This is a genomic window from Sorangium sp. So ce185 (assembly GCF_051526825.1).
GTDB lineage: Bacteria > Myxococcota_A > Polyangia > Polyangiales > Polyangiaceae > Sorangium > Sorangium cellulosum_D.
In genome coordinates this window covers 5,706,490-5,937,175 of record NZ_CP150316.1, presented here as the reverse complement: position 1 = coordinate 5,937,175, position 230,686 = coordinate 5,706,490, and the positions used below count along the sequence as shown (strand labels likewise).

The 230,686-nt window shown below is 73.4% G+C and carries 144 protein-coding genes, 3 tRNA genes and 2 pseudogenes (2 of these 149 running past the window's edge); 73 read left to right on the top strand and 76 right to left on the bottom strand.

Annotated elements, in window-relative coordinates; genetic code table 11:
- From WMF26_RS21655 to WMF26_RS21645, 3 genes are all read right to left on the bottom strand, one after another.
- Positions 1–468: the start of a protein kinase domain-containing protein gene (locus tag WMF26_RS21655; protein WP_438001881.1), read on the bottom strand. 1,089 nt of this gene lie to the left of the window's left edge; the window shows 468 of its 1,557 coding nt (coding positions 1–468); its start codon is at positions 466–468; its stop codon lies off the left edge, out of view.
- A gap of 63 nt (positions 469–531) precedes the next feature.
- Positions 532–2,127, bottom strand: a complete 1,596-nt coding sequence (locus WMF26_RS21650; RefSeq protein WP_438001880.1) for a 3,4-dehydroadipyl-CoA semialdehyde dehydrogenase — start codon at positions 2,125–2,127, stop codon at positions 532–534.
- Between the two features lie 152 nt (positions 2,128–2,279).
- Positions 2,280–3,785 (bottom strand): TolC family protein, encoded by a 1,506-nt coding sequence (locus WMF26_RS21645; protein ID WP_438001879.1) that lies wholly within the window; start codon positions 3,783–3,785, stop codon positions 2,280–2,282.
- 266 nt (positions 3,786–4,051) lie between these two features.
- On the opposite strand from WMF26_RS21645, the gene WMF26_RS21640 reads away from it, so the two are divergent.
- On the top strand, positions 4,052–4,990 hold the full coding sequence (locus WMF26_RS21640; RefSeq protein WP_438001878.1) for a hypothetical protein: 939 nt from the start codon (positions 4,052–4,054) through the stop codon (positions 4,988–4,990).
- Between the two features lie 10 nt (positions 4,991–5,000).
- On the opposite strand, the gene WMF26_RS21635 is transcribed toward WMF26_RS21640, so the two are convergent.
- On the bottom strand, positions 5,001–6,500 hold the full coding sequence (locus WMF26_RS21635) for a hypothetical protein (RefSeq protein WP_438001877.1): 1,500 nt from the start codon (positions 6,498–6,500) through the stop codon (positions 5,001–5,003).
- Positions 6,501–6,728: 228 nt separating this feature from the next.
- Here WMF26_RS21635 and WMF26_RS21630 point away from each other — a divergent pair, with 228 nt between their 5' ends.
- The 8 genes from WMF26_RS21630 to WMF26_RS21595 all read left to right on the top strand — a co-directional run bounded on the left by WMF26_RS21630 (position 6,729) and on the right by WMF26_RS21595 (position 14,751).
- Positions 6,729–7,262, top strand: coding sequence for a hypothetical protein (locus WMF26_RS21630; RefSeq protein ID WP_061621702.1), 534 nt, complete (start codon positions 6,729–6,731; stop codon positions 7,260–7,262).
- Between the two features lie 39 nt (positions 7,263–7,301).
- Positions 7,302–9,731: a DEAD/DEAH box helicase gene (locus tag WMF26_RS21625; RefSeq protein ID WP_438001876.1), complete on the top strand. Its 2,430-nt coding sequence runs from the start codon at positions 7,302–7,304 to the stop codon at positions 9,729–9,731.
- Positions 9,732–9,926: 195 nt separating this feature from the next.
- Entirely contained in the window at positions 9,927–10,616 is a 690-nt protein-coding gene (locus WMF26_RS21620; RefSeq protein WP_061628160.1) for a tetratricopeptide repeat protein, read from the top strand.
- 543 nt (positions 10,617–11,159) lie between these two features.
- Entirely contained in the window at positions 11,160–12,509 is a 1,350-nt protein-coding gene (locus WMF26_RS21615; protein ID WP_437948065.1) for an STAS domain-containing protein, read from the top strand.
- Positions 12,510–12,532: 23 nt separating this feature from the next.
- Complete coding sequence (locus WMF26_RS21610) at positions 12,533–12,928, top strand: STAS domain-containing protein (RefSeq protein ID WP_020736301.1); 396 nt, start codon at positions 12,533–12,535, stop codon at positions 12,926–12,928.
- Positions 12,909–13,694: an anti-sigma regulatory factor gene (locus WMF26_RS21605; RefSeq protein WP_437321228.1), complete on the top strand. Its 786-nt coding sequence runs from the start codon at positions 12,909–12,911 to the stop codon at positions 13,692–13,694. The genes WMF26_RS21610 and WMF26_RS21605 overlap by 20 nt, the downstream gene beginning before the upstream one ends.
- The gene (locus tag WMF26_RS21600) at positions 13,691–14,275 is read left to right on the top strand and encodes a SpoIIE family protein phosphatase (protein ID WP_438001875.1); all 585 of its coding nucleotides are present in this window, start codon (positions 13,691–13,693) and stop codon (positions 14,273–14,275) included. Before WMF26_RS21605 ends, WMF26_RS21600 begins: the two co-directional genes overlap by 4 nt.
- A complete protein-coding gene (locus tag WMF26_RS21595; RefSeq protein WP_438001874.1) occupies positions 14,272–14,751 on the top strand; it encodes an ATP-binding protein in 480 nt (159 codons plus the stop codon). Before WMF26_RS21600 ends, WMF26_RS21595 begins: the two co-directional genes overlap by 4 nt.
- A gap of 125 nt (positions 14,752–14,876) precedes the next feature.
- On the opposite strand, the gene WMF26_RS21590 is transcribed toward WMF26_RS21595, so the two are convergent.
- Both WMF26_RS21590 and WMF26_RS21585 read right to left on the bottom strand, forming a co-directional pair.
- Positions 14,877–15,902, bottom strand: coding sequence for a tetratricopeptide repeat protein (locus WMF26_RS21590; protein ID WP_020736297.1), 1,026 nt, complete (start codon positions 15,900–15,902; stop codon positions 14,877–14,879).
- Positions 15,903–16,086: 184 nt separating this feature from the next.
- Entirely contained in the window at positions 16,087–18,015 is a 1,929-nt protein-coding gene (locus WMF26_RS21585) for a L,D-transpeptidase (protein WP_437948063.1), read from the bottom strand.
- 294 nt (positions 18,016–18,309) lie between these two features.
- On the opposite strand from WMF26_RS21585, the gene WMF26_RS21580 reads away from it, so the two are divergent.
- The 3 genes from WMF26_RS21580 to WMF26_RS21570 all read left to right on the top strand — a co-directional run bounded on the left by WMF26_RS21580 (position 18,310) and on the right by WMF26_RS21570 (position 21,438).
- On the top strand, positions 18,310–19,692 hold the full coding sequence (locus WMF26_RS21580; protein WP_438001873.1) for a hypothetical protein: 1,383 nt from the start codon (positions 18,310–18,312) through the stop codon (positions 19,690–19,692).
- A 169-nt stretch (positions 19,693–19,861) separates the two neighbouring features.
- A complete protein-coding gene (locus tag WMF26_RS21575; protein WP_438001872.1) occupies positions 19,862–21,142 on the top strand; it encodes a hypothetical protein in 1,281 nt (426 codons plus the stop codon).
- A gap of 53 nt (positions 21,143–21,195) precedes the next feature.
- Positions 21,196–21,438, top strand: a complete 243-nt coding sequence (locus tag WMF26_RS21570; RefSeq protein WP_236644703.1) for a hypothetical protein — start codon at positions 21,196–21,198, stop codon at positions 21,436–21,438.
- Positions 21,439–21,547: 109 nt separating this feature from the next.
- On the opposite strand, the gene WMF26_RS21565 is transcribed toward WMF26_RS21570, so the two are convergent.
- From WMF26_RS21565 to WMF26_RS21545, 5 genes are all read right to left on the bottom strand, one after another.
- On the bottom strand, positions 21,548–23,257 hold the full coding sequence (locus tag WMF26_RS21565) for a hypothetical protein (RefSeq protein ID WP_438001871.1): 1,710 nt from the start codon (positions 23,255–23,257) through the stop codon (positions 21,548–21,550).
- A 199-nt stretch (positions 23,258–23,456) separates the two neighbouring features.
- Positions 23,457–27,653 (bottom strand): hypothetical protein, encoded by a 4,197-nt coding sequence (locus tag WMF26_RS21560; protein WP_438001870.1) that lies wholly within the window; start codon positions 27,651–27,653, stop codon positions 23,457–23,459.
- Between the two features lie 104 nt (positions 27,654–27,757).
- Positions 27,758–28,729, bottom strand: a complete 972-nt coding sequence (locus tag WMF26_RS21555) for a hypothetical protein (protein WP_438001869.1) — start codon at positions 28,727–28,729, stop codon at positions 27,758–27,760.
- A gap of 182 nt (positions 28,730–28,911) precedes the next feature.
- Entirely contained in the window at positions 28,912–30,438 is a 1,527-nt protein-coding gene (locus WMF26_RS21550; protein ID WP_438001868.1) for a methyltransferase domain-containing protein, read from the bottom strand.
- 39 nt (positions 30,439–30,477) lie between these two features.
- A complete protein-coding gene (locus WMF26_RS21545) occupies positions 30,478–31,128 on the bottom strand; it encodes a transaldolase family protein (protein ID WP_061627907.1) in 651 nt (216 codons plus the stop codon).
- A 262-nt stretch (positions 31,129–31,390) separates the two neighbouring features.
- Between WMF26_RS21545 and WMF26_RS21540 the strand changes: the two genes are divergently transcribed.
- Positions 31,391–32,908, top strand: a complete 1,518-nt coding sequence (locus WMF26_RS21540; protein WP_438001867.1) for an ATP-binding protein — start codon at positions 31,391–31,393, stop codon at positions 32,906–32,908.
- A 42-nt stretch (positions 32,909–32,950) separates the two neighbouring features.
- Here WMF26_RS21540 and WMF26_RS21535 read toward each other — a convergent pair whose 3' ends face one another.
- Positions 32,951–34,471 carry a sigma-54-dependent transcriptional regulator gene (locus tag WMF26_RS21535; protein ID WP_438001866.1) on the bottom strand — a complete coding sequence of 507 codons (1,521 nt, stop codon included), beginning with the start codon at positions 34,469–34,471 and terminating at the stop codon, positions 32,951–32,953.
- 117 nt (positions 34,472–34,588) lie between these two features.
- Between WMF26_RS21535 and WMF26_RS21530 the strand changes: the two genes are divergently transcribed.
- The 6 genes from WMF26_RS21530 (at position 34,589) to WMF26_RS21505 (ending at position 42,466) form a co-directional block, all read left to right on the top strand.
- Positions 34,589–35,449, top strand: coding sequence for an outer membrane protein assembly factor BamD (locus WMF26_RS21530; protein WP_061627909.1), 861 nt, complete (start codon positions 34,589–34,591; stop codon positions 35,447–35,449).
- Positions 35,446–35,760: a hypothetical protein gene (locus WMF26_RS21525; RefSeq protein WP_020736284.1), complete on the top strand. Its 315-nt coding sequence runs from the start codon at positions 35,446–35,448 to the stop codon at positions 35,758–35,760. Before WMF26_RS21530 ends, WMF26_RS21525 begins: the two co-directional genes overlap by 4 nt.
- A gap of 114 nt (positions 35,761–35,874) precedes the next feature.
- Positions 35,875–36,351, top strand: coding sequence for a transcription elongation factor GreA (greA, locus tag WMF26_RS21520; protein WP_438001865.1), 477 nt, complete (start codon positions 35,875–35,877; stop codon positions 36,349–36,351).
- 71 nt (positions 36,352–36,422) lie between these two features.
- Complete coding sequence (locus tag WMF26_RS21515) at positions 36,423–39,881, top strand: sulfatase-like hydrolase/transferase (protein WP_438001864.1); 3,459 nt, start codon at positions 36,423–36,425, stop codon at positions 39,879–39,881.
- 31 nt (positions 39,882–39,912) lie between these two features.
- Positions 39,913–41,208, top strand: a complete 1,296-nt coding sequence (locus tag WMF26_RS21510) for a tetratricopeptide repeat protein (RefSeq protein WP_438001863.1) — start codon at positions 39,913–39,915, stop codon at positions 41,206–41,208.
- On the top strand, positions 41,195–42,466 hold the full coding sequence (locus tag WMF26_RS21505) for an outer membrane protein assembly factor BamB family protein (RefSeq protein WP_438001862.1): 1,272 nt from the start codon (positions 41,195–41,197) through the stop codon (positions 42,464–42,466). Before WMF26_RS21510 ends, WMF26_RS21505 begins: the two co-directional genes overlap by 14 nt.
- Before the next feature lie 716 nt (positions 42,467–43,182).
- Here WMF26_RS21505 and WMF26_RS21500 read toward each other — a convergent pair.
- Together WMF26_RS21500 and WMF26_RS21495 are read right to left on the bottom strand one after the other, a co-directional pair.
- Positions 43,183–43,734, bottom strand: a complete 552-nt coding sequence (locus tag WMF26_RS21500) for a GNAT family N-acetyltransferase (RefSeq protein WP_438001861.1) — start codon at positions 43,732–43,734, stop codon at positions 43,183–43,185.
- Positions 43,735–43,846: 112 nt separating this feature from the next.
- Positions 43,847–45,499 carry a hypothetical protein gene (locus tag WMF26_RS21495; protein ID WP_438001860.1) on the bottom strand — a complete coding sequence of 551 codons (1,653 nt, stop codon included), beginning with the start codon at positions 45,497–45,499 and terminating at the stop codon, positions 43,847–43,849.
- 688 nt (positions 45,500–46,187) lie between these two features.
- Between WMF26_RS21495 and WMF26_RS21490 the strand changes: the two genes are divergently transcribed.
- Positions 46,188–47,609 carry a serine/threonine protein kinase gene (locus tag WMF26_RS21490; RefSeq protein WP_437948050.1) on the top strand — a complete coding sequence of 474 codons (1,422 nt, stop codon included), beginning with the start codon at positions 46,188–46,190 and terminating at the stop codon, positions 47,607–47,609.
- Positions 47,610–47,665: 56 nt separating this feature from the next.
- Here WMF26_RS21490 and WMF26_RS21485 read toward each other — a convergent pair whose 3' ends face one another.
- The 3 genes from WMF26_RS21485 to WMF26_RS21475 form a co-directional block, all read right to left on the bottom strand.
- On the bottom strand, positions 47,666–48,430 hold the full coding sequence (locus tag WMF26_RS21485; protein ID WP_438001859.1) for a hypothetical protein: 765 nt from the start codon (positions 48,428–48,430) through the stop codon (positions 47,666–47,668).
- A gap of 250 nt (positions 48,431–48,680) precedes the next feature.
- Entirely contained in the window at positions 48,681–49,808 is a 1,128-nt protein-coding gene (locus WMF26_RS21480) for a carboxylate-amine ligase (RefSeq protein ID WP_437338912.1), read from the bottom strand.
- A complete protein-coding gene (locus tag WMF26_RS21475) occupies positions 49,805–50,788 on the bottom strand; it encodes an ATP-grasp domain-containing protein (RefSeq protein WP_061626379.1) in 984 nt (327 codons plus the stop codon). The genes WMF26_RS21480 and WMF26_RS21475 overlap by 4 nt, the downstream gene beginning before the upstream one ends.
- Before the next feature lie 399 nt (positions 50,789–51,187).
- On the opposite strand from WMF26_RS21475, the gene WMF26_RS21470 reads away from it, so the two are divergent.
- From WMF26_RS21470 to WMF26_RS21460, 3 genes are all read left to right on the top strand, one after another.
- Positions 51,188–51,259: transfer RNA gene (locus WMF26_RS21470), tRNA-Val, on the top strand.
- A 43-nt stretch (positions 51,260–51,302) separates the two neighbouring features.
- Positions 51,303–51,379: transfer RNA gene (locus tag WMF26_RS21465), tRNA-Asp, on the top strand.
- A 138-nt stretch (positions 51,380–51,517) separates the two neighbouring features.
- Positions 51,518–51,594: transfer RNA gene (locus tag WMF26_RS21460), tRNA-Asp, on the top strand.
- A 164-nt stretch (positions 51,595–51,758) separates the two neighbouring features.
- Here the strand turns inward: WMF26_RS21460 and WMF26_RS21455 are convergent.
- Positions 51,759–56,108: a PAS domain S-box protein gene (locus WMF26_RS21455; protein WP_438001858.1), complete on the bottom strand. Its 4,350-nt coding sequence runs from the start codon at positions 56,106–56,108 to the stop codon at positions 51,759–51,761.
- Between the two features lie 315 nt (positions 56,109–56,423).
- Between WMF26_RS21455 and WMF26_RS21450 the strand changes: the two genes are divergently transcribed.
- Positions 56,424–57,134: a PA14 domain-containing protein gene (locus tag WMF26_RS21450; RefSeq protein WP_438001857.1), complete on the top strand. Its 711-nt coding sequence runs from the start codon at positions 56,424–56,426 to the stop codon at positions 57,132–57,134.
- A gap of 27 nt (positions 57,135–57,161) precedes the next feature.
- Here WMF26_RS21450 and WMF26_RS21445 read toward each other — a convergent pair whose 3' ends face one another.
- The 3 genes from WMF26_RS21445 to WMF26_RS21435 all read right to left on the bottom strand — a co-directional run bounded on the left by WMF26_RS21445 (position 57,162) and on the right by WMF26_RS21435 (position 62,060).
- Positions 57,162–58,700 carry a hypothetical protein gene (locus tag WMF26_RS21445; RefSeq protein ID WP_438001856.1) on the bottom strand — a complete coding sequence of 513 codons (1,539 nt, stop codon included), beginning with the start codon at positions 58,698–58,700 and terminating at the stop codon, positions 57,162–57,164.
- Positions 58,701–58,817: 117 nt separating this feature from the next.
- A complete protein-coding gene (locus WMF26_RS21440) occupies positions 58,818–60,179 on the bottom strand; it encodes a TIGR03013 family XrtA/PEP-CTERM system glycosyltransferase (RefSeq protein WP_020736272.1) in 1,362 nt (453 codons plus the stop codon).
- A gap of 417 nt (positions 60,180–60,596) precedes the next feature.
- Positions 60,597–62,060, bottom strand: a complete 1,464-nt coding sequence (locus WMF26_RS21435) for a hypothetical protein (protein ID WP_438001855.1) — start codon at positions 62,058–62,060, stop codon at positions 60,597–60,599.
- Between the two features lie 295 nt (positions 62,061–62,355).
- Here WMF26_RS21435 and WMF26_RS21430 point away from each other — a divergent pair, with 295 nt between their 5' ends.
- Entirely contained in the window at positions 62,356–63,654 is a 1,299-nt protein-coding gene (locus WMF26_RS21430; protein WP_438001854.1) for a glycosyltransferase family 4 protein, read from the top strand.
- Positions 63,655–63,724: 70 nt separating this feature from the next.
- Here WMF26_RS21430 and WMF26_RS21425 read toward each other — a convergent pair whose 3' ends face one another.
- The gene (locus WMF26_RS21425; protein WP_438001853.1) at positions 63,725–64,336 is read right to left on the bottom strand and encodes a hypothetical protein; all 612 of its coding nucleotides are present in this window, start codon (positions 64,334–64,336) and stop codon (positions 63,725–63,727) included.
- 460 nt (positions 64,337–64,796) lie between these two features.
- Between WMF26_RS21425 and WMF26_RS21420 the strand changes: the two genes are divergently transcribed.
- The gene (locus WMF26_RS21420; RefSeq protein WP_438001852.1) at positions 64,797–67,313 is read left to right on the top strand and encodes a hypothetical protein; all 2,517 of its coding nucleotides are present in this window, start codon (positions 64,797–64,799) and stop codon (positions 67,311–67,313) included.
- 42 nt (positions 67,314–67,355) lie between these two features.
- Here WMF26_RS21420 and WMF26_RS21415 read toward each other — a convergent pair whose 3' ends face one another.
- On the bottom strand, positions 67,356–67,664 hold the full coding sequence (locus WMF26_RS21415) for a YciI family protein (RefSeq protein WP_438001851.1): 309 nt from the start codon (positions 67,662–67,664) through the stop codon (positions 67,356–67,358).
- Between the two features lie 346 nt (positions 67,665–68,010).
- Between WMF26_RS21415 and WMF26_RS21410 the strand changes: the two genes are divergently transcribed.
- Positions 68,011–68,928: a hypothetical protein gene (locus WMF26_RS21410; protein WP_061628650.1), complete on the top strand. Its 918-nt coding sequence runs from the start codon at positions 68,011–68,013 to the stop codon at positions 68,926–68,928.
- A 145-nt stretch (positions 68,929–69,073) separates the two neighbouring features.
- Here WMF26_RS21410 and gloA read toward each other — a convergent pair whose 3' ends face one another.
- Positions 69,074–69,469, bottom strand: a complete 396-nt coding sequence (gloA, locus tag WMF26_RS21405; RefSeq protein WP_061628651.1) for a lactoylglutathione lyase — start codon at positions 69,467–69,469, stop codon at positions 69,074–69,076.
- A 50-nt stretch (positions 69,470–69,519) separates the two neighbouring features.
- On the bottom strand, positions 69,520–69,993 hold the full coding sequence (gene greB, locus WMF26_RS21400; RefSeq protein WP_020736264.1) for a transcription elongation factor GreB: 474 nt from the start codon (positions 69,991–69,993) through the stop codon (positions 69,520–69,522).
- A 260-nt stretch (positions 69,994–70,253) separates the two neighbouring features.
- Between greB and WMF26_RS21395 the strand changes: the two genes are divergently transcribed.
- Positions 70,254–72,113, top strand: a complete 1,860-nt coding sequence (locus WMF26_RS21395) for an acyl-CoA dehydrogenase (RefSeq protein ID WP_438001850.1) — start codon at positions 70,254–70,256, stop codon at positions 72,111–72,113.
- Between the two features lie 96 nt (positions 72,114–72,209).
- Here the strand turns inward: WMF26_RS21395 and WMF26_RS21390 are convergent, their stop codons facing one another.
- Positions 72,210–72,695 carry a hypothetical protein gene (locus WMF26_RS21390; RefSeq protein WP_438001849.1) on the bottom strand — a complete coding sequence of 162 codons (486 nt, stop codon included), beginning with the start codon at positions 72,693–72,695 and terminating at the stop codon, positions 72,210–72,212.
- A gap of 275 nt (positions 72,696–72,970) precedes the next feature.
- Between WMF26_RS21390 and WMF26_RS21385 the strand changes: the two genes are divergently transcribed.
- Positions 72,971–74,488 carry a PGRS family protein gene (locus WMF26_RS21385; RefSeq protein WP_438001848.1) on the top strand — a complete coding sequence of 506 codons (1,518 nt, stop codon included), beginning with the start codon at positions 72,971–72,973 and terminating at the stop codon, positions 74,486–74,488.
- Between the two features lie 22 nt (positions 74,489–74,510).
- On the opposite strand, the gene WMF26_RS21380 is transcribed toward WMF26_RS21385, so the two are convergent.
- Positions 74,511–75,299 (bottom strand): hypothetical protein, encoded by a 789-nt coding sequence (locus WMF26_RS21380; protein WP_438001847.1) that lies wholly within the window; start codon positions 75,297–75,299, stop codon positions 74,511–74,513.
- Positions 75,300–75,473: 174 nt separating this feature from the next.
- Here WMF26_RS21380 and WMF26_RS21375 point away from each other — a divergent pair, with 174 nt between their 5' ends.
- Positions 75,474–76,706 carry a di-heme oxidoredictase family protein gene (locus WMF26_RS21375; protein WP_438001846.1) on the top strand — a complete coding sequence of 411 codons (1,233 nt, stop codon included), beginning with the start codon at positions 75,474–75,476 and terminating at the stop codon, positions 76,704–76,706.
- Between the two features lie 91 nt (positions 76,707–76,797).
- Positions 76,798–77,859, top strand: coding sequence for an EfeM/EfeO family lipoprotein (locus tag WMF26_RS21370; RefSeq protein WP_438001845.1), 1,062 nt, complete (start codon positions 76,798–76,800; stop codon positions 77,857–77,859).
- Positions 77,860–77,901: 42 nt separating this feature from the next.
- Here WMF26_RS21370 and WMF26_RS21365 read toward each other — a convergent pair whose 3' ends face one another.
- The 6 genes from WMF26_RS21365 to WMF26_RS21340 form a co-directional block, all read right to left on the bottom strand.
- A complete protein-coding gene (locus WMF26_RS21365; protein WP_437338898.1) occupies positions 77,902–78,675 on the bottom strand; it encodes a PP2C family protein-serine/threonine phosphatase in 774 nt (257 codons plus the stop codon).
- 122 nt (positions 78,676–78,797) lie between these two features.
- On the bottom strand, positions 78,798–80,270 hold the full coding sequence (locus WMF26_RS21360; protein ID WP_438001844.1) for a hypothetical protein: 1,473 nt from the start codon (positions 80,268–80,270) through the stop codon (positions 78,798–78,800).
- A gap of 258 nt (positions 80,271–80,528) precedes the next feature.
- Positions 80,529–82,358, bottom strand: coding sequence for an OmpA family protein (locus WMF26_RS21355; RefSeq protein WP_438001843.1), 1,830 nt, complete (start codon positions 82,356–82,358; stop codon positions 80,529–80,531).
- A 437-nt stretch (positions 82,359–82,795) separates the two neighbouring features.
- The gene (locus WMF26_RS21350; protein WP_438001842.1) at positions 82,796–84,640 is read right to left on the bottom strand and encodes a PEGA domain-containing protein; all 1,845 of its coding nucleotides are present in this window, start codon (positions 84,638–84,640) and stop codon (positions 82,796–82,798) included.
- A gap of 25 nt (positions 84,641–84,665) precedes the next feature.
- On the bottom strand, positions 84,666–86,474 hold the full coding sequence (locus tag WMF26_RS21345; protein WP_438001841.1) for a serine/threonine protein kinase: 1,809 nt from the start codon (positions 86,472–86,474) through the stop codon (positions 84,666–84,668).
- A 383-nt stretch (positions 86,475–86,857) separates the two neighbouring features.
- Positions 86,858–87,814, bottom strand: a complete 957-nt coding sequence (locus tag WMF26_RS21340) for a hypothetical protein (protein ID WP_438001840.1) — start codon at positions 87,812–87,814, stop codon at positions 86,858–86,860.
- 622 nt (positions 87,815–88,436) lie between these two features.
- Here WMF26_RS21340 and WMF26_RS21335 point away from each other — a divergent pair.
- The gene (locus tag WMF26_RS21335) at positions 88,437–89,420 is read left to right on the top strand and encodes an aldo/keto reductase (RefSeq protein ID WP_438001839.1); all 984 of its coding nucleotides are present in this window, start codon (positions 88,437–88,439) and stop codon (positions 89,418–89,420) included.
- Here WMF26_RS21335 and WMF26_RS21330 read toward each other — a convergent pair.
- Entirely contained in the window at positions 89,410–91,752 is a 2,343-nt protein-coding gene (locus tag WMF26_RS21330; RefSeq protein WP_438002433.1) for a thrombospondin type 3 repeat-containing protein, read from the bottom strand. The genes WMF26_RS21335 and WMF26_RS21330 overlap by 11 nt on opposite strands.
- 153 nt (positions 91,753–91,905) lie before the next feature.
- A pseudogene (locus WMF26_RS21325) lies at positions 91,906–92,343 on the bottom strand (thrombospondin type 3 repeat-containing protein); the annotation flags it as partial.
- Positions 92,344–93,629: 1,286 nt separating this feature from the next.
- On the opposite strand from WMF26_RS21325, the gene WMF26_RS21320 reads away from it, so the two are divergent.
- Positions 93,630–97,058 carry a Kelch repeat-containing protein gene (locus WMF26_RS21320; RefSeq protein ID WP_438001838.1) on the top strand — a complete coding sequence of 1,143 codons (3,429 nt, stop codon included), beginning with the start codon at positions 93,630–93,632 and terminating at the stop codon, positions 97,056–97,058.
- A 138-nt stretch (positions 97,059–97,196) separates the two neighbouring features.
- Here WMF26_RS21320 and WMF26_RS21315 read toward each other — a convergent pair whose 3' ends face one another.
- On the bottom strand, positions 97,197–98,444 hold the full coding sequence (locus WMF26_RS21315; protein ID WP_438001837.1) for an SUMF1/EgtB/PvdO family nonheme iron enzyme: 1,248 nt from the start codon (positions 98,442–98,444) through the stop codon (positions 97,197–97,199).
- 129 nt (positions 98,445–98,573) lie between these two features.
- On the opposite strand from WMF26_RS21315, the gene WMF26_RS21310 reads away from it, so the two are divergent.
- From WMF26_RS21310 to WMF26_RS21300, 3 genes are all read left to right on the top strand, one after another.
- The gene (locus WMF26_RS21310; protein ID WP_438001836.1) at positions 98,574–100,169 is read left to right on the top strand and encodes a metallophosphoesterase family protein; all 1,596 of its coding nucleotides are present in this window, start codon (positions 98,574–98,576) and stop codon (positions 100,167–100,169) included.
- A 171-nt stretch (positions 100,170–100,340) separates the two neighbouring features.
- On the top strand, positions 100,341–101,315 hold the full coding sequence (locus WMF26_RS21305; RefSeq protein ID WP_438001835.1) for a quinone oxidoreductase family protein: 975 nt from the start codon (positions 100,341–100,343) through the stop codon (positions 101,313–101,315).
- A gap of 511 nt (positions 101,316–101,826) precedes the next feature.
- Positions 101,827–102,870 (top strand): vWA domain-containing protein, encoded by a 1,044-nt coding sequence (locus WMF26_RS21300; RefSeq protein ID WP_438001834.1) that lies wholly within the window; start codon positions 101,827–101,829, stop codon positions 102,868–102,870.
- Here the strand turns inward: WMF26_RS21300 and WMF26_RS21295 are convergent.
- Positions 102,854–103,195: a hypothetical protein gene (locus WMF26_RS21295; RefSeq protein WP_438001833.1), complete on the bottom strand. Its 342-nt coding sequence runs from the start codon at positions 103,193–103,195 to the stop codon at positions 102,854–102,856. The two genes, WMF26_RS21300 and WMF26_RS21295, sit on opposite strands and share 17 nt — an antisense overlap.
- Between WMF26_RS21295 and WMF26_RS21290 the strand changes: the two genes are divergently transcribed.
- From WMF26_RS21290 to WMF26_RS21270, 5 genes and pseudogenes are all read left to right on the top strand, one after another.
- Positions 103,194–104,276: a BMP family lipoprotein gene (locus WMF26_RS21290; RefSeq protein WP_438001832.1), complete on the top strand. Its 1,083-nt coding sequence runs from the start codon at positions 103,194–103,196 to the stop codon at positions 104,274–104,276. The two genes, WMF26_RS21295 and WMF26_RS21290, sit on opposite strands and share 2 nt — an antisense overlap.
- Before the next feature lie 83 nt (positions 104,277–104,359).
- Positions 104,360–104,839, top strand: a pseudogene (locus WMF26_RS21285) (ATP-binding cassette domain-containing protein); the annotation flags it as partial.
- Between the two features lie 174 nt (positions 104,840–105,013).
- A complete protein-coding gene (locus WMF26_RS21280) occupies positions 105,014–105,856 on the top strand; it encodes an ATP-binding cassette domain-containing protein (protein WP_438002432.1) in 843 nt (280 codons plus the stop codon).
- Positions 105,857–105,927: 71 nt separating this feature from the next.
- Positions 105,928–107,013, top strand: a complete 1,086-nt coding sequence (locus tag WMF26_RS21275; RefSeq protein ID WP_438001831.1) for an ABC transporter permease — start codon at positions 105,928–105,930, stop codon at positions 107,011–107,013.
- Positions 107,013–108,035, top strand: a complete 1,023-nt coding sequence (locus tag WMF26_RS21270) for an ABC transporter permease (protein WP_438001830.1) — start codon at positions 107,013–107,015, stop codon at positions 108,033–108,035. Before WMF26_RS21275 ends, WMF26_RS21270 begins: the two co-directional genes overlap by 1 nt.
- On the opposite strand, the gene WMF26_RS21265 is transcribed toward WMF26_RS21270, so the two are convergent.
- On the bottom strand, positions 108,020–109,288 hold the full coding sequence (locus WMF26_RS21265; protein ID WP_438001829.1) for a DNRLRE domain-containing protein: 1,269 nt from the start codon (positions 109,286–109,288) through the stop codon (positions 108,020–108,022). The genes WMF26_RS21270 and WMF26_RS21265 overlap by 16 nt on opposite strands.
- A gap of 432 nt (positions 109,289–109,720) precedes the next feature.
- Here WMF26_RS21265 and WMF26_RS21260 point away from each other — a divergent pair, with 432 nt between their 5' ends.
- Positions 109,721–110,581 (top strand): hypothetical protein, encoded by an 861-nt coding sequence (locus tag WMF26_RS21260; RefSeq protein WP_438001828.1) that lies wholly within the window; start codon positions 109,721–109,723, stop codon positions 110,579–110,581.
- A 521-nt stretch (positions 110,582–111,102) separates the two neighbouring features.
- Here the strand turns inward: WMF26_RS21260 and WMF26_RS21255 are convergent.
- From WMF26_RS21255 to WMF26_RS21240, 4 genes are all read right to left on the bottom strand, one after another.
- Positions 111,103–113,898, bottom strand: coding sequence for a tetratricopeptide repeat protein (locus tag WMF26_RS21255; RefSeq protein WP_438001827.1), 2,796 nt, complete (start codon positions 113,896–113,898; stop codon positions 111,103–111,105).
- A gap of 436 nt (positions 113,899–114,334) precedes the next feature.
- The gene (locus WMF26_RS21250) at positions 114,335–115,195 is read right to left on the bottom strand and encodes a hypothetical protein (protein WP_438001826.1); all 861 of its coding nucleotides are present in this window, start codon (positions 115,193–115,195) and stop codon (positions 114,335–114,337) included.
- A gap of 707 nt (positions 115,196–115,902) precedes the next feature.
- Positions 115,903–116,793: a hypothetical protein gene (locus WMF26_RS21245; protein WP_438001825.1), complete on the bottom strand. Its 891-nt coding sequence runs from the start codon at positions 116,791–116,793 to the stop codon at positions 115,903–115,905.
- A gap of 304 nt (positions 116,794–117,097) precedes the next feature.
- Positions 117,098–117,319 carry a hypothetical protein gene (locus tag WMF26_RS21240; RefSeq protein WP_020736229.1) on the bottom strand — a complete coding sequence of 74 codons (222 nt, stop codon included), beginning with the start codon at positions 117,317–117,319 and terminating at the stop codon, positions 117,098–117,100.
- A gap of 306 nt (positions 117,320–117,625) precedes the next feature.
- Here WMF26_RS21240 and WMF26_RS21235 point away from each other — a divergent pair, with 306 nt between their 5' ends.
- The 4 genes from WMF26_RS21235 (at position 117,626) to WMF26_RS21220 (ending at position 126,355) form a co-directional block, all read left to right on the top strand.
- The gene (locus tag WMF26_RS21235) at positions 117,626–118,651 is read left to right on the top strand and encodes an STAS domain-containing protein (RefSeq protein WP_438001824.1); all 1,026 of its coding nucleotides are present in this window, start codon (positions 117,626–117,628) and stop codon (positions 118,649–118,651) included.
- 101 nt (positions 118,652–118,752) lie between these two features.
- Entirely contained in the window at positions 118,753–119,736 is a 984-nt protein-coding gene (gnd, locus tag WMF26_RS21230) for a phosphogluconate dehydrogenase (NAD(+)-dependent, decarboxylating) (protein ID WP_438001823.1), read from the top strand.
- A gap of 203 nt (positions 119,737–119,939) precedes the next feature.
- Positions 119,940–123,809: an RHS repeat-associated core domain-containing protein gene (locus WMF26_RS21225; RefSeq protein ID WP_438001822.1), complete on the top strand. Its 3,870-nt coding sequence runs from the start codon at positions 119,940–119,942 to the stop codon at positions 123,807–123,809.
- The gene (locus WMF26_RS21220; RefSeq protein ID WP_438002431.1) at positions 123,719–126,355 is read left to right on the top strand and encodes an AAA family ATPase; all 2,637 of its coding nucleotides are present in this window, start codon (positions 123,719–123,721) and stop codon (positions 126,353–126,355) included. Before WMF26_RS21225 ends, WMF26_RS21220 begins: the two co-directional genes overlap by 91 nt.
- A gap of 29 nt (positions 126,356–126,384) precedes the next feature.
- Here the strand turns inward: WMF26_RS21220 and WMF26_RS21215 are convergent, their stop codons facing one another.
- Positions 126,385–128,283, bottom strand: coding sequence for an inositol monophosphatase family protein (locus WMF26_RS21215; RefSeq protein WP_438001821.1), 1,899 nt, complete (start codon positions 128,281–128,283; stop codon positions 126,385–126,387).
- 29 nt (positions 128,284–128,312) lie between these two features.
- Positions 128,313–128,630: a LysR family transcriptional regulator gene (locus tag WMF26_RS21210; RefSeq protein ID WP_061626142.1), complete on the bottom strand. Its 318-nt coding sequence runs from the start codon at positions 128,628–128,630 to the stop codon at positions 128,313–128,315.
- A 104-nt stretch (positions 128,631–128,734) separates the two neighbouring features.
- Here WMF26_RS21210 and map point away from each other — a divergent pair, with 104 nt between their 5' ends.
- Positions 128,735–129,484 carry a type I methionyl aminopeptidase gene (gene map, locus WMF26_RS21205; protein ID WP_061626141.1) on the top strand — a complete coding sequence of 250 codons (750 nt, stop codon included), beginning with the start codon at positions 128,735–128,737 and terminating at the stop codon, positions 129,482–129,484.
- A gap of 67 nt (positions 129,485–129,551) precedes the next feature.
- Here the strand turns inward: map and WMF26_RS21200 are convergent, their stop codons facing one another.
- Positions 129,552–130,046, bottom strand: a complete 495-nt coding sequence (locus tag WMF26_RS21200) for a hotdog fold domain-containing protein (RefSeq protein WP_061626140.1) — start codon at positions 130,044–130,046, stop codon at positions 129,552–129,554.
- A gap of 85 nt (positions 130,047–130,131) precedes the next feature.
- Complete coding sequence (locus WMF26_RS21195; protein WP_438001820.1) at positions 130,132–131,766, bottom strand: protein kinase domain-containing protein; 1,635 nt, start codon at positions 131,764–131,766, stop codon at positions 130,132–130,134.
- A gap of 151 nt (positions 131,767–131,917) precedes the next feature.
- On the opposite strand from WMF26_RS21195, the gene WMF26_RS21190 reads away from it, so the two are divergent.
- The gene (locus WMF26_RS21190; protein ID WP_438001819.1) at positions 131,918–133,174 is read left to right on the top strand and encodes a dicarboxylate/amino acid:cation symporter; all 1,257 of its coding nucleotides are present in this window, start codon (positions 131,918–131,920) and stop codon (positions 133,172–133,174) included.
- Between the two features lie 120 nt (positions 133,175–133,294).
- Here the strand turns inward: WMF26_RS21190 and WMF26_RS21185 are convergent, their stop codons facing one another.
- The 5 genes from WMF26_RS21185 to WMF26_RS21165 all read right to left on the bottom strand — a co-directional run bounded on the left by WMF26_RS21185 (position 133,295) and on the right by WMF26_RS21165 (position 139,206).
- Positions 133,295–134,044 (bottom strand): hypothetical protein, encoded by a 750-nt coding sequence (locus tag WMF26_RS21185; protein WP_438001818.1) that lies wholly within the window; start codon positions 134,042–134,044, stop codon positions 133,295–133,297.
- Between the two features lie 304 nt (positions 134,045–134,348).
- A complete protein-coding gene (locus WMF26_RS21180) occupies positions 134,349–134,750 on the bottom strand; it encodes an SPW repeat domain-containing protein (RefSeq protein ID WP_438001817.1) in 402 nt (133 codons plus the stop codon).
- Positions 134,751–135,174: 424 nt separating this feature from the next.
- A complete protein-coding gene (locus WMF26_RS21175; protein WP_437338865.1) occupies positions 135,175–136,269 on the bottom strand; it encodes an alpha/beta fold hydrolase in 1,095 nt (364 codons plus the stop codon).
- A gap of 260 nt (positions 136,270–136,529) precedes the next feature.
- Entirely contained in the window at positions 136,530–137,555 is a 1,026-nt protein-coding gene (locus WMF26_RS21170; RefSeq protein WP_438001816.1) for a M23 family metallopeptidase, read from the bottom strand.
- 214 nt (positions 137,556–137,769) lie between these two features.
- Positions 137,770–139,206, bottom strand: a complete 1,437-nt coding sequence (locus tag WMF26_RS21165) for a DEAD/DEAH box helicase (RefSeq protein WP_438001815.1) — start codon at positions 139,204–139,206, stop codon at positions 137,770–137,772.
- A gap of 458 nt (positions 139,207–139,664) precedes the next feature.
- Between WMF26_RS21165 and WMF26_RS21160 the strand changes: the two genes are divergently transcribed.
- Positions 139,665–140,933 (top strand): hypothetical protein, encoded by a 1,269-nt coding sequence (locus tag WMF26_RS21160; RefSeq protein ID WP_438001814.1) that lies wholly within the window; start codon positions 139,665–139,667, stop codon positions 140,931–140,933.
- Positions 140,934–140,958: 25 nt separating this feature from the next.
- On the opposite strand, the gene WMF26_RS21155 is transcribed toward WMF26_RS21160, so the two are convergent.
- From WMF26_RS21155 to WMF26_RS21125, 7 genes are all read right to left on the bottom strand, one after another.
- Entirely contained in the window at positions 140,959–141,351 is a 393-nt protein-coding gene (locus WMF26_RS21155) for a DUF4150 domain-containing protein (protein ID WP_061627573.1), read from the bottom strand.
- A gap of 18 nt (positions 141,352–141,369) precedes the next feature.
- Positions 141,370–142,014: a DUF3540 domain-containing protein gene (locus tag WMF26_RS21150; RefSeq protein ID WP_437338861.1), complete on the bottom strand. Its 645-nt coding sequence runs from the start codon at positions 142,012–142,014 to the stop codon at positions 141,370–141,372.
- Between the two features lie 17 nt (positions 142,015–142,031).
- Positions 142,032–143,081 (bottom strand): pentapeptide repeat-containing protein, encoded by a 1,050-nt coding sequence (locus tag WMF26_RS21145; protein ID WP_437947996.1) that lies wholly within the window; start codon positions 143,079–143,081, stop codon positions 142,032–142,034.
- On the bottom strand, positions 143,078–145,726 hold the full coding sequence (locus WMF26_RS21140) for a DUF2169 domain-containing protein (RefSeq protein ID WP_438001813.1): 2,649 nt from the start codon (positions 145,724–145,726) through the stop codon (positions 143,078–143,080). The genes WMF26_RS21145 and WMF26_RS21140 overlap by 4 nt, the downstream gene beginning before the upstream one ends.
- Positions 145,727–145,771: 45 nt before the next feature.
- The gene (locus WMF26_RS21135; protein WP_438001812.1) at positions 145,772–146,209 is read right to left on the bottom strand and encodes a hypothetical protein; all 438 of its coding nucleotides are present in this window, start codon (positions 146,207–146,209) and stop codon (positions 145,772–145,774) included.
- A gap of 97 nt (positions 146,210–146,306) precedes the next feature.
- Positions 146,307–148,724 carry a type VI secretion system Vgr family protein gene (locus WMF26_RS21130; RefSeq protein ID WP_438001811.1) on the bottom strand — a complete coding sequence of 806 codons (2,418 nt, stop codon included), beginning with the start codon at positions 148,722–148,724 and terminating at the stop codon, positions 146,307–146,309.
- A 112-nt stretch (positions 148,725–148,836) separates the two neighbouring features.
- On the bottom strand, positions 148,837–151,080 hold the full coding sequence (locus tag WMF26_RS21125; RefSeq protein WP_438001810.1) for a DUF2169 domain-containing protein: 2,244 nt from the start codon (positions 151,078–151,080) through the stop codon (positions 148,837–148,839).
- Between the two features lie 515 nt (positions 151,081–151,595).
- On the opposite strand from WMF26_RS21125, the gene WMF26_RS21120 reads away from it, so the two are divergent.
- Positions 151,596–154,880 (top strand): UvrD-helicase domain-containing protein, encoded by a 3,285-nt coding sequence (locus WMF26_RS21120; RefSeq protein WP_438001809.1) that lies wholly within the window; start codon positions 151,596–151,598, stop codon positions 154,878–154,880.
- A gap of 167 nt (positions 154,881–155,047) precedes the next feature.
- Here WMF26_RS21120 and WMF26_RS21115 read toward each other — a convergent pair whose 3' ends face one another.
- On the bottom strand, positions 155,048–157,036 hold the full coding sequence (locus tag WMF26_RS21115; protein ID WP_438001808.1) for an ATP-binding protein: 1,989 nt from the start codon (positions 157,034–157,036) through the stop codon (positions 155,048–155,050).
- Positions 157,037–157,337: 301 nt separating this feature from the next.
- Positions 157,338–158,957, bottom strand: coding sequence for an SEL1-like repeat protein (locus WMF26_RS21110; RefSeq protein ID WP_438001807.1), 1,620 nt, complete (start codon positions 158,955–158,957; stop codon positions 157,338–157,340).
- A gap of 481 nt (positions 158,958–159,438) precedes the next feature.
- Here WMF26_RS21110 and mgtE point away from each other — a divergent pair, with 481 nt between their 5' ends.
- Positions 159,439–160,872, top strand: coding sequence for a magnesium transporter (gene mgtE / locus WMF26_RS21105; RefSeq protein ID WP_437947988.1), 1,434 nt, complete (start codon positions 159,439–159,441; stop codon positions 160,870–160,872).
- Between the two features lie 33 nt (positions 160,873–160,905).
- Entirely contained in the window at positions 160,906–161,196 is a 291-nt protein-coding gene (locus WMF26_RS21100) for a SelT/SelW/SelH family protein (RefSeq protein ID WP_438001806.1), read from the top strand.
- 183 nt (positions 161,197–161,379) lie between these two features.
- Here the strand turns inward: WMF26_RS21100 and WMF26_RS21095 are convergent, their stop codons facing one another.
- On the bottom strand, positions 161,380–162,375 hold the full coding sequence (locus WMF26_RS21095) for a serine O-acetyltransferase (protein ID WP_437947986.1): 996 nt from the start codon (positions 162,373–162,375) through the stop codon (positions 161,380–161,382).
- Positions 162,376–162,382: 7 nt separating this feature from the next.
- Positions 162,383–163,375 (bottom strand): cysteine synthase A, encoded by a 993-nt coding sequence (cysK, locus tag WMF26_RS21090; protein ID WP_438001805.1) that lies wholly within the window; start codon positions 163,373–163,375, stop codon positions 162,383–162,385.
- 490 nt (positions 163,376–163,865) lie between these two features.
- Between cysK and WMF26_RS21085 the strand changes: the two genes are divergently transcribed.
- From WMF26_RS21085 to WMF26_RS21060, 6 genes are all read left to right on the top strand, one after another.
- Positions 163,866–165,188: a hypothetical protein gene (locus tag WMF26_RS21085; protein WP_438001804.1), complete on the top strand. Its 1,323-nt coding sequence runs from the start codon at positions 163,866–163,868 to the stop codon at positions 165,186–165,188.
- 157 nt (positions 165,189–165,345) lie between these two features.
- Positions 165,346–166,338 (top strand): hypothetical protein, encoded by a 993-nt coding sequence (locus tag WMF26_RS21080; RefSeq protein ID WP_438001803.1) that lies wholly within the window; start codon positions 165,346–165,348, stop codon positions 166,336–166,338.
- Positions 166,339–166,894: 556 nt separating this feature from the next.
- Positions 166,895–169,075, top strand: coding sequence for a DNA ligase D (gene ligD / locus WMF26_RS21075; protein ID WP_438001802.1), 2,181 nt, complete (start codon positions 166,895–166,897; stop codon positions 169,073–169,075).
- Positions 169,076–169,259: 184 nt separating this feature from the next.
- Complete coding sequence (locus tag WMF26_RS21070; RefSeq protein WP_438001801.1) at positions 169,260–169,892, top strand: hypothetical protein; 633 nt, start codon at positions 169,260–169,262, stop codon at positions 169,890–169,892.
- 20 nt (positions 169,893–169,912) lie between these two features.
- Positions 169,913–170,512 (top strand): RES family NAD+ phosphorylase, encoded by a 600-nt coding sequence (locus tag WMF26_RS21065; RefSeq protein WP_438001800.1) that lies wholly within the window; start codon positions 169,913–169,915, stop codon positions 170,510–170,512.
- A 222-nt stretch (positions 170,513–170,734) separates the two neighbouring features.
- On the top strand, positions 170,735–171,160 hold the full coding sequence (locus WMF26_RS21060; RefSeq protein ID WP_438001799.1) for a hypothetical protein: 426 nt from the start codon (positions 170,735–170,737) through the stop codon (positions 171,158–171,160).
- Positions 171,161–171,208: 48 nt separating this feature from the next.
- Here WMF26_RS21060 and WMF26_RS21055 read toward each other — a convergent pair whose 3' ends face one another.
- The 3 genes from WMF26_RS21055 to WMF26_RS21045 all read right to left on the bottom strand — a co-directional run bounded on the left by WMF26_RS21055 (position 171,209) and on the right by WMF26_RS21045 (position 175,056).
- Entirely contained in the window at positions 171,209–172,237 is a 1,029-nt protein-coding gene (locus WMF26_RS21055; RefSeq protein ID WP_438001798.1) for a hypothetical protein, read from the bottom strand.
- Positions 172,238–172,331: 94 nt separating this feature from the next.
- Complete coding sequence (locus tag WMF26_RS21050; RefSeq protein WP_438001797.1) at positions 172,332–172,934, bottom strand: DUF4360 domain-containing protein; 603 nt, start codon at positions 172,932–172,934, stop codon at positions 172,332–172,334.
- Positions 172,935–173,190: 256 nt separating this feature from the next.
- Entirely contained in the window at positions 173,191–175,056 is a 1,866-nt protein-coding gene (locus WMF26_RS21045; protein ID WP_438001796.1) for a M14 family zinc carboxypeptidase, read from the bottom strand.
- A gap of 76 nt (positions 175,057–175,132) precedes the next feature.
- Here WMF26_RS21045 and WMF26_RS21040 point away from each other — a divergent pair, with 76 nt between their 5' ends.
- Positions 175,133–176,179, top strand: a complete 1,047-nt coding sequence (locus WMF26_RS21040; protein ID WP_438001795.1) for an extensin family protein — start codon at positions 175,133–175,135, stop codon at positions 176,177–176,179.
- Between the two features lie 59 nt (positions 176,180–176,238).
- Here the strand turns inward: WMF26_RS21040 and WMF26_RS21035 are convergent, their stop codons facing one another.
- Positions 176,239–177,852 (bottom strand): vWA domain-containing protein, encoded by a 1,614-nt coding sequence (locus WMF26_RS21035; protein ID WP_438001794.1) that lies wholly within the window; start codon positions 177,850–177,852, stop codon positions 176,239–176,241.
- A 358-nt stretch (positions 177,853–178,210) separates the two neighbouring features.
- Between WMF26_RS21035 and WMF26_RS21030 the strand changes: the two genes are divergently transcribed.
- The 5 genes from WMF26_RS21030 to WMF26_RS21010 all read left to right on the top strand — a co-directional run bounded on the left by WMF26_RS21030 (position 178,211) and on the right by WMF26_RS21010 (position 183,643).
- Complete coding sequence (locus WMF26_RS21030) at positions 178,211–179,284, top strand: alpha/beta fold hydrolase (protein WP_438001793.1); 1,074 nt, start codon at positions 178,211–178,213, stop codon at positions 179,282–179,284.
- Between the two features lie 40 nt (positions 179,285–179,324).
- Positions 179,325–180,386 carry a hypothetical protein gene (locus WMF26_RS21025; RefSeq protein ID WP_437338838.1) on the top strand — a complete coding sequence of 354 codons (1,062 nt, stop codon included), beginning with the start codon at positions 179,325–179,327 and terminating at the stop codon, positions 180,384–180,386.
- The gene (locus tag WMF26_RS21020; protein WP_438001792.1) at positions 180,383–181,387 is read left to right on the top strand and encodes a zinc ribbon domain-containing protein; all 1,005 of its coding nucleotides are present in this window, start codon (positions 180,383–180,385) and stop codon (positions 181,385–181,387) included. Before WMF26_RS21025 ends, WMF26_RS21020 begins: the two co-directional genes overlap by 4 nt.
- Before the next feature lie 203 nt (positions 181,388–181,590).
- Complete coding sequence (locus WMF26_RS21015; RefSeq protein ID WP_020736186.1) at positions 181,591–182,121, top strand: pyridoxamine 5'-phosphate oxidase family protein; 531 nt, start codon at positions 181,591–181,593, stop codon at positions 182,119–182,121.
- Positions 182,122–182,560: 439 nt separating this feature from the next.
- The gene (locus WMF26_RS21010) at positions 182,561–183,643 is read left to right on the top strand and encodes an AI-2E family transporter (protein WP_438001791.1); all 1,083 of its coding nucleotides are present in this window, start codon (positions 182,561–182,563) and stop codon (positions 183,641–183,643) included.
- A gap of 54 nt (positions 183,644–183,697) precedes the next feature.
- Here the strand turns inward: WMF26_RS21010 and WMF26_RS21005 are convergent, their stop codons facing one another.
- Positions 183,698–184,456: a hypothetical protein gene (locus tag WMF26_RS21005; RefSeq protein ID WP_438001790.1), complete on the bottom strand. Its 759-nt coding sequence runs from the start codon at positions 184,454–184,456 to the stop codon at positions 183,698–183,700.
- 94 nt (positions 184,457–184,550) lie between these two features.
- A complete protein-coding gene (locus WMF26_RS21000; RefSeq protein ID WP_438001789.1) occupies positions 184,551–185,510 on the bottom strand; it encodes an Fpg/Nei family DNA glycosylase in 960 nt (319 codons plus the stop codon).
- Between the two features lie 69 nt (positions 185,511–185,579).
- Between WMF26_RS21000 and WMF26_RS20995 the strand changes: the two genes are divergently transcribed.
- The 3 genes from WMF26_RS20995 (at position 185,580) to WMF26_RS20985 (ending at position 187,760) form a co-directional block, all read left to right on the top strand.
- Complete coding sequence (locus tag WMF26_RS20995; protein WP_438001788.1) at positions 185,580–185,729, top strand: hypothetical protein; 150 nt, start codon at positions 185,580–185,582, stop codon at positions 185,727–185,729.
- Between the two features lie 368 nt (positions 185,730–186,097).
- Entirely contained in the window at positions 186,098–186,364 is a 267-nt protein-coding gene (locus WMF26_RS20990) for a DUF6289 family protein (protein ID WP_061627948.1), read from the top strand.
- A 214-nt stretch (positions 186,365–186,578) separates the two neighbouring features.
- Positions 186,579–187,760: an endo-1,4-beta-xylanase gene (locus WMF26_RS20985; protein WP_438001787.1), complete on the top strand. Its 1,182-nt coding sequence runs from the start codon at positions 186,579–186,581 to the stop codon at positions 187,758–187,760.
- Between the two features lie 206 nt (positions 187,761–187,966).
- On the opposite strand, the gene WMF26_RS20980 is transcribed toward WMF26_RS20985, so the two are convergent.
- The 3 genes from WMF26_RS20980 to WMF26_RS20970 form a co-directional block, all read right to left on the bottom strand.
- Entirely contained in the window at positions 187,967–189,883 is a 1,917-nt protein-coding gene (locus WMF26_RS20980) for a formylglycine-generating enzyme family protein (RefSeq protein ID WP_438001786.1), read from the bottom strand.
- A gap of 68 nt (positions 189,884–189,951) precedes the next feature.
- A complete protein-coding gene (locus tag WMF26_RS20975; RefSeq protein WP_061627950.1) occupies positions 189,952–190,854 on the bottom strand; it encodes a phytanoyl-CoA dioxygenase family protein in 903 nt (300 codons plus the stop codon).
- On the bottom strand, positions 190,851–196,283 hold the full coding sequence (locus WMF26_RS20970) for a type I polyketide synthase (protein WP_438001785.1): 5,433 nt from the start codon (positions 196,281–196,283) through the stop codon (positions 190,851–190,853). Before WMF26_RS20970 ends, WMF26_RS20975 begins: the two co-directional genes overlap by 4 nt.
- Before the next feature lie 170 nt (positions 196,284–196,453).
- Here WMF26_RS20970 and WMF26_RS20965 point away from each other — a divergent pair, with 170 nt between their 5' ends.
- The 4 genes from WMF26_RS20965 (at position 196,454) to WMF26_RS20950 (ending at position 220,829) form a co-directional block, all read left to right on the top strand.
- Entirely contained in the window at positions 196,454–203,044 is a 6,591-nt protein-coding gene (locus WMF26_RS20965) for a type I polyketide synthase (protein WP_438001784.1), read from the top strand.
- Positions 203,041–207,723 (top strand): type I polyketide synthase, encoded by a 4,683-nt coding sequence (locus WMF26_RS20960; protein WP_438001783.1) that lies wholly within the window; start codon positions 203,041–203,043, stop codon positions 207,721–207,723. The genes WMF26_RS20965 and WMF26_RS20960 overlap by 4 nt, the downstream gene beginning before the upstream one ends.
- 162 nt (positions 207,724–207,885) lie before the next feature.
- Entirely contained in the window at positions 207,886–215,418 is a 7,533-nt protein-coding gene (locus WMF26_RS20955; RefSeq protein WP_438001782.1) for an amino acid adenylation domain-containing protein, read from the top strand.
- A complete protein-coding gene (locus tag WMF26_RS20950) occupies positions 215,391–220,829 on the top strand; it encodes a trifunctional serine/threonine-protein kinase/ATP-binding protein/sensor histidine kinase (RefSeq protein WP_438001781.1) in 5,439 nt (1,812 codons plus the stop codon). The genes WMF26_RS20955 and WMF26_RS20950 overlap by 28 nt, the downstream gene beginning before the upstream one ends.
- A gap of 29 nt (positions 220,830–220,858) precedes the next feature.
- On the opposite strand, the gene WMF26_RS20945 is transcribed toward WMF26_RS20950, so the two are convergent.
- The 4 genes from WMF26_RS20945 to WMF26_RS20930 form a co-directional block, all read right to left on the bottom strand.
- On the bottom strand, positions 220,859–222,790 hold the full coding sequence (locus tag WMF26_RS20945; protein ID WP_438001780.1) for a protein kinase domain-containing protein: 1,932 nt from the start codon (positions 222,788–222,790) through the stop codon (positions 220,859–220,861).
- Between the two features lie 292 nt (positions 222,791–223,082).
- Positions 223,083–224,873 (bottom strand): glycoside hydrolase family 44 protein, encoded by a 1,791-nt coding sequence (locus WMF26_RS20940; RefSeq protein WP_438001779.1) that lies wholly within the window; start codon positions 224,871–224,873, stop codon positions 223,083–223,085.
- A gap of 147 nt (positions 224,874–225,020) precedes the next feature.
- Positions 225,021–227,504, bottom strand: a complete 2,484-nt coding sequence (locus WMF26_RS20935; RefSeq protein WP_438001778.1) for a serine/threonine-protein kinase — start codon at positions 227,502–227,504, stop codon at positions 225,021–225,023.
- Complete coding sequence (locus WMF26_RS20930; RefSeq protein ID WP_438001777.1) at positions 227,501–228,250, bottom strand: RNA polymerase sigma factor; 750 nt, start codon at positions 228,248–228,250, stop codon at positions 227,501–227,503. The genes WMF26_RS20935 and WMF26_RS20930 overlap by 4 nt, the downstream gene beginning before the upstream one ends.
- A gap of 237 nt (positions 228,251–228,487) precedes the next feature.
- On the opposite strand from WMF26_RS20930, the gene WMF26_RS20925 reads away from it, so the two are divergent.
- Positions 228,488–228,679, top strand: a complete 192-nt coding sequence (locus WMF26_RS20925; RefSeq protein WP_438001776.1) for a hypothetical protein — start codon at positions 228,488–228,490, stop codon at positions 228,677–228,679.
- A gap of 17 nt (positions 228,680–228,696) precedes the next feature.
- Positions 228,697–229,998 (top strand): hypothetical protein, encoded by a 1,302-nt coding sequence (locus WMF26_RS20920; RefSeq protein WP_438001775.1) that lies wholly within the window; start codon positions 228,697–228,699, stop codon positions 229,996–229,998.
- Positions 229,999–230,017: 19 nt separating this feature from the next.
- On the opposite strand, the gene WMF26_RS20915 is transcribed toward WMF26_RS20920, so the two are convergent.
- A protein-coding gene (locus tag WMF26_RS20915) for a hypothetical protein (protein ID WP_438001774.1) crosses the window boundary here: on the bottom strand, positions 230,018–230,686 show its 3' end. It continues 678 nt past the right edge of the window; 669 of the gene's 1,347 nt are visible here — the last part of the coding sequence; the start codon falls outside the window, past its right edge; its stop codon occupies positions 230,018–230,020.

Here is a 230,686-nt window from a genome sequence, read left to right as displayed (position 1 = left end):
GACCGACGGATCCGCCGGATCCCGCAGGATCATCACGTTCTCGGGCTTGAGGTCGCGGTGCACGATGCCCCGCGCGTGCGCGGCGTCGAGCGCGTCGGCGATGCCGATCAGGATCCGCGCGGCGCGGGCCTCCGAGAGGCGGCGCTCGGCGAGCAGGAGCTCGAAGAGGTCCTGCCCCGAGACGAGCTCCATCACGATGTACGGCAGGTGCCCTTCCACCCCGGAGTCGAGGATCTGCACCGTGTTCGGGTGGTGGAGGCGCGACGCCGCCTTCGCCTCGCGGTAGAAGCGGGTCACGAAGGTCTCGTCGCCGAGGAGCTGCGGGTGCATGATCTTGATGGCGACGTCGCGCGGCTCCCCGTCCTGCACGCCGCGGTAGACCGCCGCCATCGCGCCCTCGCCGATGAACCCGGTGACGAGGAAGCGCCCCGCGATGGTTCGGCCGATGAGTTCCGGGCCCGCGCTCATGAGCGAGACTTCACCATAGGGTCCTCTGCGTCCTTCTAGAAGGGCTACCCCGGCGTTTGCGCGTCACGGCTTCGCGGGCGCGGGCGCGTGCCGGGGCTCGCCCTTCGTCCCGAGGATCGCCTCGAGGATCGGCCGCGACCCCTGCACCGCGGTGCGCTGCGAGTAGAGGTGGAGCCCGCGCAGGCCGCCGAGCTCCTCGCCGCCGCCGGCGCGGCCCGGGCCGCCGTGGATCGTCTGCGGGAGGACGGTGCCGGGGCCGGGCGCCTGGTCGGCGATCCGCTCGCTGCCGAGCAGGACGCGGCCGTGGTACGGCGCGACGCCGAGCAGCACCTCCGCCGCGAAGCCGCGGTCGTCGCTGTAGACCGAGCAGACGAGGCTGCCGCGGCCCCGGCGCAGCAGGGCGACGGCGTGCGCCGCGCCGCCGTCGTACGGGAAGAGCGTCGCCACCGGGCCGAACACCTCGTGCTCGTGCGCGGCGGGCGCGCCGTCCGGGCCGCCCGCGACGAGCAGCGTCGGCGGCACGAAGTACCCCTTTCCCTCGGGCACGCCGATCCTCTCGAACGGCCCGTCGCCGCCGATCGCCACCTCCGCCCCCGCCGCGAGCCGCTCGATGCCGGCGCGCACGCCGCGGAGCTGATCGGCCGTGGTGAGCGGACCGACGGTGACGCCGTCCTGCGCGGGATCGCCGACGCGCGCGTCGCGGAGGCGGTCGACGAGGTCGCCGCGCACCGTGGCGAGGACGGAGGCGGGGACGAAGATGCGCCGGATCGCCGTGCACTTCTGGCCGGCCTTCTGGGTCATGTCGCGCACGACGTCGCGGAGGAACATCGCGTAGGTCTCGGAGCCGGGATCGACGTCGGGGCCGAGGACCGCGCCGTTCAGGCTGTCGGCCTCCACGTTCACGCGGACGCTCTCCCGCGCGAGGCCCGGCAGGAGCCGGAGCGCCGCGCCGGTGGCGCTCGAGCCGGTGAACGCGAGGACGTCCTCGCCGCCGAGGTGCGCGAGGAGGTCGCCCGGCGGGCCCGCGACGAAGGAGAGGGCGCCGCGCGGCAGCGGGGCGCGCTCGGTGAAGATCTTCATCAGCCGGAACGCGACGAGGGCCGTGCTCGTCGCGGGCTTCGTGATGACCGGCATGCCCGCGAGGAGCGCGCAGGCGGCCTTCTCCGCGAGCCCCCAGGCGGGGAAGTTGAAGGCGTTGATGTGCACCGCGACGCCGGGGCGCGGCACGAGGATGTGCTGGCCGAAGAACCGCGGCGAGCGCCCGAGCTGCGCGCCCTCGCCGTCCGCGAGCAGCCGCGCGTCGCCGAGCTGGGCGCCGAGGTCGGCGTAGTAGGCGAGCGTCCCGATCGCGCCGTCGACGTCGAACTTGGCGTCGCTGCGGGTGTTGCCGCCGTTCTGGATGGCGACGTCGATGAGCGCGTCGCGGTGCGCGTGCGCGGCGCGCGACATGGCGCGGAGCAGCTCGCCGCGCTCGGCGAACGTGAGCGCGCGCAGGGAGGGCCCGCCCACCGTCCGGGCGAACGCCACCGCGGCGGCGAGGTCGAGCCCGTCCGTGCTGGTCTCGGCGAGCGGCTCCTCGGTCGCGGGGTTGACGAGCGGGTGCGGCGCTCCCTGACCGGCGATCCACTGACCTTCGACGTAGCTCTCGAGCCGCTCCATGGGGCGCGTAGCCTACTCGCGCGGTCGCTCGGCACAACCCCCACGCGGGGCGGCGCGCCGCATCGTCCGCCGCGCTCGTGACGCGCGCGACGCGGCGCGCGTCACCTCGATGCGCCTCATTCCTCTCCGCGCGCGGTCATTGCCACGAACGGTCACTTGCACGAGGCGGACGCGAGCAGCGCCGAGATCTTCGCCTTCACCACCTCGAACTCCCGCACCGCGAGGTCGATCTCGGCCTGGCGCTGCCTGCGGCTGGACTCGACGAGATCGAAGCTCGTCACGGTGCCGGCCTCGTACGCGACCTGCGTGAGGCGCGCGGTCTCGCGCGCGAGGTCGCGCGACTGCTCGGCGACCGCGCGCGCCTGCTCGGCGACCTCGACGCTCCGGACCGCCTGCGTCGACTCGAGCTCGGCCGAGCGCTCCACCGCGCCGAGGCGGGCCCGCTGCTGCTCCACGGCCGCCCGGTTGATCCGGAGATCGCCGTAGCGCGCCCCGCCGTCCCAGATGGGCACGGTGAGCACCGCGCGGATCGACCACGACCAGCCGGACCGCGTGGCGTCGCCGGCGTCCCCGACGCCGCCGACGCCGCCGACGCCGCCGACGGGGGCGGTGCCGCCGAAGTACGTCTCGGCCCCCAGCGTGCTCGACACCTCGGCATACGGAGCGAACGCGAGCTTCGCGTCGGTGAGGCCGCGCTCGGCGAGCTCCAGCTCGGCGCGCGCGGCGCGGACGTCGGCGCGCTGATCCGTCCGCGTCTGGGTGCACTGGGACCCGAGCTCCGTCGCGATCCCGTTGAGCGAGAACTCCTGCGGCACGCCGACCTCGCCCTTCAGGCCGAGCGCGGCCCCGAGCGCCTCGCGCGCCCTGCGCAGCGACTCGTCGCCGGACACGAGCGTCGCGCGGGCGAGCGCGACGTCCTGCTCCGCGCGGACGACGTCGAGCTTGGTGCCGGTGCCGAGGCGCTCCCGCCGCCGCGTGAGCTCGAGCAGCTCGAGCGCGCTGCGCAGCCCGACGCGGTTGACCTCGCTGAGCCGCTCGGTCGTGACGATGGAGACGACGGCGTCCGCGACCGCGACGAGCGTGAAGCGGCGCCGGTCCTCGAGGCTCAGCTTGGCGACCTCGACCGCGAGGTCGGCGGTGCCGATGCCGTACCAGGCGCGCGGCGCGAGGATGGGCTGCCGGAGCGTGAGCGACGCCGCTGCCCGCGTCGGCGCGTCCGCGCCCCCTGGCGCCAGGAGGCGGCTCAGCTCGCCGCTCGCGTCGAGGTTCGGCAGCGCCTGGGCGAGCGCCCGCCGCGCGCTCCCCTCGGCGCGGGCGACCTCCTGCACGGCGACGACGAGATCGACCGACCGCTGCTCGATGATCGCGCGCGCCTCGTTCCAGCTCGCGAGCGTGCGCGCCGCCGGCGGGACGGGCGCGAGCGCGGGGTCGTTCACCTCGATGCGCTGCGGCGTCACCGTGGGCGCCCCCGCCGGCGCCGGGGCGGCGGCCGGGGGGGGCGCGGCGGCGCCCGCGGGGGCCTGCTGGCCGGGCCGCCCTTGAGGCAGCTGGCCCGGTCGCGCCGGCGGAGGGGCCGGCTGCGCGAGGGCGACTCCTTGATGCAGGGCGAGGGAAGCGACGGTGAGGACAGCGAGCATGCGGAGCCGGCGACGGGGCATGCGCGACTCGATGCGCTGTCCGGCGCGCGACGACAAGCCCGAAGCGGACAGGCGCGCGGTCTCGGCCTGCGCGCGTGTGCGAAACCGTGGGCGAGCGGCCGCGCGGCGGCCCAAGGCATGGCGGCGGAGCGCGGATGCGCCACTATTCTGGATCACCGATGCCAAGCCGGTTGCCCCCGAACGACATCTGCCTCGGCTGCGGAAAGCGACGGCGATGCGGCGCCGCCGACCCCTGCGCCCGCTGCGGCGAGCCCCCTCATCGCGCCGTGTGGCGACGCTCCGAGCAGCGCGGCGCGTCGCCGAGGATCGAGCTGTTCCTGAGCGCGATCACGAGCGGCCTCTTGCTCGCGTACTCGGCGCTCTACGCGCTGCTCCTGACCGGCCTCGCCGAGTCCGCGGACAGCTCCCTCGCCTCCGCGGCGCTCTTCGCCGCGATCCTGTGGCTCGGCGTGAGGCTCGCGCGGTGGATCGTGCGCTCGCTCTTCGAGCTCTGGGGCACCACGTGGTCGTACTGCTCCGCCGACGGCGCCCGCTGGGGCACCGTGAGCACGCTCTTCGGGTGGTACGGCGCCGGCGAGGGCGTGAGCCTGACGGGCTTCCGCCCCACGAGCGCGGGCTCGACGCTCTTCTGCTCCTCGGACGCGATCGACGCGGGGCTCCCGGTCGTGGCCGCGAACCTCTCGCGCCTCGTCGGCGCGCAGGGCCACGAGGCGTTCTCGCCGTTCGAGGTGCTGATGCTCAGCGCCTTCACGGGCCTCGTCGCGCGCGGCGAGGCGGTCATCAGCCGGGCCACGGCGGTGCGCTGGCGCAAGGACTGGCTCGGCGCCGCGCGGCGCGGCGCGCCCCACGCGATCTTCACGATCGAGCGCGCCGGCGACCGCGAGGAGGGCAGCGCGATCGAGCGCGAGATCCTCTCGGCCATGCAGGCCAAGGCGGACGGCCTCGCGTCGGCCGCGGAGCCCCCGCCGCCCGGGGGCTACCGCGACGCCGCGTGGCGGCCGCCCCCCGTGCGGCTCTGCATCGACGAGGTGCTGCGCCCGCGCGCGCTCGCGCTGGCGGCGCGGGCGCTCGGCAAGGAGCCGCGCGGCGGCGCGCCGGTCGCGGTCGCCGCGGCGCTCGACGAGTTCGGCAGGCGCGACCCCGCCCGGATGAGCCACCTGCGCGTGCTCCTCGCCGAGCACCGCCGCCGCGCGCTGTCGGCGTGAGCCGCGGCGCTCAGTGCCACACGCCGATGCCGGCGCTCACGCTCTCGTAGCGAGGCGCGATGTCCATCGACGCCTGCAGCGTGTAGGCGGCCTCGGAGATCAGCCCCCAGAAGGTCGTCGTCAGCACGCGGATGTCCGCGCCGAAGGTGAAGTGCTGCCGCCCCACGCTCCCGCTCCCGAGGTGGCCGGAGCGGTTCGGCTCGTAGTAGCTCCCGAACCGCGTGTGCACGCGGCCCGGGATCGGCTCCGTCTCGATCCCGAACCGCGGCGAGAAGCTCACGTGCGCGCCCGACGCGCCCACCGCCGAGTCGTCGTCGGCCCGCTCCGGCAGGTTCTGCGCCAGGAAATGCTCGAGGCTCACCCCGTTCGACACCGCGCCCGTGACGAGGAGCTCCGCGGTGATGAGCAGGTGCTCGCGCGGCCAGTTCCAGTAGCGGGCGCGCCGCTCCTTCTCGAGCAGGTCCGGCCCGGCGGCGAGCTCGCGCTCGTCGGCCTCGCGCTCGCGCGCGCCCTCCAGCGCGAAGATCCGCGCCCGCCGGGCGCGCTCCTCCGGGTCCGCGATCCCGGCGAGCGCGCGCTCCCGCCGCGCCTCCCGCTCGGCCCGCCTGCGCGCGATCGCCGCGCGGAGCTCCCGCTCTTGATCGCGCGGGTTGATCCACGCCGGGTTCAGGGGGCGCGGCCCCACCTGCACGGCGAGCCCGAGCTCGAGCTCCCAGGGGAGGACGACCTCGTTCGGCAGGATCAGCCCGCCGGCGCGGCGGACGTTCCCGTCCGTGACCACCCCCTCGCCGAGCAGCCGGCCGCCGTTCACCGGGAAGCGGAACGTCGCGCCGACCCGGTAGGACGCCCAGTCGGGGCGGACGAGCACCCCGAGCTCCGGGGAGATGCCCGCGATCGTGAGGTCGGTCTGCTCCGCGCCGAGGCCGAGCGTCACGGCGCGGGCGCCGGCGCCCAGCACGACCGCGTCGCCGAGCAGGCGGGCTCCGCCGAGGAAGTGGTACTTGCCGGTCACGACCGTGGTCTCGGCGCCGCGGTCGTCCACGAGCGAGTACCGCTGCAGCTCGGCGTTGACCCCGAGGCCGAGATCGCCCGCCTGGAGCTGGCCGCCGAGGGTCAGGTACACGAAGTTCGAGTAGTCGAGGTCGAGGTCGCCGCTATTGTCGAAGTCGTTGTTGTCGAAGTCGATGTCCCCGAAGAGCTCGATGGGCAGCGAGATCGACGCGGCGACGTCCCACTCGAGCCATTTGACGCTGAAGGGCTCCCGGACCGCGGGCGCGGCGGCGTTGGCCACCATGCCGGCGATCCCCTCGGCGTAGGCGGCGTACGCGCCGGCGATCCCGGTCACGCGCAGCGGCGCCAGGATCGGCCCCTGGAAGAGGTCGATGGTGTACGCGTTGTCCTTGAGCGGCTGGGCCGGCGCGGCCCGCGGCGGGCCGAGGACGAGGGCCAGCGCGGCGAGCGCCGCGGCGGGGCGGCGGGCGGCGCGGCGCGGCGCGGTCGTCTCGGTCACCTCGCGCTGCCCCTCCGGTCCAACAGCATCTCGTCGCGCCCGCGGCGAGGTGATAGCACTGGCGCGCACGGAAGGGACCGCGGAAGCGGAGCCCGACCAGCGGTGGCCGGGCCCGGCGACAAGGCTCCCCGGCCAGCGAACCACAACGAATTGAGACGAGGAGCGGCCGCCGGCCATCGCCGCGCCGGCGCCCGCGCACCCCATCCCGCCCAAGGAATCGCTGCTCTCATGCCCGCCCAAGCTCCCGCGCCCATCGCCCCCGCCCCGGCCGTGCCAGGGACCGAGGCGCGATCGCCCGGCGGGCGGCGGCGCCCCGGCGGGCCTCGCGCCCGCGGCCGGCGCATCGCCCTGGTCGCCTACTACAGCTTCGCCGCGCTCATCATCGTCTCGTGCACCCTCCAGGTGATCCGGCAGGTCTTCTTCCTGCCGGCCGCGCCGTCGCCCTACGGGAGCTGCGAGGAGGGCCTCCTGGCGCTCGTCCGGGCCGTCGAGCGGGCCAGGGAGGCCGCCCCGGGGACCGACGGGGAGGACGCCGCCCTCGCCCGGTTCCGGAGCACGCTCGCTCCGGCGTGGGGCTACCGGGACGGAGTCGCCGCCTCGTGCCGGGGCTCCGCCGAGAACGAGCGCGCTCTCGACGCCATCGAGCGGCTCCGCTATGCGGAGGAGCACGCAGCGCGGCGCGAGGCAGGCGATCTGGCTCCGCTACGGCGCAGGGTCCGGGCGATCGTCGATGGCCAGCTTGGGCCCGTGTCCCCGAGATAATACCCCGACGCGGCGATCACGCAGGACGATATGACCGATATGACCGTTCCTTCTCCCCCTGCCGCAGTGGCGGGTGAAGCGCAGACCGGCGAAAAGCCCCAGCCGCTGCCCACCTTTGATGTGCTGCCCCTGTCGTCCGAGCTGCGCGAGACGCTCGCGGAGATTGGCTACGTCCACCCGACGCCGGTGCAGCTCGCCGTCTGGGAGCCGGTCACGCGCGGGCGCGACGCGGTCGTGCAGGCGCGCACCGGCACCGGCAAGACGGCGGCCTTCGGGCTCCCGATCGTCGACCACGCCGTGAAGCGCTCGCTCGCGCAGGCGCAGGTGCTCGCGCTCTGCCCGACGCGAGAGCTCGCGCTCCAGGTCTCCGCCGAGGTCGAGCGCCTCGGCAAGCGCAAGGGCGTCAAGGTGGTCGCCGTGTACGGCGGCGCGCCGATGCAGCGGCAGATCGACGCGCTCGCCGCCGGCGCGCAGGTCATCGTCGGCACGCCGGGCCGCGTGCTCGACCACCTGCGCCGCGGGACGATCGTCGCCAAGCACATCCGGCTGCTGGTGCTCGACGAGTGCGACGAGATGCTCTCGATGGGCTTCGAGCGCGAGCTCACCGCGATCCTCGCCGAGCTGCCGCCGGAGCGGCAGACGCTGCTGTTCTCGGCGACGCTCCCGCCCGACATCGAGCGCATCGCGCGCAGCAAGCTGCGCTCGCCCGAGTTCATCACCCTCTCCGGCGACGCGGTCGGCGCGCTCCAGATCCAGCACTACGTCTACCTCATCACGGGCGACAAGCTGACGTCGCTGATCCGCATCCTCGAAGTCGAGAATCCGGAGAACGCGGTCGTCTTCTGCAACACCAAGGACGAGACGGAGACGGTCGCCGCGGCGCTGAAGCGCCAGGGCTACGACGCCGACTGGCTGAACGGCGATCTGCCGCAGTCCGATCGCGAGAAGGTGATGAGCGCGACGCGCGAGGGGCGCCTGCGCTTCCTCGTCGCCACCGACGTGGCGGCCCGCGGCATCGACATCTCGCACCTCACGCACGTCATCAACTACGACTTCCCGCAGGACGCCGAGGCGTACGTGCACCGCACCGGCCGCACCGGCCGCGCGGGGCGCACCGGCACGGCGATCGCGCTGATCACGCCGCAGGACGTCGGGCCGCTCTACATCCTCCGGCTGACGTACAAGATCCGGCCGCTCGAGAAGCAGCTGCCCACGGAGGGCGAGCTCAAGACGCGCGCCGAGGCCGACCTCGTCGCGATGCTCGCCGAGGCGTTCCTGCCGAAGGGCACGCACCCGGACGACCTCTCGCTCGCGCGCCGGCTGCTCACGCACGACCAGGCCGAGGCGATCGTGGCGGGCCTCCTGCGCGATCACCTCGGCGCGCGGCCCACGGCGCAGGAGGAGGCGAGCGCCGCGCGGCGCGCCCAGCAGCCGCGCGCGGCGGCGCGCGAGGGCGCCGAGCCCTCGACCCGGCCCGAGCCCGCGGCGCGCGCCGCGAGCGCGCGGGGCGAGCGCGCGTCGCAGGGCGCGATCCCGCGCGCGGCCGACTCGGTCGATCCGCGCTCGCCGGAGACGGAGCGCAGCAGCGAGCGCGAGGTCGCGCGCGAGGGCGATCGGGACCGCGGGCGGGACCGGGATCGCCGGTCGCTGCGCCTGCGGCGGGACGAGGGGCGGCGCGGGCCCCGCGGCGCGGACGCGCCGGCCGGGGACGACGCGCGGCTCGAGCCGCGCCGGCCGGAGGTGGCGCGGGCGCGCGAGGAGGGGCCCGTCTCGGTCGAGCCGCTCACGCGGCCGGAGCCGCTGATGCGGATCGAGCCGCCGCGCGGCGAGGGCGCGCCCGGCCGCGGCCCGGCGGAGCGCCTGCGCGATCGGCCGGGCACAGCGACGCTGCTGTCGGCGCGCCGCGGCCCCGCCGCGGCCGGCGTCGCCGCCGCGCCCGGCCGCGGCGGCGCGCAGGGCCAGCCGTTCTCCCGCCACGCCGACTTCACCATGTGGCAGCCGCCGGAGGAGGAGGGCGACGACGAGCCGATCCTCGGCGAGCCGCCGTCCCCGCCGCCCGGCTCGCCCGCGTCACGCGGCGGCGAGCGCGCGAGCGGCGCTTCGCCAGCGCTCCTCGGCGAGCCCGCGGTCGAGATCGAGAGCGGCGAGCCCGGCGAGTCGCCGCGCGCCGAGCCCTCGCGCGACGAGGCGGACAGCGAGTTCGTCGAGGTCTTCATCAACCTCGGCCGCCGCGACGGCGCGCGCGCGGCCGATTTCCAGCGCGCGCTCATCGAGCGGGCCGGGATGGCCAAGGGCGACATCCGGCGCATCCGCGTGCGCGAGCGCAACGCGTTCGTCAGCGTCCCGAAGGCCGAGCTCGCGCGGGTCGTGGCGGCGCTGAACGGCGCGACGATCGCGGGCAAGGAGGCGCGCGCGGAGCAGGCTCGGGAGCGCACGTCAAGCGCTGAAGAGGTGACGGAAGACGCCTGAACGCGGGGCGCGCCGGTCCGTCGCGGCGAGGCGGCGGACCGGGCTCCGCGCTGGCGTTTCGCGCTGCCGCCGCGCGTGCCAGACACCGCCCGCCAGCGTACGTCGGTGGGCGCTCGCGTGCGACGCCGTCCAGGCGGCGCCTCCCCGCGCGCAACGCGCTAGCCAAGCTCGCCCACTGGTCGTATCACGGAAGGGATGGCGCGAAGTGGAGCGGAGGATATCGACCGGCTTCGACGGGACATCGATCGAGCGCTCGCTGACAAGCTCGACGCGGACAGGGTTCTCCCGCTGCTCGCGCGTCTGGCCCGCGCGACGGCGCCCGGCAGCGAGCCGTGGCTCTATGCGCACCGCCACCTCGCGGAGATGGGCGTCGAGCACGACCCGTGGCGCGCCGCGCTCTTCGCGCGCCGCGTGCTGCAGTTCCACGCGGAGGACGACGGCGCGTGGGCGGTGCTCGGCCTCGCGCAGTCGCTGCTCGGCAACTACCGCTACGCCGCGCGCGCCTATGAGCGCGCCCTGGCCATCGCGCCCGACAACCCGTGGTACGCCCACAACCTGGGCCACCTCTACGACGTCGCCCTGAACCGTCCCCACGACGCCTTGCCGCTCCTGGCGCAAGCCACCGAGGCGCAGACGGGCGAGGCCGACATCGCCGCGAGCTACGCCCACGCGCTCGCCCGGTGCGGCAAGCTGGTGCTCGCGAAGAAGATCTTGAAGCGCGCCATCCGCCACGGGGCGACGGCCGACCAGATGGCGCTGTGGCGCTGGCTGGACGCCGGCGCGCCGACCGCGGGCGAGAGCGGGCCTGCCCCGCAGCGCTCGGCCGACTCGAAGCGCAAGACCAAGCGGCGGCGCGCCCGCGAGCGCCAGAGCCTCGGCGACTGAGCCGCCCGCCCGCTCCCGCGCGCACCGCCGCAGAGCCCCCCACGCGAGGAGCCCACGTGCGCTCGCGCCTCTCATCCACACCTCCGAGGAGGGGAGCCGCCGGTCGTCGGCGGCCGGGCTCGACCGCGCTGCGGCGCGGCAGGCGGCGTCCGTCGTGACGCAGGGCACAGCGAGGTTGTATGGGCACGGGCTACCTCGTCTGGGCGACTGCGGATGCCGTCGCCACAAGCGACACGCACCGCCGACGCGAAGCTTGACGGTGGGTTGCCCGGTTGGCGATAAGCTGTGTTTCTCGACTGGTGCTGGACACGGTCCCCGTTCGGGAGAGGGCACCCTGCGAGGAGAAGACATGAGCGTCACGAGCGTGCAAAGGACGGACAGGACGACGGAGCGCCAGGCGCCCTCCGCTTCCGCCTCGTCCGGCCTGCGCGTCTCCTGCTCCCGGCGCGCAGACGTCGGGCGAGCCTGCGACGCGGCTCGCCGCGCCGCGCATCGGAGGGACGCGCTGCACGGCGAGCGCGGGCTCACGACGGAGAATTCGCGATGAGCGAAGAAGCTCTGCGGCAAGAGATTGCGAGGCTCACGGAGCGCGTCGCGACGCTCGAGCAGCAGATCGAGGCGCGCGAGCGCGCGGCGAAGGAGCAGGCCGCGGAGCTCGACCAGGCGAGGCGCGAGGCGCGCGAGCGCGGCGAGCAGCTGGCCCGCTCGGAGGACGAGCTGCGGCGGCAAGCGGGCATCTTCAAGCTGGTGCTCGACAGCATGGCCGACGGCGTCGCCGTCGTGGACCACGAGGGCGAGCTCCTGATGCGCAACCCGGCCGCGGAGCACATGCTCGGCCGCGCGTCCCTCGACGTCGCGGCGAACGGCGAGCCGGGGCCCGGCGAGGCCACGCTGTTCTTCCCCGACCAGGCGACGCCCTGGCCCGCGTCCGAGCACCCGCTCGTGCGCGCCCTGCGCGGCGAGACGGTCGATCAGGTCGAGCTCTTCGTGAGGAAGCCCGCGGAGCAGGACGCGCGGCACGCGCGCCTGCCGCAGGCCGCGCCGGGCAACGCCATGGCGACCCTCGCCCCCGCTTCGGGGCCGCAGGCGGACGACGGCGAGCCGCGCTCGGTCCGCTTGCCGCCGATGTTCGCCGACGCGCGGCTCGATCCCGGCCAGGCGGCGGGGCTGTTCCTGACGGTCAGCGCGAGCCCCATGCGGGGCAAGGACGGCTCGATCTCCGGCGCCGTCGCCGTCTTCCGCGACGCGACCGAGAAGAAGCGCCTCATCGAGGATCTCGAGGCGAAGAACCGCGACCTGGTCGAGAGCGAGAGCGCCAAGAGCGAGCTCGTCGAGCGGCTCCGCTACGCCATCGACGAGATCTCGACGCCGATCCTCGAGCTCTGGGACGACGTCCTCGCGCTGCCGATCATCGGCGTCGTCGACTCGCGGAGGAGCGCGCAGATCATGGAGCGGCTGCTCGACGAGATCGTCCGTCGCCAGTCGCGCTACGTCATCATCGACGTGACGGGCGTCGAGGTGATCGACACGCGGACGGCCGACCATTTCATGAAGCTGATGAAGGCGGTCGAGCTGCTCGGCGCGCGGTGCCGCATCACCGGGGTCAGGCCCGCGGTCGCGCAGACGATGGTGGAGCTCGGCATCAACCTCGGCTCCGTGCGCGCCGCGCGCAACCTCAAGCACGCGCTGCGCGAGAGCCTGGCGCTCGCCGGCCAGAAGCCGACGCTCTCGTCCCTCATGGGCGGCCGCCGCGGCGCGGCCAAGGGCGACGAGAAGCCGGCGGGACAGCCTTTCACCCCTGGCGGCCACGGGGCCGCGTTCGATCCGTCGGGCAGCGGTCCCATGACCACGTCACAGCTGCAGCTCAGCGCGAGGAAGGAGACGTCCACTTGATGCAAGCGGGTAGGGTCCCCATCGTGGGCCTCTTCGGGAATTTAATCGTCTCGGTGCAGGGCGGGCTAACCGACGGGCAGGTCGAGCAGCTGCGCGACGACGTGACGGGGTCGATCGAATCGCGCTCGCCCCGCGGCCTCATCGTCGACCTCTCCGGTGTCGAGATTCTCGACAGCTATCTCACCCGCGCCATCCGTGACATCGCGCTCACGGCCCGGCTGATGGGCGTCCGGACGGCGGTGTGCGGCCTGCGCCCCGCGGTCGCGATCGCCCTGGTCGAGATGGATCTGGAGATCCCTGGCGTCGTGACGGCGCTCAACCTGGAGCGCGCCGTCGAGATGCTCGCGCCGTCCGCGGAGGACGACCTGATGCCGCCCGAGCTCACGAACGAGGTGACGCATGAAGATCCCTCCTCGTGACGGACCGCCCTCCAGCGGCGGCGCCACGGGGCCGCCGTCGAGCCGGTCCGGTGGACCGGTGTCGACGCGCATGCCGAGCTCGCCGCAATCGGCGCGAGGCCCTGTGCCGTCGTCTCCGCAGATCGTCGGCCGCTCGATCACGGATCAGATCGAGACGGTGCTGGCGCAGTTCCTCTCGCCCGCGGTGAGGAAGAGCGTCATCGACTGCGGCATTCGGCAGGCGAAGGTCGACCCGCTCTACGCGCGCGAGGGCGATCTCAGGCGCCTGCTCGTCGAGGTCAAGCGCGGGGTGAAGCTGTTCGTGCGCGATCAGGCGCAGCTCGATCGGTGCATCACCGAGCTCGGCGAGCTCGATCACGCCGCCCCCGCGCCGCGCGAGATCACCATCGACGTGCGCAACGAGGAAGACGTGCTGCGCGCGCGGTCTGCTGGCCGCGAGCTCTGCATCGAGCACCTCGTCAGCGACGTCCTGCAGACGAAGATCGTCACGGCGATCTCCGAGCTCGGGCGCAACATCGTGAGGTACGCGGGCAACGGGCAGATCATCGTCCGCTCGCTCACCTCGCCGATGCGCGCGATCGAGATCATCGCGCAGGATCACGGGCCCGGGATCTCGAACCTGCAGGAGATCCTGAGCGGCAAGTACCGCTCGCGCCACGGCATGGGCGCGGGGCTCCGCGGCACGAAGGCGCTCATGGATGCGTTCGATGTCAAGACGGCGCCCGGCGCGGGGACGACCGTGACGGTCAGGAAGTACCTCGGATGACAATTGCGATCGGGACCGCGTGCTGCGTCGCGGCCGGCGAGGAGGTCGCCGGCGACGAGGTGGTGGTGGTCCGGCAGTCCTCCTGGGCGCTGATCGGCCTCGCGGACGGGCTCGGCCACGGTCCCCACGCAGCGCAGGCGGCCTCCGCCTTCTGTCGCTACGTGGAGGACCACGCGTCGATGCCGCTCGAGGATCTGCTGACCGGGGCAGGGGAGCAGCTCGCGTCGACGCGCGGGGCGGCCGCCGCGCTCCTGCGCATCGACGAGGCCGCCGGCGAGCTCGAGTTCTCGGGCGTCGGCAACATCGCGATGAAGGCGATCACGCGCACGGCGATGCCGATCTTCTGCTCCGCCGGGATCCTCGGGCGCCGCGTGCGGCGGCTCCGCAGCTTTCGATTCCCCGTGGCGCCGGGCGATGTCGTCCTCCTGCACTCGGACGGCATCTCCAGCGGCTTCGATCTCGGCGCGTTCCGCGACCTCGATCCGGAGGAGATGGCGCGCCGCATCGTCGAGGCCCACAAGAAGTCGTTCGACGACGCGACGTGCGTGGTCGCGGTGCTCCGCGACAGGGTTTCTTCGTGACGCAGCGCAGCCCGCCCGTCTTCACCATCCCCGTCACGCGCGAGGAAGATCGCTTCGCCTGCGCGGCCGAGGGCGCGCAGATCGCGCGCTGGGCTGGGCTCTCGGAGCGCGCGCAGCACGAGCTCGCGATCGCCATCGCCGAGCTCGTGTCGAACGCCGTGCGCCACGGCGGCGGCGGCAGCATCAGCATCCGCGCGATCCGCGAGGACGCCCTCGCGGGCAGCGGCCGCTGGGGCGTCGAGGTGATCGTGCGCGACTCCGGCCCCGGCATCGACCCGAAGCTCGCGATCCTGGAGGAGGTGGGGCCGAAGAGCGATCGCAGCCCGTCCTCGTCGAGCTCTGCGCGGCTCGCGCCGAGGATGCCCGGCCAGAGCCTCGGCGTCGGGCTCGGCGCCGTGCACCGGCTGATGAGCTCCGTGGTCATCCGCTCCTCGCCCGGCATCAGCACCGAGGTGATCGCCGTCAAGTGGAAGTAGGCGCCGCGCGCGCCCGCGCCGCGCGAGCCTCCGCGCCGAGCGGCAACGGCTCGGCGCGCCCGCAGGCGCCGATCGCGGCGATCACGCGCGCGGGCGTCGGCTGACGACCGCGGCGACCGCGCGCGTCAATTGAGCTCTTTCTCGGTCCGCTCGCTCTGCTCGGCTTCGAGGAACGTCGCGGTGATCTCGCGCTCGAGCGCGAGGTTGATCTCGCGGTCGAGCGCCTCGATGCTGCCCGCGAGCCGCGCGACGTTGAGGGCGTAGACGAAGACCCGCGCGCACGGGTGGACCTCGGCGCTGCCGCGCAGGCCCCGCTCGCGCTCGTCGGCGTTGAGGCCGTCGAGGAGCACCAGCGCGCGCGGATCGACCCCCTCGGCCACGAGCTCCATCCCGGGCACGTCGGAGATGTAGAGCTCCGCGCCCTCGACGTACCGACGGAGCACGGGGTTGAGCGCGGCGATCGTCTTCTGCGCGAGCGTCATGAAGCCGTCGCGGCTCGGCGCCCAGGGGGGCATGCCGAGCTCGACGTCGAGCTCGCGCGAGCGCAGGAACGCCTGCGTCGCCCCGCGGACGTCGCCCCGCTCGTCGCGGATGAGCCCGAGGTAGTAGTGGGCCTCGGCGTGCCGCGGGTCCTTGAGCGCCGCCTCCTCGATGAGCGCGGCGGCCTTGTCGGCCTGGCCGATCTCGTAGAAGGCGCGGCCCACGAGGAACGTGTGGTTCGGGTTGTCGTACGGGCCGTCGGGGATCCTGGCGGCGACCTGCGCGGCCTCGTCGAGATCGCCCTTGCCGAGCAGCGCGTCGAACTTGAGGAGGAGCGCGTCGATGATCTCCTCGTCGACCTCGGCCAGGTCGAGCGCCTGGTCGCACATCTCGATCGCCTGGTCGAAATCGCCGAGCGGGTGGATGTACACCTCGGCGGCGTTGAGCATCGCCTCCAGGTAGGTGTCGTCGAGGGCGATCGCCTGGCGATATGCCTCGATGGCCTCCTCGCCCTCGCCCTCCAGGGCGGCGACGAAGCCGAGCAGGTTGTGAGCTTCCGGCGAGTTCGGATCGAGCTCGAGCGCCCGCCGGGCCGACGCCTCTGCTCCGCGCGTATCCCCGCGCTGGACAAGATCCCACCCGCGATCGAGGTGCGCCGAGAACTGGTCCATGGCGGCTCCACAAGTGTGCGAAGGGGGCTCCAGAGTCAAGAGGGAGCCCTGTCAAAGCGACCGTTCAAGCTGTTCCGAGCACGACCTGCCCGGATTTCCAGCGCCGAGCTCGGCGGCCGGCCAGGCGCCCGCGGGAGCGGCCGGCGGCGCCCTGCCTCCGGGGTCGAGCTCGATCGCGACGCGCTCACTCGTGGATGGAGATGATCGTCCCGCGGTTCTCGGGCGTGGCCCACACCCCGTGCCAGCCGCGGGGCAGCCTGGGCTCGCTCCAGAAGAACACCTTCTTCGCGTCGAGCGGCGAGAGGTTCACGCAGCCGTGGCTCATCTCCCGGCCGAAGTTGGAGTGCCAGAAGGCGCCGTGGAGCGCGTACGACCCGTCGTAGTACGCGACGAACGGCACGTCCTCGATGCTGTACGGCAGATCGCCCGCGACCGTCCCGTCGCCGTCCATCGTGGTCGCGATGTGCTTCTCGCGGATGCGGAACACCCCTGTCAGCGTCGGGTGGTCCTTCTTCTTGTCCTTCGAGCGCCTGCCGGGGGAGACGAGCGCCGCGAAGACGGGCCTGTCGCCCTCGACGGCGACCAGCGTCTTGCGCGACAGGTTCACGTCGATCCACTTCTCGCCCGGCGCGAGGTCCTGCGGCGGGGCGCCGAGCTCGGTGTACGTCCCGTCGGCGCCCTTCATCCACCAGCCCTCGGTGGTCTTCCGGTAGACGACCGACTTGTGCTTGTGGACCTCGCCCGTGAGGCCGAACGCGGCGAAGCGCTCGAGCGAGCCGGCCACGGAGACGGACTTCATCTCGGCGTCGAACTGGTACTTGCTCGCCGTCTTCGCGAGGATGAAGCCGACCGACTTCGCGCCCTCGGGGAAGTCGATGCCCTGCGAGGACGGCGGCTTGATGATGTACATGCGGTCGCTCGGCGCGACGAGCCCCGCGGTCGTCTTGTACCAGCTGCGGCCGTTCCACCCGAAGGTCTTGTCGACCGCGACGAAGAAGCCCTTCACCATCCGCTTCGCGACCGTCGCGTCGGAGTCCTTGTCGAGATCGGCGAGCGTGACGTTGCGCGGCCTGCCGTTCTCGTCGACGTTCTCCCACCAGGGCTTCTCGGGCTCCTCCTCGACCGGCGCCGGGGCCATGATGCCGAGCGACGCGGCCGCGGCGACGGCCGCCGCCTTGTCCTCCGCCGCGGACGCCTGCGTGGCGACGGCGGCCACCGGGGTCGCGCCCGGCTCGGGGGGGCTCGCCGAGGGGCGCGCGGCGGCGGCCGCCGCCGCGGCGGCGACCTCCTTCTCGGTCTCCTCGTAGAGCTCCTCGGCGCGCTGCCGCTCCTCTTCCTTCTTCTTGCGCTTCGACGACTCGAGGTACGGCTCGTAGCGCGCCATCTCGTCCTTCGAGGGGACGGAGCGGTAGAGCGGCGTGCCGTGCGTCGTGTTGAACGCGTACTTGTACGGGAGGACGTCGTCGAGGTTCGGCGCCGTGATGCCGAGGCGCACCTGCGGGTTCGACAGGTCGGTCGTGGCCGACCTCCCGCAGACGTAGCCGCCGTCGAGGAGGCGGTACCAGCCCTTGGCGCAGCTGCCGCCCTTGATCGGCTTCGGATCGACCGGCACCTTGCTGCCGAGCCGGATGTAGCCGAGCCGCTGCTTCGAGAACTCCATCGTCGGGTAGACCGCCGCCTGCGGCACGATCGAGCCGAGCAGCGGACCCGTGTAGGGCTTGTCGGGCGCGGGCGGCTCCGGGGCCGCCGAGGGCGCGGCGCTCGGCGCCTCCTTGGGGGCGTCGGCCGACGCGATCGCGCGCGCCGACGAGGTGGGCGACGGGCGGGGGAGCGACGACGTCCGCTCGGGCGGCGACTTGCCCTCGGTGGAGGGGCCGGGGGGCGCCTCGCCCTGGCAGCCGCTCGCCCACGCGGCGGTGCCGGCGAAGGCCGCCGCGGCGATGAACCCGAGCGCGCTGGAGACGAGCGAGGAGCGCGCGGCGCCGCCCGCGGAGCGGCCGGCGTCCGGCGCGGGTTGCGGCTTCCGCGCGCCGCCGGTGCGGACGTTGCCGCTGCCGTGCGATCGTGCGGGGTCGTTCTGCCCGCGGGGGCGGGGCGCCTGAGAGCGGTTCATCGCATCCACAGCGTTGGGCGAGGACCGGCCATCCCGGTCCTCGCGGTCGTTTGATCGACCCGTAGGGTCGGGTCGGCTCGGCGGTCTTAGTACCTGGTCACTCACGTGTCGATCCACTTCTCTGCGAGCGCGCGTCCCTCGGGTTCGCCGCGGCGGGCGCCGGGGCAGGCGGCATCGCATGAGCGTCGCCGGAGCGAACGACATGCCACGCAGCCCCGACGTGGGGCGCACGCGCGGCCCGCGCGCCGTCCGCGGTGCGAGTGCCGTTCGGACGGCGGCTGCTAGGGTACCGCCGTGGCGGAACGGACCCCGGGGCGTGGCTCGAACAACACGACTTCGGCCCGGCGTGCGGGCCTGGGCGCCGGGGTCATCCCGCTCGTCCGCGCCGCCTCGCGGCGCGCGCTGGCGACCGCGGCGGCCGTCGCGCTGCTCCTGCACCTGCCCCTCCTGCCGACCCCGCTGTTCTCGTGGCTCGAGGCGATGTTCGCGCTGCGGGGCGAGCTGACCGACTACGACGCCGGCGAGACCATCGTCCCGATCGACCTCGATCTGCTCGCGGACGATCCCAGCGCGGTCGCGGCGGCGCCCTCCGCGACCGGCGGCGCGGCGACGCCCGGCGGTGAGGGCGCCGCCGCGCCCGCGACGCCGCCGCCCGCGACGCCGCCGCCCGCGACGCCTCCTCCCGCGGCGTCGGCCAGCGCCGCGCCCGAGGCGCCGGACGCCGGCGCGCCGCCGCCGCGCCGCCGGCCGCCGGGCGACGCGGGCCCGGACGCGGCCGGGGACGGGGGCGCGGGCGACGACAGCGATCACCCGAACCTCCGCACCCCGCTGAGCGCCGCGGGCGCGCCGGGCAAGCTCGCGTCGAAGGACCCGAACGTGCAGGTGCTCATCGCCGGCGACCGGCTGCGCAGCCACGAGCTCGGCGAGTGGTTCGGCCGGATCCTGACGACCATCCCCCAGTGGCAGTCCTTCTTCCAGGACACCGCCGTCGACCCGATCCGGGACATCGACCACCTCCTCATCGCCGGGCCGCAGCTGCGCGACTCCAGCAAGGTCGTCGCCGTCATGGACTACCGGGCGCCCGAGGAGGCCATGCGCGCGGCGGTCGACGTCGTCGTCCGGCGCTCCAACGGCTCGTGGATCGACGACGCCCCCGTCCCCGCCGCCCGGGCCACCGCCGACCGCAGCGAGCGCATCTTCGCGCTGGTCCCGGACCGGCGGCTGCTCGTGGTCCTTCCCGCTGAAGAAGAAGCTCAACTGTCCAAGTTGAAGTCTATGAAAGGCTTCAACAAATCGTCCGCGGCGGGCATCGTCATCTCCCTGCTCACGCCGGCGAACGCCTTCCGCGGGGTCCAGGCGCTCCCGAAGAGCATCGCGTGGATGCGGCTCACGGTCACGCCGACCAAGGACGGGGGCGCCGACCTGACCCTCACGGCGGGCGACGAATCCGCTGAAGATGCGCTGGCTCACGCGCAGGAGCTCACGAGGACCTTGAACGCGATCCGGACCATCAACCTGGGGATCACGCGCATCGACGTGGTGGACGAGGTCACCTTCAACACCGACGGGAAGGTCATCTGGTCGAAGCTCCACGTCACGAACCGGCAGCTCAAGCTGATCATGGGCTTCGTGGAGCAGGCGCTGCGGGAGCAGGCCGCCGCGCGGAGGAGGAAGTAGCGCGCGGCGCGGAAGCGGCGACGCGCCGGGCAGCGCCGCGGGCGGGGAAGGGGCGGCGCGCGGGGCAAAGGACGGCCGCGCGCGCCTCGGGGGGCGCGGAGACCCTCCGGGGCCGCTCGGAACACTAGCCAAAGGGGCGGCGTTCAGTTAATCCGACCAGCCCGCGCCGATGACGCCCGATCACTCTCCGCACGCCGTGCTCGATGAGCTTGCCGGACACCCCCATGGCGACGACCTCGCGCGGGTCGTCCACACGGCGGCCTTCGCCGCCGCGGACGAGCGGCGGACCACCCTGGAGGGCGGCCTCGCGGAGCTCGTGGACCGCGCGGGCCTGTCGGCCGCCGACGCGGAGACCCGGTTCGGCAACGTGATCCGGGCGCTCGAGCGCGGCACCAGCGAGGGCGCGGGGAGCGCGACCCGGGTGCTCCTCGCCACGCTGCTCGCCCGCGGGGTCGCCCTCTCGCCGCCCGAGGGGCCGGACGCGGAGGGGCGCGTGGCCGAGGCGCTCGTCTGGCTGGCGACGTACACCTCGGTCGACGCGCTGACGGCCCTGGACGCCGCGCTGGGCGAGCGCGCCGCGGGGCTCTGGCGGGCGGTCGCCGCCCTGGTGCGGCGCGCCGACCAGGGCGCGCTGCCGCAGCTCGGCCGGGCGGGCGCGATCATCGCCGCGGCCGCGCTGCGGGGGAGCGCCTCGCCGGACGCGCGCGCCGAGGCCGCGGCGCTGGTGGACGAGGTGCGCGACCCGATCGTGCGGTCGCTGCTGCGCGACGCGGCGTCGCCCGGCCGGCGGCCGAGCTGCGCGCCGGGCGCGTCGGCCGCGGTCGGCGACGCCGCGCAGGGCGGCGCGGGGGCGAGCGGGGACGAGGGCTGGGCGGAGGGCGACGGCCGGGCGCCGGGGCGGCTCGCGGGCGAGCTGTCGCCGCCGCCGCGCGGGCCGGTGGCGCTCGTGCTGCTGGCGGCGACCGGGATCCTGCTGGCGATGCACGCCGCCCGGCTCGCGGGGCGGTTCCTCCTGCGGTACCGCCGGCCGGCCGCGGTGGAGATCGGCGCGAGGGGCGTGACCGTCCGGAGCCGGACCGAGCTGTTCGGCCGGACGCTGCGCGAGCAGGAGACGTACATCCCGGTCGAGTCGCTCCTGCGGGCGACGCGCGAGGTGCGCTACCCGCGGCTCGGGCTCTATGCGGGGCTCGTCGCGCTGGGGCTGGGGACGTACCTCGGCGTGTCGCTGCTCGTCGACGGCGCGCGGGCGGGCTCCCCCGAGCTGCTCGGCATGGGCGCGCTCGTGTTCGCGTTCGGCGCGGCGCTCGACTTCGGGCTGTCCCACGTGGAGACGGCGGCCCGCGGCCGCTGCCGCGTGGTCCTCGTCCCGCGGAAGGGCCCGGGGGTCGCGCTCGCGGGGATCGAGCGCGCGGCCGCGGACGCCGCGCTCAGCAGGCTGCCGCGCGCCTGAAACTTGGCCGGATCGCGCCGCCTCCGCTAGGCCGATCGGGCGAGGTGATGGCGATGCGCTCGAAGACCGAGGCGATGGCGGGGCTCAGGCGGATGCTGCACGACATGCTGATCGCGCGGGAGGGCGGGGAGAGCGCTCCCCGCCTGGCGCGCGCGAAGGGGTACGTGGACGGCGCGATGCGCGAGCTGCTCGAGAGCGGCCAGGCGACCCGGCAGGAGCTCCTGGAGCTGGTGGCCGCCGAGCGCGCGCGCGTGAGCGGCCCCGCGATCACGGAGATCCGCGCGGCGTCGCTGTGAGCGTGTGACGGCGTCGCGCTGCGGCTCGCTATGAGCGCGTGACGGCGCCGCGCTGTGGCGTCGCCGTGAGCGCACGGTGGCGCTGCGCCGCGGCCCACTGCGGCGCGGCTCACTGCGGCGCGCAGCTCGTGTTCGTGGCGAAGTCCCAGCAGGCGCCGCTCACCCCGGGCGCGCCGGCGTTGCTGTCGCCGCCGCCGAACCCGGAGCGACCGCCGCCTCCGGCCGGGCCTCCGTCGAACGGCACCTCGGCGGGCGCGGGGGTCGGCGTGACCTTGTAGGCGATGCCCACCGCGTGGCCACCTCGACCGCCGCCGCCGGGGCCGCCGTCGCCGCCGGCCCCGCCCTTGCCACCCGGGCAGCCCTCGATCGAGCCGGACGCCGTGACGCGGTTACCGCCGTCGGCCCCCGTGCCGCCCGCGCCACCGGGGCTTCCGTCCCCGCCCGCGCCGCCGTTGCCCGCCTTGCCGACGGCGACGGTCACGTCGGTCAGCGCCAGCTGCGTCCCGAGGCTGAGGATCGCGATGCTCGATCCGCCGGCCTTGCCGCCGGCTCCTCCTCTGCCGCCGCAGCCGCCGGCCCCGCCGCCGCCGCCGCTGGCGCCCGCACCATCGGTGAAACTCCCTCCGCCGAGCGAGCAGAACTGTCCCGCCTTCGCGCCGCCGCCGCCGCCGCCGCCTTGACCGCGCGCCCCGTTGACGCCCTTGCCGCCGTCGCCTCCGGCGATGCTGGCCAGCTGCAGCGTGGTGTCGCTGCCGCCCGTGCCAGCCCCGCCGGTGGCGCCCCTCGCGCCGGGTTCGCCGCTCCTGCAGTCGATCGACGCGCCTGGCTGCCCGTGCCCGACGCCGCCGATGCCGTCCTCGGTCGAGGGATCCACCTGCGGCGTGCCGGTCTGGCCGTTTTGCCCGCGCCCCTCGTCTTCCTCGGGCTTTCCACCCAGGCCGCCGACGCCGCCGCTCGTCTCGCCGTCGTCGCACGTCGTCTTGCCCGGCAAGCCGCCGTAGACCGCGATGACGCACGCGTGCGACACGTCCGCCGGCGCGCTCGCTCCGTTCTGCGCGGCCGCCGACGTCTCGCCCGACGCGCCGTCCCTCGCGTCGCCCGCGATCACGTCGACGCGCACGAGCTCGGCCTCGATGCCCGCGACCGCCACGCCGATCGACGACCCGCCCGGCTTCGTCGCGTCGGCCGCGCGGATCGTGAAGCCCTGGACCTTCACCCCGCCCGCGTCCTCCGCGAGCGTGAGCGCCACCTCGTCGGCGGAGCCCTCGATCGCGCTCCGCGCCTGCTCGCTCCAGGCCCAGTCCGCGGTGCAGTCGAAGCCGCCGATCACCTCGACCGGCGCCTTGACCGTGACGCTCTCCTCGAACACGCCGCTCGAGCACGCCAGCACCCGCTTGCCGTTCGCGTTCGCGATGGCCTCGGCGAGCGACGCGTACGGCCGCGCCTTGGTCCCGTTGCCGTCAGACGCCGCGTCCGCGCGCGCGAACACGGCGCACCGCTCCGTCACCGTGCTCGCGTCCTGGGTCGGATCCGGGTCGCACGTCGGGTCGGGCGCGTTGCCGCCGGTCCCGGTCGCTGCGGGGGGGCAGTACCGGGCGTCGTCCTCGCAATCCTCGGAGTAGGACAGCGGCCAGCATCCGACGAGCTGCAACGCCACGACCGCCGACGCGGCGGGGAGCGTCCACAGGAAGGGGATGCCGAGCCTCCGCCGGCGCGCGGCGCGCCGCGACGGCGCGCCGATCTCGGCCTGCGCTCCGCCGGAGGGGGGAGGGGATGCGTTGCTCACCGCCTTGCTGCTCGTCCGTTCCGTCGCTCTCATCGTCCAAGCCTTTCCTGTGGCGCTTCGCCGTGCCTGCACATCCTTGCAGAGGACGCACCGCGCCCTGTCGCGCCGACCGGAGCATAGCCAGTCGGCGGATCGCCGGATCAAGGGCGATCCGCCGGCCGCGTGCTCCCGCCGGAGATGCGCGCGGCGCCCCGCGCCCGCGCGGGCCGGGGCCCGGCGCCCTGGCGGGGGCTCAGGGGGCGACGAGCGCCACGTCGCCCTTCGTGGTCTGGCCGCCGACGCGCCACCAGTTCGCGATGAGCAGCTCCCCGTCCACCTCGATGATCCGGGAGAAGGCGCCCGCGAACCCCTCCTGCTCGATCTCTTGCACGAGCCAGCTGTGGCCGTCGCCGCTCTTCGTCCCGATCGCGAGCCGCAGGGTCCCGCTCGTCGCGTCCTGGTAGCTGATGCGCACCTCGCCGGCCGCCGTCACGAACACGCTCGCGTCGTCGCCGACGAGGTGCTGCCCGTCCGCGAAGGGGACGCCCTCGATCCCGAGCCCGTCGTCCGCCACCTCGGGCGCCTCGACCTCCTCGCCGCCCTTCACCCGCGCGTACCGCAGCCCCTCCGAGCGGCCGTCCGCGTAGGCGAGGTGCCAGTCGCCGGCGCGATCGATGAACAGCGACGCGCCCATGCCGACGTCGCCCGTGTCGGTCCCGTCCGGCGCCGCGCCGTCCACGATCCGCGTCTCCCACGCCCCCGCCGATCGCGACGCGATCACCACGTCGCCGCGGATGCGATCGTAGAACGCCAGGCCGAACCCGCCCGCGTCGTCCGGGGCCATCGCGATGTAGTCGCCGATCGCCTCGGGGTACGTCTCGGTCCGGTTCCCGTCGGAGATCTCGGCGCACGCCGGCGAGCCGTCGCCGTCGATGCACGCTTCTCCCGAGGCGCACGCCGGCGCGCAGTCGCCGCTCGCGAGCGGCTTCACGCAGCGCCCCGTGGACCGGACGCACTTCGTCCCCGCGCCGCAGAGGAACTCGCGGCACGGCGTCGCCTCGTCGGTCGCCACGTCCTCGAACCGCCACGCGCCCTCCCCGGGCGTGGCGCTCTCCCCGGTCGCGAGCCGGACGCTCGACGTGACCGCGCCGTCCTCGCCGGGCTCGATCGCGAGGTAGGCGATGACGGGCAGCCCCTTCACGAAGAGGAGCTTCGCGTAGCGGCCGATGTCGCTGTTCGGCGCCTGCTGCACGGAGCTCACGGCCCACGTGTCGCCCTGCTTCTGCGCGAACTTCAGCCCGCGGTGGGTCCGGTCGTAGTAGGCGACCGCCGGCTCGCCGTCCGGGCCGATCGCGATCGAGGTCCAGAGGCCGACGTCGTCGCCCGGTTCGGTCTGGCCCCCGCGGAACCCGCTCGCGTCGAACCGGGTCGGGTCGACCGGAGGCTCGGCGGGCACGCCGTCGATCGCCTCCCACGCGACGGCCTCGCCGTCCCAGGTGCCGACCACGAGGTCGCCCCACTGGAAGGCGTTGCGCCAGTCGGCCTCCGCGTAACCGGCGACCCAGACGGTGCGCTCGTCGCTGGCGACCGCGACCGAGGTGTAGGCCCCGATGAGGCCGTGCTCCAGCGTCATGCAGTCGGGCGCGACGCATTTCTGGTCCTCCACGACCGGCTCGTCGCTGCACGAGCAGCCCGCGTGCGAGCCGAGGAGCGCGGTGACGGCGACCGCGGCTAGCGCGCCGCGCGCACGGCGCCGGGACGCGCGCGTCGGCGCCTCGCCGCGGGCGGGCGCCTCGCCGCGGGCGGGCGCCTCGCCGCGGGCGGGCGCCTCGCCGCGGGCGGCGGCGCGCCGGGCGCCGCCGCGCCGCGCGAGCCGCACGATCGCCGCGGCGGCCGCGAGGCCGAGCCAGAGGCCGCCCGACGGACCGCCGCTCGGGCTGCCGGCCACGACGCAACCGCAGCCGGCCGACGGGTCGACCGGGAAGCGGCCGCGGAGGATCGGCTGCCGCGCCGTGCCGAGGTTCCCCTCCTCGTCCACGGCCTCGACCTCGATGTCGGCGGCGCCGCCGACGTCCACCGACCGCATCTCCGCCGCCGTCGACCACGCCGACCACGGCCCGCCGTCGAGCCGCACGCGCACCTTCGCGCGCTCGGCGTCCGACACCCCGTCGCGCACCTCGAGCGGCGCCCACCCGTCGACCGCCGCGCCGACCGAGATGACCGGCGGTTCGACGTCGACCACCATCTCCACGGTCGCCGGCGTGGGATCGAGCGACAGCGGGTCGCCCGCGACGCGCGATCGCACCGAGATCAGGTGGCGCCCCGGGAGCCGCAGCCAGTCGTCGCGCAGGTCGACGATGCGCTCGCGCGTGAACGGGCGCCACGCGCCGCTGTCGACGCGGTACGAGTACTCGACGACCCGGGTGCCGTCGTCGAGCGGCGAGCTCATGACGAGCCGCGCCGTGGGCCCGTTGTCGCGGGTCATCGTCGGCAGGCGGAGCCCCTCGGCCCGCACCTCCTTGCGGCTCAGCTCGGCCTGGGTCTCGCTCTGCATCGAGCGCTGCTGCGCCGCCGTGGCGAACGACGCGAAGATGCCGAGGTAGTTGTCCTGGCCCTTCGTGAGCTTCCGCAGGCCGGGGGAGCCCGCCCCCTCGGCCGACTCCGGGAGGATCAGCGAGAGCCCGAGGGGCGCGAGCGGCCCGTCGAGATCGATCGCCGGCAGGCCGCTGCCGATCAGCTGCCCGACCTGGCTGCCGAGGAGGCTCCCCAGCGCCTCCGCGATCGACCCGGGGTTTTCCCGGAGGAGCGCGCTGTTCGTCACCTCGCCGTTCGTGACCCCGATCGTCGCGATCACCGGCGTGAGCCCCTCGGGGGTGACCGCGAGGTTCATGGGCACATCGAGATCGAACGTCGCGGTCATGAACCGGATGAAGCGATCGAGGGACCAGATGTAGAAATCGAAGCTCGCCCGCTCGAGCTGGATGCGGATCAGCGGATCATCGACGGCGTCCGTGCCGTCGCCGAAGGTGACCCGCGGCGGCGCCTGCGGGCGGATGACGAGCGCGACCTGCTGCGACTCGCGCTGGAGCGCGAGGTCCTTGGCCGACGCCGCGAGCAGCCCCAGCGTGCCGGAGTTGAGGAGAGGCACCGTCTCCGTGGAAATCCCGAGGCAGAGCAGTCCGCTGTTGTAGAGGCCGTTCATGGCGTAATTCGCGAACCGCTCGGAGATCGCGAGACCGACGTGCGGGCCGGGGAGGTCGCCGGGCCAGCCGGAGATGGTGTTGGCGACGAGCTCATCCGGAATCGGAATGCCCGCGGGCAGCTCGATGTCCGACAGCGGCACACACTTCGAGGTCGGCAGCGGCTCGGCGCCGCCGTAGAGGCCGAGGGTGACCCCGTTGCCGATGGGGTTGAGGTCGCCCCACGCGAGATCCGAGCCGTCGTCGCGCTCGCCCATGCCGCCGCCGGCGAGCAGGAGGTCGAACCCGCCCTGGGTGCCGGGGGAGATGCTCGCGAGCAGCTGGCCGAGGTCGAGGTGGCCCTCGACGCCGAGCAGGATCGAGGCGCACTCGTCGGTCGCGTGCGTGCCGTAACGGCAGACCCCGCCGATATCGTTCGTGCCGTCGGGGCAGGCCGGATCCAGCGTCGGATCGGCCTTCTGACAGAGCTGCTGGTCGAGCTGGCCCTTCAGCGCGTCGGACATGGATCCCATGAAGCTCGTGAGGATCGGCTTCACGAAATCGAGGGCATCGCCCACCCACGTGCCCCCGCAGTCGAGGTGCAGGCTCGATTCGAGCTGATCCTCGTCGATCCAGAGCCGGTTCACCTTGACGCGCGAGTAGCCCTGCCTCGAGTGCTGCGGGTTCACGTCGATCTCGATCGAGAGGTCGACCTCGACATCGATGTTCGTGAAGGTCTGCTCGTCGGGCGGGCACGCGTCGTTGCCGTTGAGGGTGACGTACTGGGTGCTCTCGCCCAGGATGCCGCCGTCGAGGAAGAGGGGCAGCCGCTGCATCCGCACCGGCAGAGGCCCCCGGATGACCAGGTTGTGCGGCGTCTTGGGCTGGATCTGCAGCGCCGCGCGCCCCACGTCGATCTCGGCCACGCACGCCGGGGGGGTCGCCGCCGGATCGGCCCCGCCGGGACAGAGGGTGTAATCGACGATGCCGGCGGCCACGGAGCCCGAGGACTTCGGGATGGAGAAGGTGATCACGCCGCTGTCTCCGCCGCCGAGCAGCGCGCGCCCGAGCACGCCCAGGTTCTGCTCGAGGAACTCGATGCCCGACTGCGTGAGCCGCGCCGAGCCGGCGTTCTCGATGCGGTCCGCGGGCTTGAAGCCGGCGGGGAGGGGGGTCATTCCACAGCCGGAGCACCCGCCGCCCGAAGCGGCACACCCGGCGATGACAAGGAGCACAAGGATGGAGGAGAAATGCTTGATGACGCGGGGCATAAGGAACCCTCCGAGGAGCGCGGCCCGCAGCGCCGAGCCCGCTGGGCGCGGGCGTCAGGACGCCACGACAAAGCGTACGCTCCCCGGAGAGCCGCCCGCAAGCGCTACTGCTGGCAGAGACCGTTGATCTTGACGGCGCTCGCCGCGAACTCGCCGCCGAGCGCATAGGCGTCTGCGCAGTCGTCCGTCGCAGGCGAGTTCGTCGCGCTGCACCAGTCGCCCTTGAGCACGATCTGGCCGCCCTCGTCGCGCTTGCACGTATTGGGTGCCCCACCTGCTCCGTATTTTACGATATCGCCCGAGAGCACGACACAGAGGCTCTGGTTGACGTCGGGCACGATCACCCGGTCGACCTCCTCCAGCGTGATGAAGGCGGCGAGCTTGCCGCCGTTGATGAACGCCGGCGGGTCGCCGTCCTGGCCGGGGAGGCAGGCGTTCATCGGGTCGAGCCCCTCGACGTTGTACCGGCCGATGCAGTTGTTGTCCGCGGACAGCGTCGCGTCGGTGAGCCGCACCTGGTGCATGGGTAGGATGATCGGATCCGGGCTCGTTTCCAGGAAGATCGGGACGTTGAGGGTCTCGGCCTCGCCGCTCCACGCGCCGTCGTCGCCCACGGGGGCGTCGATCTCGGTCGGCGCGATCTCGAACTCGCCCACGGACATGTTGGCGAAGCAGTACCCCTCGAGCGGGTCGTCCGCGATCCTCGCGCCGCCGGTGCGCAGCTTGCCGTTCGCCTTGTCGAACTCGAGCAGCCAGGAGAAGGTGCCCGTGCCGTTCAGATTACACTGGGGCAGATTGATCGTCAGGCCCTGGGCGACGAGCCGGGCGACATAGCCGATCGCGAGCACGTCGGGCTTCGTGATCGTGAGCTGCGCCATGCGCAGCCCGAACGTGGTCGCGTCCCGATTGTCATGGACGGCGACGCAGTCCGAGGCGACCGCCGTGCAGACCGGGTGTTTCTGCGAGCAGTCTCTGTCGGTCGCGCCGCCGGTCGCCCCGGGGGAATTCGAGCTCGTCCCCCCGCCGTCGTCGCCGCCGCAGCCCGCCGCAGCGGCCGCGCCCGTCAGCGCGGACACACCTAGTACGCAAACTACCTTCTGAAATCGCATCTCTCGCCTCCTCTCGACTCGAAAGATGCCGAGTATAGGCGCCGGGAATGCGATGACCACGCGGGAGACGGGACGCCGCACCGCGTTGTCACCGCCTCATCGCTGCTGCGCGACGAAGCGGTGACGCCGGGCGGCGCGCTCGGGGACGCCTAGCGACGCTCGTAGCGATCGCCGAGGCGGTCGCCCACGGGGAGCGCGCGCAGGAGGCGAATCATGGTCCACACCGTGCCAGCCAGCTTGCGCAGCTTCGAGGTGCCGACGCGCTCGTTGTAGTCGATCGGCATCTCCACCACGCGATAGCCGCACTTGGCCGGGAAGAGCAGCGTGTCGATGGGCAGCGCGTCCCCCTCACCGTCGAAATCGAACGCGCGAATCACCGAGCAGCGGTAAGCGCGCATGCCGCTGTGGACGTCCGAGGTGGGGATGCCGTGCATCGCGTGCGCCATGGCGGCAAAGGCGCGGTTGGCGAGGTAGTTCGGGACCGGCATGGCCGCGGGCCTCGAGCGCGTGCGGGCGCAGTTCACCACGTCGGCGCCCTCCTCCTCGACGAGCCGCCGGAGCACCGGGATGTTCTCGGCGGGGTAGGTGAAGTCGCAATCGAGGTAGATGAGCAGCTCGCTCCGGGCCGCGGCGCTGTACATGAGGAGCTCCATCGCCGGGCCGTGGCCGCGGGGCGGCACCTGGCGGAGCACGCGCGCCCCGAGGCTGGCCGCGATCTCGGGGGTCCGGTCCCGCGTGGAGCTGTCGACGCAGAGGATCTCCGCGTCGGGCGCGGCCTTCCTGATCTCGCCGATCATGGCGCCGACGCTCTCCTCCTCGTCCATCGTGAGCATGCCGACGGTGAGCCGCATCCGGCGGGGGCGCGGCGGCTTCCTGGCGACGATCACGTGCTGGAACGCGAGGAGGCCGGGCGCGCGGCTCGCCACGACGTCCTCCAGCGGGCGGACGAGCGCGTGGTAGGCCTTGTAGGGGAGCGAGCGGGAGAGATCGGTGGGGTCGTCGCCCGCGCCGAGGCCGCTCAGGATGAGCTCCTTGGCGGCGCGGACGAGCATCGGGTTCTGCTCGACGCGGAGCACCTCGAGCCCGGCCCGCTCGACGAGCCGGAGCGCCGACGCGCGGGTGAAGAAGCGGAGGTGCGAGTCGTCGAGGATGCCGCTCGGCGCGTAGTCGAACCGCCCCGCGAGGAGGCCGAGGCGCACCGGCCACGCCGCGACGTTCGGGAGCGAGACGATGACGTGGCCGTCCTCCTCGAGGTGCGGCAGGAAGCGGCGGAGCACGGCGAGCGGATCGGCGGTGTGCTCGAGGACGTCGGCGAACAGGATCAGGTCGAAGCGCCGGTCGCCGAGCGCCTCGCGCACGGCGGCGTCGCTCGTGATGTCGGCGGCGAGGACCTCGTCGAGCGCCTCGCCGGCGCGCGCGAGCGACGCGGGCGCGATCTCGATCCCGGTCACGCGCGCGCCCGTGCGCTTGACCGCGGCGCCGTTGAGCCCGATCCCGCAGCCGACGTCGAGCACCGTCCGGGGCCGACCGGCGACGGCCACGAGGGCCCGGTTCACCTCCTCGACCGCGTACTTGCGGCCGGCGGGGGCCTCCGCGGGGGCGCGGAGCGGCGCGCGCGGGCCGGCGGTGTCCTCGTCTCTCGGGTCTCCGGGGGGGCGCGGCCCTCGAGCTTCCACGTCTCCTCGCGCGCGGCCGGGCTCGGCGTTCACGCGCGGCTACTTAGCACGCTTCTCCCAGGCGGCGTTGAATTCGCGGATCGTCTCCTCGGTCTTCGGGTTGTGGAGCATCTTCCGCAGGATGGCCGGCGGCACGGTCACGATGTGCGCGCCGGCGTCGAGCGCCTCGTTCACGTCCATGAGGTGGCGGATCGAGCCCACGATGATCTCGGCGCGCAGCCGCTCGCGATCGAGCCGCGCGCGCGTGCGCTCGATGACCGGGGCCGCCGGGTAGCCCATGTCGCGGATGCGCCCGCTGAAGATCGAGACGTACGCGCCGCCGGCGAGGGCCGCGAGGTACGCCTGGTTGAAGCTCATCACGCACGTGACGTTGGTGCGCACGCCGCGCTTCGCGAGGGCGTGCGTCACCTTGAGGCCGACGTCGCTGAACGGCACCTTGACGCAGATCCGCTCGGGCGCCCACGCGTGGTAGCCGCGGGCCTCCTCGAGCATCGCCGCCTCGGTCTCGCTCGTCAGCTCGACCGACACCGGGCCGGCCGACGCCGAGAGCACCTCGCGGATGCGCCGCTCGAGGTCGACGCAGCCCGCGTCGCGCGAGAGGATGAGGGGGTTCGTGGTCACGCCCGCGAGCACGCCCCAGGAGAACATCTCCTTGATCTCGTCCGGGTTCGAGCTGTCGAGGAAGAACATGCCGCGCTCCTGCGGGCTCGCCCGAGCCCCGGCGGGGTCTAGGCCAGTTCGGCGGGACGGAGAAGGAGAAACCGTCCGCGCTGCGCTGCGCGGCAGAGCGGCCCGGTCCGCCCGCCACGCGCGCACGTTGCCGGCGTGAACGGCGTTGCAGTCGAGGGGAGTCCGCGCTTCATTTCGGGAAGTCGGGGATCTCCCTCCGGCTGAACGTTTCGGCACGGACAGCGCGTCGATGAGCAGCGGACGATCGTCGTCGAGAGATCCGGTGGAGCACAGCCCACTGCTGCACAGCTCGCTGCTCGCGTCCTGCTCGCCGGCCGGGCTCTACGTGGCCTCGCTCGACGGCCGCCTCCTCGACTGCAACGAGGCGCTCGCCCGGCTGCTCGGCTACGGCTCGCGGCAGGAGGCGCTCGCGGCGGCGGATCTCGTCCTCGGCGGGTGCGTGGCGGGCGGCGCGGGCGGGAAGCCGCCGCCGGCGAGCGCGATCGAGACGTGCCTCACGCGCCGCGACGGCTCGACGGTCCGCGTGATGCGGACCGAGTCGCTCGCGGAGGGGCGCGGGGAGCGGCTCGTGACCGGGGCGATCGTCGATCTGTCGTCCTCGCGCTCCACCGAGGAGCGCCGGCGCGAGCTCTCGGAGGAGCTGCGCCAGGCGCAGAAGATGGAGGCGGTCGGGCGGCTCGCCGGCGGGATCGCCCACGATTACAACAACCTGCTCGCGATCATCCTGAACTACACGAGCCTCGTCATGGAGGAGCTCGACGAGCAGAGCCCGGTGCAGAAGGATCTCGCCGAGATCAAGGGCGCCGCGCAGCGGGCGGCGTCGCTCACGCGGCAGCTGCTCACGGTGAGCCGGCGCGGGCTCGCGCAGCCCGTCGTGCTGGATCTGCGGGACGTGGTTCGCGGCATGGAGGGTGCGCTCCGCGCCGCCGTCGGGGGCGGCGTCGAGCTCGCGATGGCGCTCGGCCCCTCGGGGTGCCGGGTGCTCGCGGACGCGGGGCAGCTCGAGCAGGTGGTCATGAACCTCGCGCTGAACGCGCGCGACGCGATGCAGGACGGCGGCCGGCTGTCGATCGAGGCGCGCGCGGTCCGCGTCGGCGCCGCGGGGGGCCTGCACGACGCGCACCCGGCGATCCCGCCCGGCAGGTACGCGCGCCTCGTCGTGAGCGACACCGGCAGCGGGATGAGCGACGACGTGCGGACGCGCGCCTTCGAGCCGTTCTTCACGACGAAGCCGAGGGGGAAGGGGGCCGGCCTCGGGCTCGCCACCGTGTACGGGATCGTCAAGCAGTGGCGCGGCTTCATCGAGCTCGCGTCCCAGCCCGGGGAGGGCACGCGCGTCGAGATCTACCTGCCGCTCTCGGCGCGGCCGTCGGCCTCGCGGCGCGGGCGCGCGCCCCACGCCGCGCCGCGCCGGGGCGACGGCGGGACGGTGCTCGTCACCGACGACGAGGACGCGGTGGTCGCGCTCGCGAGCCGGATCCTCGCGCAGCACGGCTACACCACGCTGACGGCGCGCGGCCCGCGCGAGGCGCTGCGCGTCTGCGAGGCGCAGCGCGGGCGGGTCGACCTCTTGCTCACCGACGTGCTGATGCCCGAGATGTCCGGCGGCGAGCTCGCCGAGCGCCTCGTGAAGCAGAGGCCGGACATGCGGGTGCTCTTCATGTCCGGCTACACGGGCGACGCGCTCGCCGCCCGGCCGGACGCCGCGGTGCTGGGCAAGCCGTTCACGGCCGAGTCGCTCCTCCGCGCCGTCCGCAGGGCGCTCGGCGGGGCCGCGTAGCGGGGCAGGGCCGCGTCGCAGGGCAAGGCCGCGGCGCCGGCGCTACGGCGCCTCGCCCCGCTTGATGCCGTACGCGCGGATCTTCTTGTGGAGGTTCGTGCGCTCGACGCCGAGCAGCACGGCCGCGCGCGAGATGTTCCAGTCGAGGCTGGCCAGCACCTCGACGATGTAGCGGCGCTCGGCCCGATCGCGGAACTCGCGCAGCGTGAGGCGAGGGCGCTCCGGCTCGCTCCGGGCCGCGCCCGCGGGCGGCTCGGCCCCGCCGGGGGCGGGCGGCGCGCAGGGCCCCTCCCCGGCGGCGGCCTGCGCGTCGTCCTCGAACGGGTTCTCGTGCGGATCCTCCGGCAGATCGGCGATGGTGACGACGTCGCCCGAGAGGATCGCGGCGCGCTCGATGACGTTCTTGAGCTCGCGCACGTTGCCCGGCCAGCTCCGGCGCTCGAGCGCGGCGTAGACCACCGGATCGATCGCCTTCTGCTTCAGGCCGTTCTCGTTGCAGAACGCCGCCATGAACGCGTCGGCGAGGGCGCGCAGGTCCTCCATGCGGTCGCGCAGCGCCGGGCTCTTGATCGGGAACACCGCGAGGCGGAAGAAGAGGTCCTCGCGGAAGCGCAGCGCGGCGACCTCGCGCGAGAGGTCCTTGTTCGTCGCGGCGAGCACCCGGACGTCGACGTGCCGGCTGTGCTCGCCGCCGACGCGGCAGATCTCGCCCGACTGCAGCGCGCGCAGCACCTTGGCCTGGGCGGCGAGGTCCATGTCGCCGATCTCGTCGAGGAACAGCGTGCCGCCGTGGGCCTGCTCGAAGAAGCCCCGCTTCGGCCCGCTCGCCCCGGTGAACGCGCCGCGCTCGTGGCCGAAGAGCTCGCTCTCGATGAGCTCGCGCGGGATCGCGGCGCAGTTGACCCGGACGAAGGGGCCCCGCGCCCGCGGCGAGAGCCGGTGGATGGCGCGGCTGATGAGCTCCTTGCCGGTGCCGCTCTCGCCGGTGATGAGCACGCTCGCCTTCGTGGGCGCGACGCGATCGATCTCCTTGAACAGCCGCTGCATCGCGGCGCTCTGGCCGATCATCTCGTAGCGCGACTGCACCTGGGCCTTCAGGTCCTCGACCTCCCGCGCGAGCCGCGAGTTCTGCAGCGCGTTCTTGACCCCCACGAGGACGCGCTCGCGGTTGAGCGGCTTCTCGAAGAAGTCGCAGGCGCCGAGCTTGACGGCCTTCACCGCGTCGTTGACCGTCGCGTGCCCGCTGATCACGATGACCGGCAGCTCGCGGGTGGCGTCGTCCTGGCGCACGCGCTGGAGGAGGTCGAGGCCGTTCATGCCGGGCAGGAGCAGGTCGACCAGGGCGAGGTCGACGGGGGTGTCGCCGTGCGCGAGCAGCTCCAGCGCCGCCTCGGCGCTCGGGGCCTCGGCGACCTGGTAGCCCTCGCCCTGCAGGACGAGCGCGAGGGTGCGGCGGATGTTGCGCTCGTCGTCCACGATGAGGACCGTGGGCGAGGCGGCGCCGCCCGGGTGCAGCGTCGGGGTGGGGGCCGCTGGCGCGGGCGCCGAAGGGGAAGCGGGCATGGGCCGACCATACCCCAGCTCCCCCGGGTGCCACGACGCGGGAGCAAGGGCGCGCGCGCCCGGCCCACGGCGGAAGCCCTGGCGCGCCGGCGCCGGATTGGGTACGAGGCGTGCACGATGAGACCCACCGCCGCTGTCCTCGCCCTCGCCGGGTGCCTCGCTGCCCTGGGCGGGCTCGTGGGCTGCGACTTCGAGCTCAACGACGGCCGCACCGCCACCCTCACGTACACCGAGGACGCGCAGGCCGCGTACAACGAGGCCATGGCCGCCTTCGAGGCCAAGGACTGGGAGGACGCGCGCGCCCTCTTCTCCGAGGTGAAGCGGCGCTTCGCGTACAGCCGCTACGCCCGGCTCGCCGACCTCAGGATCGCCGACCTCGAGTTCGAGCAGGGCAAGTACCCCGAGGCGATCTCGGCGTACCGCGCGTTCATCCAGGAGCACCGGACGGATCGGAACGTCGAGTACGCGAAGTACCGGATGGCGAAGTCGCTCTTCCTGGACATCGACGACACGGTGTTCCTGCCGCCGGCCGAGGAGCGCGATCAGGCGACCACGATCGAGGCCCACCGGGAGATCCGCACCTTCCTCCGGCAGTTCCCGCGCAGCCGTTACCGCGATGACGCGGCCTACATGCTCGAGGTCGTGACGGGGCGGCTCGTGCGCCACGAGCTCTACGTGGCGCGCTACTACCTCAAGGAGGACGTGTTCGACGCGGCCATCGCGCGGATCGACTACGCGCTGCGGACCTTCCCGGGCTCGGGGCTCGATGCGGAGGCGCTCGTCCTCAAGGGCGAGACGCTCCTCAAGATGAAGAAGCCGGACGAGGCGCGCGCCGTGTTCGAGTCGGTCATCCGCGACTTCGGCGGCCCGTTCGCGGTGACCGCGCGGCGGTTCCTCGACGAGATGGGCCCCGGCGGGCAGCGCCGCGCGCCCGCCAAGGCGGCGTCGGGCCCGGCCCGCTCGGGGCCGCAGCTGTGACGCAGGCGGTCGGGCGGCCGTCCTCGGGCGCTCGCTACGTGCTGGAGCAGGCCGACGCCGGCGGCGCGCCGGGCGAGTTCGTCTACCGCGGCGTCGTGCGGCTCCCGGACGCGGACGTCCCGGTCGAGGTGCGGCTCGCCGAGGCGACCGGCGCGGCCACGGCGACGGTGGACGCCGCGGCCGTCCCGCACGGCGGCCCGCGCCCGGAGGAGCTCTCCCGGACCGCGGCGGCCCTCGTCCGGAGCGCGACGAAGTCAGCGGACGCCCACGCGCGGCGGCCTCCGCGGAAGATCGTGCGCTGGCGGGGGTAGTCCGGCGGGGGCAGGGCAGGGCGCGCTGCGGTCCGGGCGGCCGGCGCTATCCGCGATCGGCGCGTCTCGCGCCGTCGTCGACCGGCCGGGAGCCATGCTAAAAGCGTCCCCACCATGTCCGAGAAAGTACCCATGACGCCCGAGGGGCAAGTGCGGCTCCGCGAAGAGATGCGACGGCTGAAAGAGATCGACCTGCCGCAGGTCGTCAAGGACATCGCGACGGCCCGGGAGCACGGGGACCTCTCCGAGAACGCCGAGTATCACGCCGCCAAGGAGCGGCAGGGCATGATCGTCGCCCGCATCAGCTACCTCGAGCAGACGCTCTCGCGCGCCGAGGTCATCGATCCGTCCAAGCTGAGCGGCAGCAAGGTCCAGTTCGGCGCCAAGGTCAAGCTCGCCAACGTGGACACGGATGAGGAGCAGAGCTTCCAGATCGTCGGGCCCGAGGAGGCCGATCTCAAGCTCGGGCGCATCTCCGTCGCCTCGCCGCTCGCGCGCGCGCTGCTCGGCCACGAGGTCGGCGAGGAGGTCCGCGTGATGATGCCGGCCGGGCCGCGCACGTACGAGATCCTCGAAGTCACCTACGCATGACCGATCGCAACGGGGCCGCTCCGATGCGCCCGCGGGGCCATGGGGGCGCCGGCCGGCCTCCCGGGGGGTCCGTGCCCCCCGGTCGATTCGCCCACGGGAGCCGGCCTGACACGGCCGCCGCCGCGGACGGGCTCGCCGGCGCCGCGCCGGGAGCGCCCGGGCACCGGGCGCCGTCGGCGCCGCGGCTGCAGTCCGGGCCGACGCGCGCGTCCACGCCGGCGCCGGCGCCGAGCCGCGCCACGTTCCCGAGCGGGAGCTCGGACGCCCCGCCGCGCAAGCTCGAGACCGAGATCGGGTGGCGCATGGCGGACGCCTACCTCGCGCTCGCGGCGCTCGCGCTCGCCGAGCTCCTGGTCGTCGGCGCCCTGCGGTGGCGCGAGCTGCTCGGGCCCTACGAGCTCGGCCGCGCCGTGCGCGACCTCCTGCCGCTCGCGCTCGCGGCCGCGGCGCCGTGCGCCGCCGTCCTCGGCGCGGTGCTCGAGATCGCCATGCGCGCGGAGCGCCGGGGGTTCCGCGTCGCGGCGGCGCTGCTCGCCGGGGCGTTCGGCGGCGCGGTGGCCTTCGGGGTCTCGGCCGGGCGCATGTTCGAGGGCGGCCGGCGCGCGCCGTTCATCGCGGCGCTCGCGCTCCTCGGCGCCGGCGCGACCTTCGCGGCGGCGCCGCGCGTGGCGCGCGCCCTCAAGCGGGCGCGCGCCGCGGGGGCCGGCCGGTGGCTCGTCCTCGCGTCGGCCTGCGCGGTCGTCCTGCTCGAGGTCGCGAACGTGCGCGTCCTGCCGCGCCTCTACGCCGCCTTCCACCTCGGGCTCGCGGCGCTCACGCTCGCGGCGGCGACCTTCGCGACGCCGGCGCTGCCCACGCGGCCGTCCGGCCAGGGCGACGCGCGCGACCGGCGCTCGCCGCGGCTCGTGCGCGCGGCGCTCGCCCTCGTCCTCTTCGCGTTCGGCGCCGCGCTCGCGCCCGGCGCGGCGGACCGGCTCGCGCTCGCGGACAACATCCGGCTCATCTACGCCGCGCACGGCCCGCTGCTCGGGCACGTGGTCGAGCTCGCCGCCGTGCTGTCGCCGCCCGAGCCGCTCGACGCCGCGCCGCTCGACGAGCGCGCGAGCGGCAACGCGATCGATCTGCGGGGGCGCGACGTCGTGCTGATCAGCATCGACGCCCTGCGCGCCGACCACGTGGGGGCGTACGGCTACGAGCGGAAGATCACGCCGAACCTCGACCGCCTCGCGGCCGAGGGCGTGCGCTTCGAGGCGGCGTACACGCCGACGCCGCACACGTCGTACGCGGTCTCGTCGCTCATGACGGGCAAGTACATCCGCCCGCTCGTGCTGCAGGGGCTCGGGGACGACTCCGAGACGTTCGCGCAGCACCTCCGCCGCTACGGCTACAAGACGGCGGGCTTCTACCCGCCGGCGGTGTTCTTCATCGACGGCGAGCGCTTCGGCGCGCTGCGCGATCGGGCGCTCGACTTCGAGTACCAGAAGATCGAGTTCGCGAGCGCCGCGCTCCGGCTGGAGCAGGTGCGGAGCTACCTCTCCGGCCTCGGGTCGGAGCAGCGCGCGTTCATGTGGGTGCACCTCTTCGAGCCGCACGAGCCGTACGAGGCGCACCCGGAGCACCCGCTCGGCGATCGCGACATCGATCGCTACGACGCCGAGATCGCCGTGGCGGACGCGGGCGTCGGCGCGATCGTGGACGAGATCCGCAAGGAGCGGCCGGAGGCGGTCGTGATCGTCACGGCCGATCACGGCGAGGAGTTCGGCGAGCACGGCGGGCGCTACCACGGCACGACGGTGTACGAGGAGCAGGCGCGCGTGCCGCTCATCGTGAGCGCGCCCGGCCTGCTCTCGCCGCGCGTGGTGCGGGCGCCGGTGCAGCTCGTCGATCTGCTGCCCACGGTGCTCGCGGGGCTCGGCATCCCGCGGCCCGCGCGCGTGCGCGGCGCCGATCTCGGGCCGCTGCTCGCCGCCGGCGACGCGGCGGCCGAGCAGGGCAAGGCGGCGCCGCCGGGCGGGCCGCCCTCGCTCCCGGGCTTCGCGTTCGCCGAGACGGACACGCAGACGCTGCTCGCCAAGGGCACGCTGCGGCTCGTCTGCGCGCGCAAGATCGGCGCGTGCGCGCTCTACGACGTGGCGACCGATCCGCGCCAGCAGCAGGACATCTCCGCGCTGCGCCCCGCGGAGCTCGGCGCGATGCGGTCGGAGCTGCGCGCCGTCGAGGCGTCGCACGGGCGCTACGAGGTCCGCGGCCTGAGGAAGGAGGGCAAGGGCTGGCCCGACGCGCTCCGCCGCGGCATCGCGGGCGACGCCGACGCGGTGGTCGAGGTCGCGGCGCTGCTCGACGACGCCGACGTCGCGATCCGCCGCAAGGCGGGCGAGGTGCTCTTCGATCTGCGCCGCTCCGAGGCGGCGCCGTCGCTGCGGCTCGCGCTCGTGCGCGACGAGGACGACGAGGTGCGGCGGTGGGCGGCGCTCGCGCTCACGCGGCTCGGCGAGGGCGCGCCGCTGACGCGCGATCTCGTGGTCGATCGCGATCGCAAGTGGCGGCGCCTCGCGGCGCTCGCGCTCGCGGAGTCGGGCGATCGCCGCGGCGACGACGTGCTCGTCGCGTGGCTGCGGCAGGTGGTCCGCGGCCCGGAGCAGGACGGCGGCGAAGGCGCGGGCGAGGCGACGTCGTTCGAGCGGGCGCGCGAGATCGTCGACGCGCTCGCGAAGATCCGGGTGAAGGCCGCGCTGCCGCCGCTCATCGCCGCGCTCGGCGACGTGCGGCTGCGCCCGTACGCCGCCGCCGCGCTCGCGGCGATCGGCGAGGACGCCGCGCGGCCGGCGCTCGCCGAGCGGCTCGGCCAGGAGCCGTACCAGACGGCGCGCGTCGCGATCGCGGAGGCCCTCGTGAAGCTCGGCGCCGGCCCGGAGCTGCGGGCGCCGCTCCTGCGCATGCTCGGCACGCCGGATCCGCTGCCCGGCGGGCTCGGGCTGGCGCTCCGGGCCGACATCCTCGACCTGCTCGGCGGGCCGCGCGAGCGCGATCTCGGCCGCCTGCGCCGCTTCGCGAAGAGCGGGGTGGGGCTCGGCGTCGTGATCCCGAAGGCGGGCAACGGCAAGGGCGTGCGCGTCCTCTGCCGCGCGCGGACCGACGACGGCCGCCCCGGCGAGGTGCGCTTCGGCAGCCCCAGGCGCGGCGCGCGGCCGCCGAAGCGGGACGGCGCGTCGATCGTCCCGGCGAGCGCGCCGGAGCTCGACGCGGAGCGCGCGGTCACGCTCGCGATCCCGCCGGGGAGCGAGCCGACCGAGGCGTTCGCGACGCTGCCGCCCGCGACGGGCGCGCAGCCGGGCGCTTACGCCGATTTCGTGGTGTACGCGACCCAGAACGTCGAGGTGCAGGCGTGCGCCGTCGTCCCGCTGAGCGACGAGATCCCGCCCCCGCCGCCTGCGCCCTGGTCGCCCGGCGCAGCTGGCGGCGCCGGCGACGAGGCGGCGGCGCCGCCGCGCTCGGCGGACGAAGCGCCTGCGGCTCACCGGCCAGATTGACGCCGCAGGCGGCAAGACTAGAGTCCGCCGCGTGTCGGACAAGGACCGAGAGCAGGCCGAAGAGAAATCCGCGGGGAGTGACAAGGACGAAGCCACGCGGAGCGATGGCGACGAGGGCGGGGCTGCGGAGGCAGCCCCGGCGCGGCCGCCGCGCGGCGCTCCGGTGAGGGAGGCCGGCGCCGACGAGAGCGACGACGAGGCGGCGCAGCGCGTCGCCGAGGCGCTCGGCGTGGGCGAGCCGGAGGAGGCGCCCCCGGCGGAGGCTGCGAGCGACGAGGCGGCCCCGGCGGCGCCGAACCGCGCCGCCCGCCGCCGCGACGAGGCCACCGCGCGCCGCCGCAAGAAGAAGGCTGCCGGCGAGGAGCTGCCCAAGGACAAGAACGCCCGCGCGAAAGAGCTGCTCGCGCGCCGCCGGGAGCAGGCCGCGGGGCGCCGCCCTGTCCAGCTGCTGCCGGGCGAGATGGTCGAGGACGCGCTCAGCCGGATGACGACCGGCGCCGGCCGGTGGATCAAGAAGAACTTCCACGTCGTCCAGTGGGGCGTGCTGGCGGCGCTGGTCGCGACCGGCGGCGTGCTGTTCTACCTGTCGCGCACCGAAAAGAAGGACGCGGTCTCGACGTCGGCGCTCATGTCGGCCGTCGCCGCGGATCGGGGCAGGGTGCTCGCCGAGGACACGCGCAGCGAGGAGGAGAAGGAGTTCGACGTCACGAGGACCTTCAAGTCCGCGGGCGAGCGGTCGGACACCGCGCTCGCCGCGTACAACAAGGTCATCGACGACCACGGCGGCAGCGGCGCCGCGCTCCTGGCGAAGCTCGGGCAGGCCGGGGTGTTGCTCGACAAGAAGGACTACGACCGCGCGCTCGAAGCGTACAGCGCCGTGGTCTCGTCGCCGCTCGCGGGGGCGGATCCCGACGTGAAGGGCCGCGCCATCGAGGGCATCGGGTTCGCGCGGGAGGGCAAGGGCGACCTCGACGGCGCGCTCGCGTCGTTCAAGGAGCTCGAGGCGATCGACATGAAGGGCTACAAGGAGCTCGCGCTGTACCACCAGGCGCGGATCCACCTGGCCAAGGGCGACAGCGAGAAGGCGAAGGAGCTGCTCAAGAGCGCGCACGAGAAGCTCCAGGCTCCCTCGACCGAGGGCCGCTCCTTCCAGTTCCTCGAGGCCGTCGTCGAGGAGATGCTGCGCAAGATCGACCCGGCCGCCGTGCCGCCCCGCGCCGCGTTCGGCGGCCCGAAGGGCCAGACGATGACGCCGGAGGAGATCGAGCAGCTGCTCCGCCGCGCGCGCGAGAACGCGGAGAAGAAGGCGGGCGATGCGCCGCACTAGCCGCGCCGCGGGCGCTGTGCTCCTCGGGCTGGGCCTCGCGTCGCTCGGCGGCTGCGGCAACCTGGGCGTCGCCGCTGCGCCCGACGCGCCGCTCTGGCTGCACCATCCGGGGAGCGCGCTGGGCATCACGAAGCGCCGCGAGCTCACGGCCGAGGCGCGCAAGGTCGGCGAGGCTTACGAGCGCGGCCGCCCCGAGATCGACGCGGCGCACCGGCGCGTCTTCGTCGGGTCGAGTGATCACGGCCTGTACGCTGTGCGGGCCGACACGAGCGACGTCCTCTGGCGGTTCGAGACGCTCGGCCCTGTGCAGAGCGAACCGCTCTACGACGCCGCGTCGGACGCGGTCTACTTCGGCTCGAACGACGGCGCGCTCTACAAGGTGCGCGCCTCGGATGGCCAGCTGGTCTACCGCTTCATGACCAACGCCAAGGTCGCGCGGCGGCCGGTGCTGCGCGACGGCGTGCTCTACGTGACGAACTCGAACGACACGCTGATCGCGCTCGACGCGGAGACGGGCACGATGCGCTGGTATCAGCATCGGACGCCGGCGTTCGGGATGGAGATCTCCGGGCACGCCGGCCCGGCGCTCGGGCGGGACAAGGTCTACACCGCGTTCTCCGATGGGGTCGTGATGGCCTACGACCTCAAGAACGGGTCCGAGCAGTGGGCGCTCGTCGATCTGGCGGCCGAGGCCGAGCAGAGCGCGGGCGGTCAGACGCCGAAGTACCTCGATACGGACACCACGCCGGTCTTTGGCCAGATCGCCTCGGGCGACGTGGTCTTCGTGGCGGGCTACGCGGGCGGGGTGTTCGCGCTCGACGCCGAGAACGGGACCCGGGCCTGGGTGAACGAGGCGGCGGTCGGCGTCACCGAGCTCGTGCTGTGGCATCAGCCGGCGCACGCGCCGCGGAGCGGAGGCGGTCCGATCGTGCCCGAGCGGAAGGTGCTGCTCGCGTCGTCGGGCCTGACGGGCCTGTGGGCCTTGGACCCGGAGGACGGCCGTACGATCTGGCGGCGGGATTTGCCGGACGGGGGCATCTCGGCGCCGGTGCCGTTCGCGGGGGCGCTGCTGGTGACGACCACGCGCTACGGGATCTTCCTGTTCTCACCGCTGGACGGCGCGGTGATCGACGGCATCGAGACGGGGGGCGGCATCGCGATGACGCCGGCCGCGTACGGCAGGCGCGCGTTCGTGCTGACGAACGGCGGCGCGCTGCTCAGCCTCGACGTCGAAACGCCACCGCTTCCCAAAGGCTGAGCAGTCGTTCAGGCTCGAGCGCGGCGCTCTGGGGTCGAAGGGCCGGCAGGGCGCTGGGTGCTGTAGGGCTGACGGATGACGCGGTGCGTTGTGACACGCGGGTGTCCTGGAGCGCCGACCCGGGTTGAGGTCGGGGCGGCGAGGCTGACCTGGCGGCGAGGCTGACCCAGGTTGAGGTCGGCGGCGGCGAGACCGACCCGGGTTGAGGTCGGCGACGGCGGCGACGGCGGAGGTCGGCGGCGGCGAGGCTGACCCGGGTTGAGGTCGGCGACGGCGGCGAGGCTGACGCCGGGTTGAGGTCGGCGGCGGCGAGGAGGCTGACCCGGGTTGAGGTCGGCGACGGCGGCGAGGCTGACCCGGGTTGAGGTCGGCGGCGGCGAGGAGGCTGACCCGGGTTGAGGTCGGAAATCGACGCCAGGTGCCCGAAATGACCCGCAAAATCGAGCTCCAGCCCCCTGCCCTCAGGACCGTGGTCGGATCGCATAAGAAACATTATGTCAACTCGCGCCGTCGGGCGTCTTGGCCGGCCGTCGATCGACCCCCGGCGGAGCGCAACCCGCCCGAACGAGCCCCCACCAGCGCACACCGCTCCGCGCCGTACCGGCGAACCCGGCGGCCGCGACCGCCCCACCGCGCTCCCGCGCCCCCACCGCGCCCCCGCGCCCCCACCGCGCCCCCTGCCTGCGACGGCCCTCCACCGGCCGCCGCCAGCAGCCTCAGCCGTCCGCGGCCGCCTCGTCCTCGTCCAGCGCTTCCGCGGCCTTCGGCGGGATCGCCGCCCAGAGCACGACCTCGCCGCTTCGGGTCAGCGGCCTTCCGGCTGCCTCCTGCCCGCTCTGCCACGCGCGGACCTTCGCGGGCGCGTCATCGCCGAGCTTCGCGAAGCCCGCCTTCTTGGTGAACGCCTGGGCCCAGCTCGCCCGCTCCCTGGCCCTCAGCACGATCTGTTCCATGCCGAGCTCCCGCGCTCGCTCGTGGAGCTCCGCCAGCAACCGCGTCGCGATGCCTCGCCGCTGGTGGTCCGGATGCACCGAGAGCTCCTCCAGGTACGCGACCCCGGGCGCCTCGTCGCGCCACGCCAGGTAGCCGGCCACCTCGCCGTCCGCCTCCGCCACGCGCACGTCGTGCTGCCGCGTCAGCGCGATGATGTCGGCGACCGTCCGCGCCGGCACCTCCGCCGCGTCGAAGCCGATCTCGTGGTACATCGCCGTGCAGGCCTGCTCCGTCGCGGCGAGCGCTGGCAGCTGGGCCTCCTGCAGTCCTGTCACGCGGATGCGCTTCGGTGCCGTCCGTTCGTCATGCATCCCCGGAGGCTACCGCCATCGCTCGGGATGCCCCACTTCTTGCCAATCGCCCGCGCCGCCCGCGCGCCGCGGCACCTCAGCCGCGCAGCTGGAGCAGCCGCGCTATCGTCTCGCCGTCCCCGGGGCTCAGCGGGACGAGGATCCCGAGCGCCGCCCCCCGCGGCGGAGCGTTCCGCCCGTCCATCGGGACGAGGCGGAGCTCCCCCGTGCTGGAGATGCCGATCACCGCGATCCGCAGCGCCGGCAGCGGCTCGATCTGCGACGCGGGCAGCCGCGGCGGCGGCGCCTGCCACTCTCCCTCGTAGGGCGGATCGCTCCACGCCGAGTCCACCGCCGCCCCCTCGGACGGCCGCGCCTGCATCGCCCCCGGAGGCCCCCCGGCCAGCGTCGGTTCACCCTGCTGATCCCCAGAGGCGGCGCCCGCGTCGTCGTCGTCCGGCTCGGCCTCGGTCCAGTCGGCGCGATCCTCGGACGCCTCGGGCGCGTCCGCCGGAGCCGCGGCGGACGGCTCGCCGTCGCCCGCCTGCTCCAGGCCGAGCATCGGCGTCTCCTCGTCCAGGTCCTCGATCCGGTGCTCCATGAGCACCCGCTGCTCCTGCGCGGTCAGCGGCCGGCGCGTGGTGCCCTCGTCGTCCGACCAGAGCCGCGGGCGCCGCTCGGTCGCCTCCTGCGACGAGCTCGCGCCGAGCAGCGGGCTCGCCTGCCGCCGCGCCGCCGAGGCCACCGCGATGGCCGTCGGCACCGTCTCGCGCTGATCGGGCGGGGCCTCCCCGTCCGCCGCGAGCTGCTCCCCGGTCGTGCTCTGGGGCTCGGCGCCGGACGCGCCCTTCCCCGGCCCCTCGTCCGCCGACGCGCCCGCGACGGGGAGCTTGACCGCCGGGAACTCCTCGGTCACGGCCGTGGTCGACGATACCCGCGCGTGGGTCGGCCCCGTGAAGCTGGCGATCGGCCGCGCCTTGATCGCGGCAGGACGGCCGGCCGCCCCGGGCGCCTGCGGTCCGGCAGCGGGACGCCCCGGGAGCCCCGCCCCGGCGCCCGCCGCGCGCGCGGCGGGCGACAGCTGCGTCGGGGTCGCCTCGCGCACGGCCACGGAGCTCGCCGCCCCGGGGTCGCGCCCCGCCCCGAGCGGCACCGCGCGGCCCAGCCCTCCGACGGGCCTGGGCGGCGGGCCGGCGTCGCGGGACGACGCCATCGCCGAGGTCATCGGCCCCGCCAGCGCATCGCCGGCAGGCGCGCGGACCGACGGCGACCGCTTCACGGCCGGCGACGCGGGGGCCGGCGGCACGCTCTGGCCGCTGCGCTCGCCCCGGCCCCCCTCCGCGCTCGGCGGTCGCGACGGCGCCGCGAGGGACCCGGCTCCCGAAGCGCCCGGCCTCGGCGGCGGCGCGCTCGCCGTGGCAGGAGACGCGCCGGACGCCTGAGGCGGCGCGCTCAAGGGCGTCTTCGGCGCGCTCCCGATCGCCGGCGGCGAGTCCGTGGCCGTGGCCGAGCCCGGATCCTCCTCGGTCACCGCGATCTTCTGCGCCACCTCCGCGGCCGCCTTGAAGAGCTCGAGGGCGCGCAGGTCGGCGTTGGCATCCGAGGCCTGCTCCGCGGCGCGGCGCAGCCACCTCAGCGCTTCTTCACGCTCGCCGCGCCCCCACAGGGCGGTCGCGGTCGACAGCGCCCAGTGCACGTCTTCGTCGTCTTCGTCGTGCGGCGGCGGGATCGGGCGCAAATTGGCTTCCATGAGGCCTCGTCGAGCAGGTCGCTCCCCTGTACCACGACTCTCGCGCCCGCGTCTCCAGCCCGATCTGGCGCACTCTTCGCTACGAATCATTCCTTTTCGCCCGGTGCCGTTCTCTTGCAGGCGCCCATCGATCGCCCCAGCGGCGCTCGCTGCATTCTTCCTGCCCGACCGTGCTCGCGTAGTATCTGCTGCGATGAGCCGACCTCGCGCCGCGCTCCTGTCGCCGCCGCTCGGCGCGGCCGCCTCAAGCCCGCTCCGCGCCCGCGCTCCTGCGCCCCGGGCGCCGCGCGCAGCGCCGCCGGCCACGCCGAGGAGGGCTGCGTCCGCGCGCGGCACGTCGCTGGGAAATGTCAAGCCGCCGCGCGCCGAGCGCGCCGCCACCGGGCGCCGCGGCCGCAGTTTCCGGAGCGGATCGCCGCGGTCATCGGCAAGGCCGCGGCGCCGATCCGGTACGAGAGCTTAGGCCCGGAAGCCGATGAGATCATTCCTCTCGGCCGCCGTCGCGCCCGAACTTGAGGTCCGTGTCCCCTTCGTGGCACCCTGGCTTCGCAGGACCTCCTTCGTGACGTGCGAGCGCGATGGCGCTGCGTCGCTCCGGCAGACGTCGAGGCTGCGTGCCTCCACGAACGTAAAGGCGGCACTCGAGCCCCACCCCTCCCAACTCCGCCTCCCCCTCTAGGACCACCGCGTGCAGATCTTGTCGGACCTCAAGCCTGGAGACACGCTGGGCCGCTACGAGATCCTCATGCCGGTCGCCCGTGGAGGGATGGCGGCCGTCTGGGCGGCGCGCCTCGTGGGCTCCCGCGGCTTCCAGAAGATCGTCGCCATCAAGACGATGCTGCCGGAGATCGGCAACGACCCGGCCTTCGAGGCGATGTTCCTCGACGAGGCGCGCCTCGCGTCCCGCATCCGGCACCCCCACGCGGTCGAGATCGTCGAGCTCGGCGACGAGAACGGCGTCCTCTACATCGTCATGGAGTGGGTCGACGGCGACACCATCTCCACGCTCAACAAGCAGGTCCGATCGACCGGCGGCGTCCCCCTGCCGATCCTCCTGCGCATCGCCTCGAGCATCTGCGCCGGCCTCCACGCCGCGCACGAGCTCCGCGACGACGAGGGGAAGCTCGTCGACCTCGTGCACCGCGATATCTCGCCGCAGAACGTCATGGTGTCGTACGACGGCATCGTAAAGATCGTCGATTTCGGCGTCGCCAAGGCCACGGGCCGGCTGCACGAGACGCGCGTCGTCGGCCAGCTCAAGGGCAAGATCCCGTATCTGTCTCCGGAGCAGCTCACCTCGGGCAAGGTCGATCGCCGCTCCGACATCTTCTCGCTCGGCGTCCTCCTCTACACGACCCTGAGCGGCTACCACCCGTTCCGCGGCCGGAGCGACGCCAAGACCATGGAGAACATCCTGCGGTTCGCCCCGGTCCCCCTCCGGGAGCTCGTGCCCGACGTCCCGTTCGACCTCGCAGTCGCCATCGAGCGCGCGCTGGCCAAGGATCCGGCGGACCGCTGGAACGACTGCGCGTCGTTCCAGCGCACGCTCGACCAGATCGCGATCGCGATCGGCACCCCGGTGACGGACGGCGACGTCGGCCGCTTCGTCCGCGAGACGCTCGGGGACATCGTTGCCGAGCGCCGGAAGAAGCTCGCGACCGCGATCCAGCTCGCGGACAGCCGCATGTCGGCGCGGGGGGAAGGCCGCACCGCGTCCTCGATCAGGGGCGACCGGCGCAAGCAGGCGCCCGCCGGGAACACGCCCCTCCCCGCCACCTTCGCGGGCATCCTGCCCGTCTCGCTCGAGGAGCCTCCCCCGAAGTCCTCGTCCCAGTCGCCCGCGAGCCTCGCGCTGCCGGTCGCGTCCGCGCCTCCGGCCCTGGTCACCCCGGCGCCCCGCGCCCGGCGAAGGTGGCGCCGCCGCATCTCCCTGGCCCTGCTCCTGGTCCTGCTGCTCGTCACGGGCGCGGCGCTCGCCGCCCGCGCGGGCCTCCTGCCCGTTCCCGGCGAGGTGCACGATCTCCTGCGCGACGGGCGCTCGCTCCTGCGCAGCGCGCGCGAGCTGCTCCGCGGCTTGCTCGAGCGGCTGAGCGCCCTCCTCGCCGACTAGCTCCACGCTCGGCCGCGGCGGCCTCGCGCCGCGCGGTCAGCGCGGGTCGGCCGCGGTCACTTGATGCCGGCGGACGGCTCCGGCAGGCAGACGCCGAGCGTGCAGAGCAGGAGGTTGACGTCGCCGGCCGCGCAGTACACCTGCCGCGCGCAGTAATCGTCGTAACCGCAGAGCTGATGGCAGGACGCCTCGTTCCCGAGCGCGCCGGTGAACGTCATGCACGACCAGCCGCTCGAGAGCCACAGCCCCTCGGGCCGCTTCGTGTCGAAGAGGCACGCGTCGGCGCGCGTCTCCGGGTCGAACACCTCCGCGGTGCACGCCTCGCCCCCGGACAGCTTGCCCCGCGCGGCGGACATCGTGTTGAGCAGGTAGGTCACGTCGCACGTCTGCCCGGTGGCCGACTCCCTCACGACCCGGGCGCGCAGCTCGTCCTTCCTCGCCGCGTAGGCCCGCACGGCGCGGATCGCGCCCGTGACCTGGTTGTTGCCGCCGTCGGGCTTCGGCCCCTCGGTGAGCGCCGCGAGCACCCGCTCGGCCAGCTGCTCCGCCTCGGGATCGGCGCCCGCCGCGCCGTCCTTCGCGTAGCCGAGGCGGATGTACGAGGCGGGCGTGCGCGGCGTGCACGGCTTCGCGTGGGCCCAGAGCTCCTCGCTCACGATGGGCGGCCGCTTCGTCTCCGGCTGCTTGCAGACGCCCACCGAGCCGGGGGGCAGCGTGCCGGAGGCCCGCGGCGTCGGCTGCCCCGGACCTTCGTTGACGTACTCGGTCGACGCGCAGCCCGCGGCGCCCGCGGCGACAGACAGCGCGACCAGGCAGCCCACCGAGAGAGCGAAAGCAGAGCGGCGCGGAGCGATTCCCACGGCCGCACGGTAGCAGAGCCGGCGCGCGAGCAGAAATTCTCGCCGGGAGGCCCGCGGCGGCGGCGGTCGACGCCGGCTCCACGGCGAGCCCGCCCCGAGGCGCGAGCCCGCCCCGAGGCGCGAGCCCGCCCCGAGGTCCCGCGACCGGATCGAGAGGACCTCGCGGCGCCCTCCCGCGCCGCGGACAATCCCCGCCGACCGGCGCCCGGGCCTACAGGCCGAGGTTGGACTGCTCGATCAGGTCGTCGACGACGGCCTCGAAGCTCTGCGTCCGGGCGTAGACCGCGAGCTGGCGATCGGCGCTCGTCCCCTCGTCGAGGATCGCCCGGATCCGCTCGAGCTCGCCCTGCGAGCCGAAGATCTCCGCCGACTCCTGCACGAACTCGAGCAGCTCGCCGACGAGGAGGCGGACGGGGACCTGCTCCTGCTTGCCGAAGTCGATGAGCTGCCCGTCGATGCCGTAGCGCACGGCGCGCCACTTGTTCTCCTCGATGAGCTCCTGCCGGTACTCGCGGAACCCCAGGTTGCGCCGGTAGAGCAGGTAGAGCTTGCCCATGACGGCCTGGATGAGCGCCGCCAGCGCCACGGTGTCGTCGAGGCGCGTCGTCATGTCGCAGATCCGGACCTCGACCGTGTCGAAGAACGGGTGGGCGCGCACGTCCCACCAGATCTTCTTCGCGTTGTCGATGCAGCCCGTCTTCACGAGCAGATCGACGAAGCGCTGGAAGTGGCCGTACGACTCGAAGCGCCCCGGGATGCCGGTGCGCGGGAAGCGCTTGAAGATCTCGCTGCGCGTGCTCTTCAGGCCCGAGGAGCGGCCGAGCCAGAACGGCGAGCTCGTCGACAGCGCGAGGATGTGCGGGAGGAAATAGCGGACCTGGTTCGCCAGGGCCATCGCCACCTCGCGGTCCTTGACGCCCACGTGCACGTGCAGCCCGAAGATGAGGTTCGCCCGGGCGACGTCCTGCAGGTCCTCCACGATGCCCCGGTAGCGCTCGCCGTCGGTGATCTCCTGCTTCTTCCAGTCGCTGAACGGGTGCGTCCCCGCCGCGACGATGCGCATCCCGCCTTGCCGCGCGAGCGCCCTGAGGCTGCCGCGCAGCTCGGCCAGCTCTTCCCTCGCCTGCCGGATATCCCGGCAGACGCCGGTGCCCGTCTCGACGACCGACTGGTGCATCTCCGGGCGGACCCGCTCGCGCAGGAGCTTGTGGCCCTGCCCCCCCTCGAGCAGCTGGCTCACGTACGACCGGAGCTCGCGCGTCTCGGCGTCGACGATCTGGAACTCCTCCTCGATGCCCAGCGTGAACTGGCCGTCGAGCAGCCCCAGGGCCGCGGTCACGACGAGGCCCCGAGCCGGACCTTCTGTACGGAAGGCCGCACGAGCCTCGACCACGCGTAGCCGTCGCGCGTCCGCCGGTCGCCGCGCGCGCACTCCACGGCGTACGCGACCATCCAGTCGATCGCGATGTTGAAGTAGCGCTCCCGCAGGTGCTCGATGTGCATGTCGGGCGCCGGGTTCGTGAAGTCGATCGCGTACGGCACCCCGTCCCGGATCGCGAACTCGACCGAGTTCATGTCGTAGCCGAGCGCCCTGTTGATTTTGATCGCGTCCTCGACGATGCGATCGTGGAGCGCCTTCGGGAGCCACCGCTCGTCGTCGTGCTGCACGTAGCAGCCGCGGAGCCCGGTCGGGCCGATCGCCTTGGGGTCGTACTGGATCGGGAGGATGCGATCCTTGCCGACGCAGATGCAGCGGACGTAGTCGTCGAAGTCGATGAACTCCTGCAGGGTCATGACGTTCTGCCCGGAGGCGTTGTAGGCGGCGAGCAGCTCCTCCTGGCTGCGCACCACCGACACGTCCTTCCAGCCGCCGCCGTCCGCGGGCTTGAGGATGGCCGGGAAGCGCACGTAGTCGATGATCGACTCCCAGTTGAGCGGGTACTCGAGGTTGCGGAGGCTGCGCTCCTTGACGATGGCCGGGATGTAGTCGCGCTGGGGCAGCATGACGGTGCGCGGCGTCGCGATCCCGATCTGCGACGCGAGCGAGTAGCCGAAGAACTTGTCGTCCGCGCTCCACCAGAACGGGTCGTTGATCACGAACGCCCCGCCGAGCGCCGCCGCCTTGAGGTGGAAGCGGTAGTGCTTCACCTCCTGGCTGATCCGGTCGATGAGCACCCGGTACGGGCTCTCGAAGCGCTCGGGCGTCCCGCCGATCTTCGCGATCTCCGCCCGGACGCCCGGCACCTTGTTGCACCTCTCGAGGAAGGCCTGCGGGAACGACTGCTCCCAGCCGACGAGGATGCCGATTTTCTCCGCCATACGTTGCTGTCTCCTCCCACCACACATGGTCGCGGCCACCGCCGCTGACGCACAGCGTAGCGCGGATACCAAGGAATTTTACGCTAGAAGTGTAGCGATGAGACGGCCGCGCGAGCCCGGTCAACGGCTCTGCCCGCCGGTCCGTCCGGTGCGATCGCGGCATCGCCGTGCTCGGCGGGACACAGAGGCCGTGCTCGGCGGGACACAGAGACAGAGGAGGACGTCCGCCACCGGCGAGCGTGGCGCGCGCGGCGTGAAGAGCGCGCCACGCGCACGGCACGCGCTTGACGCGCAGCCCCAGGCGGAAAACCCCGGCCAGATCGGCCAGGGACGGAGGCCGTCCGAAAATAGATCTTGACGGAACCTGCTCGGCGAGTAGAGTCGCGCACCTCTCCGACGGGGCGGGTAGCTCAGCGGCAGAGCGTCGGCCTTACAAGCCGATGGTCGCAGGTTCGACCCCTGTCCCGCCCACTCCTGGGTCAAGGGCCTGGGCGAGCTGTGATGATGTCAGTCTGGGGTGGTAGTTAAGTTGGTTATAACGCCGGCCTGTCACGCCGGAGGCCGCGGGTTCGAGTCCCGTCCACCCCGCCAGCTTTCTTTTATATTTCCGAGTCGCCGCTTCCCTGAGCCTCCCTCGGTAGTTCCGTGTCGATCGATGCGGCGCTGCGAGGAAGATTGGCTCATGGAAGCCGGGCATCTGCCCGCACGACGATCGGAACGCTGACATCTGGGGTGGTAGTTAAGTTGGTTATAACGCCGGCCTGTCACGCCGGAGGCCGCGGGTTCGAGTCCCGTCCACCCCGCCAGCACCGCATCGGAATCTTCGATGCCCGGCCGTCAGGCCGCTTTCTCCAGGGCCGCTCGACAGCCTGTTGAGCCCGTTGACCTGGCCGCGCGCCGTCACAGGCTGGGCCATCGCTGTGCCGCAGGCCCTGCGCTCGCCGCGCCGCTCGCGCCGTAGGCCCTGCCCTCACCGCGCCATCACGCGCTGGATGGCCGCGTCGAGGTCGCGGAAGCTCACCGGCTTGATGAGGTGCTCCAGGAAGCCGGCGCGGATCGTCTTGCGGCGATCCTCCTCCATGCCGTAGCCGCTCAACGCGATGGCCTTGAGCTCGTGGCCGGCGGACCGGATCGACGCGATCAGGTCCGTGCCGCTGCCGTCGGGCAGCCCGAGGTCGCTCACGAGCAGATCGAACGCCTCCGCCCCGACCAGGTCGAGCGCGGCGCGCACGCTCCGGGCGATGCGCACCGTGTGGCCGGTCAGCGTGAGCAGCTCGCTCATCATCTCCGCCGTGTCCTCGTGGTCCTCCACGAGCAGGATGCGCAGCGCGCGCCTCGGCGCGGCCGTCCCGGCGGTCTTCGCCTGCGTCGGCGTGGCGGCCGCAGGCGGCCTCGCGGCGGGCAGGAGGACGCGGAAGGTCGCCCCGGCCCCCCGACCAGGGCTCGACGCCGTGATCGTGCCGCCGTGCAGCTGCACGATCGCGCGCGAGATCGCGAGCCCGAGGCCGAGCCCGCCGAAGTGCCGCGTCGTGTCCGCGTTCCCCTGCTCGAAGGCGTCGAAGATCCGCGGCAGCACCTCGGGCTCGATGCCGACCCCCTGATCCCGCACCTCGATGACCACCTGCGCGGCCTCGTCATAGCAGCAGAGCTCGATCTGCGACCCGGGATAGCTGAACTTCACCGCGTTCTTCAGGAGGTTCCAGACCACCTGCTCCAGCCGGGCGACGTCCGCCGAGACCCAGTGCTCGCCGGGCGCGACGTCGAGCGTCAGCCGGATGCTCTTCGCGTCGACCTCGTCGGCGCAGATCTCCATCGCGTGCTCCAGCACCGTGCGCGCCGCGACCGTGTGCGTGACCAGCTCGAGCTTGCCTCGAACCACCCGCGTCAGGTCCAGGAGATCGTCGATGAGGCGCGCCTCGAGCTCGGCGTTGCGCTGGATCATCTCGACGCCTCGGCGGACCTCGTCGGGCAGGTCGTCGCGGCGGAGCAGCCGCGACGCGGCGGTGACCACCGGCGTGAGCGGCGTCCTGAGCTCGTGCGACAGGACGGCCAGGAACTGATCCTTCGTGCGGTTCGCGTGCTCCGCGGCCTCGCGCGCCGTGATGAGCTCCGCCTCGACCTCCTTGCGCCGCGTGATGTCCTGCACCACCGCCATCGTGTGGGTGATGCGGCCGCCCGCGTCCCGCACCGCCGTCACCGTGGTGCTCGCCCAGAGGCGCCTCGCGTCCCTCGTCACGTAGCGGTTCTCGAGCGCGAAGTCGCTGATCTCGCCGCGCAGCAGCCGCTCGTACCGATCGGCGACGGCGCTCGCGTCCTCCGGGGCCGTGACGTCGAGGAGCGCCTTGCCGAGGAGCTCCGTCGCCTCGTGCCCGAGCATGCCGGCGAACTTCCTGTTCACCCGCACGAAGCGGCCCGTGGCGGGCTCGCACTGGACCTTGCCGACCACGGCGCTCTCGAAGATCAGGCGGAAGTCCTCCTCGCTCGCGCGGAGCGCCTCCTCCGCGCGCTTGCGCCGCGTGATGTCGGTCAGCATCGCGGACGCCCCGATGATCGCGCCGCCGGCGTCGTGGATGGGCGCGACGCTGATCGAGACGTGGACCCGATCGCCGCCGCGCGCGATCCCCACCGTCTCCACGGGCTCCACCCGCTCGCCGCCGAGCACCCGCTCGAGGACGGCCCGCATCTCGTCGGCGCGCTCGGGCGCGATGATGAGGTGCACGGGGCGGCCGGTCACGTCCCTCTCGGCGTAGCCGAACATCCGCTCCGCGGCCGCGTTCCAGCTCGTGATCGCCCCGTCGACCGCCGCGCCGAGGATCGCCTGCTCGGCCGACGCGACGATCGCGGCGAGCCGGCCGCGCTGCTCCTCGGCCTCCTTGACGCTCGTCACGTTCACGAGCGTGACGACCACGCCCGAGATGACGTTCGCCAGCGTGCGGTACGGCAGCACCCGCAGCATGTAGCAGCAGCGGCCGTCCTCGAGCTGCACCTCCCGCTCCTTCGGCGCGAGCGTCCGCAGCACGTCGCGCGCGTCCGCGACGAGCGAGGAGGCGTCGAAGCGCGCCGCGATGTCGAGGATGGATCGACCGATGTCGCCCTCGATCAGCCGGAAGACCTCCGTCGCCGCGGGCGTGAACCGCCGGATCCTGAGCTCGTCGTCGAGGAACACCGTCGGGATCCGGGTGCTGAGCAGGAGGTTCTGGAGGTCGTCGTTGGCCGCGTCGAGGGCCTCGATCTTCGACTTCAGCTCGCTGTTCAGCGTCTCGAACTCCTCGTTCAGGCTCTGGAGCTCCTCGTTCATGCTGAGGAGCTCCTCGTTCGAGCTCTTCAGCTCCTCGTTCGACGTCTCGAGCTCCTCGATCGTCGTCTGGAGGTGCTCCCGCGTGGCCTTGAGCTCGTGCTCGAGCTGGTCGACGAGCGACGCGCTCTCCCGCCGCGGGCCGGGCGGCGGCGCCTCGCCCCGCGCCGCCGGCCGGAGCTCGTCGAACACGACGACGAACAGGCCGAGGTCGTCCTCGAGGCCGCCGAGCGGCCGCACGACGAGGTTGAGGCGCTGCGTCCCGGCGATGGTCTCGACCGCGATGTTCTCGTGGACCACCTGCTCGCGCATCCTTACGGCGCGGTGCACGGCCGACCGCACCTCGGGGCGCAGCGCCCGCAGCACCATGTTCGAGACGTTGACGTCGAGCGCCCCCGTCGACGGCGCGAGGTACTTCCCCGTCTCGCCGGACAGGTACACGATGTCGCCCTGCTCGTTCACGACGACGCACGGCGGCCCGTAGCGCTCGAGGAGGCACCGCTCGATGGTGCGCTCGATGCTCTGCTCGGCCGACCAGGCGCCGCGGCGCGCGAGCTCGCCCGCGCGCCCGTCCACCCCGGTCCGCTCGGCGAGCGGGAGCCGCGGCAGCGCGTGCCCGACGGCGCGCTTCTTCTGGAAGATCCGCCGCTTGCCGTCGATGGGGCGGAACAGGTCGCTCCGCTGCGACACGCTCTCCGAGGGGCCGAGGAGCAGGTAGCCGTCATCGACGAGCGCGTAGTGGAAGACCCCGAGCACCCGCCGCTGGAGCTCGCCCTCGAGGTAGATGAGGACGTTGCGGCACGAGATCAGATCGAGCCGCGAGAACGGCGGATCCCTGGTGAGATCGTGCCGGGAGAAGACGCAGACGTCGCGGATCGCCTTGGCGACCGAGCGGGCGCCGCCCTCCTCGGCGACGAGGAAGCGCGCGAGCCGGCCCGACGCGATGAGCTGCGTCGCCTCCCTCGGGTAGCGCCCCTGCCGGGCGATCTCGATGGCCTGGTCGTCCACGTCGGTGCCGAAGATCTGCACGCGCGGGGCCGCGGGCAGCTGCTCGACGTGCTCCATGAGGAGCATCGCGATCGTGTAGACCTCCTCGCCGGTGGCGCAGCCCGGCACCCAGACGCGGATCGGGCGGTCCGCCTCGCGCTCCGCGAAGAGCGCCGGCACGATCTCCTCCCGCACCGCCTCGAACGTCTCCGGATCGCGGAAGAACTCGGTCACGCCGATGAGGAGATCGCGGACGAGCTGCGTCGGCTCGTCCGCCTCCCGCCGGAGCAGCGCCATGTAGTCGGCGATCGAGGTCGCCCGCAGCACCTGGGCCCGGTGCTGCACCCGCCGGACCAGCGTGGTCCGCTTGTACTGGCGGAAGTCGTGCCCCGTGCGCTCGAGGAGCAGCGCGCAGATCTCCGGCAGCCGCGCGGCGATCTCCTCGACGAGGTCCGCGCGATCCCCCTCCGCGGGCAGGCGCCGCGCGTACTCGAGCAGCGCGGCGGGGATGTCGCGGAGGGCGAGCACGTAGTTGACGAGCCCGGTGTCGATCGCGTGCCGCGGCATCTCCGGGTGAGCGGCGGTCGCGGGGTGCTGCGCGATCGTGAGCCCGCCGTGCTCTCGGACGACCTTGAGCCCGCTCACGCCGTCGTGCCCCGAGCCGGAGAGCACCACCGCCACCGCCCGCTGCTTCGCCTCTTCGGCGAGCGACCGGAGCAGCGCGTCCATCGCCGCGCGGTGCCCGCGCGGCTCCGCGAGGCGGCTCAGCCGGAAGACGCCGTCCTGGATCGTCGCCGTGGCGTGCGAGGGGGTGACGTAGACGTGGCTCGGCTGGATCGGCAGCCCGTCCGTCGCCTCCAGCACGGGCATGCCCGTGTGGGCCGCGAGCAGCTGCGACATCACGCCCGCGTTGTGCGGCTCGAGGTGCACGAGCACGAAGGCGAACCCGCTGTCGGGCGGCATCGCCGAGAGGAAGGCCCTGAAGGCCTCCAGGCCCCCCGCCGACGCCCCGAGCGCGACGACGAGGCTGTCGGCCAACCGTGTTCGCTGGGGCGACGGGACCCCCGTCGCGGCATCGCGGCTCTCACCGTCGCTTCGCATCAAAGCCCCCGACGCTTAGTACACGTCTGGGACAACAGCCAGCGAACGTCGGCGCGAAGCGCGGCCGGGAGCGCCATAAGGATCTACCCGACCGCCATATCCAGGTGCGCCACCTCCTGGGAGCGCTCGTGGCTCGGTCGTCACACGTCGTCCCCGCGGGCGCGAATGCGACGCTTGTCCTTGACAAATCGCATCATCTCCGCGTGCATAGCCGCCGAGCGGCCGGACCGGCCGCGGAGACACGGAGCGCTTATGAGTCGATTTCTTATCTGGTGGAGGGCGACGTCCGTCACGGTGAAGGCGGCGGCGGCGTGCGCCGTGGTGGGCGCCCTGGGCGCCGCGGTGCTCGTCGGGCGCTGCGCCGTGACGACGCAGGCGGAGCCGCCGCGGGCCGGGCCGGTCCTCGTGAGCGGCGCGGTGGTCACGATCGACGCGGTGCCCGCCGCGCCGCCGGGGGTCGTCGTGGTCGGGCAGGCGACGGACTTCGGCGGGCCCGAGACCGCGGGGGTGAACGCGCTGCGCGGCCTCGTGTACTTCGTGCCGAACGGCACGTCGCACCTCCTGAACACCGCCTCGCTGAGCCCGGTCGCGGTCCTCTACACGCCGCGGCTCGATATCTCGCCGCGGTCCTGGCAGAGCGGCTTCCCGGGCGTGCCCGGCGGACGCAACGAGTGGTTCCAGATCTCGTACGAGGGAGAGTTCGTGACCTCGCGCAGCGGAGCGCACCAGTTCGAGCTGCTCTCCGACGACGGCTCCAGGCTCTTCATCGACGACCGGGTGGTGGCCGAGAACGACGGCCGGCACGAGCCGCAGAGCGCGCAGGGCGCGGTGATGCTGGAGCCGGGGAAGCACCGGATCCGGATCGGCTATTTCCAGGGGCCGCGCTTCGAGATCGCGCTGCAGCTCTTCGTGACGCCCCCGCAGGGCGGCCGGCAGATCCTCGACATCTCCCGGGTGCTCTGAGCGCGGCGCGCGCGGCGGCCGCGCCCCTCAGCCGCCGCGCTGCGCGAGCGCGAGCAGCGCCTTGACCTTTGCGTACGAGACGTAGGGGTTGTCCTCGGTGCCCCCGAGATCGTCGCTGTCCTCGCCGGTCCCCTGGGCCCGGACCGGCATCCACGCGTAGTCGGGGTGGAGCTCCTTGCCGTTGATCCCGTTGACGATCGACGGGTTCTTGATCCACTCCCCCCCGAGGATCGTGAGATCGCTGTCGAGCTCGAGCACGTAGTGCAGCTCCGAGACCGAGAGCGGGACGTCGCGCTGGGCGGGCGGGAGGAGCAGCGTCTCGCCGGTGACCGAATCGGAGATCATCCAGAATCGCGCGGCCACGCGGACGAAGCGCCTCGCGGCCGGGTTCATCCGGTAGTTGTAACAGTCGGCGCCCATGTACGCGCCGCCGCACAGGAGCCGCGCGGCGTCTTGCGGGCCGATCTCCTCGATGGTGTCGATCGAGAACTGTTTCACGGGGAAGCTCCACACCTCCGCGTCCCAGGTGTGGTCGACGATGAACATGAGCCGCTGTTTCTGGGTCGACTCGCCGGAGAGCGGCTTCGCGCCGACCCCGAGCAGCCCGGTCATGGCGACGTGCATCGTGGCGGGGTTGAGGTCGCGGCAGGCGGGGTCGAGCGGCCTGCCGTAGATGTCGCGCGCCGTCCGATCCGCCCGAGTCTCGCAGCGGCGCCCCGAGAAGGTCACCGCGTCGCTGAAGTAGACCTCGCTCATGAGCGCCTCGATGTCCGCCATGCGGAACAGGACGCACCCGGTCTCCGCCGCGGCGCACTCGGTCACCTTCGAGTCGACGAGCTTCACCCGGACGTCGCGGCGAGGCCCGGCGCCCTCGGCGGCGACGTACGCCGACCACCCGTTGCAGTGCCCCCACCAGTACTCCGGATAGATCCCCTGGTAGAGCCCGTGATGCTGCAGCTCCCAGCGCGTCGCCGGACCGGCCACGACCACCGCCGGCTGGATGTAGGGCGGGTTGCGCAGGTACGGGGGCCTCCGGAGGTCGTCCGCGCTCCACGTGGCGATGCTCGCGAGCGACTCCATCTGTCCCGGGTGGAAGAGAACGTCGTATTTCTCGACGGGAGAGAGGTTGTCCGGGTCGGAGGTCCGATCGGAGTAGTTCTTGAACATCGAATTCCAGCGGTCGGCGATGCCGTTCTGCCGCTGGGGCCACCAGTTCGAGGGGAACGCGCTCGACTGCGCCTCGCCTTGCAGCAGCGTCGTGTCGAGCCGGAGCCGGGCGCCCTGGAGATCGGGGTGCAGGTGCGAGGGCAGGTTGGCGCCGTCGATCGCCTCGCGGGCGCCGGTCGTAGGGATGAGCAGCTGGTGGGCGCCGCCGAGGATCTGGCCGGTCTCGGGCGTGTAGCCGAGCACGTAGGGCACGGGCCCACCCTCGATGAAGCGGAAGGCGGGGCCGTTCACGCTGCTCTGCGCGGCGGCGACGCGCTCGTCCGGCGCCCGGTCGAGCTCCGCGCAGCCCAGGAGCAGAAACACCGAGCTCACGATGCCCGCCTTCATCCGCGTCTTCATCGCTGATCCCCCCGGAGACCGACGCTCGCCGATCCCTCGGGCGTTCTCTGCAGAGGCCGCGCCACCGGGCGCGTCGTTAAAGAGCGCAGCCATTGCACGCGTCGGCAGCCGGAGCATTCACCGTGCGCCGATGCGCCAGAGCACGACCTTCACGGTGTCGATGAGGATGGAGATATCGAACCAGAGCGAGAAGCTCTTCATGTAATAGAGATCGTACTGGAGCTTCTCCAGCGCGTCCTCGGCGGACGCGCCGTAACGGCAGCGCACCTGCGCGTGCCCCGTCACGCCCGGCTTCACGCAGAGCCGCTGCCGGAAGAAGGGGATCTGCTTCTCCAGCGCCTCGATGAACTCGGGGCGCTCGGGCCGCGGCCCCACCATGCTCATCTCGCCGACGAGCACGTTCCAGAGCTGAGGCAGCTCGTCGAGCCGCGTCTTCCGGATGAACCGCCCGACCCGGGTCACGCGCGGATCGTTCTCGATGGCCCACGCGGCCCCGTTCTTCTCGGCGTCGGTCCGCATCGACCGGAATTTGTGGATGCGGAACGGCTTCCCGAGGGCGCCTGTCCGGATCTGCGAATAGAGCGCCGGTCCCCTGGAGTCGACCTTCACCGCGATGGCCGTGAGCGCCATCAGCGGCAATGCGAGCACGAGCCCGGCGCTCGCGCATACGACGTCGAAGAGCCGCTTCGCGACCAGCGTCCGCCGCCGCACGCGGAAGCCGTGAGAGAAGATGATCTGGCTCGGCTTCAGCTCGCGCACGCAGATCTTGCCGGTCACGCGCTCGTAGAAGTCCATGCCCTCCTCGATCTGGACGCCGCGGAACTTCAGATCGAGCAGCTCCTCCAGCGGGAAGGCGGCGCGCCGATCGGGGATCGCCACGATCACCACCGCGACGCCGCGCTGCTCGACGAGGCGCCGGAGATCCCGGGTCCTGCCCGCGATCTCGGGATCGTCGATCGGCTCTTCGTCCCTGACGAGCCGGCCGGCGAGGCGCAGCCCGAGGACGTCTCCGTCTTTCCGGATGAGGGACGCGCACGTGCGGGCGAGCTCGCCCGACCCCAGCACGACCGCCAGCGTGGAGAAGCTCTCGCTGCTCAGCACCCGATTGCACGCCGCGCGCCACGCCGGGAGCACGATCGCCGCTGCCCCGAGCGACGTCAGGAGCACCCGGTCGCCGAGCTCCGCGTCCGGCACGAGCCAGAACGCGAGCCACAGCACCGCCGCCGCCATGCCGAGCGCCCGGAACATCGTCAGGAACAGCGCGCGCGCCCTGGGCGGCTCCGGCCCGTACAGGCCGTGATAGTAGAGCGACGCCAGCGCGACCAGCGAGATGCTCAGCGTCTGCCCGAAGCGCTCTCCGTCGAGCGCGTGCTCCCAGCCCACGAGCACGCCCGGCGCGCAACACACCAGGAGCGAGAGCAGGCTGGCCTCGACAAACCACACCATGGCCCGGCGCGGCGACCGGAACAGCTCCAGCATCGTCCCTCCCCACTCGTCTAGCCCAGCGCCCCGGGCGGTCGCGCGCCACGGCGCATCGCCTCCGGCGGGGCACACACGGTTGTAGTTGGACCCACATTAGAGCGGACCGGGGCAGAACGCCAGATGCCTCCGACGAATCTCGTCCATCGGCGGCGGACTGAGCCGCCGCGCGCGAAGCCGGGCGCGGCGCAATCGACGACATCGCGGGCGGTTGCGCCGGGAATGCGCGGTGACGAGGGGAGTCGCGCCGAGAGAACGCTGTCGACGGACTGCGTACGTCGTCTCCGGGCGCGCGCTCGGGGAGCTTTGCGGATCGGCGGCGCGGCGAGCGCGTCGCTCCGGCCGGGAGCGCGCTTTGCCCCGTCGTGTCGAACAGGGGCGTTGAACGGGTGTGTCGAACAGGTATGTCGACGCGGCTTATCGCGCGCCGACGTCACCGGCGCGCGCGGGCGGCGTCTCCCGCGGGGCCTCGCCGGGGGCGGCGGTGTCGCCGGAGGCGGCGCTGCGGTCGTCGCGCTCGCCGCCCGGCTCGGGCGGTCGCCAGCGGCCGGACGGCATTCCCTGGATCATCGCGGCGCGGCGCTCGTCGTCCCATGCGCCGTCGGGATCGCGGCGCACGGTCCGGTGGCGATCCGTCGACAGCGTCCCCGAGATCCCGGCCATCACGATGCTCCTCAGCGAGCCGCCGACCTCGCCTGCGCTCGGCGCCGGGTCGAGCGCGGCGCGCACGAACTCCAGGTCGACGCCGCCGCGCAGCGCGATCCCGCGCGCCAGGGGATAGGCGATCTCCGCGCCCGCGAGCGCCGTGGTCGTGGACAGCGAGCCTTCCCTGGAGGGCGCCGGCGCGCCGGGGGCGAGGTGGAGCGGCGGATTCGCGGCGACGGGGGCGCTGCCGGTCGAGAAGCGGGCGACGCCGGTCACGAGGAGATCGCGGGTCGCGCCGCCCCGCGCGGGCCGGAAGCTCGCTTCGAGGGACGCCTCGTGCTCGTGCCCGAATCCGATCCTCGGCCCGAGCGACGTATAGGCGTACGCGTACCCCGCTGTCAGCCTGTAGCGCTCCTGTACGTAGGTGAGACCGACCCGCGCCGTCGGCGCGATCACCGCGTCGCGCGACGACAGCACGGGCGGCGGGCTCGCGACGGTCACGCCGCCCGAGGCGCGCGCCGAGGCGTTGCGCGTGAGCTCGTGAGTCGCGGACAGGAGCGCCGCGCCGGCGTGGACGCGGGCCTCCCCGCGCGTGAGCTCGGTGTCGAGCAGCGCGTGATGATACTGGGTGATCTCGTACCGGAGCTCGGGGGTCAGCGTGTCCAGCGCGCCGAGGTCGATCGACGTGCTCACCTGGGCCCGCCCCGTGTGCGCGTCGATCCCGGCCCCGGCCGGGTCGTCGGCCGACAGCGCGCCGGCCTGCTCGTACCCGAGCTCGAGGCGCGCCGCGGCTCGCCGCGATGTCGCGATGGACAGGGCCGGTCCCCCGGAGAGCGTGTATTGCAGGCGATTGCCGTACAGGAACGGATCGCGCGCGGCGAGCGCGTCGGCGGCGCGCACGCCGAGGCGGGTCGCCAGGTAGCCGGCCGCCGCCATCGAGAGGTCCGCATGCGGCGAGAGCGTCCAGCCCGCTCCCCCGCCGAGGCGCGCCGAGACGCTGTCGGACGGCGCGGAGCGCGCCGCGTCGAGCGAGACCTGAAGGACCCGCCCGTAGCTCCCGTCGACGCTGAAACCGTAGCGCGAGCTCTCGCCGCGCAGCGAGCCCTCGACCGAGCCCTCGACGCCGGCCATCAGCGCGCCGGAGCCCACGTCCCCGACGCTCGACGCCACGCTCTGCTCCACCGCCGCCTGCGCCGTCACGTCGGACTCCCACATCGGCAAGACGAACGAGAACACGCGCCCCCTTGCTGTCGAGCGGCACGCCGCGCGGCGGGCGCGACCCGAATCGGCCGCCCTTCCCTCCCCGGCAGCACGCCCGGCGCCCGGAGCGTCCCACGTTCGTTAATGTTTGCAACATTACAAATCTGACCCGGCATGCGCGGGTGTGGCGCGCGGCGGCGACCTGAGCGCTCCTCGGGGGCTGGCACCGCGGGCTCTCGCGGCGTGGACGTGCGCAGGCAGGGCGGGACGTACCTCGAGTCGGCCCCTGCCCCGCTGGGGCGGAAGGACGGCTCGTAATATGAGTTACATCATGAAATTCGGCGTGGGCGCGGGCGTGGAGGAGGAAGGCTTGTCGAGGCCGCTGCGCGTTCTCTGGGTGACGCGCATCTTTCCGAACCGGGTTGAGCCGCTGTCGTGCGCGTTCCAGCGGCAGCAGCTCGCGGCGCTGTCGCGGCGCTGCGAGGTGGAGGTGCTGGCCGCGATCCCGTACCACCCGGGCGTATCGCTCCTGGGCGGGCGCACGCGGCCGGGCCGGCTGACGGCGGTGCCTGAGCGCGACGAGATCGACGGCGTGCAGGTGGTGCACCCGCGCGCGCCGTACCTGCCGGGGGCGGGCCGCGTGCTGGCGCCGGTGAACGCGCCGCTCTACCTGGCGGGGCTCCTGCCCTACGTCCCGCGGCTGCGCGGGCGGTTCGACGTCGTGCTGGGGGCGTGGCTGTACCCCGACGCCTGCGCGGCGGCGCTGCTCGCCCGGATGCTCGGCCTCCCCTATGCGGTGAAGGCCCATGGCACGGACGTGAACGTCGTCGCCCGCTGGCGCTCTGTGCGCCCGCTCGTCGGCGGCGCGCTCCGGTCCGCCGCGTACGCGATCGGCGTGAGCCGTCCGATGGTGGAGGCGCTCGCGGCGCTCGGCGCCCCGCGGGATCGCGCGGTCCTCGTCCGCAACGGGGTCGACCGCGCGCTCTTCCGCCCGGCGGACCGGCGCGCCGCCCGGCGCGAGCTCGGGCTCCCGGAGCGCGGGCGCGTGGTGACGTTCGTCGGGAACGTCCTCCGCGAGAAGGGCATTCACGAGCTGCTGCGCGCGTTCGAGGCGATCGACCGGGATAGCGGCGACGGCGGTGAGCCGATCCACCTCGTGGTCGTCGGCGACGGCCCGGAGCGGACGGCGGTCGAGCAGGCGGCGCTGCGGCGTGATCGCGAGGGCGGGTCGGCCGAGCTGCGGGGCGAGCGAGGCCGGATCATCGCGGTCGGGGCGCGGCCGCTCGCCCAGGTTGCCCGCCACCTCGCGGCGACGGATCTGCTGGCGCTCCCGAGCTGGGCGGAGGGCACCCCGAACGTGGTGCTCGAGGCGCTGGCCGCGGCGCGGCCCGTGGTGGCGACGCGCGTGGGGGGCATTCCGGACGTGGTGACGCCGGGGCGCACCGGGCTGCTCGTCCCGCCGCGCGACGCCGGAGCGCTCGGCCGCGCGCTGCGCGACGCGCTCGCGCGGACCTGGGACGACGGCGCGTTCGCCGAGGCGGCGCCGCCGTCCTGGGAGGAGAGCGCGGAGGCGCTGCGCCGGCTGCTCGCGCGGGCGGCGTTCGGAGAAGGCGGGCGGGCCGCGGCCTGACGCCTGGGACGTCGCGCGGCGCCGCGGCGCCGGGCCCGGGCGTGACCGCGCAGCCCCCTCCCCTCGCCGCTCACCCCCACGAGATCGACCAGGTGCACCGCGGCGCCCCGCGGTGCCTGCAGGTCGTGTGCTCGACCGCGATGCGCCGGCTGCCCGCGAGCGCCAGGCCCGCCTCGATCCAGCCGGAGATGCCCTGACTGCACAGGTAGAGCGGCAAGCCGCCGCCCGAGAGCGTGACCCTCCCCGCGACCTCGCTGACGACCCGCACGCTGAAGTCGCCGTATTTGAAGTAAGTCCTGTACACGAGGCCGAAGCGCTTGAAGAGCATCGACGGCGAGCTCCCCAGCGCCATCGTCTTGTAGATCGTCGTCAGATCGCTCCGGGCGACGTCCGCGCCGAAGTGGCGCATCTTCTCCATCCTGCCGGCGAAGACGCCGTGGATGAGCGCGCAGTCGATCTCGATGAGCGGCGCCATTTCGTTCCAGGTCGACGGGATCGGCGGATCGCTGAGATAGCGGGCCGCCTGCGGCGACAGCTGGCGGCCGAGATCCGCCACGAACCGCTCGCCATAGCTCTGCCGCAGCGTCTGGGCGCGCGAGCCGATCAGGGTGCCTTTCACGAGATTGCCCTCGCCGACGATCTGTGGATCGCCGAGGAACGGGGAGAAGTCTGGTGCGAGCATACTGCGGAGGGCTCCCATCTTCTCATAGTGTAGCGGCAGATCCGCGCCCATGTGCGACAGATTCGCGTCACCTCCTCCTTTCTGAACCGGGCCAGCCGCCCGGAGACGGGCAGCGCGGCGGCCTCGTTGCTCGTCCTGCGCGTCGTCCTGCGCGTCGTCACCGGGCTCGAGCACCAGCTTTCGACAGCGGCGCGGCTCGAGCGGCATGCTGGTCGCGTTGGCCGTGTTGGTCGCGTTGGTTGCGCCGGTTGCGCCGGGCGCCATGTTTCGACAATGTTTCTTGAATGTTTCGCGGGTGCGAGCTTCGGCGCCTGGCGCCGGGCGGCCGTTCGGCAGGAACGCTCGGCGCTTTCGGGGTGACGCGGGGCGCGCACGCTTGTACCCGGCATGACGCGTGCTGCTCGGCGTCGATCGACGCTGGCCGGCGCGGCTGTTCGCGCCGAGCAACATTGAGGATCCCATGCGACCGATTCACCACATCCTCACCGCCGCGGCGCTCTCTCTGAGCCTTGTCGGCGCGGCGGCGCGCGCCGACGCGGCGCCCACCGCAGGGCACCCGCGACTCTGGCTCACGAAAGACCACCTCCCCAGGCTGCGCGGGTGGGCGGCCGACAGCCGCAACCGCATGTACAAGGAGGCGATGCTGCCCGCGCTCCAGGGCGCCATCGCGGCGTACGACGGCCGTTTCTACCCGAATGGCCGGCCGAACCCCGCGTGGCCGGACGGCGGCACCAACGCCTACGTGCAGTATCCGACCGAGGCGTATGCCGAGTTCTTCGCCTTCATGTCGCTCATCGATCCGGACGTCGCGGCCCGCCCGGTCCACGCCGTCAGGGCGCGCAACCTGCTGATGTACGCCATCGAGGAGGCGAGCAAGGGGAGCGCCGACGGCAAGCCCTTCCGCGACCCGAAGTTCGCGACCGGCGACCGCTCGCGCTGGTGGGGCGATGGGTTCCCGCTGACGGTGGACTGGATCTACGGCGCGACCGACGCGGGCGGCCGCCCCGTGCTCTCCGCCGGGGACAAGGCCAAAATACGGCAGGTTTTTCTCAGGTGGGCTGACGACAACCTTCACGCCGCCACGGCGGGCAACGAGCACCCCCACCCGGTCGGCGTCATGAACGATCCGGCGCTGCTCCGCGATCCGCTCCAGCTCCGGTGGGCGGCGAACAACTTCTATCTCGGCCATCTGCGCCAGGTCACGCTGATGTCGCTCGCGATGGACGAGGCGGACGACCGCCCGCTCGATCCGAACACCCCGCCGGAGGCGCTCGGCAACACGCTGCGCAGCTACCGCGCGGACGCCACCGGCGCCTGGCTCTATCAGGCCTTCGCCATCTTCGAGGCGCCCGAGATCGCCGCCAAGCACCTCGGCGTCTCGCCCGACGGCCTCGGCGTGGCCAGCGGCGGCCTGCCCGTGGAGGGCTTCCTCTACGGCGGCGGGCTGGCGAGCCTCCACCAGGCGCTCCTCGCGCTCCACACGGCCGGCTACGACGCCCGCGCCCTGTCAGGCCCGCAGATCGGCCTCTTGCGCAGCGGGTACTGGGACCGGTTCTCGGACGGGTTCCTGCACTCGATGTCGCCGGGCCCGGTCACGTACCCGTCGATGCCCGACCTCGGGCCGGTGTACGAGGCGGCGAACTACGGCGACACCTTGCGGGTCCGGGTCGAGCCGCGCTTCGCCGAGGTGTTCGGCTCGCTGGGCGTCTACGACCTCCTCACCGGCAACACGGCGCGCTTGCAGAAATCGCGCTGGATCGTGGCCAACGCGTTCGAGGGCGGCGCGCCCGCGCTCTACGCGCGCACGTCCAAGGTCTGGGGCTCGCCGGTCCCGACCCGGGCCATCCTGAGCTTCTTGCTCTTCGACCCGGCAGCGCCGCTCCCGCCGGATCCTCGCCCGGCGATGCCCACCGTCTTCTTCGAGCGGGCGCCGGGCCGCGGCGCCGTGCTCGCGCGCTCGGACTGGACCAAGAGCGCGACGTGGTTCACGTGGCGGTGCGGCTGGGTCACCATCAACCACCAGCTCGGCGACTGCAATCAGATCGAGCTCTACCGGAAGGGAGAGTGGTTGACCAAGGAGCACACGAGTTACTCTAGCAACCTCATCGGGTCCACGGCCGACTACCACAACACCCTCTCTCTGCAGAACGACCAGCCGTCGCGGCTGCGCTGGTTCGAGAAGGAGCTCGCCCCGCGAGGCGGCCAGTGGCGCGAGGGGCGCGCCGCCGGCGACCCGATCGCGCGCATGAGCCGGGGCGCAGGCTACGTGTTCGCCGAGGGCGTCGCGACGGACCTCTACAACACCCGCCCGAACGCCTGGGTCCCGTCGGACGCCGCCAGCGACATCGTCCACGCGAGCCGGTCGATCGTCTGGCTGGAGCCCGATCACGTGGTGGTCTACGACCGCGCGGCCTCGCGCACCGCCGGCCGGTTCAAGCGGTTCAACCTGATGACCACCGCGGCGCCGCAGATCTCGGGCCGGACGGCCACCGCCGTGACCCCGAGGGGGCAGGCGCTGTTCGTCCAGAGCCTCCTGCCCCGCAGCGCCCGCATGACGGCCGTGCCGGTCGAGGACGTCGACGACGCGGCGGAGATGGAGCCGACGACCCACCGCCTCGTCGTGGAGGACCCGGCCGGCCCCGCGGACGTCCGCTTCCTCCACGTGCTGCAAGGCGCGGACGCGGGCGCGACGATGGACGCGGCCGTGCGGATCGAGGGCGCCCAGGGCTCCGGCGTCGAGGGCGCCCTGGTGGCCGGCCGGGCCGTCCTCTTCCGCTCGGACCTGCAAGCGACCCCGGGGCCGGTGTCCTATCGGGTGCCCGCCGCGACGCGCAGGCACGTGATCACCGGCCTCTCGCCGAGGGCCGGCTACGACGTGGCCGTCGTGCCGCAAGGGGCGGAGCTCGTGGTCCGCGTCACGCCGGGCAGCGCCCACACGACCGACGACGCGGGCGTGCTGGCGTTCGGCGCCCCGTAGCGCGCGGGCCGCGGCGCGCCACGGCGCGGCGCTGCCCTCGCCTCAGGCCTTCGGGGCGAAGACCCGATCGAGCTCCTCTTTCCCGAACACCGGCGCCCACGGCAGGAGCTCGTACTGCGCAATCCCCTTCTGCGTGAAGGGATCGCCGTCCCGGATCTGATCCAGCGTCGCCCCGGCCGCGTCGTCCGGCACCCGGAGCAGGATCGCTCCGCCGTAGCGCGGATCGAGCGGCCCTGACGCGAGCACCAGCCCTTGATCGATGAGCCTCTTGAGATAAGCGCGGTGGTCGTCGATGACCTTCAGCACCTCGTCGAGCGGGCGCCGGTAACGGATGATCGCAATCGCGTACATGATGTCTCGATTCCTCGGGCGGCAATCTACCAGAGCGCAGCGCCCTGCCGAGCCTGTTCTGGACAGGCCGCCGTCCGCCGGAGATCGCGCGCCCGCGCGGGGCGCGTCCGAAGGGGGCGCGCGCCAGCGGGCCGCCGCGACGGACCGCGAGAAAACCCATCGCATCGCCGGAATGTGCTGCCCTCGCGATCTCCAGGCTTGACTTGGCGGCCCGCCATGCGGAAGCGCGGCGGCGAGGGCACGCGAGGGCACGCGAGAGGACGATGGACGTCGCGTCGTCGCACGCCCCCCTTTCCCTTCGCGCTTCCGTCTGGCAGTGTGCGCGCCCTCCGCTGGAGACATCTGTATGGCGCGACCCCCGAAAGCAGCACCTGCTCCCGTTCTCCCGTCCTCGCCTGCCGCCGCGCTCGCGGCGTACGGCCGCGTTGAGCCGAAGCTCCTCGAGCTCGGCCCCGAGGACCTCGTGACCGTCTACGTCGAGGTCCCCAGGGCCGTGAGCTCCGTGCTCTCCGCCCTGCCCCACCTGCGCGAGCTCCGCGACGAGATCGTCCGCGATCTCCCGAACCACCCGATCGAGATGCTGGACGAGCTCGAGGACTACGCCCTCGCGGCGTGGTACGCCGACCTGCTCTACAGCACGCCCGCGAGCGAGCTCGACGCGAAGAAGCTCACCGACGACGCCGGCACGCTGCGCGAGGGGCTCCTCGTCGCCGCCGAGGCGCTCGCCTACAGGAACCTGCTCGACAAGCAGCGCGTCGCCGACATCCGCAAGGGCAAGGGCCACACGGATCTCGCGAGCGATCTCATCGCCCTCGCCGAGCTGTTCCGCGGCTCCTGGGACAAGGTCCGCGCGAAGACGGCGGTCGAGGACGAGGAGCTCGAGCGCGCCGCGGATCTCGGCGTGCGCCTCCTCGCCGCGCTCGCCGCGAAGCCCGGCAAGGGCTCGTCCGCGGCGCCGAAGATCACCGACGCGAGCGATCGCCGCGCCCGCGCGATCTCGCTGGTCGCCAAGGCCTACGAGGAGTGCCGCCGCGCCGTCGCCTACCTGCGCTGGCACGAGGGCGGCGACGGCGACCTGGCCCCGTCGCTCCTGCAGAAGCCGCGCGGCCGCCCGCGGAACGCCGAGAAGGCCGCCGCGGCCGCGAGCGGCGCGGCCGCCGAGGCGCCGTCGAAGGCGTCGGCCGACGACGCGGCCGCCGCGGACGGCGGCGCGCTGCCCGCCCCCGAGCCGGCGAACGACGCAGCGCCGGTCGCGAGCGCCTGAACCTCGGCGCCTCGCGAGGAGATCCACGCGACGAGGCGCGGACGCCGCGGAGGCCTCGAGCCTCCGCCCCGATCCGCGCCTCTCCGGTCGCGCGCTCTCTCCTCGACCTCGCCCCGACCTCGGCCTGCCGGCCTCGATCGTCGGGCTACTGGTTGCGGCTCGACTCCTCGATGAGCTCGACCTTGTAGCCGTCCGGATCCTCGACGAACGCGATCACCGTCTTGCCGTGCTTCATCGGGCCCGGCTCGCGCGTGATCTTCCCGCCCGCCGCGCGGATGCGGTCGCAGGCCGCGTAGATGTCGTCCACCCCGAGCGCGACGTGCCCGTACGCCGTGCCGAGCTCGTACTTCTCCACGCCCCAGTTGTGCGTGAGCTCGATCTCCGCGTGCTCCGGGTTCCTCCCGTACCCGAGGAAGCACAGCGTGAACTTGCCCTCCGGGTAGTCCTTCCGCGACAGGAGCTGCATCCCGAGCACGTCCCTGTAGAAGCCGATCGAGCGCTCGAGATCGCCGACCCGCAGCATCGTGTGCAAGATCCTCATGCCGAACTCCTGCTCCTTTTCCTCTTCCTCCGGCCGCGCCGCTGCGGCGCTCAGCCGTACCGCACCGAGATGATCTCCATCTCCGCCTCGCCCGCCGGGCGGCGCACGGTGATCACGTCGCCCGCGCGCTTGCCGAGGAGCGATCGGCCGACCGGCGAGCGCCAGCTGATGCGCCCGGCCCCGCTGTCGATCTCGTCCTCGCCCACGATCTGGTAGGTGTGGCGCGCGCCGTCCTCGTCCTCGATCTCGACCGTCGCGCCGAAGAAGACCTTGTCGCCGCGCTGCTCCGACGGGTCGACCACCACGGCCTTCTCCAGCCGCTTGGTCAGGTAGTGCATCCGCCGGTCGATCTCGCGCAGCTTCTTCTTGCCGTAGATGTACTCGGCGTTCTCGGAGCGGTCGCCCTGCGCCGCCGCGTCGGCGACCTCCTGGACGATGCGCGGCCGCTCCACGGAACGGAGGCGCGCGAGCTCCTCGGACAGCTTCTTCGCCCCGCCGGGCGTGATGTAAGCCGGGTCGGACATGGTTCGATCGCGACGGAGCCTACGCCGCGGCGCCCGCCGGATCCACCGCCCTGGCGCCCGCCGCGGACCCGCCCCACGACACCCCCGGCAGACCCCCGGATCGCGTCTGATTTCCGGAAGATGGCCCCCCTGTCACGGACGCATGTTGACGCGACGCGGCGGCATGCTAGGCGAATGAAGAACTATGCCGCGGCTGCGCGGTAGACCGGGAAGGGTACCGGCTGCCAGCGCCGGAAGCCGCGGCAACGAGGAGGTCTCCCATGTCGAACGCCCAAACCTTCCAGAACCGCTACAAGGCTGACCTCCGCGAGATCCGCTTCCTCCTGTTCGAGCAATTCCGCCTAGACGAGCTGCTCGGCAACGCGCCGTACGACGCGTGGGGGCGCGACGAGGTCTCGATGGTCGTCGACGAGGTGTACAAGTTCGCGTGCGAGGTCTTCGGCCCGCTGAACACGGTCGGCGATCGGGTCGGCTGTCGCATCGAGGCGGGGCAGGTCAAGACCCCGCCGGGGTTCAAGGAGGCCTGGGACAAGCTGTACGAGGCCGGGTGGAAGTCGGTCTCCGTCTCGCCCGCCTACGACGGCCAGGGCGGCCCGTTCACGCTCTACACGGTGGTCGAGGAGTTCCTCTGCGGCGCCAACGCGGCGCTCAACATGTACCCCGGGCTGACCTACGGGGCGGCGGAGCTGATCGAGCACTTCGGGACGCCGCGGCAGCGCGACATCTACCTGAAGCGGATGTTCGGCGGGCAGTGGAGCGGGACGATGTGCCTGACCGAGCCCCAGGCCGGCTCGGACGTCGGCTCGTCGCGGACGACCGCGGTGAAGCAGAAGGACGGCAAGTACCTCATCCGCGGCACCAAGATCTTCATCTCCGGCGGCGACCAGGACCTCACCGAGAACGTCGTGCACCTCGTGCTCGCCCGCGTCGAGGGCGCTCCGCCCGGGACGAAGGGGCTCAGCCTGTTCGTCGTGCCGAAGTTCCGGGTGAACGACGACGGCTCGCTCGGCGAGCCGAACGACGTCCTCGTCGGCAACATCGAGCACAAGATGGGCATCAACGGCTCGTCGACGTGCGTGCTCAACTTCGGCGAGAACGACGGCTGCCTCGGGGAGCTCGTCGGCACCGTCGAGCACCAGGGCATGCCGCAGATGTTCCGGATGATGAACGGCGCGCGCATCTCGGTCGGCCTGCAGGGCGTGTCGGTCGCGTCGTCCGCGTACCTGAACGCGCTCGAGTACGCGAAGGACCGCAAGCAGGGCTCGTCGATCCTCCAGTGGAAGGACGCGACCGCGCCGCGCGTGCCGATCGTCGACCACCCGGACGTGCGGCGGATGCTGCTCGACATGAAGAGCCGCGTGGAGGGCATCCGGGCGCTGATCATCAAGCTCGCGCGCCACCAGGACGCGGTCGCCGTCTACCAGGGCAAGGACGACCGCGCGGCCGCGTACAACCAGGGCCAGGTCGATCTGCTCGTGCCGCTCGTGAAGGCCTACTCGTCCGATCAGGCGTTCCGCGTCTGCGAGACGGCGATCCAGACCTTCGGCGGCGCCGGGTACACGAAGGACTACCCGGTCGAGCAGTACTGCCGCGACGCGAAGGTCTTCTCGATCTACGAGGGCACGAACCACATCCAGGCGATGGACCTCGTCGGGCGCAAGCTCGGCCAGGCCGGCGGGGCCAACCTGCAGGCCTTCCTGAACGACGTGGCCGAGTTCGTGAAGGCGCACGAGAAGCACCCCGTCCTCGCCGCGAGCGTCAAGGAGCTCCGCGAGGCGCACGAGGCCGTCGCCGGCACCGCGATGCGGCTGCTCTCGTGGTTCCAGATGGGCAAGATGCCGATGGTGCCGCTCGCGGCGAACCGCTTCCTCGAGATGATGAGCGAGCTGGCGATCGGCTGGCTCCTGCTCGACGGCGCGGTCATCGCGCTCAAGGCGCTGGAGACCTTGCCGCAGGGCGACGCCGGCGCGAAGGACCGCGCCTTCTACGAGGGCAAGAAGCACGCGGCCCTCTACTTCGCGTCCAACGTGCTCCCGCACGCGAAGTTCTCCGCCGAGCTCCTCGGCCGCGAGGACTCGTCCGCCCTGGACATCCCCGTCGAGTCGTTCGCGACCATCTGATCTCGCGCGTCCCGCTCGGGTCGTTCGCCGCCGTCCGACCGCCCTCCCCCGCGCCGGGCTCGCCTCGGGGCGGGGGCTCGGGCGCGCGGCGCGGGCTCATTCCGGGACCGTGAGGCGCTCCGCCAGGTCCCGGATGGGCACCGGCATGGTCGGGTCGCGCGACACGGCCACGATGTCGGCGCGGAGCGCCCGCGCCTCCGTGAGCCGGAGCCACGCGAGCGCGAGGCGCGTCATGCTCGGCAGGCCCCGCGCGAGCACCGCCCGGACGACGTCGACCGCGGGGAACGAGAAGGCCACCTCCTCGGGGGGCAAGCCCGCGGCCTTCGCCGCCGCCTCGATGCTCGCGTCGAAGTCGTCCCGCCGCGACTCCAGCACCTCGAAGAAGACGCGCCCGCGCTCGGGCGCGAACGCCTGAGCCGCCCCGCCGTCCTCGGGCGCGAAGACCCAGCCGCCCGCGCCGTCGAGCCCCACCCGCGCGCCCGACTCGAGCGTGACGAGCGGCAGGAAGCGACCGCCTTCGAGCTGCTCCCCGCCGCCGGCGTCGAGCAGCTCGCGCACGAGGTCCTTCAGGTTCGCGCTCATGGGCCGATGTTCGCACGGAAACCACCGCGATGGGCAAGCGCGATGGGCGACCGCGATGGCAGCTCGGCAGATACACCTCCTTCCGGCGGGGGACGTCGCGCTCTAAGCCCCCGTCGCGCGCGGCGCTGACACCCCGCGGCGACGGCGGCCGTGACGAGAACATCCGTGGAGAGCGCGCCGCGCGGGAGGCGCCAGGTCGCTTTGCTTGGTAAACGCCCCGGGGTGGCCGGAATAAGAATAGTATGGGGATTCAATTCAAAGCTGATGCACTCGTATTGCTGGGATTCATTTCGGCTGCCGCGGCGACGGCCAGCGGTTGCAGCCTCGGCGGGGGTGATTCCATCCAGATACCCATCGATGATGGGCCGTCGGACGACGACTGCACTCCGAGCAAGGCCAAGGGGAAGATCGCTTCGTCGTGCGGCCTGTGGGTCTCCCGCACCGGGCACGACGGCAACGCGGGGACCTCGGGGGCGCCGCTGAAGACGCTCTCGAAGGCGATCGAGCTCGCCTTTAGCAAGGGAAAGCGCATCTACGTCTGCGCCGAGGAGTTCGACGAGGCGGTGCTCGTGCCCGCGGGACACAGGATCTTCGGTGGGCTCGATTGCCGCGACGACTGGCGGTGGATAGGCGACAAGAAGAAGACGACGCTCACCGCGCCTGAAGGCGAGACACCGCTCAAGTTCCATGGCGGCAGCGGCGCCGCGACGGTGCTCGTCGAGGACCTCCACGTCATCGCGCGCTCGATCCTGCCGACCCACACCGAGCTGGCTGGCCGCTCCTCGATCGCCGCGAACACCTCGGGGATCCCGGTCGCCTTCACGCGGTGCATCCTCGAGGCGGGCGACGGGGCGCCGGGCAAAGAGGGCGAGTCGTTCGCGAGCGACCCCGCCGAGGCGGGGCAGTCCGGCAACTTCGGCAACGCCGCGTGCACGTCCGCTTCGGTCCTCGGCGGGGCCCCGGTGTTCAACACCTGCGGTACGCCGGACGACAGCGAGGACGACTCGCGCAGCGGCAGCGGGGGCGTCGGCTCGATCTCGTCGGGCTCCGATGGCGGCGACGGGGACCCGCGCGGCGCGGAGAACGGCGGGCGTGGCGAGTCCAGCAGCAGGGCCTGCACGCCAGGCGTGGCGGGCGCGGACGGCGCAGATGGGCGTCCGGGCGCGGGGGCGGCCGGCTTCGGCGACGTGATCCTGGACGGGTACACAGGCCCGCTCGCCGGCAACGGCACGCCGGGCAAGCCGGGTCAGGGCGGCGGGGGCGGCGGCGGCGCCAAGGGCGGCGCGGGCGCGCTGATGTGCCCGTTCGAGAGCACGGCGGGAGGCGCCGCGGGCGGCTCCGGGGGCGCAGGCGGCTGCGGCGGGCTCGGCGGCAACGGCGGGGGCGCGGGCGGGGCGAGCATCGCCGTGTTCGCGGGGAGCGCGACGGTCCTCTTCGACGACGTGGTGCTGAGGACCGGGCGCGGGGGCGACGGCGGAGACGGCGGCAGGGGCCAGGAGGGCGGCGAGGGCGGTCAGGGCGGGCCCGGCGGCATCCTGGGCGAGGCCACGGGGCTGAACGCCGCCTGCAGCGGCGGCCCGGGCGGGCGAGGCGGCCGGGGCGGCCACGGCGGCGGTGGGCTCGGCGGGCACTCGATCGCCGTCGCCTACGCGGTCAGGGCGCCTTCCCTCTCGAACACGACCATCGAGCTCGGCGAGGCCGGGCTCGGCGGGCGCGGGGGCTCGGCGCGGTACAACGGGCAGGACGGCGTCGCGGCCGAGATCTACGACATCGAGCAGTCCTTCCGGCAGTAGCGCGCCGGCCGCCGGAGAGCGCCTACGCCGGCGCCGGGGGCGCGGGCCAGCTCCGGTCCTCCTGCATGCAGCGGAGCTGCGTCACGCGCCGTCCCTCGGCGGTCGTCACCGCGCTCTCCCGGACGGGCGCGTCGCGCCGCGCGCGCCGGCTCAGCTTCTCGACCACGAGGAACCCCTCCCGCTCGCCCGCGAGGCGGAGGAACTCGTCGAACAGCGCGACGTGCCCGCCGGGCACCCCGTCCTCGGCCGTCGCGATGCGGCGCTGCGTGGCGACGCCGATCGCCACCGCGCCGCCCCGGGCGCGCACGACCATCGCAGGATCGAGCCCGCGCTGGCTCTCTTCAGGCAACGTCCAGATCTCCGCGACCCCCGCCTCGGCGAGCCGCCGCTTCATGTAGTGGAAGGCGGACTCGAGCGTGTTGTTCCGGTACGGGACCGCCCTCGACTCCATCGGATCGACGTGGTTCCGCCAGAACGCGATCAGCGCGTGCGCCCAGCGCCTGCCGTCGGGCCGACGGTCCTGGAACGGCCAGTCCCCGGCCATCGCGTCCGCGCAGGCGCGGAGCAGCGCCTGCTCGTCGATCCCGCGCGTCGCCAGGCAGGGCGCGCAGTGCATGTACGCCGTGCCCCGCTCGAGGAGCGCGCCGCACATCGAACAGACGTCATTGCCGTAGCCAGGGCCCATGTACCGGAGCCAGCCGGCGTTGAGCGCCAGGTGGGCCGCGCGGCGATCGTCGAGCCACGCGAGCTCCCGCAGCCCGTCCCTGAGGGCCATCGAGGCCGCGCGCCGCTCGTCATCTCGCTGCGTCATCCGCCGTCCTCCAGCGTGGGCCCCGTCCGCGCCGGCCCCGCAGTGTAACGCCTGGACCTCCGCCGCGCTTCGCGCGGTGACGCGGACCGTCCGTGCGAGATCAGCAGCGATCAGCGCGGCGTTCCGGGTTGTTGACATCGACTTTCAATTACCCTTACGCTACGCGTCGACAACATGTCGCGATTTGCCTCAGTCCTCGCGCTTCCTGTGCTCTTCCTCGTCGGCTGCGGCGGAGAGCCTGCGCCCGCCGACCCGCTGCTCGGCCTGCAGCTGATCGGCGATGATCTCAGCGACATCCCGCTGCACGGCGCCTCCGCGGAGCAGGTGGCCCGGTTCAAGGAGGGCGACGCGCTCTTCGACTTCGTGTTTCGCGAGCGCGACGGGCTCGGGCCGCTGTACATCCGCTCCTCGTGCGCGGGGTGCCACGAGGGTGCCGCGCGCGGCCCGGGCGCCGTCCAGAAGATGGTGCTCGTCGAGGCCGACGGCGTGACGCCGGCGGTGGATCAGGCGGCGCTCCCCTACGGGCACACGATGCGGCCCTACGGGGTCGCCGGGGCGACGACGCTCGCGCGGCCCGAGCTCGAGGGGACGATCAAGCTCTCGCAGCGCCTCGGCCCGCCGGTGTTCGGTCGCGGGTACATGGAGGCGGTCGACGACGCCGAGATCGAGCGGGTCGCGGCCGAGCAGGCCGCGCGCGGCAACGCCATCCGCGGGCGCATCAACCGGGTGGTGTTCCACTCGAAGAAGAACGCGGACGAGACGTTCCACGCCTTCGCCGAGGGCGACGAGAACCTCATCGGCCGCTTCGGGTTCAAGGCGCGGGTCGCGACGCTCGATGACTTCACGGCCGACGCCTACCAGGGCGACATGGGCATCACCTCGCCGCTCCGCCCCGACGAGCTGCCGAACCCGGACGGGCTCACGGACGACGCCAAGCCGGGCGAGGACGTGGTCCTCGACACGGTGAACGCCGTCGCCGACTACATGCGCCTGCTGGAGATCCCGAGGCGCGCGCCCGCCGACGAGCGCGGTCAGGCGCTGTTCGCCGAGGTCGACTGCGCCGCTTGCCACGTCCCCTCGCTGCGGACGCGCGCCGACTACCCGATCGCGCAGCTCGCGGACATCGACGCGCCCGTCTACACCGACTTCCTCCTGCACGACCTCGGCCCCGATCTCGCCGACGGGCTGGCCGACGAGTCGGCGAGCTCCGTCTCCTGGCGGACGGCGCCGCTCATCGGCATGCGCCACAGCACCTCGTACCTCCACGACGGCCGCGCCAGGACCATCGAGCAGGCCATCCTGCTCCACGACGGCCCGGCGTCGGAGGCGGCCGACTCGGTCGCCGCCTTCCGCGCGCTCTCCCGGGAGGATCGCGAGGCCCTCATCGACTTCGTGCGCTCGCTCTGATCGACGTTCGACGTTCGACGGCGCGCGCTCGCGCCAACCGACATCCCGCGCTCGCTCCGGGCGAGCCGCGACCAAGGAGCTCGAAAGATCCATGTACATCCCCGCCTGCCTGCGGTCCGGTCTGGCCATCGCCGCCGCCGTCCTCTCGCTCCCCGCGTGCGGGAGCGACAACGAGACGCTGTACACCGACGCGGATTACGAGCGACGGGCAGTGCTCGAGGTGAAGGCCTTCATCCAGGACAACCTCGACGCGTTCGCCGCCGCCACGGCCGCGCTCCAGGCGGCCGCGCCCGAGCCGGACGAGGACGGGTGGAGCGCGTCGAGCGACAAGGCGGCCGTCGACGCGATGAAGGCCGCGTGGAAGGAGGCGCGGCAGTCCTACGAGCGCGTCGAGGGGGCCATCGCGGTCGTCTTTCCGGACCTCGATTACTCGACGGACGCCCGCTACGACGCGTTCATCGAGGTCGCGGCCGACGACGACCTCTTCGACGACGAGGGGGTGACCGGCGTGCACGCCGTCGAGCGCATCCTCTGGGCGGACGAGATCCCGGAGCCCGTCCTCGCCTTCGAGTCGGCGCTCACGAACTACAAGGCCGCGGCCTTCCCGGCCACCGAGGCCGAGGCGGCCGCGTTCAAGGGCGAGCTCTGCGAGCGGCTCAAGGCCGACGCGGAGAAGATGAAGGCCGATTTCGAGGGCCTCGCGCTCGACGCGCCGTCCGCGTACCGCGGGGTGATCAGCTCGATCCTGGAGCAGGTCGAGAAGACGAGCAAGGCGGCGACCGGCGAGGAGGAGTCGCGCTATGCGCAGTACACCCTCGCCGACATGCGCGCGAACGTCGCGGCCGGCGAGCAGACCTACGCCGCCTTCCAGCCGTGGCTGCTCACCAAGGGGGCCGAGGGCGCGGAGGTCGACCAGGCGGTGCTCGCCGGCTTCGACCGGCTGTCGAGCGCGTACGACGCGATCGAGGGCGACGCGCTGCCGCCGCTGCCGGACGAGTGGAGCGAGGAGGCGCCGACCGAGGAGCAGCTCGCGACCCCGTTCGGCAAGCTGTTCTCGCTCGTCGAGCGCGAGAGCGACGACGCGACGCCGGGCACGCTCGCGTACGATATGACGAGATCCGCAGACCTCCTCGGCATCCCCTCCCTGCCTTAGGCGAAGATCCGCTGGGGGGGAGCGGGCGGGCGGCCAGGGGCGTCAGGCGGCGGGGGTCCAGCGGATGAGGACGCACGTCACGTTGTCGGGGCCGCCGTGCTGGTTGGCGCGGTCGATGAGCGAGCGGGCCGTCGTGGCGAGATCGGCGCCCTGCGCGAGCAGCTCGGCGATCTCCGGCTCGGGGACCGGGCCGGAGAGGCCGTCCGAGCAGATGAGCAGGAGATCGCCGGCCTCGGGGCGCTCGATGCGCGTGGCGACGTCGACCGTCTTCCCCATCCCGAGCGCGCGCGTCACGACGTTGCGGGCGAGCAGCGGATCCACGTCGTCGGGCAGCTGCTCGCCGCTGTGCAGGTGCTCGTTCCAGAGCGAGTGGTCCTCGGTGAGCCGCTCCAGCCGGTGCTCGCGGTACCGGTAGACCCGGCTGTCGCCCACGTGCGCGATGCACGCCGAGGTCGCGTCGGCGTACACGCCCGCAAACGTCGTCCCCATCCCGTAGAAGCGCGGGTCGCGCTGCCCCACCTCGAAGATGCGCTCGTTGGCGCGCCAGATGGACGAGACCAGGCGCAGCTCCAAGGGGCCCGCGGTCTCGTCGTAGCCCGTGGGCTGCGTGATCTCGCCCTCGCCCTCCTTGCAGCACGCCTGCACGATGTCGACCGCCATCCGCGACGCGATCTCCCCCCCGGCGGCGCCGCCGATGCCGTCCGCGACGACGAAGAGGCCGAGATCCAGATCGACGGCGAAGCTGTCCTCGTTGTGCTCGCGCTGGCGGCCAACATGGCTTTCACCGGCGGCTTCGATGCGGAGCGGGGCGTTCACGGAGCTTCCTCGTCGGCGAGACGCATGTCGACTCCGGGCAGCATCCAGCGACCGGACGCCTCGCGCAAGTCAGGAAGGGGCTCAATTCGAGCGGGGAGCGCCGGGCCGCTCGCGCACGCGCGCTACGTGCGCAGCGCCGCGGTCGCGGGCGACCGCAGCGGCGGGGGGGCGCCGTGCGGCTCGCGGAGCTGCTCGGCAGGGGGCGGGACGCTGGCCGTGCGGGCCTCGAAGCGGCCGTTCTTCCAGGTCACGAGCCCGCCCGAGAGGCGCGCGGAGCTGCCCGCGCCGGGCTCGGACCGCAGCCAGACCAGGGGGCGCGCGGCGAAGACCGGCTTGGTGCAGGCGATGTCCTCGAAGGCGGCGGACCACGAGCCGGTGTTGCCGAAGAACAGCCCGCCCTCCCAGCTGCCCTCGGGTGTGTGCGTGTGGCCGAAGACGACCGCCCGGGCGCGGTGGGCGCGTGCGACCTGGCGCGCGGCGCGGCTGACCCGCTGCCAGGTGGCCTCGAGCGGGAGCTTCGGCACGAGGCGCTCGTAGACGACGAGCCCCGCCGGCGCGACGAGCGCCGCCGGCGCGAGCCAGATCGGCGCGAGCAGCAGCCACACGAGGGCCACGGCGACCGCGAGCAGCGCCAGGGCGGCCCGGTCGAGCCAGAGCTCGCGCGCGACGAGCCCCAGCCGGTCCTCGGCCGGCGGCGCGAACAGGCGGGCGTGGCGGGCGACGGCGCGGAGCGGGGCGCCCGTCTCCTGCGCGGCGGCGGCGAGGCACTCGCGCAGGCGGGTGCGCCGCTCGGGCTCGCGCCGGCGCACGAGCTCGACGACCGTGCGCAGCGCGCCGAGCGCCCACGCCCCCGCGAGCGAGCGGCGAGAGAACAGGTAATAGCGCGCCCAGTGCGCGAGGTAGCCGAACGCGGACAGCATGAACGACGAGTCCACGTGCGGGTTGAAGTACCCCATCCGCGAGACGAGCAACCGGCACACGAGCGAGCCCATGGTCGGCTGGATCTCGCCCGGCTTCCGGCCGAACGGGACCATGGGGTAGCGGTAGCTGCAATAGGCGTCGTACTGGTTGCCGTGCTCCACGATGATGCCGTCCGGCGTCTTGTGGAACCAGGCGCGGAACACGACGCGCGCGCCCAGCGCCGCGCGCGCCCGCTCGGCCTCGCCCGCGGGCGAGCTCGAGCCGGGGCGCGGCGCGCCGTCCAGCGCGGCGAGCGCCGCCTCGACCACGCGGGACCGGACCAGGTCGCGCACCTCGGGCAACGTGAGCTGGACGTCGTGGTTGCCGGAGATGAACACGACGGTGTGCCCATCCGCGACGACGCGGCCCAGCGCCTCGATGAACACCGGGTGGTCCGCGAGGATCGCCTTCATCGCCGGGACCGCGTGCTCGGCGCTGCGCGGCAGGTCGTGGAAGACGCTCTTTTGATCGATCACGCGCGGCGCGTCGAGGTCGAACACGTCGCCGTTGAGCACCAGCGTGAGCTCATGCCGCCCGGCGCCGCGCGCCGTGCCCTGCTTCATCTCGTCCCGAAGCGCGTCCAGCATCGCCGCGACCTCGCTGTCGGGGGAGTAAGGAGCCTGACGGTAGCGCATCCAAAGACCGTCACCCGGCTCGAGCTCGCAAAGATGGATATCTGAGATTGCCACCGTATGGAGCATCCCTCAAGGTGACACACGCGCCTGACCACGGCTGTCAGGGAACGGTCACGACTGGGGTCGGGCGATAGCGTATGGCGTGGCGGCGCGGCGGCGATTGCCCTGGCCGCAAGGCGCGGCGCGGCTGTCGGGGGCTGTGGTGTCTCGGGCGTTGTGGCATGGCGAGGTGGCAATCACGACGACCTCGCCCGCTCGCTACTGCCGTCCTTTGCGCTTGATGATCACGAACTGGACGCGGCGGTTCTTCTGGCGCCCTGTCTTGACGCGGTTGTCCCCGAGCGGCTGCTCGAAGCCGTAGCCCCTGGCGACGAGCTTCTCTCGCGGCACCCCCGCGGCCACGAGCCACGAGAGGACGGCCTCGGCGCGCTCCTGGGACAAGCGCTGGTTGTATTCCTCGGTCCCGCTGTCGTCCGTGTGCCCTTGCACCTCGACGAGCTCGATGTCCGGGTTCTGCTGGATGGCGTCGCGCACCTCGTACAGGATCTCGTCGGAGACGGGATCGACCGTCTGGGCGCGGGTCTTGCCGTACACGACGAACTGCACCGGCTTCGACGTCGTGATCTCGTCGGCGTTCACGCGGACGAATTTGGGGCAGCCGTTCTGCCGTGGATCGGGGTCGGAGAGCCCCCGCTCGTTCGGGCAGGCGTCCGCGGCGCCGCGGACGCCGTCGCCGTCCGGATCGTCCGGGCAGCCGTTCTGCTTCGGGTTCTGGCTCGCTGGCCCCTTGACCTTCGGGCAGGCGTCCGAGGCGTCGGCGATGCCGTCGCCGTCCGCGTCGCTCGGGCAGCCCACCTGCTTCGGGTCGTCGCTCGGCCCGCCGCGCACGCTGGGGCAAGCGTCGATGCCGTCGTGGAAGCCGTCGTCGTCCGAGTCGTCCGGGCAGCCGTTCCGCGTGGCGTCGGCGCTGCGCGCGCCAGGGGTGGACGGGCAGGCGTCGTCGATGTCGAGCACCGCGTCGCCGTCGCGGTCCGCCGGAGGGCAGCCGTCCCTCGCGGGATCGGGCGAAGGATCGCCCTTGACGTCGGGGCAGGCGTCGATGTGGTCGTCGATGCCGTCGTCGTCCTTGTCGCCAGCCGTGGCGACGTTCGGCGCGCGCGCCGAGGCCGGCTTCGGGAGGGGCGCCCAGCCGAGCACGCCGACGGCGCGCACGGTCGGCGTGCCAACGGCGTTCAGGAGGCCGGGACCGAGCGCGGCGCCGAACGTCAAGCCGCCGAGGACCCGCAGCTTGGCGCCGAAGAGCAGCTCGGCGTTGACGCCGGCGTCCGCGCGCGTGGCCGGCACGCTCGACAGCACGAGCTCCTCGCCGAGCGGCGCTGCGCCGTACAGCTCGGCGCCGAGCTGGAGGAGATCGCCGCCCAGGAGGAGCCCCGCGGCGCCGCCGAACGTGACCAGCGGAGGGCGGTTCTGCCCTCCGCCGAGCTCGACCCCGCCGCTCGCATTCCAGAGGAAACCGAGCGTCGAGCCGGCGCGCCCGCCGATGCTCGCGTGGAAGGCGCCGCGGACCTCGGCGTCGCCGGTGTACTGCGACGGTGAGCCCGTGGGCGCGAACAGGTAGCCGCCGAGCCCGAGCTGGACCGGACCCGCGTCCTCGCCGAGCAGGCGGACCCGCGCGCCGAGGCGGAGGTCGGCGAGCTTGGGCGCCGTCAGCTCGGTGAACTGCACGCCGGGGATGCCCGGGTCGTCGCCCCCTTGCGCGATGGCGAGCGGCGCGTCGATCGAGAGCAGCAGGCGCTCCCACAGCGCGAGCGAGGCGTCGAGGCGCAGGTACGCCTGCGAGGAGACGATGGCGACATCGGCCTCGCCGCTCGTGCGGATCGGCAGGTGGGAGTAATCGAGCATCGCGTGGGCGCGCGCCGCGAAGTGGCCGGGAGCGGCGGGCGACGGCACGCCGAAGAACGCGTCCCCGGCGGGCGCCGGCTCGAACCGGTTGAGGGAGAAGCCGCCGGTGGACTGGCCTCTCGACGCGCTGGCGAGCGTCATGAGGACGGCCGCGGAAGCGACCGCTGCGACGGAGGAAGACCTCATCGGCCGGCCACGATAGCGGGGGGGTGACGCGGGGGGCAACATGCCGTCGCGCCGCGGCGGGTCACGCGTGCCCCCCGCGCGCTCCCGCAGGACTCACCGCATGGCTGCTCGTCCGCACATGATCCGGCTCGCTCGAATCCCGTTCGCGAGTCCCGGCGCCATTGACATCGATGTGCCAGTGTACCTTGAATTCCTCGCCTCTTGGCGCCTGTCCAGTGACGATGGACGTCCCGTCGTCTGCTATCGCGGCCGAGCCATTCGGCGCGACCGTGGTGTCGTCCGCGGCCACGACGGTCCCATGGACGCTGAGACCCGCGTAGGCGTGTAGCGCGTGCCAGGTAGCACGTAGACCGGAATCGAAGCTTCCGCGCATCGTGCCGCGTCCAACCGGGCACCGTCGGCCGGACCTGAGCGGCGTCGCGCCGCGGGCCGGCGCGTCAGAACTGGTACCGCAGGCTCGCCCCGGGCGCGATCATCAGGACGAAGTCGCCCATGAGCGACTCTTGCTCGTACGTCCCGATGCCGTCGGTCGACGCCGCGAGCTCGATGGTCCTGTCCCACGACGGCTTGCTGAGGCCGATCAGGAGGAGCAGCTTCACGCTGGCCGAGAGCTCCCAGCGCTCCCCGAGCCGCACGCCGAGCCTCGCCTCCGGATCCACGTAGAAGTACGTCGCCGAGGCGAAGTCGACCACCGGGTACGTGTTGAACCACGCCCCCTGGGTCGTCCTGAACCTGCCCGCCCGCTCGTCGCGGACCTCGCCCACGAGCACCCCGGCGCCGAGCCGCAGCAGCGCGGGGTACTGCTCGCCGAGGTGATATCCGAACGTCGCGCCGGCCAGGAAGCCGCCGAGGCGGAGCGCGTCGCTCGCCGCGCCGCCGAGCGGATCCCGGTAGCCGATCGGCCTGAGCTCCGCCGCGCGCTCGTCGAGCTGCTGCGCCGCGACGATGCCGCCGAGCTCGATCCCGACGCCGAGCCCCGAGCCGAGCTCGTAGCCGCCGTGGATCGTGCCGAGCCCGCCGAGGCCGATCGCGCTCGAGCACCCCGAGCCGCAGGCGCTCGCGACGTCGCCGCCGAAGGTCGGCGCCACGAGAAACGAGGCGCTCGCCTCGAGCGTGATCTTCGGCGGCTTGCGCCAGATCTCCGCGTCCTCGTCGCGCTCGAGCGCGAGGCTCAGGCCCTGCCGCTGGCCCTTCTGCAGCGTCACCGTGCGCGCCTCGGAGACGAACCCGTCGGCCTTCACCTCCACCCGGTGCGCGCCGGCCTTGAGCCGGCCCAGCCAGACGCCGTTGCCGACGTTGACCGAGTTGATCCAGACGCTCGCGCCGGGCGGCGTGGGGTCGACCCGCAGCGACGCGTCGAGGTCCTCGGCGAGGAGCGACAGCGTCGTGAGCTCCTGCGGCTTCACGGGCGCCGCCGTCGGCTGCGTCCCGAGCTTCCCCTCGCCGCGCAGCGCCACCATGTGATCGCCGACCGACAGCGTGCCGATCCACGGCGTCTGCCCCACGACCACGTTGTCCACGAGCACGTCGACGGTCTTGCCGGCCCGCTCCACGACGCGCAGCCGGCCGGAGCGGACCAACCTGCGGAGCTTCGCGTTCACCGTGACCGTCTGGCCCCCGGCGACGTCGACGCGCACCTCGACCGGCTCGTAGCCCTCCTTGAACACGCGGACGACGTGCGCGCCCGCGGCGACGCGGATCGGCTTGACGGGCGGGTACTGCCCGCGCTCCTCGCCGCTCACCACGATCGACGCCCCGGGCTCGGCGTTCGTGATGTCGAGCGTCCCCACGAGCGCGCGCAGCTCGGCGATCTCGCGCTGCGCGACCGCGCGCTCGGCGGCCGACATGGTGAAATCGCGCAGGAAGGTCTCGAACATCTCGAGCGCCTCGTCGTAGCGCTGGAGCCTGCGCAGCGCGATCGCGGCGTTGTTCGTGGCCGCGCGCGTCGGGTAGAGCTTGCGCGAGAGGAGAAACTCGGCGAGCGCGGGGCCCCAGGCCTCCTCGCGCAGCAGGGCGAGCCCCTTCTCGAAGTGGAGCCGCGCGACCTGCCGGGTCGTCTCGGAGACGGGCGCCTCCTCGGCCGGCGCGGCGCCCTCCCCGCCGGCCGGCGCGGCGCCCTCCGCAGCGGCCGGCGCCGGCTGCGCGAGCGCCGGCCCCGCGGCGACCGCGACGGCGAGCGCGGCCGAGAGCGCGCGCAGCCGCCGCGCCGGCCGAAGCCGCCGCGCGAGGGAGAGAGGACACGAGCCGCCGCGCCGCGTACGCAGATCCATTCGATCGAGCACCGTACTCAGCCTTGTCCTTCTGCGCTTACTTTCCGAACTCTTCCGTGTCGTTGATGATCCCCTTGTAGGTCGTCGGCGCTGGCGCCGGCGCCGGCGCCGGCGCGGCGGAGGCGCTCTTCGCCGGAGGCGCCGGGGCGCCCTTCGTCGGGGTCGGCGCGAGCTCGATCTTGAGCGGCCGCGCGCCGCTGGTGGTCACGATCACGTCGGTCACCGCCTCGTTCGCCCCCTTGAACACGCGCACCCTGTGCTCGCTCCCGAGCGGCCCGGTGATCTCGAGGATCCCGTTCCTGGTGGTCGCGCGCGCGCCTTCGACCTCGACCGAGGCGTCGGGCGGCAGGATGACCACCTGAACCCGCCTGGGCTGCAGCTCGGCCGCGACGGCCTCCGACGTCTCCGTCGCGGCCGGCGCCGGCGTCGGGGTCGGCGCCGGGGTGGCCGCCGCCGTCGGGAGCACCTCCGGGGTCGCCGACGCCGCTGGCGGCGCGGCGGGCTCTGGCGACCCGCCGCTGACGAAGTACACGCCGGCCGCGATGCCCGCGGCGAGCAGCGCGGCGCCGGCCACGACCGGCACCCGCGACGCGCCGGGCTGCGTGCCGCGATGCGACTGCGTGAGCGCCCCGGTGGTCGCGGCGCCGGCGTGGTTGGCGGCCGGCGCGATCGCGCCGTGCGGCCCGCCCGGGTTCGGGGGCGGCGCGAACGACGGGTACCCTCCTCCGCGGTGCTCGTGCGGGACCGCGGGGTACCCTCCGCTCTGGTTGGCGGGCGACGCGGCGGCGTACGCGCCGCTCTGGTTCGCGGGCGAGGCCGCGAGCGCCGGGTACCCTCCGCTCTGGTTGGCGGGCGACGCGGCGGCGTACGCGCCGCTCTGGTTCGCGGGCGGGGCGTTGACGTTCATCGAGAGCCGCGGCGCGGACTGCCTGCGCACCGCGTCCGGCAGCGGCACGAGCATGCTCTCGTGAATGCCCCAGCCGTAGGGCAGCAGCGGCCGGATGGCGCCGAACATCTCCTGCGCGCTCTGGTAGCGCTGCCCGGGCGCCTGCAGCAGGCAGCGGTGCACGATCGCCGCCACCTCCGGCGGCACCCACGGGGCGAAGTCCTGCACCGGCGGCGGGGGATCCGAGCAGATGGCGATGATGAGCTCGCCGAGCGCGGTGATGTGATGGTACGGCGTTCGCCCGGTGAGCGCCTGGTAGAGCACGGCGCCGAGCGACCAGATGTCGGTGCGGTGATCGATCTCTTTTTGCCCGCGCGCCTGCTCGGGCGACATGTAGAGCGGCGAGCCGATGAGGTTCCCGGTGCGCGTGAGGTCGGCGCCCTCGGTCTCGTTCGCCCGGTCCATCTTGACCTTGGCGATGCCGAAATCGAGCAGCTTGACGAGGATCTCGCCGGCGTCGCGCCACGACAGGAACAGGTTGTGCGGCTTGATGTCGCGGTGGACGACGCTCGCCTCGTGCGCCTTCTGGAGCCCGAGGCACGACTGCGCGACGATGCGCAGCGCGAGGTCGGGCGCGAGCGGCCCGACGCGCTTGATGAGCTGGTGGACGTCCTCGCCGGCGAGGTACTCCATGGCGAGGAAGGGCAGCTTCGAGTCGCGATCGACGCCGGCGTCGAGCACCTGGGTGATGTGCTGCGTGTCGATCGCGCCCGCCGCGCGCGCCTCGCGCTGGAAGCGGCTGACCACCTTCGGATCGCGGGTGAGATCGGCCGAGCTGATCACCTTCACGGCGCAGCGGCGGCCGGTCCCCGTGTGCTCGGCCTCATAGACCGAGCCCATGGCGCCCTCTCCGAGCAGCTTGCGTATCTGATACTTGCCGTCGATGATCGTGCCGATCACAGCGTTCCGGCCACTCTAAGGGATTGCGCACGGGGGGGCAATGTCCGCGAGCGCGCGCGGGCTCGCGGCCCAACCCGTCGCGGATGCGTGTACAGTCTCGCGGGACACGCCGCGCTCCTGGGGGGGCGCGCACCTGGAGCGAGGCGCGGCCTCACCCGGCCACGCCGCGTCCGGTCGGAGCCGGCCGCCACCCGCCTCCGCCGCCGTCACGTCCCCGGCATCGCTGGCCGCTTGGGGGTAGGCCCCAGGCGGCCGCGGGGATATTTGCGAGAGAGCTGGCGACAGAGAGCCGATGCCGGCCGGCCATCAAGGCGAGGTCGAGGGCTCTGCTAGCGCCGCGCGAGCGGGCGTGGCGTTAGCAGCTGCCGCGGTCCAAGCGCCGGCTACCAGCCGAAATCGCCGCCCCCACCGCAGTGATGCGGCCGGCAGAAGTGGTGGAACGGCGGGCAGCAGTGGTGGAACGGCGGGCAGAAGCGGAAGTCGTCGCGGAAGCGGAAGTCGTCGCGGAAGTCGTCGCGGAACGGCGGGCAGAAGCGGAAGTCGTCGCGGAAGCGGCAGTCGTCGCGGAAGCGGAAGTCGTCGCGGAAGCGGCAGTCGTCGCGGAAGCGGAAGTCGTCAAAGAGCGTGTTGATGTTGACGTTGGTGTTGTTGTTAAAAATCGTGGGGCAGCAGCCGAAGCCGCCGAAGCCGCCGAAGCCGATGCCGCCGAAGCGCGAGCCCACGGCGCCGAAGCCCGGCATGCCGAAGCCGAGGCCCGGCACGCCGACGCCCGGCACGCCGACGCCCGGCAGGCCGAGGCCCGGCAGGCCAGGCCCACCGACGCCCGGCACGCCCACAGGCCCCTGGCCAATCGGCGCCTGGCCGACCTGGCCAATCGGCGCCTGGCCGACCTGGCCAATCGGCCCCTGGAGACCGGGAGCCGCCGGCCCCTGCGCGCCGATCGGCGCCTGGCCGAGATCCGCAGGCCCCTGCAGCCCCCCCTTGAGCGGCGCCTTGCTCGGCGCCTGCTGGAACCCGCCCCTCGCCTCGTCATCCCCCTCGAGCGCCTGGGCGGTCGAATCGACCTGCTCGACCTCGTCGAGACCGGCCTCGTCGAGCTCCACGTCGCTCACCGAGTCGACGGCGCACCCCGTGCCCAGCGCCGCCATCACCACCGCGAGTCCCAGCACCTTGCCATGAATCGAAAGCATGTTGTTGTCCTCCTCAATATCCCGTGATGGCCGGAAGGCCCGCGCCATCTTGGGCTCATCGAAGAGCAGGCTGTGTGCCTCAGCCTTCGTGTGCAGACACTGCCGCTCGGAGCTCGCGCTGCCGGCCGCGCCGCGCCCGCGAAAAGGCATTCTCTGGATCAGCGCCGGCGCTGGTTTCCCGGGTTCTCAGCGCGAAGACCGGCGGGACGTCCACCGCGCGGCGGTCCTATCGCGCGCGGGCCGTGCGCGTCCGCTGGAGATGACGAACTCACCGCTTTCGCGGCCGTCGCTCGCGCGGCGCGCAAAACCCCCTACCGCGCGCGTTCGAGCAGATCGCGTGCGCTCCCGCCCGCGCCGCGGCCGTCATGAACGAGAGCCGCGGCGACCCTCCGGCGACGCGCGGGCGGCCGGCTCGCGCCGCCTCGCGGGCCGATCGTCTGACCCGGCCAGAAACCGCCCGCGCCGCATCGGAGGCCCCGGCCCCCTGCGCCTCACCTGCTCAGGATGCGCCGTTTGTGACCAACGAAGGCAAGACGCGAGTCGATCGACTCGGGCCGTAACCATCCGCCTCCGTCACCGCGGCTCCGCGGTGGGCGCTCGAACTCCGCAGCTCCGCCGTGCGCGCTCGAGTCCGCCGCGCCAGTGCAAACCTGCGCCGATAGACCACCTGATGCGCGTAAGTGGGCTCATGTGAGCGAGCCTGTGTTGCGGGGAGCCGGACGGCCGTTTACGTGCGGTCAGCGGGTTGGTAGAGCTTTTCTCCGGAGGACGCATGAGCAACGAGCCGAAGGAGATGGAAGGGGCCGACGCGAACCGCCGCGGGGGGCTGCGCGCGGCCGCCACGACCGCCGCGGCCATCGTGAGCGGCGCCGCCGGGGGCGCGCCGTCCGCGGCGCCCGCGGCCCCTCGAGGCGCCGCGGCGGCGCCGCCCCGCACGCTCGGGCGGACCGGCGCGCAGGTGGAGGCGGTGTCGCTCGGCGGAGAGGGGATCCTCCGGACCACCGGCCGGCATCGCGAGGCGGTGCCGGTGATCCTGGAGGCGCTGCGCCTGGGGGTCAGGTACTGCGACACCGCGCCTGCGTACCAGCAGAGCCAGGACTACTATGGTGAGGCCTTCCGCGCCGCCGGGCCGAGCGCGCGCGCGCAGGTCTTCCTCGCCTCCAAGACGCACGCGCGCGACCGCGATGGCGCGCTCAGGCTGCTCGACGACAGCCTGCGCCGCCTCGGGACAGACCACCTCGATCTGTGGCAGTTGCACGACCTGCGCGAACCGGACGAGCTCGACGCCATCTTCGGCAAGGGGGGCGCGATCGAGGCCGTGGAGCAGGCCAAGGCGGACGGCCGCGTGCGCCACGTGGGGATCACCGGGCACCACGACCCGCAGATCCTCGTCGAGGCGATGCGGCGCTACCCGGTCGACACCGTGCTGTGCGCGATCAACCCCGCGGATCCGGCGCGGCTCCCGTTCCTGACGACGGTGGTCGAGGAGGCGCGGCGGCGCGGCGTCGGCGTCATCGGTATGAAGATCATGGCCGCGGGCCGCCTGCTCCAGGATCGCGCCGCGAGCCCGAGCGAGCTCATCCGCTATGCGGCGAGCCACGCCGACACGGTGATCATCGGCTGCTCCTCGATCGCCGAGGTGCGCGAGAACCTCGGCGCGAGGTCCCTGCCCTTCCCCATGCCGCCCGCCGAGCGGGCCGCGCTGGAGGCGCGCGTCGCGCCGCGCGCCGGCCGTTACGACTCCTTCAAGGCCTGAACGGCGCGCCGGCGCCCGTTGAACGCGGCGCGCGCGGCCGCGCAGACCGCGGTCTGCGCCGGCGCGCGAGCGCCGCGAGCAGCAGCAGCAAGCTGGCGCCGGCGCCCTCGCTGGCGCCTCCGCCGGCTGTCATGCGGCAGTCGCAGCCCCCCTCGAATTTCGGCCTGTCGAACGGCGGCTCCCCGTCCGCGCCGCCCGCGCCGCCCTGGCCGCCGCCGGCCCCAGCCTCGCCGCCGCCCGCGCCGCCTGCGCCGCCCGCGCCGCCCTGGCCGGTCGGCATGCAGGTCTCGCCCCGCTCGTTCGGGCACGGATCGCAGGCGTCGCCGACGTCGTCCTCGTCCGCGTCGGACTGGTCGTTCTCGACGAGGGGGCAGTTGTCGTCGTCGTCGAGCGCGCCGTCGTCGTCGTCGTCGTCATCGCACGCGTTGCCGTCGCCGTCGCCGTCGGTGTCGAGCTGATCGTCGCTCGGGTCGTCCGGCGTCGGCGCGGCAGGCCCGTTCGCGACGAGGGCGCAGTTGTCGTCGTCATCGGGCGCGCCGTCGTTGTCGTCGTCTCCGTCGCATACGTCGCCTTCGCCGTCCTCGTCGGCGTCGAGCTGGTCGTCGCTCGGGTCATCCGGCGTCGGCGCGGCAGGCCCGTTCGCCACGTACACGCAGTTGTCCTCGAAGTTTCGCACTCCATCGTTGTCGATGTCCTCGTCGTCGCACGCGTCCCCGCGCCCGTCGCCGTCCTCGTCGTGCTGATCCAGGGTGCGGTGGGTCCTGCAGTTGTCCATCCCGTCGAGGAAGCCGTCGTTGTCGGAGTCGAGATCGCGATAATCGGGGATCCAGTCGCGGTCGTCGCCGATCGCGTCGGTGTCTGCCGGGAGGCCGTCCGGGGTGAGCGGCTGCGCCTCTTCCTGGTCGGGCACGGAGTCACCATCGCTGTCGATGTCGAGCGCGTCGATGCCCCCGTCGTCCGGGTCGCGGCCCTCGGGGTCGTCCGTGTCTGTCGGCTCCGTGAAGTAGCAGCCCCCCGCCTCGCAGCGCGTCAGGCTGTCGGGGATCCCGTCGCGGTCGGTGTCGATCGGAAGTAGGGCGTAGCAGCTGCTCGGGTCGCTCTCCGCGCACACCTCGAGCGCGTCGGGGATGCCGTCGCCGCGGACCGTATCGACGGCCTTTGCGATATAGCAGCTCCGGGGGGCGTCATCCTGGGTGCAGATCCGCAGGCTGTCGATGACCCCGCTGGTGTCGCCGTTGCCGGCGACGCTGTTCCACGGGACGCATGTCACGAAGCTCGGGCACACCTCGGTGGCGTCGTCGATGCCGTCGGTGTCGGTGTCCGCGTTCCGCGAGCCCGTGGCCCAGAGCGTCTCCAGCTGATTGTGAAGGCCGTCGTTATCGGAGTCGTCGTCGCACGAGTCGCCGAGGCGGTCGCCGTCGGTGTCGGCTTGCGAGGCGTCCAGCCCCGGGGGCGGGTTGGCGACGAACGGGCAGTTGTCGGCGCCGTCGGCGACGCCGTCGTTGTCGTCGTCGGGGTCGCAGGCGTCGCCGCCGTCGGTGCCGTCGTTGTCGGCCTGCGGGCCGCCCGGGGTCGCCGGTGGATTGGCCGTGAACGGGCAGTTGTCGACGTTGTCGAGGACGAGGTCGTTGTCGTCGTCGGGGTCGCAGGCGTCGCCGCCGCCGGTGCCATCGTTGTCGGCCTGCGGCTCGCCCGGGGCCGCGGGCGGGTTGGCGACGAACTGGCAGTTGTCGATGTCGTCAGCGACGCCATCGTTGTCGTCGTCGGGGTCGCAGGCGTCGCCGCCGTCGGTGCCGTCGTTGTCGGCCTGAGGCTCGCCCGCGGTCGCGGGCGGGTTCGGGACGAACTGGCAGTTGTCGACGTCGTCGTCGACGCCATCGTTGTCGTCGTCGAGGTCGCAGGCGTCGCCGCCGTCGGTGCCGTCGTTGTCGGCCTGAGGCTCGCCCGCGGTCGCGGGCGGGTTCGGGACGAACTGACAGTTGTCGACGTCGTCGTCGACGCCATCGTTGTCGTCGTCGAGGTCGCAGGCGTCGCCGCCGCCACTGCCGTCGTTGTCGGCCTGAGGCTCGCCCGCGGTCGCGGGCGGGTTCGAGACGAACGGGCAGTTGTCGACGTCGTCGTCGATGCCATCGTTGTCATCGTCGAGGTCGCAGGCGTCGCCCCCGTCATCGCCCTCGCTGGCGTCGTTGTCGGCCTGCGGCTCGCCCGCGGTCGCGGGCGGGTTCGGGACGAACGGGCAGTTGTCGACGTCATCGGCGACGTCATCGTTGTCGTCGTCGGTGTCGCAGACGTCTCCGATGCCATCGTCGTCGTTGTCAGCCTGGATGTCCATGTCGGGCCCGGGCTCTACCGGCCCGTTATCGTGATCTGGGCAGTTATCGCACTCGTCACCTAGGCCGTCCCCGTCAGAGTCCACCTGAATCTCTGCATCGTCCGGGAGTGGGTTTACGACGAAGGGACAGTTGTCGTGTGTATCGGCTACGCCGTCCTCGTCGTCATCAGGATCGCACGCATCTCCTATGCCATCCTTGTCGAAATCAGCCTGAGCAGGCGGGCTCCCCGAAGGCGGATTGTGTTCAAACCTACAGTTGTCGATATCATCATTCACCCCGTCGTTGTCATCGTCAGGATCGCAGGCGTCACCAAGCCCGTCGCGATCCAGGTCAGCCTGGTCGACCTGGTACACCCCTGGGCAGTTGTCACAGGCATCGCCCCAACGGTCGGCGATGCCATCCTCGTTGTGATCTGCGTTCGCCTGGTCCTCATTGGACAGCAGCGGGCAGTTATCACAGTCGTTGCCGTGGCTGTCGCCATCATCGTTTGCCTGATCATTGCGCACCAGGGGGCAGTTGTCGCCGGCTCCGACACAGTCGCCATCGCGATCCCACGGACACTGCGCCCATGCGCTTCTTGCGTCTGCCATCGTTATGGCAAGAAGCGCGAATATGAGCGTGAGCAGGCGGAGGCAACGAGCACCCTCGCGACGGGTCTGGCCACGGCGCGGTTTGCAGGAGCGATGAATCTTGATGAGGTGATGAGCCACAGCGAGACCTCCGCGATGGGTCATGGTTGATTGAGGAGCCCGGGCGTTGACTCGTCCCTCGAAAAGTAGGCCGACGCCGTCGCGTCGTGATGCTGTCGCACGTGCGAGGTAAGCAGAGTTGCGGCACACCGTTTACAGGGCGCACGCATCAGCAAAGTCGCTCGTGCAATCGCTGTCCTCGTCGCATGCGCAGGCCCCGTCGACGCACTCGCCTGTGCCATTGCACTCCGCATCATTGTCGCAGACAAAAGGTTCGGGTTCGAGCCAGCAGAACCTATTCCCGGCATCGTCGATCCCGGTGCACGTGAGAGCGCCGCTGCAATCCTCTTCGGCCGTTGCCTCGGTGCATGGGGTCGCGCACAGTTTTAGTCCGCCGGTCAGCACACATTGTTTATTAGGATTCAGTCCATCGTTGGTACAGTCACTGTGGCGCTCGCATTCCGGCGTACCACAGATGCCGTTCTCGCAGGTATAGTTGGTGGGGTACCGGTCGCTCGGGCAATCGCCCTGCCCCGGCGCGCAGCAATCTGCGGGGGTTATGCACCCCTTGGCACAGTAGCCATAGGTCGCTCCGCCTGCGCCTCCTGCGCCTGAGCCTCCGGTTCCGCCTGTGCCCGCCCCGCCTACGCCTCCTGCGCCCATGCCTCCCCCGCCGCTCGTGCCCGTTCCGCCCCCCTGGCCGCCCTCGCCGCCGTTGCCCCCACCGCCGCTCGTGGTGGTGGCGCTCTCCGCCCCCGCGGCGCCGGCCCCGTCGCTGGACGGGCCGGGCTCGGCATCCCCGCTGCACGAGCACGCAGCCCCCTGGAGGAGCGCCGTCACGGCGAGTGAAAGATAGGTCAATCGTCGCATAAATCCCCTCTCGGTTCGGCCGAGATCTCCATTTACACCCCGGCTCTCGCGCGCAGCAAGCGCGTCCGGCGACAGGATCGCGCCCGTGTGGTCCCGTGTGGGGCCCGGCGCGATCCGCGCTGCCGCGCTCCGCCGCGCCGCGCGCGTCGCCCTCCGGTTCCCGGCTCCCCGGCTCCCCGGCTCCCCGGTCGCTGGTTCTGATTCCGCGGCGCGGCGCTCTCCGGTTCTGTTATCGTGCGGCCTCCTCGTCCGGCAGCGCCATGCGCCGGCCACCGCTGCGCCGGCCGGACGGACTCCCGAGGAAGGAACACGACTCCGTGCTCAAGCCCAAGCGCGATCGCGCCGCGCCGCTCCCGCGACCTGCCAGGATCCTCGCCGGCGCGGGCGCCGTCCTGCTGCTTTCGGTCTGCTCCGAGCGCCCCCGCGCGCCTGAGGACCCGCCGGCAGCTCCGCCCGCCCCGGTCGGCGCGGCGGACGGCCGCGCCCGGCTCGCGGCGATCCGCGCGCGCCTGCCGGGCGCCGGCGCCGCGCTCGCGCTGCGCCCCGGGCCCGCGAGCGTCGCCGTCTCTCCGGGCGCCGTCCGGCCGCACGTCCCGCGCGCGCTCGCGGCCGTGGAGCTCTCGCCCCGCGCCTCCGGGCCGGTCCGTCTCAGCGACATGACCTCGGGCCTCGGCGTGGCGTTCTCGCTGGACGGCGCCGCGGACGCGCCGCTCGCCGAGGCGGACGGGTTCGCGATCTACGCGGGGGCCGGGCCCGACGGCGCGGATCTGCTCCACCGGGTCGACCGCGTGGGCACCGAGGACTTCGCGTTCTTCGAGCGCGCGCCCGCGCGCGAGGAGCTCCGATACCGCGTCGACGTGGGCGGCGCCGCCGGCCTGCGCCTCGTCGCGAACACGCTGGAGTTCCTCGACGCGGGCGGCGCCCCGCGGCTGCGCATCGCGCCGCCGTACGTGCTCGACGCGGACGGCGAGCGGCGGCCCGCGCGGCTCGCGGTGGAGGGCTGCGCGGTCGACACGAGCCCGCGCCCGCCGTGGGGTCGGCCCGTCACCGCGCCGGGCGCGGCGGCGTGCGCGGTGACGGTCGCCTGGGCGGGCGCGGGCGTGCGTTACCCGGCGCTCGTCGACCCGTACTGGCAGGTCACCTCCGAGGCGATGGCGGAGGCGCGCACGCGCCACACCGCGACGCGGCTGGACGACGACAATCCGCGGAGCCGGGTGCTCATCGCCGGCGGCTTCGGCGCCTCGGGCGCGGCGCTCGCCTCGGCCGAGCTCTACGATCAGCAGAGCCGCTCGTTCGGCACGATCGCCCCGATGCCTCAGGCGCGCGGCGGCCACACCGCGACGCGGCTCGACACGGGCGCGGTCTTCCTGGCCGGCGGCAGCGGGTCGGCCACCGGGACGGCCGTCAATTCCACGCTCGTCTACGCCGACGGCCTGTTCTCACCGGGCCCGCCGATGCGCTCTGCGCGCATCGCCCACACCGCGACGCGGCTCGCGGACGGCCGCGTGCTCGTCGCCGGCGGCGCGACCTCCTCCGCGAACGTGTTCCCGCTCGGGACCTTCGACGTCTACGACCCGGAGAGCGGCGCGTTCGTCGCCGGCGACGGCGCGATGCAGGCGTCGCGCAAGGCGCACGCGGCCGTCCTGCTGAACGACGGCCGCGTGCTCGTCGCCGGCGGCTTCGTGGACGCCGTCGTCGCCGGGCAGACGCTCGAGATCTACGACCCGGCGGGGGGCCCGCGGGGCACGTTCGCCTTGCTCTCCCAGCGGCTGATCGGCAGCCGGGCCCGGCACACGGCCACGCTCCTCGACCCCGGTCCCGAGGAGGGCTCGTCCAGCGTCCTGTTCACGGGCGGCGTGACCGCGGCGAGCGGCAATTTCACCTACCTGAGCAGCGCCGAGCGCATCACGATCGCGGGGGACGCCGTCGCCGTCAGCGCGGCGCCCGCGATGGGCGTGCGGCGCGCCGCGCACACCGCGACGCGGCTCTCGAGCGGGGACGTCGTCATCGCCGGCGGGACCGACGGCAGACCGCTCGCCAGCGCGGAGATCTACTCGGCGCTCTCGGGCAGGTTCGGCGCGCTCATCCCGGGCGCGAGGGACCAGCATCATCAGGACCATGCGGCCGTGCTGGTCAGCGGCGGCGACTCCATCGCGTCCGGAGACGGCGTGCTCGTGACGGGCGGCGTCGGCCTCGCCCTCGCGACGGACGATGTCGTGGTGCAATCCAGCGCGGAGGTGCTGGTCAGGGCGCTCGGGGATGCCTGCCGGGAGGACAGCGACTGTCTATCCGGGTACTGCACCGAGAACGTGTGTTGCAACGAGCGCTGCGCCGGCCAGTGCATCTCGTGCCTGGCAGCCCGTAAGGGGAGCGGCCTCGACGACGGGCGCTGCGGGTTTGTTGCGGCCGGAACGGAGCTTCCCCTGAAGCGGGAGTGCGTCCACGACATCGAGGTCCACAAGGAATGCAACGGCGCGGGCGAGGACGTGGTGGACCCCGACAAGACGCACAGCTGCGCCCCTGCCCTGTGCGGACCTGACGGCCTGTGCAGAAGCCGGTGCGCGACGAGCGCCGACTGCGCGGCGGACGCCTGGTGCGACCTCTCTGCGGACGCGGAGGGCGAGGGCGGCGCCGGGGGAGCCGGCGGCGCGGGCGCCGGGGGAGCCGGCGGCGCGGCGAGCGGCGGCGGGGGAGCCGGCGGTGCGGGTGCAGGAAGCGCCGGCGGCGCGGCGAGCGGCGGCGGGGGTGCCGGCGGTGCGGGTGCAGGAAGCGCCGGCGGCGCGGCCGGCTTCGGCGGTGCGGGTGCCGGCGGCGGCGCCGGCAGCTCGACGAGCGCTGCGGGTGCCGGCGGCGCAGGCGGCGCGGGTGCCGGCGGCGGCTCTCCGGCGAACGGCGGCCTGTGCAGGCGCAAGCTGCCGGTCAGCACGACCTGCACGGACGACGAGCAGTGCGAGTCCGCGCACTGCGTCGATGGAGTCTGCTGCGACAGCGCGTGCGGCGCCCCCTGTCAGGCCTGCGACATCGCGAGCTCGCTGGGCAGGTGCACGGCGGTCGGAACGGACGAGCGGCGGGAGGACCCGCACCCCAATGCCGGCGCTGACGGCGCCCCGCGGCGCGAGGGCTGCGGCGGCGAGGAGAGCTGTCGCGGCTACTGCGGCGGGAACGCAGACGGATCGTGCAAGTTCCCCCAGAGCGATGAGGTCCTGAGGGAGGGCGAGTGCACGTGTGCCGGCGGCGACTGCGCCATCGCCGCTGGCACGCAGCTGCGCTTCTCCTGCGACGGCAGAGGCAGCTACACGACCGAGCGCTCGGCGTGCCGCGGATTCCGCTGCGCCGAGGACGGCACGGCGTGCAGGACGACCTGCGCGTCGGACGCCGACTGCACCCTCGACTTCATCTGCCAGGACGGCGCCTGCGCCGATCTGCGCGAGATCGGCCCGAGCTGCGACGGCGAGCACACGCGCCGCATGGCGGCCGCCGCGGATCAGGACTGCTCTCCCTACCGCTGCCCATCCGGCGCCGGCGATTGCCTGAAGCAGTGCCGGTCGACGGCCGACTGCGTCTCCCCGTCGGTGTGCAACCTGGCCGGCGCCTGCGTCGCCTCGCCGTCGCCCCCCGGCGTCCCGTCCTGCTCCTGCCGCGTCCCGGGCGCGCCGGACATGGGCGAGCGAGGCGCGGGCGCCCCGCTGCTGGCCGCGCTCGCCGGGCTCGGCGTCGCTGCGGCTGCGCGCCGGCGTCGCCGCTGAGCCCCGGCGAGGCGGGGGGTCCCGGCGAGCACGGGGGGCCTCCAGGCCCGGCGGCGCCTCGCCCTGCGGCTCGCCCGGGTCGGACGGCGCGCCCTCGCACCGCGGGGGGCGCCGCCGCGCGCCGCAGGGCGCGCGCGCTCACGGTGACCCGATGTCCTTGCAGCAGCGGAATCCCAGGTGGTAGTTCGCGTGGCTGCCCTTGCTCATGATCCGCGTTCCATGCCAGGCGGGCGCGCGCCATCTGCAGTCGTCGGCGTGGACCTCCATCGACGAGAACGCGAACCAGCTGCCCTTCATCTCGGTGAAGCCCCGGTCGCCGCGCCGCGCGAGCTCGTCGGGCAGGATGGGCAGGCTCATGTGCTCGGCCACGTTGCCGTGCAGATCGAAGACCCCGAGGCGGCTCCGGCACGCGGGGAAGGCGCCGGCCGGATACGTGTTGGAGCCGCAGCGGTCCCACCCGCCGCCCGGGCAGCCCGGCGTGCGGGCGCTCCCCGTCCCGCAGAGCGCGTGGTTCTTCTCGGGACCGTAGCTCCACACCTTCTCGCGAAGGAGGTTGTGGTGCCAGCTCGCCTCGTCCCGGGGCCGCTCCCACTCGTACTCGACGTCGGGCTCCCTCAGGGCGCCGGCGCACGCCCCTTCCCACTCGTGCGCATCGCAGATCCGCTTCCCGATCGCCCTGCAGAGGAGCGCCGCTTCGCGCGCCCGGACGTGCACGACCGGATACTCGCAGGGGATGTTCGGGAACTCGAGCTGATCGATGCAGACCGGCGCGCTCTCCGCGGTCTGCCCGCGCGTGGGATCGAAGAGCGGCACCATCCCCGGCGCGCCGCAGGCCGGCTCGCGCGCCGGCGCGACGCCCGCGAGCTCCCGGGCGCGGCGGCACTCGGAGCGCGACATCGGGTGACGCGAGAGCGCGGGGTTGCCCTGCCCGAGCACCGGCGACGCCGCGAAGATCGCCTCGACCTCCCGCATCGCCTCGTCGGAGAGCGCGAGCTCGCGCCGCATCCGCGCGAAGAGCCGGAGGCGCTGCTCCTCCAGCGTGTCCGGCGCGACGTCCTCGTCGTCCCCCGCGGGCGCCGCGCGCTCCGGCGGCGCGGCCGACGCGGCGAGCGCGCGCTCCTGCAGCGCGCCTGCGATGAGCGGCGCCGCGGCCCGCGCCGCCGGCGCGTTCGCGTGCGCCGCGGTCTCCACGGCGGCGGCCGCGCCGAGCGCGCCTGCGCCGAGCGCGCCCGCGGCGGCGAGCGCCGCGATCGATCCGCGGCCGCGCGCGGTGGCGCTCTTCGCGTTCGCGGCGCGCGGGCCTGTCGAGAGCGCCGGCGGCGGATCGCTCGGCGCGGGCGGTCGCGGCGCGGAGGCCGGGGCGTGCGGCGTCTCGGGGCAGGACATCGGTGGGACGGCTCGCGCTTACTGCTACGGACATCCATCGATTTCGGCAACTTTCAGGGCGCGCGCGGCCGCCTGCCCACCCGAGCGGCTGCTTGACGGTCCTGCCCGGGGCACGTCAAATGAAGCATCGTGCGAAGGGCGGCCCTGCGAATTCTCTACCTGGCGCTCCTGCCGGTGCTCGTCCTGTCCGCCCTGATCGTCGCCCCCGCCGTGGTCGTCTCGCGCATCGCGAGCCGCGGCCGCGTGTGGCGGCCGGAGACGTGGAAGAAGATCTCCTACGGGAGCCGCTATTTCCGATCGTCGTTCCGGGGGCGGCTCGGCGAGGTCGTCGACGTCATCGACATCGTCCGCGATCGCCTGATCCTGCTGTTCCTCGTCCTCGCCGCGGTCTGCCTCGCCGGCGGGTTCATCGCGCATCTCCTCGAGATCGGGGTCCCGAGCTGGCTGACCGCGTGGCTGGACGGCTCGATCCTCTCGTCCTTCGGGTCCGATCTCGCGTGGTTCCCTGCGGGCGGCAGCGTCTCGTTCGGGGGCGGCGCGGCGTTCGTCCTCGCCGGCTGCATCGCGCTCGCGCTGCTCGCGCTCGGGCTCTCGCTGTATGCCTGGCTCGCGTTCGCCCTGGGCGAGGCGACCCGGGTGATCCTGCGGTATGGCGGCGCGGCGACGCTGTTCCCCGACCCTGGGGACGCGATCCCCGGCGGGCGGCTCGTGCTCTGCCAGCTCTCCGATCTGCACATCACGGCGGGCGGCCGCGAGCCGTACGAGATCGAGGAGGGCTCGGCCGCGTGGCCCGAGGGGGTCGCTCGCCCCGACACCGCCGAGCTGACCGGCCGTCTCCGGCGGCTCGTCGCGGAGATCGCGGCCATGAAGCCGCCGCTCGTCGCGCTGACGGGCGACATGACCGATCTCGGGGAAGAGGCGCAGTGGGCCGAGCTCGAAGCGGCGCTCTCCGGCATCCCGGCGTCGTCGCAGGTGCTCATGGTGCCTGGCAACCACGATATCGCCATCAACGTCGGCACGTCGCCCGACCCGTACCTCAAGAAGCGGGCCGAGCGCGAGCAGCGCTTCATCGAGGTGCTCACCCGGGTGGAGCGCGGCCCCTTCCAGCCCCGCTTGCACATCCCCGCCCGCAAGCGGGCGCGGCGCCGGCTGCGCGCCATCGCCGGCCTGTACCCGCGGCGGCTCGATCTCGAGGGGGGAATCCGGATCTTCGGGCTCAACTCGAACCGTTACCGCTCGCGGTTCGTGGGGTCGAACGCGATCGGGCAGATCGGCGGCGGTCAGCTCCGGCGCTTGGCCCGCGCGCTCCGGCGGGGCTCCGGCCCGGTCATCGTGCTCCTGCACCACCACGTGGCGCGCCTCGCGGGGCCGATCTCGCTCAACGACACGTTCATGATCGCGATGGATGGCCCGCGCCTGCTCGAGATGCTCGCGGCGTACCAGCAGAAGAACCCGAAGAAGAACAGCGCGCTCGTGCTGCACGGGCACAAGCACCTCGCGTTCTTCGGCCACTACCGCTCGAAGAGCGGCGGTCGCGTCAGCGTCTACGCGCACCCCTCGTCGACGCTGGGCCACGAGACGGACGGCCACCTCGACGGCGTCGCCCGGTTCGCGGCGATCCGGCTGACCGACGAGGGCATCTGGCGCGTCGAGACGCACCCGCTCCGCCCCGCGCGCGCCGCCGTCGAGGCGCCCCCGGCCACCGCCGAGGCTGCGATGTCCTGAGGATGAACCGCCAAGCCGCCAAGGACGCCGAGAGTGGACTCTCTTCTCGGCGTTCTTGGCGGCTTGGCGGTCCGTAGCTCTGCGCTCTTCAGGCCGTTTCAACCCGTTCAGGCCGTCTCAATCCGTTCGTCGCTCTTGACGATCCGCCGCGCCCTCTCCAGGAGGTCACCCATGGAACAGTCGACACCCAGCACGATGCGGGCAATCGCGATCGACCGGTTCGGCGGTCCCGAGACGCTCGCCCTTCGAACGGTCCCTGTCCCGCCCCTCGGCCCGGACGAGGTCCTCATTCGCGTCGAGGTCGCTGGCGTCGGCGAATGGGACCCTTTCGAGCGCGAAGGCGGCTACGCCGAGATGCTCGGGCAGCCGCCCCAGTTTCCGTACGTGCTCGGCTCCGAGGGCGCGGGCACCATCGTCGCGGTGGGCGAGCACGTCCGCCGCCTCCGCGCGGGCGACCGGGTCTACGCGCTCGGCTTCCTCAACCCCAAGGGCGGCTTCTATGCAGAGTACGCCGCCGTGCGCGCCGATCTCGTCTCCGCGATCCCCGGCGCGCTCACGCTCGAGCAAGCGGCCGTGATGGGCGGCGTCGCCACCACCGCGCTGCGCGGGCTGGACGACACGCTGCATCTCAAGCAGGGCGAATCGGTGGTGATCCTCGGCGCCAGCGGCGGCGTCGGGCACACGGCCGTACAGCTCGCCAAGCGAATGGGCGCCCGGGTGCTCGCGGTGGCCTCGGGCGACGACGGCGTGGCGCTTGTCGAGCGGCTGGGCGCCGACGCCGCCGTCGACGGGCGCAAGGGCGATGTGCTGGCCGCCGCCCGCGCGTTCGCGCCCGACGGGCTCGATGCCGCCCTGCTCGCCGCCGGCGGCGAGGCCGCTCAGCGAGCGCTGCTCGCAGTGCGCGACGGCGGGCGCGCCGCCTACCCGAACGGCGTCCAGCCCGCGCCGGAGGCGCCTCCAGCCGTCCAGATCGCCAGCTACAACGGCGAGCCGGACGCCGACATCATCGAACGGCTGAACCGCCTTGTCGCGTCCGGCCCCTTCCACGTCGAGATCGCGGGCCGATTCCCCCTGGCCCAGGCCGCCGAAGCCCACCTCGCCCTCGGCCGTCACCACCTCGGCAAGCTCGCCCTCCAGGTGCATTGAGCCCGGAGCGCCGCGCGGCCGCGCGCGCGAACGCGGCGCTCCGGGCCCTCACCCCCGCACCCCGGCGCCGCGCGACGGCCGGCGTGAGACACGCGACCACAATCCAAGGAATGCGGTGCCGCGGTGGTCTCATTGCCGCGTCGCAATGCCGTGAAGCATCATTTCGCGGTCGGACGCCGGCCGGCAGGTAGCTCCGTCAGCTATGCTGTATGGACCGCGGGATCTCGAAGCGAGCTTCGCGGCCGCGTTTGCCTTGAATGTGTCACGCACCATCGACGGCTCCGCGCATCAACCTGCGCCCGGACCGCGCTCATGGAGGATCCAGCTCATGAAATTGCCCACGAAGACCATTGTGTTGCTGACAGTGGGTGCGATCGGTGTCGCATGTGGGAGCAATGGCGCCGGGGACGGCGGCGGGAGCTCGCAGTCCGGCCCTGGGACTGGCAGCGCGACGACGAGCGGCGGCCGGGGTGACGGGGGCGCGGGCGACGGGGGCGCGGGCGAAGGAGGCTTGCCGGGGTTTGGCGGCGATCTCGGGCCGGGGGGCCCGGGCAGCGGCGGCTCCTCGGGCGAGGGCGGAGCGTGCGCCACCCAGACCGCCGAGGCCGATCTCGAGCCCGTCTACCTGGCCTTCGCGTTCGACGTGTCCGGCAGCATGGGCATGGGCGACGACCCCTGGCACGACAAGTCGCTCAAATGGGATCCCGTCGTCGCGGCGACGAAGCAGTTCTTCTCCGACCCCCTGTCCGAGGGGCTCAACGCCTCGCTCCGGTTCTTCCCGAGCGAGGGCGACACCGACACGAAGTGCAACGCGGACACCTACACGACGCCGGAGGTGCCGATGACGCCGCTGCCCTCGCCCGCCTTCGGCGCGGCGATCGACGCCGTCACACCCGCGACCGCCAACGACTGGCGCGGCGGCACGCCCACGCTGTTCGTGATGCAAGGGACGATCTCGTACGTCGAGGCGCAGCGGGAGGCCACGCCCGGGAAATACGCGATCGTCCTCGTTACCGACGGGTATCCGCAAGGTTGCGGCTCGCGGTACAACAAGATCTCGCTCGTGGCGGACGAGGCCTCGAGCGCGCTCTCGAACGGCATCTCCACGTACGTCATCGGGGTCGAAAACCCGCCCATCGAGGGCGCGCCGAGGACCGTCGCGGACATGGACGAGGTCGCCGTCGCGGGCGGCACCGAGCACGCCTACATCATCGACACCGGCAACCCCGCGGCGACCTCGGCCGCCTTCAAGGCCGCCATCGACGCGATCCGCGGCGCGGCGGTCTCCTGCACGGTCGACATCCCGCCCGCGCCCGACGGGAGGACCTTCGACGCGCAGAAGGTCCGGGTGACGTACACGAGCGGCGACGGCGCCCCGACCGCGCTCGCGTACGACCAGGAGTGCGCGGCCGCGAACGCGTGGCGCTACGACAGCCCCGAGAACCCGTCGCAGATCGTGCTCTGCGACAGCACGTGCGCCACGATCCAGGCGGACCCGCGCGCGGCCCTCGGGGTCGACTTCACCTGCGAGGACGTGATCACGATCCCCCGGTGATCCGCCGCCAGCGACGGCCCCTCCGCCCCGCGCGCCGCGCCCCGGCGGCGCGGCCCGCCGACACCGCCGCAGGTCCTTGACACCCTGCGGCAATCCCGCCCACGATGGATCGGGTGATCCCCCGCACGCCGAAGTCGCCCGCGGCATTCGCGGCTCCCCGCGCCTCCGCCTGCTCCGCCCTCGCCGTCGCGCTGTCGCTGCTCGCCGGCGCGTGCAAGAGCTCGTCGACGAGCACGAGCCCGCCCGCGGAGAAGACCGCCGCGCCGACCGCGGCCGAGGCGAGCGCGTCGGCCGCCGCGCCGACCGCCCAATACAAGGTGGGCATGATCCTGGTCGGCCCTTACAACGACAAGGGGTGGAACCAGGCCCATTACGACGGCCTCCGGTCGGTCCTCGGCAAGATGCCGGATGTCAGCTTCGAGTACGTCGACAAGGTGAACCCGGCCGATCGCCCCAACGTGAAGGGCTCCCAGGTCGCGGACGACCTCATCTCCCGCGGCGCCAAGCTCGTCGTCTACAACTCCGACGATTACAAGGACGACGCCCTCGAGACCGCGCGCAAGCACCCGCAGGTCACCGTCCTCCACGTCTCCGGCGATTACGCCTGGAAAGACGGCAAGAACCACAAGCCCCAGCCCAACCTGGGCAACATCATGGGCCGCATCGAGACCGCCAAGCACATCTCCGGGTGCGCCGCCGCGCTCGGCACCGAGACCGGCAAGATCGGGTATCTCGGCCCGCTCGTGAACGACGAGACCCGCCGGCTCGTCACGGCGGCGTACCTCGGCGCGCGCTACTGCTGGGAGAAGTACCAGAAGAAGAAGCCGGAGGAGCTCACCTTCAAGGTCGCGTGGATCGGCTTCTGGTTCAACATCCCGGGCGTCACCCTCGACCCCACCAAGGTGGCCGACGACTTCTACAGCAGCGGCTTCGACGTGCTCCTCACCGGGCTCGACACGCCCGAGGCCGCGCTGCAGGCCAAGAAGGCGAGCGGCGCCGGCAAGAAGGTCAAGTACGTCCATTACGACCACAAGGCCGGCTGCGACCTGGCGCCGGACATCTGCCTCGGCGTCGCCTACTACAACTGGGCGCCGCTCTACCGCGACGCCATCGAGAAGGCGCGCGCGGGCAAGTACACGAGCGAGTTCGTCTGGGAAGGGCCGGACTTCCGCGACCTCAACGGCGACGCCTCGGTCGTCGGCTTCCTGCCGGGCAACGCGCTGGGCGAGCGCAAGGCGCAGCTCGGCGCGTTCGTCCTGACGCTCGCCAACGGGCTCGACCTCTGGAAGGGGCCGCTCAAGTTCCAGGACGGCTCCGACTTCCTGAAGGACGGCGAGGCCGCGACGCCCCAGCAGATCTGGTATCTGCCGCAGCTGGTCCAGGGGATCACCGGGCCGAGCAAGTAGCCGCCGCGGGGCGGTGCGCCATGCGGATCGAGATCGAGCGCGTCGCCAAGCGGTTCGGCCCGGTCAGGGCCAACGACGACGTGTCGCTGACGATCCGGGCGGGCGCCGTCCACGGCCTGCTCGGCGAGAACGGCGCCGGCAAGAGCACGCTGCTCCGCATCCTCGGCGGGCTCCTCCGCCCGGACGCCGGCCGCCTCCTCTTCGACGGCCGTCCGGTGGCGCTCGCCAGCCCCGCCGATGCCCTCGCCGCCGGCGTCGGCGTGCTCCACCAGGAGCCGCTCGACTTCCCTCCCCTCACCGTCCTGGAGAGCTTCCTCGTCGCCCGCCCCGCTGCCGCGGCGCGGCACGAGAGCGGCGCGCCCTCCCCCGCGCCGCCCTCGCGCCGCGCCGCGGGCGTCTTCCTCCCCCGCCGCGCGGCGCGCGCGGAGCTGCTCGCGCTCGCGGCGCGGTTCGGCTTCTCCGTCGATCCGGACGAGCAGGTCGGGCGGCTCACCCTCGGGGAGCGCCAGCAGCTCGAGCTCCTGCGGCTCCTCTCGCTGGGCGTCCGCGCGCTCCTCCTGGACGAGCCGACGACGGGGATCTCCGGCGCGCAGCAGGACGCCCTCTTCTCGGCGCTGCGGCGGCTCAAGCAGGACGGCAAGGCGATCGTGCTCGTCTCGCACAAGCTCTCGGACGTCGAGGCGCTCTGCGACCGCGTGACCGTGCTGCGGCACGGCAAGGTGGCCGGCGAGGCGGAGATGCCGGCCGGCGCCGAGCGCCTCGTCGCGCTGATGTTCGGCGAGGCGCTCGCGCCCCCGGAGCGGCTCCCGACGGCCGGCGACGGGGTCGCGCTCGCCCTCGACGGCGTCGGCGTCGGCGATCACCGCCTCGACCTGCGCCTCCCCCGCCTCGCCGTGCGCCGCGGCGAGGTGCTCGGGCTCGCGGGCCTCGAGGGGAGCGGCCAGCGCCTCCTGCTGCGCGCCTGCGCCGGGCTGCTCCGGGTGCGGCAGGGCCGCGTCGCGATCGGCGGGGCCGACCTGACCGGCCGCCCCTACCCGGCCTTCCTGCGCGCCGGCGTGGGCTACCTGCCCGCGGATCGCCGGCGGGAGGGCCTCATCGCGGGCCTCTCCCTCGAGGAGCACGTCGCGCTGCGCGCGCCCCGGCCGGGGGTGTTCCTCCGCCCGCGGGACATCCGCCGCGCCGCCGAGCGGCTCATCGAGGCGTTCCGGATCCGCGGTCGCCCCGAGACCCGCGTCGAGGCGCTCTCCGGCGGCAACCAGCAGCGCACCCAGCTCGCGCTGCTCCCTGAGGGCCTCGCGCTGCTGCTCCTGGAGCAGCCGACCCGGGGGCTCGACCTCGCGTCGGCGCGGTGGGTCTGGGAGCAGCTCCTCGCGCGGTGCCGGGCCGGCACGGCGCTCGTGTTCGCGTCGTCCGAGCTCGACGAGCTCATGCGCTACAGCGACCGGATCCTCGTGTTCAGCGGCGGTCGCGTCGCGCGGCCCGTCAGCGCGGCCGACCTCACCCTGGACCGGCTCGGCCGGATGATCGGCGGCGAGCTCGACGAGCCCGCGCCGGCCGCGCCCGCGGGGGTCGCGCCATGAGCCCCGGGCCGCCCCCTGTGAGCCCCGGGCCGCCCGCCGTGAGCCCCGTCCCGCCCGGCGGAGCCGGCCCCATGCCGCCCGGCGGATCCCGCCCCGGCGCGCGGCCGGCGTGGCCGCGCGAGGTCGCCGCCCGCCTTTCGCCGCTCGCGCCGCTCGCCCTCTCGCTCGCGCTCGTCGCGGGGCTCTGCGCGCTCCTCGGCGCCTCGCCGGCGGCGGTGGCCGCGGGCCTGTGGGACGGCGCGTTCGGCACGGCGGATCAGGCCGCGCGGGTGCTCGCCACCCTGGCGCCGCTGCTCCTCTGCGGCAGCGGCCTCCTGTTCACGTTCCGCGCCGGCCTGTACCACCTCGGGGTCGAGGGGCAGCTCGTCATCGGCGCCGTCTGCGCCACCGGCGCCGCGCGCGCGCTCTGGCCGGGCCTCCCCGCCGGGCTCGTCGTCGCGCTCGCGATCGCCGCCGGGGCGCTCGGCGGGGTCCTCTGGGGCGCGCTCACGGGCGCGCTGCACACGCGCGCCCGGGTGAGCGAGATCTTCGCCGGCCTCGGCATGAACTTCGTCGCCCAGGGGGCGGTCCTCTACCTCGTCTTCGGGCCGTGGAAGCGGCCTGGCGTCGCGTCGATGGCCGGCACCGAGCCGCTCGACGGCGCGCTCTGGCTCTCCACGCTGGGCGGCACCGACCTGAGCCCGACCGCGCTCCTGCTCGCCGCGCTCGCGCTCGTCGGCGCGGCGGTGGTGCTCGGGCGGACCCACTTCGGGCTCCGGCTGCGCGCGGTGGGGCTGAGCCCGGAGGCCGCGGCGGTGCTCGGCGTCCCGGCGGCGCGGGAGATGCTCGCCGCGTTCGCGATCTCGGGCGCGCTCGCCGGCGTCGCCGGCGCGCTGCAGGTGCTCGGCACGTTCCACCGGCTCCTCCCGAACGTCTCGAGCAACCTCGGCTTCCTCGCGCTGCTCGTGGTGCTGCTCGCGGGCCGGCGCGCGGCGCTCGTCGCGCCGATCGCCCTGTTCTTCAGCGCGCTCAACGTCGGCAGCCTCAAGCTCCCGATGACGCTCGGCCTGGAGTCCTCGCTCGCGGGCGTGCTCCAGGGCGCGCTCGTCCTCTTCGCGCTGCTGTCGCCCTGGAGCGCGCGCGGGGCGCGCGGCGGCGGCCGGCCGGAGGAGGCCTGATGGACGACGGCGGCGAGCTCCTCTCGCTCCTCGCGACCGCGCTCGCGGCCTCGACGCCGCTCGTGTACGCGGCGGTCGGCGAGACGATCGCCGAGCGGGCCGGGGTCATCAACCTCTCGGCGGAGGGCTCGATGATGCTCTCGGCGATGGTGGGCTTCGCGGCCGCGCTGTCGACCGGGAGCGTCCTCGCCGGCTTCGCCGCCGCGGCCGCGACCGGCGCGCTCGTCGCGCTCGTCGTGGCGATCGGCGGGATCTTCCTGCGCCGCTCGCAGATCGCGATCGGCTTCGTGCTGGCGATGCTCTGCGCGGATCTCTCGTCGGTGCTCGGCGGCCCGTTCGTGCGGGTGCCAGGTCCGACGGTCCCGGCGCTCTCGATCCCGGTGCTCGGGGACGTGCCGATCCTCGGCCCGCTGTTCTTCCGGAGCGATCCGGTGGTGTACGCGAGCTACCTGCTCGTCGCGTGCGCCTGGGTGTTCCTGTACCGCACGCGCGCGGGGCTCCTGGTCCGGGCCGTGGGCGAGCAGCCCGCGGCGGCGCACGCCCGCGGTGCGCGCGTGGCCCGGGTGCGCGCCCTGGCGACGCTCGTCGGCGGGGCGCTCGTGGGGATCGGCGGCGCGGCGTACTCGCTCGACTTCAAGGCGGGCTGGAGCCACCGCCACACGGCCGGCTACGGCTGGATCGCGCTGGCGATCGTCATCTTCGGCGGCTTTCATCCGGTGCGGGCGGCGCTCGGCGCGTGCCTGTTCGGCGTGCTCTCGTCGATGGCGAGCCTCGGCCAGAGCGCGCTGCCTTCGGTGCCGACGCAGGTCTTCAGCGTGGCGCCGTTCGCGCTGATGATCGTGGTCCTGGGGCTCACCTCGAGCGGGCTCCTTTCGCGCCTCGGCGCGCTCTTGCCCGACGCGGCGCGCCGCCCGCTCCTGCGCGCGTTCGACGCGACGCCCCCCGCCGCGCTCGGCAGGCCCTACCCCGCGGAGGACGGCGCGGAGGAGAGGCCGCGCGGCGCGGATCAGGGCGCGGAATAGCAGACCTCGAGCCAGGGGCGGTCCTCCTGGAGGGGGTGGTCGCTCGAGCGGTACGACGTGCGCCCGGTCGGATCCTCCTCGACGAGGAAGCCGTGGTTCGGCGCCGTGCCGTCGACCCACGCCTGGACGAGGCCGGTCAGGTCGGCGCTCATATCGTAGGGTCCGATCCAGGTGAGCTCGGCCTCGACGTCCGCGTCGTAGCTCGCGGCGAAGTTGTTCCAGGTGACGGCGTCCTCGCGCCAGGGCGCGGTGATGCGGTGGATGCGGACGGTCTCGTCGCCTGAGCCGTAGGCGGCCACGCCGAAGTCGGCCGACGTGACGGTGGCGCCGGCGGGGATGCTGTCGAGCCCGAACCGGTAGAGCGCTTGCTTGCGGAAGCCGTGGGCGTTGCCCGAGGCGTTGTAGGGGACGCGGCCGTCGCTGTAGTTGGGGAACGCTTCCCAGATATCGGCGTCCGCGACCTCGCCGAAGGTGCCTCGCTGGAGGGTGACGCAGGCGTGTGCGCACGCGTCCCCGTGTCCGTCGCCGTCGCTGTCGGCCTGGTCTGGATTGGCGGCGGAGGGACAGTTGTCGCAGGCGTCGCCGATCCCGTCGGCGTCGCTGTCGGTCTGGCTCGGGTTGGCGGCGGAGGCGCAGTTGTCGGCCGCGTCGCAGACGGCGTCGCGGTCGCGGTCGCCGCGCGGACAGGGGTCGCAGGCGTCGCCGATCCCGTCGGCGTCCTCGTCGGCCTGATCCGGGTTGTGCGTGACGGGGCAGTTGTCGCAGCCCCTGCCCAGGCCTGGCGCGATACCGTCCCCGTCCTGGCTCCCGAGCGACGTCAGCCCGACGCCGTAGCCGTCGCAGACGTCGCGATCCGCGCACGGGTTCGGGCCGCGCTCCGCGTCGTAAAGGCACATGTGCGACGTGCCTTCGGTGGAATCGACGTGAATGCGCGCGAAGCCGAGGAGCAGGCCCTGGCCTTTGTCGATATCGACCCGGACATCGTTACAGGTGTTCGGGTCGTAGAGGGCCAGCACCTCGGGTTCGGTGAACGCCCTCTGGAGCGTCTCCGTGCGGCATTCGCACCCGTTCTCGCTCGGGACCGTGTCGAGGAGGACCCCGTTCAGGTACAGCGAGAACTCGGCGTTGCCGCAATCGGCGTGGTTGATGACGAACGTGATCGCGGTCGTCGCCCCGAACGCCGTCCCGGGGAGCGCAGCGAGCACGAGGAGGGAGAGGCAAGCGCGCGCGGCGCTTGTACGGATGTATCGCATGATCCACCTTATATTCCTCCTTTGCACGGTATACAACGCTCATTGCTGACTTTTTGGTCGAGCGTGTTCACGCGTCGGGCGCTGGGGGCGCGAACGGGTCTGGCGGTGCCGGGGTGGTGCCGGGTCGGTTGTGGCGGCTACGGCGGTTGCGTCGGCTACGGCGGCCACGGCGGTTGCGGCGGCTACGTCGGCTGCATCGCGGATTGGCGGTGATGTCGCGATCCGCTGAACGTGGTGTGAACGCGGCGTGGGCGTGGCGCGCGTTCAGGGCTCCGGGGGCATTGACGGTTTCTTGCGGAGCATGGCTCCGACGGGTGGGCTCGCTGGCGAGGGGTAGGTGGTCGGGATATACGGTGACGAATGGGGGAGCGCTTACGTTCGCCCACAGATGGTCAGGAGATGGCCAGAAGATGACCAGGAGAAGAGGCAGGCATGAGGCGAACGTTCACCGCCGTTGATCTGGTCCAGCTCCCGAAGCTGGACGCGCCGTCCGCCCAGGCGCTGGGCACCGAGGTGTTGACCGCCGCGAAGGCCGTGCTGGGCGACAGGGGCGCGGCCCGGAAGGTCCCCGAGGGGGTGATGGAGGCGCACGAGGACCTGACGTCGGCGCTCGCGACCTTGAACCAGGCGGTCGCGACGCGCCTACCTTCCCAGCCGACCGAGGACACGGCGCGCGCGAAGGCGGCCGATATCACGGTGGACGCCATCTGGAGCGGTCTCTACGACGTGCTGGGCGGCTGGTCGAAGATCCCCGGGCTGCCGGAGGCCGAGTCGGCGTCGTCGCTGCGCGCCGCGTTGTTTCCGAGAGGGCTCAAGTTCACGCAGATCGCGTACAAGCTCGAGTGGGCCGAGAGCAACACGCGCATCTTGATGATCAAGGACAACGAGCTCGAAGGGCAGCTGAAGCGGCTCGGCGCGGGGAAGATCCTCGAGCGGCTCTACGCGGCGCACGAGGCGTACGGCGCGGCGCTGGGGATCACGTCGCCCGCGGAGGGCCCCGAGGTCGAGGTGACGAACGTGCGCGCGGCCCTGGACGAGCTCGTGGACGCGCTGCGGACGTACGTAGTCCGCGTGTCCGGGATGGTCAGCAAGCGGGATCCGAGGAAGACGGAGATCGCGCAACAGCTGCTCGCGCCGATCGAGAACTGGCGCCCTGCGGCGGCGCGGGGCAAGGCGGCGGAGACGCCGGCCGAGGCGCCGGGGGCGGAGCCGAGCGGGGAGCCGGGGGCGGCGCAGCCGGGGCTGGCGGAGGCGAGCCCGGCGGATGCCGGCGGGGAGGCCGGGGGGCTTTAGGGTCAAGGCGGGGCGGGCGCGATCTGCGGGTCGGCTGCGGGGTGGTTCGGAGCGGGCGGACGCGACCTGTGGGTCGGCTGCGCGGGCGTCTGGACCGGGTGGGCGCGACCTGCGGGTCGGCTGCGCGGTGGTCCGGACCGGGCGAGCGCGACCTGTGAGTCGGCTGCGGGGTGGTACGGACCAAGGGGGGCGCGACCTGCGGGTCGGCCGCAGGGGGTCCGGACCGGGCGGGCGCGACCTGCGGGTCGGCTGGGGGATGGTCCGGACCAGGTGACCGAGCAGCGCGCTACCGCCCCACGCGCGCGGATGGCGGCGCGCGTTTCCGCCGAGAGCGTATCAAGGCAGGGATCGGAGAAGCGCCCGGAGTACGTCATCGGGCCGCGCGAGGAGCACCTGCTCGGGCGGCAGCCCGGCTACCCGCTGCTCGGGGGTAGGCCGAGAGCAGCTGCTCGGGTCCCGCCACCTTCGCGAGGAGGCGTCGACGGCTCGCGCGGGAGGGCGGGGCGCGGTGTCACGCCGGCTCAGAAGCGGAAGTCCTGGTCCAGACGGGCGATCAGGTCCGTCCGATCGATGCTTTGCCATGCGCTGCGCGCGGCTTCGATGTGCCGGCGCCGGGTGGCGGAGTCGGGGGCGATGGCAGCGAGGCGGTGATGGGCCCAGCCCATGGAGTAGGGCTCCGGGATGCGCTGGTACAGAACGATGGCTTCCTGGTAGCGAGCACGGGCAGCGCTGGTATCGTTATGGGCACGCGCGATGTCTCCAAGGCCCATGATGCAGTTGGCCTCGCCGAGCACATCGCTTACCTGCCGGTAAAGCGGCAGGGCTTCCTGATAGCTCGCGCTCGCCTCGTCGTGCAGCGAACGCTTCAGAGCGATCTGTCCAAGGCTCTGGATGCAGTTGGCCTCGCCGAGCACAGACCCCACCTGCCGGTAAAGCGGCAGGGCTTCCTGATAGCGCGCCCTCGCCTCGTCATGCAGCGAACGCCTCAGGGCGATCTGTCCGAGGCTTCGGATGCAGTTGGCCTCGCCGAGCACATCGCCTACATGCCGGTGGAGCGGCAGGGCTTCCTGATAGCGCGCCCTCGCCTCGTCGTGCAGCGAACGCGCCAGCGCGATGTGTCCGAGGCTCTGGATGCAGTTGGCCTCGCCGAGCACATCGCCTACCTGCCGGTAAAGCGGCAGAGCTTCCTCATAGCGCGCTCTCGCCTCGTCGTGCAGCGAACGCGCCAGCGCGATGTCTCCCAGGCTCCGGATGCAGTTGGCCTCGCCGAGCACGGCCCCCACCTGCCGGTAGAGCGGCAGGGCTTCCTGATAGCGCGCTCTCGCCTCGTCGTGCAGCGAACGCGCCAGCGCGATGTCTCCCAGGCTCCGGATGCAGTTGGCCTCGCCGAGCACGGCCCCCACCTGCCGGTAGAGCGGCAGGGCTTCCTGATAGCGCGCCCTCGCCTCGTCGTGCAGCGAACGCCTCAGCGCGATGTCTCCCAGGCTCCGGATGCAGTTGGCCTCGCCGAGCACATCGCCCACCTGCCGGTAAAACGGCAGGGCTTCCTGGTAGCGCGCTCTCGCCTCGTCGTGCAGCGAACGCGCCAGTGCGATGTCTCCCAGGCTCCGGATGCAGTTGGCCTCGCCGAGCACGGCCCCCACCTGCCGGTAGAGCGGCAGGGCTTCCTGATAGCGCGCCCTCGCCTCGTCGTGCAGCGAACGCCTCAGCGCGATGTCTCCCAGGCTCCGGATGCAGTTGGCCTCACCGAGCACATCGCCCACCTGCCGGTAGAGTGGCAGGGCTTCCTGATAACGCGTTCTTGCCTTGTCGTGCTGCGAACGCGCCAGCGCGATGTCTCCAAGGCTCTCGGTACACAGCGCCTCTCGCCGTCTGTCCCCGGCGCGCCGCGCCACCTCCAGCGCCCGACCGAGCGGCAACGGCGCCGCATGACCCGAGAACCGCGCGAAACGGGTCAGCGCCGCCGCCGCGTCGATCCATCGCCCAGCGGCGGCCTCCCCGAGCCCTCGCCGAATCATCGCATCCAGGTTCGCCGCCTCCGGCGCGAGCCGCGCGGCCGCCTCGGTGCCGCCGGGCCTCCCCGGCAGCGGCCCGAGCGTGCACGCGAGCTCCCCGTAGTGCTCCATCACCCGCCCGAGATCCTCGGCAGCCGGCGGATACGTCGCGCTCACGTACTCGCGCACAGGCGAGAGCATCCTCAGCCGTCCGCCCTCGAAGTAGGCAAGCCGGAGCTGCGCCAGCACGCGCGCCGCCCCGGGCCCCGCGCCCGGCAGGACCGCCGCGAGGTCCCGCTGCGCGATCCCGTCCGGCAGCACCGCCAGCACCGCGAGCAGTCGATGCGCTTCCGCGGTCATCCGCCGCGAGCCGATCGACAGCTCCAGCGAGGCCTTCCAGCTCCGGAGCCGATCGCGCGTCCCGCCCCCGCGCTCCAGCACCGCCGCCCGGCTGAGCTCCCACTCCGCCCTCAGGTTGACGAGATCGTTGCCCTGCGCCGCGCTCGCGAGCAGATCGATCGCCAGCGGGACGCCCTCCTGCAGCGACAGGAGCTCGGCGAGCGCCGGCTCGCCCCGGTGCTCCTCGCCCGCGATCGCGCAGAACATCTCCTCCGCCGCGGCCGGTGCGAGCGGCCGGAGCTCGACCGGCGCGCGCCAGGCCACGCGCCCCGGCCGGCCCGCGCCCCGGACCGACGCCACGAGGCCGAGCTGCGGCATCGCCGCGAGCTCCGCGAGGAGCGTCTCGGTCCCGGCCTGGTCGCCGCCATCCCAGGGCGTCTCCAGGTTGTCCAGCGCGAGCACCGCCGGCCCCGCGGCGAGGGACGACAGCGCCCGCTGCCGCAGCTCCGGTCCGGGCGGGACGCGCAACGCATCGGCCAGCGCCACGGCGGCCGATGCCGCGTCCGGCGCGGCGTCGAGCTCCACGAAGAAGCGCCGCTCCCCGAAGCGGGCCACGACCTCGGGCCGGTGCAGGACCGCCCGGCTGGCGGTGCTCTTGCCGATCCCCGCCGCGCCGAGGAGGAGCACGCGCCCCGGAGGATCGCGCGATACCGCCGCGGCGAGCGCCTCCACCTCCGCGTCCCGGCCGATGCACCGCCCGACGTCGGGCAGCCCTCCCGCCTCCGGACGCGGGCGGCCGCCGGTCGCTCGACGCCGCGCCACCTGATCGGCGACCTCCAGCAGGCCGCGCGTCACCTCATTCCAGGGCTCGTCCCGATCCGGCCAGGCGTTGACGGGCCGCCCACCCGCCGGCAGCGGTTTGAGCCGGCCGAACCCCGTCCAGCTCCAGTCGCAGTGCCGGACAGGCACCGGCACGACCACCACCTCGCCCGCGGCGCTCCGGGCGAGCGCGCGCGCTGCCTCCTCGTGGTGATGGCGATCCGAGGCGAGGAAATCAGGGCTCACCAGCAGCACCACGATGTCCGCCGCCTCGAGCCTCGCCCGCGCCTCCGCCGCGGGCTCTTCTCCGGCGCCGACACGCCCCTCGTGCCAGACGTCAATCCGCCCGCCGCGCTCGTGGGGCTTCAGGCAGACGTCGAGCTCGTCACGTAACGCGACGTCCTTCGGGACAGCGGAGATGAAGAGACGGACCGGATCCGACATGCGCGCGCAGGGCTGCAGTCTGCTCCGGCGAGCTTACAGCCGTCGCGGTGCGCTGGACAGCGAATGGCGCCCGCCACGGATCAGGACGCGTGGGCAGGAGAGGCCCGGGACGCTCCCTCTCCGGGCACTCCCCCGCCGGGCCGCGCGACGGTGGAGCTCATCGCCCGTCGCGCGCCACGGAACCCCGGTCTCCCCTCCTCCCCGCGCGCCGGAGCGGCGCGAGCGCGGCCAGGAGCAGCAGGGCGAGCCCCGCCTTCGGCGTGGAGCTCCGCGAGAACGCGCAGCCCGACGCCTCGCGCTCGACCTGGAGCACCTCGCTGCGCTCGCTCTCGTTGCCCGCCTCGTCGATCGCCGAGACCGCGATGTACACGTTGCGGCCCACGTGGTCCTCGTCCACGTAGAGGAACATCGAATCGCCCTCCAGCCACGCGTCCGGCTGCGACTTGGCGAGCGCTTGCTCCGGGCTGAAGCCCACGTACACGGCGTAGACGAGCGCCTCGGCGGGCGTGTGATCGTCCTCGCTGGGCGCGGCCAGATCGAACGTCAGCGTGGTCATGTCCGGGCAGCCGCCGTAACCGCACGCGGGCTCGTTCGCGTGGAACTCGATGTCTCCGCCCGCCAGCACCGGCGCGCTCGGCGGGGTGCCATCGACGACATCCGACGTCCGGACGAGGCGCTCGACAGACGGCCTCAGGCGCAATCGGTACGTGGTGTCAGGGGCCAGCGTATCGGCGGGCCGAATCACGCTGTAGCCCGGCGGGGCCACCGGAACGTCGGAGCCAGCGCCGGCGACGGCGGCGCCGGTCTCCTCTTCGACCAGCAGGTGCGACAGCTCCGGGAGCTCGCCCCAGATCACGATCGCCACATTGCGTGGCACCGTGGCGGGCTCTCCCGGCGCGGCAGCGCGGAGGAACCCCTCCGAGACGCTGGTATCCACAGGGTCGCAGGCGCTCGCGGGGCCGCCGGCCGTCAGCACGCCGAGCGCGGTCGCGAGGGTGAGGCACGTTCCGAGCTTCATGCGAGGCCAGCAGAGCAAGCCGCACGCCACGCGGGCGTGTACGTCCCTCGACGTCGCCCGGCGCCACCGAGGTCTGATCGCCGCGTCGCGTCCAGCCCGCGCCGGCCACGCCGCGTATGCGGCAGCGCGCCTCACGCCGCGAGCGCGACGCCAGCGCGACGGCGCCACGGCGCGCCGCCCGGGCAACCGATGGTCGTAGCGAGACCGACCCTGGGGCGAGGTGGGTCGAGGCGTCGCACAGTTGCGCCGCCGGCCATCCGGCGACATCGGCCCGCTCCCGTGTACCATCGCGCGATGTCGCGGCCGATTCGCGCCGGGGGAGCCGTGCCGGTCAGGCGCACCGTCGCGCTGCTGCTCGGCGCAGCGCTCTCCCTCGCGCCGGGCGGGACGCTCGGCCGCGGCGCCGCGCCCCGCATGCCCGGGCCCGAGCCGCCCAGGAACCTCGATCCCGTGGCCGTGAACCGCGATTGCGAGCGGTGCCACGCGGAGATCGCGCGCGAATGGCGCGGGTCGAAGCACCAGCGCGCCTACGTCGACGCGCCCTTCCAGGCAGCGCTCGCGAAGGAGCGAGCACGCCGTGAGGCGCGAGGCGCGAGGCGCGAGGCGCGAGGCGCGAGGCGTGAGGCGCGAGGCGGGCCTGCTGCGGGCTCAGCCCGCGGGCGACGGTGACGGGGCGCCGCCCCGAGGCGATCTCGACAGCGCGGCGATCAGCGCTCAGGCCGGCCGATGCGCTTCCGGATCGCGTCCTGGACCTCGGCCGGGAGCGAGCGCAGGTGCTCGTCGGGGAAGCCGCGTAGCGCCTCGTCGGACAGCGCCAGCAACTGGTGCGCGGGCGACAGCCCGGCCAGCCGCTCCTCGGGAGCCAGCCCGGCCAGCCGCTCCTCCGGAGCCAGCCCGGCCAGCCGCTCCTCCGGGGTCAGCCCGACCAGCCGACGCTCGACCGGCAGTGAGTCGAGCAGCTTCTGCAGCATCTCGTCGTAACCTTCCAGCTCCTCCACGTCCTGCATCGTACCCTCCTCCGGCCTCACCCACTGCTGTAACCACCGCCGCGCCTCCGGGCTGAGCACCGGGCGATGGCTGAAGATCCTCAAGAAGTCGTCCTGCTCCGCCTCCGCCACCTCGTCCGTGACGACAAGATAGGTCGTGTACACCGCGCCGTCGATGCGGCCATAACCGCCGCCCAGAGGCACCAGCACCCAGTCCATTTCGGCGAGCTCCCGGACCAGCGTGCGCGTAATGCTCGCGACGACCAGGACCAGCGTGAGCGCGCGATACCCCGACAGCCGCTCGATCTGAGCCACGTGGTGCTGCACACCGTACCCCCACAGGCGCAGGAGATCACCGCGGCGGAACGCGGACCGGGCAGGGCTCTTGTACTCGAGCACCGTGTCCGTTCCGAGCAAAGGCCACAGGCCGCGCAGCACCCGGGCGTCACCCGCCTCGTGCGGGGCGTCCGCTTTCCGCAGCAGCAGGACGTCCGCGCGCTGCGGCTCGACCGTGAGCGGCACATCGAGCTGGACCGCGACGTTCGAGGGCCCGCGGGCGCGAACCAGGTTCGCGAAGCCCAGGTGCCACAAGTTCCGGGATGTCGTCGCCATGAAGGACCATCCAGAGGACGCCGGAGAGCGGCGCGCTGGATTGCGCGCAGGCTCCGCTGCAGCGCAACGGGAGGGCGTCGTTCATGGGTTCCGGACAGGGGCGCAGCGCTATCTCGGAAACGACATGCAGCCAGGGGCCTCAGCCTCGGCCGGCCGGCGCGCCGCCCCGCCAGGCTGCACCGAGAGCTAGCTGCGGCCGGCGCGCCGCGAGACCTGATCCCAGACGGCGGTATAGGAGAAGCGAGTCAGGACCGGGGCGGCGCAGGCGGCCCCGCGCGCCGTCGAGCGTCGGCTCGGCGCAGGATCAGCTGATGCCCATGGGCGCGCCGCCCTCGGCGACGAACCGATCGGCGATGTCCACGAGGAGCGCGTCGGTGGCGGGCTTGCTCTTCACCGTGACCTGCGTCTCGTCCGGCAGGAGCACGAACGAGCCGATCACCTTGCCGTCGAGCCGCACCTCGTGGCTGCCGCCGGGCGGAGCGGAGGCGACCTCGTAGACCTTGCCGTCGCGTGCCTTGATCTTCATGCCCTAGCGGTAGCACGCGGCGGCGCGGCGCGGGGTCGCCTGCCGACGACGCCGCGAGCGCGCGAGCACGGCGGCGCCCCCCCTTCACCGCGGGCGGATGGCGCGGTAGGATGCGGCCGCGCCGCGCGCGAGGAGTGTGCACCGTGCCGAGATTCGATCTGGTCCTGATCCCGTCGCTTGCATCGGCGAGGCGGGGCTCCGCGCGGAAGCGGCCCGGGGGAGCGTCATGACGGCGGCCTCCTCGCAGCTCATCGAACCACGGACCGACGCCGCGGGTCCCCCGCTCGACGCCGATTGCTGATGGCGATGCCAGCCTCTGGCCAGCCCCACGAGACCGGCGGCGGCGGGTGGATCATCCTCGGCGTCCTGAACGAGATCCTCCTCAAGCTCGCGAGCCAGCCGGATCTGCGGTCGCTCTGGGAGGAGGTCTGCTCGAGCGCGCGCTGGATCGTCCCGTCCCAGCGGCTCTGCGTCGTGCTCGGCAACGACGGCGGCGGCGCGCGGATCGCGGCGCGGTACGAGCGCGGCAACTTCGAGTACGGCGCGCCCCAGGGCGGCGGCGTCGTCGTGGACGCGTGGATGGTCGCGGCGCTGGAGGCGCAGCGCGCCGCGTGGTTCAAGGGGCCCTGGACCGAGGCGCGGGAGGCGGACCAGGCGCGCGCGTGGCTCCTCGCGGAGGACCCGGACGTCGTCTTCCACGTGCCGATCCAGGTCTACAAGAAGACGATCGGCACGATGCTCTTCGCCTTGGAGGACCAGCGCCAGATCGACCGGAAGGCGCTGGCGAGCGCGACCACGTACGCGCTCTACGTCGGCGCCACGTACACGATGCTCAAGAACTCGCTCGACCTCGCCGCCGCGAGCGCGCAGCTGCGCGAGCAGAACGAGGAGCTCGAGCGCGTCCAGCTCGAGCTCCGGCGGCAGCTCGACCGGGTCCGCGCGCAGCACGAGGCGATGCTCGAGATGTCGACGCCGATCATCCAGGTGTGGGACAGCGTGCTCACGCTGCCGGTGATCGGCACGGTCGACGGCGCGCGCGCGGCGCGGATGATGGAAGAGGTGCTCGCCGCGGTCGTCCAGCACGGCGCCCGCTTCATGATCGTGGACCTCACCGGCGCGCAGGCGACCGACGCCTCGACGATCGAGCACCTCCTCAGGATCTTCGCGGCGACGAGGCTGCTCGGCAGCCAGTGCATCGTCTCCGGCGTCCCGGCGGCGATGGTCGGGCGCCTCCTGGAGGTCGGCGGCAGCCTGGAGGGGATCCCGGTGTTCAGCACGCTGAGGAGCGCGCTCGAGCACGTGATGGGCGCCCTCCGGCAGCGGCCGCGGTAGGCCGTCCCCAGAAGCGGCGGCCGGACGCGGGCGCGGCGCCGGCGGCGCGCTTCGCGGCGCGCCCTGTGATACGCCCGCGGGCGCAGACAGGAGCGTGACAGATGAAGCTCGCAATGATCGGACTCGGGAGGATGGGCGCCAACATGGCGCGCCGGCTCATGCGCGGCGGCCACGAGGTCGTGGCGTTCGATCTGAACCAGGACAGCGTGAGGCAGCTCGGCGCGGAGGGCGCGGCGACGGCCTCGTCCCTCGGCGAGGTGGTGGCGCAGCTCGCGTCGCCGCGCGTGGTCTGGGTCATGCTCCCGGCGGGCGCCCCGACCGAGCGCGTGGTCCAGGAGCTCGGCGAGAAGCTCGGCGCGGGCGACGTGATCATCGACGGGGGCAACACCTACTTCAAGGACGACGTCCGCCGCGCCAGGGCGCTCGCGCCGAAGGGCATCCGCTACGTCGACGTGGGGACGAGCGGCGGCGTGTGGGGGATCGAGCGCGGCTACTGCCTCATGGTCGGCGGCGCGCCCGAGACGTTCGCGCTGGTGGAGCCGATCCTGCGGACGCTCGCGCCCGGGCCGGGGGACATCCCGCGCACGCCCGGCCGGCGGGAGGCGCAGAGCACGGCGGAGGAGGGCTTCCTCCACTGCGGCCCGGTCGGCGCCGGCCACTTCGTGAAGATGGTCCACAACGGGATCGAGTACGGCCTCATGCAGGCGTACGCGGAGGGGTTCGACATCCTGAAGAACGCGGGGACCGAGCGGCTGCCCGAGGAGCACCGGTACGCGCTCGATCTCGGCGAGATCGCCGAGGTCTGGCGGCGGGGGAGCGTGGTGGGCTCGTGGCTGCTCGACCTCACCGCGATCGCCCTGACCGAGAGCCCGGAGCTCGCCGGGTACAGCGGCTTCGTGCAGGACTCCGGCGAGGGCCGCTGGACCGTGATGGCGGCGATCGAGGAGGCGGTGCCCGCCGAGGTGCTCTCGTCGGCGCTCTACGCGCGCTTCCGCTCGCGGCACGATCACACGTTCGCCGAGAAGGTGCTGTCGGCGATGCGCCACAAGTTCGGCGGGCACCTGGAGCGGCCGACGGGGGGCTGAGCGGGGCGAGGAGGGCGCCGCCGGCGAGGGGCAGCTCGGGCGCCGTCGCGCCGCGCTGGCGGTGGCGCCGGGACACCCTGCGGAGGCGCGCTCGCCTTCAACGCGGCGGGGGTCGCGGGGATTGACGGCGGCAACCGACCTCCGGCAGCGTTTCCTTCATGGCTCGCACCGCCCCTGTCCCCAACATCCCGGCGATTCCTGGCATGAACCCAGGCGTATTTGTCATGGGCGGAGGCGCCGTCGGCGGTGGGCGTGGCGGAGCCTCAGGCCGGGGCAAGGCGCGAGGACAAGGGGCCGGCGGCAAGAACGGCGGCGACAAGGCGAAAGGCGGAGGAAAAAGTGCGTGCGGCGCCGGCAAAGACGGTGGCGGCTGCCCGAACCACCACGGCGGTCGCGGCAGCGGAAAGGTCGCCCAGGGCGAGCCGGTCGACGTCGTCACCGGACGGGTGTTCACCGTCCCCGAGGCGGACGTCGATCTCCCGGGCCCCCTACCCCTCGAGATCGTCCGATCGTACGGCAGCCAGGCGCGTGAGCGGGACATCGGCCTCGGCTTTGGATGGAGCCACAGCCTCGCATGGGCGGTCGAGCTGCGCCGGCGGAGCACCGTCGTCGTCACGGCCGACGGCATCGAGGAGGAATTCGGGCTCGTTTCGCGGGACGCCGGCGTCATCGGCCCGCATGGCTGGGTGCTCCACAGGGAGGGCAACGGCTTCTCGCTCGATTTTCCGGACGGAGACCGCCTGCTGTTCGAGCCGGATCCGGGCGACCGGACTCAGCATCGCTTCCGCCTCGCTGCGCAGGTCGATACGTTCAACAACCGGATCGTCCTCGCCTATGTCGAAGGACGCCTGGCCCAGGTCACCGACAGCGCCGGCCGCGTCCTGCGGCTTCGACCGGCGTCCGCAGGGCGCATCGGTCAGATCGAGTTCGTGAGCCGCGCACCCGGGGGGCGCTCGGTCGTATTCGCGCGCTACCAGTACGACAAGGCAGGCGACCTCGTGGCAGTGACCGACGCGGACGGGCACACCACGAAGTATGGCTATGACGGCGAGCACCGGCTGGTCTGGCAGCAGAGGCCGACCGGGCTCACGTTCCACTACCGGTACGACGCCGCCGGACGGTGCATCGAGACATGGGCAGACTACCCCGGCGCGGTCGACCCGTGCCTCGCCGCGTCGGTCCCGGCGCTGCTGTCGGACGGCAAGACGCCAGCGAAGGGCATGCACCACGTTCGGCTCGACTTCCATCCCGACGGCTACTCCGAGGCGACCGACTCGGTCACGTTTCACCGTTACTTCGGCAACGAGCACGGGAAGGTCGACAAGGCCGTATCGGCCGGGAGCGTGTATACGCGCACGTACGACGAGCGGGGCCACCTGCTCTCGTTCACCGATCCGCTCGGAGCGACGACGCGCTGGACGCGCGATATCTTCGGCAACGAGACGCGCATCGTCGACCCTCTCGGGAACGAGACGGCGATCGAGCGACTGCCGAGCGGCGATATCCGCAAGATCATCGATCCGGAAGGTGGCGTGACGGAGGTCACGTACGCCGAGCGCGCCATCTTCTGGACCGATCCGATCGGCGCGACCTTCGAGGTCCGCTTCGACGCTCGCGGTCTCATGGAGGCGACCGTGGCCCCGACGGGCCATCAGACGCATTACCGGTACGACGAGCACGGCAACCTCGTCGAGGTGATCCGCGCCTCCGGCGTGCGCTGGACGGCCGCGTACGACGAGCTGGGGCGGCGGACGGCGGAGCGCGACGAGGCAGGAGGCGTGACCGAGTACTCCTACAGCGACAAGGGGCTGCTCCTCGCGGTGCGCGAGCCGAGCGGCGCTGTCACGCGTTACGAGTACGACGGCGACGAGAACCTCACCCGCGTGACGGACGCCGAGGGCCGAACGACCCGCCTCGTGCGCGGAGGCACCGGCTCGCTGGCGGACGCCATCCTGCCGGACGGGAGCGTCCTTCAGCTCCGGTATGACCGGGAGGAGCGTCTCGTCGAGATCCGCAACGGGAACGGAGAGGTGTACTCGATCGAGATCGGCGCCCTCGGCCTCCCGATCGCGGAGAGGACGTTCGATGGCCGGGAGATCCGCTATCAGCGCGACGCGCTCGGGCGCGTCCTCCTGATCCGCCGTGGCAGCGAGTCAACAGAGCTCGAGCGCGACCTCGCCGGGCGCGTGGTGAAGAAGATCTACGACAACGGGGCCGAGGAGCATTTCGCTTACAATGGACGTGGCGAGGTGATCCTGGCGGAAGGGAGCGGGTGCACGGTCGAGCTTCGACGCAACGCGGTCGGATGGGTGATCGGGGAGAAGCAGGTCGTCGACGGCAAGACGTTCCAGGTCGAGGTGACCTGCGATCGGGTCGGGACTGCGCTTCGGAGGGCGACGTCCCGAGGTCATGTGGTGGAATGGGCCTTTGATGAGGCCGGGCGCCGCACGCGTACACGGCTCGACGGCCGCGACGAGGTCGTCTCGCGCCACGACGAACGGGGGCTCACGGTCGAGACCCTCCTGCCGGGTGGAGGCCGCGTCGAAGCGCGGCATGACGCGATCGGCAGGCTCGTTGCCCGGCGGGTGCTGTCGTCATCCGGCCCGATCGCCGTGCGGCCAGGCGAGCCGGCGTGGGTCGGACCTCGGGGGGCGAACGTGACCGTGGAGCAGGCGTTCCAATATACCTCGGCGGGGCACCTCGCAGCCGTGTGGGATGCGCGTTTTGGACACAGGCGATTCGAGCATGACGCGCTCGGTCAGCTCCTGGCCGTGATCCCCGAGGCGGCGCGCGATGGGCTCGCGAGCAGGCGGACCCCTGGCGCCGAGCTCTTCCGCTACGATGCCGCCGGCAACCTCCATGAGCGAGGGGAAGGGGCGGAGGAGCGCCGCTATGGGCAAGGCGGGCGGCTGGAGATCAAGGGCTCCACCTGCTTCCGCTACGACGATCAGGGCCGGCTGATCGAGAAGAGGGCGCGAGGCGCCGCCGGGGACGAGCGCGTGACGCGTTATGCATGGTCGGCGAGCGGAATGCTCACGAAGGTCGAGGGGCCAGACGGGACGACGGTCGAGCTCACGTACGACGCGTTCGCGCGGAGGATGAAGAAGACCGTGCGGAAGCAGGAAGAGAATGGTGAGGTGCGCCTCCTGCGCACGACGCGCTTCTGCTGGGACGCGATGACCCTCGCGCACGAGATCGCGTCGACCCCGGAGGGAGAGAGCGAGGAGCGTACCTACTGTTTCGATGCGAGCGGTGCTCCGTGGGCTCACCGCGACACGGGGCATACCGGGGAGGGCCCGGTCGTGGGGCCATGGCTCTTCTACTTGAACGAAGCCATGACGGGCTTTCCGGAGCGCCTCGTCGACGGGAAAGGTGAGGTCGCGGCCGAGCTGTTCCGCACGGCTTGGGGGAAGGTGACGTCCGAAGCCGGAAGCCGCGCCCCGACACCGGTGCGCTTTCTGGGGCAGTACGAGGATGTGGAGACGGGGCTCTTCTGCAACAGGCACCGCTACTATGATCCTGATCTCGGGAGGTACATATCGCCCGATCCCGCGGAGATCGACGGCGAGCTGAACGCCTACTGGTACGCGCGCAACCAGCCGTGGACCATCGTCGATCCCGACGGGCTCATCTATTCCCGCATCCTCGACAGGGACGGCAACGTCCTTACGTACGTGGATGAAGACGGTAATACGAAGCCGTACGTGGGAAGGAACCCCAGCGAGGGAGGCAAGATCACGCCCTCCTCTCACATCAGCGACAAGCCGTGCGCCGAGGCGCAGGTCCTGACGGTGATGGGGGAGAACATTCGAAGAGACGTGATGAAAGAGCAGAAGAAGGTGCGCGTTCAGGATCGCATGACCCCCGATCAGGTCAACGCCGAGGTGAACCGGCGCATCAAAAAGAAGTTCCAGGACGAAGACCTCTCGATCGAGACGTACGACAGCGCGAAGATGCGGAAGCGGGTCGACCCGTGCGAGAAATGCGGAGCGATGTTCGAAAGGCTCGGCATCTCGGAGCACGTCGTCGGGGCGAAGGGCAAGAAGGGCCAGTACGGCGTCTACAGGGCCTAGGACAGCAGGGCGAGCGTCTCGGACCCGAGGTGCGAATGCATCGGAAGGAACAGGGAAGATCTGAAGCGGCCGTCTCCTTGACCGAGGGAGAAGAGCGCGCCCGTGAAGCGATCGAGCGATGGCTCGCGGCTCCGGTTCCCGCGTGCGTGCTGCACGGCCCTGCGGGAGCGGGCAAGACGACGCTGTGTGCCCGGCTCGTAGCCGAGGCGCGCGAGCGGGCCGGGGTATGCGCCGCTGTGGTGCAAGCAGGACGAGCGACCCGCCTTGCGTGTGAGCATGAGATCCTCGCGTCGCTCCTGCAGCAGCTCGGCGAAGACGTGCTGCGCCCTCCGCGGGACGTCCTGAAGCTGCGCTCGGATCTCCGGAACCGGCTGGCCAACGGCCAGGATGAGGACGAGCCCGAAGTGCTCCTCGTGCTCGATGGTCTCGACGAGTGCGTCGACTGGCCTCGCGACGCTCGGGAATCGACGCTTCGGGAGCTCGGAAAGCGCGTCCGATGTCTGGTTTCCATCTCCGGCGACGAGGGCGAAGCGCACGCCTTCAGGGAGTGCCTCGGCTGGAAAGACGGCGATGCGCACCTCGTCGAGGTTACGCCACCTTCCCCAGCGGTGGCGGCGAGCCGAGGCATTCCGAGCTGGGCAGCAGCAGGGGGAAACGGCGGACCAGAGGCGCTCGCCGCGGAAATCGAGCGTGAGCTCTGGCTCCTTGAAGGAGGAGAGACAGCGCTGGAGGTGCTCTCCCTGCTGGCTCGTGCGCTTTCGCCGCTCGATCCGGAGGATTTCGCGGAGCTCTGGGACATCGACAACCATGCTGCGCGCGGTCGTCTGCTGGTGTGCGCACCGTTCCTCGATCGGCTCTTGCGCTGGGGTGGGCCGGCGCACGCGGTGAGTTTCCAGCATGAGGCGCTGCGGGTCGCGTGGGCGCAGAGGAGCGCCGGTCGCGGTGAGGCGATCGATGCGCGCTACGGCGGCGCGATCGCGCGATGTACGGCGGAGTCCTCCCGCCGTCTTACGGCGTACTTCCGCCGTTATGCGAGCGCGCACCTCGCCCTCGGCGGCGCTCCTGTCGCCTCGATGCTCGCGTTCGCGGAGCCGAGCTGGGTACGCCCTGTCTCCGCCGAGGCGCTCGCCGATGCCCTCGTCGATCTCCGCCGCCTGCGCGATCGTCTCGGAGAGGAGGTGGAGCGTTGCAGGTCCCTCACTCCGAACCTCGCCGCGGCGCTCGTCCGCTGCGCGGCGGCGCAGGGCGCGGCGGCGACGCTGGGAGACGCGGAGCCGTGGGCGAGCCCCGATGCCGACCTCGTCACGCCACGACTCGACGCGGACGCGGCGCGCGCTCTCTCCTTGGTCGCCCTCGCAGCGGAGGTCTCACCGTCCCCCCGAGCCGGGGTCCTCGAGAAAGCGTTCGAGCTCGCCGATCGCACGGGCGCGCGGTGGTCGAGCCCCTCGGCGCTGATCGCCGTGGCCGAGGCGGCAGAGGGCGAGCGGCGCATCCGGATCGCGCGCGCCGCGCTGGAAGCCGCGCGCCGTTCGGATGGGGAGGACGCGCCCCGGGAGCTCGTCGCCGCGGCGGGCCTGCTCCCCGAAGAGGAAGCCCAGGAGGTCGCGGCAGAGGCCATCGCGCGCGCTGGAGGGGCGCCGCCCGCGCTCGTGCCTGGCCCGGGCGTGAGCGAGGCTTCCGCCGTCGCGCTGGAGCGAGCTTCGCGTTCCCTGCCCGCGCCCCAGCGGATTCGGGTCCTCGTCCGGCTGCTCGCCGGCCTGCCGGCAGCGGCGAGGGCTCGCGCTGTCCAGGAGATCGAGAGGAACTGGGCGCCTTGGTGCTTCGAGAACGAAGCGGAGGCCGCGGCGGTGGCGCCTTATCTGACCGAGCCTCTCCTGGAGAAGGCGCTCGAGGAGGTTCCCGTCTGGCCGGTGCACGCTCTCGCCGCGCGGCTGGTCGCGCTCGGGCGAGAGGACGAGGCGGGCGCGCTCGTGCTGCGATGGGCGGGGAGCAGCGCCGGGTACCAGGCGGACGCGCTGCTTCGCCTTGGCGAGAGGCTCCCTCCGGGAAGGCGGCCGGAGAAGGAGGTAAAGGCCCTCATCGAAGAGCTCGATCCGGAGGAGCGATGCAATTTGATCAAGGAGCACCCCTCCGCCTCGGTCGCGATCCTGGGAGCGGACGCGGCTTTACGGATCGCGGACGACGTCGGCGAGCCGTCCGGGAGCTATGTTCGAATCGTGGCGTTGGCACGGCTCGCCAGAGCCCTCCCCGAACCGATGCGCGCCGAGGCTGCCCAACGCGCGGTGCTCGCCTTCGAGGCAGGAGGCGCGGACGCCGACGCGCTCGGCAATCTCTGCGAGGCAGCGCCGTGGATGAGCCCTGCCGACGCGGCACGGCTGCTGTCGACGTGCCTGTTCGACGCGTCGGGAAGTCCGTCGCTGGCCGGTGTCTTCCAGGGATGGGCGAGCGTGGCGCAGCTCGCGGGCGTCCTTCGCCGGGCCGGAGGCGAGGAGGCCGTGCTCGCGGCCGCCGATGAGGTGACCTTCGCCGGAAGATGGCTGCATTAGCTGGCGGTAAGCTATCGAAATGAATGGATTTAACCGATGTCCCCGGTCTGGAAGCTCTCCGGCAGGTCGGGCTCCTCGGGCTGCGCTCGCTGCCCGGCGGCGAGGAGCGCCTCGGCCACGAGCATCGCGTCGACCGGCCAGAGCTCGGGCGGACGCCGGTGCTTCGCTCCCGCCTCGGGCAGCGGGCGGCAGGACAGCACGAGCCGCCGGAAGCGATCCGGCACGGCGTCCCGCCCGTGAACCGCGCCGAGCAGCGCGCCCGCGATCGCGGCGTTCGTGTCGGTGTCGCCGCCGGCCATCACCGTGTCGACGAGCCCCTGCTCGAGCGACGGCGCGTGGAGGAGCCGGTAGAAGGCGTTCTGCAGGGCGATGACGACCCAGCCGGCCTGGTGCGAGGAGCTCCGGGGCGGCGCGCGCTGCGCGGCCTCCAGCGCGGCGAGGACCACGCGCTCGCCGCTCCGCTCCGCCTCGGCGCGCGCGGCCGCGAAGGCCCCATCGACGCCGGCGCCGCCCACGGCGGCGGCGATGGCCGCGACGAACGCGCCGGAGGCGGCGCAGCAGACCGGATGGGGGTGCGTGAGCGCGCTGTCGTCGCGCGCCCACGCCGCGGCCTCCCGCGGGCGGCCCGCGCCGAGGATGCCGAGCGGCGCCGCGCGCATCACCGAGCCGTTCGCCTCGCTGGTCAGGCTCGCGGCCGCCCTCGCGTGGTCGCGGCGCGCGCCGGGCGAGGGCGCGCCCGCGGCGGCGCGGAGCGCGGCAGCGACGGTGTTGCCGATGTCGAACGGGCCGGAGCGGTACCAGTGCACGTAGGCGTCGAGCGCGGCCTCGGCGACGAAGCCGCGCTTGCGGACGATCGACCGCGCCAGCATGAGCGCCATCTCGGAGTCGTCGGTCGGCTGCCCGGCGAGGGTGTTCCACGTCCCGCCGTCGGCGAGATCCCGGACCCCGCCCGGATAGAGGCGCTCGATCTGCTCCGCGCTCCGGAACTCGACGAGGGAGCCGAGCGCGTCGCCCGCGAGCTGGCCGAGCAGGCAGCCCTGGGCCCGGGAGAGCGCGCCGGCGCCCTCGATCAGCAGGCTGTGCGACGGGCGCAGCAGCCCGTACGTCCCCTGCGGCGCCGGGATGCGGCCGTGGATGACGGCGTTCCACGGGCGCCGCGCGAGCTCCTGGACGACCGCGGGGGCGCCGCCGAAGAGGCGGCAGATCTGGCCCTCGCGCTCCGCGGTGTACGCGATGGGCGCGCCGTCGTCGTCGACGAGCTCGCCGCCCGCGGCGCGCACGAGCGCGTGGCCGGCCGCGTAGTCCCAGCAGCGCGGCCGGCTGAGCGAGACCGCGGCGACCCCCTCCCCGACCGCCGCCAGCGCGAGCCGGTAGGCGAGGCTCGGCAGCGAGAGGAACCGCGCCGGCGCGACGCACCGGGCGTTGCGGGCCGGGAGGTAGTCCGCCGACTGCGAGAGCAGCACGACGGCGTAGCGATCGAGCGTGGCGCCGGCGAGCGACGACGAGACGGGCGCGCCGTTGCGCCGGATCGGCCCGGCGCCCTCCGCCCAGGCGATGAGGTCGCCGTGGTCGTCGGGGTAGGCGTACGCGAAGACGACGCCGAGCACCGGCGTGCCCTCGCGCAACAGGCCGATCGAGACCGAGGCGCCGCGGTAGCCGTGCAGGAAGGACGCGGTGCCGTCGTGCGGATCGACGACCCAGCGGTGCGACGGGTCCGCGCCGTCCAGGGCGCCGGTCTCCTCCCCGAGGAACGCGTAGGGGGTCGCGCGGGTGAGCGCGTCGCGCAAGAGGCGCTCGACCTCCACATCGACGTCGGCGTGCGTCCCGGCGCCGCGAGGGCCGCCGGGGCGGTGGAACTCCGCGCGGAGGAGCGAGCCCGCGCGGCGCGCCGCCTCGACGGCGAGCGCGAGCTCAGCGTCGTAACCCATGCCGGTCCCGTGGCTCCACGCGAGGCCGCCTACCCGAGCTCGGCGCGCCGGCACCCGCCGGCGTCGAGCGGTCCTGGCGGGGGCGCGGCGCCGTAGCTGCGGAGGTCGGCGACGGCCGCGTCGACCTGGGCGACGATGGTGCGGGCGTGATCGAGGAACGCCGCGCCCGCCGGCAGGAGGCGCATGCCGCGCGCGGTGCGCTCGAACAGCTGCGCGCCGAGCTCGTCCTCCAGGCCGCGGATCTGCCGGCTGAGGGGCGGCTGCGCGATGTGGAGCCGGCGCGCGGCGCGGCCGACGTGGCCCTCCTCGGCGACGGCGATGAAGTAGCGGATCTGCGACAGGCTCACGCGGCCGATTCTACTCGAACGCCGCTCGGGAGAGGAGCCGGGCGCGGGCGCCCGAGATCAAAACAGTATTGGATGGCCGCGCGCCGCGCGCGCATACGCCTCGCATGAACGTGGACATCCTTCGGCCTCGCGCGTGCGAGGCGATGCGGCGCGCCGGGCGCGCGGCCGCGGCGACCCTGGCCGCCGTCGGGGCGCGGCTCGCGCCCTTCGTGACGACCGCGGACATCGACCACTGGGTGCGCGAGGACACGGCGCAGCGCGGCGGCCGCCCGAGTCAGCTCGGGTACAAGGGCTTCCCCGCGGCGGTGTGCACGAGCCGGAACCACGTCGTCTGCCACGGGATCCCGCGGCGCGACGAGGTGCTCCAGCCGGGCGACATCATCAACGTCGACGTGACCACCGAGCTCGACGGCTACCACGGCGACACCTCCGCGACGTTCTTCGTCGGGGAGCCGAGCGCCGAGGCGCGGCACGTGGTGGACGTCGCCCGGCGGTGCCGGGACGCGGGGATCGCGGTCGTGCGCGACGGGGCGCGGCTCGGCGACATCGGCGCGGCGATCGAGGAGCTCGCGCGGGCGGAGGGGTGCAGCGTGGTCCGCGAGGTCGGCGGGCACGGCATCGGGCGGAGGATGCACCTGCCGCCGCACGTCGCGCACACGGGCGTGCGCGGGGCGGGCATGCGGCTCCGCGCCGGGATGGCCATCACGATCGAGCCGATGGTCAACCTGGGTTCGCACAACATCCGCACGCTCGACGACGGGTGGACCATCGTCACCGAGGACGGCAGCCTCTCGGCGCAGTTCGAGCACACCGTGCTCGTGACGCGGGACGGCTGTGAGATCCTGACGCGCTGACGCGAGCGGCCGCGCGGCGCGCGCTCCCGGCGCGCCGGGCGCGATCGCGCCGGCGGCCCGGGCGCCGTCACACCCCCTTGGTCACCCAGGCCCAGACGAACTCGCACTCCATCGGCGACGCGCCGCCCTCGTCCGTCACGGTGACGGCGACGGCGACGTCCCCCTTCGGCTGGTCGAGGAAGGCCTGCCGCTGCTCGGGGGACAGGGTCGCGACCGCGCGCAGCCCGCCGCGGGCGCGGCGCGTGTAGTCGACCTTCATGCTGCGCAGGAGCGGCAGCTTGTCGTCGGGGAGGTTGACGGCGACGACGAAGCCGGTCGCGGTCTCGGCCAGGAGCCCCGCCGCCGCCGCGTGCACGCCGCCGATGTGGTTATGCACCCTGCGGCCGTTGGCGAGCCGCAGCGCCACCCGATCCGGGCCCACCTCCTCGAACTGGATCCCCGCGGTCCCCGTGAACGGCACCATGCGCTGGAACAGCACGGTCTGCGCGCGCGAGCGCAGGAAGGGCGGGAGCACCTGGAGCGGGGCGAGGGCGCGGGCGATGAAGTTCGGCTTGGTCGACATGGGGCCTCCGAGGGCCGCGAGCTTACCCCATGCCGGCGTCGTCCCGGCGCGAAGCTCGGCGAGCGGCCGGCGCGCGGAGCCCGGGTCAGCGCCGCCGCCGCCGCGCCTTGCTCACCGCGACCTCGGCGTCTTCCTCCGCCTGCTCCGCCTCCTCCGCCCGGGAGCGCGCCGTGTCCGACGCGACGCGGAGCCTGCCCTGCCGCTCCTCGTCCGCCCCCTCGATGCGCTGGCGCCGGGCCGCGGCGGGGCGCGGGCCCCTGCCGGCCGCCCGCGCGAGGGCCACCTCGTGCATGCGGCGGTGGTGCTCGCGCCAGAGCTCCATGCGCTCGGCCTCCTCGGCCCAGTCGTCCTCGTGCGCCGTGAACGCGACGAGCGCGTGGATGGCGACGCCGATGCCCCAGGCCAGCGGGATGATCGCCGCCCAGAGCACGACCCCGAGCACGAGCGCGAGCGTGAGGAGCGCCGCGTTGACGATGAGGTAGACGCCGAGGTGCCGGTAGAAGTTGCGGCGCTTGCGCCGGAGCCAGGCGGCGCGCTCGGCGGCGGTCGCCGCGCCGGCCTTCCGCTCCACGCCGTCGCGCTCGCGCGCGCGCAGCGCGCGGCTCGCCTCGCGCACCGCCTCCGGGTCGACGCCCACCTCCTCCGCCGCGGCGAGCAGGTCGTCGAAGCCGAGCCGCGCGTCGCCCCGCGGCGCGCGCGCGGCGCCGGCCTCGCCCGCGGCCTGGCGCTCGATCGCCCGCGCGAGCACGTCGCGGACCTCCTCGGTCGAGAACCGCTGCGCCGCGGTCTCGCCGCCGCGGGGCGCCTCGCTCTCCTTCGCGGCGGGCGCCTGCGCGTGCGGCGCCGGCATCGCGGCGGGCGCCTCGCCCCGCCCGGCCGCCTCGAGCGCGCGCACGAGGTCATCCATCGACGCGAACCGGTCCTCGGGGCGCTTCGACAGCGCGCGCAGCACGACCGCGCTCACCGCGGGCGGCACGGCGGCGGCGTCGAGCGCGGCGCGGTCGGCCTCGTCGGTGAGGATCGAGGCGACGACGGCGAGCATGTCGCCGGCGCCGCGCCAGGGCAGCCGGCCGGTGAGGAGCTCGAACGCGAGCACGCCCCACGCGAACTGGTCCGCGCGCCCGTCGAGCTCGGCGCCGCGGATCTGCTCCGGGGCCATGTAGACGGGCGTCCCGAGCTTGACGCCGAGGGCGGTCAGCGTCGGCAGCGCGGGGGCCTCGGTGGACGCGGTCGGATCGGCGCCGCCGGCGGCGCGGCGCGCGATGCCGAAGTCGAGCACCTTGATCACGCCGTCGTCGCGGACCATCACGTTCTCCGGCTTGATGTCCCGGTGGACGAGCCCCCGCCGGTGCGCCGCGGCGAGCGCGCGGGCGACGTCGGCCAGCCAGCCGACCCGGGTCGGGACCGGCGCCTCGGCGCCGCCGATCGCGCTGCGCAGGGTGCGGCCGTCGACGAGCTCCATCACGATGAACGGCGTCCCATCGAGCTCGCCGACGTCGAAGATCGAGACGGCGTTCGGGTGATCGAGCGCGGCGGCGGCGCGGGCCTCGCGGAGCAGGCGCGCGCCGGCGTCGTGGTCCATGGCGCCGCCCGCGATCACCTTGACGGCGACGCGCCGCCCGAGCCGCGCGTCGTGCGCCCGGTAGACGCAGCCCATCCCCCCTTGCCCGATGGCGGCCTCGATCGTGTAGCGCTCGAACGAATCGCCCGGCTTCAGCATGCCCGGCGGCGAGCGTAATGGATCCACGCGGGCTTGGACAGGCGGCCGGCGGCCCTGGCCCGCCAGGAAGGCGGTCGCTCCGCGGTCACGGAGGGCGACCGTGGCGCGAACTCCGCGGCTCACGGCGCCGCGGCTTGTGTAAGGTGGCGTCATGTCATCGCATCGAACGATGCTGCTCGGGGTCGCGGTGGGGGCAGCGGGCGGTCTGACGGCGAACGCGGTCGCGGCAGGCTCCCCGGCGCTCACCTGGATCGTCGATCACATCACCTACCCGGTGGGCCAGATCTTCCTGCGCCTGCTGTTCATGCTCGTGCTCCCGATCCTGTTCTCGGCGCTCGTCATGGGCGTCTGCGAGCTCGATCTGAAGCACGTCGGCCGGCTCGGCCTGCGGACGCTGGGTTACACGGCCGTGGTCTCGACCATCGCGGTGCTGATCGGCCTCGTCCTGGTGAACCTGATCCGCCCGGGGGACGGCCTGCCCGAGGCGGTCCGGAGCCTCGCGCACGGCGGCGGGATCAAGGCGGCCACCGCCCCGGTCGACACCTCGCCGGTGGGGATGATCATCGCGATGGTGCCGGACAACGTCATCAAGGCGGCCGCCGCGGGCGACGTGCTCGCCGTGATCACGTTCTCGCTGCTCTTCGGCCTCGCGCTGTCGCTCACCCAGACCGAGGCGGCGGCGCGGCTCCGCGAGGTCATCCAGGGGCTGTTCGACGTCTCGATGCGGCTCATCGAGGGGGTGCTCCGGTTCGCGGCGATCGGCGTGGGCGCGCTGCTCTTCACGATCACCTCCCGCATGGGCATCGGCATCATGCAGCAGCTGGCGGCGTACGTGCTCACGGTGCTGCTCGGCCTCGGGCTGCACATGTTCGTTGTGTACTCGCTCTCGGTGCGCTTCCTCGGCGGGATGTCGCCGGTCGCGTTCTTCCGGGGGAGCCGGACGGCGATCGTGACGGCGTTCTCGACCGCCTCGTCGAACGCGACGCTGCCGACCTCGCTGAAGGTGGCCGAGGAGGAGCTCAAGCTGCCGCCGTCCGTCGCCCGGTTCGTGCTGACCGCCGGCGCCGCGATGAACCAGAACGGGACGGCGCTCTTCGAGGGGGTGACCGTGCTCTTCCTCGCGCAGGTCTACGGCGTATCGCTGACCTTCGGGCAGCAGGCGATCGTGATGCTCATCTCGGTCCTCGGGGGCATCGGCACCGCGGGCATCCCGGCCGGCTCGCTCCCCGTCATCGCGATGATCCTGGGTCTGCTCGGGATCCCGCCCGAGGGGCTCGGCCTGGTCCTCGGCGTGGATCGGTTCCTCGACATGTGCCGGACCGTGATCAACGTGGTGGGGGATCTGGCCGCCGCGGTGTTCGTGTCGCGGGACCAGCACCCGAAGCCGCCGGAGGCGGCCGGGGCGTGACCGGGCGAGGCCGGCGCGCCGCGCCTCGCGGGTGAGGCCTCGCGCCAGCACAAAACCCCGATAAGCGGGAGCGCTCGCCCTCGCTTATCGGGGTTTTTGACGTCTGTCCTCGATCCGAGATCAGGCCGCCATCTTCATGCCGGGCATCATGCCCATCATGTTCGGCATCATCATGCCGGGCATCATGCCCATCATGTTCGGCATCATGCCGCCCATCATCATGTTGGGCATCATGCCCATCATATTCGGCATCATGCCCATCATGTTCGGCATCATCATGCCGGGCATCATGCCCATCATGTTCGGCATCATGCCGCCCATCATGCGGCTCATCATCATGTTGGGCATCATGCCCATCATGTCGGACATCATCGGCATCATGCCGCCCATCATGTTCGGCATCATGCCCATCATACCCATCATGTTGGGCATCATCGGCATCATGCCGCCCATCGGCATCGTGCCGCCCATCGGCATCATGCCGCTCATCGACGGCATCATCGTACACATCATCGGCATCGAGCTCATTGGCATGGTCATCATGGCTTTTCTCTCCGTCAGGTCGTTGCGGGGATTGAAATAACTCCCTGCTCGGATCGGAGCAATATCCAAGGCTTGGAGCGCGGCGCTTTCCTCCACGGGAGCGGACAGGGCTTCGGACGGAGCGGATGGATAGACGAACCGAACGGAGGAGCGTCCACGATAGCGACAGCCGTCGCCGCCGCCCTGGCCGAACGGGCCGGCAGCGCCAGACGCATCTGGCGTTCGCGACAAAGCGCTGTGTGCCGGACGAAACGCGTCCGAAACGGGACAGCCGAAGGCAGCAACGGGAGAGCGACGAGAGGCAAAGCGCCGTGCTCGTCCGCTCATGGATGAGCTCGTCGCGAGCGCCTCGCTGCGCTCTGAAGGCGATATGCACCTAGTTCGCCTGCTCGGCTGGCCGTGGTCGGCTGGCCGTAGGTAGCAGGTAGGTAGTAGGTAGGTAGGTAGCAGGTAGGTAGTAGGTAGAAGGAGGGGCTGCGGCTCCCGCCGAGCTCGCGGTGGGGACGGGGCTCCGGCGGAGCCGCGCCCAGGGTCGGGGTGGGATGGCGCTCTCTCCGGGAGACAAAGAAGCGCGCGGCCGGGGCTGAGCCCCGGCCGCGGCGCCGACTCGCGAGGAACGCTCACGCCGTCATCAGGAGAACGACCGGTGTTCCGAGCGGTAACGCGCGCTGGCCGCCGTCGTCGCGTAGGCCGAACGGTAGTCGGTCACGAGCCAGACCAGGCCGATGGCCACGCCCGACACGACGAAGAAATTCCTCGCCGCGGGCGCCGCATCGAAGTTGAACAGCCAGGGCGCGGCGACGAGGAACACGCCGACCGCGGCCTCGAGCCCTCCGTGCACCGGGAACGGGATGATCTTGGCGGCGCCCAGCGGAAACGCGGTGAGCAGCGTCATGCCGAGGTGCACGGCGCCCAGGATATAGCAGAGCGTCTCCGGGAGACCGCTGAAGCCGAACAGCGACGGAGCCAGCAGGAACAGGGCCGCAACCGCATAATCGATGTACCCATGAGCTCGAGGCGACAGGATCTTCATGACCGACTCCTTGCAATCCTATGTTTGGTTTGAGTGCCTTCGTCGGTCTGGAGAGCTGCAAGGCGCATGCCGGTGGGCAGCCCGGCCCGGAGGGCCGTCCTCCGCGGCGAGCTCAGCGGCCATTTCATCATTCCACGGCGCCGAGAGGGATTGTCAGCCCGCCTGCGCTGGCGCGCTGCGGCGGCGATGGCCACCGCGAGCGCCGCGCTCCTGGATCACGAGCGCCGCTCCTGCCGCATGGCCGGTGCCCTGGAGATCTCGTCCTGTGGCACATTGCCCCGAGATCGCCCACCCGCCACGGGACACGGCAGCTCTCGACGGGTCATGTCCTTGGCGGAGAAGCCGTGTCGTCCTGGCTGTCCAGCGCGCTCGCCCGTTCTCCCAGGCCCGCGCCGCCCCGGGCGCGCCGGCGTGCGGGGCGACCTTAAGGAGCTTGCTCGAGGAAGCCCACCAGCGCGTCCCGGTATTTCTCGAACGCCTCGACCTGCGGCAGGTGGCCGACGCCGGGCAGCTCGACGAGCTTGGCCCCCGGGATCGCCTGCGCGGTCTTCTTGCCCAGGGTCGTGTAGTCGCCGAGCGCGTCCGCGGCCTCCTTCGGCGCCCAGGCGCGGCCGAGCGCCGTCCGATCGCGCAGCCCGATGATGAGCAGCGTGGGCGTGCGGAGGCGCGGGAGCTCGTAGACGACGGGCTGCGTGAAGACCATGTCGTACGTGAGCGCGGAGCACCAGGCGACGCGCGGATACTCGGGGTGCTCCGTCCAGCCCGCCTGGATCTCGATCTGGCGCTCGTACTCGGGCTTCCACGCCCCGTCGTAATAGCTCTTGCGCTGGTACTCGCGGATGCTGTCGCGCGTCGCCTCGAGCTCCTGCTTGTACCAGGCGTCGATGGAGCGATACGGGACCACCGTCTTCCAGTCCTCGAGGCCGATGGGGTTCACGAGGATGAGGCGCTCCGTCCGGTCGGCGAACATGAGGGCGAAGCGCGCGGCGAGCATGCCCCCCATCGAGTGGCCGACCACGGCCGGCCGCTGGACGCCGAGGGCGTCGAGCAGCGCGCGCGTCGTCTCGGCCAGCCCGTGGAAGCTGAACTGATAGGCGGCGGGCTTTGTCGATTTGCCGAACCCGATCTGATCGGGCGCGATGACCCGGAACCCCCGCTCGGTCAGCGCCCGGATCGTCGGCTCCCAGTACGCCGCGGAGAAGTTCTTGCCGTGCAGGAGGAGCACCGCGCGCCCGTTCGGCTTCTCGGGCTGCACGTCCATGTACGCCATGCGGAGCTTCTGGCGCTGCGACTCGACCTCGAAGTGCTTGACTGGATAAGGGTACGCGTACGACGTGAGCTCCGGGTCGAGGCCGGCCGCCGGCTTCCCCACGGGCTGCGCGGCCGGCGGCCCCTCGGGGCGCGCGGCCGGCGACCCGGCCGGCCGAGGCTCGACGCGGGGGGCCGGCGCGCAGCCGGACGCCGGGACGAGCGAGAGGAGGAGCGACGCGAGGACGGGGGTGAGCGCGAGCGTTCTCAACAGGGACCTTCCAGGTGACGTGTCAGGACGACGAGCGATGCTGCGGAGGAGCGGCGCGGGCCGCGGGTCAGGAATCCCGCCAGGGACCTGCCTCGCGAGCATGAGAGATTTCAACGCAAAGACGCCAAGAGCGCAAAGACGCAAAAATGCAGATTCATAATATTATTTATTTTTGCGCCTTTGCGCCTTTGCGCCTTTGCGTTGAAATCTCTCCGGATCCCTGGCCAGACCCCTGGTGGGTGGAGCGAGGAGGCCGGCCGTCACTTCGCCGGCGTGACCAGGAGCTCGGGATCGACGCGCGTCTCGAAGAGGTTCATGCGCCAGTCGAGGTGCGGCCCGTTCGTGCGGCCGGTCATGCCGACGGTCGCGACGACCTGACCTTGCTTGACCTCGTCGTTCACCTTCGCGGCGAAGCCGTGCAGATGGATGAACGTGGAGGTGAGCCCATGGCCGTGATCGATGATCATGGTGTGGCCGCTGAGCGGGAGGTCCTTCTCGACGAAGACGACCTTGCCGCAGGCGGGCGCGCGCACCGGCGACCCGACGGGCACCGCGATGTCCACGCCCCAGTGAACGCCGCCGTCCGTGCCGTTGAGCACGCGCGGCTGGCCGTACCGCGAGGTGACCGGGCCCTTCGACGGCCAGATGAAGCCGTTCTTGTAGCAGTTCTTCTTCGTGTACTTGTTCCGGATGGCGTCGAGCTTCTTCTCGGCCTGCGTGAGCTTCACGCGCGTGGCCATGTCGAGCTTGACCATGTTCTCCGGGAGGTTGTCGACCTTGTCGACCTCGTAGGTGCGCTGCTCCACGTCGAAGAGCTTCTCGAGCACCTGTCCGTCGTCGAACGTGATGGTCAGCTTCTCCTGCGCCGGCGCGTTGCGCGAGAAGGCGATGAGGAACTCCCCCTCATCGCTCACCGTCACGCGGTGGCCGGGGAACGCCATGCGGCGCAGCTTGCCGTTCAGCTTGGCGCGGAGGAGCCCTCCCTGGACGGCGCGCCCCTCCACCGTGAGCCGGCCGTCGTCGGCCGCGGGGGGACCGGCGTCGCCCGCGTCCGCGCTCGCCGCCGCGGCCGCGCCGGCGTCGGCCGGGGCGGGCGCGGCGCCGGCGTCGCCCGCCGCGTCCGCGCTCGCCGGGGCCGGCGCGCTGGCCGAGGCGAGCGGGGCGGCGGAGGCATCCGCCACCGGAGCGGCCGACGCCTGGGCATCCGCGGCGGGCGAGCTCGATGGAGCGCCGCGATCGCAGGCGGCGATGGTGAGCAAGCTTACGACGATGGCGGTAACGCGCATGGCTGAGATCGTGCCAGAATTTGCGCACACCGCGAAAATAATGTGGATGTGGGCAATGCAGGCACGCGCCGGTGGGAGCGGCGGGAGGCCCGCCGCCTGGCGCCCTCGCCCGCGCTGCCGAGCGTGAGGATCGCGCCAGCGACGGCTCGCACGGCCGATCCGGGCGAGCGCGGCGCGGCGGGGCGGCGGGGAGCCGCTCTTGGCGTGAGAGGCGTCAGTTGTCCGCGCGCGGGGTATCGTGGCGCGGCTGCGGCCGCGCCTGGGGCTGTCCCTGCGGCTGAGGCCGCGCCTGCCCCCCGGGCCGCGCCGGCGGCTGGGGCCGCGCCGGTCCCTGAGGCCGGGCGTGCCCGTGCTGCTGCGGCCTGCCCTGCGCCTGGGGCCGTCCCTGCCCTTGCGGGTGCTGCTGGGGCCGCCCCTGCGCCTGGGGCCGTCCCTGCCCTTGCGGGCGCTGCTGGGGCCGCCCCTGCGCCTGGGGTCGCCCCTGCGGCTGCGCCTGATGGGCGGGCCTGGGGTCGGCCTGGAGCCAGGGGATCCCGGGGATGGAGAGGAGCGGGAGGCGCTTCTGGATGAGGCGCTCGATGTCGGCGAGGTACGGTCGCTCCTCGCTGTCGCAGAACGAGAGCGCCACCCCCGACGCCCCGGCGCGCGCCGTGCGGCCGATGCGGTGCACGTAGCTCTCCGGGATGTTCGGGAGGTCGTAGTTGATCACGTGCGAGATGTCCTCGATGTCGATGCCGCGCGCCGCGATGTCGGTCGCGACGAGCACGCTCGTCGTCCCCTGCTTGAAGCTCGCGAGCGCCCGCTCGCGCGCGCCCTGCGACTTGTTCCCGTGGATCGCGACGGCCTCGATGCGCGCGCGGCTGAGCTGCTGGACCACGCGGTTGGCGCCGTGCTTGGTGCGGGTGAACACGATCGCCCGGCGGAGCGCGGGGTCCTTGAGCACGTGCTCGAGCATCGCGCGCTTGTCGGACCGCTCGACGAAGGCCACCCGCTGGTCGATGTTCTCGGCGGTCGTGGCGACCCGCGCGACCTCGACCCGCACCGGGCGGTGCAGGATGCTGTCCGCGAGCTTCTGGATATCCGGCGGCATCGTGGCCGAGAACAGGAGCGTCTGGCGGCGCTCGGGCAGCATCGCGAGCACGCGTCGGATGTCGTGGATGAACCCCATGTCGAGCATCCGGTCGGCCTCGTCGAGCACGAGCGTCTCGAGCCGCCCGAACGGCGAGAGGCCCTGCGAGCACAGGTCGAGCAGCCGGCCCGGCGTCGCCACGAGGACGTCGACGCCGCGGCGCAGCGCCTCCATCTGGGGGCGCTGGCCCACCCCGCCGAAGACGACCGCGGTCCGCAGGCCGAGGTTCTTGCCGTACGTGGTGAAGCTCTCGCCGACCTGCGCGGCGAGCTCGCGCGTCGGGGTGAGCACGAGCACGCGGAGCCCGCGCTGGGTCGGCGCGCCGCTCTGCGCGAGGCGCTGCAGGATCGGCAAGGCGAACGCGGCGGTCTTGCCGGTCCCGGTCTGCGCGCACCCGAGGACGTCGTTGCCCTCGAGGATCGGCGGGATGGCCTGCTGCTGGATCGGCGTCGGGGTGCTGTATCCTTCGGCCTCGATGGCGCGGAGCAGCGGGTCGATGAGCTTGAGATCGGCAAATTCCATGGACATCGGGCTCGTGGAGAGCCCCTCCTGAGCAAGGGCGGAAAGCGCCGCGGCACCGCGCCCTCCTCTGCGAAGGGCCCGATCACGGAGAGCTGCCGCCTCGCGCCTCCTTCAGCGGAGACTGCGAGGTCCACATGACAGCGACCGAGCACCGCGACCCGTGCCAGGTCAGTCCGAGGCCGCGACTCTAGTACGGCGCGGTGAGGAAGTCGAGGCGCGACCGCGAACCCGGCAGCGGGATCGTCGCCGCGCGCCGCGACGGACGCGGCGGTCGGACCCGCGCTCGCCGCTCCTCTCCGCCCCGCGCCGCGCCCTGCGCGGAGCGGGTTTCGTGCGCTCGGCGCATCGTGCTACACCCTCCCCGAGCCGGGGGGACCGCGGATCGCGAGCGCCCGCGTCGCTTCGCTGCTCCCCTCCACGCGACGCACCCGCAGCACGCGCATCACGCGCATCACCTCATGGCCGACACCGCCGAAGCCTCGAACACGCCGGCCCAGGCCGGGCACTCCGCCCCGCAGCGCCCCGACGCCCTGCAACGCCGCCGCCGGCTGCGGCGCTGGGTCCTCGGCTCCCTCGCCGTCTCGGGGCTCGCCGGCGTCGGATTGTGGATCGCGGTGCACCGGATCCCGTGGATGGGCCCGCTCGTCGCGAACGGCCTGCGCTCCGTGATCGGGGCCGAGAACGTGACCGCGCTCGAGGAGACCGCCTACGGCGTCGAGGATCGCGTCCACCAGCTCCTTCGCAAGAACGAGCCGCCGAAGACGTACTGGGAGGTGCCCGAGCCGGCGCCGGCGCCGGCCGCGCCCGCCGCCGAGGCGAGCGCCGCGGTCGTGGCGGCGGCGTTCCGGCCGAAGGACGTCGGCCCCTCGCACGCGGCCTGGCCGGCGCCCGGCGACGGGCAGTGGGTGCCCATCGTGGATCGCGCGCGCCCGGGCGACCCGCCGCGCCTCTACAAGACGCTGATCCACCCGGATCCGCACCGCTCCTGGGCGGAGCTGTTCATCGTGGCGGTGGATCTCTCGGGGGTCGACGTCCACCTCATGGCCGGCTCGCGGGAGCCGGCGGCGACGACCGAGGAGGGCAAGACCTACGAGCGGCCCGCGAAGATCCCGGAGGCGGACCACGAGCGGCTGCTCGCGGCGTTCAACGGCGGCTTCATGACCGAGCACGGCCAGTGGGGCATGCGGATCGACGGCGTGACCCTGGTGCGCCCCCGGGAGAACGGCTGCACCCTCGCGCTCCACGGCGACGGCCGGATGCAGATCGCGCCGTGGGCCCGCATGGCCGCCGAGGAGGGCGCCATGCGGTGGTGGCGGCAGACGCCGAGCTGCATGGTCGACGAGGGCGAGCTCCACCCGGCGCTCCGCGTGCCCGAGGTCCGCAACTGGGGCGCCACGCTGGACGGCAACACGGTGATCCGCCGCTCCGCGGTGGGGCTCGATCGCGACGGCAAGGTCCTCTTCGTGGCCATCAGCAACCACACGACGGCGCCCGCCATCGCGCTCGGCCTGCGCCACGTCGGCGCCACGGCGGTGGCGCAGCTCGACGTGAACTGGTCGTACCCGAAGTTCTTGCTCTACGAGCCCGGCGAGGGCGGCGCGCTCATGCCGGTCGCGCTGGCGAGCGGCTTCGAGTTCTCGGAAGACGAGTACATCCGCAAGCGCTCGCTGCGCGACTTCTTCTACCTCACGCGCAAGCCCGCCGCGCCCTCCGCGGGCAAGCCGTAGCCCCCGCGACGCGAGGGCCGCTCGCTCACGGCGCGAGCAGGAGCACCTTGACCTGGCTCGGCACCACGGAGACGGCGGGGCAGTTCGTGGAGTTCGTGATCGTCATGCTCGTCAGCCGCGTGGCCGGGATGCCGCCGGCAAGCACGGTGAACGACGCGGTGACGTGGCGCGACGGGCCCATCACCATGCCCGAGGCGACCCCGAGCGCGACGCCCGGGTTGTCGCCGTTCGTGAGCGGCACGGTGGTCGCCAGGTTGTGCGCCGGCGTGCACATGAACAGCACGTTGTACGCGGCCGGGATGCCCATCGGCTGCATGGAGATGTTGGGATAAGGGATCGGCGTCGGGGCCGGCATCGGCGTGAGGCACACGTCGGGGAAGCCGAGGGACATGCCCATCATCTGCGTGTTCGCGAACATCTCGTGTCCTCCGTCCTCTCAGCCCAGGTGGATCTGGGGGCCGTCGATCTTGGTCAGCCCGCCGCTGTTCACGAGCGTCGCCTCCGCCTTCACGTGGAACGCGGACCGCGCCTCGAACTCCACGTACTCCGCGCGCACCGTCTCGGACCGCGCGATGAAGCGGTAGGCCCGGTCGAGCCGCTGCACCAGGCGCTCGGCGACCGTCTCCACCGACTGCGCCACGGTCTTCACGCGGTCGACCTGCGCGGTGACGCTGTCGCCGAGGAGGCTCAGCGCCCCGAGCACGACCTCGGCGCGCCCCGCCGAGACGCGCGCGGCGCCCGCCGCGATCACGGCCTCGCCGGGCGTGAGCACCTCCACGCCGTCGCGCCCGCTCACCGAGACCCTGCCCGCGGCCGCGGCGATCTCGAGGTCGCCCTCGGCGGAGAGCCGCGCCGGCGCGTCCTCGTCGCGCTCCAGCACCGCGAGCACGTGCGAGCCGCGCTCGTGGTGCGCCACGAGGACCTCGTCGCCGAGCGCCGGGTCGAGGAGACAGCTGGCCGCGCGCCGCGCCTCGAGCTCGCCGGAGCTCGATCGGACGCGCAGGCAGCGGCCCGACACCCCCACCACGGTCGCGACCTCCTGTTCAGGCAACGCGAGCTTTCTTGCCAGATTGTCTCTCATCGGTACCTCCTTGCTGCCTATCGACTCTCCGAGCGCCGCTCCGCCGCGCTCAGCTCCTCGTCGTCGCCGAGCGCCGCGGACCGGCTGGTGAACTGGGTGTCCTGCTCGCGCGTCCGGTGGAACCGCGCGCGGAACAGCTTGCAAAGCGAGAAGTCGGCCCTCGTGAGGTCCGCGTAGGAGAAGTCGGCGTACGTCAGATCGGCGCCGGTGAACGTCGCGCCGATGCAGCTCGCGCTCTTGAAGATCGCCTGGTACGCGCTCGCGCCGTCGAGGCCCGCCGCGTCGAGCCGCGCCTTCACGAAGAGCGCCTGGTCGAGCTTCGCCTTCGCGAGCGACGCGTTCGACAGGTTGGCGTCGGCGAAGAGGGCGCGCTCGAGGTTCGCCTCGTCGAGGCGGGCGCCCACGAGGGACGCCCCCTTGAAGTTGGTCTGCACGAGCCGCGCGCCCCGGAGGTCGCAGCCGCCGAGATCCGCGTCCATGAGCTGCGCGAGCGTGAGGTCCATGCCCGAGAGGTCCTGGCCGGTGAGCTTGCTGCCGATCAGCATCGTCTTGTCGAGGCGCGCGCCGCGCAGGCTCGCCGTCGTCAGGTCCGCCTTCAGGAGCGCCGTCTGCAGCAGGTTCGCGCCCTCGAGGACGATCCGCGGGGCGTCGGCGTCGACGAGCGCGGCGCGGTCGAGGTTCGCCCCCTTCAGGCTCGCCTCCTCGAGGCGCGGCTTGACGAGGCTCGCGATGGTCAGGTCGGCGCCGTCGAGGCAGGACCGCGACAGGTCGGCTTCCACCAGGCTCGCGGCGACCAGATCGGCGCCGCGCAGGTCGGCCGCGAGGAACGTGCACTGGTCGAAGGTCGCGTGGCGCAGGCGCGCGCCCGGGAGCCGCGCCCCCTCGAACCGGCAGTCGGCGAAGACCGACTCGTGGAGCTTCGCCGAGGTCAGGTCGGCCCCCCGGAACGACACGCGCTCGAACACGGCGCCGGAGAGGTCGGCCTCGCGGAGGTCCGCGCCCGTGAGGTCCTCGTCGGTCACCGGCTCCGCGTTCGCGACGCACGCGAGGAGATCGTCTCTGGTCATCGCTTCCGCCTCGGGAACAGGGTGCGGACGACGTGGGCGTCCTTGAAGCTCGTGCGCGCGTCGCCCTCGGCGCCCATCAGGTTCGCGCGGAACAGGTTCGCCCGCTGGAACGACGCGCCGGGCACCTTCGCGCCCTGCAGCATCGCCTCCATCAGGTTCGCGTCCGAGAGCTCGGCGTCGGCGAGGTCCGCGCGGATGAGCCGCGCGTCCCGGAGGCTCGCGCCCGCGAGGCGCGCCTCGCGCAGGCTCGACTCGCTGAGGTCGCACCCGTCGGCCCGGACGGCGGAGAGATCCGCCTTTGCCATCGCGGCGCCGCGCATCGTCGCCAGGGCGAGCTCCGCGCCCGAGAGATCGGCCCCGCCGAGCTCGCACCCGAGCACGAGGCGCAGGTTGTTCGCCCGGGCGCCCCGGAGCGACGCGCCCTCGGCGCGGGACTCGACGAGCGCCGCGCCCTCGAGCACCGCCTCCGCGAGGCTCGCCCCCGCCATCCGGCACCGGTAGAAGGTCGCCTTGCGCAGGCTCGCGCGGTCGAGCTTGGCGCCCTCGAGGTCGCACTCGAAGAAGAGGACCTCGTCCGCGAGGGCGCCCTCGAGGTCCCCCCTCGGCAAGCGCGCCTCGAGCAGGTCCGCGCCGCGGAGGTCCGCGCCGCGGAAGACCGCCTCCTCGAGCGCGCCGCGCTGCAGGACCGCCCTGGCGAGGCGCGCGCCCCCGAAGTCGGCGCCGCGCGCCTGCGCCTCGCCGAGGTTCGCGCCGTCGAGCGTCGCGCCCGCGAGGCGGACGCCCTCGAGGTTGGCGCGCGCCAGCACGGCCCCGGACAGGTCCGCGCCGGACAGGGTGCAGCCGCGCAGGTCGGCGCGCTCGAGCAGCGCCTGCTGCAGGGCGGCCCCGGACAGGTCGAGCCCGCGGAGGTCCGCGCCGGTGAGGTCCCAGCCGGTCATCACCGCGCGCGCGCCGGAAGCGAGCGCAGCCTCGACGCGGCCGCGCAGATCCCGCCGCGTCTCGGCGTCCGGGATGGCCGCGGGCGGCAGGTGGTGCGCGGTCAGGCGGTAGGCGACGAGCTGGGCCTCCTCGAGCTTGCGCAGCCTCGCGAGGAACGCGGGGTCGTCGAGCTGCGCCTCGAGCTGCTCCAGCGGGGCGCCGAGCTCACGGCCCGCCTCGGCGGTCTCGCGCATGCGGGCGATGTGCTCGTCGACGCGGAACCGCGGCGGCCCGCCCTGCTCGCTCTTCGACCGCTCGATGATCTCGTCGAGGTTCAGGCCGTGCTCGGCGAGCTCCTGGCGCGCCACGGCGAGCGCCTCCTCCTGCTTGGCCTTGGCCTCGGCCTCGATGCGGGCTGCCTCCGACTCGACCCGCTCGACGTAGTCGGGCAAGTCGTCGAGCCGCGGCGGCGCCTCGGGCGGCGGCAGCTCGCGCGGGACGCCCTTCTCGTCCGGATCGATGCCGAGCGCCCGCAGGGACAGGCGCGCCTTCTCCAGCTCGCGCCGCGCCCGCTCGTGCGACCGCCGCTCCAGCACGCCTTCGCGCTGGAGGAGGTCCTCCATGTCGCCGATCTTCTCGTCCGGCAGCGCGGGCGCGCCGGGGTCGGGCTCGGGCAGGAGGTCGCGGTCGCGGAACGCCACGAGGGCGCCTTTCTTCTTGTCGAGGCGCTGCGAAAAGATGGCCTGGTAATGCTCCTTGGGGCGCGGCGCGCCGCGGCGCTCGAGCGCCGCGAGCAGGCACTTCACGTCGTGCGCGTCGTCCTCCTCGACGCGCGCGACGCCGCGGAAGATCGCGATCATGCGCGCGACGTTGGGCAGGAGCACGACGGTATCGAGCCGCGTCGCGACCTCCTCGAGGGGGACGTCGCCCGCGGCGCGCGTCAAGAAGCAGCGCGCGGCGAGCGCCGTCACGCGGCTCGTCAGGGCGGCCTGCTCGGGGTGGAGGTGCTCGAGCGCGATCGGCTCGTCGCCCTGGAAGAACCCGGGCAGGCGCTGGTCGGGCGGCGCCGCCATGAAGTACTCGGGGTCGAGGTCGCGGGCGAGGCCGGGGAAGTCGTTCTCGAGCCAGGCGGCGTCGTACGTGCCCGCCTTGTCCACCCGCCCGGGCCAGGTGGGGTCGAGCGGGCCGAACGCCGCGGGCGGCGGGCGATCGTTCGGCGACTTCACGAGGCGCTTCGGGTCCTCGAGCTGGGGGAGCGCGTGGATCTTCTTGCCGTTCTCCTCGGTCGGCGCGAACCCCGTCCCGAGCGGGTTCGCGGCGAACCCCGGCCCGCCGAACGCCTTGTCCCAGCCGAGGGCGAGCTCGGTGAGCGGCTCGGGGTCGGTCGGCACGCCGCGCTCCCAGCGGCGCTTGCCGACGACGTACACGACCTTGTCGATGGGGCCGACCTGGACGCGCGCGCGGAACGCCGGGCGCGGCTGGCCGCCCGCCGAAAACGCCTTGCCGAAGACCAGGACCTCGCCCCGCGGCTTCGGGAGCCCTTCGTCGAATGCGGCGTCCTTGCCGAGCTGCTTCGCGACCTCCTGCCACATCGCGATCTCCGGGAGCGGGAGCTCCGGCGCGTCGAGCGGGACATAGGCCGTGAGGCCGAGGGCGAGGAAGCGCTCCTGCTTGAGCTCGAACACGCGCTGCAGGATCGAGACGCGCTGGGGTTTGATGACGCGCATGGAGGATTCGAGGGCTCGGGGGGCTCGTTCAGACCGGAAGAGGGCTCATCGCTTGGGCGCGCCCGTGAGGCGGCGCGCGGCGTACGCGCGCGAGAACGTCGCCCACGTCACGTCCGGGTAGATGAGCCCGGGGTCCTCGGCGTCGATCTTCACGCCCACGGGCCTCCCGGGCTCGACCTGCGACAAGGAGCTCGTGTTGAGCTCCCATTCCGTCGTCGCGGCGTACGCAGCCCCGCTCGAGGGGCGCACATCGAGCCGGAGCTCGACGAAGGCCATGGCGCCGCCTTCGAAGGTGGTGAGCGTGCGGCTCGACGACACCGTGGCCTGGGCCGGGGTGGCGCGCGCGATCCTCTGCGTCAGCTCGGCCATCCGCTCCCTGCCCTTGGCGATGAGCGCATTTTCGCCCCGGAAGACGAAGAAGAGGATGGCCGCGATGACGATCAGCGGCACGAGGACGGCTGTGAGAGCGATGACGATACCCATGTTCCTGCGCGCGCTTTCCTTGGCCTGCATGGGGCGCTAGATCGAGGCTCGCGAGATCGAACCGCGCAGGCGGCCCGGGAGAGCTCCGTCCGGCGCGCTAGCTGAGGACATGGACGTTCGAGAGGGAGAAGCGGAGCGAGCTCATCGCGAGCCTCGCCGGCATGTGCTCGATCCGCGCCTTGACCTCCTTGAGCTCGATCGGGCGCACCGTGATGTCCGCGGAGTTGTTGATCGTGAGCGAGGCGCCGAACTTGTATGCCATCGCGACGCCGGCAGTGATGTCGAACTTGGCCGCGTAGGTCGCCGTGAAGGCGGCCGACAGCTCCAGGGTCGCCTTGAGGCCGATGAAGGTGGAGACGGCGCCGCCGACGGCCGTGGTGACCGAGAGCCCGAGGAACGTGTCGCTCTTGAACCCGCCCGTGACGTTGACGTTGTTCGAGACGAAGAGCTTCTTGAAGGGACCGTAGGTCTTGAGCTCCTCCGCGCCCTTGATCTGCCCGACGCGGTTGCCGTCGATGTACTCGATCATGTTGCTCTTGACCCGGACCTCGCACTCGTCCTGCGTGTCGAGCGTGAGCTTGCCCTTGCTCTTCACGGTCGTGGTCCCGGCCTGGGTGTCGACGAGCGTATTGCCCGCCTTCGTGGTGACGGTGGTGTCCCCGGTGTTGACGTTCACCGTGTAATTGCCGGTCTTCACCGTCGTCGTGGTGTCTCCCTCGACGTTGGTCACCATCGTGGCCGAGTCGACGTCGGTGAAGAGGTTGCCGCTCGTGACGTGGAGCCACGTGTCGCCCTTGACCTCGGTGTACGAGGTGCCGGTCTCGACGTAGAGCTCGTGGATGCCGGACTGGACGTGGGTGATCCAGTTGTCCTTGATGGTGGCGTTCCACGACCCGCCGCCGTTCTGGCCCACCGTCTGGTCGAACGTCTTGCCCGCGTCGAGGAGCGTGTTGTCGTCGGTCTTGACGATGAGCTCGTGCCCGTCGTTGGGAGAGCCCATGCGCACGTAGGTGTTCGAGTACGGGGTCGACAGGGTGACGCGCTGCTGCCCGGCCTGGTCCTCGAGCTCGAGGCGGTTGCGGCCGCCCGTCTGGATGACGTTCTTCGTGTGGTTGCCGCTCGTGACCGGGCTCGGCGTGAGCGCGTTCGGCACGACGCCCGAGATGACCGGCCGATCGGGGTCGCCGCCGAGGAAGCTCAGGACCACCTCCGTGCCCCGGCGCAGCGGGAAGTGGAAGCCCTCGATGCCGCCGCCGTGGGGCTGCATCATGCGCACGAAGGTCGAGGCCTTCCCGCTCTTCAGGTTGCTCTCGTCGAACCTGAACTTCACGTTGTAGCGGCCGAGGTCGTCGATCTGCGCGTACTCGCTCTCGGCCGGTCCATCCACCGTGCCGTTCTCGTACCCGTAGATGCGCGGCCACGGCGTGCGGGACTCCGCGCGAAACTGCGTCTTCAGGGGGATGGCGGTGATCTCGGCGAAATAGACGTCCTCGTGCTGCAGGTCGAGCAGCTCGCGGAGCTGCGTGGACGCCGCCATCTGGTTGCCCTGGTGGCGCACCTCGATGGTGAGGTATCTCGCGTTGAACGCCGCGCGCGGGTGGTCCTCGAGCTCGAACGTGTAGCCGGATCGGAGGTGCGTGCGGGTGCCCGTCCCGTGATACAGCACCTGCCGCGCGAGCATCTCCTCGGCGCGGATCTTCGCGAGCCGCTCGCCCGCCGCCGGCGTGAAGAAGCGCTCCCCGTACAGGTTCACCTCGCCCGCGCCGTTCGGCGACACGTGGGCCGAGCCAGCGACATTGAGGTTGGGCCGGGCGTAGTCGTAGTCCTTGAGCTTGATCATCGCCGGCAGCGTCGTGTGCTGGCAGGTGAAGGACCGGAACGACGCGCCCGCGGTCACGTCGTGACCTTCCTGGGGATGGTAGCGGACGGGCTCTCCGATCGCGTCCTCTTCATAGCTGGTGGCGTCGCAGAAGATGACCTTGTCGCCGTCCGGCGTGTGCTCGAAGAAATAGAAGATGCCCTCGCGCTCCATCCACCGCGAGAGGAAGTCGAGGTCGCTCTCGCGGTACTGGCAGATGTGCTCCTCGACCTCGTAGCTGCCGAGCCGCAGCTCGTACTCGTCGGCGGCGATCCCGTTCTCCTCCAGGACGGCCTTGATGACGTCGGGCACCGATTGCCTGGTGAAGATGCGGCTGTGCCGGGAGAGGCTGAGCAGCCAGAGCTTCGGGACGAGCGCCGCGCGGAGCAGCGTGCGGCCCTCGGTCTCGTGCAGGATCGAGACGTTCGCGAAGATGCCGGAGAACACGAAAGGTGGGAGCTTGTCGGTGACCCGATCCAGCACGAGCGAGGCCTTGGCGCCCACCGCGTCGGAGAGGTCGAACGACTCCGCGTCTTGGCCCTGGAGCTGGAGGAAGATCTCGATCTGGTACGGGCGCGAGATGGCCTCGATGCCGCGAAAGCCGACGACGCGCGTGGTGGCAGGGAGCACGCCCGAAGAGATTGTGATGAGATCCATGGCATTCACCTGCAACTTTCGAGGGCACGCACCGGGGATCGCGCGACGACCGCGGCCGCCTGACGCCCCGGGGAGAGCTCATCATGCAACTAGACAAAAATTGGCCGCAAGGTCAACTCCTGGAAAGTTCTCCTGGATCGCCTTCGGACGGCGGGATCTCGACGAGGGAGCGGAGGATGGCGCCGCTCGACTTCGCGCTCTCGAGCTTGACGCCATAGACGTTGGCGCCCGCGAGGTCCGCGTCGCGCAGGTCGGCGCCCTCCACGCTGGCGCACGGCAGCTGCGCTTCTTTGAGCTTCGCCGCGCGAAGGACGGCGCCGGAGAGGTTGGCGCGCGAGAAGCCGGCGCGCGAGAAGTCGGCCTTGCTGCCGTTGATGCCGGCGAGGTTCGCCCGGTCGAAGGTGGCCTCGATGAAGCGCGCCTGCCGCAGGTCGGCGCCCTGCAGCGACGCGCCGGCGAAGGTCGCGTTCGAGCCCTTCGCGAAGGAGAGATCCGCGCGATCGAGGATCGCGGAGGAGAGCTGCGCGCGGTCCAGCGTGGCGCGGGAGAGATCGGCGCGCGTGAGGTCGGCGGCGTCGAGGCGCGCGTCCGTCAGATCCGCGCCGCGCAGGTTGGCCCCGGCGAGGCGCGCCGCCGAGAGGTTGCACCGGGCGAGGGTCGCGCCGGCGAGGTTCAGGTGCTCGAGCGACGCTCCGTTGAAATCGATGCCGTCGAGGTCGAGGCCCGCCAGCTCCAGGTCGTCGAGCGGCCCGCGGCTGCGCAGTCTAGCGAGCAGCGTCGCGCGTGTGCCCCGGGCCCCGGCGGGAGCGTCGAGGTGCGGCGGCAGCGCGGCCACCCCGGCGGGAGCGTCGAGGTGCGGCGGCAGCGCGGCCACGCCGGCGGGAGCGTCGAGGTGCGGCGGCAGCGCGGCCACCCCGGCGGGAGCTTCGAGGTTCGGCGGCAGCGCGGCCTCGGCGCGGGCGAAGGGCATCGCGAACGGCACGGAGTCCGGGGCCCGCTCGGGACGCGGCGCCGGCGCCGGCACGAACGGCAAGCCGGCAGGCGGCGACGGCTCGGCGCCGCCTGCCTGGGGCGGGGACATATCGAACGGCGGCGCGGACGCGCTCACCGTGGCGTCCGCCGTCTCGCCGAGCAGCGGATTCAACGGCATGAAGCGCACCGGGCTCCAGGGCGCCCCGGGGAGCGCGGTCCCCTGGGGCGCAGGCGCGCTCCGGGGCTCGGCCAGCGCGAAGGGCGCAAGCGGGCGGGACCGGGGCCTCGAGGGGTGGCCGTCGGAGGTCTCGCCCTCCTGCTCGTCCCCGGCGAGCGTCAGGCCACGACCGCCCCCAGGTGCGCTCCCGGCGGGGGGCGCATCGCGCGGCGCGAGGGGCGACGACCGGCCAGAGCGTGGAGAGGGCCACACGAGCGGCACCCCCGGCATCTCGACGCCCGCGGCCACGCGCATCCGGGCCAGCGTGTCGCCCGGCGCGAGCGCGGCGCTCCCGCGCCAGACCATCGAGCAGAGCAGGCGATCCGCGTCGATGGCCAGCGTGTCGGCGACCAGCTCGACCGGCTGTTCGTGGTCCTCGCCCCCCGGCCCGCTCCGGTAGAGCCGCGCGACCCCGCGCGCCGGCGGCAGGCTCGACCGGAACCACGGGTAGTGCGGATGCAGTCCTTCGAGGTAGATCCACGCGCCGCCGCGCAGGAAATCGAGCTGCTGGTCCGCGGGCGCGGCCTGGAAGTAGCGGAAATCGAAGCTGCCATCGAGCGCCGGCACGGGGGCGTCGGGCTCCTGGCCCTGCTGGAGGAAGCACCGCCGCGGGGCCCATGTCCGCGCGATCGGACCGAAGCCGGCCGGCCGCGTCGCGTCCGCCGGATCCACCAGGTTCGGCAGCGTCGCGCCGAACCCCACGCCCACGGGGTTCGTCTCGACATGCGGGCCGCCGTACGCGCGCTCGTACACGATCGGGATGCGGGCGAACGGGCGTGGGCTCGGCGCCTCGCGCGTGCGGTCGCCGTAGACGTGGAGCACCTTGTTGAGGATCCAGCGGTCGTCGCCGAAGAGCGCGACCCGCACCGAGAGCGCGGTGACGGTCGTCCCGGCGGGCGCCGAGGCGTGTCCGCGCACGAGGACCCCTGCGCTCGGGAGGTAGGGTGCTGTCTCGCAGGCCTGTTCGAGGCTGCCCCACCCATCCCGAGGAACGTCGGCGCCGACGAGAGCCGCCGGAGCGGCGAGCTCCGCGGTGCGCTCGTGGACGAGGGAGAAGGTGGCCTTGACGATGACCGTGAGCCGCTCGGCGCCCTGCATCCGCCACAGGACGGCGCCGCACGAGGCCGGCGTCAGGGTGGCGACAGGGAGGGGCCAGGGCGACTGCACGAACGAGCTCTCGAGCCCCGCGCGCCTCGACCGCGACGGAGGGCTCTTGGGCCGTGTAACGTACCGTGGCACGCCTCGCGGATGCAAGCGGGCGCAGCGAAGGTGAGGTAGGTCGCCTGTCCGGATCGCTCCAGGTAGGAGCGTGTCGTTCCGGAGACCTCGCCGCGAGCACACCGGCCCAGTCGAGGGGCGAGCGGACTCGACGCGATAGCGAGCGACAGAGGCGCGCTGGCCCCCGCGCGTCGCACGCGTCTCCGTCGACGCGCGTCACGCTCGACGCCCGTCGACAAGCGCCTTTCCCAGGCCGCATCCAGGCCGCATCCACGTCGCGCCCGCCCCGCCGGCATTGACATTACGGCGAGCGACCCTCGATTGCCACGTTCCGCGCTTCATCTCGGAACCTTACGATTCGCGCATCAATTTTCCCATTATTTATTCAACAAAAGCATCGGTGTCCACGATTGACAGCGCGAGGAAGTTCTCGATAGGGAACAACACCTCATTTACGGGTCACCATGCGTTTCTATGCCGACCTTCACGTGCATTCGAAATATTCGCGCGCCACGAGCAGCGATTGCGATCTCGCGCACCTGAGCTACTGGGCTCAGCGCAAGGGCATCGCGGTGCTCGGCACGGGGGATTTCACCCATCCGGCGTGGATGGCCGAGCTCCGCGAGCGCCTCGTGCCCGCCGAGCCCGGCCTCTTCCGCCTGCGAGACGACCTGGGCCGCGTCGTGTCGGAGCGTCTCCCTGGCGCGTGCCGCGGGGAGACCCGCTTCATGCTCTCGGTGGAGATCTCGACGATCTACAAGAAGGGAGATCGGACGCGCAAAATCCATCATCTCCTCTATGCGCCGGACTTCGAGGCCGCGGACCGGATCGTCCGCGCGCTCTCGAAGATCGGCAACCTGACCGCCGACGGGCGGCCGATCCTGGGGCTCGATTCGCGTCACCTGCTCGAGATCGTGCTGGAGTCGGGCGAGGGCTCCTACCTCGTGCCAGCGCACATCTGGACTCCGTGGTTCTCGGTGCTCGGCTCCAAGGCCGGCTTCGACGCGGTCGAGGAGTGCTACGGCGATCTCGCGCCGCACATCTTCGCGCTCGAGACCGGGCTCTCGTCCGATCCCGCGATGAACTGGCGCATCTCGGGGCTCGATCGCTACCGGCTCGTCTCCAGCTCGGACGCGCACTCGCCCGCGAAGCTCGGCCGCGAGGCCACGGCGTTCGACGCGCCGCTCGATTACTTCGCGATCCGGCGCGCCTTGGAGACCGGACAGGGCTTCGGCGGCACGGTGGAGTTCTTCCCGGAGGAGGGCAAATACCACCTCGACGGCCACCGGAAGTGCAATGTCGTGCTGTCGCCGGCGGAGACGCGGGCGCGCTCCCTCGCGTGCCCCGTGTGCGGGCACCCGGTCACCGTGGGCGTGCTGCACCGGGTCGAGGAGCTCGCCGACCGCGAGGAGGGGGTGCGCCCCGAGGGCGCGAGCGAGTTCCGCAACCTGGTGCCGCTGCCCGAGGTGCTGGCCGAGCTCCACGGCGTTGGCGCCTCCAGCAAGGTGGTGCAGCGGAGCTACGACGGGGTGCTGTCGCGGCTCGGCCCCGAGCTGTTCCTCCTCGGCGACGCCCCGCTCGACGAGATCGAGCGCGCCGGGACGCCGCTCCTCTCCGAGGCGATCGCGCGGATGCGCGAGGGGCGCGTGATCCGCGACGCCGGCTACGACGGCGAGTACGGCGTGATCCGGGTCTTCCAGCCGGAGGAGCTCACGCAGCGCCGCGGGGGCGGGCTCCTCTTCCAGCCCGAGCCCGCGGCGCCGGAGCCGCCGTCCGCGCCGGCGCGCCCTCCCGCGCCGCCGCGCGCTTCCGACGCGTCGCGGCCGCCCCCGCGCCGCGGCCGGGCCCCCGCCGAGCGCGCGCCGGGGCCCGCCGGCGAGGCGTCCCTCGGCGCGCCGCCCGGCGGGGGGCCCCCGGGCGGCGCGGCGCTGCTCGACGGGCTCGACCCGGAGCAGCGGGCCGCGGCGGAGCTCACCGAGGGCGCGGTGCTCCTCCTGGCGGGGCCGGGCACGGGCAAGACCCGCACGCTCACGCACCGGATCGCCCACCTCGTCCTGGATCTCGGCGTGCCGCCGGAGCAGTGCCTTGCGATCACGTTCACGCGCCGGGCCGCCGACGAGATGCGGGAGCGGCTCGGCGCGCTGCTCGGCGAGGCCGGCGGCCGCGTGCCGGCCATGACCTTCCACGCGCTCGGCCTCTCGCTGCTCCGCGAGCACGCGCAGGCCGCGGGCGGCGCTCCGCCCGGGATCGCCGGCGAGCGCGAGCGGCTGGCGATGCTCGCCGCGGCGCTCAACGTCCCGGAGCGGCGGGCGGCCCGGCTGCTCGCCGACATCGCCGCGCTGAAGCGGCGCTACCCGCGCCAAGCCGACGCGCCCCGGCCGCAGGAGGGCGCGCCGGCCGAAGGCAGCGAGATCGACCGCCACCTCGACCGCGCGTGGAAGGTGTACGAGGACGAGCTCGCCGCGCGCGGGCTCCTCGACCTGGACGATCTCGTCGGCCATGCGGTGCTGCTCCTCGAGGCGCAGGGCGACGCGCTCGCCGCGGCGCGCGCGCGGGCCCGGTATCTCTCCATCGACGAGTACCAGGACATCGACGAGCGCCAGTACCGGCTGGTGCGCGCGCTGGTCCCGCCCGGCGGGAACGTCTGCGCCATCGGCGATCCGGATCAGGCGATCTACGGTTTCCGCGGCGCGGACGTGGGCTTCTTCTTCCGCTTCCAGCAGGACTTCCCGGCGGCGCGCGTGGTGCGGTTGAAGCGGAATTACCGCTCGTCGCGCCCGATCGTCGAGGCGGCGCTCCAGGTGATCGCGCCCTCGCCGACGCTCGGCGCGCGGGAGCTCCTGCCGAGCGCGGGGGGCGTGGAGCTCGTGGCGGTCCATGAATCGCCCACGGAGGCGGCCGAGGCCGAGCGCGTGGTGCACACCATCGAGCGGATGCTCGGGGGGTCGACGTTCTTCTCGATGGATAGCGGGCGGGTGGACTCGCCTGCGGCGGGCGGCGAGTACTCCTTCTCGGACTTCGCGGTGCTCTACCGGACGGAGGCGCAATCCGAGCCGCTCCGGGAGGCGTTCGCTCGCTCGGGCATGCCGTTCCAGCGGCGGTCGGAGCGCCGCCTCGTCGAGCGCGCGGCCTCGGAGGCGCTCGCGCGGGCCCTGGCCGGCGCTCCGCCGGGGCCGCTCGCGGCGCGGCTCAAGGCGGCCGCGGCGCGGCTGCGGGAGGAGGTCGCGCAGCCGGCGGTGGACGGCGCGCCGCCCGCGGAGGGCGCGGCGCGCCTCGGCGAGGCCGACGTGGACGCGGCGCTGGAGCTGCTCTTGTCGCTCGCGGAGCGCTGCGGGGGGGATCTCGACCGATTCTTGATCGAGCTCGCGGTGAGCACCGAGATCGACGCGTGGGATCCGCGGGCCGACCGCATCTCGCTCCTCACGCTGCACGCGGCCAAGGGGCTGGAGTTCCGGGTGGTCTTCCTGGTGGGGTGCGAGGACGGCCTGCTCCCGTTGCGGTTCCCCGGCAGGGAGGAGACGGACGTCGCCGAGGAGCGCCGGCTCTTCTATGTCGGCATGACGCGGGCGCGAGAGCGGCTGTTCCTCACGCGCGCGATGCAGCGCGCGCGGCACGGCAAGGTGGTCGAGACCGAGGTCTCGCCGTTCGTTCGCGAGGTCGAGGAGCGGCTGCTCCTGCGAGCCGGTCCGTCGCCCGAGGCGCAGAAGAGGCCGCGCGCGGCGGCGGATCGCCAGATGAAGCTGTTCTAGGGCAGCGCTCGCGCCGCGCCTGAACAGCGACCCCGACGACAAGAACCGTCAGCGCCAAGGACGCCAGAGGACCCGAAGATCCGCTCTTCGGCGTCCAAGACGGATCGAATCACCATCTTCTTTATGGCGATCAGCGCGCCTTGAGGTTCAAACCGCGTCGAGCACCGCTAGCAAGCGTCCTCGTCGCTTGTCCCCGCGGTCGCCCCCAACGAGGCGCTGCGCGACGGTCGCCCGACCAGCTGCGCGACGGTCGCCACGAAGCGACCCGGCTCCAGGGGCTTCGCGATGTACTCGTCATACCCGCCCTCGATGGCTCGTCGCCGGTAGTGCTCCCCCGCGTAGGACGTCACCGCGATCGCGTGGATGCTGCGGACCTTCGGGTCGACGTGCCTGCGGACCGTGTCGATGAGCACGTAGCCGTCGCGCCCCGGCATTCCGATGTCGCTGATCATCACGTCGAACGCTCGCGAGGAGAGCTGCGCGAGCGCCTCCTCAACCGACGCCGCGCACGCGACCGTCGCTTCCGTCCCGGTGAGCATGTACGCGAACAGCTCCCGCGTATCGGCGTCGTCGTCCACGATGAGCACGCGCACGTCGCGCAGCGTCACCTTCGTTCGTGGAGCAGGCTGCCTCACGGAGTCCGCCGCAGGCTCGCGGAATGGCAGCGTCACCGTGAACGTCGCGCCGCGCCCCTCGCCGTCGCTGTCGGCCGCGACCGTGCCTCCGTGCGCCTCCACGAGGTACCGCACGAGCGATAGTCCTAGCCCGAGACCTCCGTGCTTGCGCGTGGTGCCCGTGTCCTCCTGACGGAATCGCTCGAAGACGTGCGGCAAGAACTCGCGCGCGATGCCCTGCCCGGTATCCCGAACGACAATCCGCCTCTGCCCGCCGGCACGCTCGAGCCATACCTCGACCCTCCCGCACTCGGGCGTGAACTTCACGGCGTTGGACAGGAGGTTCCAGGCGACCTGCTGAAGCCGCGCGGGGTCGCCGGTCGTCCTGCGCGCGGAGTCGTCGATGCGCAGCGTCAGCTCGATCCTCTTCGCGTCCGCCGCAGGGCGGACGGTGTCGAGCGCCGAGCTCAGGATCTCGCCGAGATCGACGATGCTGACGCTGACCCGCAGCTTTCCGGTCACGATCCGCGACACGTCGAGGAGATCCTCGATGACCTTCAGCTGCACTGCCGTGTTCCGACGGATCACCGTCAGCGCGTGCTTGACGGTCGCCGCGTCTTCCGGGACGCCGTTGGCGATATGCGACCATCCCAGGATTGCGTTGAGCGGCGTCCGCAGCTCATGAGAGAGGACCGCCAAGAACTCGTCCTTCAAGCGGCTCGCCGCCTCCGCCGATGCTCGGGCTGCTCGCTCCATCTCGAGGACGCGCTCGCGCTCGGCCTCGGCGCGCTCGCGATCGGCCAGCGCTTGCCGCAGCGCGCCCTCGAGCTCCTCGCGGTACTCGAGCTCGCTCTCCAGCGCTCGCGCGCGCTGCTGGAGCACGCTGATCTCCCGCAGGCGGGCGTGCTCGTCGAGCTGCGTGTACCTCTCGGTGGGAATCACGTGCGCGTGCGTGCTGCAGACGTCTCGAAACCGCGATCCGTGCGCATCCGTGCGGAAGCCGCCCATCGCGTAAGCGCATAGGAGGGCGATCGTGCCGTCGCTCACGATCTCGTTCCAGAGCTCCTCCAGCCGGATGGCCGCGTCCGGGTTCGCGTCGCGCCACAGGACGTCCACCATCTCCCCGTAAGCGCGCACGGTCACCCCGTCGCGTGCGCGCCGGCTCTGCTCAATCAAGCGGCGGATCGTGCCCCGGAAGAGCTCGGGATCCGGCATCGCGCCGATCATGAACGTGGAGAGCGTCTCGGACGCGTCCAGGAAAACGACACGACCCTCGGCGCGAAGCGCGTCGAGCTCGGACCTCGCCGACGCCAGGCGAGCAACGAACGCGTCGCGATGCGGCTCCGTGGCAATGACGAGGAGCGGCTGACCGGCGTCCAGCCCTTCCATCAGGAACGCGGTGACCCTCTCAGCCAGAAAGGTCTCGCTCTCGTAGAACTGGACAGCGTGGTTGGGCACGTCGAACGGCGCGACGCGCGGGCCGGTGACCGCGACGTCACCGCGCGACAGATCCATGTTCATCCGCATCGTGGCCCTCCCCATCCTGGGATCGATCGATCGCGATCCCAGGACGCCAGCGGAGCGAGCCAGGCGCTTTCGTGACCGCTCGTAGGTTACGGTATGCGATCCCGCGTGACAACCACCTTTCCACAATCGTCAGCGTCAGATTCGCAGCCTTGCCGCGACAGGGCGGAAAGCGCGCATGAACTGAAGAGAGCGCGGCGCGTTCGCGGCGACCGAACCGGGCCGGGATGAGCTATTTCGGTGAACTCGGCGAGGGACGAGCAGGAGCCCCCGCCTCAGCGCCGTGAGCTCGCGGTTCGCCGGAGCGCCGCGGCCTCGCCTACTTGCGCGCGCCGCCGAGCCGCTTCTGGCTCGCGCACGCCGCCTTGTCCTGGGTCCGCGAGCACTGCTCCGCGTAGAAGGCCCGCGCGCGCTCCTTGTCCTTCTTCTCCAGGAGCTGTCCGAACGCGTCGCACGCCTTCTTCTCCCCCCACTGCGAGCACGCCTTCTCGTACAGCGAGAACGCCCGCTCCGGATCCGCCGTCACCCCGTCCCCGCGCTGCCAGATCTCCGCGGCCCGCAGGCAGCCGCCCGAGCCGCACACCTTCTCGTAGAGCGCGGCGGCGCGCGCCATGTCCTTCGGAATGCCGGTCCCCTTCTCGTACATCCCGGCGAGGCTCATGCACGCCTCGGCGCCGAAGCCCTTCTCCGGGCAACCCTTCTCGAAGAACGAATAGGCCTTCGCGACGTCCCTCGGCACGCCGTCGCCCTCCGCGAAGACCGCGCCCGCGGCGTTGCACGCGCGCATGTCCCCCAGGCTGCAGCCGCGCCGGTACGCCGCGATCGCCTTCACCCCGTCCTTCGGCGCGCCCTGCCCCTTGCGGAGGATGTCCCCGAGGTCGACGCAGTCCTCGGCCTGGCCCCCCTCGCACGCGCGCTGGAGCACGCCCACCGCCACCGCCACGTCCTTCGCCGCGAGCTTCCCCTCGATGAGCATCTTGCCCAGCGCGCTGCAGCTCGGCCCGTACCCGAGATCGCAGCCGCGCCGGAGGAACGCGACGGCGCGCGTCGCGTCCTTCGGGAGGACCGCCTGCGGGCCCTCGCTCAGGTACCACTCGGCCGCGCTGAAGCACGCCCAGCCGTCGCCCATCTCGCACGCCTTGTCGGCGAACTCGCGCACCTTCGCCCGCCCCGCGGTGTCCGGCGGCACCTTGGCGCTCTGGATGTCGCGCAGCTGCAGCCGCGCCCGCGCGTAGCAGGCCTGCGTCACGCCCGCGCCGCACGCCTTCTCGAACAGCTCCGCCGCCCTCGCGTCGTCGCGCGGCAGGTCCTTGCCGCTCAGGTAGTGAATCCCGAGGTGATAGCAGCTGCCGACGTCGCCTTTCCCGCACTGCGCCGCGCACGCCCTCGCGTCCGCGGGCTCGCACAGGTGCGCGGGCGTGGCCGCCGGCGGCGAGCACTTCGCCCCGCTCCGCACCGTCCCGACCGGGCACGAGCTCGCCAGCTTCGGGAGCTCGTCCTCGGCCGGCTTCGCCGCCGGCTCGGCCGTCTCTGCCTTCTTCGCCTCCAGCGGGACGAGCTCCAGGCGAAGCGGCGCATGGCAGCGGTCCGTCGGGGCCTGCGCGTCGGGCTTCGCGGCCCGGCACGCCTCGATCTCCCCTTCCCGGCTCGCGGTGCCCCCCTGGTTCGACGCCGCCGCAGGCCCGACCGCCGCGAAGACCTGATCGACCGTCCGCGCCGCGCCGCGGCTGCCCGGCGCCATCGCGAAGGCCCCGAGGAGCGCCGCGCGCACGAAGTGCGTCGCGCCCTCGCAGCTGCCCGAGAGATCCTGCGCCGAGGCCGACGTCACCGTGGTCGCCATCTTCCCTGCGGGCACGAGCGCCACGTCGAACGCGGCCGTCTGGTTGCCTTCGATCGCGGTGCTGAGCGCCGGCGCGCCAAACGGAACGTTCGCCTGCATCTCCGCAGGATTTGTTAATTGAATCACATTTTCGTTCCGGCTCACGCCCGCGTAGGAGTAGGTGCCTGGGAGCTTGCACTGGGCGAGGAGCTTCAACGTCGTGCAGTCGTAGGAGACGACGGCGACGCCTTCTTTCATCGCGAGGCCGAGATCGGAGCGGCGGGTCGTGAGCCAGTCGACGATGAGCGGCTCGGTGTGGCCGATGGCCGGACACCCGCCGGTGTTCTCGCCGGCGCTGCTCGCGGGCAAAACGGTGGGCCGGGGCGGGTGCACGACCACCTCGGGATCCAGGCCCGGTCCACAGGCCGTCGCTGCGAGCGAGAGCCCAACCACGCACATGTCGAAGGCGCGCTTCATCGGGGCGACAGAACCATGAGCCGTGGGGTCCGGTCAATATGGCGAGCGCGGCAGCGCGCCCGTACGCCGGCCGCGCGGTCCGTGCCGGGCTATGCTCGGCGCGCCGCCCGCGCCCGGAGCCTCCATGAGCACGTCCAGGTCCCAGGAGAGACTGCAAGAGAGCCAGAGCCTGGTGACTACCCTGCTCGAAAAGCAACGCGTCATCGAGGCCCTGACGCACAAGCAGGAGAGCAAGAACAAAGAGCTGATCGAGTCGCTGGTCCACCGTCAAAATCTCGCCCTGCTGCAGAGGAAGCTCAGGGATCTGCACCCGGCGGATCTCGCGCACATCATCGAGGTGCTCCCCCAGCCGGACCGGCTTGTGGTCTGGGCTGAGCTCGAGCCCTACCACGCCGCACAGGTGCTGCTCGAGGCCTCACCGTCGGTGCGCGACTCGCTCGTGGCGGAGACGGAGCGGGGCCGCCTGGTCGCGCTCCTCGGCCAGCTCGACCCCGACGATCTCGCCTACATCAACGAGTCGATCGATCCGGAGATCGTGGCGGAGGTGTACCAGTCGCTGGACGCGCGCGAGCAGTCGCTGTTCCGGTCGACGATCGCGTACCCGGACGACTCGGTGGGCCACCTGATGAGCCCGGAGCTCGTCTGGGTGCGCGACAGCTGGGATATTGCGGGCGCGCTCGAGGAGGTGCGCCGGCGGGCCGAGCTGCCGTCGCACACGGAGGCGCTGTTCGTGGTCGACGTGCGCAACGTGCTCCGCGGCACGCTCTCGTTGAAGGACCTGCTGCTCCGCCCGCCGAGCGCGCGCGTGAGCGCGGTGATGTCCGCGGACGTGGTGAGCTTCACGCCGCGGGATCGGGCCAGCGACGCGGCGAAGGCGTTCGAGCGGTACGACCTCATCGCCGCGCCGGTGGTGGACGAGCGCGGCAAGCTGGTCGGCCGGCTGACCGTCGATGTGGTGATGGATTTCCTGCGGCGGCAGGCGCAGGGCGAGGCGTTGCGGCGCGCGGGCCTGGCGGGCGAGGAGGACTACTTCGCCCCCGCGTGGACGAGCGCGAGGAACCGCTGGCTCTGGCTGTTCGTCAACCTGCTCACGGCGTTCGTGGCCTCGCGGGTGATAGGCCTCTTCGAGAGCACCATTCGGGATCTCGTGGCGCTGGCCGCGCTGATGCCGATCGTGGCGAGCGTCGGCGGCAACACCGGCAATCAGACGGTGGCGCTCGTCATCCGTGGCCTCGCGCTCGACCGCATCACGCGGGCGAACGTGCGTCATCTCCTGCAAAAGGAGCTCTTCGTGGGCCTGATGAACGGCGCCGTCTGGGGCACGCTGGTGGGGCTCTCCGCGATGGCCCTCTACGGCAGCGTCCCTCTCGGTCTGGTGATGGCCGCGGCGATCCTGCTCAACCTGGTGGTGGCGGCCATGGTCGGCTGCATGGTTCCGATCGTTCTTCAGCGCCTGGGCCGCGATCCGGCCCAGGGTTCCAGCGTCCTGCTCACGTTCACCACGGACAGCATGGGCTTCTTCATTTTCCTCGGCCTGGCCCGTGCGTTCCTCGTCTGAGCCTGTGCCGTCGGATCGCGCTACGCTCGCGTCATGGATGCCGTCCCTGCCCCGCCTCGCCCGCTCGTCGCGATCCGCTACTGCCCGAAGTGCCGTTGGCTGACGCGCGCCGCCTGGCTTGCTCAGGAGCTCCTCATCACGTTCCCCGACGAGATCGACGTGCTCCTCTCGCCGGGATCGAGTGGCATCTTCGACGTCACGCTCGACGGCGCCCTCCTCTTCTCGCGCTCCACCGCCGAGCGTTTCCCCGAGCCCAAGGAGCTGAAGCAATCCATCCGCGACCGCATCGCCCCCGACCGCCCCCTAGGCCACTCCGACCGCTGACCCCCCGGCCCTCCCGCGCTCCTCAATCACCTCTTCTACATACAAAATAAAAATGTGGCGCCCAGCGGCGGTCGCCCGCACAGGAGACGGGCCCAGATCGGCGTTTTCGGCGCACAGGCGTACTCTTGTACGCCGAGCACCGAAAACGTCGAGATGGGCCCGTATCCGAAGCGGGCGCCCGCCTCAGATATCGAAGTCGAGGATGCTTGCGTCTAGCTCGGAGCCGCCGACCGCGGGCGGGCCCTGGGACGGCGAGGCGACGCGCAGCCTGGGCGCCTCGATCGCCACGCGCTGGCCGCCGGCGACGCTCTTCGTCAGGAACACCGAGCCGCCCACCACGCTCCCCTGCCCCAGCACCGTCTTTCCGCCGAGCACGGTGGCGTTCGCGTAGATGGTGACGTCGTCCTCCACCGTGGGGTGGCGCTTCAGGCCGCGCGCGCCCCGCGAGTGCTGGGGCAAGGACAGGGCGCCGAGCGTCACGCCCTGGTAGAGCTTGACGTGCGCGCCGATGTCGGTGGTCTCGCCGATGACGACGCCGGTCGCGTGATCGATGAAGAAGCTGTCGCCGATGTTGGCGCCCGGGTGGATGTCGGCGCCCGTCCGCGTGTGCGCCCACTCGCTCATGATCCGGGGCATGAGCGGCACGCCGAGCAGGTACAGCTCGTGCGCGACCCGGTGCACCGTCACGGCGAGCAGGCCCGGATAGGCCAGGATGACCTCGTCCATCGAGGCCGCCGCCGGGTCGCCGTCGTAGGCCGCCTGCACGTCGAGCAGGAGGCGCCGCCGGACGTCCGGCAACCGGCTCACGAACGCCCGCGCCACGTCGCGCCCCCGCTGCCGGCACTTCGGGACGTCGAGGCGCCGCGCGTCCACCGTCTCGTCCTGGAAGCAGAGGCAGCGCTCGATCTGCCGCTCCAGCTTGTCCCGCAGGTTCGAGACCAGCGTGCCCACGTGGTAGAGCAGGTCCTCGTCCGACAGGTCCTGTCGCCCGTGGTAGCCCGGGTAGAAGATCTGGAGCAGGAGATCGATGATCTCCGTGATCTCCTGGCGCGACGGGGTGAAGCGCTTGTTGATGTGATGCCCGCGCGGATCTTCGCGGTAGCTCGCGATCAGCGCATCGACGATGCCGTGCAGGTCGCCCGACGCCTGGGCCGAGGCACCATCACATTCCTTGCTCACGTCGACCTCACGAGGCCTTCATCGCCTCGATCTCCGCGAACATCCCTTCGAAGAGGGGCCCGGAGAGGTACCGCTCGCCTGCGTCCGGCAGGATGGCCACGATGGTCTTGCCCTCCCACTTCGGATCCCGCGCGAGCCGGCTCGCCGCGACCATCGCGGCGCCGCAGGAGACGCCGCACAGGATGCCCTCCTCGCGCGCCAGGCGCCGCGACATGGCGATCGACTCGTCGTTGGAGACCGCCTCGACCTGATCCACGAAGGAGAGGTCGAGGTTCTTGGGGACGAAGCCGGCGCCGATGCCCTGGATCTTGTGGGGCGACGGGGTGAGCGGCTGGCCCGCGAGCGTCTGCGCGATGACCGGCGAGTGGACCGGCTCCACGGCCACCGAGTGCAGCGCGCGGCCGCGGACGCGCTCGAAGTAGCGGCTGACGCCGGTCAGCGTGCCGCCGGTGCCCACGCCCGAGACGAGGACGTCGACGTTGCCGCCGGTGTCGTCCCAGATCTCCGGGCCGGTCGTGGTCTCGTGGATGGCGGGGTTCGCCGGGTTCTCGAACTGCCGCATCAGCACGTAGCGGCTGGGGTCCGAGGCGGCCAGGGCCTCGGCCTTGGCGATGGCGCCGTTCATCCCCTGGGGGCCCGGCGTCAGGAGGAGCTTGGCCCCGAGGGCCACGAGCACCTTGCGCCGCTCCATGCTCATCGTCTCGGGCATGGTGAGCACGCACTCGATGCCGCGCGAGGCGGCGGCGAAGGCCAGCGCGATGCCGGTGTTGCCGCTGGTCGCCTCGACGATCGCCTTGCCGGGGCCGAGCGCGCCCCGCTTCTCGGCCTCCCAGACCATGGCCGCGCCGATGCGGCACTTGACCGAGTACGCCGGGTTCCGCCCCTCGATCTTCGCGAGCACGATGGCGCCGCCGCCGTCGGTCACCCGGCGGATGCGGACGAGCGGGGTGCGGCCGATGCTCTGGGTGTTGTCTTCGTAGACGCGGGGGAAGTTGGTCATGGGGGCCCGTGCGGGTGGGAGGAGGGGAAAGGAGATCCAGAGGCGCCCCGCGCTGTCAAGGCCCACGTTCGCCCCGCCCCTCGCCGCCCCGGATTTCCAAAGCGCGGCGCGGCGTTGCCCGGCGCGCCCCAGCGCCCGCTCGCTCGCCGGGCGCCCGCGCGACGCGCGACCGCTCGCGGGCCGTTGGACGTGCAACCGATGGACGTGCAACCGACCCGTTGGACATCCAACGGCTTGCGAGGCCCAGCGCGCGAGCGCTCGCGCGCCACGGGCGCCGCGAGCGCCAGACGGGTGGACGTCAGTCGGTTCATGGCCAGTTCACACCGTCAGGCCGCGAATTCGAGTACGCGCGAAGCGCGGTAGACGCAAAGTAGACGCAAAGGCGTTCGGTCGCAAAGTAAGGTGATTGCCTGAGGGCTCGGCTGACCATCTCCATGGTACGACGCCGGACCAGGTCCACCTTCTTGACGCGCGCGAATGCGAGCTTAGCTTGCTGAATTTCGCGCTTGCCCTTCGTGGCATGGGCCTCGCATCATGGCTGAGCATGTTCCCCGCAGAGCCCGATCGCGCGGAGGTCCAACTGCTTCACGACGAGGATGAACCCACTTTAATTTTCCGCCGTCCCCCCGCATCGCTTGCGGGCATGGCGATGCCGGTCGGGGCGGCGGCTCCGGTCGATGCGACGCTAGTCGAGGCGGCTCCGGTCGAGGCGGCGCCGGTGCGGCGTTCCATGTCGCGCCTGATCGCGCTGAGCGCGGGGGCGGGCCTGGGCTTTGCGGCGGTGCTGGGCGCGCTCGTCTCGCTGCAGCTCGGGGCTGCGGGCTTCGATCTCCGCGGGGGCTCGGCGATCCAGCCCGCGGCGGCTGCGGCGGCTGTCCTGCGCTCCACCGGGGCGGCGGCGCGGGTCGAGGCGCGGGCGAAGGCGGCTGCGCCGGTCCAGGCGCAGGCGGAGACGGCTGCGCCGCTCATCGATCTCGACGACCGTGCCGACGCGACGCTCGATCGCTCGGCGGTGATCCCGATCCCCGACGGGATCATCACCATCCCCTCGTCGTTCTCCTCGGCGGATGGGGCTTACGACCTGGTGGTCCATTTTCACGGGATCAACGATGTCGTCCAGACGGGGTTCGAGCGGGCCGGGCTCAACGCGGTCGTGATGATCATCAACATGGGCATCAGCTCGGCGGCGTACGAGACCCGGTTCTCGATCCGCTCCTACCTGCCGGTGCTCCTCGCGAAGGCGCAGACCGCGCTCGAGGCGCGCGGGCTGCGCGACGCCCGGCTCAGGCGCGTCGCGCTCTCGGCGTTCAGCGCGGGGTACGGCGCGGTTCGCGGGCTCCTGAACCAGCCCGGGTTCACCGACAAGGTCGACGCCGTCCTCCTCCTGGACGGCATCCATACCGGGTACATGCCGATCGACCACAGCCTGGACATGGAGCGTCTCAAGCCGTTCGGGCGCTTCGCCGAGCTGGCGGCCGCCGGCAAGAAGCTCATGTCGATCACGCATTCGGAGATCATCCCGGTGGGCGATTACGCCGGCACGCACGAGAGCACGGACGCTCTCCTCAAGCTCACGGGGGCGCAGCGCTCGCCGAGCGCCGGCGCCGATGCGCAGGCGGTCTATGACCTGACGGGGACGTCGGGCGAGGCGAAGCCCCGGTTCGCTCCGCTGTCGGAGGCGCACCGGGGCGCGTTCCACGTGCGGGGATATCCAGGCACCCAGAAGCCGGATCACGTGCGACATCTCACCCGGATGGCGGAGACGGCCGTGCCCGATCTGGTGCGCCACTGGAGCGAGACCCCCGCGCGGTGACGGGCGGAGAGCGCGTGCTGGGCGCGCGCCATCGACGAGAGGGTGGGTTACGGAGACGAAGTCGGTTTCATTTGAGAATTCGTCTTGAGGTCGGTTCGGCGCGTCAATTCCGAGCGCCGTGGAAAGAGGGCGGCCAACGGACCACGTTGAGCCAGCCTTGGAGTTGGCTCCCGCGATCGTGATCTGCTACCGCGCGGCGCGATGGGTCAGCCGGACCTGTTTCGCCAAGCGAACGTTCGCCGAAGAGACGGAGCGCCTCACCGGAGGCGCCATCACCTGGCAGGATCCACCGGAGATCCGGCTCGAGAAGGTGCAGAGCGACGGCCTGCTCCTGATCCATCGCCCGGATCTCCTGGAGCACCTGACGGCGCCGTGGCCCGAGGCGCGGAAGCACGAGGAGGTGATGGTCGAGCTGAAGCTCGCCGGGGATCACGTGGATCGGAGGGCGATCGAGAGGGCTCTCTTGCGGCGCCAGGCGAGGCAGTTGCAGCGGGTCGAGGAACAGGAGCCGGCGCCGTCCTGGCTGGGCCACGAGCCGCTCTGGATGGTCGCGCCGCACGTGCCGGAGTGGCTGGGACGGGTGTACGCGCCCGTGCGCTTCGCGCCCGGCTGCTACCGGGTGGAGCCGCTGGGGCACTGCCTGCTGTGGGTGGCGGCGAACGAGCTCCCCCTGCGGGACGAGCTGATCGCGTTCCTGGTCGCCCGCTCCGGTCGAGCCCTCGACGAGTTCGGCCGCTGGGTCGCGGGACGCCGGCCCATCGAGTGGGTGCTGGCCATGCTAGAGTACCTGGCGATGTCAGCGACGACGCGTGAGGAGCTCCTGTGGCGGTTCGGCAAGGCCGAGGACCCGGAGGTGGAGGCCCGGCGGCAGCGCATCCTCGAGGTGCTGCTCGAAGCGAGCCCGCAGGTCCAGAAGCGGCTGATCGAGAAAGGCGTCGAACAGGGCATCGAGAGGGGCATCGAGAAGGGCATCAGCAAGGGACGGCTGGCCGAGGCGCGCGCTGCCCTGCGACGCGTGCTTGCACGCCGTAAGATCGAGCTCAGCCCCGACGACGACGCTCGCATCGAGGCGTGTGTCGACCTCCCGACACTGGAGCGGTGGCACGACCAGGCCATCACCGCGGCGAGCGCCTCGGAGGCGCTGCTGTAGCTCAGCCCGACGTGGCGCAACGCCGCTCCTCCCGATGAGCGCGGCTCGACCGCCCGCATCGTCTCGGCACGGCGAGCCGAGCGCCCATGACGGTACGATGAGCGGAGAGCACCAGCACGGCTGGGGACGCTCCCTCGCCGAACCTCAAGCCCATCCCGTTTCAGCTGAAGCGTCCGCCATCCCTGAGCAATTGTTTAGTCCAGGCGCGTGACGAGCGTGGAAACCCATCGCCGTCCGGATCGCATGTATCCCGCGACCCAGTGCGTCTCGCTGCCCAGGAGCGCAATCCACGCGCCAGGCGCGTCGCGAAGCCGCGAGCGTGGCAGTTCGCCTCATTCTGGGGCGCGTATGCCGAGCTCAGCTAGACACGCGACGAGATTAAGGAGCCAATGCACGGATTGCATTCCGGTATCGGAATTGCTTTGCCGCCAAAAAAAGAAGGCGGTGCGCGACGATGGTCGGACAGAGACAAGCGCGAAGCGCGGCGCGGCGGACTCAGGACGAGCGGCCCCTACCCCCGACGGCCCGCCGCAGACGCGGCGCGACCTCGACGGACGTGGACGGTCCGCGCTCGTCCGCCGCGAAGGGACCAACGGACGGCGCCGCCGCGGCCCCGCGCCGGACGCTGACCTACGCGGATGCGCTCGAGGGCGCCCGGAGAGGGCCGTTCCCGGACGAGGTCGAACCCCAGCTCGCGACGCTCGTCACCGGGCCTCCGCAGGGCGACGGGTGGCTCTACGAGGTCAAGTTCGACGGCTACCGGATGCTCGCGCAGCTCCGCGGCGGCCGCGTGACGCTCCTGACCCGCCGCGGCCAGGACTGGACCGAGCGGTTCGCGAGCGTGCGCGACGACCTCGCCCGGTTGCCAGCCCGCGAAGCCGTGCTGGACGGCGAGATCGTCATCGTCGGGCCCGACGGCGTGACCGATTTCCAGGCCCTGCAGAACGCGCTCAGCGACGGAAATGACGGGCGCGAGGGGCGCCTGATGTACTTCGTGTTCGACCTGCTCTACCTGGACGGCCGCGATCTCCGCGACTGCGCGCAGGTCACCCGCAAAAGGGCGCTCAAGGCGCTGCTGGAGGAAGCGCCCGAGGAAGGGACCCTGCGCTACACGGAGCACCTCGAGGAGGACGGCGCCGCCGTGTTCCAGCACGCGTGCAAGCTCGGGATCGAGGGCGTCATCGCGAAGCGCCCGGAGGCTCCCTACCGGAGCGGGCGCGGGAACAGCTGGCTCAAGGTGAAGTGCGGCAAGCGCCAGGAGTTCGTGATCGTCGGATTCACCGAGCCGACCGGGGCCCGCCAGGGGCTCGGGGCCGTCCTCGTCGGCGTGAACAGGTCAGGCAAGCTCGCCTACGCCGGAAAGGTGGGCACGGGCTTCACGAACAAGACGCTCACGACCCTGCGCAGCCGTCTCGAGTCGATCGAGCGCGCCAAGCCGGCCTTTGCAGGGGCGCCGCGCATGCGCGGCGTGCACTGGGTCGAGCCCAAGCTCCTCGCCGAGGTCCAATTCTCCGCCTGGACGCGCGACGGGCGGCTGCGGCACCCGTCGTTCGAGGGCCTCCGCGAGGACCGCACCCCGGAGTCGGTCACCGTCGAGCGCGAGCAGCCCCCGCCGGCGCCGCCGCCCCGCAAGTCGGCCGGCGCGCCGAGCAAGGCGGTGAGCGCGGCCAGGAGCAAGGGGGCGAGCGCGGCAGCGGGCAAGGCGGTGAGCGCGGCCCTGAGCGAGGCGGCCGGCGCGGCGGGCAAAGGGGCGCGCAGGGCCACCAGCACGACGCCCGGCAAGGCGGCCGGCACGGCGGCGATCGAGGCGCCGGGCAAGGCCCCTCGCGGCGGCCGGGGCGGCGCCGAGAGGATCGAGGTCGCGGGAACGCGGCTGACGAACCCCGACAAGGTGCTCTATCCGGCGCAGGGGATCACGAAGCTCGCTCTCGCGCGGTATTACGCGCAGGTCGCCGAGCACATGCTGCCCTATGTCGCGAAGCGGCTGCTCACGCTCGTCCGCTGCCCCGCGGGTCAGGGCAAACCCTGCTTCTTTCAGAGGCACGAGGCCGAGGGGCTCTCGGAGGCCATCCGGCGGACGCTCGTCGAAGAGGACGATGGAACACGAACGTATCTCTACATCGAGAACACCGAAGGGCTGGTGTCGCTCGTGCAGATGGGGGCGCTCGAGATGCACATCTGGGGGAGCCGCGTCGACCGGATCGAGCAGCCGGACATGATGGTCTTCGACCTCGACCCGGCGCCGGAGCTCCCCTGGGAGCGCGTGGCCGAGGCCGCGAAGACCGTGCGGCACCTCCTGGAGACCCTGGGGCTGCGGAGCTTCGTCAAGACGACCGGCGGCAAAGGCCTCCACGTGGTGGTCCCGATCGAGGCGCGCAGGCGCTGGGACGAGGTGAAGCCGTTCACGAAGGCCGTGGCCGACGCGCTCGTGCGCTTCGATCCGGCGCGGTACATCGCGACGCTCTCGAAGGCCAAGCGCACCGGCAGGGTCTTCGTCGACTACCTGCGGAACGGGCGCGGCGCGACCGCCGTGGCGCCGTACTCGACCCGCGCGCGCCCCGGCGCAGCCGTGGCGACGCCGCTCTCGTGGGACGAGCTCGACGCGCCGCTCGATCCCGCCTCGTTCACCATCGAGACCGTGCCGCAGCGCCTCGCGACCATCGCAGATCCGTGGGCCGAGCTCCCGACCGTGCGGCAGTCCATCACCAGCGCCATGATGAAGCAGGTCGGGCTCTGACCTCCTCGCGACGTCCCCGGCAAACCCAGGAGCCGGTGAGCACACCGAAGAAGAGAGACACCTGCGACACAACGAATGTACCTTTCACTGACGTTATGTTCAGCGGGGTCGTACTATCGCAACATGGCGGCGTGCGCTTGGTTGACGATGCCGCGGGCGCGCTGCATCGTCCCCTGCGTCTGTCATGGCCAAGGATCGGGACTCCAGCGCGCTGGCGGAAATTGCAGAGCGACTCCACCAGTTCGACGGTGAGCCGCTGCGGGTCGCGTTTCTGGCGCGCGGCATCGATGCGCTCACCCAGGTCGCCGAGCGGCTCGATCAGCGCGAGCTCGGCGAGGTCGTCGCGTCGCCCAGCAACGCGGACGCCCTGGTGACGGCGCTCACGCAGCCGAGCGCCGTGGGCCTCTTCTCCGCTGCGGATCCGCTCACGCCGGCGCGCCTCCGCGGCCTCCAGGCGAGGGACGCGCTCCTCGCCGCCGAGGGGGGCGCGCTCACCGCAGAGGAGGTCGGCGAGGCGCTCCACCTCGCGCCGCAAGCCATCGAGGCGCGGCGCGCCGCCGGGAGGCTGCTGGCCGTGAGCATCGGCCGTCGGGGGCACCTCTACCCCGCATGGCAGTTCGCGGACGACGGCGTGCTGCCGGGGCTGGAGGAGATCCTGGCCCTCCTCGACGACCACCCCCCGCTGGCGAAGGTCCGGTTCTTCCTCTCCGGCAACCACCGCCTCGACGGGGATCGGCCGCTCGACCGGATTCGCCGCGGCGATCTGGATCCGGTGCGGCTCGTCGCGCGCACGTTCGGCGAGCAAGGCGCGGCCTGAGAGCGCGCCGCGAAGCCGACATGACGACGACGATCGGGCCGCATCCGGACCCGCCCTTCGACTTCGCGACGAGGCCGCTCCCCATCACGATCTTCCGGCGGTGCTGGTTCCGGATCCACGGGCTCGCGCGCGATCCGCTGTACTTCGGCCGCTCGGGCGACAACCGCTTCGACGCCCCGGCCGGGGAGTTCGGGGTGCTGTACGCCGGGAAGGACGAGCATTGCTCGTTCATCGAGGTGTTCGGGCACGCGACCGGCGTGCGCTTCGTGGAGCAAGGCGAGCTCGCCGCGCGCGGGCTCGCGCGCATCGCGCCGAGGCGCCCGCTGCGGCTCGTGAACCTCACGAGAGAGGGGCTCGCGCGCCTCGGGGCCGACGCCCGCCTGACCTCCGGCGAATCGTACGGGGCCGCGCACCGCTGGGCGCTCGCGATCCACGATCACCCGAGGCGACCCGACGGCATCGCCTATGCCGCGCGCCACGATCCGAGCCGCGTCTGCGCCGCCCTCTTCGAGCGCGCCAGCGCGGACCTCTCGGTCACCCGGCTCGGCTCCCTCGCGGATCCGGCGCACGCGGCGCTCCTCGCCACGATCCTGGACACCTACAAGTTCGGGCTCGTCTGAGCATCGACGCGCGGAGGGCCGCGCGGCGCCCCAGGCGCCTTGCCGCGCCGCGAGACGGCGGCGCCGGGCGCGGCGTGGGCGCGCCCGCCGGGAGCCACGCGCGTGCGCGCCGGGCGCGCGCGCGCCGGCACAGCCGGTGCTTCCCGTGAACACAGGCGCGCTGCGGCGGCGCCGCGGCGGGCGGTGGCCGCGGCGCGCGCGGCCGGGCCGGCGGGGGGTTCGATGAAAATCAAGAATCTGCGGCTGGAAACAGGCTATCTCGTGGAGCCCATCGCGCTCCAGAAGGGGCTCGCGATTCACCAGATCCAGATCGCGACGATCGGCGGCGAGGGGTCGTCTCGCGTCCGGCTCTCGCTCGAAGCCAATGTTTGCACGATCGACAGCTTCGGCGAGGCGAAGGCGTGCGCGCGGGGGGCGCCGATCCACCTGGACGCGGACGTGGAGCTCCTCGAGGAGTGCGATGAGAAGCAGCTGCTCGCCCTCAAGTTCGACGGCGGCAGCGGGCCGGCGCTCCGGCTGGCGATCCTGCCCCTCTGCGGCGCCGTCCAGCAGGCGATCGTGGCGCGGCTCCTCGTCTTCGGGGAGAGCGGCGAGCTCAAGGCCATCGTGCCGATGCAGGGATCGTCGGCGGGCTGCGTGGTGGCCTGAGCGAGCGCGGCGGCGCTGCCAGCGCCTGGAGCCCGGAAAGGGCGTCGTTCAGGAGCCGCGCGGGCCGCCGCCGGGCCCGAAAGGACCCGCCGGCCCTCCGGAGACGCCGTCGGGACCAGCGCCGTGGGGGCCGGGGGCGCCCTGCGGCGCGCCGTAGGCACCGGCGGGCGCACCGTAGGCGCCGGGCGGGGCCCCCGGAGGCGCACCGTGAGCGCCGGGCTGAGCGCCAGGGAAGGCGCCATAGGCGCCGGCGGGAGCCCCGTAGGCGCCGGCCGGACCGGGGGGAGCTCCAGGCGGCGCGCCGTAAGCGCCGGGGGCAGCGCCGTAGGCGCCGGGCGGGGCCCCCGGAGGCGCGCCGTAAGCGCCGGGCGGGGCTCCAGGCGGCGCGCCGTAGGCGCCGGGCGGGGCCCCAGGAGGCGCGCCGTAAGCGCCGGGCGGGGCCCCAGGAGGCGCGCCGTAAGCGCCGGGCGGGGCTCCAGGAGGCGCGCCGTAAGCGCCGGGGGCAGCGCCGTAGGCGCCCGCGGGAACGCCGTAAGCGCCGGCGGGAGCGCCATAAGCGCCGGCGGGAGCGCCATAAGCGCCCGCGGGAACGCCATAGGCGCCGGGCTGAGCCCCTGGTGGCGCTCCGTGAGCCCCCACCGGAGGATAGCCCCCGAGCGCGGCTGCGGTGGCCGGCCCCTGCCCGGGCGGGTACGCGGCCTCCATGGCGACGCGGCGGGGATTGGCCGGGTCGTAGCGCACCGTGACGACGCACCCCGGCTGGATACGAGGGGCCGCGAGCACCGACACGAGGGCGACCGTCTCCACCTGATAGGGCGGCATTCCCGGCGGCATCACCTCGAGGAGCAGCTTGAGGCTGTAGGAGTCCTGGGCGCCCATCGACACCTTCATGCCGGTCTCCTGGTACTGCAGCACGCGCGCCGCGCACGAGACGCCGATTCGAAGCAGCTGCTGCTGCTCCTGCTGCTGGGCCCGGAGCGGACCGAGGACCTTCTTCCAGACCCCGAAGAGGACCGCCGCAGTGATGCCGAGCGGCACGATGACGCTGAGCGCGATGATCAGCAGGGTGGACGTCATCGGGTCAGCGTACCAGGCCGGCGCCCCGGCGCACCAGGGCGTCGGCGCCCGTCATCGCCGATCGCGCCGCGCGCGTCGGGGAGCCCCGCGGAGCTCAGGGGCAGCGGCGGTACGTGAGGGCATAATCGATCCGGACCTGCACGTCGGTGGTGTCGTTCGTGAGGACCCCGGAGCTCGACGGCGCGAGGCGGTTCGTGACGTAAAGGCTCGTCTTGATGTTGAGCGGCCGCACCGTGCCGCACTCGGACCAGACCGTGGTCGCGAACGCGTCCGTGCGCGAGAAGTCGTTCGTGAACGGCCCGATCATGCTCCATGTGAGCGGCCCCGAGGTGAGCGGCGAGCCCGAGAAATAATACGATGTCTCGTGGAGCCCGTGGACGCCCGGCTCCAGGTCGGCAAAGCCGCGGTACGTGGCGTCGAAGATGGCCACCTGCCATCCCGGATCGAACCGAAGATCCACGGCCAGCTGGCAGAACGCGCGGTTCGCGGCGCGCGCGGCGTTCGGGCCGGCGTGCGCCTCGAACTGGTCGAAGATGACCGTCAACGCCTTTTGATCCGGCGAGATCACCCCCGCGGCGGAGCCGACGGGACATCCGCTGCCGGCGTAGGTGAACGCCTCGATCCGCGCATTCTGCGCCAGCGCCGGAAATGCGAAGAGAAACGCCGAAGAAAAGCCGAACGCCCATCGCAGCAACATGCTTGCCCCCCTTTTCATCTTCAGACGACATCGCGTCGCCGTCCGTCGGCGCCAGCGCGCGTCACCGCTGTCGCAAGCCAGCCGACATGTCATGACGAGCATGCGATGGCGGCGCGCTCCGCGCAACCTGCGCGGGGCGCCCACGCGCGGCGCCCGCGCCGCGGATTGAGCGGAATCCATCGAGCGGCGTGAGATCCGCGGGACGCACGGACATTCGACCGGATCCCGGAGCGCAGGCGAGATGCGGAGAGGCGGCTCAGGGCGAGGCGGCGACGCGGAACACCGGGACGAGGTTCACGCGCTCGTCCCAGGAGGGGTGGCGCTGATAGAAGAAATCGAGCCGGGCCTTCGCGTCCTTCGCGAACGCGGGATCGCGCAGGCGCGCCTCGAACTCGGCGCGCAGCGCCGGATCGGCGGCCAGCATGCGGCGCGCCTCCTCCTCGGCGACGTAGGCCTCCATGTACTCTTTGCGCTCGAAGGCGGCGTTGAAGAAGCCCCAGGCCACGAGGGAGTCGGGCGCGAGCGGCTCGAGGAGGTGCATGACGAGGGGCGCCCGCGGCTGCGCGATGGGTACGAAGAGCGAGCCGGCCGGCAGATCTTGTCGCTCCGGCCGGAAGGCGCCCTTCAGCTCGACGGGCGTCCGGCCCTCGAAGGACGGCTCGTAAGCCACCGCGTCGGCCCGGAACGCCTCGACGGCGAAGCCGGGGCGCGCCTCGGGCAGGAGCTCGTAACGCACGCCGTGCAGGCGCAGCTTGTCGGCCACCCAGGCCGCGTGCGCCGCCGGGACGACATAGCCGGCGGCGGGCGCGGTGATGGTCAGATCCGGCTCGAGCCGGTCGAACAGCGGCACGCGCCAGATCTCCGGGCGGGACTCGTCGTAGCGGGTCCACGTGCCGCCCGAGATCTCCGAGGCGCGCTTCTCGTAGGCGTACCCGCGGAACGGGAAGATGCGCGGGACCGGCCCCGCGCGGTGCGTGAGGGCGAAGGGGGCGCCGGCGAGGCGCGCGGCGGCGGCGTCCGCGCGATCGGCCGCCGCGCGGAGGGCGCCCGCGCCGCCGGCGGCGGCACGTTCAAGGAGCGCCGCGAGCAGGTCGTGGACCGCCCGCACGCGCGCGGCGTGGGCGGCCCAGCTGTGCGTCTCGACGAGCACGCCGACGCGGTTGCGGGCGGCGCTGTAGCTCTGCGAGTAGCGCGGCGGCCCCGGCTTGGCCGAGATGCCCGACGCGGGGTCGTCGTCCTCGCGGAACGACGGGTAGAACGGGAGCGGCAGGTGACCGAGCGCCGAGAGGCGCGCCTGGAGCGCGTCGGAGAGCTCGCGCGCCGCGGCGTCGAGGTCGCCAGGGTGCGGCGTCGAGGGCTCGACGATGACCGCGACGTCGTGCTGGAACTTCGCGCCGTCGGTCGTGTGCAGGTCGACCTGGACCACGGGGTCCCAGGCGTCGAGGAGGGCCAGCATCGCCCGCATCTCGGGCGCCTCGGCCTTCATGTAATCGCGGTTCAGGTTGAGGTTCTGGCCGGTGGTGCGGAAGCCCATCTCCTCGGGGCCGCGCTGGTTGGGCCGCTGGTTTCGGCGGAAGCGCTCGTGGCCGTCGACGTTGAACACGGGGACGAAGAGCGCCGTGGTCGCGGCGAGTGCGCCGGGCGCCATGGCGCCGTCGAGCAGCTCGCGGAGCGCCCAGAAGCCGCCGTCCTTGCCGTCGATCTCGCCGGCGTGGATGCCGCCCTGGAACAGGATCACCGGGCGCCGCTTCGCCCGCGCCGCGGCGGGGTCGAGCGCGCCGTCGTCGGAGGCGGCGATCGCGAGCATCGGCCTGCCCTCGGGCGTCGCGCCGAAGCGGAAGCAGCGGGCGCGGCCCGGATAGGCCTGCTCGAAGCCGGCGCACAGCCGCTCGACCTCGGCGTAGCGGCCGGTGCGCTGGAAGCCGGTCCGCTCGGCCTCCGTGACGAGCGACGGCGGCCGCGCGCGCGGGGTGATGACGAGCGCCGATGCGAGCGCGGGTCGACCGGCGGCTCCGGCCGCCGGCGAGCCGGGCGCGGGGGCCTGGCAGGCCACGAGCAGCGAGATCAGCGCGATTCCACGGGAAATGACGCGGCCAGCGAGCGCGGCGCGGGGGCGTGACATCGCGGGAGTCGACCAAATTCCGCGGTCAACGGCAAGGCGTGCTCCCATCGTCGGGCGCGAGGTAAGCTCGCCCTGGATGAGCGCGCTCCCTTCCCGTCGTGCGCTGGCCCTCGGAGCGGCCCTGATCGGAGGCGCGGCGCTGCTCACCCCGCTCGGCATCGCGTCGCTGCGGCGCACCGAGGCGGAGCGCGGCGAGGCCCCGGCGGGGTCGGCGGCGGCGCCCGGGCCGGGGGCCGCGGCGGCGGCGCCCGGGGATGGCGGGGCGCTCCCGGCCGACGGCGGGGCCGGCTTGCTGGACGACGGCGGGGCCAGCCTCTCGGACGGCGGCAGGGACGCGGGCCCGGCGCTGTTCGAGAAGCCCGTGTGGTCGGAGGCGTCGCGCGCGGCCACCTACGGGGGGCTCTCGAGCGACGCGTGCGACCGCGAGCTGAAGCGCCGCGGGATCCCCCACGCCCCGGCGCCGCGCGGCGCCCCGCTGGTCGACCGGCCGGTCCGGATCACCGGCGCGCTGCGCGGGGTGACGTTCCGCGGCGACGGCGTGGCGAAGCCGCGGTCGACCTCGGTCTTCGACATCGCCGATTGCCGGCTGGTCCTCGCGCTCGACGATCTCGCCGCCTTCCTCGCGACGCGCGGGATCGCCGAGGTGGTGCACGTCAGCATCCACCGGCCCGCGCCCGCCGGCACGTCCGCGCCCAAGCCGAAGAAGCCAAAAAAGGCGCAGAAGACGCCCGCGAAGCCGCCGGCGGGCAAGAAGACCTCGACGGGCGCGGCCAAGGCGGCGAAGAAGGGCGCGGTCGCCCCGAAGCCGCCGGCGCCGGCGCCCGGGCGTCCCAGCCAGCACGCCCTCGGGCTCGCCATCGACGTGGCCGCCTTCGTGAAGGCCGACGGCGCGCGGCTCGACGTGAAGACCGACTGGCACGGCGCCATCGGCGCGCCGCCGTGCGGCCCCGGGTCGGAGCCGAAGGAGCCGAGCCCCCACGCCCTCGAGCTGCGGGAGATCATCTGCGCCGTTCATACGAGCGGGCTGTTCAACGTGGTGCTCACGCCCAACGCGAATGAGGCGCACGCGGACCATTTCCACTTCGATATCAAGCGAGACGCGCGCTACTTCCTGCTGGAGTGAGCCGCCGCGCACGGGCGGCGCCGCTCGCGTTCCGTCTCTTCGGCTCCCGTAGAGGGCGCTCAGTACAGCGGGTGGAGCGCGATCAGCTCCGCGATCTCGTCGAGCTCCGGATCGCCGCCCGAGTTCGCCGCGAGCACCTGCTCGCGCGCCGCGCGCAGCGCCGCGGACGAGCTGCTCTTGAGCGCCTCGGCGTAGGCCACGATGGCCTTGCCCTTGACGAGCTGCTCCTTGCTCCCGGCGACGAGCTCCGCGAGGGTCGCCTCGCGGCTCGCCTCCTTCGGCTCATGGGTGAGCGGCGTCTGCCACCGCGCGCGCACCGTCAGGGCGTCGGCGTCGTCGATCACGCCGGGATCGCACCCGCGCACGATCTGGTTGAAGATCATCGCGTCGCCCGGCGCGAGGTGCTGCGGCTCGACCTCCTGGGGATCGGTCGAGTACTCCTCGCCATAGAACTTCTCCATCTTGAAGTACCACGGCAACGTGAGCTCCACCTGCACGCCGCGGGCTGCCACCTCCATCACTTCGTCGAAGCGATCCCGGAACATGTGGAACGCCTCCTCCACGTCGTCGAGGTAGACATAGGCGCCGCGCCCCTTGTCGGTCACGGTATCCATGAGCACATCGTTGTAGCCCAGCGCCGACCCCGTCCCCACGCCGACGAGGTAGATGGCCTCCTTGTCGGCGTCCTCCGCGTGCCGCGCGATGAGATCCGCAGAGGTGACTCCAACGTTGGCGCCGCCGTCGCTGACCAGGATCACCCGGTTGATCCGGCCCTCCTCGTAGTGCTCCTGGGCGAGCTGATATCCGACCCGGAGGCCATTCTCGAGATCGGTGCCGCCGCTCGCGGAGAGCGCGTCGGCCGCCTCGAGCAGCGCGGGGTCGTCCGGGCCGCTCACCACGTGACCGCTCAGGATCACCGAATTGGTGGTGTTCCACGTGACCATGTTCACGACGTCGCCCTCGGACAGGCTCGCGGCGACGGCGCGCACCGCAGCCCTCTCGCGCTCCATCGGCTCGCCTTCCATCGAGCCGGAGGTATCGAGGACGAACGTGACCGCGACGGGACGGCGCGGGGCCGGCGGGTCGAACGCGCGCACGCCGATCTGCAGCGTGTAGGTCCCCGCCTCCTCGCCGGGCTCGATCTGGGGCTCGACGCGGAGCTCGCCCTCGTCCGGGGCGGCGTAATCGATGCGGTAGTAGTTGAGGAACTCGTACGTGCGCACCTGCCACGGCTCCGGCGCGACGCCCGCGCGGAGGAGCTCGCGCGCATGCACCGGCGAGCTCATCGAATTGGAGTCGTCGGACGACACGTACAGGACCACGGGCTGGCTCGAGTCGAGCCCCTCGCAGGTGAACGCCGCGGGAGCCCCGGCGTCCTCGCCCGGCAAAGGCACCGGGGGCGGGTCTTCCACGCCGACGTTCCCGTCGCCCGCGCCGCCCGCGCCGCCCGCGCCGCTGCTCGCGCCGGTGCCGGCGCCGCTGCTCGCGCCGGTGCCGCCGCTGCTTACGACGCCGTCGCCGCGGGGCGGCTCCGGGGTGGGATCTGCGGGGCCGACGAATCCCCCGGGCTCGGAGGCATCATTCACGGTGCAGGCGACGAAGCCGGCGCCGCCGAGGAGGACCACCGATACGGCACGAAGATAGAGAGATATCGCAGCGGGAACGGTTCGCACAGGCGTCCTCCTCCGCGATGCGACCGCATCGCGCTCGGGGCGACCCGCCGAGCAACCCGGATGCCGCGCGCGCGACGCCGTCCGGCCGCCGCCCCGATGCGCAACGCCGCCGGCCCGAATGCGCGCGCCGGCTCGCGCGGGTTCTGCGGCCCGAACCACGATCGCCAGCGCTACGGCCGCACAAATCCCATGACGTCGTTGTCCGGTCCGCGTCTCAGCATGGCGCATGCTGGCGTCACTCGACCCACATCGAATGCGAAACAGGCTTCGCGGGGGCCTGAGGCCGCCCACGACGAAGAAAAGGACGGGCGTGCAATCTGGACAGACGCGGTTCTTCGTGCGACTTTTTGGAAAGAACATGTCGATCCGGTGTCGCAGCCATGTTCGCAGCTTTTCCGCAGGCGAGGTGCACTGGGAGGAGTGGAGCCCTCCCCGGAATGGCGACCCGGACAGGCGCACCGTGGTCCTGGTGCACGGCCTGTCCGATAGCTGTAGGACCTGGAACCGGCTCGCGCCCGCGCTCGCGGCCGGAGGGCGCCGGGTCGTCGCGCTCGACCTGCCCGGCCACGGACACTCGGCCCGTCCGGACGCTCCCTACACGGTCGCCTGGTACGCGAGCGTTGTCGCGGAGTGGATCCGCGCCCTCGGGCTCAGCGATTTCGATCTGATCGGGCACTCGTTCGGCGGCAGCGTCTCGATGTGCGTGGCGATCGAGCGGCCGGGGCGCGTGCACCGCCTCGGGCTGGTCGCCGCGGGCGGCATCGGGAGCGAGGTCGCGCTGCCGCTGCGCTTCGCCGCGGTGACAGGGCTGCTGGAGCTGGCCGCGCCGGTGCTCATGGGCGTCGGCACCCACGCGGGGATGCTGGTGCTCGGCGGCAACTTCAACGCGGAGGAGCGCCGGCACCTCGCCCGCGTGAACGCGCGGCCCGGCACGGCCCGCGCGCTGTCGCGCACGCTCCGCCACGCGATCGATCTGCGCGGCCAGCGCGAGCACCTCATGGACATCGCGCACCGGATCCCGGAGATACCGCCGGTCGCCGTCTACTGGGGCGAGCGCGATCCCGTGATCCCGGTGCGCCACGCGGCGGACATCGATCGCTACCTGGAGGGCGTGGCGGTGCGCCGCTTCGCGAAGGCGGGGCACTACCCGCACCGGGAAGCTGTGGCCGATCTCGCCCCCGAGCTGCTGCGTTTCCTCGACGAGCCTCGGCCTGCGCCGCGCCTGCGCGCCGGGGCGCGCGCGCCCCGCGCTGCCGCCGCGGCGGTCGCGGCGCCGGCCAGCCCGCGGTGGCAGCCGTGGGCGGACGCCCCGGTCCGGCAATGGGCGATGCGCTCGCTCTCACCGCTGCTCCGGCAAACACCGCAGCAGGACCCCGGCGACTCCGTGTCTCCCGCCGACCTCGGGAGCCGGCCGCCGCCCGTCCCCTGCTGACGGCGCGCGGCCCCGCCGGCGCCGCGCCGCCCCTTCCCTGTTGACGCCCCGCCCCCGGGTGCGGTTCTCTCGGGCGCCGGTGCAACTCGAATGTGAGACCTGCGGCGCCTCGCTGCGCGTCGAAGCGGACCAGCGGACCGCGGTGTGCCCCTACTGCGCGTCGCCGTCGGTCGTGGAGCGGCCGCCCTCGAACGACCGGCCGTCGCCGCACTTCGTGCTCGGGTTCGCCATGGCCAGGGAGAGCGCGCAGGGCGCCGTCGCGGCGTGGCTCGGGAAGCGGAGCCTCTTCGTGCAGTCGAGCGTCAAGAAGGGCACCATCGACGCGATCCGCGGCGTCTACACGCCCGCGTACCTGTACTCGGCGATGGCGCAGACGCGCTACGCGGCGCAGATCGGCGAGAATTACCAGGAGACCGAGACGTACACGACGACCGACGACAAGGGGAACACCGTCACCCGCACGCGCGTCGTCACGAGGACCGAGCACCGGCACCTCGAAGGCCAGCACGCCACCTACGTCATGGATGTGCTCGTCGTGGCGTCGCGCGCCGTCCAGAACGCCGAGCTCGAGGCGATCGAGCCGTTCGACCTGCGCACGATGCGGCGCTACACGCCCGCGGTCCTGAGCGGCTGGGTCGCCGAGGAGCCGACCATGACGCAGGCGGAGTGCTACGCCCTCGCGCGGCGGGAGGCGCTCGAGAAGGTCGGCCGCGACCTCCCGGGCTTCATGCCCGGGGACAGCCACCACGGCCTCACCCACGAGACGCGCCTCGACCAGGAGACGCTCGAGCTCATCTATGTGCCCCTCTGGGTGCTCGCGATCCGGCACGACCCGCGCAAGCCGCCCTTCCGGGTCCTCATCAACGGTCAGACCGGCGCCATCCACGGCAAGGCGCCCCTCTCCTGGGTGAAGATCGCCCTCGCCGTGCTGCTCGCGATCCTGCTCCTCGCGGCGCCGTTCGTCCTGGCCGCGGCCCGCGACCGCGACCCGGCCGAGCGGCGCGGCGTCGCGCGGCCGCCGGCCCCCGCCGCCGCGCCCGCGCCGGCCGAGCGCGCCCGCCCCGGCGGGAGCAGGCCCACCCCGACCGGAGGGGCGCGATGAGCATGAGCGTTGGCGTCTCGCCGGCCGCGGCGCGGTGCTGCGCGCGCTGCCAGGGGCCGCTGGAACCGGGCGACCTGCGCTGCGCCGTCTGCGGCCTCGCCGCGCCGCTGGACCGCGGCCCGGCCCCGCCGCCGGTGCAGGTGCTGCGGTGCACCGAGTGCGGCGCCGCGGTGGCGTACTCGGCCGAGGCGCAGGCGCCGAAGTGCCGCTTCTGCGGCGCGGTCACGCGGCTGGAGCAGCCGGTCGACCCGGTCGACCAGGCCGACTGGCTGCTCCCGTTCAGGGTGCCTCCCGCGGAGGCCGACCAGGCGCTGCGGCGGTGGATGTCGACGCTCGGCTTCTTCCGGCCGTCGGACCTGTCGCAGGCGGCGACCGTGGAGGGGCTGCGCCCGATCTGGTGGGCGGGCTGGCTCGTCAACGCGGACGCGGTGGTGAGCTGGACGGCGGACTCGAACGCGGGCGCCCGGCGGAGCGCCTGGGCCCCCCACGCCGGACAGACGCAGCTGCCGTTCCGCAGCCTGCTCGTGTCCGCGTCGCGCGGGCTGTCGCTCGACGAGGCCCGGGAGCTCGCGCCGCGCTTCCGGCTCGACCAGGTGGTGCCGGTCGCGCAGCGGTCCCAGCAGCAGCTCGGCCCAGAGGACGCGGTGCTGGAGCAGTTCGACGCGCAGCGCTCGGCGGCGCGGAAGATCGTCAGCGAGCGGATCGCCGCGGCCGCGGAGGCGGCGCTGAAGCAGGGCGTGATCCCCGGGTCCACCTTCCGCAATGTGCACGTGGCGGTGCTCCTGCGCGCGCTCGAGACGCGCCGGGTGGCGCTTCCCTCGTACGTGCTCGCCTACCGCTACGAGGGGCGCAGCTACCGCGCCGTCGTGCACGGTCAGGACGCGAGCTGCGTCACGGGCACGGCGCCGATCGCGTGGGGCAAGGTGGCGCTCGTGGTCGTCGGCGCGCTCGCGCTGATCGCGATCGTCGTCGCGGCGCTCGCGCTCACGCGCGCTGGGTAGCTTCGCCAGCGCCGCGCGACAGCCCTCCTGACGCTGCGCAAGGCGGCGGCTCGCGCTCGCGCGGAACGCGCGGACGGCTGTGGCGGAATGCCTCTAGCGCACGCTGGGTGCGGCACAACAGGGCCGTTCATCGCGCGATCTCGCGGGTGAGCCGGCCGTGGTCCGGATCTCGCAACTGACGGCGGGACTCAACGGAGGAGACCATGGAAACTGGGTCGCGAGAGAAGCTGCTGGAGATCCTCAAGAAGTTCCGGAATGCCATGCTCGTCACGCAGGCCAACCACGGCTCGCTGCGGGCGCGTCCCATGGCGCTGGTGAAGGTCGACGACGGCACCGGGGACATCTGGTTCATGACGAGCATCGACTCGGGCAAGATCGACGAGATCGAGTCGAATCCGGAGGTGAACGTGACGCTCCAGGAGGAGCGCCGCTTCCTGTCGCTCTCGGGTCGCGCGTCGATCGTGAGGAGCCGGGCGAAGATCGAGGAGCTGTGGTCGGAAGAGGCCAGGGTCTACTTCCCGAAGGGCAAGGACGACCCCCACCTCGCGCTCATCCATGTGACCCCGCGCGAGGGCGAGTACTGGGACAACCAGGGCACGGCCGGGCTCCGGTTCCTGGTCGAGGCGGTCAAGGCCTACGTCACCGGGACGACCCCGAAGACCGACGCCAGCCAGCACGCCGCGGTGCCGCTCAACGGCGGGCCGACGAGCGACGGCCGGGTGGCCGCGCGGTAAGCGATCTCCACCGCGGCGAGGAGCGCTGCGCCGGCTCGCTCTGGCGCAGCGCTCCGACGCGTCGATGCGGCCGACGTGGCGCGGCGCCGCATGCGACATCGCGCCTCACTGCCCTCTGCGGCGCTCCTGAGTCTGCCCCCCTCCCCCCAGCATCGAACCGGCGCGCGTAGCAGATCGCTCCGCCCGTGCAGGCTGGCCCCACCTCCACGATCCCGCGCGAGGAACGAACGCCGCGCCGCGCGCGGCGAGCGCGCGAATCCAGCGGACGCGGCGAGTCCGCGAGCGCCCGCGCGCCGGGGGACCAGCGGGACGGAGCGTGGCGCATCCCTTGCTTTTCATGGAATTGCACCGTGCTCACCTTCTGAGATGGACGTGACGCGGGAACCCGTCAGCAGCGAGGTCAGGCATGGGGATCTTCACGATATCTCGTCGAGCTCAGATGATGATGGTCGCGGCGGCCGCGGTCGTTGTCATCGTGGGGTTACGCTACGCCGAGCCGTTCCTCGTGCCGGTGCTGTTCGGGATCGCGCTCGCGGCCATCTCCTCGCCCATCGCGAGCTGGGTGACGCGGCGGGGGCTCCCCCCGGCCGTCGGGGCGCTGGCGGCGCTCGTGGTCGACCTCGCGATCCTGGCCTTCGTGGGGGCGGTGGTCACCATCGCCGGGGTGGAGCTGGAGGAGAAGGTGCCGGCCTACCTGGCGCGCGCCTCGGAGATCACCGTGGCGATCGCCGCGACGCTCACGGAGCGCGGGCTGCCGGTGAACCCGGAGTTCCTGTCCAAGACGCTGCACACGGCGTCCCTGGTGCCGCTGCTCGGCGGGGCCGCGGTGACGGTCGCCAGCGCGGCGTCGAACCTGGGCATGGTGCTCCTCGTCGTCTTCTTCGCGCTCTGCGAGTTCGCGGGCGCCGGCGCGAAGCTCCGGGCGATCATCGCGGACCCCGGCCGCGGGCTCGAGCACGTCGACCGCATCGTGCGCGAGGTGAAGAAGTACCTGCTCGTGAAGATGCTGACCAGCCTGCTCGTCGCCGTGCTCGCCTACGTGATGCTGGTCCTCCTGGACGTGGACCTGGCGCTCCTCCTGGCGTCGAGCCTGTTCGTCCTGCACTTCATCCCGAACATCGGCGCGGCGGTGGCGACGATCCCGGCCGTGCTCGCCGCGCTGGCGAGCCAGGGGCCCGGGACCGCGGCGATCGTGGCGATCGGGTATCTGCTCATCAACCTGCTGGTGGGCAATGTGCTGGAGCCGCGGGTCCTCGGGCGGACGCTGGGGCTGTCCCCGCTCGCCGTGCTGCTCGGGATGCTCTTCTGGGGCTGGCTCTGGGGGCCGTCGGGGGCGCTGCTGTCGGTGCCGATCATGATGGTGGCGAAGATCACGCTGGAGAACGTGGAGGGGCTGTCGTGGATCGCGCGCGTCATGGAGCCGGCGCCGGAGGAGCACGAGCCGGAGGCGGCGCCGAGCGAGGAGCAGGCGCCGCCGTCGCTGCTGCGTCCGAGCGTGGCGGGAGCGCGGAGATCGGGGTGAGCGAGGTTGTGCCCGGCCAGGGGGCCGGCGAGGGAGCACGTCGCGCGGTGCGGGTCAGGGCGCCGCGGACGGCGCCGGCGCGATCCCGAAGACGCGCTCGTGGCGGGCGCTCACATGACACCCCATGCACGACGCGACCCGGCCGGCGGAGGTCACCTCGCCCCCGGGCGCGACCGTCCCGTAGACCCAGCCGGCGTCGGTGCCGGGGGTCTCCGGCGCGACCTTGAGCACCACGTAGGCGCCGGCGAAGCGCGACGCGCGGTAGACGCGATCGCCGTCCCGCAGGTAAGGATCGAAGTGATCCGGCGTGCCGGACGCGCCGTCAGGCCCCGAAGGCTGATGCGATGGGAGCTCGGGGACCTCCTTCGCGTCGACGAGCTCGGGGTGGTAGCTCTCCTTGACGAGGGCCTGCCCGATCGGCTGGGACACGGGCGCCTCGGCCTGCACCAGCGGATAGCGATCGCGGTGCTTGGCGAACACCGAGTAGAGCTTGCGGGCGTGACCGCCGTCCTCGGCGGCGCTCATGCGGGCACGGCCGGGGAGCGGCAGGCGGCAGAGCCAGGGCGCCCAGCGGAGCTCGTCGTCGACGCGGCCCCAGGCCTTGTAGTCGCGATAGGCGGAGGCGATCAGCGGGGCGAAGCGGGCGTCCACCTCGGCGGCGCCTGCCGAGGGCGCAGCGGCCGGAGACGCCGGAGAGGAGGACGAACCGCCGGAGGGAGGGCTCTTCGGGTTCTCGGCATCCGGAGAGACGGGCTCGTCCACGGGGTGGCTGCACGCAGGCACGAGCACGAGAAGGAACCAGGCGACGCGCATGAGGCTGGATCTTACGATCCGGCCGACAAAAAGGTCTCGGCCTCGCGCATCTCCGGATCTCGACCGCCTCGCCGCCCTCCGCAGGCGGCCAAGATCACGATACCGATCGCGTAGATCCGTTCGATGAAGGCGCGGACCCGTCCGAGGACGGCGCAGATCCGTCCGGCTGCATTGTCTCCGCCGGCGTCGCTGGAGCGGCCGACGGCGCCGGCGCGGCGCGGGCCGGCTGGCAGCGGGGGCAGAAGTACGTCGACCGCATTATCGTCCCCTGGCGGCGCATCTGGATCGCGGCGCCGCAGTCGTAACAGGCGCGCCCCTCGCGGCCGTAGACGCTGACCGGCCGCCTGCCGCGGTCGAACCCCGCGCGCGTCGTGCGCGTGTGGACGTAGTGCGCGGTGGGACCGCGGTACGCGCCGGAGGGATCCCGCGGCTCGACGTTGGCCTGCAGGAGACGGCGGCCGAGGTCGAGCATCGCGGAGAGCTCCTCGTCCGAGTACGCCCGGACCGGGGCGAACGGGTCGAGCCGCCTCCGGAAGAGCAGCTCGCTCTTGTAGACGTTGCCGATGCCGGCGACGACGCGCTGATCCATGATCGCGACCCCGAGCGGCACCTCGTCGAGCGCGCGCAGGCGGCGGAGCGCCTCCGCGGCGTCGAAGCCGTCGCCGAGCAGGTCCGGGCCGAGGCTGCCGAGCAGCCGGTCGCCGCGCAAGGCGCTCGCGCGGAGCAGGCGCACGATGGGCGCGCGGAAGCAGACGGCGACGTAGCCCGGGACCGCGAGGATCGCCGTCGCCGTCGCCTCGGACCGCTTCCAGCGCTCGCCCTCGCGGTAGAGGTGCCACGCGCCGCTCATCCGCAGGTGCGTGTGCAGCACGGTGCCCTCGTCGAAGAAGATCAACAGGTTCTTGCCGCGCGCCTCCACGCGCTCGATCCGTCGGCCGACGAGCGCGTCGCACCGCCGGTCGCTCCGGGGCAGCTCCAGGGCGATGACGCGCGCGCCCTCCAGCGCGGGGCCAAGGGCAGCGGCGATCCGGAAGAGCGTGTCGCCTTCGGGCATGAGCGGCTCCAGGACGCTCTGGGTGCAGACCGACCGGATCGCAAGGGGCTCCAGCGCAAAGAGCGCACGATGCTCCGCCCGCACATGTCCGCCTGCATCCGCGCGCAGGAGATGATCGTCCTCGCGATCGGGAACGCCACCGACGCCGACAGCAAGGCGGCGAGGATCGGCGCCCGCCGAGATCCCGGGGAGCTACGCGTCGTCCACGAGAGCGGCTAGCACCGTCTGTCTCTCAGGCGTTCGTTAAGAATTGTGATGTTGGGTGTTATGGCGTGAAGGGCGCAAAAAAAAGAGCTGAGCCAGGCAGACGAAGGGGACAGCACTGCTGTGCCTGCGGACTTTTCTTTCGGAGCGACAATCGACCGTCGGCGCGCAGCGCGCGAGGTTTGCTGTTGCAGCAAGGCTGGTGCGCTGTTTCCACCATTCGCCGCCACCCTCGGCGGCGCTCTCACCAATGCAGGAATGCATCCGTCGATGGCCGTATCGAGCGCTCGGCCCGAGCGCTTGCCCGAGCCGGGCATTCGTTCTAAGGTGTGTCGCATCGACCCGGAGGCCAGGAAAGACCTCCATCGCAAAAGGAGTTATCCATGCGTCGGATCGGCCCTGCTACCCGCTTGCGGTTCTTCTTCGCTGCCCTGACTGCAGGCGCGGCGATGCTGGGAAGCGCCGCCCTGCTGGCTCCCTCGAGCGAGGCGGCGCCCGGGGCGAACTGCATCTACTACAGCGACGAGAGCCACACGACGGTCGTCGGCAAGTACGGCCGCGATTGCTGCAACAACCAGATCGCGTGGGGCACCAAGACGCAGCATTACGAGTGTGGCGGGTGTTTCCTCTGCACCCCGCCTCCTCGCTGAGGCAAGCGCGCCACGCTCCGCCCGCTCTCGTGACCGTCGCACGGATCGCTCCTCGGCACGGATCGCGATCGATCCAGAGGGCAGCGGGAATTCCAGGGACCGATCTGCCCGGCGTGCCTGGCCGGGCGCGTGCTCTCTCGGATCGCGTGGCTGACCAACGGCTTTCTTGCTCCAGAAGCCACCATCGACGATCATCCAAATCGCGGGGGTTGGCATGAACAAGAACCGTGCTTCTCGATGGCTGTGCGGCGCGCTCGGGCTCGGGCTCGGGGCCCTCTCTGGCTGCTCTGGCAAGGTCGACAGGGTTGACCCTGGCCCGGGCGGCTCGTCGAGCGCAGGGGGCTCGACCGGAGCGGACGGCCACGGCGTCAGCGCCGGCGTCAGCGCGAGCGGCGCTGGCGCGGGCGGCGCGGGAGCCTCCGGCGCGGGTACGGGCGGCGCCGGCGACGGCGGCTCCGGGGGTGCTGGGACGAGCGGCTCCGGGGCTGGCGGCTCAAGCCACGGGTCGGGCGGTTCGAGCAGCGCGGACAACGGCAAATTCGTCGGCAACATCACGACGGATCTCGCCGTGCGCGACGACTTCATCCGGTACTGGGACCAGATCGCGCCCGAGGTCGAGGGCAGGCTCGGCAGCGTCGAGATTTCCCGCGGCGTTCGAGACTGGAGCAGGCTCGACGCGATCTACAAATACGCGCAGGACAACGACATTCCCTTCATGGAGCACGTCTTCGTGTGGGGGGCCACCCAGCCGAGCTGGCTCGTGCGCCTCACCGACGACGAGCAGCGGCAGGCCATCAGGGACTGGATGCAGGCGTTCTGCGAACGGTATCCCGCGACGAAGTACATCATCGTCGTGAACGAGCCGCCGCCCCACACCACGCCTACCTTCAAGAACGCCATCGGGGGCGACGGCGAGAGCGGCTATGACTGGATCGTCAACTCCTTCACGTGGGCTCGCGAATTCTGCCCGGGCGCGACCCTGATCCTGAACGACTACAACAACATCGAGTACAAGGGCGAGCACGACCGCTTCGTCGAGATGGTGAAGGCGCTGCTGGCCGCGGGCGCTCCGATCGACGCCCTCGGCGCGGAGGCCCACGACGCGTACAAGTTCGACGCCAGCACGGTGAAGGGCTTCATCGACGGGCTCGCCGCCACGGGCCTGCCCGTGTACATCACCGAGTACGACATCAGCCTCGCGGACGACGAGGAGCAGCGCCGGGTGATGGAGGAGCAGTTCACGATGTTCTACAACCACCCCGCCGTCAAAGGCATCACCCTCTGGGGCTATGTCGTCGGTTCCACCTGGCGGGACAACACGGGCCTCCTGCACCCGGACGGCACCATGCGGCCGGCGATGGCCTGGCTGATGGAGTTCCTCGGTCGCGGGGAGTGACCCGTCGCCGGCCCGCTCGGAGCGTGGAGCGACGAGCACCGCACCGCCGCGCCCGACTCGGCAGCGGGCGAGCCGAGCGCACGCGCTGGAGACCCGCGGCTGACCCGGATACGGCAGAGCGGCGGCGTTGGCGGCAACGGTGAGCGCGGTGAGCGCCGACGGGCAACCGCTGGGGCGGGCGCGTGAGGGGACGCCGGCCGTCGGCGTCAGCGCGTGGGCGCCGAGGAGCCGACCGTCCGCGCGCAGCGGAAGCCCATATCATGGGCCCGGGTGGAGTAGCTCTCCAAGCCGGAGCCGTACGATCGATCCGCGAGCCGCAGCTTCGTCAGCGCGGTGTACCAGGAGCCCCCCCGCGCGCCGGCGCCAACGACGTCGACGTCGGGCCAGCCGAGCAACTTGACGTCGGGGTTCCCGAAGCCGTCGAGCTCGCCGGTGCCGGGGGTACCGGTAAACGCCCGGCCCTGGGGCTCCCCGACGGTCACGCACCACTCCCAGAGATTGCCGCTCAGCCCCATCACCCGGTAATACGATCCGCCGGTCCGCTCTCGCTCGTTCACCTGGACCGGGGACAGGCCGGACTGGTCCTCGGCGAAATCGCGACGCATGCCGAAGGCGCACGCGCCGGACCAGGACGCCGGCGGGCCGCCGAAGGCGTTGCCGGGCAGCGGTCCGGAGCCGCCGTCGCCGCCGACGAAGATGGCCTGTTGGAAGGCCGCGTTGCCGTTGACCCAGCTCACGCCCCCCTCGTTGCCGAAGATCACCTGGGCCTGCACGGCCGTGGTGGTGCCCCACGCATACTCGCAGCTCACGGCCTGCGCTGGACCACGGCAGGCCTTCTCGTACTCGAGCTCCGTCAGCGGGCGCAGGCCCGCCCAGCAGGCGAAGGCTGCCCCGTCCATCCACGCGAGCCAATTGCAGGCGTTGTCGGGACGCAGCGTGAGGCGAGCGCTCGATTGCGTCATGAAGGTGGTGTAGCGATAAGAACCAAACCAGTACGAAAAGCGCACCGTTCTCGCCGGGCCCTGGAGCGTGTTGACGAAATCGCCGTACTGGCCCTGGTTGATCTGGTACTTCATCACGTAGAAGGCGCCGTACCCGTTCGGGAATCCCTTCGGAATCGGGCCCTGCCCGTCGCCCTCGTTCCCCTCGGACGCGTCCCCGTCGTAGTAGAGCCGCGACCGGTCGCCGTTCGGCCCCACCTCGATCGGGCCGTCGGACGTCACGCGGTAGGATCGATCGGGTTCCTTGTCGCCGAGCGAGGCGTCGTAGAAGCAGGCGGCCGGCCCCCCGCCAGGGCCCAGCGGATCCCCCAGCGAGAACGGGCCCTCGGGGATGTAGACCATCTCGATGCCGAACACCCAGAGCGACACGTGGTCGGCGAAGGCAGGGCCGTCCGGTGGGCGGCAGAGGGTCAGGGTCACCGCGCGGAAGACGACAGGGCCCACGCCGGCGTTCTCGTCGCTGCGGTAGAGGAACACGCCGCGCTGATCCTCGGGGAGGAGCACCTCGCCTCCAACGGGCGCGCGGGCGGCTGCGATCAGCGCGTGCCGCCACTCGCTCATCCGGCTGGCCTCGAGGCCGTGGCCCCTGTCGCCGAGCGCCCGCACGGTGATGTCCTCGACGGACGACTCCAGCGGGCCCATCGGGCTGCGGTGGTGGTACCGCTCCACCCGGACGCGCCACTTCTGGCCCGGGGTCACCGGGTGCACCTCACGCTTGCCGCGCAACCGCAAGGAGCTCGGCCTCCCAGACACGGGAGCGGGGATCGGCGCAGCCGCCGCGGAAACGGGGATCGCCACCGCAGCCGCCACGGCAGCGGGGACCGCCGCGGGAGCGGGGACCGCCGCCATCGCCGCTGCGGCGAGCGGGGACAGGTCCCCCTGATCCGCCGCAGCGCGGATGTCCCCGTTGTCGTGCAACGGGACCACCTCGGTGCCGCGGTACTTGACGAAGAGCCAGACGGCGTCCCAGTTGCCAGCCCCCGGCCCGCCGCGCTCGCGGAACGAGTTGTCCCAGGCGACGTCGAAGCGAACGGTGATCTCGTCGCCCTCCCGGCCGACGATCTCCAGGTTGGTGACGCGCGCGCTGCCGGCGGTCGGGGGGCTGCGGGTCTCGAGGTCCATTGCTGTTTCTCCTTGCTCGACGCGACACACGGGCGTGTCGAGGGGTGAGCCCGTCGCGCCGCGTCCGCTCAGGTGGGGTGCACCGTCGGCCAGCGACGGTAGCGCGGCGCGTCCACAGCCGGGCTCGCCTCGCGCAGGCGCTCCACGTCGGCGCAGTCCCGGATCACCCCCTCGGGGCGGCTCCGGCTGCGCACCAGGAGGGCGGGCTCCCCGGAGTAGCCCGGCGGGACGTCCGCCGCGTGGTAGCGCAGATCGAGGCTCCAGCGGACGCGCTCGGTCCGGTTCAGGCCGGACCGGTGCGGCATGAGGCCGCTCATGAGGAGCACATCGCCCGGGCGGGCCGGGACCTTCACGGACTCGAGCGGCGGCAGCGCCTCGCCCAGGATCTCGAGGAACGGCTCACCGTGCACGTTGCGGTGCGGAAGGATGCCTCGATGACCGCGGGGGAGCACCTCGATGCAGCCGTTCTCCTCGGTGGACTCCGTGAGCGGGATCCAGACGGTCGCGTAGAAGTACCGGTCACACTCCGGCACCAGGTAGGCCACGTCCTGGTGCCACGGCATGGCGCGCATCCACGAGATGGGGCTGCTGCTCGGGAGCTTCGGCCGGACGCGGTAGCCGGGGTGGCAGGCGATCTCGGGGCCGAGCAGCGGCTCGAGCAGATCGAGCAGCGCGGGGCCGCGGATCAGCTCGAGCAGCGCAGGGCGCATGTAGTTGCGGTTGAAGAGCGTCCGCACCACCGCGTCCGTGCGCAGGGAGAGCCGGTGCAGGCGCGTGTCGAAGCCGTGCTCCTCCAGCGGATCCTCGAGCTGGCCTCGGTCGCGGAGATCCCGGGAGCAGGCGTCGACCGCCGCGTCGAGCTCGTCGATCACCGCGGCGACGACCGGCGGGGGGAGCGCGCCCTCGACGAGCAGGTAGCCCTCGTCGGAGAAGGCGCGGAGCATGGCGTCGCTGAGGGTCGCGCTGCTCACAGGGTGATCTCCTCCCATTCCCCCGCGGGCTCGGCGCGCGCGGCGAGCAGCTCCGCGAGGGCGAGCACGCCCGGCGAGCGTAACACATCGACGATCGAGACCGCGATCGCCAGCTCGGCCGCGAGCCGGCTCCGGAGCTCGACCGCCATGAGCGAATCGAGGCCGAGGCGGACGAGGGGCTCGTCCAAGGGCAGATCCGCCGCGGGCCGGCGCAGCGCCGCCGCAACGCGGGCCCGCAGGTACAGCTCGAGGCGCCCCCGCCGCTCCTCGGGCGCGCCGGCGAGCGGGTCGGCGACCAGCAGGGCGGCGCCCCCCGGGCCCTCGCCGGGCGAGGAGGCCGCGCCGCGCCCGGCGAGCAGCGCGAGGCGCGGCGCGGCCGCGGCCTCGGGGTAGGCTGCCGACCACGCGCTCCAGTCGACGCCCAGCACGCCGACGTGGGGCGGCGCGCCAGCGAGCAGGCGCTCCAGCACGTCGAGGCAGCGATCCGGGGCGAGGGGCGCGACGCCGCGCGGCGCGGCGCGCCGGCCCTCGGCCCGCTCGCGCCGCGCGGCCATGCCGACGCCGTCCCAGTAGCCCCAGCCGACGCTCAGCGCGGGGAGGCCGCGCGCCCGGCGATCGTGGGCGAGCGCGTCGAGGAACGCGTTGGCGGCGGCGTAGCCGCCGAGCAGGGGCGAGCCGAGCTGCGTCGCGGCGGAGGAGAAGAGCACGAAGAGGTCGAGATCCGCGAGCAGGCGATCGAGCAGCCAGGCGCCGAGCACCTTGGATCGCAGGTCGGGGAGGAGGTCGTCGGCCGTGAGCTGGTCGAGCGGCGCGGGGCGATGCACCCCGGCGCAGTGGATCACGCCGCGGATGGCAGGCCAGGCCGCGGCGTCGTGGGCCGCGAGCGAGGCGCGCAGGGCCCGCTCGTCGCCGACGTCGGCCACGGCGATCCGCACGCGCGCCCCGAGCGCCTCGAGGGCGGTGATCGCGGCGGCGCGCGCGTCGCCCGCCCCGGCCGCGCCGGGCGGCGTCCGGCCGAGGAGGACGAGGTGCCGCGCGCCCCGCTCGACCAGGCGGCGCGCGACGAGCAGCCCGAGGTCGCCGAGGCCGCCGGTGACGAGGTAGCTCGCGTCGGGGCGCAGCCGGAGCGGCTCGGGGGCGGAGCGCTCGTCGTCCCAGGTCGAGAGCCGAGCCGCGAGGCGCTCACCCCGGCGGTACGCCACCTCCTCCGCGGGGCCGGATCGGCCGGCGATCTCCGCGGCGATCAGGGCCGCAGCCTCCCCGGCGGCGGCGTCCGGCGGCAGGTCCACGAGGCCGCCGAGGTGCTCGGGGCGCTCGGCCTCGAGCGTGCGGCCGAGCCCGAGGAGCACGGCCTGCGCCGCGGCGACCGGGCCTGGCTCGACCGGCTGCGCGCCGCGCGTGATCAGCCAGATCCGGTGCGATCGCCCGGAGTCGAGCGCGCCGTGGAGCTGCTCCAGCGCGAGGCCCGCGAGCCGCAGCACCTCGGCTTCCAGCGCGGCCGCGCTGGCGGCGCCGCCCGCCGGCGCGTCCAGCGCGGCGAGGTAGACGATCTCCCACGGCGGCTCCGGCGCCGCGGCGCCGGGGAGCGAGGCGCGTGCGGCGCCGACGTCCGGCCTCACGAGAGCGCAGGGGCGGCCATCGGCCCGAGCGATGGCCGCGAGGCGGTCGCCCACGCCGCCCCGATCCGCGACGATCAGCCAGCCGCCGCGCGACGTCGTCGCGCCGGCGGGGCGCGGCGCCGGCTGCCATTGGAGGACGGTGAGCGCGTCCTCGGGGCGGCGCTCCGGTCCGCGCGCGGCGAGGCGCGCCAGCCGGAGATCGTCGACCTCGACCACGATCCGGCCGTCCGGATCCGCGACGCGCACGTCCGCGTGTACGCCGTCTCGATCGCGGCGGCGGACGGTCAGGTGGCTCCAGAGCCGCGGGACCAGGGGGCCGCGCAGGCGCACCCGCGCGACGCCCGCGAGCACGAAGGGGCCGGGCATCGCGGGGTCCTCGGCGAGCTCCACGGCGGCCTGGCCGCAGGCGTCGAGCAACGCGGGGTGCAGCGCGTGGCGCGGCAGCGCGCCCGCGACCTCCGCAGGGGCCACGATCTCGGCGAGCGCCTCGGCGTCGCCGCGCCACAGCCGCGCGATGCCCTGGAAGCCGTGGCCCCAGGCGTTGCCGCGCGCGGCGCGCCGCGCGTAGAAGGCGGCGCCAGGCTCGACGGCGCCGCAGCGGGCGCGGATCGCGGCGACGTCGAGCGCGAGGGGCGCGGTGGCTGGCTGGGCGACGGCGGCTCCGCCGCGCGCGACGAGCGTCCATGCCGGCTCGCCAGGGCGGCGCTGGTGCAGGCGGAACGCGGCCGCGCCCGGGCCCTGCTCGGTGACGAGCATCTGGAACCGGCACGTGCCGTCGTCTGGCAGCACCGCGGGCCGTTCGTAGACGACGTCCGTGAGATCGCGGGGGCCCGGTCCGAAGAGCTCCGCCGTGGCGGCGAGCGCCGCGTCGAGCGTCGCCGTGCCCGGGAGCACGATGGCGTCCTCGACGCGGTGGTCGGCGAAGAGGGCCAGATCCGCGGCGTCGAGCGCGCCGTGCCAGAGGTGGGCGCCCGGCGGCTCGGCCAGCGCGATGTGCTCGCCGAGCAGCGAACGGGCCGCCGGAGCGCGGCGCTCCGGCGCTGCCGGGAGGGCCGCGCGGTCCCAGGGGTAGGCCGGCAGCGCTGCGCGCGGCCCGCCGGGCGGCTGGAGCGCGCTCCACGCGACGGGGAAGCCGAAGCAGTACAGCGCGCCGACGGCGCCGAGGAGGCCCGCGCGATCGTCCTCGCCCCGCCGCATGGCGGCGAGCAGCGGGCTGCGCGCCTCGAGGCCGAGGAGGGCGAGGCCCTCCCGGAGCGGCGCGAGCAGCGTCGGGTGCGGGCCCAGCTCGAGGAACACGGAGGGGGTGTCGGACACCAGCGTCCGCAGCGCGGGCCAGAAGCGCACCGGCTCCCGGAGGTTCCGGGCCCAGTAGGCGGCGTCGAGCTCGGGCCCCTCGACCGGCGCGCCCGTCACCGTGGAGATCATCGGCCTCGCCGCGCGGCGGGGCTGCAGATCCGCGAGCTCGGCGCGGATCGTGGGGCAGAGCTCCTCCACCGCCGCGCTGTGCGAGGCAACGTCCACCCGGATCCGCCGCGCGTCCACCCCGCGGCGCTCCAGCTCCGCGACGATGGCGTCGAGCGCGGCGGCGTCGCCCGCGATGACCGTCGCGGTCGGCCCGTTGACGGCGGCGATCGAGAGCGCCTCCGGCCGCCCTGCGACGAGCTCCGCGGCCTGCTCCGCCGAGAGCGCGACCGCGGCCATGCCGCCCGAGCCTCGCGCGCGCGAGAGGAGCCGGCTGCGGCGCGCGACGACCCTGAGGCCCGCCTCGACGTCGAGCGCGCCCGCGACGACGGCGGCCGCGGCCTCGCCCATGCTGTGGCCGATCACCGCGTCGGGCTCGATGCCGAAGGCGCGGAGCTGCGCGGCCAGGGAGACCTGGAGCGCGAAGAGCAGCGGCTGGACGCGATCGACGCGATCGAGCCAGGCGGGATCGCCGGCGAGCGCGTCGCGGAGCGACCAGCCCTCGGCGGCGCGCAGGGCGCGGTCGCATGCCTCGAAGCGCTCGCGAAAGGCGGGCTCGCTCTCGAGCAGCGCGCGGCCCATGCCGGGCCACTGGCCGCCCTGCCCCGGGAAGACGAAGGCGATCCGCGGCCGTCCGGCGACCGGAGAGCGCCCGGCGCTCGTACCGGGCCGCGGCTCGCCCTTCAGGAAGGCGTCGAGCCGCTCGGCGAGCTCGGCGCGGCCCCGAGCGACCAGCGCGAGGCGGTGCTCGTGGTGCGCGCGCCCGAGCGCGGCGGCGGCGCAGATCGCCTGGACCTCCGCGCGCGAAGGCTCGCCCTCCGGCGCGTCGAGGAGCCGCCGGTAGCCCGCCGCGAGCGCGCGCAGCGCCCCGGGGCTGCGCGCCGAGATGGGCAGGAGCTCGGCGCACCCCGGCGGGCGCGGCGCGGGCGCGGGCGCCGGGCGGGGCGCCTCCTCGAGCACGAGGTGCGCGTTCGTGCCGCTCAGGCCGAAGGAGCTGAGCCCCGCGAGCCGCGGCCCGCCCCCGGGCGGCCACGGCGTCGGGGCTCGCGGCAAGAGGAAGCACGAGCCCGCGAGCGGCAGATCGGGGTTGATCTCCTCCAGGTGGAGGTTCGGCGGGATCTCGCCGCGCTGGAGCGCGAGCGTCGCCTTGAGCAGCCCCGCCATCCCGGCCGCGGCCTCGAGGTGCCCGAGGTTGGTCTTCACCGCGCCGAGCACGCAGGCCCCCCGATCGGGGCGCGGCGCGCCGACGACGGCGCGCAGGGCCTCGACCTCGATGGGGTCGCCGATCCGGGTGCCGCTGCCGTGCGTCTCGACGTAGCCGATCTGCGCGGGCGAGGCGGCGGCGTCGGCGAGGGCCAGCCGGATCACCTCCTCCTGCGCGCGGCCGCTCGGCGCGGTCAGGCCGTTGGTGCGGCCGTCCTGGTTCACCGCCGTCCCGCGCACGAGCGCGCGGATGTCGCGGCCCGCGGCGAGCGCGTCGGAGAGCCGCTCGAGGACGACGACGCCGCAGCCCTCGCCGCGCACGAAGCCGTCCGCGCGCGCGTCGAAGGTCTTGCAGCGCCCGTCGGCCGCGAGCATGCCGAGCTTGGCCATCGCCACCCACTCCTCCGGCGCGAGCACGAGGCTCACCGCGCCGACGATGGCGCGGTCGCACTCGCCGGCCAGCAGGCTGCGGCAGGCGAGGTGGACGGCGACGAGCGAGGACGAGCAGGCGGTGTCCACGACGAGGCTCGGCCCGCGCAGGTCGAGCAGGTAGGAGATGCGGCCCGCCGCGAGGCACTGCTGGGCGCCGAGGCCCGCGTAGGCGTCGATCGCGCCCGGGTCCGCGAGCGCGAGGCGCGCGTGGTCACCCTGGTAAGCCGCGACGAATACCGCGGTTCGGCTGCCGGCGAGGGAGGGGCCCGGCAGGCCGGCGTCGTCGAGCGCCTCCCAGGTGACCTCGAGGAGCACGCGGTGCTTCGGGTCCATGCGCGCCGCTTCGCGCGGGGAGACGCCGAAGAACGCGGCGTCGAAGCGATCGATCTCGCGCAGGAAGGCGCCCCACCGCGAGCTCGTCCGACCGGGGGCGCCCGGGTCCGGGTCGTACCAGGCGCGCGCGTCCCAGCGCTCGGGCGGCACCTCGGTCACGGCGTCGTGGCCGCCGCGCAGCAGGCGCCAGAGGCCCTCCGGATCGTCGGCGCCACCTGGGAGCCGGCAGCCCATGCCCACGATGGCGACGGGATCCACCACGAGCCGCCGCGGGATCTCACCCGCGGCGCGCAGCTTGCGCGCGAAGAGCGCCCGCCGTTCCGGCGACAGCGCGGCGGCGCGCGCCGACACCTCGTCCCAGGGGATCTCCCGGCCTTCCATCCAGCACCCCGCCAGCAGCCCGCGCGCTGCCGCGCTCGAGCGCGCACCCTACCACGAGCGCGCGTGCGCATGTCACGAGCCACAGCGGCCCGCGCCGGCTTGCTGATCCAGAAGTTCTCACGTATTCAGCGGACTTTCCACGCGAGGTTCGCTCGTTCCCGGGAGGTCGCGTGCCGCTGTACTCGACGGATGACAAGCAGGTGGGGGCCTGCGACACGAGCGCAAGGCGCCGCGAGGACCCCCGGAGCGTCGAGCCCGCCGAGCCGGTCGCGCTGATCGGGATGGCCGGCCGCTTCCCCGGGGCGCCGAGCGTCGAGGATCTCTGGAAGCTCCTCTGCGACGGCGCGGAGGCCATCTGCGACGTCCCTGCAGACCGCTGGGACGCGGAAGCCTACCACGCGCCCGATCCGGCCGCCCCCGGCAAGATGCTCACGCGCGCGGGCGGCTTTCTCGGCGAGGTCGACCGCTTCGACGCGGCCTTCTTCGGCATCTCGCCGCGCGAGGCCGCGCACATGGACCCGCAGCAGCGCCTCGCGCTCGAGGCGAGCTGGGAGGCGCTCGAGGACGCCGGCATCCCGGCGGCGGGGCTCACCGGCAGCGCGACGGGCGTGTTCCTGGGCGCCATGTGGCGCGACTATGGCCGGCTGCCCGGCGCCCGCGGCGAGGCGATCTCGCAGCACACGGCGACGGGCAACGATCTCAGCATCCTGGCGGCGCGCGTCTCGTACGCGCTCGGGCTGGAGGGGCCGAGCGTGGCCCTCAACACCGCTTGCTCCTCGGCGCTCGTCGCCGTCCACCTCGCCTGCCAGAGCCTGCGCGCGGGCGAGTCGTCGCTCGCGCTCGTGGGCGGCGTGAACCTCATGCTCTCGCCCGAGAGCACGGTGGCCATGACCAAGTTCGGCGGGCTGTCGCCCGACGGCCGGTGCTTCTCCTTCGACGCGCGGGCCAACGGCTACGTGCGGGGCGAGGGCGTGGGCGTCGTGGTGCTGAAGCTCCTCGCGCGCGCGCGCGAGGACGGCGACCGCGTCCGCTGCGTGATCCTCGGCAGCGCAGTGAACAACGACGGTCGGGGCCGGACGGGGCTGAGCTCCCCGAGCGCCCGCGCGCAGGCCGCGCTCCTGCGCCGCGCCTACCGGAGCGCGGGCGTCCTGCCGGCCGCGGTCCAGTACGTCGAGGCGCACGGCACCGGCACGTCCGCCGGCGACCCCGTGGAGGCGGAGGCGCTCGGGGAGGTGCTCGGCGCGGGCCGGCCGGCGGACCGCCCGCTCCGCATCGGATCCGTGAAGACCAACATCGGGCACCTCGAGCCTGCCGCGGGCGCCGCGGGCCTGATCAAGGCCGCGCTCTGCGTCGAGCGCGGGGCCGTGCCGCCGAGCCTGAACTTCGAGACGCCGAACCCCCGCGTCCCCTTCGAGGCGTGGCGCCTGCGCGTGCAGACCGAGATCGGCCCCTGGCCCTCCCCCGCCGAGCCCGCCCTCGCCGGCGTGAGCGCGTTCGGCTTCGGTGGCACCAACGCCCACCTGGTCCTCGCCGAGCCGCCAGCGCCAGAGGGCGAGGCGCACGCGCCAGGCCTGCGGGTGATCCTGGTGTTCGCGGGCCACGGATCGCAGCGGCCGGGCATGGGCGGCGCGCTGCTCGAGCGCGAGCCGGTCTTCCGCGCGGCGCTCGAGGCGTGCGCCGACGCGCTCCATGGCCTCGGCGGCCCCGCGATCCTGCCAGCGATCGCGGCCGGCGCGGCGAGCGCCGCGCTGGAGGACGTCGAGGTGGCCTGGCCTGCGCTGGTGGCGGTGGAGATCGGGCTCGCGGCGCTCCTGCGATCGTGGCGCGTGGAGCCCGCGGCCGTGGTGGGCCACAGCGTCGGCGAGGTCGCGGCCGCGCACGTGGCCGGGGCGCTGAGCCTCGAGGAGGCGATGGAGATCGCGCTGCGCCTGGCCCGGCGGGCCGCGCGCGCGCGGGGCGGCGCCATGGCCCACGTCGACCTGCCCCCGGCCGAGGCGGCCGCGCTGATCGAGGGGCGCGCGGATCGGCTCCGGGTCGCGGTGCACGCGAGCCCCGGGGCCACGGTGCTGTCCGGCGACGCCGAGGCGCTCGGCGACGTGCTCGCCTCGTGCACCGCCCGCGGCGTCGGGTGGCGGCCGGTGCGGGGCGACGTCGCCGCGCACGGGCCGGCGCTCGCCTGCCCCGCCGCGCGCGCGGAGCTCGGCGCGGCGCTCGCCGGGCTCCGGCCCCGCGCGGCCCGGGTACCCCTCTATTCCAGCGCGACCGGCGGCGCAGCGCGGGGCGAGTCGCTCGACGCGGCGCACTGGGAGCGGAGCATCGCCGAGCCGGCGCGCTTCGCCGAGGCGGTCGCCTGCGCCGCCGCGGAGCCCTCGGCCGTGCTCGTGGAGGTGAGCGCGCAGCCGATCCTGCAGCAGGACCTCGAGGCCATCCTGGCGCACGCCGGGCGGGCCGCGGTGGTGCTCCCGTCGCTCCGGCGCGGCGAGGACGAGCGCCGCTCGATGCTCGACGCGCTGGCCGCGGTCCGCGAGGCCGCCTCCGGGCAGCGCGCCCCGTGCCCCGCGCGCGTGGAGATCGTCCCGCTGTCCGCGAGGGATCCGGCCGCGCTCGCCGCCCTGGCGCGCGCGCACCGGGCTCATCTCGCCTCGGAGGCGGGCCGACGCGCGCTGCTCGCGGACATCGCCTACACCGCCGCGGTCCGCCGCAGCCACCTCGAGCATCGCGCCGCCGCGGTCGGCGGCTCCCGCGAGGAGATCGGCGCCGCGCTCGACGCCCTCGCGGCGGCCGAGCGCGCTCCGGCGCCGGCCCTGGGGCGCCCCCGGATCGCGTTCGTGATCTCGGGCCAGGGCACGCAATGGCCAGGGATGGGCAGGGAGCTCTCCGCCTCGGAGCCCGTGTTCCGCGCCGCGATCGCGCGCTGCGACGAGCGCTGGCGGCGGCTCGCAGGCTGGTCGCTCGAAGCCGCGCTGGAGGCGGGCGAGGCCTCGAGGCGCCTGCACGACACCGAGATCGCCCAGCCGACCCTCTTCGCCGTCCAGCTCGGCTTGATGGAGCTCCTCGTATCGTGGGGCGTCGAGCCGGAGCTGCTGCTCGGCCACAGCCTCGGCGAGGTGGCAGCGGCCTGCGCGGCGGGGGCGCTGACGCTCGACGACGCCCTCGTCGTGGTGCACCACCGATCGCGGCTTCTTCAGCGAGCGACCGGGCTCGGCGCGATGGCCGCCGTCGAGCTCGCGCCCGAGGAGGCGGCGCGCGCGATCGCCGGCCACGAGGGCCGCGTGGCCATCGCCGCGGTCAACGATCCGGGCTCGGTGGTGCTGTCCGGGGAGACCGCGGCGCTCGAGGAGGTGCTGCGCGCGCTCCGCGGCCGGGGCGTCGAGGCCCGAGCGCTGCCGGTCCGCTACGCCTTTCATAGCCCCCAGGTGGCGCCGCTCGGCGACGCGCTCGAGCGCGCGCTGGACCGCCTCGCGCCGCGGCGCGCGGCGCGCGGCCTGATCAGCACGGTGACGGGCGCGCGCGCCTCCGGCGCAGAGCTCGACGCGCGCTACTGGGGCCGGAACGTGCGCGAGCCCGTCCAGCTCGCGGCGGCGACGCGCGCCGCGCTGGATCTCGGAGCCGACGTGCTCGTCGAGATCTCCCCCCACCCCGCCCTCGCAACGTACCTCGAGCGCGCGATCGCCGCCGCGGGCGCCGCGGGCCGCGTCATCACCACCCTGCGCCGCGGCCGCGCGGAGCGCCGCGCGATGCTCGAGGCGCTCGCCGCGCTCTACGCCGCGGGGGTGGACGTCCGCTGGCAAGCGCTGTATCCCCGCGGCGGCCGCTGCGTCTCGCTGCCCTCGTACCCGTGGCAGCGGACGCGCTTCTGGCTCGACGCGCCCCCGGCCGAAGCGCCGGAGCGCCCCGCGCGGACCGGCGAGCACCCGCTGCTCGGCGGCGGCTTCACCGTGGCCACGCAGCCAGGCGCCCGGTTCTGGGAGCGGCGTCTCCGCGCCGGCGCGCCGCGCTGGCTGGCGGACCATCGCGTCCTCGGCGAGGTGATCGTCCCCGCGGCCGTCCTGGCGGAGATGGCGCTCGCGGCCGTGGCGGGCAGCGCCCCCGGAGGCGTCGTGCTGGACGATCTGCGCTTCGAGCGCCCGCTCGCGCTGCCAGCCACGGGCGCGCGGACCGTCCAGGTGGCCGTCACGCCTGCGCCGGGGGCGGGCGCCTCGGTGCAGGTGGCGAGCCTGCACGAGGGCGGTGAGGCGTGGGTGGTACACGCGCGCGGCGAGGCGCAGCCCGCGGACGGCGCGCCCGGCGCGGAGCCCTCGCCGCCCGCCCCGCCGGAGCGGGCCGTCGCCGAGGACGCCGCCGCCCATTACGCCGACCTCGCCGCGCGCGGGCTCGCCTACGGGCCGTCGTTCCAGGGGCTCGTGGAGCTCTGGCGCGCCCCGGGCGAGGCCCTGGCCCGCCTCGTCGCGCCCGCCGCTCCCGCTCTCGAGCCCGGCCGCTGGATCCTCCAGCCCGCGCTCATCGACGGCGGGCTCCAGCTGCTCGCAAGGCTCCTCGGCGCTGCGCTGGAGGAGGGGCCCGGGGCGGCGGCCGGCTCGCCTGGCGGCGCCGGCGCCGCAGGGATCGCCTACGTGCCCGCCGGCGCTGAGCGGCTCCGCGTGTACGAGGCGCTGCCGCGCGAGGCGTGGGTGCGCGCGCGGCTCCGGCCGGCGGTGGGCGGCGAGCTGCCGCGCGGCGATCTCGCGTGGATGGATGCGCGCGGCCGGGTGCTGGTAGAGGCCAGCGGAGTGCGCTTCGGCCAGCTCCACGGGACGCGCGCCTCGGACGCGTGGCTGCACCGCGTCTCGTGGGCGCCCCGGCCGCTGCGGGCCGCGGCGCCGCCGGGGAGCTCCTCGCCCGACGCGGGCACGTGGGTCATCGTGGGCGACGCGGGCGGGCTGGGCGCGGCCCTGGCGGCTCGGCTCGAAGCGCGGGGCCATCGCTGCGTGCGCGCGGCGGCCGGCGCGCGCGCCCCGCGCCGCGTCGACCGCCTGGATCCCGCCGATCCGGGGGCGCATCGCGCGCTCGGCGACCTCTCCCTCGCGGGCGGCGTGCCGCTGCGGGGTGTCGTGCACCTCGGCGCGCTGGACGCGCCGGCGCTGCCAGAAGCCGGCCTCGACGCGATCGAGGCCGTCGCGCGGCTCGGTCTCCTCGGCGCGCTCGGCGCCGCCCGGGCCATCCTGGGCCGGGAGACGCGCGACGCGCCGCGGCTCTGGCTGGTCTCGCGCGGCGCCCAGGCCGTGCGCGAGGCCGAGCCCGCGCGGCCCGCACAGGCGCTGCTGTGGGGCCTCGGTCAGGCGCTCGCGCTCGAGCACCCGGAGCTGCGCTGCACCTCGGTCGATCTCGATCCGGCGCCCCGCTCGGACGAGGCGGAGGCCCTGCTCGCGGAGCTGCTCGCGCCCGACGGCGAGGATCGCGTCGCGCTGCGCGCGGACGGCCGACGCGCCGCGCGCCTCGTCCGCGCCCCGCTCGCGCCGGCGCCAGATCCGCAGCTGGCGCCGGACGCTACCTACCTCGTCACCGGCGGGCTCGGCGGCCTCGGCCTCAGGCTCGTGCGCTGGATGGTCGCGCGCGGCGCGCGGCGCGTGGTGCTGGCGGGGCGGCGCGCGCCGAGCGGCGCGGCCGCCGAGGTCATCGCGGAGCTCGGTCGGGCCGGCGCGCGCATCGACGCCGCGGCGGTGGACGTCGCGGACCGCGCGCAGCTCGCCGCGCTCCTCGACGCCATCGCGCGCGAGGGGCCGCCGCTGCGCGGCGTGATGCACGCCGCGGCGGTGCTCGACGACGGCACCGCGCTCGAGCTCGACGCGCCGCGCCTCGCCCGCGTCCTCGCGCCCAAGGCCCGGGGCGCCTGGAACCTGCACGCGCTCACCGCTTCCTTGCCGCTCGATTTCTTCGTGCTCTTCTCCTCGGTCGCCTCGCTCTTCGGATCCGCGGGGCAAGGCAGCTACGCTGCCGCCAACGCTTTCCTCGACGCCCTCGCGCGCGCCCGCCAGGCCGCCGGCCTGCCCGGCCTCAGCGTGGCGTTCGGGCCCTTTTCCGAGGTCGGCCTCGCGGCGGCCGACGAGCGCCGCGGGGCCCGGCTCGGCCGCCGGGGCGTCGGCAGCTTGAGCCCTGCCGAGGGACTGTCGGCGCTCGGCCGGCTGCTCGGGGCCGGCGCCGCCGGCACCTGGGGGGTGGTCCGCCTCGACGCGCGCCGCTTCTTGGAGTCGCATCCGGGCGCCGCGGCTTCGCCCTTCTGGTCGGCGCTGCGGGGCGCGGGGGAGCACGCCCTGCCCTCGTCGGCGGCGGGCACGCGGGACGCGCTGTCGAGGGCGCGCCCAGAGGCGCGCGGCGCCCTGATCGAGGCCCACCTCGCCGAGCAGATCGCGCGCGTCGTCGGCATCGACGTCGCGCGCCTCGACCTGACCCGGCCGATCCTCGATCTCGGCATGGACTCCCTGATGAGCCTCGACCTGCGCAACGGCCTGGAGGCCAGCCTCGGCCTCCGGCTCGCGGCCACGCTGCTCTTCGCCTACCCGAGCGTGAAGGCGCTCTCGGCCCACCTGCTCGCGGAGCTCGGCCTCGGCGACGCGCCGGCGTCGCGCGCGCCGGCCGCGCCCCCGGCGGGCTCTCGCTCGGCCTCGCCGGGCGGTGACCCGCCCGCGCTCGCCGAGGAGGCGATCCTCCGCCTGTCCGAGGCGGAGGCCGAAGCGCTGCTCCTCGAGCGACTCGGGGCGCTGGAGCGGCGAGGGGCGCCTTGAGCGACGCGCAGGCCTCCCCGATCAAGCGCGCCCTCGCCGCGATCGAGGAGCTCCGCGCCGAGCTCGACGCGCTACGCCGCGAGCGCGCCGAGCCCATCGCCGTCATCGGCATGGCCTGCCGCTTCCCGGGCGGGGCCTCGTCGCCCGAGGCGCTCTGGCGGCTGCTCGACGGCGGCGCCGACGCGGTGACCGAGGTCCCGCCGGACCGCTGGCCCCTCGCGCCCGCCGCGGACCCGGCGCCCGCGCAGCGCGCCGCGCGCTGGGGCGCCTTCCTCCGCGACATCGACGCCTTCGACCCGCATCACTTCGGCGTCTCGCCCCGGGAAGCGGCGAGCATGGATCCACAGCAGCGGATCCTGCTCGAGGTCGCCTGGGAGGCGCTCGAGCGCGCGGGCCAGGTGCCCGAGCGGCTCGCGGGCAGCGCCGCCGGCGTCTTCGTCGGGGTGATGCACGACGACCACCGCGAGCGCAGCGCCGCCGGGGACCCGTCCCGCTTCGACCTGCACACCGGCACCGGTGCGTTCCGCGGCTTCGCGGCGGGCCGGATCTCGCACGTGTTCGGGCTCATGGGCCCCAGCCTGGTCGTCGACACCGCGTGCTCCTCCTCGCTGGTGGCCGTGCACCTCGCCTGCCAGAGCCTGCGCCTCGGCGAGTGCGATCTCGCGCTCGCCGGCGGCGTGAGCCTGATGCTCTCGCCCGCCACGATGGAGATGGGCGCGCGGCTGAACGGCGCGCTCTCGCCCGAGGGCCGCTGCCGGACCTTCGACGCGCGAGCGAGCGGCTTCGTGCGGGGCGAGGGCTGCGGGCTCGTGGCGCTCAAGCGCCTGTCGCGGGCGCGCGCCGACGGCGACCCGGTGCTGGCGCTGCTCCGGGGCTCGGCCGTGAACCAGGATGGGCGCTCGGCGGGGTTGACCGTGCCCAGCGTGCGCGCGCAGGAAGAGCTGCTCCGCGCCGCGCTCCAGCGCAGCGGCGTCGCTCCCGAGGACGTCACCTACGTGGAGACGCACGGCACCGGCACCCCGCTCGGCGACCCCATCGAGGTGGAGGCGCTCGCGGCCGTGCTGGGCGGCGCGCACAGCGGTCCGCCGTGCGCGCTGGGCGCGCTGAAGCCCCACCTCGGGCACCTCGAGGCGGCCGCCGGCGTCGCCGGGCTCATCAAGGTCGTGCTCGCCATGGAGCACGGCGCGATCCCCGCGAACCTCCACTTCGAGGCCCTGAACCCCCGCATCTCGCTCGAGGGCACGCGCCTCCGCCTGGCGACCTCGAGGCTGCCCTGGCCCGCCGCCGGCAGACCGCGCGTGGCCGGGGTCAGCTCGTTCGGGCTGAGCGGCACGAACGCGCACATCGTCGTCGAGGAGGCCCCGCCCCCGCCCGCGGCCGAGGCCGCGCCCGCCGGACGCGCCGTGCTCCTGCCGCTCTCGGCCCGCGACCCCGCCGCCCTCCGCGCGCTCGCGGCCGCGTACCGCGAGCCGATCGCAGCCGCGCCCTCGGCCGCCCTCGCGGATCTCGCGTACACGGCCGGCGCGCGGCGCGCTCACTTCGAGCACCGCCTCGCCGTCGTCGGGGCGTCGGGCGGCGAGATCGACGCCGCGCTCGCCGCGGTCGTGCGCGGCGAGGCGCACCCGGCGGCGCTCCGGTCCGACGGCGCCGGAGCGCGCCCGTCCGCGCGGCGGCCGCACCGCCTGGTCTTCGTCTGTCCGGGCACCGGCGCGCATCGGGCGGGGATGGGGCGCGAGCTCCTCCGCGACGAGCCCGCCTTCCGCCGCGAGCTCGAGGCGTGCGACGCCGAGGTCCAGCGCCGCGCGGGCTGGAGCCTGCTCGAGGAGATCGCGGCCGACTCCGACCCGGCGCGCGCCGACCTGGTGACCATCGGCCAGCCCCTGATCTTCGCGCTCAGCGCCGCGCTGGCCGCGCTGTGGCGCTCCTGGGGAGTCCTGCCGAACGCGGTGGTGGGCCACAGCTTGGGCGAGGTGACGGCCGCCTACCTGGCCGGTGCGCTGAGCCTGGCCGACGCGGTGCGCGTCGTGTGCACCCGCGCGGAGAGCCTGGCGCTCAGCGCCGGCCGCGGCGCCATGGCCGCGATCGACCTCGGGCCGGCCGACGCCGAGGAGCAGCTCCGCGGCGAGGACGACCGCCTCGCGATCGCCGCCTGGAACGGCCCCGGCGAGGCCGTGCTCTCGGGGCCCGTCGAGGCGCTCGACGCCGCGCTCGCCCGGCTCGCCGCGCGTGGGGTGGCCGCGCGCCGCCTGCGCTCCCCCCACGCATTCCACGGCCCCGCCGTACGCCCCGCCGCGGACGCGTTGCGCGCCGCGCTCGCGGATCTCGCGCCCCGGCCCGTGGCGCTGCCCCTCTACTCCACCGTGACCGGCGCACGCGTCGAGGGGCCGGATCTCGGCCCGGCGCACTGGGCCCGCAACGTGCGCGATCGCGTGCTCTTCTGGCCTGCCGTCGAGCGCCTGCTCGAGGACGGCCACGGGATCTTCCTCGAGCTCAGCGCGCACCCGGCGCTGCTCCCGTCCGTCGATGACGCCGCGCGCCGCGCGGAGCGGCAGGCGCTCACGCTCGCCTCGCTGCGCCGTGATCGCGGCGAGCGGCAAGCGATGCTCGAGGCGCTCGCCGCGCTTTACGCAGAGGGCCGCCCCGTGGACTGGGCCCGCCTCCACCCGGGCCGCGCGCGCTGCGTCCCCGCGCCCACCTACCCCTGGCAGCGGCAGCGCTTTCCGATCCCCGGCGCGCCGCCCGCCCGCCCGCCCGCCGTGGCGACGGAGGCGGCGCCGCCGCTGTCCGCCGCACCGGAGGGGGTCGACCTTGCCGCCGCCCCCCCGGTCGTCCACGGCGTCACCTGGAGCCCGGAGCCGCGCCCCGTCATGGCGCCGCCGGCGCCGACGGCCCCGGGCCGCTGGATCCTGCTCGGCGGCGCGCGCGGCGCGGCCGGCGCGCTCGCCGCCCGGCTGGGCGCCGCCGGCGACACCTGCGCGCGCGTCAGCGTGGAGGAGCCCGAGCAGCTCCGCGCCGCCATCGACGCGCTCCTCGCCGCGCCCGCGCCGCCCTGCCGCGGCGTCGTGCACCTCGGCGCGCTCGATCTCCGCGAGCGCGCGCCGGACGCGCTGACCGGCGCGGTCCTGCTCCGGGACGCCGAGGCCGCCGCGGCCGGCCTGCTGCACGCCGCGCAAGCGCTCGCCGCCTGCCGCGCTCCGCCCCGACTCTGGCTGGTCACCACCGGCGCGGCCGTGGATGCGCCCCGCGACGCCGCGTCCCTGGCCGCGGCGTCCCTGTGGGGCCTCGGGCGGGGGATCGCCGCCGAGCATCCCGAGCTCGCCTTCACCAGCATCGACCTCGCCGCGCCCGGCGAACCCGAGCTCGACGCGCTCGCCGAGGTGCTGCGATCGGGCGACCGCACCGAGCAGGTAGGCCTGCGCGGCGGCGCGAGGCTCGTGCCCCGCGTCGCCCCGCTGCCCCTGCCCTCGGCCGCGGCGCCCCCCGTCGCCGGCGCGTGGCTCGTCACCGGCGGCCTCGGCGCGCTCGGCCTCGCCGTGGCTCGCTGGCTCGCCCGGCAGGGCGCGGAGGCGATCGTGCTCGTGGGCCGGCGCCCCCCCGGCGAGGCCGCGGCGCGCGTCGTCGACGACCTGTCGCGCGGCGGCGCCCGCATCCTCGTCGAGCGCGCCGACGTCGCGGACGCCGAGCAGCTCGCGGCCCTGCTCGCGCGCGCCGCGGGGGCGCTCCCGCCGCTGCGCGGCGTCGTGCACGCGGCGGGGGTCGCCGAGCGCGCGCTCGTCACCGATCTCGCGCCCCGCGCGCTCGGCGCCCTGCTCGCGCCCAAGCTCGCCGGCGCCTGGAACCTCCACCGCCTCACCCTGGAGAGCCCGCTCGACGCCTTCGTGCTCTTCTCGTCCGTCGCCGCCTGGATCGGCGTCCCGGGCGCCGCCGCGTACGCCGCCGCCAACGCCTCCCTCGACGCCCTCGCGCGCCATCGCCGCGCCCTCGGCCTCCCCGCGCTGAGCATCGGTTGGGCCGCCTGGTCCGGCCGTGGCATGGCCAGCGACCCGCGCGTGGCCCGTGCCCACGCCTATTTCGAGCGCCGCGGCATAGCCGGCATCGCCGAGGACGACGCGCTGTCGCTGCTCGGCCGCCTCCTTGATCCCGCCGCGGCGGCCCCGCCGCACGTGCTCACGCTGCCGCTCGACCCCGCGGGCCTGGCGGCGGAGCGCCGCCGCGCCGACGCCCGCTGGCTCGCGCTGCTCGGGCAGGAGCCGGCCCCCTCGGGCGGGATCGCGCCCGCGCGCGCCATGCTCGCGCAGGCCACGCCCGCGGCGCGGCGCGCCGCGCTGGAGCAGCACGTCCTCGGGCTCGCCGCCCTGGTCCTCGGCACACCCGCCGATCAGATGCCCCTCGGCGCTTCCTGGAGCGACCTGGGCATGGACTCGTTCCTCGCCACCGAGCTGCGCCGCCTGCTGGAGGCGAGCCTCGGCGTGCCGCTCCCGGTCACCCTCGCCTGGCGACACCCCACGCTCGCCGACCTCACGCGCCACCTCGCCGGCGCGCTCGGCCTCGATCTGCCCGCCTCGGCCGAGCTCGCGGCCGCCCCCTGCCCCGCCGGCGGCGCGGCGCTCGGGGACATGCTCGGCGAGATCGAGCAGCTGCCGGACGCCGAGGTGCGACGGCTGCTCCGCGGAGCGTGAGGCGGGCGCGGGCCGGCAGGAGAGCCGCCCTCGCCGAGAGCGAGGCCCCCGCGCGCGGGTAACCGACGGATACCGACGGATACTGACGGAGACCGACGGAAAGCGGCGCGCGCTCGCGATCCCACCACCGGACGACTGCCACCCGGAGTAGGATGGGTTACGGTGGACGCCTCCGAGCTCCTTGCGGTTTTGGCACGACGCGGCGTCGAGCTATCGACCGATGGAGACCAGCTCCGGCTTCGCGCCCCCGCGGGCGTGATCACGCCCGCGCTCCGGGACCTCGTGGCTCGCCACAAACCGGAGCTGATCGCCCTGCAGCGCACCCGCCGCAGCGCCCGCGCCATCCCGCCGGCGCCGGCCCACGGCCCCCTCCTGGCCTCGTGGGCCCAGGAGAGCCTCTACCTCTTCGAGCGCCTCGCGCCGAGCTGCGCCGCGTACAACATCGCGCTCACGATTCACCTCGCCGGCCCGCTCGATGCAGGCGCCCTCGGCCGATCCATCGAGCTCATCGGCCTCCGCCACGAGCCGCTCCGGACCACCTTCGCCGAGGTGGACGGCGCGTGCTCGCAGATCGTCGCTCCCCCGGAGCGCTCGGCCCTCCCGGTGCGCTACCTCGACCTGCGCGGCGCGCGGGACGCCGCCGAGCGAGCCGGCGCCGTCGCGGACGAGGAGGCCGAGCAGCGCTTCGACCTCGCCCGCGGCCCGCTCGCGCGCGCCGTCCTGCTCCGGCTCGCCGAGGAGCGATACCGCCTGCTCTTCGTCGCGCACCACATCGCCTTCGACGCCTGGTCGACGCGCGTGCTCGCCCGCGAGATCGAGGCCAGCTACCCTGCCCTCGCCGCGGGCCTCCGGCCGGAGCTCGCGCCCCTCCCCGTCAGGTACGCCGATTACGCCGCCTGGCAGCGCGCCCGCTCCGGCCCGGAGGTCGACGCCGATCTCGCCTTCTGGCGCGCCCAGCTGCGGGATCTCGGCCCGCTGCCGCTGCCCGCCGATCGCCCGCGCCCCGCCGCCCCGAGCTACCGCGGCCGGCGTGTCGGGCGCGAGGTGCCGCCCGAGATCGCGCAGGCGCTCTCCGCGTGGAGCCGCGCCGAGGGCGTCACCCCGTTCGCCACGCTGCTCGCGGCCCTGCAGATCCTGCTCGCGCGGCTCTGCGGGCAGGCCGACGTCGCCGTGGGCGCGCCGAGCGCGGGCCGCGGCATGCCCGAGCTCGATCCGCTCATCGGCCTGTTCGTGGACACGCCCGTGGTGCGCGCCGATCTCTCCGACGATCCCTCGTTCCGCGCGCTCGCGCGCCGGGCCTCGGCGGCGGCGCTGGAGGCCTTCGCGCACGACCGGGTCCCGCTCGCCCGCATCGCGGCCGAGCTCGCGGCGGACCGGCGCCAACGCGGGCCGCTCTTCCAGGTGATGCTCAACTGGATCGCCTTCGAGGAGGCCCGCCTCTCCCTGCCGGGCGTCGAGGCCGAGCTCGAGGAGCGCATGCCGGGGGCGCGCTTCGATCTCACGCTCTACGCGCGGCCGCGCGGCGAGCGCCTGCGCCTCGAGCTGGCCTGCGCCGCCGACCTGTTCTCGGAGGAGCGCGCGCGGGAGCTGCTCGCGCAGATCGCCGCCCTGCTCGCCCAGGCGCTGGAGGATCCGGAGCGGCGCGCCAGCCAGTTCTCGCTGGTCACGCCCGAGGCAGCGCGGCGCCTGCCCGACCCGGCGGCGCCGATCCGCGCCACGTCGGGGCCGCCGGTGCACCTCCGCTTCGCGGATCATGCGCGCCGCGATCCGGCGCGGGTGGCGGTGGAGGCGCCGGGCGAGCGCTGGACGTACGGCGCGCTCGACGCCCGCTCCAGCCAGCTCGCGCGCCTGCTCGCCGCGCGCGGCGTGAGGCGGGGCGATCGGGTCGCGGTGTACGCGCAGCGCAGCGCGGCGTTGGTGTGGGCGCTGCTCGGCGTGGCCAGGGCAGGCGCGGCGTTCGTGGTGCTCGACGCGGCCTACCCGCAAGCGCGGCTCGCGGCGTGCCTGCGCATCGCCGCGCCGCGGGCCTGCCTCCACCTCGAACAGGCGGGCCCGCTGCCGCCCGAGCTCGCAGCCGCCCTCGCCGAGGCCGGCTGCGGGTCCGCGGTGATCCGGCTCCCGCCGGGCGGCGCGGATGCGGAGGGGCCGTGGCGCGCGCTGCCCCCGGACGACCCCGGCGTCGAGATCGGCGCCGGCGATCTCGCCTACGTGGCCTTCACCTCGGGCACCACCGGCGCGCCGCGCGGCGTCGAGGGCGCCCACGGCCCGCTCGCGCACTTCGTCGCCTGGCACGCGCGCGCCTCCGGCCTCGGGCCGGACGACCGCTTCGCGCTGCTCTCCGGCCTCGCGCACGATCCGTTGCTGCGCGACGTCTTCACCCCGCTGTCGCTCGGCGCCGCGCTCTGCGTACCGGACGGCGAGGCCGCGGCGCCGCCCGGCCTCTCGGCGTGGCTGCGCCGCGCGGCCGTCACCGCCGTCCACCTCACCCCGGCCGTCGGGCGCCTGCTCGAGGCGCCGCTGCCGGCGCTGCGCCGCGTCTGCTTCGGCGGCGAGGCGCTCTTCCCGCGCGACGTCGCCGCGGCGCGCGTCGCGGCGACGGGCGCCGCCTTCGTGAGCTTCTACGGTGCCACCGAGACGCCGCAGGCGATGGGCTGGATCGCGCTGCCCGAGGGCTGCGAGGCGCTCGCGCGCGAGCGCGTGCCGCTCGGCCGGGGCATCGACGGCGCGCAGCTGCTGGTCCTCACGCCCGACCGCCGCCTCGCCGGCGTGGGTGAGCTCGGCGAGATCTACGTGCGCACCCCGCACCTCGCGCGCGGCTACGCGGGCGACGCCGAGGCGACGCGCGAGCGCTTCCTGCCAAGCCCCTTCTCCGCCGATCCCGGCGACCGCCTCTACCGCACCGGGGATCTCGGCCGCTTCCTCCCGGACGGCCAGGTGGAGATCGCCGGGCGCGCCGACCGCCAGCTGAAGCTCCGGGGCGTGCGCGTCGAGCCCGGCGAGGTCGAGGCCGCGCTGCGGCAGCACCCAGCGGTGCGGGAGGCGACCGTGGTGCTGGCCGAGGGCCGCGGAGGCGAGGCGGAGCTGCGGGCGTACGTCGTGGGCACCGGCGAGGCGCCTGGCGCGCCGGAGCTGCGCGGGTTCTTGCGGGCGCGGCTGCCGGAGGCGATGGTGCCCGGCGCGATCACGGCGCTCGCCGCGCTGCCGCTGACGCCCAACGGCAAGGTGGATCTGCGCGCGCTGCCGCCGCCCCGCCCGGAGCCGCCGGCGGCGGACGAGGCGCCGCGCACGCCGGTGGAGGACGTCGTGTGCGCGTTGTGGGCGCACGTGCTCGGCGCGGCCCCGGCCGGGCGGCGGGCGAGCTTCTTCGAGGCGGGGGGGCACTCGCTGCTGGCCGCGCGGCTCCTCGCGCGGGTGCGGGACGCGCTCGGGGTGGAGCTCACTCTGAAAGCGCTCTTCGAGGCGCCCACGGTCGAGGCCCTCGCCGCGCGCGTCGAGGCGGCGCGCGCGGCGCCCGGGGCGGAGCCGGCGCCCGCGCTGCGGCCGGCGCTCCGGGACGGGCCGCCGCCGGCCTCGTTCGCGCAGCGACGGCTGTGGCTCCTGCACCGGATCGACCCGTCGGACACCTCGCTCCGCATCGCGCAGGCGGCGCGGCTGCGGGGCCGTCTCGACCGCGAGGCGCTGGAGCGAAGCCTCGCCGAGATCGAGCAGCGGCACGAGGTGCTGCGGATCACGTTCACGCCGGCAGACGGCGAGCCGATGCCGCGGATCGGCCCGGCGCGCCGCGCGCTGCTCGAGCCGATCGAGCTGCCGATCGGGCCCGGGGAGGAGCCCGCGGCGGCCGTCCGGCGCTGGCTCGCGGCCTGGTCCGATCGCCCGTTCGACCTCGAGCGGGGCCCGATCTGGCGAGCGGCGCTCGTGCCGATGGGGCCGCACGAGCACGTGCTCGCCGTGTGCGTGCACCACATCGCGGCGGACGCGGCGTCGATGCGCGTGCTGCGGGAGGAGCTCTGCGCGCTCTACGGGGCGCTCGCGCGAGGCCAGCCGTCGCCGCTCGGCCCGCTGCCCGTCCAGTACGCGGACCACGCGGCGTGGCAGCGGCGCCGCCTGACGGCGCGCGCCGCCGACGCGCACCTGGCCTACTGGCGGGAGCAGCTCGCCGGCGCGCCGGAGCTCGATCTGCCGCTCTGCGCGCCGCGCGCGCGAGCGGGGCCCCGGCGGGCAGCGAGGCGGTCGCGCGCGCTGCCCGGTCCGCTGGTCGAGGCGGTCCGGCGGCTCGCGCGCGGCGAGGGGGCGACGCCGTTCATGGCCGTGCTGGCGGCGCTCGGCGTGGTGCTGGGTCGCCACGCCGGGCTCTCCGAGGTGGTGATCGGGGCGCCCTTCGGCCAGCGGGAGCAGCTCGAGGTGGAGGGGCTGATCGGCCTGTTCGTCGAGCCGGCCGCGCTGCGGGTGGATCTGCGCGGCGATCCGACCTTCCGGGCGCTCTGCGGGCGCGCGCGGGAGGCGGTGCTGGGGGCTCACGCGCACCGCGCGCTGCCCTTCGAGCGCGTGGTGCAGGCGCTCTCGTCCGGTCGCGAGCCGGGGCGGCACCCGCTGTTCCAGGTCTTCTTCAACTGGGTCCACGCCGACGTCGAGCGCTTCTCGCTGGGGGAGCTGGAAGCGGAGATGCTCGTCCCCGCGGAGCTGCCGGCGCCCTACACGCTGACGGTGCGCGCGGTGGAGCGGCCGGACGGCGTCGCGCTCACCGCGGCGCACGACGCGGCCGTGTTCGCCCCGGAGCAGGCGGACCAGCTGCTGGAGCACGTGGCGGAGGTGCTGGCGGCGGCGACGCTGCGGCCGGACGCTCCGGTCTCGTCCATCGCCCTGTCGCCGCCCACCGCGGCGCGCCGCGAGCGGCGGGCGCTCGGCGCGCCCGGCCCGCGCTTCGTGGAGCTGCGCGGCGAGGGCGACACGCTCGTGGCCTGCTTCGAGGCCCAGGCGCGGCGGCGCGCGGCGGCCGTGGCGGTGGACACCGGCGCGAAGCAGGTCACTTACGCCGAGCTGGACGCGCGGGCCGAGCGCGCGGCGGCGGCGCTGCTCGGGCGCGCGGCGGCCGCGGCGCGCGTGGCGCTGCTGTTCGAGCACGACGAGCAGATGGTGGCGGGCGTGCTCGGGGCCCTCAAGGCGGGCGGCGCGTACGTGCCGCTCGACCCCCGCTTGCCCGACGATCGCCTGGCCACGATCGCGCTCGACGCCGAGGTGGGCGCGATCCTGACGCACGCCGGGGGGCTCGCCCGCGCTGCGCGCGTCGCGCCCCCCGGCGCCGCGGTGGTGGACGTCGACGAGGCGCCCGCGGGACCGAAGCGCGCCCGGCCGGCGGTAGCGCCCGAGGCGCTGGCCTACCTCCTGTACACCTCCGGCTCGACAGGGCGGCCGAAGGGGGTGATGCAGAGCCACCGCGGCGCGCTGCACCACGCGCGCACCTACGCGAACGGCCTGTTCCTCGACGCGGACGACCGCGTCAGCTTGCTCTCGAGCTACGCCTTCGACGCGGCGGTGATGGACCTCTTCGGCGCGCTGCTCGCCGGGGCCACCCTCTGCCCGATCGAGGCCGGCGGCGAGGCGCTGCTGCGGCTGGGCCCGGCGGTGGCCGAGCGGCGCGTGACGGTGCTGCACGCCACGCCGACCGTCTACCGGCGCATCCTGGAGACGCTCCCCGCGCCCGAGATCCTCGAGACGGTGCGCCGGGTGGTGCTGGGCGGCGAGGAGGCCCGGCGCAGCGACGTCGAGGCCCTCTCGGCGAGCTTCCCGCCCGGGTGCGTGCTGGTCAACGGCCTGGGTCCGACCGAGTGCACGCTCGCGCTGCAGGCCTACTTCGAGGGCCGCGCGGCCCTCGATCGGCCCTCGGCGCCGGTGGGCTTCCCGGTGCCTGGCGTCGAGGTCCTGCTGCTCTCCGGCGGGCGCGAGCAGGTCGCGGTGTACGGGGTCGGCGAGATCGTCCTGCGCAGCCAGCACCTGGCGCTCGGCTACTGGCGCGACCCCGAGCGCACCGCGGCCGCCTTCGCGACCGACGCCGAGGGGCGCCGGCTCTACCGCACCGGGGACCTCGGCCGGCTCATGCCCGACGGCAGCCTCGAGCACGCCGGGCGGCGCGACGCGCAGGTCAAGATCCGGGGCGTGCGCGTCGAGCCCGGCGAGGTCGAGGCCGCGCTGCGGGGGCTCGCCGACGTGGAGGACGCGGCGGTGGTCGCCGCGGGGGAGCCCGGGGAGGTGCGGCTCGCGGCGTACGTGGTCCCGCGCCGCGGCGCGCGCCCCGACCCCGCGGCGCTGTCCGGCGCGCTCCGAGAGCGGCTGCCGGCGGCGATGATCCCGGCGTCGTTCACCTTGCTCGACGCGCTGCCGCTCACGCCCACCGGCAAGGTGGATCGCCTCGCGCTCGCGCGCCTCGCGCCGGTCCCCGCCGGCGGGCCCCTCGCCCGCGATGCGGGCGCCGCGCGCGCGCCGGAGCCGAGCCGCGACCCGCTCGAGGCCGAGGTGGCCCGCGTCTGGGAGGACGTGCTCGGCGTGCGCCCTGCCGGCGTGCACGACGATTTCTTCGCGCTCGGCGGTCACTCCCTGCTCGCCGCGCGCCTCGTGGAGCGCCTTGAGCGGCGTTGTGGCGTCGCGCTGCCCCTCGCGGCCGTGTTCGAGGGGCCCACCGTCGCGGAGATCGCGCGGCGGCTGCGGCGCGAGCGCCCGGAGCCGGCCGCCCTCGGGGAAGCGAGGCTCGTCTCCCTGAGGACAGGCGGCGAGAGGCCGCCCTTCGTGTGCCTCACGCCGCCTGGATCCCGCGCGTCCCTGCACTTCCAGCACCTCGCGGCGCGGATCGCGCCGGACCGGCCCTTCCTCGCGATCGAGCCGCCCACGTTCGGGGCCAGCGGCCCGTTGCCCACCCTGGCGCAGGCGGTGGACGCCTGCCGCGCCGCTCTTGGCGCGGGCCCAGTGGGCCCCCTCGTCCTCGGCGGCTACTCGAACGGGGGCATCCTCGCCTTCGAGCTGGCGCGCCGGCTCCTCGCGACCGGCGAGCGCGTGCTGGCGGTCGTGATGCTCGACGCCGCCGCGCCGTCGATGGTCGCGCGGGCCCTCGCCGTGCACGACGACGTCGCCTGGACGCTGCGCTTCGCGGCGAACCTCCTCCGGCGCGGCCGCGCGCGCGAGGCCGGCCGCGACCCCGCGCCGCCCCCGCTGGAGGCCGCCGCGCTGCGCGGCCTCGATCCGGAGGCGCGGCTCTGCCGCGTGCTCGAGGCGGCGCGCGACGCCGGGGCGCTGCCGGCCACGACCACCGTGCGGGAGATCGGCGACGCCCTCGCGTACTACCGCGCCAACACCGAGCGCAACGCCGCGATCCTCGGCCGCTACGCCCCTCCCCCGTGCCCCGTCCGCGTCGCGCTCCTGCGCGCCGAGCGCCGCGCCGTGGGCGACCCGGATCTCGGGTGGGGGCCGCTCTCCGCCTGGCCGGTCGAGGTGCGCCCGACCCCGGGCGACCACGAGTCGATGCTCGAGGAGCCCGCGGTCGCGGCGCTCGCCGAGCTGCTCTCGCGCTGCCTCGACAAGGTCAGCGCGCCCCCGGGCGGCGAGGGATCGCAGCGGCGGGACACCATGGATCTCGGCGATGGGCGCGGCGCCCCCGCCGGCGCGCAGGAGAGGAGCTCATGCACACCCCGGGTTACAACGTCGTAGACACCCTGTACACGAGCGCGCACACGATCGTGTCCCGCGCGCGCCGGGAAGCCGACGGTCGCACCGTGATCCTGCGGGCGCCCAGGCGCCCCGACAGCACCGCGGATCTGGCGAAGCTCCGGCACGAATACGGGATGCTGCTCCTGCTCGGCTGGGGGCACTTCCTCAATGCCCGCGAGCCGAGCCGGCTGCACCCCGGGGGGGTGGTGGCCTCCGAGGATCCGGGCGGGGCGCCGCTCGCGCGCATCATCCCCGGCGAGGGCATGCCGCAGGAGACCGCGCTCTGGATCGCCGAGCGGCTCATGGATCGCGTCGGCGAGATGCACCAGCGCCGCATCCTCCACAAGGACGTGAACCCGTACAACGTGCTCGTCGACGTGGGGGCGCGGCGGGTCGAGCTGCTCGGCTTCAGCACCGCCACGCGCCTGCCGCGCGAGGCGCCCAACGCGCTGAGCCCGGAGCGCATCGAGGGCCTCCTGCCCTACGTCTCGCCGGAGCAGACGGGCCGGATGAACCGGCCCATCGACCACCGCACGGACTACTACTCCTTCGGGGTCACGCTCTACCAGATGCTGACCGGGCGCCTGCCCTTCCGCCTCTCGGACCCGATGGAGATGGTGCACGCGCACCTGGCGCGGACGCCGACGCCGCCGCACGAGCTCGTGCCGGCCGTCTCGCGGCCCGTCTCCGATCTGGTGATGAGGCTGCTCGCCAAGAACCCGGAGGAGCGCTACCAGAGCGCCCGCGGCGTCCTCGCCGACCTGCGCGCAGCCCTCGAGCAGCTCGCCACGCTCGGGCGCGTCGAGCACTTGAACCTCGGCGCCAGCGACCGGCCCGATCTCTTCCAGATCCCCCAGCGGCTGTACGGCCGCGAGGCCGAGGTGGCCGCGCTGGTCGAGGCGTTCGAGCGCGCGAGCGCCGGCCGGCGCGAGCTCGTGCTCGTGGCTGGCTACTCGGGCATCGGCAAGAGCGCCATCGTGCGCGAGGTGCACAAGCCCGTCGTGCGGCGGCGGGGGTTGTACATCGAGGGCAAGTACGAGCAGTTCAAGGCCGACATCCCCTACTTCGCGCTCACCGCCGCCTTCCGAGGCCTCTTGCGGCAGCTGCTCGGCGGGTCCCCCGAGAGCCTCGCCCGCTGGCGAGAGCGGCTGCTGGAGGCCCTCGGCAAGGACGGGGGCGTGCTCACCGACGTCATCCCGGAGCTCTCGTTGATCATCGGCGAGCAGCCGCCCGCCGTGGAGCTCGGCCCGAGCGAGGCACAGAACCGCTTCAGCTCCCTCTTCGAGCGCTTCGTCGGCGTCTTCGCCGGGCCGGAGCACCCGCTCGTGGTCTTCCTCGACGACATGCAGTGGGCGGACTCCGCGTCGTTGAAGCTCGTGCAGCGGCTCACCACCGGCCCGGAGGAGCTGCACCTGCTCGTGGTGGGCGCCTACCGCGACAACGAGGTCGACGCGGGACACCCGCTCCAGCTCGCGATGAAGGAGATCGAGCGGGCGGGCGCGCGGATGAGCTCGATCGCGGTGGGGCCGCTCGCCGGGCCCGACGTCGTGGCGCTGGTCACCGACGCGCTCCGCGCCGCCCGCGGCGAGGCCGAGCCGCTCGCCACGGTGCTCCTGGAGCGGACCCACGGCAACCCCTTCTTCCTGATCCAGTTCCTGCACGCCCTGCACGAGGAGGGGCTGCTCCGCTTCGACCCGCAGAGCGGCTCCTTCCGCTGCGACGTGGGCGAGGTGCGCCGGCAGAAGGGCAGCACCGACAACGTGATCGATCTGATGGTGCGGCGCCTGCGGAGGCTCCCCGAGCGGACCCGGGCGACCCTGACGCTCGCGGCCTGCATCGGCAACCTCTTCCACCTGAGCACGCTGGCCGTGGTCACCGGCCGCTCGCGCGCCGAGATCGCCGCCGATCTCTGGGAGGCGGTGAACGAGGGGCAGATCGTCCCGCTCCTGGACGACCTCAGCCCCGAGGCCCGCGCCCTGCTCGAGAGCGGGCGGGCCGCCGCCGGCCCTCCCTCCCAGGAGCGCCCGCCGTCCACCCCCTCGCAGCCGCACAGCAAGCTCGGCCAGGGCGAGCCGTCGCAGACCCTCCCCTTCGACGCCGATCCTGCGGCGCTCGAGCCGATCGAGATCTCCTACCGCTTCCTGCACGACCGGGTGCAGCAGGCCGCCTACACGCTGATCTCGGAAGAGGAGCGGCGCGCGGTGCACCTCAAGACCGGCCGCCTCCTGCTCGCGCGCGTGAGCCCCGCCGCGCTCGAGGAGCAGGTGTTCGACATCGCGGGCCACCTCAACCTCTGCCTGGACCTCATCGACGCGCCCGCCGAGCGGCGGCAGCTCACCGAGCTGAACCTGCTCGCCGGGCGGCGCGCGCGCGCCTCCACCGCCTACGGCGTCGCGCTCAAGCACCTGGCCGTGGCCGACCAGCTCCTGACCGACGGGAGCTGGGAGCGCGACTACGAGCTGGTCTACGCGCTGCACCTCCTGCGCGCGGAGTGCGAGTTCCTGGACGCGAACCACGACGCCGCCGAGCGGCTGTTCGTGGACCTGCTCGGCCACGCCCGCACGGCGCTTGAGAAGGCGAACATCTGCGTCCTGCGGACGATGCTCTACCGGAACGCGGTGCGCTACGGCGACGCCGTGCAGGTGATCCTCTCCGGCCTGCGCCTGCTCGGCGTCGATCTGCCGTCGCCGGACGACGCCGAGCGGCTCGGCGCGATCGCCGCCGCCGATGCGGGCGAGCTCAAGGCGCTGCTCGCCGGCCGGGCCATCGCGGATCTCATCGACCTGCCCGAGGTCACCGACCCCGAGACGCTGGTCGTGATGGATCTGCTCGAGGAGCTCTCCATCGACGCCATCTACGTGGGGCCGCTGCTCCTGCAGGTCGCCGTCTTCAAGCTGGTCGTGCTCTCGCTGCGCCACGGCAACGCGCGCGCCTCCTGCTCCGCCTACGCGGCGTACGGCTCGCTGCTCGGGGTGGCCATGCACGACTCGCGGGCCGGCTGCGCGTTCGGCCAGCTGGCCATGGAGCTCAGCCGGAGGTTCGGCGACCCGCGCGCCGGGTGCCGCTCGGGCGTGTGGTACGGCGCCTGCGTCGGGCACTTTGGCGAGCCGCTGCCGGTGGGCATCGCCGTCCTGCGCGAGGCCTGCGACATGGGCGTGCGCGCGGGCGACCCGGCCTACGCCTCGTACGCCGCGTTCTTCCTCGCGGTGCACTCGATGGCGCGCGGGGAGAGCATGGATGAGGCGCTCACCGAGCTCGCCCACTACCGGCGGCACATGGACGCCGAGAGCCGCCTCAGCGTGCTCGCCCACCGCCAGATGGCGCTCAGCCTGAAGGGCGCGACGCGCGCCCCGGGCGACTTCGACGACGGGACCATCGAGGAGGCCCGCTTCATCGCGGATCTGCGGGCGTGCAGCGTGCTCGCGCTGCAGCACTACCACGTCGCCAAGCTGCAGGCCCTCGCCCTCTCCGGCCGCCACGAGGAGGCGATGCGCGTCATCGACGCCTCCATCGCCCTCGGCGACATCGAGTCGATCCTCTTCGGCCAGCTCGCGCCCACCATCTTCGCCTTCTACGCCGCCCTCTCCACGATGATCGTGGCCCAGGGGCTGTCCGGCCCCGAGCGCGCCGCGCGCGAGGAGGCGGCGCTGCGCTGGCTGGACAAGCTGCGGCGCTGGGCCGAGGGCTGCCCGGCGAACTTCCAGCACCAGCACCTGCTCCTCTCGGCCGAGCTCGCGCGCCTGCAGGGCCGGGAGATCGACGCCATCGACCTCTACGAGCAGGCGATCGTGTCGGCCAGCGAGCACGGCTTCCTGCAGCACCTCGCGCTGGCGGCCGAGCGCGCCGCCGAGCTCCACCTCGACCGCGGCCGGCGTACCCTCGTGCGAGGCTACCTCGTCATCGCCCACGACGCCTACACCCGCTGGGGCGCCACGGCCAAGGCGAGGACGCTGGAGGAGCGCTATCCCCACCTCACCGCCGAGCACGTCGACGGCGGCCCCTCGGGCGCGGCGCTCGACGCGACCACGGTGATGAAGGCCGTGCAGACGATATCGAGCGAGATCGTGCTGGAGCGCCTGCTCCAGCGCATGATGCGCATCATCCTGGAGAACGCCGGCGCGGAGCGCGGCCACCTCCTCGTCCACCGCGAGAGCGGGCTCGCGGAGGAGGCGGCGGGCACCGCCGGCGGCGAGCATGTCACCGCCCTCCGGTCCATCCCCGTCGAGCGGTGCACGGACCTCCCGCTCTCCATCGTCCGCTACGTCGAGCGCACCGGCGAGATCCTGGTGCTCGACGACGCGGCGAACGACCCCCGCTTCCACGCCGATCCCACCGTGGCGAGGCGCCGGATCAAATCGATCCTGTGCGCGCCCGTCGTCAAGCAGCGGCGGCGGCTCGCGATCCTCTACCTGGAGAACAACCTGACCACCGGCGCGTTCACCGCGGATCGCACGCGCGTCCTCGAGGTCCTCTCCTCCCAGGCGGCGATCTCCCTGGAGAACGCCTGGCTGTACGACACCCTGGAGCAGAAGGTGGCGCAGAGGACCACGGAGCTGCAGAGCAAGAACACCGAGCTGGAGCGGGCGATGAGCCGCCTCGTCGAGACCCGGAACCAGCTGCTCATGCAGGAGAAGCTCGCCAGCCTCGGCGCGCTGACCGCCGGCATCGCCCACGAGATCAAGAACCCGCTGAACTTCGTGAACAACTTCGCTGAGCTCTCGGTGGGGCTGCTCGACGACCTGCGGGAGCAGCTCACCGCCGTGGCCGGGCGCGACCCTGCGGCGGCGGAGCGGGTGACGGATCTGCTCGACGACCTCCAGCAGATCGTGACGAAGATCAACCAGCACGGCCGGCGCGCCGACGCCATCGTGCGGGCGATGCTGGAGCACTCCCGCGGGGGCATCGGCTCGCGGGAGGCGATCGACATCAACGCGCTCCTCGCCGAGTACGTCGCGCTCGCCTGCCACGCCCTGCGCTCGCGCGACGGCCTGGAGCCGGTGGCCGTCGAGGCGAGCTACGACGCGTCCATGCCGCGCGTCGTGCTCGTGCCGCAGGAGATCGGCCGGGTCTTCGTGAACCTCCTCAACAACGCCTGGTATGCGACGCGCGCCAAGCAGGCGACGGCCGGCAGCGACTTCGCTCCGTCGATCGCCCTGAGCACGAAGAACCTCGGCGACCATGTGGAGATCCGCGTCCGCGACAACGGCACCGGCGTCCCCCTGGCCATCCGCGACAGCATCTTCCAGCCCTTCTTCACGACCAAGCCGGCAGGCGAGGGCACGGGCCTCGGGTTGTCGATCAGCCACGAGATCGTGCAGGCCAACGGGGGCACCCTCCGCATGGAGAGCGAGGAGGGCCAGTTCGCGGAGTTCATCGTCAAGCTGCCCCTGCCGGGGCCGTCGGCCGGCTGATCCGCGCGGCGGCGCGCCCGGCCGCGGCGCTACATCTCGACGGTCGGCATCTCCGCGAGCGCGCGCGACGCGGGGTCGCTCCGAAGCACCCGGTAGACCGCCGTCGGATCCGCCCTCGGCCAGACGCCCCGCGCGCCGGCGTCCTCGAGCTTGATGTCGCGCCTGGCCCCCGCGCAGACCGCTTCGTCGACGAGGATCTCTCCGGGGAGCGCCGCCCGCGCGAGGTGGGCGGCGGCGTTCACCGCCTCGCCCAGCACCGAGTAGCCGAGCTGCCCGCACGCGTGCGAGCCGACGCCCGCCGCGAGGACGTCGCCCGTGGAGAGGCCGATGCACACCCCGTGCGCATACGGCGAGTCGTCGCCTGCGCGCTGCGCGATCGTCTCGATCTGCGCGCGCACGGCGAGGCACGCCCGGAGCGCCCGATCGAGGTGATCCGGCCCATGGAACACCGCCATGACCGCGTCGCCGACGAACTTGTCGACCATCCCGCCCTGCGCCAGGAGCTCCGGGACGATCACCTCGAAGTTGGCGTTGAGCCGCCGCGTGGCCTCGACGGGGGGCCGCTCCTTCGCGATGCGGGTGAACCGGTGGACATCGACGAACACCACCGTCGCCTCGAGCGTCTCGCTCGCCGTCACGCCCGCGGGCCCGTGCGACCGGAGCCGCTCGATCAGGGCTGCATTCGTGAACTTCCGCAAGAGGTCGTTCTCCTCGTTCGAATGCGCTTTGCGCCGGTGCTCCTCGACGCTCCGGAGCGTCTTCTCCAGCGTCGCCTCCAGATCCTCGAAGTGGATTGGCTTGAACAGGAAATCGAAGGCGCCCCGGTTCATGGCGCGGCGGATGTTGGGCATGTCGCCGTACGCGGACACGATCACCGTCTTCGCCAGCGGGTTCACCTCGGGGACGCGCTCGAGGAGGGAGAACCCGTCCATCACCGGCATGTTGAGATCGGTGACGATGACGTCGATGTCCGGGTTTCGCCGGAGCTCGTCGAGGGCGAGCTGGCCGTTTTCGGCGAAGACGAGCTCGTAGGCGCGGCCGGTCTTCTTGCGAAAATACAGCTTGAGCAGCATCTGGAGGTCGGGCTCGTCGTCGACGACCAGGATCTTGGCGGGGCTCGCCGCGGCATTGCAGATCGCGGCGAAGGCCGAGACGAGCTCTCGGCCCGACTGGAACCTGCGAGAGCGATCCTTCGCCAGGGCGCGCTCGAAGAAGCGGTCGACGCCGGGGGGGAGGTCGACGCCGAGCGACGACGCCGGCGCGAACGGATCGGTGCAGATGCTGACGATGAGCTCCCGGACGTCGGTCAGCGGAAACGGGAGATGGCCGGTGAGCGCGCGGTAGACGATGACGCCGAGCGACCAGAGATCGGTCAGGGGATGGGGGACGGCGCCGCGGACCTGCTCGGGACTCATGTACGCCGGGGTCCCGAACCGCCCGCTATACCGCTCGTTCGATGGAGCGTCGCTCCCCTCGTGGAGCGTCCACCCGATCCCGAAATCGAGGATCTTCACGGATTCGCCGTATGCGCTCCGGGCAAGGAAGATGTTTGCGGGCTTGAGATCGCAATGGACGATGCCCGCCGCGCTCGCGGCGTCGAGCCCCGCGCTGATCTGCCGGAGCAACGACAGCACGGTCGGGGCCGGGAGCAGGCGCACCCGCCGGAGCCGCGAGTCGAGGTCCTCGCCCTCGAGCAGCTCCATGACGATGTAGGGCGACCCCTCGTCGATGCCGAAGTCGTGCACTTGGACGATGTGCTCATGCCGGACCCGGGCGATCGTCGTCGCCTCCTGCGCCAAGCGGCGCTGCGCTTCGTCGGAGGCGAGCTCATGGGGGGCCATCAGCTTGATCGCCACCGTCCGGCGGAGCATCTGATCGAACGCCTCCCACACGACGCTCATGCCGCCGCGGCCAATCATGCGCCGAAGCGCGTACCTGCCTCCGATCGTGTGGTCGTGCATGACAACTCAAAACACCTACGCTTCCGCGGACCGCCGGTCAACGGGCAGCGCGCCGCAGGGCCGTTCGGGCGCGGCCGCGGAGATCGCTCGCCATGATGCGGAGATCGCCCGCTGCTGCGCCGCGCGCGGGCGGAAGGAGCGATCTCCTCTACTACCCTCGCTTCGAGCGCGCCGTCCTGCGGGACATCGCCGTTCGGGACGCGGCCGAGCTGCCGCGGGTGGGGCCGTGCTGCGTCGCGCCGGGGGCCGCCCGCGGCGCGACGCGCGAGGGCGTCCCCCTCCGCCGCGAGCGCTACCGGGGCACCAGCACCGAGACGCTGTGGGCCGGCATCGCGTACGTGAACGCGTTCGTGGCGCCCGGGGTGACCGCATCCGCGGCCACGAGATCGGCCTTTGCGGCCGTGAGCTGCCACACGTCGACGGCCGTGTAGCTCGCGTAGGCGGCGAGGGTCACCGCGGCCGTGAGCGGGGCCGCGGTCTTGTTGATCGCGACGAGGACCATGCGGTTCGGATCGGCCTCGTCGATGCTCGCGTACACGGTGGCCTTCGCCACGTCGCTCGTCTCGGCGTGGATGGACGTGTCGCCGAAGCGCGCGCCTTTCCCGTCGTAGCTCGTGAACGCCCGCACGCCGGCCCGGAGCATCGACACCTCCTCGCCGGGATCCCAGATCGTCGCGAGGAACACGCCCTCGCGGCCGAAGATGCCGAGCGCGTCGGCCTGGGCGATCGCGCCGGAGATGTGGTTGCCGCCCCCGTAATTGTACTCGGTGAAGCCGATCTCGGTGCCCGGGTAATGGGCGTCGATCAGGCCGCGGAGCCACGGGATGAGCGTGATCGGGCCGTTGAGCACGTCGTTCGCGATCCAGCTGTCCTCCTTGAAGGTGGGATCCCAGAGCGAGCGCGGCGCCTGGACGCGCGCCTCCACGGACTCGGGCGAGGAATCGTCGCCCGTGATGCGCTCGCCGTTCGCGTAGATCTCCGTGTACCAGTGCAGATCGAGCACGTCGACAAGGCGGTGCCCCGCGCTCGCCTCGGCGGCCTTCATGGCGTCGAGGTAATGCTCGATGAAGTTCCCGTCCGCGTCCGGCGCGTCCTGCAGGCTGACGTAGCCCGAATACCCGTACGAGACGAAGCCGGTGACGAGCGCGTTCGGCGCGACGTCCTTGACCGCGGAGGCAAACTCGATGTTCTTCTCGACGAGCTCGGCGTAGGTCACCGGCTCCGGGTGGATGCGCTCGTGGGTGTGATTCCAGAGGTCGGGCTCGTTGTCGAGCGAGAACAGGACGCTCGCGACATCGCCCTGGAAAGCGTCGGGGAAGGCCTGCTTCATCCAGGCGACGAACTCGTCCTGGTACACGGCGTCGTCGCCGAGATCCGGCGCCGCGGAGAGCGGAGCGCCCTTGCGCGCGATGGTGCGGTGAAAGCGCGTCTGGAGGTAATTCGGGGTCTTGTTGACGTCGCCGTCGCCGGCCTTGTCGGCCGCGACATAGCCGCAGATCGGGATGGTCGCGACGAAGGCGGCGCCGTGCGACAGCGCGTCCTCGGCCAGCACGCGCACCGCCTCGCCGGGGACATCGCCTTTGGGGCCGTTGCCGGCGAGGTGGGCGTCGTTCTGGAACATGTAGTCCGAGCCGGCGTTGGAGGCGTTGTTCTCCCAGTTGTAGGCGGTCATGCGGTTGCCGCCCATGCGCACGACGCTCGTCCCGCGCTGCTCGCCGTCCAGGTCCTCGGCCCAGTTGGCCCCGTAGATGAGCGGGCAGATGGGGCGCACCCCCTGATCGACGCGCACGGTGAAGGTGACATCGCCCTGCCCGGGGTCGCCGGGCTCGACGATGTCCGAGGGCAGATGGCCGCCCTGGCCGCCGCTGGCCGTGCCGGTGCCGCCGCTGGCCGTGCCGGTGCCGCCGCCGGCAGCGCCGGTGCCGCCGCTGGCCGTGCCGGTGCCGCCGCCGGAGGCGCCGGCGCCGCCGCTGCCCGCCAGGGACGTGTCGCCGTCGTCGCCGCAGGCCAGGAGGGCGGCCGACGCGAGCAGCGCGAACAGGACTCGCTCGGGAGCAAGCGAACCAAGTGTAGAAATTTTCATTACGATGGTCTCCTGCCGGCCATCATTTCCCGAACCGCTTAAGTTAAATGTATTTATTAACCGGTTTACCCTGCCCGGTCGGCGCCCTTGATGGCTTGGAGGTCCACGCTTTCGCGGCGCTGCGTGCGGCCGTTACCGCATCACCCGCTACCGGCGGAGCAGCGCCGGGTCCATCAGATCGACCTCGCCGGGAGATGGCTTGGCGGCAGGGCGCGCTCGCTCGACCGCGGGCGCCTCAGGGGGGCTGTCCTTGGCCGGCGGCGCGGCGGGACGGGCGCGCGCGCTGGACGGCGGGCGCTCTGGCGGGCTCGGCGGCGCCGCTGCGGCCGCGGCCCCCGCGCCTTGCGACGGCGGGGCGCCGTCCGGGAGGCCGGCGCCCCGCGACGGCGGCGCGCCCGCGGAGGCGTCGGCCTCCGGAGCGGGCGCCGCCGCGCTCGCCGTCGCCGCAGACGGCGGTGGTGGCGCGGGCGCGGCGGCGCTGCGCTGGAGCGCGTGGCTCGGGCTCGGCGTCTCGTCGGTCGACGGCGCCGTCGCGCCGGCGGCGGCAGGCGCCGCGAGCGGGCCCTCCGCGCCCCCCGGAGCGCGCAGCACGGCCACGAGCCCAGCGCCCAGCGCGATCGCCGCGCCCACGACCAGGACGAGCGCGCCGCGCCGCCCCCTGGACGCGGCCGGCGCATTCCTGGTGCGCGCCGTGGTCCCGCGGTCCGAGGGCGCGTCCTCCGGGCGCGCGGCCGGCGCGCCCGCGTCCGCGCCCGGCGCGGCGCTCGCGTCGGCGGCCGCCGCGCCGGCCCCGGCGACGCGGGCGATGCGCTCGACCGAGAGCCGCGAGCCCTCCGGCGCGTACGGCCCGAGCGCCTGCGCGAGCTCGGCGACGCTCTGAAAGCGCCGCGCGGGGTCCTTCTCCAGGCAGCGGAGCACGACCGCGGCGAGGCCCTCCGGGGCCTCGGGGCAGCCCTCGCGGAGCCCGGCGGGCGCGCCGGCGGCGATCTTCGCGCCCATGGCCATGAAGCTGCCCGCCGCGAACGGCGGACGGCCGGTGAGGAGCTCCTGCAGGACCACGCCGAGGGACCAGATGTCCGTGCGGGCGTCCACGCGCTTCGTGCTCTCGAGCTGCTCGGGCGACATGTACAGCGGAGAGCCCATGATCGCGTCGGGCGCGGTGATGCTCACGTCGAGCGGGAGCGTCACCGCGTGCGCGTCGTCGCCTGCCCGCGCGGCGTCGCTCGCGCGCGAGATCTTCGAGATGCCGAAATCGAGCACCTTGACGAGCGGCGAGCCGTCCCGCCGCGCGGTGAGGAACAGGTTCGACGGCTTCAGATCCCGGTGGACGACGCCGAGCGCGTGCGCCTCGGCGATCGCCTCCCCCGCCTGGAGCACGTAGTCCACCGCCACCCCGACCGGCAGCCGCTTCTTCTCGTGCAGGACCTGCCCGAGGTCCTTGCCGCTCAGGAACTCCATCACGATGAACGGCGTCTCGTCGTCGAGCGTGCCGACGTCCATCACCCGCGCGACGTGCTCGCTCTCGAGCCGCGACGCCGCCCGCGCCTCGCGCAGGAAGCGCGCCACGTCCCCGCCGCTCTTCTTGCCGCGCAGGAGCTTGAGCGCCACGTTCCGCTCGAGCGCCTCGTGCCGCGCGAGCAGCACGACCCCCATCCCGCCGCTGCCCAGCGTCCGGACCACCCGGTACTTGCCGGCGAGCAGCGCCCCCGGCGCGGCGGCCTGCGCCGGGTCGCCGGCCGCCGCGGCCGGGGCGGCGCCGAGGCCCCCGTCGGCGAGGAGGGCGCCGAGCTCGGCGGCGACCTCGGCGGCGCTCGCCGGGCGGCCCTCGGGGGCCTTGGAGAGCATCCGCGCGACGAGCGCCTCGAGCGCGGGCGGGGCGAGCGGGCAGAGCTCCCGGACCGCGGGGGGCCGCTCGACGAGGATCTTCACCAGCACCGCCTCGGTGTCCGCGCCCGAGAACGGCGCCCGGCCGGTCAGGCACTCGAAGAGCACCGCGCCGAGCGCGAACACGTCGGTGCGCGCGTCGGGGGTCGCCGCGCCGCGCACCTGCTCGGGCGCCATGTAGCTCGGCGTGCCGACGAGCGTCCCGGCGCCGGTGACCGCGGCCGCGTTCGGCCCGCGCGCGAGCCCGAAATCGAGGAGCTTGACCCGATCGACGGCGCCGTCCTGCAGGAAGATGTTGCTCGGCTTGATGTCGCGGTGGACGAGGCCCTTCTCGTGCGCGGCGGCGAGGGCCGAGGCGACGCCGTGCCCGACCTCGGCCGCGTCGCGCACGCCGAGCGGGCCGGCGGCGAGCCGCTCCGCGAGCGTCACGCCCACGAGCCGCTCCATGGCGAGGTACCGCTCGCCCATCGGGGTGCTGCCGTGGGCGACGTAGCCGACGATCCCCGGGTGGGAGAGCGCGGCGAGCGCCTCGGCCTCCCGGTCGAACCGGGCGCTCGTCGCCTCGTCGACGTCGCGCAGGAGCTTGAGCGCCACGCTCCGGCGCTCCTCGCGGTCCCAGGCCTCGAAGACGACGCCCATGCCGCCCTCCCCGAGCAGCGTGTCGATCTCGAACCTGCCGGCGACGACCTCGGGCTCGGCCGCGAGCGAGACGAGGCGCCCGACCCCCGCGTCGTCGAGGAAGGTCACCGGGCGCCCCCGAGCAAGGCGCGCGACTCGGCCTCGAACTCGGCCTCGGAGCCGGTGATCTCCCGGAGCTTGTCGAGGAGCAGGCCGCGGAACTCGCGCCGCGCGGAGGCGAGGTAGTTGGTCACGTCGGTGACCTTGATCCCGAGCTCCGCGGCGAGCTCAGCATAGGTGGGGCGGCCCTCGGGGCCCTCGTCGAGCACGTAGCGCTCGAAGACGCGGAAGGTGAGCTGCTTGCCGCCCCGCTCGCAGCGCTCGCGGAGGGCGTCGACCGCCATCCCGACCAGGTGACGCTTCCACTCCCGGTCGAAGTACGTGTCGATCGAGTCGGGCGCGGGCACGGCGAGCGCCTCAATCTCCCGCTCGGCAGAGGGGAAGTCAAGGCTCAGCGTCACCGCATGTCCGCCGCGCTTCTGCCGCCCGCTGCTCTCGGCCTCCTTCATGACGAAGCGGTCGAGGCACATCTTGAGATAGGTGCGGAACAGCGCCCGCGCCGGGTCGTACGCGGAGAACGTCCGCTGCTCGAGCGCGCGCGCGAAGAAGCCCTGCGTCAGGTCGGCGGCGCGCTCGCCTTCCATGCGCCAGCGGACGCGGAGGTGCTTGTACACCGGCTTCCAGTAGGCGCGCACCAGGATGTCGAACGAGCGCGCGCGCTCCGCCGGGTCGTCGCTGCCCACCGCGACGACGGCGGACCGGTGGGTCGTCGGAAACCTGCCTCGCCGGGGCCCGCGCGAGAAATCGTCGGCCATGCCTAAAGGGACGCGGGGGCCACGCGGAATAGGATCATCGACGAGGCGAAGCTACCACAGGCCGACCCCGGGAGGGAGCTCCGGCGGGCCGCGGGCGCAGGGCGGGCCTGCCGGCGCTCCGAGCGCTCGCGCCGCCCGGCGCTCGGCGCTGCGGAGGCGCGCCTCGGTGGTACGGGAGGCGCGGCCTCGGGAGCACTCGATGTTTGAGCCGACCTTGCGTGAAGAGGAGAACAGGACATGAACAAGGCATCTCGTTTGGCCCTTGCCTCGCTGCCCGCCGCGTGTGACGACGGGGGCGTCGACGTGGAAGGACAGGTGGAAGGACAGCAGGTTACCTTCACGGTGCTCGGCGTCCCGGCCGCACGCCCGGGGATCGGGCTGGCAGACCGGAGCGACGCTCCGACGGCTTCTGAGACTCTTGACCGCTAGCGCCTCCCGAGGACCACGTGAACCCGCTCCGTCCGTTCCGTCGCACGCTCTGCGCTCCCCTCGCGGGGGCGCTCCTCGGCGCCTCCGCGCTGCTCTGGGGCCGGCAGGCCGCCGCCGTGGAGAGCGCCGCCGAGCAGCTGTTTCGAGAGGGCCGCGCGCTCCTTGTCGAGCAGCGCTTCGCCGAGGCCTGCCCCAAGCTCGAGGAGAGCCAGCGCCTCGAGCCGAGCCTCGGGACGAAGCTCAACCTCGCCTTCTGCCACGAGCGGCTCGGCCAGGTGGCCACGGCCTGGGTGGGCTTCCAGGAGGCGCTGATCACGGCGCGAACCGCGGGGGACGCGGCCCGGGAGGCGTTCGCCAAGGCGCGGATCGACGCGCTCGCGCCGCGGGTGCCCTGGCTCCGGGTGCGCGCCTCGGCGGGCGACGCGGGCGCCGACCAGGTGACGATCCTGCTCGACGGGGCGGCGCTCGATCCGGTCGCGTGGGACAAGGAGCTGCCGGTGGATCCGGGCGAGCACGTCGTGGCCGCGGCGCACCAAGGGGAGGTCTTCTGGGAGACGACGGTGGCGCTGAAGGAGTCGGAGCGCGTGGACGTCGCCGTGCCGGCGCCCGCGCCGGCGGAGGCGGTGCCGACGGAGGCGGCGCCGGGGGCCGCGTCGCGGCCGGCGGCGCGGTCGCCGGCGGTGCGGCTGCCCAGGGCGCGGCTGCTGCCCGATGCGCAGCGCGATGGAGTGCGCGACGAGAGGAGCGTGCGCGCCGCCGCGCCGGGCGTACTGGACCGCCTCGTCTTCGAGGCAGGCGGGTTCATCGGCTATCTCTGGATGGAGGCAGACGAGATGGATGTCTGCAGCATCAGCGGGTATGGGGACTGCTACTACGCTCTCGCAGAGGGTAGCTTCCTCGCAGGGGCGACGGGGTTCATCGGATACACGGCGACGGAGCGCCTGGACCTCGGCGTTCGCGCCCACCTCAGCCTTCACTCGAGCGCGGGCCTGCTCATCGCGCTCGGCCCGTCGGTGTCGTACCCGCTCGGCGATCGCTTCCGGGTGGGATCGTCGCTGCTCTTCGGCACGGCGACGCAGAGCGGGACCGCCTACACGGAGGGCTATGCGTGGAATGAGGACGGCTACGAATATGGTGGAGACATGGTGGAGGCGAGCTTGTCGCTGGGATTTGCTCTGGGCCTGGGCGCCGAGATCGGCATGAAGCTCACGGACAGCCCGTCGGGCTCGCTCTTCCTGCAGGCCACGCCGCTGTTCCTCGTCGGCGCGGACGGCCTGGCGGCGTCCCTGCCGCTCGGCGTGGCCTACCGGTGGAACTGACGTCCTGAGCCGGCTGCGCTCAGGGCGCGGTCACGACGGTGATCTCGCCGGTCGCGTACAGCGCGGAGGTGTCCCACGCGAGCCCTGGGGCGAGCGGCACGTCGATGATCACCGAGGCGAACGCCCCCGTGAGGTCGCCGCTCCAGCCGAGCAGAGCCACGGTGTCCCCGGCCTGGAACGACGCCGAACCGTCCGCCGGCCGGACCTCGAGCGCCCCGTCGAGGTGGACGTCACCGTCCACCTGGAGGAGCGGCAAGGCGCTCGCTCCTGCGACCGTGACGCGGAGGGCGGCGCCCGGCCCCTGGGCGTAGCTGCCGGCGACGACGGTCGACGGGTGGACCTCTCCCACGGAGAGCTCGCCGGCCTGGAGGTTGTCGAGATCGCCCACGAAGCTGCCGGTCTCGAGGCGCCCGCCGGCGAGCTCGAAGTCGCCCGCCGCGACCTCCATCGCGCCCGCGATGAGGTCGCCGTCCGCGAGGCGCACGGACGGCCCCAGGTACGGGTAGGGATCGCCGCCTGCCCACGGCGTGGTCCGCAGGAGGCCGCCAATGCTCACGAAGGCGTGGTTATCGACCAGGAGCGATGGATACTGGTTGCCGATGGCAGAGACGGTGACGTCGCCGCCGTTGATCCACGATGCATAGACATCGTTCACCTTGACGAAGCCGCCGCCGAGCTCGGAGCGGAT

Excerpts from the sequence above, each read along its gene's own strand:
- WMF26_RS21260 (WP_438001828.1), top strand. The coding sequence starts at position 109,721 with ATGAGGCGAACGTTCACCGCCGTTGATCTGGTCCAGCTCCCGAAGCTG.
- greB (WP_020736264.1), bottom strand. The coding sequence starts at position 69,993 with ATGTCCGACCCGGCTTACATCACGCCCGGCGGGGCGAAGAAGCTGTCC.
- mgtE (WP_437947988.1), top strand. The coding sequence starts at position 159,439 with ATGAGCACGTCCAGGTCCCAGGAGAGACTGCAAGAGAGCCAGAGCCTG.
- WMF26_RS21440 (WP_020736272.1), bottom strand. The coding sequence starts at position 60,179 with ATGCTGGAGCTGTTCCGGTCGCCGCGCCGGGCCATGGTGTGGTTTGTC.
- WMF26_RS21180 (WP_438001817.1), bottom strand. The coding sequence starts at position 134,750 with ATGAAGATCCTGTCGCCTCGAGCTCATGGGTACATCGATTATGCGGTT.
- WMF26_RS21575 (WP_438001872.1), top strand. The coding sequence starts at position 19,862 with ATGACGCCCGATCACTCTCCGCACGCCGTGCTCGATGAGCTTGCCGGA.
- WMF26_RS21495 (WP_438001860.1), bottom strand. The coding sequence starts at position 45,499 with ATGGAAGCCAATTTGCGCCCGATCCCGCCGCCGCACGACGAAGACGAC.
- WMF26_RS21410 (WP_061628650.1), top strand. The coding sequence starts at position 68,011 with ATGGCGCGACCCCCGAAAGCAGCACCTGCTCCCGTTCTCCCGTCCTCG.
- WMF26_RS21000 (WP_438001789.1), bottom strand. The coding sequence starts at position 185,510 with ATGCCCGAAGGCGACACGCTCTTCCGGATCGCCGCTGCCCTTGGCCCC.
- WMF26_RS21165 (WP_438001815.1), bottom strand. The coding sequence starts at position 139,206 with ATGGAATTTGCCGATCTCAAGCTCATCGACCCGCTGCTCCGCGCCATC.
- WMF26_RS21160 (WP_438001814.1), top strand. The coding sequence starts at position 139,665 with ATGGCCGACACCGCCGAAGCCTCGAACACGCCGGCCCAGGCCGGGCAC.
- gloA (WP_061628651.1), bottom strand. The coding sequence starts at position 69,469 with ATGAGGATCTTGCACACGATGCTGCGGGTCGGCGATCTCGAGCGCTCG.
- WMF26_RS21140 (WP_438001813.1), bottom strand. The coding sequence starts at position 145,726 with ATGCGCGTCATCAAACCCCAGCGCGTCTCGATCCTGCAGCGCGTGTTC.
- WMF26_RS21270 (WP_438001830.1), top strand. The coding sequence starts at position 107,013 with ATGGACGACGGCGGCGAGCTCCTCTCGCTCCTCGCGACCGCGCTCGCG.
- WMF26_RS21155 (WP_061627573.1), bottom strand. The coding sequence starts at position 141,351 with ATGTTCGCGAACACGCAGATGATGGGCATGTCCCTCGGCTTCCCCGAC.
- WMF26_RS21290 (WP_438001832.1), top strand. The coding sequence starts at position 103,194 with ATGATCCTGGTCGGCCCTTACAACGACAAGGGGTGGAACCAGGCCCAT.
- WMF26_RS21535 (WP_438001866.1), bottom strand. The coding sequence starts at position 34,471 with ATGCCCGCTTCCCCTTCGGCGCCCGCGCCAGCGGCCCCCACCCCGACG.
- WMF26_RS21420 (WP_438001852.1), top strand. The coding sequence starts at position 64,797 with ATGCGACCGATTCACCACATCCTCACCGCCGCGGCGCTCTCTCTGAGC.
- WMF26_RS21145 (WP_437947996.1), bottom strand. The coding sequence starts at position 143,081 with ATGACCAGAGACGATCTCCTCGCGTGCGTCGCGAACGCGGAGCCGGTG.
- WMF26_RS21450 (WP_438001857.1), top strand. The coding sequence starts at position 56,424 with ATGAGTCGATTTCTTATCTGGTGGAGGGCGACGTCCGTCACGGTGAAG.
- WMF26_RS21545 (WP_061627907.1), bottom strand. The coding sequence starts at position 31,128 with ATGTTCTTCCTCGACAGCTCGAACCCGGACGAGATCAAGGAGATGTTC.
- WMF26_RS21505 (WP_438001862.1), top strand. The coding sequence starts at position 41,195 with ATGCGCCGCACTAGCCGCGCCGCGGGCGCTGTGCTCCTCGGGCTGGGC.
- WMF26_RS21185 (WP_438001818.1), bottom strand. The coding sequence starts at position 134,044 with ATGAGCGGACGAGCACGGCGCTTTGCCTCTCGTCGCTCTCCCGTTGCT.
- WMF26_RS21130 (WP_438001811.1), bottom strand. The coding sequence starts at position 148,724 with ATGGATCTCATCACAATCTCTTCGGGCGTGCTCCCTGCCACCACGCGC.
- WMF26_RS21375 (WP_438001846.1), top strand. The coding sequence starts at position 75,474 with ATGTCGCGATTTGCCTCAGTCCTCGCGCTTCCTGTGCTCTTCCTCGTC.
- WMF26_RS21370 (WP_438001845.1), top strand. The coding sequence starts at position 76,798 with ATGTACATCCCCGCCTGCCTGCGGTCCGGTCTGGCCATCGCCGCCGCC.
- WMF26_RS21200 (WP_061626140.1), bottom strand. The coding sequence starts at position 130,046 with ATGTCGACCAAGCCGAACTTCATCGCCCGCGCCCTCGCCCCGCTCCAG.
- WMF26_RS20980 (WP_438001786.1), bottom strand. The coding sequence starts at position 189,883 with ATGGACCTCGAGACCCGCAGCCCCCCGACCGCCGGCAGCGCGCGCGTC.
- WMF26_RS21240 (WP_020736229.1), bottom strand. The coding sequence starts at position 117,319 with ATGAAGATCAAGGCACGCGACGGCAAGGTCTACGAGGTCGCCTCCGCT.
- WMF26_RS20930 (WP_438001777.1), bottom strand. The coding sequence starts at position 228,250 with ATGGCCGACGATTTCTCGCGCGGGCCCCGGCGAGGCAGGTTTCCGACG.
- WMF26_RS21065 (WP_438001800.1), top strand. The coding sequence starts at position 169,913 with ATGACGACGACGATCGGGCCGCATCCGGACCCGCCCTTCGACTTCGCG.
- WMF26_RS21030 (WP_438001793.1), top strand. The coding sequence starts at position 178,211 with ATGTCGATCCGGTGTCGCAGCCATGTTCGCAGCTTTTCCGCAGGCGAG.
- WMF26_RS21220 (WP_438002431.1), top strand. The coding sequence starts at position 123,719 with ATGCGGAGCGATGTTCGAAAGGCTCGGCATCTCGGAGCACGTCGTCGG.
- WMF26_RS20995 (WP_438001788.1), top strand. The coding sequence starts at position 185,580 with ATGCTCCGCCCGCACATGTCCGCCTGCATCCGCGCGCAGGAGATGATC.
- WMF26_RS21115 (WP_438001808.1), bottom strand. The coding sequence starts at position 157,036 with ATGGGGAGGGCCACGATGCGGATGAACATGGATCTGTCGCGCGGTGAC.
- WMF26_RS21395 (WP_438001850.1), top strand. The coding sequence starts at position 70,254 with ATGTCGAACGCCCAAACCTTCCAGAACCGCTACAAGGCTGACCTCCGC.
- WMF26_RS21620 (WP_061628160.1), top strand. The coding sequence starts at position 9,927 with ATGGCGCGAAGTGGAGCGGAGGATATCGACCGGCTTCGACGGGACATC.
- WMF26_RS21265 (WP_438001829.1), bottom strand. The coding sequence starts at position 109,288 with ATGCGATACATCCGTACAAGCGCCGCGCGCGCTTGCCTCTCCCTCCTC.
- WMF26_RS21630 (WP_061621702.1), top strand. The coding sequence starts at position 6,729 with ATGCCCGCCCAAGCTCCCGCGCCCATCGCCCCCGCCCCGGCCGTGCCA.
- WMF26_RS20945 (WP_438001780.1), bottom strand. The coding sequence starts at position 222,790 with ATGCACGACCACACGATCGGAGGCAGGTACGCGCTTCGGCGCATGATT.
- WMF26_RS21040 (WP_438001795.1), top strand. The coding sequence starts at position 175,133 with ATGAGCGCGCTCCCTTCCCGTCGTGCGCTGGCCCTCGGAGCGGCCCTG.
- WMF26_RS21585 (WP_437948063.1), bottom strand. The coding sequence starts at position 18,015 with ATGAACCGCTCTCAGGCGCCCCGCCCCCGCGGGCAGAACGACCCCGCA.
- WMF26_RS21335 (WP_438001839.1), top strand. The coding sequence starts at position 88,437 with ATGAGCAACGAGCCGAAGGAGATGGAAGGGGCCGACGCGAACCGCCGC.
- WMF26_RS21015 (WP_020736186.1), top strand. The coding sequence starts at position 181,591 with ATGGAAACTGGGTCGCGAGAGAAGCTGCTGGAGATCCTCAAGAAGTTC.
- WMF26_RS21360 (WP_438001844.1), bottom strand. The coding sequence starts at position 80,270 with ATGCGCTACCGTCAGGCTCCTTACTCCCCCGACAGCGAGGTCGCGGCG.
- WMF26_RS21055 (WP_438001798.1), bottom strand. The coding sequence starts at position 172,237 with ATGACGTCCACCCTGCTGATCATCGCGCTCAGCGTCATCGTGCCGCTC.
- WMF26_RS21010 (WP_438001791.1), top strand. The coding sequence starts at position 182,561 with ATGATGATGGTCGCGGCGGCCGCGGTCGTTGTCATCGTGGGGTTACGC.
- WMF26_RS21445 (WP_438001856.1), bottom strand. The coding sequence starts at position 58,700 with ATGAAGACGCGGATGAAGGCGGGCATCGTGAGCTCGGTGTTTCTGCTC.
- WMF26_RS21560 (WP_438001870.1), bottom strand. The coding sequence starts at position 27,653 with ATGCCCCGCGTCATCAAGCATTTCTCCTCCATCCTTGTGCTCCTTGTC.
- WMF26_RS21235 (WP_438001824.1), top strand. The coding sequence starts at position 117,626 with ATGCCAGCCTCTGGCCAGCCCCACGAGACCGGCGGCGGCGGGTGGATC.
- WMF26_RS21045 (WP_438001796.1), bottom strand. The coding sequence starts at position 175,056 with ATGTCACGCCCCCGCGCCGCGCTCGCTGGCCGCGTCATTTCCCGTGGA.
- WMF26_RS21590 (WP_020736297.1), bottom strand. The coding sequence starts at position 15,902 with ATGGACCAGTTCTCGGCGCACCTCGATCGCGGGTGGGATCTTGTCCAG.
- WMF26_RS21625 (WP_438001876.1), top strand. The coding sequence starts at position 7,302 with ATGACCGTTCCTTCTCCCCCTGCCGCAGTGGCGGGTGAAGCGCAGACC.
- WMF26_RS21600 (WP_438001875.1), top strand. The coding sequence starts at position 13,691 with ATGACAATTGCGATCGGGACCGCGTGCTGCGTCGCGGCCGGCGAGGAG.
- WMF26_RS21430 (WP_438001854.1), top strand. The coding sequence starts at position 62,356 with ATGAAATTCGGCGTGGGCGCGGGCGTGGAGGAGGAAGGCTTGTCGAGG.
- WMF26_RS20990 (WP_061627948.1), top strand. The coding sequence starts at position 186,098 with ATGCGTCGGATCGGCCCTGCTACCCGCTTGCGGTTCTTCTTCGCTGCC.
- WMF26_RS21355 (WP_438001843.1), bottom strand. The coding sequence starts at position 82,358 with ATGAGGTCTTCCTCCGTCGCAGCGGTCGCTTCCGCGGCCGTCCTCATG.
- WMF26_RS21380 (WP_438001847.1), bottom strand. The coding sequence starts at position 75,299 with ATGACGCAGCGAGATGACGAGCGGCGCGCGGCCTCGATGGCCCTCAGG.
- greA (WP_438001865.1), top strand. The coding sequence starts at position 35,875 with ATGTCCGAGAAAGTACCCATGACGCCCGAGGGGCAAGTGCGGCTCCGC.
- WMF26_RS21050 (WP_438001797.1), bottom strand. The coding sequence starts at position 172,934 with ATGTTGCTGCGATGGGCGTTCGGCTTTTCTTCGGCGTTTCTCTTCGCA.
- WMF26_RS20950 (WP_438001781.1), top strand. The coding sequence starts at position 215,391 with ATGCACACCCCGGGTTACAACGTCGTAGACACCCTGTACACGAGCGCG.
- WMF26_RS21070 (WP_438001801.1), top strand. The coding sequence starts at position 169,260 with ATGGCCAAGGATCGGGACTCCAGCGCGCTGGCGGAAATTGCAGAGCGA.
- WMF26_RS21570 (WP_236644703.1), top strand. The coding sequence starts at position 21,196 with ATGCGCTCGAAGACCGAGGCGATGGCGGGGCTCAGGCGGATGCTGCAC.
- WMF26_RS21315 (WP_438001837.1), bottom strand. The coding sequence starts at position 98,444 with ATGTCCTGCCCCGAGACGCCGCACGCCCCGGCCTCCGCGCCGCGACCG.
- WMF26_RS21120 (WP_438001809.1), top strand. The coding sequence starts at position 151,596 with ATGCGTTTCTATGCCGACCTTCACGTGCATTCGAAATATTCGCGCGCC.
- WMF26_RS21295 (WP_438001833.1), bottom strand. The coding sequence starts at position 103,195 with ATGCCCACCTTGTATTGGGCGGTCGGCGCGGCGGCCGACGCGCTCGCC.
- WMF26_RS21565 (WP_438001871.1), bottom strand. The coding sequence starts at position 23,257 with ATGAGAGCGACGGAACGGACGAGCAGCAAGGCGGTGAGCAACGCATCC.
- WMF26_RS21425 (WP_438001853.1), bottom strand. The coding sequence starts at position 64,336 with ATGCTCGCACCAGACTTCTCCCCGTTCCTCGGCGATCCACAGATCGTC.
- WMF26_RS21170 (WP_438001816.1), bottom strand. The coding sequence starts at position 137,555 with ATGCGCGTTACCGCCATCGTCGTAAGCTTGCTCACCATCGCCGCCTGC.
- WMF26_RS21135 (WP_438001812.1), bottom strand. The coding sequence starts at position 146,209 with ATGGGTATCGTCATCGCTCTCACAGCCGTCCTCGTGCCGCTGATCGTC.
- WMF26_RS20985 (WP_438001787.1), top strand. The coding sequence starts at position 186,579 with ATGAACAAGAACCGTGCTTCTCGATGGCTGTGCGGCGCGCTCGGGCTC.
- WMF26_RS21275 (WP_438001831.1), top strand. The coding sequence starts at position 105,928 with ATGCCGCCCGGCGGATCCCGCCCCGGCGCGCGGCCGGCGTGGCCGCGC.
- WMF26_RS21650 (WP_438001880.1), bottom strand. The coding sequence starts at position 2,127 with ATGGAGCGGCTCGAGAGCTACGTCGAAGGTCAGTGGATCGCCGGTCAG.
- WMF26_RS20970 (WP_438001785.1), bottom strand. The coding sequence starts at position 196,283 with ATGGAAGGCCGGGAGATCCCCTGGGACGAGGTGTCGGCGCGCGCCGCC.
- WMF26_RS21340 (WP_438001840.1), bottom strand. The coding sequence starts at position 87,814 with ATGCCTTTTCGCGGGCGCGGCGCGGCCGGCAGCGCGAGCTCCGAGCGG.
- WMF26_RS21110 (WP_438001807.1), bottom strand. The coding sequence starts at position 158,957 with ATGCAGGCGAACGTTCCGTTTGGCGCGCCGGCGCTCAGCACCGCGATC.
- WMF26_RS20940 (WP_438001779.1), bottom strand. The coding sequence starts at position 224,873 with ATGAAAATTTCTACACTTGGTTCGCTTGCTCCCGAGCGAGTCCTGTTC.
- WMF26_RS21005 (WP_438001790.1), bottom strand. The coding sequence starts at position 184,456 with ATGCGCGTCGCCTGGTTCCTTCTCGTGCTCGTGCCTGCGTGCAGCCAC.
- WMF26_RS21190 (WP_438001819.1), top strand. The coding sequence starts at position 131,918 with ATGTCATCGCATCGAACGATGCTGCTCGGGGTCGCGGTGGGGGCAGCG.
- WMF26_RS21100 (WP_438001806.1), top strand. The coding sequence starts at position 160,906 with ATGGATGCCGTCCCTGCCCCGCCTCGCCCGCTCGTCGCGATCCGCTAC.
- WMF26_RS21020 (WP_438001792.1), top strand. The coding sequence starts at position 180,383 with ATGAGCATGAGCGTTGGCGTCTCGCCGGCCGCGGCGCGGTGCTGCGCG.
- WMF26_RS21060 (WP_438001799.1), top strand. The coding sequence starts at position 170,735 with ATGAAAATCAAGAATCTGCGGCTGGAAACAGGCTATCTCGTGGAGCCC.
- WMF26_RS21280 (WP_438002432.1), top strand. The coding sequence starts at position 105,014 with ATGCCGGCCGGCGCCGAGCGCCTCGTCGCGCTGATGTTCGGCGAGGCG.
- WMF26_RS21645 (WP_438001879.1), bottom strand. The coding sequence starts at position 3,785 with ATGCCCCGTCGCCGGCTCCGCATGCTCGCTGTCCTCACCGTCGCTTCC.
- WMF26_RS21390 (WP_438001849.1), bottom strand. The coding sequence starts at position 72,695 with ATGAGCGCGAACCTGAAGGACCTCGTGCGCGAGCTGCTCGACGCCGGC.
- WMF26_RS21605 (WP_437321228.1), top strand. The coding sequence starts at position 12,909 with ATGAAGATCCCTCCTCGTGACGGACCGCCCTCCAGCGGCGGCGCCACG.
- WMF26_RS21215 (WP_438001821.1), bottom strand. The coding sequence starts at position 128,283 with ATGGGTTACGACGCTGAGCTCGCGCTCGCCGTCGAGGCGGCGCGCCGC.
- WMF26_RS21330 (WP_438002433.1), bottom strand. The coding sequence starts at position 91,752 with ATGGACATCCAGGCTGACAACGACGACGATGGCATCGGAGACGTCTGC.
- WMF26_RS21530 (WP_061627909.1), top strand. The coding sequence starts at position 34,589 with ATGAGACCCACCGCCGCTGTCCTCGCCCTCGCCGGGTGCCTCGCTGCC.
- WMF26_RS21245 (WP_438001825.1), bottom strand. The coding sequence starts at position 116,793 with ATGGCGACGACATCCCGGAACTTGTGGCACCTGGGCTTCGCGAACCTG.
- WMF26_RS21475 (WP_061626379.1), bottom strand. The coding sequence starts at position 50,788 with ATGGCGGAGAAAATCGGCATCCTCGTCGGCTGGGAGCAGTCGTTCCCG.
- map (WP_061626141.1), top strand. The coding sequence starts at position 128,735 with ATGAACGTGGACATCCTTCGGCCTCGCGCGTGCGAGGCGATGCGGCGC.
- WMF26_RS21250 (WP_438001826.1), bottom strand. The coding sequence starts at position 115,195 with ATGAAGCTCGGAACGTGCCTCACCCTCGCGACCGCGCTCGGCGTGCTG.
- WMF26_RS21415 (WP_438001851.1), bottom strand. The coding sequence starts at position 67,664 with ATGTACGCGATTGCGATCATCCGTTACCGGCGCCCGCTCGACGAGGTG.
- gnd (WP_438001823.1), top strand. The coding sequence starts at position 118,753 with ATGAAGCTCGCAATGATCGGACTCGGGAGGATGGGCGCCAACATGGCG.
- WMF26_RS20925 (WP_438001776.1), top strand. The coding sequence starts at position 228,488 with ATGAACAAGGCATCTCGTTTGGCCCTTGCCTCGCTGCCCGCCGCGTGT.
- cysK (WP_438001805.1), bottom strand. The coding sequence starts at position 163,375 with ATGACCAACTTCCCCCGCGTCTACGAAGACAACACCCAGAGCATCGGC.
- WMF26_RS21150 (WP_437338861.1), bottom strand. The coding sequence starts at position 142,014 with ATGAGAGACAATCTGGCAAGAAAGCTCGCGTTGCCTGAACAGGAGGTC.
- WMF26_RS21305 (WP_438001835.1), top strand. The coding sequence starts at position 100,341 with ATGGAACAGTCGACACCCAGCACGATGCGGGCAATCGCGATCGACCGG.
- WMF26_RS21615 (WP_437948065.1), top strand. The coding sequence starts at position 11,160 with ATGAGCGAAGAAGCTCTGCGGCAAGAGATTGCGAGGCTCACGGAGCGC.
- WMF26_RS21195 (WP_438001820.1), bottom strand. The coding sequence starts at position 131,766 with ATGCTGAAGCCGGGCGATTCGTTCGAGCGCTACACGATCGAGGCCGCC.
- WMF26_RS21225 (WP_438001822.1), top strand. The coding sequence starts at position 119,940 with ATGAACCCAGGCGTATTTGTCATGGGCGGAGGCGCCGTCGGCGGTGGG.